216 protein-coding genes, 1 riboswitch and 1 other annotated feature (2 of these 218 only partly in view) are annotated in these 230686 nt (G+C 43.1%); of the genes, 53 read left to right on the top strand and 163 right to left on the bottom strand.

All coding sequences use genetic code 11. The features are described 5' to 3' along the window. Positions 1 to 864: the 3' portion of a 4-hydroxyphenylacetate 3-hydroxylase N-terminal domain-containing protein gene (locus NSS87_RS13190; protein WP_339247648.1), read on the top strand. 627 nt of this gene lie to the left of the window's left edge; 864 of the gene's 1491 nt are visible here — the last part of the coding sequence; its start codon lies off the left edge, out of view; the stop codon is at positions 862 to 864. A 169-nt stretch (positions 865 to 1033) separates the two neighbouring features. Here the strand turns inward: NSS87_RS13190 and NSS87_RS13185 are convergent, their stop codons facing one another. Then, positions 1034 to 2197 carry an MFS transporter gene (locus NSS87_RS13185; protein WP_339248554.1) on the bottom strand — a complete coding sequence of 388 codons (1164 nt, stop codon included), beginning with the start codon at positions 2195 to 2197 and terminating at the stop codon, positions 1034 to 1036. Positions 2198 to 2522: 325 nt separating this feature from the next. Between NSS87_RS13185 and NSS87_RS13180 the strand changes: the two genes are divergently transcribed. Further along, positions 2523 to 3104, top strand: a complete 582-nt coding sequence (locus NSS87_RS13180) for a TetR/AcrR family transcriptional regulator (RefSeq protein WP_042187630.1) — start codon at positions 2523 to 2525, stop codon at positions 3102 to 3104. A gap of 119 nt (positions 3105 to 3223) precedes the next feature. Further along, entirely contained in the window at positions 3224 to 3601 is a 378-nt protein-coding gene (locus NSS87_RS13175; RefSeq protein WP_042187629.1) for a PilZ domain-containing protein, read from the top strand. Between the two features lie 113 nt (positions 3602 to 3714). Here NSS87_RS13175 and mnhG read toward each other — a convergent pair whose 3' ends face one another. From mnhG to NSS87_RS13140, 7 genes are all read right to left on the bottom strand, one after another. Next, positions 3715 to 4119 carry a monovalent cation/H(+) antiporter subunit G gene (mnhG, locus tag NSS87_RS13170; protein ID WP_042187627.1) on the bottom strand — a complete coding sequence of 135 codons (405 nt, stop codon included), beginning with the start codon at positions 4117 to 4119 and terminating at the stop codon, positions 3715 to 3717. Next, positions 4094 to 4387, bottom strand: coding sequence for a Na(+)/H(+) antiporter subunit F1 (locus NSS87_RS13165; protein WP_042187626.1), 294 nt, complete (start codon positions 4385 to 4387; stop codon positions 4094 to 4096). Before NSS87_RS13165 ends, mnhG begins: the two co-directional genes overlap by 26 nt. Then, positions 4387 to 4860 carry a Na+/H+ antiporter subunit E gene (locus NSS87_RS13160; RefSeq protein ID WP_042187625.1) on the bottom strand — a complete coding sequence of 158 codons (474 nt, stop codon included), beginning with the start codon at positions 4858 to 4860 and terminating at the stop codon, positions 4387 to 4389. Before NSS87_RS13160 ends, NSS87_RS13165 begins: the two co-directional genes overlap by 1 nt. Before the next feature lie 5 nt (positions 4861 to 4865). Next, positions 4866 to 6344, bottom strand: a complete 1479-nt coding sequence (locus tag NSS87_RS13155) for a Na+/H+ antiporter subunit D (protein ID WP_042187623.1) — start codon at positions 6342 to 6344, stop codon at positions 4866 to 4868. Beyond that, positions 6341 to 6679, bottom strand: a complete 339-nt coding sequence (locus tag NSS87_RS13150; RefSeq protein ID WP_076282807.1) for a Na(+)/H(+) antiporter subunit C — start codon at positions 6677 to 6679, stop codon at positions 6341 to 6343. Before NSS87_RS13150 ends, NSS87_RS13155 begins: the two co-directional genes overlap by 4 nt. Beyond that, entirely contained in the window at positions 6679 to 9543 is a 2865-nt protein-coding gene (locus NSS87_RS13145; RefSeq protein ID WP_339248552.1) for a Na+/H+ antiporter subunit A, read from the bottom strand. The genes NSS87_RS13150 and NSS87_RS13145 overlap by 1 nt, the downstream gene beginning before the upstream one ends. Positions 9544 to 9669: 126 nt before the next feature. Beyond that, complete coding sequence (locus NSS87_RS13140) at positions 9670 to 10308, bottom strand: universal stress protein (RefSeq protein ID WP_231573438.1); 639 nt, start codon at positions 10306 to 10308, stop codon at positions 9670 to 9672. Between the two features lie 342 nt (positions 10309 to 10650). On the opposite strand from NSS87_RS13140, the gene NSS87_RS13135 reads away from it, so the two are divergent. Together NSS87_RS13135 and NSS87_RS13130 are read left to right on the top strand one after the other, a co-directional pair. Next, positions 10651 to 10983: a metalloregulator ArsR/SmtB family transcription factor gene (locus tag NSS87_RS13135; RefSeq protein ID WP_042187619.1), complete on the top strand. Its 333-nt coding sequence runs from the start codon at positions 10651 to 10653 to the stop codon at positions 10981 to 10983. A gap of 18 nt (positions 10984 to 11001) precedes the next feature. Continuing rightward, positions 11002 to 11535, top strand: coding sequence for an SRPBCC domain-containing protein (locus tag NSS87_RS13130; RefSeq protein WP_042187617.1), 534 nt, complete (start codon positions 11002 to 11004; stop codon positions 11533 to 11535). Positions 11536 to 11607: 72 nt separating this feature from the next. On the opposite strand, the gene NSS87_RS13125 is transcribed toward NSS87_RS13130, so the two are convergent. From NSS87_RS13125 to NSS87_RS13105, 5 genes are read right to left on the bottom strand one after another with little or no spacing between them, the layout of a single operon-like run. Continuing rightward, positions 11608 to 12351, bottom strand: a complete 744-nt coding sequence (locus tag NSS87_RS13125; protein WP_339247639.1) for an alpha/beta hydrolase-fold protein — start codon at positions 12349 to 12351, stop codon at positions 11608 to 11610. Between the two features lie 19 nt (positions 12352 to 12370). Further along, entirely contained in the window at positions 12371 to 13171 is an 801-nt protein-coding gene (locus NSS87_RS13120; RefSeq protein WP_339247638.1) for an alpha/beta hydrolase-fold protein, read from the bottom strand. A gap of 19 nt (positions 13172 to 13190) precedes the next feature. Then, the gene (locus tag NSS87_RS13115) at positions 13191 to 14228 is read right to left on the bottom strand and encodes an iron ABC transporter permease (RefSeq protein ID WP_339247637.1); all 1038 of its coding nucleotides are present in this window, start codon (positions 14226 to 14228) and stop codon (positions 13191 to 13193) included. Further along, positions 14221 to 15237, bottom strand: coding sequence for an iron ABC transporter permease (locus NSS87_RS13110; protein WP_156113104.1), 1017 nt, complete (start codon positions 15235 to 15237; stop codon positions 14221 to 14223). Before NSS87_RS13110 ends, NSS87_RS13115 begins: the two co-directional genes overlap by 8 nt. Positions 15238 to 15250: 13 nt before the next feature. Continuing rightward, on the bottom strand, positions 15251 to 16264 hold the full coding sequence (locus NSS87_RS13105) for an ABC transporter substrate-binding protein (protein ID WP_042187607.1): 1014 nt from the start codon (positions 16262 to 16264) through the stop codon (positions 15251 to 15253). A gap of 210 nt (positions 16265 to 16474) precedes the next feature. Here NSS87_RS13105 and NSS87_RS13100 point away from each other — a divergent pair, with 210 nt between their 5' ends. Continuing rightward, positions 16475 to 16627 carry a hypothetical protein gene (locus NSS87_RS13100; protein ID WP_339247634.1) on the top strand — a complete coding sequence of 51 codons (153 nt, stop codon included), beginning with the start codon at positions 16475 to 16477 and terminating at the stop codon, positions 16625 to 16627. Positions 16628 to 17348: 721 nt separating this feature from the next. On the opposite strand, the gene NSS87_RS13095 is transcribed toward NSS87_RS13100, so the two are convergent. The 4 genes from NSS87_RS13095 to NSS87_RS13080 all read right to left on the bottom strand — a co-directional run bounded on the left by NSS87_RS13095 (position 17349) and on the right by NSS87_RS13080 (position 20740). Further along, the gene (locus NSS87_RS13095; protein WP_339247631.1) at positions 17349 to 19418 is read right to left on the bottom strand and encodes a M56 family metallopeptidase; all 2070 of its coding nucleotides are present in this window, start codon (positions 19416 to 19418) and stop codon (positions 17349 to 17351) included. A gap of 2 nt (positions 19419 to 19420) precedes the next feature. After that, positions 19421 to 19783: a BlaI/MecI/CopY family transcriptional regulator gene (locus tag NSS87_RS13090; protein WP_339247629.1), complete on the bottom strand. Its 363-nt coding sequence runs from the start codon at positions 19781 to 19783 to the stop codon at positions 19421 to 19423. 141 nt (positions 19784 to 19924) lie between these two features. After that, on the bottom strand, positions 19925 to 20320 hold the full coding sequence (locus NSS87_RS13085; RefSeq protein WP_339247628.1) for a hypothetical protein: 396 nt from the start codon (positions 20318 to 20320) through the stop codon (positions 19925 to 19927). A gap of 81 nt (positions 20321 to 20401) precedes the next feature. Further along, a complete protein-coding gene (locus tag NSS87_RS13080) occupies positions 20402 to 20740 on the bottom strand; it encodes a winged helix-turn-helix transcriptional regulator (protein WP_042187604.1) in 339 nt (112 codons plus the stop codon). Positions 20741 to 20895: 155 nt separating this feature from the next. Between NSS87_RS13080 and NSS87_RS13075 the strand changes: the two genes are divergently transcribed. Further along, positions 20896 to 21624 carry an SDR family oxidoreductase gene (locus NSS87_RS13075; RefSeq protein ID WP_339247625.1) on the top strand — a complete coding sequence of 243 codons (729 nt, stop codon included), beginning with the start codon at positions 20896 to 20898 and terminating at the stop codon, positions 21622 to 21624. A gap of 91 nt (positions 21625 to 21715) precedes the next feature. On the opposite strand, the gene NSS87_RS13070 is transcribed toward NSS87_RS13075, so the two are convergent. Beyond that, a complete protein-coding gene (locus NSS87_RS13070; RefSeq protein WP_339247623.1) occupies positions 21716 to 22537 on the bottom strand; it encodes a DUF2785 domain-containing protein in 822 nt (273 codons plus the stop codon). A gap of 214 nt (positions 22538 to 22751) precedes the next feature. Here NSS87_RS13070 and NSS87_RS13065 point away from each other — a divergent pair, with 214 nt between their 5' ends. Then, the gene (locus NSS87_RS13065; protein WP_339247620.1) at positions 22752 to 23540 is read left to right on the top strand and encodes a tyrosine-protein phosphatase; all 789 of its coding nucleotides are present in this window, start codon (positions 22752 to 22754) and stop codon (positions 23538 to 23540) included. A gap of 86 nt (positions 23541 to 23626) precedes the next feature. Here NSS87_RS13065 and NSS87_RS13060 read toward each other — a convergent pair whose 3' ends face one another. The 6 genes from NSS87_RS13060 to NSS87_RS13035 form a co-directional block, all read right to left on the bottom strand. Next, positions 23627 to 24349 carry a sensor domain-containing protein gene (locus NSS87_RS13060; RefSeq protein WP_052404263.1) on the bottom strand — a complete coding sequence of 241 codons (723 nt, stop codon included), beginning with the start codon at positions 24347 to 24349 and terminating at the stop codon, positions 23627 to 23629. Positions 24350 to 24475: 126 nt separating this feature from the next. Then, positions 24476 to 25615 (bottom strand): toxic anion resistance protein, encoded by a 1140-nt coding sequence (locus tag NSS87_RS13055; RefSeq protein WP_076282825.1) that lies wholly within the window; start codon positions 25613 to 25615, stop codon positions 24476 to 24478. Between the two features lie 24 nt (positions 25616 to 25639). Then, positions 25640 to 27328 carry a VWA domain-containing protein gene (locus tag NSS87_RS13050; protein ID WP_076282826.1) on the bottom strand — a complete coding sequence of 563 codons (1689 nt, stop codon included), beginning with the start codon at positions 27326 to 27328 and terminating at the stop codon, positions 25640 to 25642. Positions 27329 to 27341: 13 nt separating this feature from the next. After that, positions 27342 to 28088 (bottom strand): hypothetical protein, encoded by a 747-nt coding sequence (locus tag NSS87_RS13045; RefSeq protein WP_339247613.1) that lies wholly within the window; start codon positions 28086 to 28088, stop codon positions 27342 to 27344. Positions 28089 to 28313: 225 nt separating this feature from the next. Continuing rightward, positions 28314 to 29555 carry a molybdopterin-dependent oxidoreductase gene (locus NSS87_RS13040; RefSeq protein ID WP_339247612.1) on the bottom strand — a complete coding sequence of 414 codons (1242 nt, stop codon included), beginning with the start codon at positions 29553 to 29555 and terminating at the stop codon, positions 28314 to 28316. A 45-nt stretch (positions 29556 to 29600) separates the two neighbouring features. Continuing rightward, a complete protein-coding gene (locus NSS87_RS13035) occupies positions 29601 to 30479 on the bottom strand; it encodes a LysR family transcriptional regulator (protein ID WP_042193785.1) in 879 nt (292 codons plus the stop codon). A gap of 113 nt (positions 30480 to 30592) precedes the next feature. Between NSS87_RS13035 and NSS87_RS13030 the strand changes: the two genes are divergently transcribed. Then, positions 30593 to 31882, top strand: coding sequence for an adenylosuccinate synthase (locus tag NSS87_RS13030; protein ID WP_339247611.1), 1290 nt, complete (start codon positions 30593 to 30595; stop codon positions 31880 to 31882). A 77-nt stretch (positions 31883 to 31959) separates the two neighbouring features. Here the strand turns inward: NSS87_RS13030 and NSS87_RS13025 are convergent, their stop codons facing one another. Continuing rightward, on the bottom strand, positions 31960 to 32148 hold the full coding sequence (locus tag NSS87_RS13025; protein WP_076121390.1) for a hypothetical protein: 189 nt from the start codon (positions 32146 to 32148) through the stop codon (positions 31960 to 31962). Positions 32149 to 32338: 190 nt separating this feature from the next. Beyond that, on the bottom strand, positions 32339 to 33526 hold the full coding sequence (locus NSS87_RS13020; RefSeq protein WP_339247608.1) for a stalk domain-containing protein: 1188 nt from the start codon (positions 33524 to 33526) through the stop codon (positions 32339 to 32341). 240 nt (positions 33527 to 33766) lie between these two features. Here NSS87_RS13020 and NSS87_RS13015 point away from each other — a divergent pair, with 240 nt between their 5' ends. Then, entirely contained in the window at positions 33767 to 34303 is a 537-nt protein-coding gene (locus NSS87_RS13015) for a GNAT family protein (protein ID WP_052404262.1), read from the top strand. Between the two features lie 321 nt (positions 34304 to 34624). Here NSS87_RS13015 and NSS87_RS13010 read toward each other — a convergent pair whose 3' ends face one another. The 7 genes from NSS87_RS13010 to NSS87_RS12980 all read right to left on the bottom strand — a co-directional run bounded on the left by NSS87_RS13010 (position 34625) and on the right by NSS87_RS12980 (position 42223). Further along, positions 34625 to 36031, bottom strand: a complete 1407-nt coding sequence (locus NSS87_RS13010) for a GNAT family N-acetyltransferase (RefSeq protein ID WP_339247603.1) — start codon at positions 36029 to 36031, stop codon at positions 34625 to 34627. Between the two features lie 197 nt (positions 36032 to 36228). Continuing rightward, a complete protein-coding gene (locus NSS87_RS13005; protein ID WP_339247600.1) occupies positions 36229 to 37224 on the bottom strand; it encodes an ROK family protein in 996 nt (331 codons plus the stop codon). A gap of 19 nt (positions 37225 to 37243) precedes the next feature. Further along, entirely contained in the window at positions 37244 to 37927 is a 684-nt protein-coding gene (locus NSS87_RS13000; RefSeq protein WP_339247599.1) for an N-acetylmannosamine-6-phosphate 2-epimerase, read from the bottom strand. A gap of 5 nt (positions 37928 to 37932) precedes the next feature. After that, positions 37933 to 38850, bottom strand: a complete 918-nt coding sequence (locus NSS87_RS12995) for a dihydrodipicolinate synthase family protein (protein ID WP_339247596.1) — start codon at positions 38848 to 38850, stop codon at positions 37933 to 37935. Between the two features lie 59 nt (positions 38851 to 38909). Then, positions 38910 to 39797 carry a carbohydrate ABC transporter permease gene (locus tag NSS87_RS12990; RefSeq protein ID WP_339247595.1) on the bottom strand — a complete coding sequence of 296 codons (888 nt, stop codon included), beginning with the start codon at positions 39795 to 39797 and terminating at the stop codon, positions 38910 to 38912. Between the two features lie 12 nt (positions 39798 to 39809). Beyond that, on the bottom strand, positions 39810 to 40658 hold the full coding sequence (locus tag NSS87_RS12985; RefSeq protein WP_339248549.1) for a sugar ABC transporter permease: 849 nt from the start codon (positions 40656 to 40658) through the stop codon (positions 39810 to 39812). Between the two features lie 173 nt (positions 40659 to 40831). Further along, positions 40832 to 42223: an extracellular solute-binding protein gene (locus NSS87_RS12980; protein WP_339247592.1), complete on the bottom strand. Its 1392-nt coding sequence runs from the start codon at positions 42221 to 42223 to the stop codon at positions 40832 to 40834. A 294-nt stretch (positions 42224 to 42517) separates the two neighbouring features. On the opposite strand from NSS87_RS12980, the gene NSS87_RS12975 reads away from it, so the two are divergent. After that, positions 42518 to 44146, top strand: coding sequence for a response regulator (locus NSS87_RS12975; RefSeq protein ID WP_339247590.1), 1629 nt, complete (start codon positions 42518 to 42520; stop codon positions 44144 to 44146). A gap of 6 nt (positions 44147 to 44152) precedes the next feature. Beyond that, positions 44153 to 45958, top strand: coding sequence for a sensor histidine kinase (locus NSS87_RS12970; protein ID WP_339247588.1), 1806 nt, complete (start codon positions 44153 to 44155; stop codon positions 45956 to 45958). Between the two features lie 2 nt (positions 45959 to 45960). On the opposite strand, the gene NSS87_RS12965 is transcribed toward NSS87_RS12970, so the two are convergent. The 3 genes from NSS87_RS12965 to NSS87_RS12955 form a co-directional block, all read right to left on the bottom strand. Then, positions 45961 to 47532, bottom strand: a complete 1572-nt coding sequence (locus tag NSS87_RS12965; protein WP_339247586.1) for an ABC-F family ATP-binding cassette domain-containing protein — start codon at positions 47530 to 47532, stop codon at positions 45961 to 45963. 186 nt (positions 47533 to 47718) lie between these two features. Continuing rightward, on the bottom strand, positions 47719 to 48840 hold the full coding sequence (locus tag NSS87_RS12960) for a DUF4179 domain-containing protein (RefSeq protein WP_339247584.1): 1122 nt from the start codon (positions 48838 to 48840) through the stop codon (positions 47719 to 47721). After that, positions 48833 to 49369: a sigma-70 family RNA polymerase sigma factor gene (locus NSS87_RS12955; RefSeq protein ID WP_042187570.1), complete on the bottom strand. Its 537-nt coding sequence runs from the start codon at positions 49367 to 49369 to the stop codon at positions 48833 to 48835. Before NSS87_RS12955 ends, NSS87_RS12960 begins: the two co-directional genes overlap by 8 nt. 224 nt (positions 49370 to 49593) lie before the next feature. Between NSS87_RS12955 and NSS87_RS12950 the strand changes: the two genes are divergently transcribed. After that, positions 49594 to 49962: a winged helix-turn-helix transcriptional regulator gene (locus tag NSS87_RS12950; RefSeq protein ID WP_042187569.1), complete on the top strand. Its 369-nt coding sequence runs from the start codon at positions 49594 to 49596 to the stop codon at positions 49960 to 49962. Between the two features lie 56 nt (positions 49963 to 50018). Here NSS87_RS12950 and NSS87_RS12945 read toward each other — a convergent pair whose 3' ends face one another. Beyond that, positions 50019 to 50444 carry a hypothetical protein gene (locus tag NSS87_RS12945; RefSeq protein ID WP_339247582.1) on the bottom strand — a complete coding sequence of 142 codons (426 nt, stop codon included), beginning with the start codon at positions 50442 to 50444 and terminating at the stop codon, positions 50019 to 50021. 201 nt (positions 50445 to 50645) lie between these two features. Continuing rightward, positions 50646 to 50929, top strand: a binding site (T-box leader). Positions 50930 to 51031: 102 nt separating this feature from the next. Here NSS87_RS12945 and trpS point away from each other — a divergent pair. Then, a complete protein-coding gene (gene trpS / locus NSS87_RS12940) occupies positions 51032 to 52027 on the top strand; it encodes a tryptophan--tRNA ligase (RefSeq protein ID WP_339247580.1) in 996 nt (331 codons plus the stop codon). A 237-nt stretch (positions 52028 to 52264) separates the two neighbouring features. On the opposite strand, the gene NSS87_RS12935 is transcribed toward trpS, so the two are convergent. Continuing rightward, entirely contained in the window at positions 52265 to 53497 is a 1233-nt protein-coding gene (locus tag NSS87_RS12935; RefSeq protein WP_339247577.1) for an aminopeptidase, read from the bottom strand. A gap of 166 nt (positions 53498 to 53663) precedes the next feature. Beyond that, positions 53664 to 54011 (bottom strand): hypothetical protein, encoded by a 348-nt coding sequence (locus NSS87_RS12930; protein ID WP_339247574.1) that lies wholly within the window; start codon positions 54009 to 54011, stop codon positions 53664 to 53666. 149 nt (positions 54012 to 54160) lie between these two features. Between NSS87_RS12930 and NSS87_RS12925 the strand changes: the two genes are divergently transcribed. Both NSS87_RS12925 and NSS87_RS12920 read left to right on the top strand, forming a co-directional pair. After that, a complete protein-coding gene (locus tag NSS87_RS12925) occupies positions 54161 to 55297 on the top strand; it encodes a VanZ family protein (RefSeq protein WP_339247573.1) in 1137 nt (378 codons plus the stop codon). 86 nt (positions 55298 to 55383) lie between these two features. Beyond that, the gene (locus tag NSS87_RS12920; RefSeq protein ID WP_339247572.1) at positions 55384 to 56826 is read left to right on the top strand and encodes a serine hydrolase; all 1443 of its coding nucleotides are present in this window, start codon (positions 55384 to 55386) and stop codon (positions 56824 to 56826) included. A gap of 66 nt (positions 56827 to 56892) precedes the next feature. On the opposite strand, the gene NSS87_RS12915 is transcribed toward NSS87_RS12920, so the two are convergent. Both NSS87_RS12915 and NSS87_RS12910 read right to left on the bottom strand, forming a co-directional pair. Then, entirely contained in the window at positions 56893 to 57657 is a 765-nt protein-coding gene (locus tag NSS87_RS12915; protein ID WP_076283362.1) for an exodeoxyribonuclease III, read from the bottom strand. Between the two features lie 158 nt (positions 57658 to 57815). Continuing rightward, positions 57816 to 58232, bottom strand: a complete 417-nt coding sequence (locus tag NSS87_RS12910) for a hypothetical protein (RefSeq protein WP_339247570.1) — start codon at positions 58230 to 58232, stop codon at positions 57816 to 57818. Positions 58233 to 58418: 186 nt separating this feature from the next. Here NSS87_RS12910 and NSS87_RS12905 point away from each other — a divergent pair, with 186 nt between their 5' ends. After that, the gene (locus NSS87_RS12905) at positions 58419 to 59588 is read left to right on the top strand and encodes an MFS transporter (RefSeq protein WP_339247567.1); all 1170 of its coding nucleotides are present in this window, start codon (positions 58419 to 58421) and stop codon (positions 59586 to 59588) included. A 106-nt stretch (positions 59589 to 59694) separates the two neighbouring features. Here the strand turns inward: NSS87_RS12905 and NSS87_RS12900 are convergent, their stop codons facing one another. After that, positions 59695 to 60543 (bottom strand): helix-turn-helix transcriptional regulator, encoded by an 849-nt coding sequence (locus tag NSS87_RS12900; protein ID WP_339247564.1) that lies wholly within the window; start codon positions 60541 to 60543, stop codon positions 59695 to 59697. A 124-nt stretch (positions 60544 to 60667) separates the two neighbouring features. Here NSS87_RS12900 and fabF point away from each other — a divergent pair, with 124 nt between their 5' ends. Continuing rightward, positions 60668 to 61906 carry a beta-ketoacyl-ACP synthase II gene (gene fabF, locus NSS87_RS12895; protein WP_339247561.1) on the top strand — a complete coding sequence of 413 codons (1239 nt, stop codon included), beginning with the start codon at positions 60668 to 60670 and terminating at the stop codon, positions 61904 to 61906. A gap of 87 nt (positions 61907 to 61993) precedes the next feature. Here the strand turns inward: fabF and NSS87_RS12890 are convergent, their stop codons facing one another. The 3 genes from NSS87_RS12890 to NSS87_RS12880 form a co-directional block, all read right to left on the bottom strand. After that, positions 61994 to 63460: a glycoside hydrolase family 43 protein gene (locus NSS87_RS12890; protein ID WP_042187550.1), complete on the bottom strand. Its 1467-nt coding sequence runs from the start codon at positions 63458 to 63460 to the stop codon at positions 61994 to 61996. Positions 63461 to 63647: 187 nt separating this feature from the next. Continuing rightward, the gene (locus NSS87_RS12885; protein WP_042187548.1) at positions 63648 to 64715 is read right to left on the bottom strand and encodes an ABC transporter ATP-binding protein; all 1068 of its coding nucleotides are present in this window, start codon (positions 64713 to 64715) and stop codon (positions 63648 to 63650) included. A 507-nt stretch (positions 64716 to 65222) separates the two neighbouring features. Further along, positions 65223 to 66185 (bottom strand): aminoglycoside phosphotransferase family protein, encoded by a 963-nt coding sequence (locus tag NSS87_RS12880; protein ID WP_339247558.1) that lies wholly within the window; start codon positions 66183 to 66185, stop codon positions 65223 to 65225. A 129-nt stretch (positions 66186 to 66314) separates the two neighbouring features. Here NSS87_RS12880 and fabV point away from each other — a divergent pair, with 129 nt between their 5' ends. Beyond that, positions 66315 to 67505: an enoyl-ACP reductase FabV gene (gene fabV, locus NSS87_RS12875; RefSeq protein ID WP_339247555.1), complete on the top strand. Its 1191-nt coding sequence runs from the start codon at positions 66315 to 66317 to the stop codon at positions 67503 to 67505. A gap of 20 nt (positions 67506 to 67525) precedes the next feature. Here the strand turns inward: fabV and NSS87_RS12870 are convergent, their stop codons facing one another. The 5 genes from NSS87_RS12870 to NSS87_RS12850 form a co-directional block, all read right to left on the bottom strand. Continuing rightward, a complete protein-coding gene (locus NSS87_RS12870; protein WP_042187544.1) occupies positions 67526 to 67783 on the bottom strand; it encodes a DUF2164 domain-containing protein in 258 nt (85 codons plus the stop codon). Positions 67784 to 67880: 97 nt separating this feature from the next. Then, positions 67881 to 68849, bottom strand: coding sequence for a sugar phosphate isomerase/epimerase (locus tag NSS87_RS12865; RefSeq protein WP_042187542.1), 969 nt, complete (start codon positions 68847 to 68849; stop codon positions 67881 to 67883). A gap of 26 nt (positions 68850 to 68875) precedes the next feature. Continuing rightward, positions 68876 to 69952, bottom strand: a complete 1077-nt coding sequence (locus tag NSS87_RS12860) for a Gfo/Idh/MocA family oxidoreductase (RefSeq protein ID WP_042187540.1) — start codon at positions 69950 to 69952, stop codon at positions 68876 to 68878. A 22-nt stretch (positions 69953 to 69974) separates the two neighbouring features. Continuing rightward, entirely contained in the window at positions 69975 to 71072 is a 1098-nt protein-coding gene (locus tag NSS87_RS12855; protein WP_042187538.1) for a Gfo/Idh/MocA family oxidoreductase, read from the bottom strand. Further along, positions 71065 to 71838: a sugar phosphate isomerase/epimerase gene (locus tag NSS87_RS12850; RefSeq protein ID WP_042187536.1), complete on the bottom strand. Its 774-nt coding sequence runs from the start codon at positions 71836 to 71838 to the stop codon at positions 71065 to 71067. The genes NSS87_RS12855 and NSS87_RS12850 overlap by 8 nt, the downstream gene beginning before the upstream one ends. 320 nt (positions 71839 to 72158) lie before the next feature. Between NSS87_RS12850 and NSS87_RS12845 the strand changes: the two genes are divergently transcribed. After that, positions 72159 to 72977: an AraC family transcriptional regulator gene (locus NSS87_RS12845; RefSeq protein WP_339247550.1), complete on the top strand. Its 819-nt coding sequence runs from the start codon at positions 72159 to 72161 to the stop codon at positions 72975 to 72977. 110 nt (positions 72978 to 73087) lie between these two features. Here NSS87_RS12845 and NSS87_RS12840 read toward each other — a convergent pair whose 3' ends face one another. Next, entirely contained in the window at positions 73088 to 73819 is a 732-nt protein-coding gene (locus NSS87_RS12840; protein WP_076282853.1) for a class I SAM-dependent methyltransferase, read from the bottom strand. A gap of 61 nt (positions 73820 to 73880) precedes the next feature. Beyond that, positions 73881 to 74087, bottom strand: a complete 207-nt coding sequence (locus NSS87_RS12835) for a hypothetical protein (RefSeq protein WP_042187530.1) — start codon at positions 74085 to 74087, stop codon at positions 73881 to 73883. Positions 74088 to 74232: 145 nt separating this feature from the next. Here NSS87_RS12835 and NSS87_RS12830 point away from each other — a divergent pair, with 145 nt between their 5' ends. Then, on the top strand, positions 74233 to 74913 hold the full coding sequence (locus NSS87_RS12830; protein ID WP_042187527.1) for a TIGR00266 family protein: 681 nt from the start codon (positions 74233 to 74235) through the stop codon (positions 74911 to 74913). A gap of 365 nt (positions 74914 to 75278) precedes the next feature. Here NSS87_RS12830 and NSS87_RS12825 read toward each other — a convergent pair whose 3' ends face one another. Next, positions 75279 to 75752: a transcriptional repressor gene (locus tag NSS87_RS12825; protein WP_042187525.1), complete on the bottom strand. Its 474-nt coding sequence runs from the start codon at positions 75750 to 75752 to the stop codon at positions 75279 to 75281. 321 nt (positions 75753 to 76073) lie between these two features. On the opposite strand from NSS87_RS12825, the gene NSS87_RS12820 reads away from it, so the two are divergent. Continuing rightward, complete coding sequence (locus NSS87_RS12820; protein WP_076282857.1) at positions 76074 to 76736, top strand: S-layer homology domain-containing protein; 663 nt, start codon at positions 76074 to 76076, stop codon at positions 76734 to 76736. Positions 76737 to 76829: 93 nt separating this feature from the next. Here NSS87_RS12820 and NSS87_RS12815 read toward each other — a convergent pair whose 3' ends face one another. Genes NSS87_RS12815 through NSS87_RS12805 form a run of 3 tightly spaced genes read right to left on the bottom strand, consistent with a single transcriptional unit; the run spans position 76830 to position 79153 of the window. After that, entirely contained in the window at positions 76830 to 77582 is a 753-nt protein-coding gene (locus tag NSS87_RS12815) for an amino acid ABC transporter ATP-binding protein (RefSeq protein WP_339247546.1), read from the bottom strand. A gap of 14 nt (positions 77583 to 77596) precedes the next feature. Continuing rightward, positions 77597 to 78265: an amino acid ABC transporter permease gene (locus tag NSS87_RS12810; RefSeq protein WP_076299420.1), complete on the bottom strand. Its 669-nt coding sequence runs from the start codon at positions 78263 to 78265 to the stop codon at positions 77597 to 77599. 51 nt (positions 78266 to 78316) lie between these two features. Beyond that, positions 78317 to 79153 carry an amino acid ABC transporter substrate-binding protein gene (locus NSS87_RS12805; protein ID WP_076282859.1) on the bottom strand — a complete coding sequence of 279 codons (837 nt, stop codon included), beginning with the start codon at positions 79151 to 79153 and terminating at the stop codon, positions 78317 to 78319. Positions 79154 to 79376: 223 nt separating this feature from the next. Further along, positions 79377 to 79480: riboswitch (TPP riboswitch) on the top strand. A gap of 267 nt (positions 79481 to 79747) precedes the next feature. Between NSS87_RS12805 and NSS87_RS12800 the strand changes: the two genes are divergently transcribed. Genes NSS87_RS12800 through thiE form a run of 6 tightly spaced genes read left to right on the top strand, consistent with a single transcriptional unit; the run spans position 79748 to position 84560 of the window. Beyond that, positions 79748 to 80443, top strand: a complete 696-nt coding sequence (locus tag NSS87_RS12800; protein WP_339247543.1) for an ABC transporter ATP-binding protein — start codon at positions 79748 to 79750, stop codon at positions 80441 to 80443. Then, entirely contained in the window at positions 80424 to 81197 is a 774-nt protein-coding gene (locus NSS87_RS12795; RefSeq protein ID WP_339247542.1) for an ABC transporter permease, read from the top strand. Before NSS87_RS12800 ends, NSS87_RS12795 begins: the two co-directional genes overlap by 20 nt. Next, complete coding sequence (locus NSS87_RS12790; RefSeq protein WP_339247540.1) at positions 81194 to 82228, top strand: ABC transporter substrate-binding protein; 1035 nt, start codon at positions 81194 to 81196, stop codon at positions 82226 to 82228. Before NSS87_RS12795 ends, NSS87_RS12790 begins: the two co-directional genes overlap by 4 nt. Before the next feature lie 41 nt (positions 82229 to 82269). Then, positions 82270 to 83064 (top strand): hydroxyethylthiazole kinase, encoded by a 795-nt coding sequence (thiM, locus tag NSS87_RS12785; protein ID WP_339247538.1) that lies wholly within the window; start codon positions 82270 to 82272, stop codon positions 83062 to 83064. A gap of 22 nt (positions 83065 to 83086) precedes the next feature. Further along, a complete protein-coding gene (gene thiD / locus NSS87_RS12780) occupies positions 83087 to 83914 on the top strand; it encodes a bifunctional hydroxymethylpyrimidine kinase/phosphomethylpyrimidine kinase (protein WP_339248546.1) in 828 nt (275 codons plus the stop codon). Then, positions 83904 to 84560, top strand: a complete 657-nt coding sequence (thiE, locus tag NSS87_RS12775) for a thiamine phosphate synthase (RefSeq protein ID WP_156113226.1) — start codon at positions 83904 to 83906, stop codon at positions 84558 to 84560. Before thiD ends, thiE begins: the two co-directional genes overlap by 11 nt. Here thiE and NSS87_RS12770 read toward each other — a convergent pair. The 15 genes from NSS87_RS12770 to NSS87_RS12700 all read right to left on the bottom strand — a co-directional run bounded on the left by NSS87_RS12770 (position 84541) and on the right by NSS87_RS12700 (position 100297). Further along, on the bottom strand, positions 84541 to 85233 hold the full coding sequence (locus tag NSS87_RS12770; RefSeq protein WP_076299426.1) for a pseudouridine synthase: 693 nt from the start codon (positions 85231 to 85233) through the stop codon (positions 84541 to 84543). The two genes, thiE and NSS87_RS12770, sit on opposite strands and share 20 nt — an antisense overlap. A 114-nt stretch (positions 85234 to 85347) precedes the next feature. After that, positions 85348 to 85530, bottom strand: coding sequence for a DUF3934 family protein (locus NSS87_RS12765; protein WP_042187505.1), 183 nt, complete (start codon positions 85528 to 85530; stop codon positions 85348 to 85350). A 115-nt stretch (positions 85531 to 85645) separates the two neighbouring features. After that, positions 85646 to 85771, bottom strand: coding sequence for a hypothetical protein (locus NSS87_RS12760; protein WP_339247534.1), 126 nt, complete (start codon positions 85769 to 85771; stop codon positions 85646 to 85648). Between the two features lie 389 nt (positions 85772 to 86160). Continuing rightward, positions 86161 to 87246 carry an aspartate-semialdehyde dehydrogenase gene (asd, locus tag NSS87_RS12755; protein WP_076282867.1) on the bottom strand — a complete coding sequence of 362 codons (1086 nt, stop codon included), beginning with the start codon at positions 87244 to 87246 and terminating at the stop codon, positions 86161 to 86163. 125 nt (positions 87247 to 87371) lie between these two features. Further along, positions 87372 to 87974, bottom strand: a complete 603-nt coding sequence (locus NSS87_RS12750; protein ID WP_042187498.1) for a response regulator transcription factor — start codon at positions 87972 to 87974, stop codon at positions 87372 to 87374. Further along, a complete protein-coding gene (locus NSS87_RS12745) occupies positions 87974 to 89110 on the bottom strand; it encodes a sensor histidine kinase (RefSeq protein ID WP_339248543.1) in 1137 nt (378 codons plus the stop codon). Before NSS87_RS12745 ends, NSS87_RS12750 begins: the two co-directional genes overlap by 1 nt. Before the next feature lie 161 nt (positions 89111 to 89271). Then, on the bottom strand, positions 89272 to 90336 hold the full coding sequence (locus NSS87_RS12740) for a fatty acid desaturase (RefSeq protein WP_042187494.1): 1065 nt from the start codon (positions 90334 to 90336) through the stop codon (positions 89272 to 89274). Positions 90337 to 90506: 170 nt separating this feature from the next. Beyond that, positions 90507 to 92105 (bottom strand): response regulator, encoded by a 1599-nt coding sequence (locus NSS87_RS12735; protein ID WP_339247532.1) that lies wholly within the window; start codon positions 92103 to 92105, stop codon positions 90507 to 90509. Between the two features lie 16 nt (positions 92106 to 92121). Then, positions 92122 to 93468: an extracellular solute-binding protein gene (locus NSS87_RS12730; RefSeq protein WP_042187490.1), complete on the bottom strand. Its 1347-nt coding sequence runs from the start codon at positions 93466 to 93468 to the stop codon at positions 92122 to 92124. Positions 93469 to 93501: 33 nt separating this feature from the next. Next, positions 93502 to 95226, bottom strand: coding sequence for a sensor histidine kinase (locus NSS87_RS12725; RefSeq protein WP_042187488.1), 1725 nt, complete (start codon positions 95224 to 95226; stop codon positions 93502 to 93504). An 83-nt stretch (positions 95227 to 95309) separates the two neighbouring features. Then, the gene (locus NSS87_RS12720; protein ID WP_094868591.1) at positions 95310 to 96173 is read right to left on the bottom strand and encodes a carbohydrate ABC transporter permease; all 864 of its coding nucleotides are present in this window, start codon (positions 96171 to 96173) and stop codon (positions 95310 to 95312) included. Then, complete coding sequence (locus NSS87_RS12715; protein WP_042187483.1) at positions 96170 to 97123, bottom strand: sugar ABC transporter permease; 954 nt, start codon at positions 97121 to 97123, stop codon at positions 96170 to 96172. The genes NSS87_RS12720 and NSS87_RS12715 overlap by 4 nt, the downstream gene beginning before the upstream one ends. A gap of 156 nt (positions 97124 to 97279) precedes the next feature. Continuing rightward, positions 97280 to 98635, bottom strand: a complete 1356-nt coding sequence (locus NSS87_RS12710; RefSeq protein WP_042187481.1) for an extracellular solute-binding protein — start codon at positions 98633 to 98635, stop codon at positions 97280 to 97282. A 136-nt stretch (positions 98636 to 98771) separates the two neighbouring features. Continuing rightward, on the bottom strand, positions 98772 to 99374 hold the full coding sequence (locus tag NSS87_RS12705; RefSeq protein WP_042187480.1) for a hypothetical protein: 603 nt from the start codon (positions 99372 to 99374) through the stop codon (positions 98772 to 98774). 329 nt (positions 99375 to 99703) lie between these two features. Continuing rightward, the gene (locus NSS87_RS12700) at positions 99704 to 100297 is read right to left on the bottom strand and encodes a manganese efflux pump (RefSeq protein WP_042187478.1); all 594 of its coding nucleotides are present in this window, start codon (positions 100295 to 100297) and stop codon (positions 99704 to 99706) included. Between the two features lie 182 nt (positions 100298 to 100479). Between NSS87_RS12700 and NSS87_RS12695 the strand changes: the two genes are divergently transcribed. Continuing rightward, positions 100480 to 100692, top strand: a complete 213-nt coding sequence (locus NSS87_RS12695) for a hypothetical protein (RefSeq protein WP_042187476.1) — start codon at positions 100480 to 100482, stop codon at positions 100690 to 100692. Between the two features lie 72 nt (positions 100693 to 100764). Here the strand turns inward: NSS87_RS12695 and NSS87_RS12690 are convergent, their stop codons facing one another. The 4 genes from NSS87_RS12690 to NSS87_RS12675 form a co-directional block, all read right to left on the bottom strand. After that, positions 100765 to 100929, bottom strand: coding sequence for a hypothetical protein (locus tag NSS87_RS12690; protein WP_188114458.1), 165 nt, complete (start codon positions 100927 to 100929; stop codon positions 100765 to 100767). A 144-nt stretch (positions 100930 to 101073) separates the two neighbouring features. Next, on the bottom strand, positions 101074 to 101967 hold the full coding sequence (locus NSS87_RS12685) for a polysaccharide deacetylase family protein (protein ID WP_339247524.1): 894 nt from the start codon (positions 101965 to 101967) through the stop codon (positions 101074 to 101076). A gap of 128 nt (positions 101968 to 102095) precedes the next feature. Next, entirely contained in the window at positions 102096 to 102689 is a 594-nt protein-coding gene (locus NSS87_RS12680; protein ID WP_339247522.1) for a TIGR00730 family Rossman fold protein, read from the bottom strand. A gap of 88 nt (positions 102690 to 102777) precedes the next feature. Continuing rightward, positions 102778 to 104334: a stalk domain-containing protein gene (locus NSS87_RS12675; RefSeq protein WP_339247520.1), complete on the bottom strand. Its 1557-nt coding sequence runs from the start codon at positions 104332 to 104334 to the stop codon at positions 102778 to 102780. A gap of 192 nt (positions 104335 to 104526) precedes the next feature. Between NSS87_RS12675 and NSS87_RS12670 the strand changes: the two genes are divergently transcribed. Continuing rightward, positions 104527 to 105198 (top strand): tetratricopeptide repeat protein, encoded by a 672-nt coding sequence (locus NSS87_RS12670; RefSeq protein ID WP_042187471.1) that lies wholly within the window; start codon positions 104527 to 104529, stop codon positions 105196 to 105198. A gap of 96 nt (positions 105199 to 105294) precedes the next feature. On the opposite strand, the gene NSS87_RS12665 is transcribed toward NSS87_RS12670, so the two are convergent. From NSS87_RS12665 to NSS87_RS12630, 8 genes are all read right to left on the bottom strand, one after another. Then, a complete protein-coding gene (locus tag NSS87_RS12665) occupies positions 105295 to 106698 on the bottom strand; it encodes a lytic polysaccharide monooxygenase (protein ID WP_042187468.1) in 1404 nt (467 codons plus the stop codon). Between the two features lie 284 nt (positions 106699 to 106982). Continuing rightward, positions 106983 to 110144: an MMPL family transporter gene (locus NSS87_RS12660; RefSeq protein WP_339247516.1), complete on the bottom strand. Its 3162-nt coding sequence runs from the start codon at positions 110142 to 110144 to the stop codon at positions 106983 to 106985. Next, positions 110141 to 110596 (bottom strand): MarR family transcriptional regulator, encoded by a 456-nt coding sequence (locus NSS87_RS12655; protein WP_076282879.1) that lies wholly within the window; start codon positions 110594 to 110596, stop codon positions 110141 to 110143. The genes NSS87_RS12660 and NSS87_RS12655 overlap by 4 nt, the downstream gene beginning before the upstream one ends. Before the next feature lie 171 nt (positions 110597 to 110767). Continuing rightward, positions 110768 to 111208 (bottom strand): GNAT family N-acetyltransferase, encoded by a 441-nt coding sequence (locus tag NSS87_RS12650; protein ID WP_283911593.1) that lies wholly within the window; start codon positions 111206 to 111208, stop codon positions 110768 to 110770. A gap of 3 nt (positions 111209 to 111211) precedes the next feature. Further along, positions 111212 to 111691, bottom strand: a complete 480-nt coding sequence (locus NSS87_RS12645) for a VanZ family protein (RefSeq protein WP_339247511.1) — start codon at positions 111689 to 111691, stop codon at positions 111212 to 111214. Beyond that, positions 111688 to 112368: a ribose-5-phosphate isomerase RpiA gene (gene rpiA, locus NSS87_RS12640; protein WP_156113224.1), complete on the bottom strand. Its 681-nt coding sequence runs from the start codon at positions 112366 to 112368 to the stop codon at positions 111688 to 111690. Before rpiA ends, NSS87_RS12645 begins: the two co-directional genes overlap by 4 nt. Positions 112369 to 112406: 38 nt before the next feature. Continuing rightward, on the bottom strand, positions 112407 to 112889 hold the full coding sequence (locus NSS87_RS12635; protein ID WP_231573435.1) for a GNAT family N-acetyltransferase: 483 nt from the start codon (positions 112887 to 112889) through the stop codon (positions 112407 to 112409). A gap of 78 nt (positions 112890 to 112967) precedes the next feature. Then, positions 112968 to 113420 (bottom strand): hypothetical protein, encoded by a 453-nt coding sequence (locus tag NSS87_RS12630; protein ID WP_197071283.1) that lies wholly within the window; start codon positions 113418 to 113420, stop codon positions 112968 to 112970. Between the two features lie 235 nt (positions 113421 to 113655). On the opposite strand from NSS87_RS12630, the gene fsa reads away from it, so the two are divergent. Beyond that, complete coding sequence (fsa, locus tag NSS87_RS12625) at positions 113656 to 114303, top strand: fructose-6-phosphate aldolase (RefSeq protein ID WP_042126959.1); 648 nt, start codon at positions 113656 to 113658, stop codon at positions 114301 to 114303. A gap of 55 nt (positions 114304 to 114358) precedes the next feature. On the opposite strand, the gene NSS87_RS12620 is transcribed toward fsa, so the two are convergent. From NSS87_RS12620 to NSS87_RS12610, 3 genes are all read right to left on the bottom strand, one after another. Next, positions 114359 to 115672, bottom strand: coding sequence for an MFS transporter (locus NSS87_RS12620; RefSeq protein WP_339247507.1), 1314 nt, complete (start codon positions 115670 to 115672; stop codon positions 114359 to 114361). A gap of 134 nt (positions 115673 to 115806) precedes the next feature. Then, complete coding sequence (gene helD, locus NSS87_RS12615) at positions 115807 to 118158, bottom strand: RNA polymerase recycling motor HelD (RefSeq protein WP_339247505.1); 2352 nt, start codon at positions 118156 to 118158, stop codon at positions 115807 to 115809. Between the two features lie 97 nt (positions 118159 to 118255). Then, positions 118256 to 119302, bottom strand: coding sequence for an aromatic acid exporter family protein (locus NSS87_RS12610; RefSeq protein ID WP_042187452.1), 1047 nt, complete (start codon positions 119300 to 119302; stop codon positions 118256 to 118258). Positions 119303 to 119490: 188 nt separating this feature from the next. On the opposite strand from NSS87_RS12610, the gene NSS87_RS12605 reads away from it, so the two are divergent. Further along, positions 119491 to 120024 (top strand): hypothetical protein, encoded by a 534-nt coding sequence (locus NSS87_RS12605; RefSeq protein ID WP_076282886.1) that lies wholly within the window; start codon positions 119491 to 119493, stop codon positions 120022 to 120024. A gap of 95 nt (positions 120025 to 120119) precedes the next feature. Here NSS87_RS12605 and NSS87_RS12600 read toward each other — a convergent pair whose 3' ends face one another. After that, positions 120120 to 120761, bottom strand: a complete 642-nt coding sequence (locus tag NSS87_RS12600) for a phosphatase PAP2 family protein (protein ID WP_042187448.1) — start codon at positions 120759 to 120761, stop codon at positions 120120 to 120122. Between the two features lie 110 nt (positions 120762 to 120871). On the opposite strand from NSS87_RS12600, the gene hfq reads away from it, so the two are divergent. Continuing rightward, entirely contained in the window at positions 120872 to 121093 is a 222-nt protein-coding gene (gene hfq, locus NSS87_RS12595) for an RNA chaperone Hfq (protein WP_042126951.1), read from the top strand. Positions 121094 to 121217: 124 nt separating this feature from the next. Here the strand turns inward: hfq and NSS87_RS12590 are convergent, their stop codons facing one another. Beyond that, positions 121218 to 122324 (bottom strand): lactonase family protein, encoded by a 1107-nt coding sequence (locus NSS87_RS12590; protein WP_339247499.1) that lies wholly within the window; start codon positions 122322 to 122324, stop codon positions 121218 to 121220. 181 nt (positions 122325 to 122505) lie between these two features. On the opposite strand from NSS87_RS12590, the gene NSS87_RS12585 reads away from it, so the two are divergent. Then, positions 122506 to 122841 (top strand): hypothetical protein, encoded by a 336-nt coding sequence (locus tag NSS87_RS12585; RefSeq protein WP_042126947.1) that lies wholly within the window; start codon positions 122506 to 122508, stop codon positions 122839 to 122841. Between the two features lie 185 nt (positions 122842 to 123026). After that, complete coding sequence (locus NSS87_RS12580; protein ID WP_339247496.1) at positions 123027 to 124196, top strand: peptidylprolyl isomerase; 1170 nt, start codon at positions 123027 to 123029, stop codon at positions 124194 to 124196. Positions 124197 to 124272: 76 nt separating this feature from the next. Here the strand turns inward: NSS87_RS12580 and NSS87_RS12575 are convergent, their stop codons facing one another. Next, complete coding sequence (locus NSS87_RS12575) at positions 124273 to 124467, bottom strand: hypothetical protein (RefSeq protein ID WP_042187441.1); 195 nt, start codon at positions 124465 to 124467, stop codon at positions 124273 to 124275. Positions 124468 to 124539: 72 nt separating this feature from the next. Further along, positions 124540 to 125139: a nitroreductase family protein gene (locus NSS87_RS12570; RefSeq protein WP_042187439.1), complete on the bottom strand. Its 600-nt coding sequence runs from the start codon at positions 125137 to 125139 to the stop codon at positions 124540 to 124542. A gap of 208 nt (positions 125140 to 125347) precedes the next feature. Here NSS87_RS12570 and NSS87_RS12565 point away from each other — a divergent pair, with 208 nt between their 5' ends. Together NSS87_RS12565 and NSS87_RS12560 are read left to right on the top strand one after the other, a co-directional pair. Next, the gene (locus tag NSS87_RS12565) at positions 125348 to 126088 is read left to right on the top strand and encodes a metallophosphoesterase (RefSeq protein ID WP_339247492.1); all 741 of its coding nucleotides are present in this window, start codon (positions 125348 to 125350) and stop codon (positions 126086 to 126088) included. Positions 126089 to 126100: 12 nt separating this feature from the next. Next, positions 126101 to 126763 (top strand): hypothetical protein, encoded by a 663-nt coding sequence (locus tag NSS87_RS12560; RefSeq protein ID WP_339247489.1) that lies wholly within the window; start codon positions 126101 to 126103, stop codon positions 126761 to 126763. A gap of 102 nt (positions 126764 to 126865) precedes the next feature. On the opposite strand, the gene NSS87_RS12555 is transcribed toward NSS87_RS12560, so the two are convergent. Beyond that, positions 126866 to 128386: a copper amine oxidase N-terminal domain-containing protein gene (locus NSS87_RS12555; protein ID WP_339247488.1), complete on the bottom strand. Its 1521-nt coding sequence runs from the start codon at positions 128384 to 128386 to the stop codon at positions 126866 to 126868. A 93-nt stretch (positions 128387 to 128479) separates the two neighbouring features. After that, positions 128480 to 129148: a TraX family protein gene (locus NSS87_RS12550; RefSeq protein WP_339247485.1), complete on the bottom strand. Its 669-nt coding sequence runs from the start codon at positions 129146 to 129148 to the stop codon at positions 128480 to 128482. Between the two features lie 473 nt (positions 129149 to 129621). Between NSS87_RS12550 and thrS the strand changes: the two genes are divergently transcribed. After that, positions 129622 to 131532 carry a threonine--tRNA ligase gene (gene thrS / locus NSS87_RS12545; protein ID WP_042187435.1) on the top strand — a complete coding sequence of 637 codons (1911 nt, stop codon included), beginning with the start codon at positions 129622 to 129624 and terminating at the stop codon, positions 131530 to 131532. A gap of 199 nt (positions 131533 to 131731) precedes the next feature. Here thrS and NSS87_RS12540 read toward each other — a convergent pair whose 3' ends face one another. From NSS87_RS12540 to NSS87_RS12485, 12 genes are all read right to left on the bottom strand, one after another. Continuing rightward, positions 131732 to 132721 (bottom strand): aldose 1-epimerase, encoded by a 990-nt coding sequence (locus tag NSS87_RS12540; protein ID WP_339247483.1) that lies wholly within the window; start codon positions 132719 to 132721, stop codon positions 131732 to 131734. Between the two features lie 85 nt (positions 132722 to 132806). Beyond that, positions 132807 to 133523 (bottom strand): MgtC/SapB family protein, encoded by a 717-nt coding sequence (locus NSS87_RS12535; protein WP_042126933.1) that lies wholly within the window; start codon positions 133521 to 133523, stop codon positions 132807 to 132809. Between the two features lie 169 nt (positions 133524 to 133692). Next, positions 133693 to 134484 carry an SDR family NAD(P)-dependent oxidoreductase gene (locus tag NSS87_RS12530; protein WP_339247479.1) on the bottom strand — a complete coding sequence of 264 codons (792 nt, stop codon included), beginning with the start codon at positions 134482 to 134484 and terminating at the stop codon, positions 133693 to 133695. Positions 134485 to 134598: 114 nt separating this feature from the next. Continuing rightward, a complete protein-coding gene (locus tag NSS87_RS12525; RefSeq protein WP_339247477.1) occupies positions 134599 to 135711 on the bottom strand; it encodes a rhamnogalacturonan acetylesterase in 1113 nt (370 codons plus the stop codon). A gap of 30 nt (positions 135712 to 135741) precedes the next feature. After that, complete coding sequence (locus tag NSS87_RS12520) at positions 135742 to 136581, bottom strand: carbohydrate ABC transporter permease (protein ID WP_339247474.1); 840 nt, start codon at positions 136579 to 136581, stop codon at positions 135742 to 135744. A gap of 3 nt (positions 136582 to 136584) precedes the next feature. Beyond that, complete coding sequence (locus NSS87_RS12515) at positions 136585 to 137505, bottom strand: sugar ABC transporter permease (protein ID WP_042132108.1); 921 nt, start codon at positions 137503 to 137505, stop codon at positions 136585 to 136587. Between the two features lie 142 nt (positions 137506 to 137647). Beyond that, positions 137648 to 138985: an extracellular solute-binding protein gene (locus NSS87_RS12510; protein ID WP_149644202.1), complete on the bottom strand. Its 1338-nt coding sequence runs from the start codon at positions 138983 to 138985 to the stop codon at positions 137648 to 137650. Between the two features lie 120 nt (positions 138986 to 139105). Continuing rightward, positions 139106 to 140674 carry a response regulator gene (locus tag NSS87_RS12505; RefSeq protein WP_339247471.1) on the bottom strand — a complete coding sequence of 523 codons (1569 nt, stop codon included), beginning with the start codon at positions 140672 to 140674 and terminating at the stop codon, positions 139106 to 139108. Then, positions 140667 to 142442, bottom strand: coding sequence for a sensor histidine kinase (locus NSS87_RS12500; RefSeq protein WP_339247470.1), 1776 nt, complete (start codon positions 142440 to 142442; stop codon positions 140667 to 140669). Before NSS87_RS12500 ends, NSS87_RS12505 begins: the two co-directional genes overlap by 8 nt. 182 nt (positions 142443 to 142624) lie before the next feature. Further along, the gene (locus NSS87_RS12495) at positions 142625 to 143419 is read right to left on the bottom strand and encodes an ABC transporter ATP-binding protein (RefSeq protein ID WP_339247468.1); all 795 of its coding nucleotides are present in this window, start codon (positions 143417 to 143419) and stop codon (positions 142625 to 142627) included. After that, positions 143412 to 144335, bottom strand: coding sequence for an ABC transporter permease (locus NSS87_RS12490; protein WP_339247466.1), 924 nt, complete (start codon positions 144333 to 144335; stop codon positions 143412 to 143414). The genes NSS87_RS12495 and NSS87_RS12490 overlap by 8 nt, the downstream gene beginning before the upstream one ends. A 61-nt stretch (positions 144336 to 144396) precedes the next feature. Then, on the bottom strand, positions 144397 to 145467 hold the full coding sequence (locus NSS87_RS12485) for an ABC transporter substrate-binding protein (RefSeq protein WP_339247465.1): 1071 nt from the start codon (positions 145465 to 145467) through the stop codon (positions 144397 to 144399). Between the two features lie 324 nt (positions 145468 to 145791). On the opposite strand from NSS87_RS12485, the gene NSS87_RS12480 reads away from it, so the two are divergent. Next, the gene (locus tag NSS87_RS12480; RefSeq protein ID WP_042187414.1) at positions 145792 to 146727 is read left to right on the top strand and encodes a C40 family peptidase; all 936 of its coding nucleotides are present in this window, start codon (positions 145792 to 145794) and stop codon (positions 146725 to 146727) included. Positions 146728 to 146821: 94 nt separating this feature from the next. On the opposite strand, the gene NSS87_RS12475 is transcribed toward NSS87_RS12480, so the two are convergent. Further along, on the bottom strand, positions 146822 to 149548 hold the full coding sequence (locus NSS87_RS12475) for a calcium-translocating P-type ATPase, SERCA-type (protein WP_339247462.1): 2727 nt from the start codon (positions 149546 to 149548) through the stop codon (positions 146822 to 146824). A gap of 97 nt (positions 149549 to 149645) precedes the next feature. Next, complete coding sequence (locus NSS87_RS12470; protein WP_231573434.1) at positions 149646 to 150059, bottom strand: DUF2500 domain-containing protein; 414 nt, start codon at positions 150057 to 150059, stop codon at positions 149646 to 149648. An 869-nt stretch (positions 150060 to 150928) separates the two neighbouring features. On the opposite strand from NSS87_RS12470, the gene NSS87_RS12465 reads away from it, so the two are divergent. Continuing rightward, a complete protein-coding gene (locus NSS87_RS12465) occupies positions 150929 to 151789 on the top strand; it encodes a YitT family protein (RefSeq protein ID WP_339247458.1) in 861 nt (286 codons plus the stop codon). A 583-nt stretch (positions 151790 to 152372) separates the two neighbouring features. Here NSS87_RS12465 and NSS87_RS12460 read toward each other — a convergent pair. The 4 genes from NSS87_RS12460 to NSS87_RS12445 all read right to left on the bottom strand — a co-directional run bounded on the left by NSS87_RS12460 (position 152373) and on the right by NSS87_RS12445 (position 157520). Then, a complete protein-coding gene (locus tag NSS87_RS12460) occupies positions 152373 to 152660 on the bottom strand; it encodes a stage VI sporulation protein F (RefSeq protein ID WP_042187408.1) in 288 nt (95 codons plus the stop codon). Between the two features lie 66 nt (positions 152661 to 152726). Continuing rightward, a complete protein-coding gene (gene recG, locus NSS87_RS12455; protein ID WP_149644193.1) occupies positions 152727 to 154778 on the bottom strand; it encodes an ATP-dependent DNA helicase RecG in 2052 nt (683 codons plus the stop codon). Between the two features lie 9 nt (positions 154779 to 154787). Further along, positions 154788 to 155651: a DegV family protein gene (locus NSS87_RS12450; protein ID WP_042187404.1), complete on the bottom strand. Its 864-nt coding sequence runs from the start codon at positions 155649 to 155651 to the stop codon at positions 154788 to 154790. Between the two features lie 84 nt (positions 155652 to 155735). Then, a complete protein-coding gene (locus NSS87_RS12445) occupies positions 155736 to 157520 on the bottom strand; it encodes a DAK2 domain-containing protein (RefSeq protein ID WP_339247455.1) in 1785 nt (594 codons plus the stop codon). Positions 157521 to 157711: 191 nt separating this feature from the next. Between NSS87_RS12445 and rpmB the strand changes: the two genes are divergently transcribed. Continuing rightward, positions 157712 to 157900: a 50S ribosomal protein L28 gene (gene rpmB, locus NSS87_RS12440; RefSeq protein ID WP_036686205.1), complete on the top strand. Its 189-nt coding sequence runs from the start codon at positions 157712 to 157714 to the stop codon at positions 157898 to 157900. A gap of 108 nt (positions 157901 to 158008) precedes the next feature. On the opposite strand, the gene spoVM is transcribed toward rpmB, so the two are convergent. The 16 genes from spoVM to NSS87_RS12360 all read right to left on the bottom strand — a co-directional run bounded on the left by spoVM (position 158009) and on the right by NSS87_RS12360 (position 175112). Further along, positions 158009 to 158089: a stage V sporulation protein SpoVM gene (spoVM, locus tag NSS87_RS12435; RefSeq protein ID WP_020431362.1), complete on the bottom strand. Its 81-nt coding sequence runs from the start codon at positions 158087 to 158089 to the stop codon at positions 158009 to 158011. 176 nt (positions 158090 to 158265) lie between these two features. Next, a complete protein-coding gene (gene rpe, locus NSS87_RS12430; RefSeq protein ID WP_060622282.1) occupies positions 158266 to 158931 on the bottom strand; it encodes a ribulose-phosphate 3-epimerase in 666 nt (221 codons plus the stop codon). Between the two features lie 3 nt (positions 158932 to 158934). Then, positions 158935 to 159840, bottom strand: coding sequence for a ribosome small subunit-dependent GTPase A (gene rsgA / locus NSS87_RS12425; protein WP_339247453.1), 906 nt, complete (start codon positions 159838 to 159840; stop codon positions 158935 to 158937). A 100-nt stretch (positions 159841 to 159940) separates the two neighbouring features. Beyond that, on the bottom strand, positions 159941 to 162208 hold the full coding sequence (gene pknB, locus NSS87_RS12420) for a Stk1 family PASTA domain-containing Ser/Thr kinase (RefSeq protein WP_339247452.1): 2268 nt from the start codon (positions 162206 to 162208) through the stop codon (positions 159941 to 159943). After that, positions 162208 to 162981 (bottom strand): Stp1/IreP family PP2C-type Ser/Thr phosphatase, encoded by a 774-nt coding sequence (locus tag NSS87_RS12415; RefSeq protein WP_042187392.1) that lies wholly within the window; start codon positions 162979 to 162981, stop codon positions 162208 to 162210. Before NSS87_RS12415 ends, pknB begins: the two co-directional genes overlap by 1 nt. Before the next feature lie 6 nt (positions 162982 to 162987). Beyond that, positions 162988 to 164028, bottom strand: a complete 1041-nt coding sequence (gene rlmN, locus NSS87_RS12410; protein WP_042187390.1) for a 23S rRNA (adenine(2503)-C(2))-methyltransferase RlmN — start codon at positions 164026 to 164028, stop codon at positions 162988 to 162990. 151 nt (positions 164029 to 164179) lie between these two features. Beyond that, positions 164180 to 165574, bottom strand: a complete 1395-nt coding sequence (rsmB, locus tag NSS87_RS12405; RefSeq protein ID WP_339248539.1) for a 16S rRNA (cytosine(967)-C(5))-methyltransferase RsmB — start codon at positions 165572 to 165574, stop codon at positions 164180 to 164182. 77 nt (positions 165575 to 165651) lie between these two features. After that, on the bottom strand, positions 165652 to 166587 hold the full coding sequence (fmt, locus tag NSS87_RS12400; RefSeq protein WP_339247449.1) for a methionyl-tRNA formyltransferase: 936 nt from the start codon (positions 166585 to 166587) through the stop codon (positions 165652 to 165654). Between the two features lie 4 nt (positions 166588 to 166591). Continuing rightward, positions 166592 to 167077, bottom strand: a complete 486-nt coding sequence (def, locus tag NSS87_RS12395) for a peptide deformylase (RefSeq protein WP_042126884.1) — start codon at positions 167075 to 167077, stop codon at positions 166592 to 166594. A gap of 84 nt (positions 167078 to 167161) precedes the next feature. Further along, the gene (gene priA, locus NSS87_RS12390) at positions 167162 to 169693 is read right to left on the bottom strand and encodes a primosomal protein N' (protein WP_339247447.1); all 2532 of its coding nucleotides are present in this window, start codon (positions 169691 to 169693) and stop codon (positions 167162 to 167164) included. Beyond that, on the bottom strand, positions 169693 to 170928 hold the full coding sequence (gene coaBC, locus NSS87_RS12385) for a bifunctional phosphopantothenoylcysteine decarboxylase/phosphopantothenate--cysteine ligase CoaBC (protein WP_339247444.1): 1236 nt from the start codon (positions 170926 to 170928) through the stop codon (positions 169693 to 169695). Before coaBC ends, priA begins: the two co-directional genes overlap by 1 nt. A 229-nt stretch (positions 170929 to 171157) precedes the next feature. Continuing rightward, a complete protein-coding gene (gene rpoZ / locus NSS87_RS12380; protein WP_036686188.1) occupies positions 171158 to 171358 on the bottom strand; it encodes a DNA-directed RNA polymerase subunit omega in 201 nt (66 codons plus the stop codon). Between the two features lie 52 nt (positions 171359 to 171410). After that, on the bottom strand, positions 171411 to 171980 hold the full coding sequence (gene gmk / locus NSS87_RS12375) for a guanylate kinase (RefSeq protein WP_076282916.1): 570 nt from the start codon (positions 171978 to 171980) through the stop codon (positions 171411 to 171413). A gap of 19 nt (positions 171981 to 171999) precedes the next feature. Beyond that, on the bottom strand, positions 172000 to 172260 hold the full coding sequence (locus tag NSS87_RS12370; protein ID WP_006209218.1) for a DUF370 domain-containing protein: 261 nt from the start codon (positions 172258 to 172260) through the stop codon (positions 172000 to 172002). A gap of 48 nt (positions 172261 to 172308) precedes the next feature. After that, entirely contained in the window at positions 172309 to 173202 is an 894-nt protein-coding gene (locus tag NSS87_RS12365) for a YicC/YloC family endoribonuclease (RefSeq protein ID WP_042187381.1), read from the bottom strand. Positions 173203 to 173240: 38 nt separating this feature from the next. Beyond that, the gene (locus NSS87_RS12360; RefSeq protein ID WP_339247439.1) at positions 173241 to 175112 is read right to left on the bottom strand and encodes a bifunctional homocysteine S-methyltransferase/methylenetetrahydrofolate reductase; all 1872 of its coding nucleotides are present in this window, start codon (positions 175110 to 175112) and stop codon (positions 173241 to 173243) included. Between the two features lie 171 nt (positions 175113 to 175283). Here NSS87_RS12360 and NSS87_RS12355 point away from each other — a divergent pair, with 171 nt between their 5' ends. After that, positions 175284 to 175541 carry a hypothetical protein gene (locus tag NSS87_RS12355; RefSeq protein ID WP_339247436.1) on the top strand — a complete coding sequence of 86 codons (258 nt, stop codon included), beginning with the start codon at positions 175284 to 175286 and terminating at the stop codon, positions 175539 to 175541. On the opposite strand, the gene NSS87_RS12350 is transcribed toward NSS87_RS12355, so the two are convergent. From NSS87_RS12350 to NSS87_RS12330, 5 genes are all read right to left on the bottom strand, one after another. Further along, entirely contained in the window at positions 175514 to 176614 is a 1101-nt protein-coding gene (locus tag NSS87_RS12350) for a GerAB/ArcD/ProY family transporter (protein WP_339247434.1), read from the bottom strand. The genes NSS87_RS12355 and NSS87_RS12350 overlap by 28 nt on opposite strands. Positions 176615 to 176632: 18 nt before the next feature. Continuing rightward, on the bottom strand, positions 176633 to 177847 hold the full coding sequence (locus NSS87_RS12345) for a Ger(x)C family spore germination protein (RefSeq protein WP_042187376.1): 1215 nt from the start codon (positions 177845 to 177847) through the stop codon (positions 176633 to 176635). Continuing rightward, positions 177837 to 179498 carry a spore germination protein gene (locus NSS87_RS12340; RefSeq protein ID WP_052404255.1) on the bottom strand — a complete coding sequence of 554 codons (1662 nt, stop codon included), beginning with the start codon at positions 179496 to 179498 and terminating at the stop codon, positions 177837 to 177839. Before NSS87_RS12340 ends, NSS87_RS12345 begins: the two co-directional genes overlap by 11 nt. A gap of 140 nt (positions 179499 to 179638) precedes the next feature. Next, a complete protein-coding gene (dapF, locus tag NSS87_RS12335; RefSeq protein WP_042187374.1) occupies positions 179639 to 180475 on the bottom strand; it encodes a diaminopimelate epimerase in 837 nt (278 codons plus the stop codon). 91 nt (positions 180476 to 180566) lie between these two features. After that, positions 180567 to 183386: a calcium-translocating P-type ATPase, SERCA-type gene (locus tag NSS87_RS12330; protein ID WP_042187372.1), complete on the bottom strand. Its 2820-nt coding sequence runs from the start codon at positions 183384 to 183386 to the stop codon at positions 180567 to 180569. Between the two features lie 293 nt (positions 183387 to 183679). Between NSS87_RS12330 and NSS87_RS12325 the strand changes: the two genes are divergently transcribed. Continuing rightward, entirely contained in the window at positions 183680 to 185569 is a 1890-nt protein-coding gene (locus tag NSS87_RS12325) for an NFACT RNA binding domain-containing protein (protein ID WP_339247428.1), read from the top strand. Positions 185570 to 185652: 83 nt separating this feature from the next. Here the strand turns inward: NSS87_RS12325 and NSS87_RS12320 are convergent, their stop codons facing one another. The 9 genes from NSS87_RS12320 to NSS87_RS12280 form a co-directional block, all read right to left on the bottom strand. Continuing rightward, a complete protein-coding gene (locus NSS87_RS12320; protein WP_339247426.1) occupies positions 185653 to 186567 on the bottom strand; it encodes a PHP domain-containing protein in 915 nt (304 codons plus the stop codon). 53 nt (positions 186568 to 186620) lie between these two features. Beyond that, a complete protein-coding gene (locus NSS87_RS12315) occupies positions 186621 to 187520 on the bottom strand; it encodes a selenium metabolism-associated LysR family transcriptional regulator (RefSeq protein ID WP_339247423.1) in 900 nt (299 codons plus the stop codon). A gap of 129 nt (positions 187521 to 187649) precedes the next feature. Further along, positions 187650 to 188087 (bottom strand): hypothetical protein, encoded by a 438-nt coding sequence (locus NSS87_RS12310; RefSeq protein WP_042193736.1) that lies wholly within the window; start codon positions 188085 to 188087, stop codon positions 187650 to 187652. Between the two features lie 164 nt (positions 188088 to 188251). Next, complete coding sequence (locus NSS87_RS12305) at positions 188252 to 188515, bottom strand: YlbG family protein (RefSeq protein WP_042126853.1); 264 nt, start codon at positions 188513 to 188515, stop codon at positions 188252 to 188254. A gap of 40 nt (positions 188516 to 188555) precedes the next feature. Next, positions 188556 to 188993 carry a YlbF family regulator gene (locus NSS87_RS12300; RefSeq protein ID WP_076282926.1) on the bottom strand — a complete coding sequence of 146 codons (438 nt, stop codon included), beginning with the start codon at positions 188991 to 188993 and terminating at the stop codon, positions 188556 to 188558. Between the two features lie 15 nt (positions 188994 to 189008). Continuing rightward, positions 189009 to 190940 carry a helicase-associated domain-containing protein gene (locus NSS87_RS12295; RefSeq protein WP_339247419.1) on the bottom strand — a complete coding sequence of 644 codons (1932 nt, stop codon included), beginning with the start codon at positions 190938 to 190940 and terminating at the stop codon, positions 189009 to 189011. After that, positions 190937 to 192649 carry a DNA repair helicase XPB gene (locus NSS87_RS12290; protein ID WP_339247416.1) on the bottom strand — a complete coding sequence of 571 codons (1713 nt, stop codon included), beginning with the start codon at positions 192647 to 192649 and terminating at the stop codon, positions 190937 to 190939. Before NSS87_RS12290 ends, NSS87_RS12295 begins: the two co-directional genes overlap by 4 nt. Positions 192650 to 192866: 217 nt before the next feature. After that, entirely contained in the window at positions 192867 to 193298 is a 432-nt protein-coding gene (locus tag NSS87_RS12285; protein ID WP_339247414.1) for a CBS domain-containing protein, read from the bottom strand. A 62-nt stretch (positions 193299 to 193360) separates the two neighbouring features. After that, complete coding sequence (locus NSS87_RS12280) at positions 193361 to 194542, bottom strand: M20 family metallopeptidase (RefSeq protein ID WP_339247412.1); 1182 nt, start codon at positions 194540 to 194542, stop codon at positions 193361 to 193363. A 239-nt stretch (positions 194543 to 194781) separates the two neighbouring features. Here NSS87_RS12280 and NSS87_RS12275 point away from each other — a divergent pair, with 239 nt between their 5' ends. Beyond that, a complete protein-coding gene (locus tag NSS87_RS12275; RefSeq protein WP_042187352.1) occupies positions 194782 to 195129 on the top strand; it encodes a YugN family protein in 348 nt (115 codons plus the stop codon). Further along, positions 195126 to 196370, top strand: coding sequence for a putative lipid II flippase FtsW (ftsW, locus tag NSS87_RS12270; RefSeq protein WP_042187350.1), 1245 nt, complete (start codon positions 195126 to 195128; stop codon positions 196368 to 196370). The genes NSS87_RS12275 and ftsW overlap by 4 nt, the downstream gene beginning before the upstream one ends. Before the next feature lie 90 nt (positions 196371 to 196460). Here the strand turns inward: ftsW and NSS87_RS12265 are convergent, their stop codons facing one another. After that, on the bottom strand, positions 196461 to 196826 hold the full coding sequence (locus NSS87_RS12265; RefSeq protein WP_042126837.1) for an Asp23/Gls24 family envelope stress response protein: 366 nt from the start codon (positions 196824 to 196826) through the stop codon (positions 196461 to 196463). A 154-nt stretch (positions 196827 to 196980) separates the two neighbouring features. On the opposite strand from NSS87_RS12265, the gene cax reads away from it, so the two are divergent. Continuing rightward, positions 196981 to 198051 carry a calcium/proton exchanger gene (cax, locus tag NSS87_RS12260; RefSeq protein WP_042187348.1) on the top strand — a complete coding sequence of 357 codons (1071 nt, stop codon included), beginning with the start codon at positions 196981 to 196983 and terminating at the stop codon, positions 198049 to 198051. Positions 198052 to 198149: 98 nt separating this feature from the next. Here cax and NSS87_RS12255 read toward each other — a convergent pair whose 3' ends face one another. The 5 genes from NSS87_RS12255 to NSS87_RS12235 form a co-directional block, all read right to left on the bottom strand. Next, positions 198150 to 198446 (bottom strand): YlaN family protein, encoded by a 297-nt coding sequence (locus NSS87_RS12255; protein ID WP_042126833.1) that lies wholly within the window; start codon positions 198444 to 198446, stop codon positions 198150 to 198152. 212 nt (positions 198447 to 198658) lie between these two features. Continuing rightward, entirely contained in the window at positions 198659 to 198904 is a 246-nt protein-coding gene (locus NSS87_RS12250) for an HPr family phosphocarrier protein (protein WP_042126831.1), read from the bottom strand. 106 nt (positions 198905 to 199010) lie between these two features. Further along, complete coding sequence (locus tag NSS87_RS12245; RefSeq protein ID WP_076282932.1) at positions 199011 to 200126, bottom strand: aminopeptidase; 1116 nt, start codon at positions 200124 to 200126, stop codon at positions 199011 to 199013. Positions 200127 to 200221: 95 nt separating this feature from the next. Then, complete coding sequence (locus NSS87_RS12240) at positions 200222 to 200974, bottom strand: hypothetical protein (RefSeq protein WP_339247406.1); 753 nt, start codon at positions 200972 to 200974, stop codon at positions 200222 to 200224. A 247-nt stretch (positions 200975 to 201221) separates the two neighbouring features. After that, positions 201222 to 203216 carry a diguanylate cyclase gene (locus NSS87_RS12235; RefSeq protein ID WP_339247404.1) on the bottom strand — a complete coding sequence of 665 codons (1995 nt, stop codon included), beginning with the start codon at positions 203214 to 203216 and terminating at the stop codon, positions 201222 to 201224. Between the two features lie 399 nt (positions 203217 to 203615). Here NSS87_RS12235 and rpsD point away from each other — a divergent pair, with 399 nt between their 5' ends. Then, a complete protein-coding gene (gene rpsD, locus NSS87_RS12230) occupies positions 203616 to 204215 on the top strand; it encodes a 30S ribosomal protein S4 (protein ID WP_042187338.1) in 600 nt (199 codons plus the stop codon). A 145-nt stretch (positions 204216 to 204360) separates the two neighbouring features. After that, entirely contained in the window at positions 204361 to 207273 is a 2913-nt protein-coding gene (locus NSS87_RS12225) for a transglycosylase domain-containing protein (RefSeq protein ID WP_339247400.1), read from the top strand. Between the two features lie 83 nt (positions 207274 to 207356). Here the strand turns inward: NSS87_RS12225 and acsA are convergent, their stop codons facing one another. Beyond that, positions 207357 to 209081, bottom strand: a complete 1725-nt coding sequence (acsA, locus tag NSS87_RS12220; RefSeq protein WP_339247399.1) for an acetate--CoA ligase — start codon at positions 209079 to 209081, stop codon at positions 207357 to 207359. Between the two features lie 160 nt (positions 209082 to 209241). Between acsA and NSS87_RS12215 the strand changes: the two genes are divergently transcribed. Then, the gene (locus tag NSS87_RS12215; RefSeq protein WP_339247397.1) at positions 209242 to 209874 is read left to right on the top strand and encodes a GNAT family N-acetyltransferase; all 633 of its coding nucleotides are present in this window, start codon (positions 209242 to 209244) and stop codon (positions 209872 to 209874) included. 7 nt (positions 209875 to 209881) lie between these two features. On the opposite strand, the gene NSS87_RS12210 is transcribed toward NSS87_RS12215, so the two are convergent. The 3 genes from NSS87_RS12210 to NSS87_RS12200 all read right to left on the bottom strand — a co-directional run bounded on the left by NSS87_RS12210 (position 209882) and on the right by NSS87_RS12200 (position 212394). Beyond that, positions 209882 to 210577, bottom strand: coding sequence for a 5'-methylthioadenosine/adenosylhomocysteine nucleosidase (locus NSS87_RS12210; protein WP_339247394.1), 696 nt, complete (start codon positions 210575 to 210577; stop codon positions 209882 to 209884). 89 nt (positions 210578 to 210666) lie between these two features. Further along, complete coding sequence (ccpA, locus tag NSS87_RS12205; protein ID WP_042187330.1) at positions 210667 to 211677, bottom strand: catabolite control protein A; 1011 nt, start codon at positions 211675 to 211677, stop codon at positions 210667 to 210669. A 264-nt stretch (positions 211678 to 211941) separates the two neighbouring features. Next, positions 211942 to 212394, bottom strand: coding sequence for a hypothetical protein (locus NSS87_RS12200; RefSeq protein WP_042187328.1), 453 nt, complete (start codon positions 212392 to 212394; stop codon positions 211942 to 211944). Positions 212395 to 212600: 206 nt separating this feature from the next. Here NSS87_RS12200 and NSS87_RS12195 point away from each other — a divergent pair, with 206 nt between their 5' ends. Then, positions 212601 to 213125, top strand: a complete 525-nt coding sequence (locus tag NSS87_RS12195; protein ID WP_042126813.1) for a type 1 glutamine amidotransferase domain-containing protein — start codon at positions 212601 to 212603, stop codon at positions 213123 to 213125. Positions 213126 to 213224: 99 nt separating this feature from the next. Here NSS87_RS12195 and NSS87_RS12190 read toward each other — a convergent pair whose 3' ends face one another. The 7 genes from NSS87_RS12190 to aroA form a co-directional block, all read right to left on the bottom strand. Then, positions 213225 to 214652, bottom strand: coding sequence for a hypothetical protein (locus NSS87_RS12190; RefSeq protein ID WP_339247390.1), 1428 nt, complete (start codon positions 214650 to 214652; stop codon positions 213225 to 213227). Continuing rightward, positions 214645 to 215175: a sigma-70 family RNA polymerase sigma factor gene (locus tag NSS87_RS12185; protein ID WP_339247387.1), complete on the bottom strand. Its 531-nt coding sequence runs from the start codon at positions 215173 to 215175 to the stop codon at positions 214645 to 214647. Before NSS87_RS12185 ends, NSS87_RS12190 begins: the two co-directional genes overlap by 8 nt. A gap of 174 nt (positions 215176 to 215349) precedes the next feature. Beyond that, the gene (ptsP, locus tag NSS87_RS12180) at positions 215350 to 217119 is read right to left on the bottom strand and encodes a phosphoenolpyruvate--protein phosphotransferase (protein ID WP_042187321.1); all 1770 of its coding nucleotides are present in this window, start codon (positions 217117 to 217119) and stop codon (positions 215350 to 215352) included. Continuing rightward, complete coding sequence (locus tag NSS87_RS12175; RefSeq protein ID WP_339247384.1) at positions 217116 to 219002, bottom strand: glucose PTS transporter subunit IIA; 1887 nt, start codon at positions 219000 to 219002, stop codon at positions 217116 to 217118. Before NSS87_RS12175 ends, ptsP begins: the two co-directional genes overlap by 4 nt. Positions 219003 to 219524: 522 nt before the next feature. Next, entirely contained in the window at positions 219525 to 220193 is a 669-nt protein-coding gene (locus NSS87_RS12170; RefSeq protein WP_339247382.1) for a hypothetical protein, read from the bottom strand. Between the two features lie 406 nt (positions 220194 to 220599). Beyond that, complete coding sequence (locus tag NSS87_RS12165; RefSeq protein WP_076299469.1) at positions 220600 to 221034, bottom strand: CoA-binding protein; 435 nt, start codon at positions 221032 to 221034, stop codon at positions 220600 to 220602. A 75-nt stretch (positions 221035 to 221109) separates the two neighbouring features. After that, positions 221110 to 222402 carry a 3-phosphoshikimate 1-carboxyvinyltransferase gene (gene aroA / locus NSS87_RS12160; protein ID WP_339247378.1) on the bottom strand — a complete coding sequence of 431 codons (1293 nt, stop codon included), beginning with the start codon at positions 222400 to 222402 and terminating at the stop codon, positions 221110 to 221112. A gap of 109 nt (positions 222403 to 222511) precedes the next feature. On the opposite strand from aroA, the gene NSS87_RS12155 reads away from it, so the two are divergent. Continuing rightward, positions 222512 to 222817 (top strand): rhodanese-like domain-containing protein, encoded by a 306-nt coding sequence (locus NSS87_RS12155; RefSeq protein WP_042187309.1) that lies wholly within the window; start codon positions 222512 to 222514, stop codon positions 222815 to 222817. A 4-nt stretch (positions 222818 to 222821) separates the two neighbouring features. Here NSS87_RS12155 and NSS87_RS12150 read toward each other — a convergent pair whose 3' ends face one another. The 4 genes from NSS87_RS12150 to NSS87_RS12135 form a co-directional block, all read right to left on the bottom strand. Continuing rightward, the gene (locus NSS87_RS12150) at positions 222822 to 223370 is read right to left on the bottom strand and encodes a shikimate kinase (protein WP_339247376.1); all 549 of its coding nucleotides are present in this window, start codon (positions 223368 to 223370) and stop codon (positions 222822 to 222824) included. A 271-nt stretch (positions 223371 to 223641) separates the two neighbouring features. Then, positions 223642 to 225057 carry an NADP-dependent phosphogluconate dehydrogenase gene (gene gndA / locus NSS87_RS12145; protein ID WP_042187305.1) on the bottom strand — a complete coding sequence of 472 codons (1416 nt, stop codon included), beginning with the start codon at positions 225055 to 225057 and terminating at the stop codon, positions 223642 to 223644. Positions 225058 to 225323: 266 nt separating this feature from the next. Next, positions 225324 to 225920 (bottom strand): hypothetical protein, encoded by a 597-nt coding sequence (locus tag NSS87_RS12140; RefSeq protein ID WP_339247373.1) that lies wholly within the window; start codon positions 225918 to 225920, stop codon positions 225324 to 225326. A 287-nt stretch (positions 225921 to 226207) separates the two neighbouring features. Beyond that, on the bottom strand, positions 226208 to 227497 hold the full coding sequence (locus tag NSS87_RS12135; protein WP_339247371.1) for an MFS transporter: 1290 nt from the start codon (positions 227495 to 227497) through the stop codon (positions 226208 to 226210). Positions 227498 to 227593: 96 nt separating this feature from the next. Here NSS87_RS12135 and NSS87_RS12130 point away from each other — a divergent pair, with 96 nt between their 5' ends. Further along, entirely contained in the window at positions 227594 to 229069 is a 1476-nt protein-coding gene (locus NSS87_RS12130) for an aminotransferase class I/II-fold pyridoxal phosphate-dependent enzyme (RefSeq protein ID WP_042126789.1), read from the top strand. A gap of 130 nt (positions 229070 to 229199) precedes the next feature. On the opposite strand, the gene NSS87_RS12125 is transcribed toward NSS87_RS12130, so the two are convergent. Together NSS87_RS12125 and NSS87_RS12120 are read right to left on the bottom strand one after the other, a co-directional pair. Continuing rightward, on the bottom strand, positions 229200 to 229511 hold the full coding sequence (locus NSS87_RS12125; protein WP_042187300.1) for a DUF1292 domain-containing protein: 312 nt from the start codon (positions 229509 to 229511) through the stop codon (positions 229200 to 229202). A gap of 80 nt (positions 229512 to 229591) precedes the next feature. Further along, positions 229592 to 230146 (bottom strand): copper amine oxidase, encoded by a 555-nt coding sequence (locus tag NSS87_RS12120; protein ID WP_042187298.1) that lies wholly within the window; start codon positions 230144 to 230146, stop codon positions 229592 to 229594. A 164-nt stretch (positions 230147 to 230310) separates the two neighbouring features. On the opposite strand from NSS87_RS12120, the gene NSS87_RS12115 reads away from it, so the two are divergent. Then, positions 230311 to 230686: the 5' portion of an MBL fold metallo-hydrolase gene (locus NSS87_RS12115; protein ID WP_339247365.1), read on the top strand. Its footprint extends 362 nt past the window's final position; 376 of the gene's 738 nt are visible here — the first part of the coding sequence; its start codon is at positions 230311 to 230313; its stop codon lies off the right edge, out of view.

The raw sequence follows: 230686 nt of genomic DNA, 5'->3' as shown, positions 1-230686 counted from the left end.
TCCCTTGTAGATGATGATAATCCCTTCGCATTTGCCTTTGCAGTACCTAATGATCTGCCTGGGATGACTTTTTTTTGCCGTGAAAGTTACTCAGCCCCATCTGCTTACGACCATCCCTTAAGTTCTAGATATGAAGAAATGGATACGCTTGTTATATTTGACCGCGTACTCATCCCTCATGATCGAATATTTTATTACGGAGATGAGATCTACTGTGCCCGATTGTTCGGTGAGAGTCACTTTCATACCCATATGGGTCACCAAATCATCACCCGCTATATTGCTAAGACTGAGTTCTTTCTCGGTGTGCTAGAATCTTTGGCAGAAGAACAAAATGCTGAGCTCGAGCCCTTCACCATTCTGCCGATTTCAAGAATACTGACGTTTCTAGAAACATTCAAAGCGTTAAGACTCGCTTCTGAAGTAGGAGCATCCCACGATAAATTTGGATTTCTTGTTCCTGATAAAGGCCCCCTTCTAGCTTCAACCATTCACTTTTCAGAGTTTTATCCGAAGATGGTTGAAATGGTTCAAAATCTCAGTTCAAGCGGGCTTATCATGATCATCTCTGAATCGGACTTCAGTTCAAGTGCCGGTTCATACCTCCATCAGTATTTGAAGGGTAATGTCTCGGATGCTTGGTACCGAAATGCCTTATTCCGGGTCGCATGGGAACTGGGAGCGGGTGCATTCGGTGGCCGCCAAACCCAATTTGAGCGGTTATTTTTTGGGAATTCAGAAACAATGGCCTGGCGTATGTACAATAGCTACGATAATCATGAATACTTCCGTCAAATCATTCACGAATTTATTTCACCAGAAGACCCCCTCCCTAATTCAACAACAGATGTAGTTTCTAATTGAGCTTTCTTTTTGTATATTTTTCATGTTGAATTGAACTTTTCGAATTGCTCCCACGGCCAGGTGACATGAAATACTATAGCCCTGGCTGGAGCGTTAAGACTTAGAAATCGCACCTAATTATACGAGATCAGTGTTACAATTTTTTCAGCACGAATATTCATCCCTTCAGTTACTCCTTTGTTAATAACCAAAAAAGAAGAGCCAGAGCACTCACAATTGCACCTAACAAACTCACTCCGTTCCAGCCAAAGTAAACATAGATACTCGTAGATGCGATCGACCCAGTGGCGCTGCCAATGGAATAAAAAATCATGTAACCGGCAGTAAGCCTACTGCGTGCCTCAGGTCGCAAAGTAAGGATCATGCTCTGATTGGTGACATGTACGGCTTGTACTGCAAGATCAAGAAGGATAATACCAACGATTAATGCAATAAGAGAATGTTGAACATAACTTATTGGCAACCATGATATGAGCAAAAGAATCAAGGCTACACCTGTGGTCTTCTGCCCTAAACCCCGATCGGCGAGGCGACCTGCTCGCGCTGCTGCTAACGCGCCTGCAACACCTGCGAGACCAAACGCTCCAATTGCAGTATGTGAAAGAGAAAACGGTGGGGCGCTGAGAGGTAATACTAGAGATGTCCATAATATACTGAAAGCAGTAAAAATCATCATGGCTAGTGCAGCACGGATTCTAAGAGTTCGTTCCTGAGCAAACAACGTGAACATTGAACGAATCAGCTGTAGGTAAGATAATGATTCTCTTTTATGCTCATAATGTGGCAACACCCGAAACAATACACATGCCATGATTAGTGTTAATACCGCGGAAACAAGGTAGACAGAACGCCAACCTGCTAAATCCATTAATACGCCAGCGAAAGTTCGCGCCAGTAGAATACCAATTACGATTCCACTTGTCACAACACCAACGACACGCCCACGTTCGGCTGGAGCAGCCAAAGTTGCCGCGAATGCAACGAGCGTCTGTGTCACTACGGCTAGAAACCCAACCGCTGCTATACCTATGAATAACACTATACTGCTGGTGGCAGTACCAACGACAATTAAAGCCAATACGGATAGAAGCATCTGTCCAGCGATCAGCCAACGCCGATTTAATAGATCACCCAGAGGCACTAGTAATAACAGTCCAAGTGCATAAAAAATTTGAGTGATTGTAATAACAAGTCCAACGAATGAATGAGAAATACCAAACTCGTTCGAAATAGCGTCCAGTAAAGGTTGCGCATAATAAATGTTAGCAACAACTATTCCGCAGGCGATGGAAAATAAAAGTGCCACATTACGAGATATTATTGATACAGGCACTGGTTCCGACGCTCTAAGCCCTCCTCGTACTTTTTCAGTTTTTTTGACTGTTTGATCCGCTATAATAGCTTTCGATTCCTCAACAGATTCCCCCAAAGATAACGCCTCCTGATTAACTTTTATCAAATTCATACATTGCATACCAATCAGTACGTAAATACGTTTGACAAATATAACTCTAAAAAAAGATAACTGTCAAGAGATTAGCTTATAGAACAACCAAAAATTAGAATTCGACTATTTATACGTTCATTTCTTATTGACATAATAATATTCAAACCATAAAATAATATCATACCGTTCGATATGAAAAGAGGGAGTTAGTATGGCTCGACCACGTGAATTTGATGAGGAAAAAGCATTGGATGCAGCTATGCAAGTATTTTGGGAAAAAGGGTTCGAGGCTACCTCTTTAAGCGACCTGACATCAAGAATGGGTATTCAGCGGCCTAGCATCTACTCTACCTTCGGGGATAAAAAAGGACTATTTGAAGCTGCGTTGCGGAAATATACGAGTTCTCATGCTGCCTATGTTCGTAACAAGCTTCAAAACAATTCTTCTGTTAAAGAGGCATTCCGTGACTTTTTCGAAAATATAGTGACAAAAGAATATGGACAACATCCGAACTGGGGATGCTTTTGCATTAATTCGATGGTTGAACTTTCACCCCACGATGAGAAATTTGAGCTCCTGACAAGAGAACACCAGATGTATCTCTCGGTAATATTTCAAGAAACGATTGATCGGGGTTTGCGCTCAGGTGAGCTTGATTCAACTATTAACGCAAAAAGTTTAGCGCAGACACTAGTCATATCATTAATTGGACTTACTGTGATCATGAAATCCCGTCCTGAAAGATCATTTGTAGATAATTCTGTAAAAGAAATACTTACATTGTTACGATAAAATCAAAAATTAGATATGCAGCTTTTGTAACTTTGAAACTTTAATATGTTTAATAACTCTTCACTAATCCTGTTTTCCTGTCGATAATTTATAGTAGATGGAAAAGTATGGAGGAGCATATGAACACTAATCGCAGAACTGAACCTTTTCGATATACCCTTAAAGAACCTGTAACCCTTGATCTTCATATTCTTAGTATTAACGGAATCCAGGTTCCTTCTAAGCCTGTAAGAGCTGTACTGTTCAACATCAGTCGAACAGGCTGCCACTTATCGTTACCCCTCAACATTAATCCAGAAAATAACCTGGTACGGATTGGTATGGAAATGAATCTTACGGATGAATCTATTTACTTAGAAGGAATTCTAAAATGGAATAGAGAACAGCAGGACTGTTTCCATTACGGTATTCAATTAGACATACCTGAAGCAGACATTGAGTGTCTTCCGAGGGTGCTACGTAGGCTCGCTGGAGAAGGTAAAATATTGGTTCGTTGAGATGTTAACAAAAGAATAGTACTCCATTAATAAAAAAACAAACCCGCGTGTAGACGCGGGTTTGTTACAGTTTTTGCTGCTGTTATTCAAAATCAAGATAATTCCTAACACTTCTACCTTTGTTCTTGAGGTATATCTCGTTCAGGGGTTACTGGTATAACTTGCTCTTTCTCCAGCACCTCTTTTAAATCATCCTGAATTCTTCGATCCCAATGAGGAACACCGGAGCGATATGCCGCTCTACCTGTTAGGTGGGCGGATAAAGGTGCAGTTATAAATACAAAGACAATTCCTAGTAATAGCTTTGCACTAATATGATTCTGAAAAAATGCAAAATATAGAAATGCCCCAACTAAGACACATAACACACCGAGAGTGGCACTCTTCGCGGCAGCATGTGATCTTAGATAAACATCAGGTAGCCGTATCAAACCAATAGCACTAACGGCGCTAAGCAATGCCCCTGTAAGAATTAACAAGGCAAACAGCAACTCACCTGTAGTCTTGATCATTTCCATTTTCTAGCACCACTCCCTTTTCGATATATCTGGCAAAGGCTGTCGTTCCAATAAAGGAAAGAATTCCAATCAATAAAATAATTTCTATAAAAGCCTGCGTTTGGAGAAAGACAGATAACACGGCCACCATTGCTAGCAGATTAATTCCAATCGTATCTAATGCAGCGACTCGGTCAGGTAAAGAAGGTCCTTTCACCAAACGCCAAGCACATACGCCTATAGCTAAAGCCATGATTGTAATGGATAGCATAAGAATAAAATGAATCATTAGCGGGTCACCTCCAGTATCGCTCGCTCAAAGGTATCACGGATATTTGCCCTGAACTGTGCAGGGTCATCAACATCCATTGCGTGAATATACAATGTCCGATTATCATCCGACACTTCAAGCACCACCGATCCAGGAGTGAGGCAGAGCATCGTGATTAACGTTGCCACTTCCCAATCTGATTTCAGCTCTGTAGTATATTTGAGGATAGCTGGACGTATATTAAGCTCCGGTCTTAGAACGGCTTTTACCACTACATAACTAGAAACGACCAGCTCCCGCAGCAGCAACAGGATTAGCTTAATGATCGCCCACACTTTTCCAAGATATAACCTGGGCCAAAAGCGTCGCATTCCGAGCAGAATGAGTATACCGAGCAGGAAACCAATGACGAAACGTGGCCCAGTCCAATCATTGTGCAGAAACATCCACAGGAATGCTATCATGAAATTCAATAATAGTTGAAAAGCCATAGTATCTACTCCTTCATGACAGCGTTAATGTATAATGCTGGATCGGCCAGTACGGCTCCGGCTTGGCTGACATATCCGTTTACCGTCTCAGCACCTACACCCATCAGAATTACAATCGCGAACAGAACAGCTGCCGGTGCCATCATAGCTTTATAATGAAGCGGTTTGACTTGTTCTTCCCTTTTCTCGCCACCCCAGAATACCTGCTGGAATACCTTGATCAAGGAATATAACACTATGAAGCTTGATGCAAGTGCAATTAGTGCCAGAGCCACATGATTCTGTCCAAATCCGCTACGCACCATCATCACTTTTCCAGCGAAACCACTAAGTGGTGGAACACCAACCAACGCCAAAGTCAGTACGAAGAACATCCAGCCGGTCCACGGATAGCGTCGGATTAAACCACCCATTTCTTTTAAGCGGTCGGTGCCCGATGCTGAGATAATCATCCCGCCCAGGAAAAATAATAATGCTTTGGCAACCATGTCATGCATTAAATAAAACACTACACCATTTAACGAATCCTGAGTCGCGACAGAAATCCCAAAAGCAATAAATCCAACACTGATGATGATATTATAATTAAAAATCCGCCCCAGATCGTTGTAAGCCAGTGCACCGATTGCACCAAGGATCATCGTCGCTCCCGCCATCCAGGCAATCAGTGAATGGGTGAGTCCCGGTTCTTGAATAAAAATCAATGTAAAGGTACGTGTAATGGCATACAATCCCACTTTCGTTAACAATGCTCCAAACAGTGCTCTAACAGCCACAGGTGGTGCACTATAAGAATCCGGAAGCCAGAAAAAGAGCAGCAAACCTGCCTTTATCGAAAATACGATCAGCAGCAGGACCGCAATGACGTTCATTACACCGCCTTGTCCCGCCTCTGCTACACGCATAGATAGATGTGCCATATTCAGTGTTCCTGTCGCGGCATATAAATAAGCAAGCGTTGCTACAAACAAGGAAGAGGAAATCACGTTAACTAATACATATTTTAACGTCTCTCTCAGTTGACCTTTGGAGCCACCAAGTACAATTAAAGCGTACGAGGCAACTAACAGGACCTCAAAGCAGACGAACAAGTTAAACAAATCTCCGGTGAGAAAGGAGCCAAATACCCCAGTTAATAGAAAATGGAAAAACGGATAGTAATAAAACCTTTCTCTTTCTTCCCCAATGCTGGCGAAGGAAAAAAATAGACATGCCGCACCAACAATAGCACCGACTAGCACAAGTAAAGCCGCAAACATATCGGCAACAAACACAATGCCATAAGGTGGAAGCCATCCACCCATATATAGGGTCTGGATGCCCTTTGTACTTACCTGGTACACAATGATTCCAGCAACCAAGATATTTAAAAACACACTGACGGCACTGATAATACGTTGCAGATCCACTCGGTCTTTTAGAAAAATCAGTATAACTGCCGTAAAGGCCGGAATCAGCAGAGGCAGCACTAGCAAGTTGTTCATTGTTGTCTCTCCTCCTTGGTTCCTTCCACATCATCCGTGCCCGTCGAACGGTAAGTCCGGTATGCCAAAACAATGAAGAATGCTGTTACTCCAAAACTAATTACAATAGAGGTCAAAATGAGCGCCTGCGGTAACGGATCTACATACGCCTCCGCTTTTTCACCTAGCAAAGGTGGAGCACCTGTCTTGAGACCCGACATTGTCAGTAGCAGTAAATGAACACCATGGGTAATTAAATTAGTACCCAGCAGGATGCGTAGCAAGCTTTTGGAAAGGACTAGATAAACACCTACGGTAAACAATACGCCGATCGCCAAGGCAACAACAAGCTCCATTAGCTATCCCTCCCGATCGTAAGTATGATATTCATAGTGACACCAATAACAGCTAGATAAACACCAAGATCAAAGAACATTGCAGTGGTTAATTCTGTTTTGCCCATAAGCGGCAATTGGAAATACCCAAAATTTTGGCTCAGGAAGGGTACGTCGAATATAAATGAGCCAACCCCGGTAAGAAAAGCAATCGAAATCCCGATCGCAATTAACTTACGATAATTAATAGGCAGCACTTTCTCAACCATATCCATCCCAAAAGTAATAGCAAGTAGCACCAAACCTGCAGAAGCCATCAAAGCCCCAATAAATCCGCCTCCCGGATTATTATGACCGGCAAAAAACAAAAACAACGAAAATATCAGAATGATAACGAATGCTACTTTAGCTACCGCTTGCAGTAACACATCATCACTTCGGGAATAACGAGGCTTATTATAGGGAACAACCCTCTTCAGTTGGTCTGCTGTACCCTCTCCATCCAACTGCAGCTTGATCATGGAATAAATAGCAAGTGAGGCAAGGCCTAGTACTGTTATTTCAAACATGGTATCAAAGCCGCGGAAATCAACGAGCAGAACATTGACAATATTTTTACCGCCACCCAAAGTATAGCTATTCTCCACATAATATTTCGAGATGGATTCGAACGGACTACTGCCTAGAGCAGCAAGTGCAACCAATGTCATCGTTACGCCCATCCCGATGGAAATAATTAGTTTCAGGAAATGCGCACGAGGTTTGAGCTTCTCTTTTTCCAGCCTAGGCAAATGCCTGAAACATAATAGGAACAATGTAACAGATACCACTTCAACAATCATTTGCGTAAGCGCCAGATCAGGAGCTCTGAACAGAACAAAGAGCAAAGTAACCATATAACCAACCATTCCTGTTAACAAAATGGCTGTTATTCTGGAACGCACAAACGGAATAGCTAAAGCACCTAGAAGCAAAACCATTACAGCAATAACCTCAAACAAAGAAAAAGGAGTATACTCAGTCGTACCAAGTGTAATTCCATCTGAATACCAGACGACACCGCAAATCGTTACGATCAAGAAGGAAAAAATATACATTAAATAATGTCTCATGGAACCAGTCATATAAGAACTAGTCACCCATCTAGACAATTTCTCAACCAGCCGGATTACTCCGTCATAGACTTGATTTAAAGTGTAGCCACTGCCCCATTCTTTATCGACCAGACTTAAGCGGCCATAGATTCGGTATACAGTAATACCAAGAATCACAACACCAAGTGTCATCCATACTTCTGGTGTAAAGCCGTGCCAGAAATGGATATTCACAACAAAAGGTTCCCCGGTCTGCAAGATAGGGTGAATAGCATTCATTGCAGGGATAATAAGTGTATTAGATAATATATTCGGGAAAAAACCGATAAATATAGACAGCACTGCTAGCAGGCACGGGGCAAGCAGAAGTCCAAATGGGGCTTCATGCGGTTTTTTGTCCAGCTTCTCAGGCTGATATTTTCCGAAAAAGGTGTGGAATACCAAAATCATACTGTATGCAAAAGTAAACACGCTGGCAATCCAGGCCAAAACCGGGAAGAGCGTAAACAACGAGGGAATAGAGAATATATCCAAGTTTCGGATATTCAGGACAGCTGTAAAAAACATCTCTTTACTTAAAAATCCTGAAAATGGCGGCAAACCAGCCATGGAGAAACTGCCGATCATCGCTACCGTAAAGGTAACCGGCATAATGGAAATCAGTCCGCCCAGCTTTCGCAGATCGCGGGTACCCGTCTCATGGTCAACTATACCGACCATCATAAACAAAGAGCCTTTAAAGATGGCATGGTTAATAAGGTGAAAGATAGCCGCTGTTGTTGCAGCAGTGTAAAAGACTGAATCTTCCCCTGCATAAAATGCCGCTGCCGATCCCATTCCTAGCAATCCCATAATCAGTCCAAGTTGACTAATCGTTGAATAGGCTAATAGAGCCTTCAGGTCCGTCTGCTTCATCGCCTGGATAGAGCCATAAATCAAGGTGATCAAACCGACGCCTGACACAACCCAGAACCACTCATATTGCCCCGCAAAAATAGGGCTGAAACGGGCGACAAGATACAATCCAGCTTTAACCATCGTTGCTGAGTGAAGATATGCGCTGACGGGTGTCGGTGCCTCCATGGCATCCGGCAGCCAGATATGGAACGGGAACTGCGCTGATTTGGTGAATGCACCTAATAGAATTAATAGCATCGCTGGAATAAACAACGCATGCTCACTAATATCGCCAACCTCGCTCCAAATTTCCCGAATACTAAAGGTGCCTGTCATCACATACAGCATTAAAAAGCCGGCAAACATCGCTAAACCACCAAATACGGTAATCAACATAGATTTAAGAGCACCATACCGCGATTTTTGCCGCCGATGCCAGAAAGCAATCAGCAGAAATGACGAGACACTTGTTAATTCCCAAAAACCGTATAGCACCATCAAGTTATCCGAGAGCACAACGCCAAGCATCGCTCCCATAAACAACATTAAATAAATATAAAAAGGGGTCAACGCTTCTTTTCGCTTGTCTAGATAATAAATCGAATAGATAATTACAAGACTACCCATTCCAGTGATTAACAAAGCGAACAGTAAACTTAATCCATCCAGATGGAAAACCAAATCAATGCCTAGGGAAGGAATCCATGAAACGGTTTCATATCCCAAATCCCCTCCCTTAATAACGGGAATCCGGGTTAAAAAATATACAAACAAAGCGAGTGAACCGGGGAAAACAAGCCATCCTCTATGAAGGTTGGATGCTCTCTTGGTCAAAAGTGCGATTACTAAGGCCATTAGAAACGGAACAAGTATGATTACATGCAGCAAAGGCAGTCCTCCTTTTCCACTTGAGCTTATCAAGTTGTGAACTTTAGTACTTACTTTTTTACCAAAAGCCAAAGATCATATGATTGGAAGGGCCCTTAATAATAGGCCCTCATGAAGATAAGGGCACGCCGATTATAAAGAATCGGTCAATGTGCCATCACAAATATGCAAATATCTAGCCTTTCCATCTTCTTGCTCAATTCTGAATAAACCGTTCTCAAATTCTGTGTGTAATTCGTGAAAGAACTTTCCTTTAAGCGAATACTCTCCCTTAGGTTCATCACTGAGCTGATACTCATCCCCGATTTTGACCAGGTAGGCGATTACGCCTTCCTCATGGGTTTCTTCCAGCCCGGCGCGCATCCGTTGAACGGCGACTACATGCAGATCCATCATTTTCATTTTACCAATGAGTTCATTGATGAAATTGCGTTTGGTAAGCTCCTGCCATCGAGTCTGAGCAGATTGTCCAATGACGATCTGTGTAACCTCATTCTTTTCAGCTACTTCTACAATAATATCAGTTGTTTTTCGGCCTTCACGTTTCCGAATGATAAATTCTGCGCCAGCTTCATCGGCAAGACGTTTCCAAACCGTCATATACATTTCTTTGCTCTGATTATATTCATCATTGTCCGAACTATCGACATTTAATACAAACAATGGGGCCCCTATTATTTCAGATAGTTGCACACCACGTCGGATTAAACGTTCCCCATGCGGACCATAATGAACACAAACCATAATCTTTTCATTGTGTATGACCTTCACCCTCCTGTAACATGGCCAAGAAATACAAAAGGAGCCTACTGGCGTTAGGCCCCTTGCGTAAATCTAAAACCGATAAGTTATACTTAATTATATCTATTCCTATGTTTTTTGTAAAGTTTAATGGTTATCATGGAACATATTTCTACGTGATGCTTGTACTATGCCCTTTTTTTGAAGTTATCATACAATGAAAATTTAAATATCCCTTTACAGGAATATTCACTTAATGGTATATTGTAAATGCAAACAGGAAATACAAGGAAGTAGGCCTGTTTAGTCGCTCCATCACGGCCCGTCATATGAAATCCGAATCAAATCAATGAATCGAAGTGATGCTTGTTTATGAATACTAACGTAATGAGTGCTTTAGCAGAGCCTAATCGTATGCAGATCGTTGAATTATTACGCGAGAATCCCCTAACCGTTGGAGAGATCGCAGAAAGTCTTCAGTTGCGTCAGCCTCAAGCGTCCAAGCATTTGCGTGTTCTCAGTGAAGCAGGCCTTATTGAAGTTCAAGCTGTTGCTAATCGGCGCATTTGCAAGCTCCGCCCTGACCCTTTTAAGGAATTAGATACTTGGTTAGAATCCTACCGTCATATGTGGGAGGAACGCTACGATCGACTGGATGATTATTTGCAGAAGCTTCAAAGCAAGGAATTAGATAATGAAAATTAAACGAGGAGGATTTATCCAATGACAAATTCTAACCAAACCAACCAACTAGTATCCAAAGTTGAAGGCAGCACTCTAATATTAGAGCGTATTTTTAAAGCTCCACGTGAGCTAGTTTTTAAAGCTTTTTCTGAGGCTGAGCATTTGAAGCATTGGTGGGGGCCAAAAGGCTGGACACTTCCCGTATGCCATGTCGATTTTCGGCCAGGAGGTACTTGGCATTATTGCATGAAGTGCGAGGATAAGAGTCAGGGAGATTTCTACGGTATGGAGTCTTGGGGTAAGGCGATTTATCGGGAAATTTCGATTCCAGAGCAAATTATTTACACGGACGGGTTCTCAGATGCAGAAGGTAATATTTCAAAAGATCTGCCCGAAACACTAGTCCAACTAGATTTTATCGAGCTGGATGGTCAAACGAAGCTGGTTAACACCGGTAAATACGCTTCTCCAGAAGCGTTACAACAAGTGATTGATATGGGGATGCTACCGGGTATTTCACAAACCTTTGATAATTTGGACGTACATCTTGAGAATATACAGAAGCATAGCTAAGAGAAGATAAGATAAGATAAGATAAGATAAAAAGGACGATGCAAGGATACTCTCTCCTGCTCGTCCTTTTATTCATTTTGTGGGAAATAAGAACCTGATGCTACTCGGAAAATATTGCAGAAAAAACGTGTCATTATGCGTGCCTAATGGATCTGTCTCAAACATCACCCGCTGATCAGGTCCATCTATCTTCTCTTTTAAAATATCAAAAGCACGTTTACTATTAGGCACCATGTCCTTCTGTGCATTAGTCTTCTGGATACCTTCCTGTTCACCTACATACATATAGACTTTGCATTCCCTATCTAACTTTGAAGTCTCCATATAATGTATAAAATCTTTAAACCACACAGACGCGGATATGAATATAAAATTATCAAAAACAGACTCTGTCTTGTACATCGCGTACATACTTATTAACCCACCTAGTGATACACCGCCTAATGCCAATTTGCCCGGCTCATGAGAGATGCGAAAAGAACGAATTATATGCGGGACCAGTTCCTTATATACGTAATCCAAATAATCATCCCCCTTGCCCCCAAAGGACCAATCCTTAAAAAGTGCAGGCATTTCCCAAGGTGTATATTCATCATTACGAAGCTGAGAATCAATTCCGATAAAAATAACCGGCTCTGTAATCCCCGCCTCCACATCCCTTTCTATATCAGCAATCGACTCTTCGAACAAGAAATCGCTATCCTGTAAGAAAACCGCCGGGAAGCTTCGCTCAGTAAACAAATGATATGCTTTAGGGAGATACACGATAATTTGTCGCCCCATATGTTCAAAAGTAGTAAGTTCTCCTAACATCATCCTGCATCATATCCCTTCCTTAACAATTCAACATACGGAACGCTCTGCTCATGATGGTCGGTACTACTGACGCGTGGTTTTCATCTGGCGCTATGTAATGCTCAACCTGCAAATCGGGCAAAGAATACTCACACAATTTCGAAAATAATCCTATAGCATCATCGACCATAAATGCCTCTTCACTGCCCACTGTGATCAATAGCTTCCGTTTCTCGGATCTTATCGTTTGCCCCTTCTTATAAAACGCCTCCGCATACGCCAAGATTTCATGATCATTCCACCAAATCGAGGGGCTAGAGGCCAAATAATACTGGAATAGCTCGACACTAGTAAACAGCGTCCAGAGAACAAACAATCCGCTTAATGAGTGACCAAACAAAACTTGCTTATGCTGATCGATATTATATTTTTCAGAGACTAGGGGCATTAACTCTAACTCTAAAAAAGATAGGAACTTTTCAGCACCACCATGTGGTCCTATGTCAGCATTTTTCAATCGATCCGGATATACATACTGCTTCGCAGGAGGCGTGAAATCATAAAATCTTCTTTTGGAGACCTCATCATCCGAACCATAATGCCCAATGCCAATCACGATGGATGGTGCAATCAAAGTTTTCGGCGCATTTCTTGACTGCAATTTCACGACATCCCGGCCCAATTGAAAATATGAATTACCATCGAGCATGTAATAGACGGGAAATCCATTCTCAGGGGCCTCTTCTCTCGGAATTGAGACCTTTATATCATACGTGTAGCCCATATACTGAGATTCTAGCTTCCATGATTCTGTGCGTTCGAGTTCAACTTGTGTTGACATATGTGCTGCTCACTCTCCCCTACACTCTTGACTTGGCTAATAAATATAAGAAATAGGGAATGCCAATAATGGAAACGACTATTCCCACAGGCAACTCTGCTGGCTGAAATAATGTTTTGGCAAAATAATCCGAGATCACAAGCAAGAACATCCCAACCACTGCACTGGATAACATAATATAGCGGTGATTAATCCCTACTAATCTTCTGGCGATGTGAGGAGCCATCAATCCTATAAAACCTATAGAACCGGATACAGATACACAGACACTTACAATCCCCACACTGCATAACAGAAAGATTAGCTTTTCTTTTTCTACGGAGATCCCCAAGCTTTTTGTGCTGGAATCCTCCAATTGAAAATAATTGAGCAAATAGCTTTTTCGATACATCACAAATCCTAAAATCAGTACCCAAGGTGTGATCATTATGATATAAGTCCAATTCGCGCTGTAAATACTTCCGACACTCCATACCGCAGCTATTTCATAATCACTTGCATTCATTTTTAGAGATAGATACAACGACAACGCCCCAAAACCACTGCTTATCGCGATCCCTGTCAATATCAAACGTTGCATATCAAGTGCACCATTCCGCCAAGAGAAAATAAAGATCACCACAACTGCGGCAAGCCCCCCCACAAAACCAAAGAGAGGCATGGCTAGTATCGAAAACCAGCTTTCTTTAAAAAAAGTAACCCCTGACATCTGAAAGAAAAACATAAATGCAACGATGGCAGCTCCGGCACCGGCATTAATCCCAAGGATACCTGGATCAGCCAGCCCGTTTCGGGTAATGCCTTGAATGACCGTTCCAGCCATCCCCAGACCTATGCCTACTAATGACGCAATAATGATCCGTGGTAGTCGAAATTGAAAAATAACCAGGTCAAATTTAGGATTGGGATCTATTCGCAGCAGCGTTTTTATCACATCCATGACAGACATATCAAAAGCGCCATTCGTTAGATGAAAATACCCCGCCACAAGTGTTAGTAGGATAAAAGCTAGTAGCGTCAATATATAGCGACTAAACTGTATTCTGCCTCTATCCACGTTGCTCTCCCCCTTTAACCCGAATTAAATAAAGGAAGAACGGGATTCCAATAAAGGCTGTCACAACGCCAATTGGCGTCTCAAACGGAAAGTTAATATACCGGCTTAAGACATCACAAAATGCTAAAAAAACAGCCCCAATGACTGCTGAGCAAGGAATGATGAAACGATAGTCGATACCAACGATAAAACGTGTAATATGAGGAATGATTAGACCTACAAAGGCAATCTTACCTACTAAGGCCACTGCTGTCCCGGTCAGACATATAACAGATAAAATACTGATAATCTTCACCCATTTTGTCCGTTGACCCAAGCTAATCGCCGTTTCATCCCCTAGGGAGGCAACCATTACAGATTTAGAAATACTAACTGCCAAGAGCAGACCAACGATAATAAAAGGAATGGACAATATTAGCATATCTGGATTTACAGTATGTATTTTCGAGCTATACCAAACGCTAACATTTTGTGAGACTTGAAAAAACATCGCTACTGCTGAGGCAATACTACTTAAAAATGTACCAATTACAGTACCAATAATGGCTAGTCTGACTGGAGATAAGCCGTTTTTGACCAATGAGCCAAATCCGAAAACCAAACCCGCTCCGATAGCAGAACCCACCATGGATAAAAGAATCATATGAACATTCGATAATCCAGGATAAAACACCATAGCCAACGTAATAACAAATGCCGATCCGTCATTTACTCCCATAATCGATGGTGATGCAAGATAATTCCGTGTAACGCCTTGCATTAACGCCCCTGAAACAGCCAGTGCCGCTCCAACTAATAAAGCGGCGATTACACGCGGTAATCTAGATGTCATAATAATGTTGTGGTCCACATTATTTGCATCGAAGTGTGTAATCGCCTGCCAGATTGTTACTATTCCAATATCCTTAACACCATATAAGACGGATACAACCATTGCTAATACGATGAATAATGGAGAAGTTGATAGGATCAATATAACTTTCCAATTTTTTGTATTCATCTTATTCATCGCACCTTCGGTTTTACTTCAAGAGATTTTCAATTGCAGCATCCAGGAATCTTACTTTAGACCAAGCTGTACCACCTTGCGCCAACGGATCAATTGCATTTACAAAGACATGATTGTTTTTGACTGCATTTACGCTTTTGAAGATCGGATTCTTAAGTAAATCATCAAGTGCCGTTGCATTATCCGTATTCTCGCTGGTCTCAAACTGCAAGAAAATATAGTCCGGATTAATTTCCGCTAAAGCTTCTAGTGAAAGCTCAGCTTGAGCTTTAGTAGTTGTTATTACTTCGGGAATGGTAGCACCTAAATCTTCGTAAATAACCGGATTCAGGTAAACACCCGCTGGGTACACACACATACTACCCTCACGAATACGAATAACTAGAATTGATTTATCTTTCAACTTTTCTCCAATGTCAGCCTTTGCACTAGCAGCTTTTGCTTCATAATCGCTAATAATCTTTTCTGCTTCTGAGGTCTTTCCGGATAATTGACCTAGTAAAAGCAGATTATCTTTCCAATTCGTTGAGATATGTGAATAAGGAATCATCGTTTGAATTTTATTAAGCGCACCCGACACATCTTCACCAAACTTGGAAGACCCTAAAATAACATCTGGATCTAGCTGCAAGATCGCCTCATTACTTGGAGCAAATTTATCCCCCACTAAAGATGCACCCGCTAATTCAGTTGATAAATAAGCTGGAATGGCATTTGCTATGGCTAGCACGCCTACAGGTTTCACTCCTAGAATTGCAGCATCTTCCATAGATTCCAGACTTGCAGCTACGATATTGTGAATCTCTGTAGGTACAACATAATCCTTACCTAGATATGTAATGGTTTGTTCAGTGGCAACTGCCTCCTGAGCCGTATTTCCTTTGTTGTTTGCATTTCCCTCTGCTGCTACGGCGGAATTATTTGCACTTTTTGAAGCTGCGTTATCCTTTTCATTGTTACCGCATGCCGCCAAACTCAAAGCTAAAACCGCTGATACCCCTGCTAATAAAACTTTTTTCTGATTCATTTTCTATCTCCCCATCTCTATTTTTTTTATCATTCTTTATAGCAAAGTAATGATAATGAGAATCGTTATCATATTAAATCATATGAGAATAATTATCAATAGATTTCTTTTAATATATGAAATTTTGTAAATTGTCAGATCATTATAAAGGGAGAAATTTCCGCAGATGACGTAATTGTTAAAAAAGGAAATGGAGCTGGCTGTGCATCCGTGTCACATGTACTGCATCTAATGCAGGTTGGTCTTCAAGAGGCGTACGCTCTGGCAGAGCTTGTCGAGCTAGATGCACTCTCTGTCGTAGTTCGGAATAAGTTTCGTAAACAGTTGGGTCTGCCAGTGGCCAAGACTCTACCGTCCTATTAAGAACACCGAAGGCGTTTATGCTTGCTATAATAGAATTTTTAAAGTTTCTAGATTGCGGAGAAATGTGAAATGAACTCAAGGGATGGGCCTATATTCAACTGTTGGCCATGGGGAGCCCTGTTTTTAATTAAGCACACGCCTCTTTAGGATGACGGACCGAGCGGACCATAAATCCTTAAAATACATGTTTTAGTCGAGCTTACGGACAAATGTATGCGAAAAAACGAATACATTGTGCCGAAGGTAACGTAAATAAGCCAAATGTATGCGAAAAACCGAATACAATGTGCCGAAGGTAACGTAAATAAGACAAATGTATGCGAAAAACCGAATACAATGTGCCGACGGTAACGTAAATAAGACAAATGTATGTGAAAAACCGAATACATTGTGCCGACGCTAACGTAATAAGACAAATGTATGTGAAAAACCGAATACATTGTGCCGACGCTAACGTAATAAGACAAATGTATGTGAAAAACCGAATACAATGTGCCGACGGTAACGTAAACGAGCCAAATGTATGTGGAAAACCGAATATAATGTGCCGAAGGTAACGTAATAAGCCAAATGTATGCGAAAAACCGAATACAATGTGCCGACGGTAACCTAAACGAGCCAGCGCCGATACACATGCTGAAGAACATGCAGAAGAACCCGCACCAAATGCCGGGTTCTTCTGCGCTTAAATATAAATTCAACTTTTTCATCAGCGTATAAATTACGGCATATATTTCTCAGCAATGCTGGTGACATATCCGTCTTTTTTAGTAATCACACACGGGGGCACAAAATCAGTATATCGCTTGAAATATTCAATAAACTCCTGCTTGCTTACTTCTTTTAGAGCACCCGCATTAGCATCAACTATAGAATATCTCGTATCCTCTGTAACCTCTAATGGATCGGTATACGTATATTTGTTGAGGATATAAAATCCATTGGGCATATCCTCATCTGGATTAATATTCAACCCTTTAAAGCGAGCGGAATCCTCCATTGTTAGCCATTCAATGTTATCAAAATCAAAGGAATGATTCTCCAGGCTAAGATTAAAAACATAGCCCATTAATATACTCTCGGGTGTGATCGCAAAATCATCAGCTGTAGCCTCATTGTCCACCACAAGCTGATCCAGCTTGACATGCTGACCCATTCCAATATCATTGCTTATATAATTCATGGCGACCTGCAAAGGATCAAGTAGTGCCGGCTCCTCCCCCTGATCCGCTAATGTCTGCAGACGGGCATAATATTCAGCTATCGTAACATCAGTTTGAGGTGTATTGTAATATTCATTTCCATTCGAATCCTTCCAACGTTCTACGCTCCAAATTCCTGAATCTCCTTGAATAACAGGTTGGGATAACAACAGTTGGCTTGTTTCGCCTGTCGTTAAGGGGAATTTCACTAGAATATGCTTCCCACTATAAGTTTCATGCGGAAGGTGATGGTTTGCTTCAAGAAACACACGCACTGCAATTTCCTGACCGGCTGGTGTGGATATGTCATTCTCTCCACTCCTGATTACGCCCAAATATTGTGGTGTTGAATTCATAATGGAAAAAATAAGTATCGGTTTTCCCATGCTTCCTTCTTCGGTGATAAATCCATCAACCACATTTTCCGTCATCGTCAGCTTAGCTAGATCATCCGGTTTCAAGCGATATTCTAAACTCCAAATTTCCAAAGGTGTTGCAAACAGATCGTCGAATGACGCTATTTTTTCAAGCTTAGTAATTTTACTGTCAACCATCTTAACATTTGTACTATTCTCATAGCTCGTCATGTTCTGCTCCATAAATTGCTCGGCATAATCCTTTACGGTTAATGGATCATTTTTCGGATTACTAATGAGTCCGACACACAGCGCTGCCACAACAATGATTACGACTAAAACAACCCAGAAGGCTGGTTTTTTGTAATTCAGAATATTTTTTATCCGCCCTCTCGTGTTGCTTTCTCCAAAGGCAAGCGGTGAACCGCCCATAAATCGTCTTCCAGTAGATAAGGACAAGAGTGAGGTCGAATATTCCTTTTTGATTCCACTGCCCATCTGTCTTATGACGCTTTCGTCACAGGACTGCTCCATATCATCACTCATCAGATAAAAAGCAAGCCAAACCACTGGATTAAACCAATGTATACACAGAACAGCGAACGCGAGAGGTTTTATGATGTGGTCGCATCTGTGTATGTGCACTTGCTCGTGTTTGATGATATAAGCTTTTTCATGATCGGACAGACAGTTTGGAAGGTATATTCTAGGCTTAAGGAAGCCGAATACAAAAGGTGTGGAGATGCCGTTATGTTCATATACATTTTCGAAAAGAGGGGTTGCGGCTCTTAAGTTTCGTGAAAGTCGAACAGTGGCAGCAATGCTGTAGATGAGCAGCAGCCCAATCCCGATCAACCATATATATTGGCCTATGTTAATCCACGCGTCTGAAGGATTTGAAGGGATTATACCACTTGGTGCAGCAGGTGTAGAGGGAATAAGTACGGGTGATATATTATTTACAGCTTGCTCGGATGTGTTGATTACATTTTGGATTTGAGGCGTTTGTGTGTATAGCTTATTTAGAGGTGAGTTCTGTACTTCAGATGGGATAAAACTAAATATACTCTCAATCGAGAACGGACACAGGAGTCGGATCAAAACCACAGACCATAAGGCATAGGAGAATATTTTGGGAACTTTTCTTAAGAACAGCCGTGCCACGATGATAAACACAATCACATAACTTCCCGTAATGCTCATGTTTAAAAGTTGTCCAAACAGCTGATCCACCGTTACTCCTCCTTATGCTCATGGATTAGTCTTAGAACATCATCAATTTCGCTGTCGCTTAATTTCCGGCTCTTTGTGAAAGCAGCCAAAAATTTGGGTAACGAACCGCCGAAGGTTTCCTTCACAAACGCCTTGCTCTGCTCCGCATAAAAGTCATCCTTTTTGATAAGAGAACCTACCACCCCATTATCATTTTCAAAAATCTCTTTAGCCTCAAGTCTTTTCAACATCGTATACGTCGTAGATTTCTTCCAGTTGAGCTCGGATTCACATAACTTCACCAGATTCCCTGACGGAATCGGTTCATGATCCCATATTAATTCCGCAAATCTCCCTTCCATTTCGGTCAGTCTGAGATCCTTCAACCTTGCGCCTCCCGTTGGTCTACAATTCCTAGACCTTTCATTTGGATTAGAGTTTACAACTTGTAGACCGTTTTGTCTACAAAAAATTTCCAGCACAAAAAAAGAGACTATGTCTTTGCAAACATCGCCTCATTGTTATCTTTATAAGGGATAAAACACAGATAAGTCACGGAACAATAGTCCGTTCTCTTCTAGTCTGTTAAGCTCCTCTTCTACATCCGTTACAATTTGGCTTTCTCGCTCATGAGCTGTATTGATTAACCACGGTTGCCCCTGTCTTAAAAAACAAAGATCATCGGGCACCCTAGTCTGCATCCATGAGTACAAGCTCGTAGAATAGGATAGTAGGATATCGACCGCATCCGGTGAACATCTAAAAAAATAAACATCTGCATAATGCCCCATAAGCCGAGTTCCCGGCCAATAATCATCTTTGACGATCTCTTTAAGAAAAGGCTGTAACCGTTCCAATAGTTCATATCCTTCTGGCTCTAACTCCATCTCATCACGTTTGACCAAAATAAATTCATCACACACTTCCATAGCTACCTGTATCAGCGTCTTATAGGCCTGGCCCGTTGGGTCCTGCAAAATAGTATTTATAATAATGTCCGCCCCCTACTTATTTGTATTATTTAAATACTCCTGATGCATCCTTCCCCAGCCACACATGCTATCCAAAACAGTAATTAATGATTTGCCATGTTCGGAAATACTATATTCCACCCTCAATGGAAGCTCATGAAAAATCACACGATCGATAAGTTGATCCTCTTCAAGCTCCCGTAGTTGCTTCGTTAATGTCCCTTGAGAGACATCTGGAATGATCCGTCGAAGTTCGCCAAATCGTTTGGTACCATCTATCAGTAAAATAAATAAAATGAGCGGCTTCCACTTTCCACCGATCTTATCAAGCGTTGTAAGCACTCCGGCCAATCTCGGCTCAAGTAAATCCATGTGATCATCTCTTTCGATAGTTATTCTATTTCACAGCTAGTACGAACAATCGTACCTAGTACGAAAAAAGTGCGTACTGTGCAGAATTTCTTTTATACCTAATAATAAAAAACAGAACTTAAAAGTCCATTTAACTATGAACGGAGTAGATAAAAATGTCCAGTATTTCATTAAAAAACCAGCGAATCGTCATTATCGGAGGAAGCTCCGGAATAGGGCTCGCGACTGCCAAACAAGCGGTTGAACAAGGCGCATATGTCATAATCGCTGGGCGTTCACAAGATAAATTAGAAAAAGCTCAACAAATTCTAGGGTCCGAATCTACCGAAACTCATTCGCTTGATAATCAAAATGAAGAAGACTTAAAGTCTTTTTTTGAAAAAATCGGCAACTTCGATCATTTGTTCACTCCCGGCGCCTCTTATGTTAGAGGACCGATTACTTCAAGCTTAGAGATTGCGCATAGCTGCTTTAATGCAAAGTTCTGGCCTCAATATAATGCTGTGAAATACGCGATCCCATATATAAGTCCAACTGGCTCTATTGTTCTGATGTCTGGCGCATTCGGCCAACGACCCCTTGCAGACGGTGCCTCCTATGCAGCTTGTAACGGCGCGATTGAGAGTCTAGGAAAAGCATTGGCTGTTGAATTGGCTCCGATTCGAGTAAATGTCATCTCCCCAGGCACCATTCATACCAACTTTAATTGGGTAGGAGCAGAACAAGAGACTAGAGACAAGTCTTACGATGAATATACGAATATGAATATCCTTGGCAGAGTAGGACATGCCGACGAAGCGGCACATACAACCATTTATTTGATGACTAATAACTATACTACGGGAAGCACCCTATTTCCTGATGGGGGTTATATTTTGCGATAAGAAACAAAAAAAGCCCATATATCTTTTGGGCTTTTTTTAATAAACTTAATCCTATGTAAGCGCCTGAATCCGTACCTAACTTTTTTCTTAATTAGGAATAGTATACTTTTTCTACTTTATATAATGTATGCTCGATAGTTGGGCAGAGATTGGCATCTACTTTATAAAACTTAACTCGAAAGTATAAACTTTTCAGAAAGTTCTTTATATTATTTTTTTGCCTAAAGGCAGGAAGAAACTCTGAATTTTTCTCCACATCACCAAAACTTTGAATCCATTGCTCTACATAAGTCTGACTAAGTATTTTTCTATTTAAAACACTAATTATGGGTCTTACCATTCTCTCATCTTCCCCATCGGAGTAAATTCGATCTGTTATGATCATCTTTTCATAAACCAAATGGAGAATCGTTATGAGGTCATTGTTATCCAGTTCGGAACATTGAGCTAAATCGTCTAAAGCATCTGCTGCATGGGCTATGGCATGAGCCCAGCCCTTTTCTTCATCATACCCGCGGTAATCTCGCTCTTCTTGTACATTATAAGATACTTTCTCTTTTATCTGATGAATTTGCTCTCTTGAGAGAAATGGTGATTCTCTATGTCTCTCTAAGACGAGTGGTATGAGTAGCATTGAGAAAGATCGAGTAAAGACAGCATCTGTATTTGTTTCACCAAGCTTAAAATGCAAATGGTTATGATCCAAAATAACTGGAAGAAGTTGTTCTAGTTCATTTGCAGTTAGAGAATTACCAGGAATCCAGTGTGATAAGATTGTATAAATCAGGTCATCACGCAGCTCGGCATCCACAGAACCGATGTTATGTATCATTTCTTGTATCAACTGGAATGTATCGGGAGGTGCTTGGTAGCCATTTTCTTTTATTACTATCAACTTTTCTTTTAAATTCATTTTACACACTCCTACTAGAATTTTTCCGTATACAGCGTAATAACGCGACAATTAACAGAGATATTAGTTTGGAAAATGTCACACTATCCTTTCGGGTTGTTGGCATTTATCATGGTACTATATATAGTATTAAGGGCAAACTTTTATTGTTACGCGACACCCTTTCTACATTTTAGAATAGCCTATTCAATAACCAACCAAAGGTGGTACGAAAATGAACCAGAAACTAGAAACAACAGATTCTAAGCGTCGTGTTCTCCCCTTTAAAGGCGTCCTCAATTTCCGAGATATGGGCGGATACACCACCTCAGATGGCCGTAGAGTCAAATACGGTTTGTTTTTTCGATCAGCCGAATTAACAGGAATGACCGATCAAGATATAAAGCTCTTTAAATCACTTGGAATTAAGACCATATTTGATTATCGGGGAATAGAAGAAATTCGTTTAAAACCAGATCCAGTCATTCCAGGAGTTAATAACATTTGTGTACCTGCGCTAAAGCAAGAGGTGCCTGGAGACATGAGAGATGTGGTTCGTTCTGGATTCCTTGAACATTTTACGACAGACTTCTTGGTTAATATGTATTTGGATATGGCCTTTAATAACCCTTCCTTTAAGCGACTTATGGCAACCATTATGCTTCCAGATGAATTCAGTATCCTGCATCATTGTGCCGGCGGAAGAGACCGCACTGGCGTAGGATCAGCATTCATCTTCCTAGCACTTGGGGTTCCAAGAGAGACGATTATAGAAGACTATTTGCTCTCCAATCAGACACTGGGTCCTTTGAATGAGCAAATAAAAAAGCAAGCCTCACAGCATCTGTCACCGAAGGAAGTCGATACTGTTATGGCTGCGCTTATATTACGCAGAGAATTCATGGAAGCCATTTTCTCTGCCATTGACGCGCGTTATAAAAGTGTAGAGATTTTCCTCGAACAGGAATTCGGCATGACTGCTGATAAGCGCAAGCAGCTACAAGCCTACTGTTTAGAAGCTTAACAACTTATTGAGCTATGGACTAATTCATTAAGATAGCGATAAAAGTATAAGAAGCGTAGCTCTTTAAGAGCTACGCTTCTTTCCAATTAATACTGACGTTCTTCCTCGTAGGATACAAACAACATTCTACGCTGTACATCCATCAACGATTTAATCACCCAAGTAGCGATCACAGAAACGACGAGTCCCGCTACAACATAGGAAATGTATTGCTGAGATAATGTCCAGTCGATATTAAATAAGGCAAACACACTATTCTCCAAAATATTCAAATCCATCGTTTGCAAGAAAATCTGATGTAGCACAGGTAGTGTGATCAGACCTAGCGCTGCCGCTACCACAGTTATCGTTAGTGAGAAGAAGATAATGCTGGATACGAATCGTCCCATAATCAGCATGATGTTACGTGCAAACTTTGCACCATCAAAACCTAACTTCATGCGTTGCAGGAAGCCCGCTCCCTCTTGCTTCATATCCGTTCTGCGCTCTTCACTCGGTCTAGGAATATCCAGTAGTGATCTTACTAGCTCTTGCTCAAATTTCACAATGTAATCTAACCCTTTAGCTACTGCGAAAAACAAGGGTATACCGATGAAAATTGGTGTTAAAGCAATCGATAATGCTAATCCTGTCACCATAAACACGAAATATACAATCGTAATCGGCAAAGAGATTATAAAATACAACATACTCCGATAGGTCTTGGGACTTGATCGACGTTTGCCTGGTTTAGATTGTGATTTCGATTCTACGGGAATCTGCATGGAATCTACCGCTCCGATCGGCATTGTATACAACTTATCGTTCATTTCTTATGTCCTTCCTCTCACGTTATCAATTAATCTCATTATACGTGAGAAAGAGAAGGCTCAAAACAGTCTTAGGACCGGAGTCTTACCAGACTAAAGGCTAGGATGGGTTTAGACTGGAAATAGCTACAAGCCCAGCTTATTCCCCTTCTCGAGCCGCACGATCTGCTGTTCTCCGCTATCTGCCAGCTCTCTGAACTGGTTAATGGTTTCACGCATTTTAGGAAGAGCTTCCTGCTTATACGTACTTATCGAATCTAAAGCGGATAGCACATCTGTAAATGCCTGTTTTAAAGTATCTACTGAAATGCTAGATTCTAGGGATTGCTTATGGATCGCCGCCCCCTGATCTTTCAACATTTTTGAGGTGCCGCTTATTAGCGTGTTGGTTGTTTGATTTAGGAGTTCAATCTTTTTCAAAACAATTCGTTGATTATAAAGTGCACTGGCCACCGTAACGGAGATTTTCAGGGCAGAAACCGTAACATTTCTAGCTCTGTCCACCCCTCTAATTAGCTCTTTATTATTTCGTATAACCACTTCAATCGCCATAATTCCCTGCTGATTTACTACCAGCATCTGTTGCAGATCCATCACACGCTGCCGCAGAGGAAACAACACCTCCTCCGTTATGAACTTTACTCTTTCTTCAGACTCATTACGTAACTTGGCTGCATCTAGCTGAGCCTCAATCTCCTGATCCATCAGCATTCCCAGCTGAATTTCTTTCTGCAGTTTTTTAGTGAGTTCTCTAAGCGATTGCTGCTCAAACTCTAATGTAGTGTTATCATTTTTCAATACGGTTTTGCCTTTATCTAAAGAAATGATAATATCTGAGATTACAGCATCTGCTTTTTGATACTTCGCAAAATAACTCCGCAATGGGTTAAAGAACTTCCCTAGAAGACCACTTTTGGCAAAATCCACTGCGCTTGGGTCTAAATCTTTCAACTGGAGGTTTAGTTCCGTTAATCCTTTAGCTACTTGCCCGCCTTCATCCCCTGTTTTTGATAAATTCCCTACAGAAACTTGCAAAAGAGAGTTCTTGTCTGAAGACGATCTCATGGTGCTCATCCCGAAGCTGTCTATGGATTGCAGCACTTCTTTTCGTTTATCCAAAGATTCTAAATCCAGCTCCAAAATCGTCGAGACATTGGTTATCGCCATTTCCTTCAGTTGCGTTACTTCCTGTGGCTCAGGTTTAACCTGTTCTTCAATCGCTGATTTCAATTTCTCCGGACTTACCACTTCCATCGTAAAAGACATAGAACCCCTCCTAAAAGTTGTAACTTACATTTGAACATTAAGCAGGTTTCCGATTTTATAGACTACGTCGTCTGTATCCGCGTTGATGTTAGCCGCTTCATTAATACTTGAAATGCTCTCCAGTGCTTTAATATTTGCGTTGTAGCCAATGGTGTAAATCGGAATTTTATAGGTTTCAATTAAGCCCCTGATATCGTTCAGTGAATGACCTTCATTCGTTTCTCCATCACTTAATACAAAGATTAAAGGTTTGATTTCCGGGTTTATCTTCATTTCGTCTTGAAGCATTTTGAGTGCCACCACAATTCCATCAAAAGTCGCTGTCCCCCCATTCGCCTGAAGACTATCTATCGCCCCAACAAACATCGACTGCTGATTCGTGTCATATTTGCCGATTGGAAGATTTATCGTAACGTTATCAGAGTAGGAAACAAAACCAATACTATTATCTTTGCCCAAGTACTTCTGTCCTGTTAATAATGATTGCTTTAAACGATTTAATGGCTCCCCGTTCATGCTACCTGAGACATCAGCTACAAATACTGCCGCAATGGGTTTATTGCCGTTTTTCTTCTCCTTCCACAGCTTTTGAGCCGAGGATAAAAGACTGCCATCCACTGGATTAACCTCCGAATGATAGTCATTCAGTCCATTAAAACCTTTTTCCTCACCCAAACGCTGATACTTATCCTGTTCAACAAACTCCGCGAATTTCTTAATAATGTCCAGCTTCTCTTGTGGAAGATCACCTAATGCGTAAAGGGGGCTGTCATGCCTTACACCAAAAGGAGTAAATACATAACTACCCTTTAGTTCGGGGGCATTTGCGTAAATTTGATACTCTAATACAAAAGCATCCAGCTTCCCCGTTTTAGCCGCATCACGCATTTGTAAAGTAGTCGATGCGATAAAAGGTACATTCGCTTGGAATTTCTCAAAGCCCTGAACCGCTTGCTCTCCAAGCAAATCAGAGCTGTCAAACGTCCCAAGTGCAGTCACAAGAAAGTTCAAACCTGTTGAGCTGGCAAAAGGATCTGTGTAACCCATAGATAATTCATTATTCGCTATCGCATCAGTAATTGTCTTAACGTTTAAAGAACCATACTTTTCTACTAATTCATCATATTTCGTTTTATTCGTGACAATACCGGCTACATTACCAATAAGACGATTGGTTATAAGCTGCGTATTCATTCCGTTCGCTTTTACCATCTCACCCCATAACTCATTGGATGGTGTAAACGCATCTGGTATATATTTACCAGACCTTATGTAATCCGTCGCTGTTCCTGAAGCAATATTGCGAATTTTCACTGAAACAGGTAATCCGTTCACTTCTATATTGGAACTATTAAAGTCTGTCGCCACTTCATTAAGCCATCCATCATTACCCGTTCCTGATTTCTCTGTGGATGAAAAGATTTCGACAAAGCTATCCGTTGTATTGGTTACTGATATAGGGAATTTAGAAATATCCGGTAAGGAATCACCAATCGCTACAGGATCAAGGTCGATTTGTCCTTTAACTTGCTCCGCGATATTTACGTTAATTTTTTTATAAAGTTTTTCCAGCCGCTTTCCTGCATCTTCTGACGAAACCTCAGTAGTGGTTTTACCTAAATTAGATGTTAAGGTGATCCCAAAATACACAAGAGCAAAAACTACCACTGTTATAATTCCGAGGACTAAAAATGTTCTCCCTTTCCTAGCCATTCGCATCTTCCTTTCATTGCTTATAGAATTTCGTCTGTTTGATCAATTCATCGATCTCCTTCATACAAGGCATATCTTCAACATCTTTATAATTCGTACTGTCTAATAGCGATATTTCGAGAAGTAATTGATCTAACTTCAGCAAAATCTCTTCGTTTGCACCGAGATAACCTGTTACATAAGCCAAATATTCATTGTATAGCGCTGTTTTTTTCTGCACCAATTTATCCGAGAACTGCGCAGGTCTCTGCTGACTGGCAAAAAGGGAGAATTCCGAAGCGTCAAAAACACTTAACTTATTAAGTATCCCTCGGATATTCAGATAGAAAAGCTTCTCTACTTCATAACTGACCGCACCAAACTTCTTGTAGCTTAGCTCCGACTGCTCAAATCTCTGACCAAGGACAACCATTAACGTGTTTTTCTTCTTTTCCATCCGAATGACCTGATCCAAAGCCAGTGTAATGTCCTTCTTCAGCACCTTTACATTTTTGTATTGCGTGAGCGCTGCTATATAATCCTCATGCGTCTTTATCTCTTTTACAGGTGGAACCACCGAAGCTTTAAACAGCAAATTAAAACTTCCATAAAGGACAACAAGAAGACTGATCACTACTAATGTCACGCCAAAGGAAGTCTCTAGAACGCTTACTCCCCCAATTTCGACCCCTAATAACCCTGGTGACAAAACGATAATATTCAGTAACACCACGCCAACTATAAGTCCTAATAGCTTTACGGATCTCGCACCGTTCAACATAAACACCTCCCTAACCGATCCGGTAACTTTTTCCATCATTTGCTTTATTTTATCAGAAACTAACTCACCATACTCCTTTTATTTACAAAAAAACTAATTTTCCGCAGATGATCTCTGCCCTACGTTGATTCACTTCTATATATATGGAATTATTTCTGTGATTACATCCCTAATCACAAAAAAACCTTAACAGGCCCAAAGCCCATTAAGGTTAAGTAAACTCATTTATACCCAAGCGTCATTCGAATAGCCTCGTTGCTCCCAGTATCCTGTATGCTCTCCCTCGATCAGTTCAATCCGGTTCAGCCACTTCACTGACTTGTAAGCGAACATTTTGGGGACAATTAGCCGAACCGGTCCACCGAGATCGCTTGGAATCGGTTTCCCATCATGCATCACCGCGACCATAACATCGTCCATATCCGCCTGCTCCAGCGTAAGGGTATCTGTATATACCCCATCCCCTGAGTAGAACTTCACTGTCTTTGCAGTGGACTTCACACCAGCCATTTGTAGAAGATCCTTCAGCTTGATGCCCTCCCAGGTATTCTTATAGACGGACCAACCTGTTACGCAGTGAAAATCACTCACTTGAACCGTACGTTGCAATTGAACGAATTGCTCCCAATTCCATGTAAAGCTCTGATCAACAAGACCATCCAGCTTAAAGGACCAATTATCGTTCGTGAACTCAGGAATAGGGGTTACAGTATAAACACGGAATTGACCCTGCGACCCACCTCCAAGAGGCGGTGACGATGCCGCCAGTGGCTGCGGTGCTGGCAACAGCTGATTGCTATCATTTTCAATTAATTTATCGATCGTTTCGCTGCCTCCGATGTTTCCAATCGAGCTACCTAGCCATTTTACAAATGAAGGACCGATTGTAAGGGCAAGCCCTACACCAATCGTTCCCCGAATGAACGCTCTACGTGTATAGACTGGCTGCGGGGTATCTTGATATGTTGAATTGGTACTCAACTCACTCCCGCTCTTGATAGTCCGACGATTCGGCTCCTTCAACCACTTCACACGAGTCAATGAGTGATAGATAATGTAAGGCAGTCCAATCCATGTCAGGACATCATGAACGACCAATGCAAGATTAGATACTTGCGGTCCTACCGTACGAAACTGCCATAACAATACACCAGAAACGAACCACCCAAGCGACAGGAAGAGCACAACAAGTACATTGAACCGCTGCCAAGGTTTTTCCTTTAGCTGTTTCCAATGTTTACTGGCCAGCAGAAGATAATAGATCACTGGAAGGATAGATGCAATTCCTACCACAATATGCAAGCCTTTAATCCATACCCTGCCTTCACCGAGGAAACCTCGCCAGAAACCGCCTACTAGCACAAGCCCAGTCAAGGCCAATATCACGACGATCCAGCCGTTCCAGGTGTGAAGTGCACGCAGCTTTTTCCCGTATCCCTTACGTAGCCGACCAAGCAAATCACTCATAGCTTAGCCTCCTCCTCATGTGTATAATCCCGCACCCGATTTAATTTAGTCCAATAAGGTTAGAAAGGACTTTGATGCAGCAGAGAGTGGAACCCCTCGAAGAGTCGCTATCCCGATGTTACGCTCTGGAAATGGCGGATCTAAAGGGATTTCTACAAGCTCCCCACTTTTTAATTCTTCCCTTACATAATCACGAATAACAAAAGCTAGACCAAAGCCACGTAAAGCGAACTGAACAAGAAGATCTACACTGCCTAGTTCAAACTCTGGTGTTATCGTCACATGATTGGAGGCAAGAAACCCATCTATGTACTTTCTTGTGCTGCCTCCTGGCTCCAGGAATAATAATGGGTACTGCTTGATGTTTGCAAGCGGCATCGTATTATCTGCTAAATGACGGAAGCCCTTGCCTCCTACAAGACAATCTTGGAGCCGTGTACTCTTACGAAATTCAATCTGCTTGTCAGATGCCGGTAAGCTTACGATGCCGAAATCAATTTTGCCTTCTTTTAAAAGCGTGAGCGTTTCCGGTGTTGTTCGATTCGTAATATGAATACGTACGTTAGGATATTGTTCATGATATTGCTCGAGATAAGATAACAAGTAATATTTGCATAGGGTATCGCTTGCACCGATATGAATCTCCCCACTATTTAAATTGTTCATTTCTGCAATCGCTCGCTCACCCATCTCCACATTCTGAAAGGCTTGCTCAATGAATCGCAGCAGTACTTTTCCTTCTGTTGTTAGATCCACCCCTCTAGAGGTACGGAAAAATAAGGGGCCGCCCATCTTTTCTTCCAATTGCTTAATCGTGTGACTCACCGCGGGTTGTGTGATATTCAGCCGTTCTGCTGCCGCAGTTAAGCTGCCTGTTTGTGCTACCCAATAAAAAGAGCGATACCATTCCAAGTTGATGTCCATCCCCAAGTCATTACCTCACCTTATAATAGATATTACATATATCAATTTTTCTAATGTTATATCTAGCATTATACTTAGACCTGTAGCCAATCACAAGCTTGGGAGGTAATCACGTGACCGTAATCGCAATTGTAGGAGCTAACTGGGGAGATGAAGGCAAAGGAAAAATGACAGATGTACTAGCCGCTCAATCATCCTATGTAGTTCGTTTTCAAGGTGGAAGTAATGCTGGGCATACTATCATTAACCAGTATGGAAAATTTTCGCTTCATATGCTGCCTTCTGGTGTATTTTACCCTTCAGTTACAAACATTATTGGACCAGGAACAGCTCTTGATACAGAAGTATTAGTAAAGGAATTACAAGCATTAGCAGATAGAGGGGTTCCACAGCCGAAGTTGTACGTGTCTGAGCGTGCTCAAATCGTACTCTCGATCCATCGTTTGTTTGATGAGCTGGAAGAGGAACGACTTGGGTCACAAGGGTTCGGTTCAACCAAACGAGGAATAGCGCCATTCTACGCGGATAAATATGCGAAGCTCGGGATACAAGTTGCAGATTTGTTTGATCCCGCCCGACTTGAGAAACGTCTCGAACAATTACTTGCTTCAAAAAATGTATTGCTGGAGCATTTATATAAGAAAGCCCCTATCCAAGTCTCGGAATTAATGGCTCAGATGCAAAAGGAAGCTGCGCAATTGGCACCATATGTTGCCAATACAACAGAAATACTACAAGAAGCTTATGCAAAGGGAGAAACGATTCTACTTGAAGGGCAATTAGGCGCTCTGCGCGATCCTGATCACGGTATATATCCTTACTCTACCTCTTCATCGACACTTGCCGGATACGCACCTGTCGGCGCGGGTCTACCTGCGGCTGCCATCACGAATGTTATCGCTGTAACGAAGGCATATTCCAGTTGTGTTGGTGCCGGACCTTTTGTATCTGAATTAGAAGGCCCTGTAGCGGATGAACTTCGCACACGAGGTGGCGATGCTGGGGAATTTGGAGCAACAACGGGTCGTCCTAGACGTATGGGTTGGTTTGATGCAGTAGCTACACGCTATGGTTGCCTGATGCAAGGTGCAACGGAGGTTGTGCTGACCAATCTGGATGTTCTTGGTTATTTAAATGAGATTCCGGTTTGCGTTGCCTATGAACTTGAAAATGGGGAAATCACCGACAAGTTTCCAGCAACAAATAAGTTAAACACAGCAAAACCGATAATAACGTATTTATCTGGCTGGAACTGCGATATTTCCCATATCACAAACTTCGACGAGCTGCCAGAGCAAGCTAAAAGTTACGTAGACTTTATTGAAACGTCTATTGGAATACGTATTTCTACTGTTTCTGTGGGACCTAGACGTGATCAGGTCATTCATCGTACGCTGAAATAATTTCAAAATAAGGATGCCTAGTTGTACCTACATGCAAAATGCATATAGCTGCAACTAGGCATCCTTGTGTTACTCTTTTACACCAACACTGCATCCACTTTCGTCTGAGGCGCCTTGTCACAACGCTTACAAACCTTAACGACTGATCCGTCCGTTTTTCTTTTTGGATAAAGCAGTTTGATCCGTGTGCTCTGACAGACCGGACAAGTACCCCGACCCCTGGATGGTAAACTCCACAGTGCATGTCCACGTTTTGACTTTGCCATAAATAAACCCCTCATTTCGGTCAATAAATAGTCAACATTTCATTCTGAAAGTGCTTCTTTCAAAAGATATGCTTCAGAGACAGGCTCTATGACTAAATCAATGATGAGGCGTTCGAATATATGAAAAGGACGCCCGGTGATGAACCTGAAGGCGTCCTTTGATTTAAAATGAAGTTATAGTTCCCTTACATTAATTCGTATAAATCATAGAGACAACACCATTTGTAAAGGTTACGTAATTATAATTTCTATATTGCCAAGTCTCAACTGTAATTCCACTGCCGGATAGACTTGATTTATCAATTGGAGTACCCCAGCTTAATTCTACTTGCTGCTTCGTCATCCCTGTCGAAATTGTACCCGCCTTGATTTTGGCCCAAATCGCATTAGACCATTTATAGATTTTGGTAGGATCAGACGTAAAGAAATACTCTTTGTTTGCCAGATCGCGAGTGACCTGATCATATTCCATATCATAAGAATTCACAATTTTACCTGATGCCAATTGAAAAGAAATCGAAAACTCATTATCGTCGTTCACAAGAATATCAACAATCGTTGCTTTTTGGAATTTATAGTCGGAATCATACTGGTTGAACCAATAAGTCTTTCCGATTAGCTTGGCGAGGTCACCTTGAGATTCTCTTTTGGCTATTTTTAACGTATTTTTTGTGTACGCAAATAACTCCGCTTTACCGAAATTGATGTTCAAAGACTCATAATGAGCACCAAAGTCCAATACTGCTCCCAATGCTGTTTTTAAGAGGGTAGCAGGGAATACTGCTCCTCCATCCACGGTTTGCACTTTACCACTCATTTTCACCTTATTCCCATTCACCATAGCAATATCGCTGCCCAGTTGAAGCTGAATAGGCAAATCCCCTACACGAATACTAAAAGTCTTAGTGGCTGTATTCGTCTGAATAGTTGCACCTAAACTCTTAAAGGTAGTTTGTACAGGCAAATACATCGTGCCATTGATTAATACACCTGTTTCGATGTCCTTATCAGCACTGATAGATAACTTTAACGTTTTGGAATTAGCTCCTGAACGTACGGTTACATTTGTTTCGCCAACGGCTAATGCTTTTATTGAACCATCAGGCAGCTTTTGCAATAAGTAAGGCTTCTCAATAACCATATCTGCTTGAGACAGTGGAACACGTTCGGATGAGCCATCTGGACCTTTTGCAAAAATCTGCACTGGAACCTTGTCACCAACGGTCATCTCCGTATAGTTCATCTTAAAGATTAGATCATCGTTGTTTTGAGCCGTAGTCTCTGCTTGTACACTTGTATCTGCTGCCTTCGCTGTATGAATTGGACCAAACATAGATACTGCCAGCGCTGCAGTGATGCCCCATTTAATCATTTTCATTTCCAAAATCCCCCTCTAGTAAATAAACCAATATTACTTTATCACAATTTCACTATTTTTGTAGATAAAAATGGAAGGTTGTTAAGCTTATATTTTTATAATGTGTAAATATTATGAAAAATAAAGGAAATTACATGGATCTACAAGAAGTTACAGAGTACGTATAACAGAGTCTTTGTAATCGTATTAGGCGGTAGCAACTGAAGAACAATTAAAACTTAAACTAGGAGTGCTATATTCATGGAAATAGTATCGAACCGATTAATTTTAAGAGATTATACAAGCAGTGATTCTTCTTTTTATGAAGAACTAGAACAAAATCCCCTATCCTACAAATATGAGAACACTGCACCTGATGCAAAACAAATTAAAGATGACTTCCTTTCGATCTTGTCTCAAGCAACAAGTGATCCACGGCAATATTATGATCTTGCAATATGTACAAAGCTGGATATGAAGCCCATCGGTAATGTCAGCATAAAGTTAAACTGGGAAGAAATCAGAGAATGGGAAATCGGTTGGGTCCTACTCCCGGACTATTGGAAAATGGGATATGCAACTGAAGCCGTGAAGTCCCTGATAGGTTATGCCTTTAGCTCTCTTAATGCACATAGGGTTGTTGCTTATGCCAACGCCGAGAATATGCAATCTGAGAAAGTAATGATTAGAGCAGGAATGTTAAAAGATGGGGTTCTTAGGGAGACTAGATTCTGTAATCAGCAATGGTGCAACGAGATCGTCTATTCCTCTTTAGAGCAGGAGTGGGCTAATATTTGATGGTTTAAAACTGATTAGGGAAAAACTCCCTATAAAAAGTCGATATCCGCTAATAATGAATGAAATTAGGGAATTCCTCCCTATAAATCAGGCTAATTCCTTTGATTCTCATCAAATCAGACGAATTTAGGGGAGGTTTTCCCTAATTATAAGTCTGGCAACCAATAATCTCAGAATTAGAGGGAGAAATTCCCTAATTGTTCTATTGAAACTTCACTTGGAACTTCACTTGGATCATCATTTGGAACGTCATTTACAGGATAACAAGAAGAGCCGCTCCCGAGTAGTTAAAAACTACTTTTGGAACGGCCTCTTTTCTTTTTACACTATCAACTCACGTATGACTTCAACCTCATCCCTGCTCACTTCAACGAATCCAAGGGATGTATATAAGTTCGAAGCACGTTCGTTCTCTATTCGATGTCCAATAACGATTTTGTCGCAGTGATGTTCCGCTTTTATAGTTCGAATCAAGGCATCCATTCCGGTTCTACCGAATCCTCTATTCTGATATTTCTGATCAATCATAAAAGCCATAATCCAATAACTTCCGTCCTCAGGATCTACGGCATATACTGAGAATCCTACCAATTCTTCATCTGCGTATAAAGCCAACGGAGTCATTCGGCAATAAGCCGATTCTGCTAACCAATAGACTACTGGTACAGGAAAAACCGTTTTTTGCTCATTGGACACCTCTAATTGCGTACAGGCATACCAGTTATTCTCAGTGATTGTCTTCAGCGCAATATGTGGATGAAAGCCATCCCGAATACGATCACAGATTGCATCTAATTTAGCTTTAAGCTGTAGTGCCCATTCCGGACAAATAGAAACGTCCAAATTCTCTAAACTTCGAAGCAACCTAGCGAATCCATATAAGTCAGAGAACCTTTGGAATTCTGGCAATAACTTGATATATTCATCGTCCAGCCGCTTTACAGATCTATATCCACTAATAAAAAGATCGATGTTCTTCTTGCTCTCATCATCATTCTGCTTGGATAGATCTCTTAACGCTGATGTGATATCCATCGCAAACCAGTGATACATAGAGTCATCAAAGTCGATCGAACTATATCGAGACGTCTCTTTCATATAAAAGATATTGTCTGTCTCAAAATCAAAATGGATCAGCCCCGTATGTCCTACGCCAAAAGAGAGCTCACTTAACCACGCCTCAATTCGTTCATATTCCTTAAGCGCTTTATGCTCCTCGGGGTGTCTTCTTAATACGGATAAAATAAATTGAAGCGAATCGACCCAGCTTTTACGCGCGGGTGTGCTCGGAGCATAAGTCTCAGATAAATTATGCAATCTCGCGAGCGTTTGACCCCAATGTTGGAACTGCAGCTTCGACATCTCTTCAAGGGGAACGTACTCCCCTTGGGCTTGTTCAAAAACAACCCCGTGATATCTACCATTTCCAGTTAAAAGGGTCTCAATCCACTTCCCTTGCATGGAGCGTACTGGCGCCACGGTCTCATAGCCCTGTTCCAATAAGTACATCATAAAATCTAGTTCAGCCTGAATATTCTCTGCGCTATTATCCTCTTCGTGAGTAAACCTTAAATAATAGTGCTTACTATTCCATTGAAACGTATAAATAAAATTACTACTTGCTCTCACAAGCTTCAAAGTTCCGGGCTCATGATTCCAATACTTGATCATCTCTTTGGCAGGTAGATCGTTCTCTGTTCCCCTCACCATGTTCATTAAAGTCATCATTTCCGATAGTGCCTCCCGTAGTCATTGAGAGGTGTTCTTCCCTTACGAATACTGACCTCTCTCGGACTTCATTGTGGTGTTGTTCGTACTCAAACATCATCACTCCTTATAAACGGATTAGGGACCCCAGAAAGATTTGACCTTTACTCTCATCCCCTTTAACATTATCGGTAAATTATTCTATTTAATCAAGAGATTTAGATAAAGCCTTCATTACTAGATGAAAGGGATGGGACTCCGTACTCCCAGATCTGTAATGCCGCACCGATCATTCCACAGGAATTGCCACGATAGGCTGCTTCAATGCGGACGCCTTCCAGCATCGATGGCATCGTTCTCGTAGCCACTTCTCTTCTTATTCCTTCGAATAATAGCTCACCTGCTTCAGCCACTCCACCACCAATAACAATAACCTTTGGGTTAAAAATATGAATAAACGAAGCGATAGCTGAACCAAGCGCAGCAATTGTTTCTTCCATTACTTCTGTAGCTAGACGGTCTCCTTCTCTCCATCTCGCGATCACGTCTCGTGATTCTAAGTTATCAAGTGGCTCATTGTTTAAAGTTAGTTTTTCCCGCATTCGACGAGCAATGCTTGTGCCTGACGCATAATGTTCTAAGCAGCCTCTTCCTCCACAAACACAAGCAGGTCCTTTGAAATCTACAGACAGATGCCCCAACTCTCCAGCGCCACCCCAAGAACCATGGACAAGACGACCCTCTATAACAATGGCTCCACCTACACCCGTACCAAGTGCAAGACAGATAAAATCGCTCACACCTATACAAGAACCTAGATATTTCTCTGTTAATGCTAGTACATTCACGTCGTTATCTACGATTATTGGAAGCTGGAATTGAGTCTGAAGCAACGCTTTCAAGGCTGTCCCAGCATATCCAGGAATAAGCTCTGATGACGAGCGAATACTCCCTGCCTCCCAATCGATTTGTCCTGCCGTTCCTACACCAATCCCTTTAATCTGAACGCCTGCATGCATGGCTGTAGCTTCTTCTATTAACCTTTGAATAGCCTGAAAAGCTCGGTCCACGGTCTTCGTGAACCCAGCCTTTGTGCTCAGACTTACAGTATGTACTACGTCCCCCTGTGGTGTAACCAGTCCAGCATTAATTTTCGTTCCCCCGATATCCACTCCGACAGCATATTCCATTAGAGGATCATATCCTTCTAACACAGACTCGCCTCCTTAAGTCTCAGCAATCGCTCACGGCTTTGACATAGCGTGATGTGATTAATTGTGGCCTTGTAATCGCACTTCCTACCACGACATAAGATGCTCCAGCATTCTTAGCTCTCGCCGCATCTTCCGGAGTCCATATACGTCCCTCCGCAACTACGGGAATATTCACGAACTCGCATAATTGCTGCAGCAAGACAAGATCTGGTCCTTCTTGTTGCGTGCTGTAAGGTGTATAGCCCGAAAGTGTTGTGCCAATGAAATCTACACCTAATTCTTCCGCTGCCAGTCCTTCCTCCAAAGTCGATATATCTGCCATTACAAGCACACCCATTTGATGAGCATATGCGATTAAAGGCTTAACCGACGCTAAGCGACCTTCCCGATTCGTAACATCTAATGCAACAATATCCGCTTTAGCGGACACGATTGCTTTCACCTCATCCAGAGTTGGCGTAATAAATATTGCTGATCCGGGAATATCCCGTTTAATAAGTCCAATAACCGGTACATTTACTTCTTCTTTAATCGCTAGAATATCTGGAACCCCATTCGTCCGAATTCCAATTGCCCCTGATTGAACCGCCGCTCTTGCCATTTTTGCCATTGTATCTCCACCATGAAGCGGCTCATGCTCAAGTGCCTGACATGACACGATCAGACCTTTCATCGGAAAGATATCGCTCATTCGAGTCATCATAAACCCTATCCTTTCGCTTCAAGAATATACTCTAATATTCTATTGTTGAGAGCTTCCACCCGATCCTGATCCGAAGCCTTGATGGGTAGAAGTGGCATTCTCGGTTGGCCCGTTTCAAATCCACGCAAACTCAGAATTGCTTTGCATGCACCATATAATGATGGAAAGGATAGTAATTCTACAATGAGATCATTGATAATGAACTGCCATTTCTGCGCCTCAGCCATATCGCCTTGCCCATAACATTGTTCTACTTTTAAAAATAGCTCGGGCATAACCCCGTAGGTTCCACCAATCCCACCATCTGCCCCGATACTGCGACCAGCTAAGTACTGCTCATCTGGTCCATTCAATACAAGAAAATCATTTCCACCTGCTGCCTTAAACTGCTGAAGCTCAAATGTACTTTCTGCTGAAATCTTCACGCCAATCACTTTATCCTGCGCGGCCATCTTCACTAACAAGCTTTTCGATAATTGAAAGCCTGTCGTTTGCGGGATGTGGTAGATAATAAATGGAAGTGAAGTACTATCAATGATCGCCTGCCAATGACTTTCTACACTGTCTGGAGACAAACGATAATAGATAGCCGGAACAGCCGATACCGCATGTGCGCCAACTAATTCAGCATATACTGCTAGCTCAACACTGTCTCTTGTAGATGGAGCACCTACATGAGCAATGATCGTAAGCTCATCTCCTACTTCCGCTATAACTGCTTCGAGCATTTGTTTACGCTCTTCTACAGATTGCAGCATGCCTTCGCCTGAGCTTCCGCCAACATAAAGTCCTTTCACACCTGTAGAAGCATAATGACGAGCTAATTTGCGTGCCGCTTCTTTATCTATATTCCCCTCGGCATCATAACTGGAGTACAAAGCGATAATAATGCCTTTAAAAGCTTCAAGATCAGTTGATTTCATAAATAACAGCCTCCGTCGTTTAAGTTACAGCTCATTAATTTACGTTGTTATAAGAATATTTAACCCTTAACAGCACCCATCGTAATCCCTTGTGTGAATGCCTTTTGAAACATTAGGAAAATCGCAATCATAGGAATTGAAGCTAACGCAGCTCCTGCCATAAGCAGTCCATAGTTCGTTGTGAATTCGCCTCGAAGTGTCGCAACCCCAAGTGGCAAGGTCATCATCGAAGTAGATCGCGTCATGATTAGCTGGCTGAAATAATCGTTCCATGAAGTAATAAAGGTAAATATAGCCAGTGCACCAACTGCTGGTTTCAATAACGGTAAAATGATCGTTCCGAACAATCGAATTTCCGAGCTGCCGTCAATTTTTGCCGCTTCAATCAACTCTCCCGGAATCGTCTGCGCGAACTGTTTCATCAAAAAGACTCCAAATGGCCAGCCAATTGCCGGTAAAATAAGCCCTTTATACGTATTGACCCAACCAAAGTCAGCTAACATCGTAAACAACGGAACGAGAATAACTTGCTTAGGCAATGCCATAGCGGCAACAAACATCGTGAAGATAATTCCTCGTCCTGGAAATGATTTCTTTGCGAGAACATATCCGGCACAGGAGGAGACAATACAGATCGCAGCCATTTCTGCAAAAGCAATAATAAAGCTATTAAACATCCAGCGTTCTACGGGATTCTTAAATAATTCTGTCCAGTTCTGTAACGTCGGCTTTAACGGAAACCACTCCGGTGGGATAGTCGTTGCCACAGTTTGAAGTTTAAAGGCCCCTGACACTACCCAGTAAAAGGGAAAGATAAAAAATAATGTAGCCAAAATCAATAGGATTGTAGCGATTATTTTTGGAATCGTTAATTCTTTTTTCCATGCGCTTACTTTCTTAGACTGGATAATAGGTGCTTTCAGTTCTAATGGATTCTTAGAATTCATGATGTCCCCTCCTTAATACTCAACATCGCTGCCAAAGTATTTGAATTGAATGATTGAAATGATCCCAATTACAATTGCGAGTATGACGCCCATTGCAGAGGCATATCCGAAATGACCTAGCATAAATGCTTGTTCATATACACCGTACATAACAGTTGAAGTGCTATATACAGGTCCACCTGAGGTAAGGAGTTGAATCAGTGCAAAACACTGAAAGGTATTAATCGTGGTAATCACGATAATATATAAGTTCGTTGGCATCAGCATCGGCCATAATATTTTCCGGAAAATTTGCCAAGGGGTTGCTCGATCTATCTCTGCGGCTTCAATATAAGAGGTAGGAATGTTACCAATGGAGGCCACATACAAAATAATCGGTTGCCCTACAGAAGTCGTTATTAAGACCACGATAATTGCAAGTAATGCGGTTCTTGTATCCCCAAGCCATGAAACAGGCTCCATTCCAAATAAACCCGTCAAATAATTCAGAATTCCGTAGTTGGGATGGTAAATCCAGCCCCAAACGACTGTAATACTTACGACCGAAGATACGGCTGGCAAGTAGAACACACCGCGGAAAAACGATCTAGCAAACTCTTTTTTCTTATAAATATTCATGGATACAAACAGTGAAAAGATAATCACGATCGGTACGGTGATCACTACGAGTAATAAAGTATTTCCCATGGACTTCATGAAATTATCATCTTTAAATAATGAAATATAATTATCGAGACCAATAAAACTAAAATCTCTCAGCGAGTAAACAAAGAAACTAATATAAACCCCTTTTATCATTGGGTAGGCTACAAACAGAAGAAAAAATCCAAACGCTGGTAATAAGAAAAGATAACTCATCATCCAGTCACGTATCACATAACCTTTAATTTTGCGTACCGTTGTCCCCACAACCTTCTCCCCATTTCTCTGATGAAAAATAATGATATTTATAGGTGCGTAGCTTTAAAATTTTCATTTTTTTAAAAAGAATAGAGTGCTTCCCGCACTCTATTCTTTTGAACACCATTCACTATTTATTTCATAGCTGCTTTTGCTTTAGTAATAGCTTCGTTAGCCTTTTTAGCAAAACTATCCAAAGCTTCCTTGCCGGTTGCGCCTCCAGTTAAAGCACGTTGTAATTCAGGGAACCAGAACGTACGAATATCTGCATATCCATCAGCAATCGTAGGTGCATCTGTCGTAAATTTACGTGCATATTCAGCGTATTTATACTCTGGATCGTCATAAAGACCAGTAATCGAATTACGAACCGAGAGACCACCTGTTTGAATCAAGTTTTTCTTACCCCATACAGGATCATTAGCAATGAAATCAATCAGCTTTTTGGAAGCTGCAATCTTAGCTTCATCCCCATTGTTAAATACAGCCATACCGCCCAGATATGGTTCAAGCTTTGGTTCCGAACCATCTAGTGTAGGGAATGGAAGGAGAATATCTTCGAACTGTACCATTTTTTTAGATACGTTCTGTGCTTTTAGTACAGCGGAATAGTTAAGTGTAAAGGCCAATTTACCTTGCAGGAACAAATCGTTCACGTCAGCAGCCGCAAGTGAAGCTGCACCAGAGACACTGAGTTTATCTTTCGTAGCTTGGACAATCCAATCTAACGCTTTAGCAGCATTATCAGTATTGATAGCGACTGCTGAGTTATCTTCATTTAAGAATCGGGATACACCTAAGTTAGCAAGATAAGCGCGAGTGCCTTGGTCTCCAGCTTGGCTCTTCGCGAAGAATCCTGTAGGAATAACGTCCGGTGCCTTTTCTTTTACAGCTTCCAATGCCTTTTTATATTCTTCAAACGTCCAAGTTCTATCTTCCTTATCCAAAGGTAGTAAATCTAGAGCGCCAATCTTTTCAAAAATAGACTTATTAACAGCCATCATAAAAGGCGCAGTGTTAATCGGGTACATAAAGATGTTGTCGCCTACACTTGACTGCTTCCAAAAAGCTTCTGAAATATCATTCTTCACTTCATCAGTCACCATGTCGTTAAGCGGTGCAAGCAAATCCTTTTTACCCCAATCGATAATCCTTCCAGGTGCATCATAGATCACATCAGGTGCGGTATTAGAAGCAATTGCGACATTCAGTTTTTCAGGGCCGCCTTCAAAGGTGATCATCTCAAGGTTTACTTTAATTTCAGGATTCTTCTCATTAAAAGCTGCAATGATTTCCTTCTCATACTTGCCTACTTCACCATCTAAAGCTTGAAAGCTCGGAAAATTCCACCAAGTAATTTCTACTGGTTTAGCAGCAGCCTCAGTTGCTGCGGGCTCTGTCTTGTCAGCATTATTACTTGGTGTAACCGCTGAATTCGCTGTGTTCGTATTTCCACATGCAACTAACTGTGTACCTAAAAGTGCGACACCAACAATACTCATTAGCCCTTTTTTCATTGCTTTCATGTGCTACCCCCAATTATTTTTTGTGGAATAAAGTACTGCTCTCATTCCTTGCGCTAATCATAAATCAATTGTAAATTCAGGAGAATCCCACTCCTTTTACTTTTAGGGTTCATTTCTGACATATCCCTTCAATCCACCCCTCTTCAATGTTATAATACATTACATATTCCACCTATTAACAATTGAATTTATATTTTTTCACTTTTTCGCCTTAATGTAACCCTTTTAATCTTACATCTAATGGTATTCTCTTACGAGTGATCCACTATAATTCTAGTCTTCCGGAGGGATTTCATGTACAAACTAATGATTGTAGAGGATGAGCCATTAATACGAACGGGCTTAAAACATTACTTTGCTTGGGAGGATCTCGGGGTTCACAGCATTATTGAAGCAGAAAATGGAAAAGAAGGTATGGCCACCGCATTGCGCGAGAAGCCCGATTTGGTGATCACCGATATCCGGATGCCCGAAATGAATGGTCTTCAAATGATTGAGCAGATTCGCAATCTGCTTCCTGATACATTATTTATCATTTTGACAGGATTCAACGATTTCGAATACGCGCAGAAGGCTATTAAACTAGGGAATGTACATGCTTTTTTGCTCAAACCTTTGGAATACGAGGAAAGCCTCTTAGTGATACAAGAGTGTATGAACAAGCTCCAACTAAAGCGACAGGATAGATTAAAACGTTCTAATCTGGAAGGGGCACAACTTGTAAAGCTGTTATTAGAGGAAGAACATTCAGTAATAGATGATGCTGTTATCCATGAACTATGTAATTTCAACAGTAACTACTATCTTTATCTCCCCTTTGTTTTGACAGGGATCCCTATGAGAGAAACGCGCACTCCATCCACCCTGTGGATGAGAGAATATGCGGAGAAGTTCATTCATAATGCTGTGGATGAGTATCTTCATGCCTCTACACCGCACTCTATTTTTACATATTCATCTAAAACAAAGCTCTATGGTCTTATTGTATTGGGATCTCCGTCTTCTACTGACAACTTCCCTCTTCAAACTCAAGTACAGATACGAATCGATCAATATCTGAAGGCGCTTACGCTAGAACATCATCTAGGCCTCTATTTAGTTATAGGTAAGACGACGGAGAACCCTGCACAAATACATACTTTGCTGCACGATTCCGATCGAATGTTATATCAACGCTTTTACATGAGAGATTGCAGGTTATTCTATGTGCCACAATGGATAGAAAACTCAAATTCTCAGAAACCATCCCTAATTCAACTAGATGAGAATGATAAGAAACGGATGATCTCCTGTATCGAAAGTTCTAACGAAATAGAAACGCTCCAGCTGATGCATCGCCTGGCTCAAGATATTTTGAGTAAAACCGATGTCTCTTCTCCTGATTACTGGCTCGCATTTCTTCAGGAAATCATAAGTGTTATAATCCGCTTCGCCAATAAAAACCACATCCATATCGAAGGTGTGTACAGCGAAAAGCTCCTGAACCTTACGTTTGCGGATGATTTTGATTCGCTTGAGACGCTTTTTGACTGGCTTGGCAGGTGGATGATTCATTTGGGGATTGTTTATACCGAAGGACTGACACACAACCACCAACAGGATGTGATCATATTCGAGCATATTAAATCCTTCATTAAAGAAAATATTGATCAAGAAGTGACTCTGCAGATGGTAGCAGATCGATTCTTCTATAATCCGTCTTATTTAAGTCGCCTGTTCAAGCGGAAACTCGATAAGAACTACATGCGATTTGTAACCGAGATTCGGATGGAATATGCGCAGGAATGCTTAAAAAAACCGGAGATTCTAGTGACCGATGTCTGTACGATGTGTGGTTACAAAAGCTATAAGCATTTCGTGAAAACATTCCGAAGTATCACCAACATGACCCCATCAGACTATAGAAAACAATCAGGCTGGTGACCTAAAATGATGCAGATTGAGCAACCAAAGAGACGCTACCGGATGCGACATGTCAATCGTCAAATTTTCATGCTGATGATCCTGACCATTACCATTCCACTCCTGATCATATCCGCAATCATCTATATCTTTTCAAACCAAGCCGTCAAAAATGAATACCAGAGCAGCTCAAATCTGATCCTTAATAACCTCTCGTTCAACATTGACCAATATCTTCAAAGTATTGATAAAGGTACACTGAACGCACAGGTAGATAGCCAGCTCCAAACCGCACTTGAGCATTGGACGATCCATAAAGACGACGTCGGAAATGACCTGAATATTCAGTATGGAAACACGATTGAGCATTTCATCAGCGGGATTGAGATGACGATTAAAAATGTTGATAGTGTGCAGATTTTTTCGGGATCACGTGTGTTCTACTCTGCCAATTTCAATCGTGCGGATTATGATGTGAAGGATTATACCCAGGAGGATTGGTATTTACAGACCCAGCAGAAAAAAGGCGGAGTGATTCTATTTGGCAGCCATGTCCCCTTCTATCGTACCAATTCCAAACAATCCGTCATTTCTATTGCCCGAGTCATTAATAAAAAAGGAAGCAAGCAGCCCATTGGCGTCATGTTAATCGATATCCGATTGGATTCATTACGTGAAATCTTAAAGCTCTCGGAGAATAGCAAACGAAAATTCATTATTTTAGACGATAAGGGCGGTAGTGTTTACAGCTCAGATATCATGGAGACCTCACCCTTACAACCTATCCCTATAGAACCTCAGGCGCTTAATACTTTCATGAACAATGATACGGGAAGCTTTTATGGTACTTTTGACGATAAATACTCGTACATTAACTTTGTTACGTCTCCCTATTCCAACTGGAAGGTCATTCAGTATATAGATGAAAAAGAGATGACTAAGCAAGCCACTTTTCTCGGAAAAATCATTTTAACATTAGCGCTCTTGTCGCTTGTCACTGCGATCTTATTCATGTATATCCTATCGGAGCGTGTCACTAAGCCTATTATTCTTTTAAGCCGAAAGGTTAAGCTGGTGGGAATGGGGAACTTTGATGTGGATTTGTATAGTAATCGTCAAGATGAGTTTGGTGTTCTATACAATGGAATCCGAAAAATGGTGAAAGACCTGCAAAATTATATCGAGCGATCTTCTATGGCCAAAGCACAGCAAAAAGTAGCTCAATACGGCGCCCTTAAAAGCCAAATCAATCCACATTTCCTTGCGAATGTACTTGAATCTATTCAAATGAAAGCCATCATTAATGGGCAAAGAGAGATTGGCGAAATGGTGGGGATTGTAGGTAGATTGTTTCGGATTCATATCCAGACCGGAAAGATAACCGTAACCCTGCGAGAAGAACTTGAACACGTCCGGCTGTATGTAAAAATCCAACAATTACGTTTCGGGGACAAAATTCAATATATTGAACAGCTAGAACCTAATACCGAAATAATTAAAGTCATGCACTTTTCCCTTCAACCCATCGTTGAGAATGCTATCGTCCATGGACTGGAGTGTCGAAGTGAACCGGGTCTCCTTGAAGTCTCCTCGATGATTTCGGGGGATGACATGCTAATTATCGTTAAAGATAACGGAATTGGTATCGATGAAGAGAAACTTAAACAGTTACGTCTTCGTCTCTCTCAACCATCAGACACCCTAGATGAAGATCATATTGGTATAAAAAATGTTCATGATCGTATTCAATTTCATTTTGGTGAAGCCTATGGGATTGAAATCACCAGTCAAGTAGGTGAAGGGACGACCGTGATCATCCGACTACCAGCATAATCCTAAACATTCTGCTCAGTGATTCCTGCTTCAGGATCGAAGGTAAGCATTTTCGTTGCTATTTTATCGATAAAGAAGCGGTCATGACTGACGGTAACTACGGCTCCAGGGAAATGAATGAGTGCCTGCTCCATCACCTGAATACTCGTCAAATCTAAATGATTCGTTGGCTCATCCAAAATAATGACAGCCGCGCCAGAGAGAAGGCATTTCGCTAACGCTACTCTGGCCTGCTGTCCACCTGACAGACTGCCGATCGTTTTGCTCAGATCCATTTCCGAGAATTGTAGCATCGATAGAAATTTGTTCACTTTTTTCCGCGGAGCATCGAGTCCCAGCCCATACACATTTACGGCATGACTGACTGTATCCTTAACATCGAGTTCGTCCCACATCTGATTGAAGTACGCGTAGCTGACCCCACGTTCCCAAGTCACACCACCCCTTTCAGGCTCTTCTTGCCCAGTCAATACCTTTATGAGTGTCGACTTCCCGCTTCCGTTAGGCCCCACAATAGCTATCCGATCTTCCTTTTGAATATCGAAGCTAACGTTCTGGAATATCGTCCGACCATCATAGCTTTGTCCAATTCCCTTCACTTCACCAAGCTTATCCGGAAACCGTAAATTGCTGTAGATATCGGTGATCAGTACGTTCACTGGATGAGGCTCCACACGCTTTTTCATATCTGTCAGTTTACGTGATAGACGATCCTTCGGGGACTTTTTGTTCCCGCGGGTTTCAATGGCTTCCGACTCCATAAGTAGAAGCTCTTCTTCCCACTCGAATTGACGATCAAGCACCTTTTTGCGCATCTTCTTTTTACGAACATAGTCGGTGTAATTGCCTTCATATTCCTGAAAATGATAATTCTCGATTTCAATCGTCCGCGTGACTACTCTGTCAATAAATTGCCGGTCATGGGAGATGAGAATCATCGCCCCATTAAAACGGTGAAGCCACTGCTCCAACCATACGATCCCTTCGATATCCAAAAAGTTAGTAGGCTCATCGAGCAATACGACATCGGGCATTTCAATTAAGACTTTAGCCAGTGCTGCACGGTTCCTCCAGCCTCCCGATAACTCATCTACAGGTTGATGTCGTGATCTTTCATTGAAGCCCAACTTCGTCAGAACAGTGTTGATTTCTACAGATACATTCCAGCCATCCAAATGATCCATTTGTTCAAAAAGCGCCGCTTGCCGCTCTAAAAGTGTATTCATCTGGTCATCATCCGTCACTTGTCCAAGCTGTTCCCCGATTTGGTTAAGCTCCTGTTCGATAAGCGCTACCTGCTCAAAGCACAATTCTAACTCTTGCTGTACAGACAAGGCCCCGGAAAGCTCCGAGAATTGAGAGAAATAACTGATCTTCACATTGGGATCTAACTCTACTTTCCCTGCTGTTGGCTCCTCTTTTCCCATCATCAGTTTAAAAACAGTAGACTTCCCCGCACCATTTCGTCCGATTAACCCAATCCGTTCACCCTTGTTAACTCGAAAATATATATCTCGAAAAATCAAAGTATTCTCATATTTCTTAGTTACGTTCTCCATACGGATTACGCTCAAACCTATCACCCCTAGTTCATATAGATCAAAATACAGCTCAGAACACTCAAAGAGCTATTATAGCACTATTTTAAAAAGGACTTTATAATCATATTTAATCTTCTAGAAAACAAAAAAAGGTCGCTGTCAGCGGACCTTTTTCTGCATTACGAATCCCAGCACATTCTCACTCTCATCACTTGCTGCTTATTTTTTCAAGATATCAATATACTCCTCTTTCTCGCGATCAGGCCCCGCATCAAGCTTCAAACGAATGAATTTTGGATGATCCAATACGTTACTGCTAAAGTTACTTATAAATCCGTCCTCACTGCCACTTCCGCCAATCGAATTATTTTTCAATTCGCGCTTCCCAACCCGCGATGTCAACTCACTGGGGGTCTTTCCAAATAACTCATTCCTGATCTCCCAATCGGTTTTTAATGCCTCACTTAACGTAAATTTAACTACTATACTTAAAGGAGATAGCTCCACCTGCGCAAGATTCACTTCATGTCCGTCAATCATAAAAGGCTGATTTATAACTACTGTCTCGGTCTTCTGTTCCCAGAATTTTGGATCAATAGCGAAGCTCACCTTTAAACGTTCAGAATAGCGCATGTCAGCTAGATCCGTTCCCGTTTTTGGTTTTGCTAGCATTCCTGGATCCACTGAAGCGATCTGAAAATTCGCCACCACCTCTTTTGGAAATGCTTTATCCTTATCTAGTGGATAGATAGTTTTTCCGAGCCATGTATAAACGCTATCCACAGCATGTAATCCCATCCCACCTCTACTCCCATTTTTATCCACTACACTTTGTCCTGTCACAGCATCTGTCAGCAAAACACTATTCACATTGTAAATTTCCTGACCACCACTTGTAGTCCCTGTATATAGCAGTATAATTTTATTTTCATCAGCGATCACAGCATTTAGTGTGATTTTATATCCGTTTTTCTCAGCACTCTTATTCACGATTTGCACATAATCGTTTCGAATAGCAGATTCTAACGTAAGGGCATCAACATCAGATTCAGCCAGCTTCTTAAAAGGTTCCAGCACACCCCAATCACTTGATTCAATACTTGTAGAGGCTTGCTGTGGCATCAATTGGGTTGGATTGAAGAAGAGTAAACCTGCAATCAAAACAGATGCAGTCAGTACAGCCATAGCGCTTCTAGCGAACATTAGCTTTTTTCCGCGCTTTTTACCTAGTTCGAGTCCAGCTTGAATGGCATAGATTTGTGCGGCTGCACTCTCCATTTTTTGCTCATGTGGGATCCGTTCAGCATCGATTAACATGGCAAGCTCCTCCTGACTACTCATGGTTCCAATCACCCCGATTCTTAATGATCGTTCTTAACTGCTTGAGTCCTTTATGCTGCCATGTCTTGACCGTTCCTTCAGGTTTATCCAGTATTTTAGCAATCTCATTTAAGGTCATATCGTTGTAGTATTTAAGCAGCAGCACATGGCGATACTTGGGTTTAACCTGTTCAAGTGCCCACAGCATTTCCATCCGATGATGGCCAATGTGCGTAATCTGCTCTCCTATTCTCTCGTCAACAAGCGGCATGGAACGCTTTCTACGTCTTTGTTCATCTATACAGACATAAATCAGGATCCGAATGATCCATGATTTAAACGCTTTTGGATCCTTTAACGTTTTTCTTTTGATCCAGGCCCGGCAAGTCATTTCCTGCATCGCTTCAAGCGCATCATTCCGGTTACGCAAGTAGCTATAGGCAATACTGTATAGCTGTTCTCTATGTACCAATATAGAATCGTAGAAATCCGTCTCGCTCCGAGAATCAAGAATCGTTACCTTCTTCATTTCTGCATTAGTCATCGTCATATCCTTCCTTAGCCCCCTCTCCTAAACCTCTCATAGATTAAGACGGGGAGGGTATAGAAACGGTTTTTATTTGTATTAACTTTTTTGGGACTGAGCACTTAAAATTATAACATTCTATAAAAAAAGAACGATAAATGTTATGATAAGTAAAATTGGACATAATCAATAGTACGCACTTAAAAGTACCATAGGTACTAAAAAGTACCCATACATTGGAGGATATCATGACAACTATCAAAAAAAAATACAATATTTCTGTTGAGGCCACACTCGAAGTAATTGGAGGGAAATGGAAATGTGTAATTTTGTGTCATTTAACTCATGGCAAAAAGCGAACATCGGAACTAAAACAGTTAATGCCCGGAATTACTCAAAAAATGTTAACCCAGCAACTACGCGAACTTGAGGCCGATGGAATTATCAACCGGATCGTATACAATCAGGTTCCACCCAAAGTGGAATATGAGCTTAGTGAGTATGGTGATAGTTTAAGCGACATTTTGACTTCTCTATGTAATTGGGGAGAACAACATATCATTAAGCAATATGGCGATAAATATGCTGTTTTAGAGGACAACATTTTAAATAAATAAATTTTACCCCATGAAAAAAAGGACAGTTAAATCAGAATGATTTAACTGTCCTTAACTTAAATTACTCCGTCTCCTCCAATAGCAGTTGCTGTGAATGATATGGGTCCAAATAGATTTATAGGCAAGTTGCTGTCATTCTGAATTACCAATTCATAGTTGTGGATTCCAATATAAGGACCATCAACCCACTGAACATTTAATTGAATATCAGTAGTTGTAGTAAAACGAAAAAAGGAGCTATAAATATCGACTCCAGCACGTCGGATTAAAACAAGAAATTGACTATCAGCAAGTGCAGTAAGACTAAAACTACCATTTAACTCGACTCTACTAGAGAAAGAAGCTGGGTTAGCTGGGCTAATATTTACTTGCGCTGTGGCAAGACCCGCCCCAGCTCCAGGAATTCCTGCAACCGTTGTAACAGCATTAAACGGGTCTAAAGGGATTTTTGCCTGTGAACCATAACTTATATTTGTCGCCATTTATCATCACTCCATTCCAATTACAAGGTTATACATTATTATATTGTGAATCAACAATGATAGATTGGACTTAATTGCTGATGATAATATACATTTAAGTGATACTTTGCTAGATCATATAAACCTAGATGCTCTGTATCATCATCTAATTTCCAACCATTGACAAACTCACTCATCAGAATTACAATTACCAAAATATCATGAACAACGCAGACAAAGGGTAAGTAGACAATCGAACATGGACTTCAGAGAGCCGGTGGCTGCTGCGAACCGGTGTCCAGCGTTTGATCGAATGGCCTTTAGAGTTGCTCTTCCGAACCATCTTAGCTGATGTTGTAGGGAAAGCCGGGTTTCCCGCCGTTATCAAGGGACCTGTATCGAGATTGTCTCAGACCTTCTCCGTACCGGTAAGAGAAGATCGTAATACTAACGAAACCTGGTTGCGCGATCATTTAAGGTGGTACCACGACAACTTCGTCCTTATTGGATGAGGTTTTTTTGTCATTTAAAGGAGGTGATGGCCATGGATGATGGCTGGTGGTGGCGACTCAATATTAATCAGAAGCGACAAAACAGGAGGAATTCAAATGATAAAAGAACGTGTATTAACTGGAGATCGAGTGACCGGAAAGCTGCACCTTGGCCATTACGTGGGCAGTTTACAGAACCGAGTGACTCTACAGGAGCAATATGATACTTTTGTGTTTCTAGCAGATATTCAAGCCCTAACGACTCACTTTGATCGGCCTCAATACCTTGGTCAAAACTTGAATGAAATCACACTGGACTATTTATCGGCGGGTATAAATCCAGATAAATCCACCCTATTTATTCAATCTATGGTTCCAGAGATCGCTGAGCTGACCGTCCTATTCTCCATGTTTGTTACTGTGAATTCTTTACGGCATAATCCCACGATTAAAGCCGAATCGAAAAATTCCAGCTTAGATGAATTGTATTATGGTTTTCTAGGTTATCCAGTTAGCCAGGCTGCGGATATAACCTTTTGTAAAGCGACGATTATTCCTGTAGGAGAAGACCAGCTTCCCCATCTGGAATTGACCCGCAAAATCGTACGTAGATTCAACGAACTGTACAGCCCCATCCTTGTGGAGCCCAGAGCGCTCATCAGCGAGACGCCAAGACTAATAGGAACAGACGGCAATGCTAAAATGAGTAAAAGCCTCGGCAATGCTATCGAGCTGGACTCTACGAAAGAAGAGATCACCTTCAAGATCCGTAAAGCCACAACTGATCCAGCCCGTGTTCATAAAAATGATCCTGGGCATCCAGATATTTGTCCCATTTATGCTTATCATCGTGCTGTTCGTTGGCATCGCGCCCCAGAAATTCACGATAGCTGCGAAAGTGGCAGTATAAGCTGTTCAGCCTGTAAGCAGCTTATCACGACAGCTCTAGACCAGCTAATTGAACCAATGCGTGAGCGTCGCTCCTATTATGCTGCCAGACCCAAGGTTGTTGAGGATATCTTATTATCCGGAACTAAGCGTGCCCGCGATATTGCTCAAGAAACGATGTCCGAAGTACGCGAGGCTATGGGCCTTAATTATTTTTCAAAATAAAACTGATCTCTAAGGGCAATAAAAAAACGCCGGACTCTCTATTGAAGAGAGCGCCGGCTGTTTTTGCTTCGCTTGCAGCTACAAGCGTCGATCCCTCCTTGAAGCTATACTCTGGACCAGGGGTTAGGACTTTATACTTGTCCGCTTCTATATAAAAATACTTTCTATAACGTAAATCCTTTCTTCAAAAAAAGGCCGTAACCCCCTAAAGCGAGATTACGACCTTAATTTTATACCTTACAGCACCCAATTCCCTTTACGAAATACCGGCTCAATCGTACCATCCGCCAATTCTCCGTCAATATCCAGCTCAGCTGAACCAATCATAAAATCGACATGCGTTAAGCTGACATTAGCACCTCGTGCGACAAGCTCTTCATTCGTAAGCTTTGTGCCGCCTTCAATATTGACAGGATAGGCACTTCCCAACGCGAAATGGCAGGAGGCATTCTCATCAATCCCTGTATTGTAGAAAATTCGGTTCAATCGAGAGATTGGAGAATCATGCTGGACTAAAGCTACTTCTCCTAAATAGGATGCACCTTCATCGGTTGCCAGCAGCGAAGTCAGATGCTCACGTCCGGACTCAGCTTCATATGCTACTACTTTTCCATCTTTAAAAGTGAAGGAAAGGCCTTCTACCAAACGTCCGTTCAGATTCAAAGGAAGTGTGCTTCTAACTGTACCATTCACACCTGTACGATGTGGCATAGAATAGATCTCTTCCGTTGGCATATTAGCCACGAAATACACACCTTTATCATTCTCTCCGCCGCCTCCACGCCATAGATGTCCTTCTGGAAGCTCCACATGCAGATCCGTTCCCGGAGCGCGGTAATGCAGGCTTTTATAACGCTTAGCGTTCATTCTATCCTGACTTTCTTTCAATTGACCGATATGCTCTCTCCATGCGGCAACTGGATCCTCGCTACCTACACGATTCATCTGGAACACCGCTTCCCACATAGCCTCTACTCGCTCTTCCTCTGGAAGATCAGCAAACACCTTGTTCGCCCAAGCACGCGTTGGAGCCTTAACGAGAGACCAGCTAATTTTGCTATTACGAGTATATTTGGAGTAGTTTTTGCGAGCAACAGCTGCCGCTTTAACTGCTCTTGACACTTTGGAAGAATCAATACCATTGAACAATTCCGGATCTGGTACTTTAATATGTAAGATGGCGCCGTTCTCTTCCGCAAACTTCTCCATCATTTCTGCTTGCCACTGTGGATAGTAATCGAAGGAATCTTCTGGGGCTTTTTCGTAACGAATACGTGTAGTCGCTTCATCGTCCCAATCAACGATTACATATTTAGCACCTGCTTCATAGGCTTTACCTACAATCAAGCGAGTAAGCTCTGCCGTTTCAATAGGTGCATGCACCATCAAAACTTGTCCAGGCTGTACATTTACCCCTACTTTTACAACCAGGTTCGCATATTTCTCTAACATGACATCAAAATCTTTCATGAATTCTCTTCCTCCATCTCTATGGTTGCTTTACTGTCGCACCAAAGCACCGGAGCTCCTTAACAGCAGACGGTCAGCTTCACTTCTTATTTTAACGCAAAATGCTAAGAGTTGCGATTCGATATAATAAAGCGGCCCCCATGAAAGGAACCGCTCACGTAAATCTTTATTTTTTATCTACTTGCAGTAACGTTACCGTCTTTAAAGAATAGGTATGCATTATCTTGTCCTCAGAGATTACGTTAAGCTTGGTCAAACTTGCTATCTTCGCGGAATCTGATTTGGAAAGCATTCGCCACACTTCAGGGTCTGATAAGGTTTCATATAACTTGAGATCATCATATTCTTTGCGATTTTGCATCACTAGCTTCACTTTGTAGCTTCCAATCTCAGTCTCGGTGGCCCCCTGCTCACTACAATAGCTAAGAATATCCTGCCGAAGCTCTGCCAATTCTTTTTCAATTTCCTTTTGCTTTTGCTTCAGTCGATAATACTGCTGCACCTTTTTCTCCATCACTTCACGCTCCTCTATAGACATATGTATGCCGGAAGCGCTAAATAAATAAGTTGAGTTCCCTATCATAAAATTTTATAATGAGCCGGGAACGCTAGTTTGCAGCAAACTACATTATTCCACAAAAACATTGATTCGGCAGGTGACTTATGTTTCATTCTTATTTTTTCCCAATTTCTTATGCCTTTATGATGTTTCCTATAGCGGCATTGATCTTCACACTCCCTTTTCTAATCGTTCAATACCGTAGACACGGCTACATCCATAAGCTTAGAGCTTTAATCCTATACTTATTGCTGCTCTATCTGATGAACGCTTATTTTCTCGTTTTGCTTCCGATGCCTTCCTCAAGACATAATATGGCACCTTCGGGAAGTATGATGCAGCTCGTCCCTCTTCAATTCATACAAGATATTATAGATGGTTCTAAGATCATACCTGATCAGATTTCAACGTATTGGTCATTACTGCGCGAGCCTGCTTTTTTACAGGTGATATTTAACATCGCTTTGACCGTGCCGTTTGGATTGTTTCTGGGCTACTATTTCCGAACGCGCTGGGGAATGTGTATTCTCTTGTCTTTCATACTTTCGTTATCTTTTGAGGTCACTCAGGTTACAGGCATCTACGGCTTTTTTGATCATCCCTACCGTCTATTTGATGTCGATGATCTTATAACCAACACGCTGGGAGGGATCTTTGGATTCCGAATTTCTATCTGGATAAACGGGTTACTGCCACGCATAGAACAACTGGATACGAATATCGACCGTTCTGCAAAAAGAGTCTCCTATACCCGCAGAGGGATTGCTTTTTTCATCGATAGTATGGTGTGGATCATTGGGTTTGGTGTACTTTATGGATTCGATATAAAAAGTGCTTTCTGGATTGTAACAGGGATTTACTTCATCCTGATTCCAGCTTTTACTGGTGGGCGGACCTTAGGCAAATGGATTGTACGTATTCGGGTAACGAACAGAGGTAATCGAGCTTCTTTCTGGGCGCTTATGATCCGATATGGTCTGCTATATTGGATATTACTTGGACTTCACGCGCTTGTTATCGATTCTGATGTGACAGGGCTTCTATCTTCACCATTGAGAACGGTCGCTTACCTCATTGTTCTACTGGTCGATTTAGTTTTCTTTATTCATTTAATCATTAAGGTATTCAAAAAAGATGACCAGCTAATCTATGAGAAATTAAGCCGAACCTCGCATGTTATTTCATGGCCTGAGAAAAGATTGCATAACGATGCCTCCAACAGCAGCTCTTTAGAGGATTAAAAATCTTCATTTTATATAGTATTTATACAATGGAATTTATTATAAAATAGGAAGGCAAGGATTCTCAAAATTTAGGAGATGAATGCATGGAAACTACAAGTTGCTTGCAGTTGTCTAGAAGTCTTCCAGAAGAGCAGGGCATATCATCAGCCGCAATATCCAGCTTTATTGATGCAGTAGAGACGCAAAGCTTAGGTCTGCATAGCTTCATGCTCCTTAGGCATGGGTATGTGGTCTCTGAAGGCTGGTGGTCTCCTTATAAGTCCGATCTTCCACATATGCTATTTTCCCTTAGCAAAAGCTTCACCTCAACGGCAATCGGGATTGCGGTCACAGAAAAGCTAATCACACTCGACAATTCAGTCATCTCCTTCTTCCCTGAAGAGGCTCCTGCGACTATCACTGACAATCTATCCAACATGACAATCAGACATCTATTGATGATGGGTACCGGGCATGTCGTGGATACTATGGACACACTTCATAAAAGTGCAGACGGGAATTGGGTTAAAGCTTTCTTCTCAGTCCCAGTGGAGAAACAACCAGGTACACATTTCCTATATAATACCGGCGCCACTTACATGCTGTCCGCGATCCTTCAACGAGTTACTGGCCAAACACTGCTAGAATATCTAGAACCGCGTCTGTTCGCTCCGCTCGGTATTCACGGAGCAACTTGGCAGTCTTGTCCACGTGGAATTAACACGGGGGGATTTGGCTTAAGCATTACCACAGAGGATATCGCTAAATTCGGCCAGCTTTACTTACAAAAAGGGATCTGGAATAATCAACGAATCCTGCCTGAACAGTGGATTAATGAGGCAACTTCCAAACACATTTCCAATGGCGAAGGCGATCATGACTGGGCGCTCGGATATGGTTATCAATTCTGGAGATGCCAACACGGAGCCTACCGCGCCGATGGCGCATTCGGACAACTCTGCGTTGTTCTTCCCGATCAGGATGCGGTAATTGCTATTACTGCCGCTTCAAATAGTATTCAAGGTATTTTGAATGCAGTGTGGGAGCATTTATTACCCAATATGAAAGATGTCCCTCTTCTGGAAGAACAAGCATTAGCAGCCAAATTGGCAGACCAATTAAAAAACTTATCGATAGACCCTCCACAATTGCAGCGGTCATCTTTTCAAGAAGATCAATTGAATGGTATAACCTATACACTCGATGACAACCAATTTTCACTAGCTACTATCTCTATCTCTTTCAACAATGATGAAGCTGAAGTTACTTTAATAACTAAACTTGGTGAAAAGAATGTCATTCGATTAGGCCGAGGACAATGGCTCGAAAGCTTTGCACTCATCCTGGAGCCTTTCATGAACCGGATCATGTCCAGCTTTACTTGGACTGCAGAAGATCAACTTAAATTGTCCTTGCTATTTGTTGAAATGCCTTTCTTAATTACACTTGATATTAATATTCTAGAGAACATGCTTATCCTTAAGCAGCGGATTAATGTGAATATGGGACCGCTTGAATTCGATGATATAATCGGAAGAATACAATAGGTATAGTTAATAAAAGAAAGGCCGCTTCGTCCTATGCAGGAACTTAGCGGCCTTATATCCCTTTTTTTATTCCGAAAAATCAGCTAGCTTCAACATGACTGGGCAATGATCACTACCCATGATCTGACAATCAATTTGGGCATCAATTACATTAGGTGCAAGTCTAGAAGAAGCTAAGAAATAATCAATTCGCCAGCCCACATTCCGCTCTCTCACCTTCGGCATATAAGACCACCATGAATACACTCCCTCAAGCTCCGGGTGAAGATATCTGAACGTATCTATGAAGCCCGACTCAAGCAGTGTACTCATTTTCCCTCTCTCTTCATCCGTAAAACCGGAGTTCCCACGGTTAGCCTTTGCATTCTTGATATCAATATCTTCATGGGCAACATTTAGGTCTCCACAGACAACAACTGGTTTACGCTTATCCAGTTCTAAGAGATAATTACGGAAACGGTCCTCCCATTCCATTCTATATGCCAATCGAGACAGATCTCGTTTGGCATTAGGCGTATAGACGTTGACCAGATAAAAATGTTCGAACTCTAATGTAATGATCCGGCCTTCTGCTTCTTCATCTTCTTCCATCCCATATCTCGCAGAGATCGGCTTGATTTTAGAGAATATTGCCGTACCGGAATAGCCCTTCTTCACTGCGTAATTCCAATATTGATCGTATTCTTCGCCATGCTCCAGTGTAATTTGCCCTTCCTGAAGCTTTGTTTCTTGAACACAGAAGATATCCGCATCTACTTCTTTGAAATAGTCATTAAACCCTTTTTTGACACAGGCCCGAAGGCCATTAACATTCCATGATACCAGCTTTATCATCGGCTTTTCTCCTTGCATTTTGCTTTAGTTATACTATTACTGCGGTTATTATATCACTATAGTGAGCTGACGGGATATGTATAGCAGCAAAAGCCGCACCTCTCTCCATTGCGGAGAATTGGTGCAGCTTTTGGTTAATTCATACGCTAGCTAACTTATAGACCAATGGCTGTAGCTGTGAATGTAATTGGGCCTTTTATTTGAATTAAACTTCCAGCATTATTACTATTAGCAAATAGAACACCCAGTGTATAAATTTGGGTTCCCGGCAGTCCACCATCCACAGCAAGCACGTTTACAATCTGAAGGTTGTTACCAGGTTCGAAGAATCGATTGAGCGGGCTACTGTATACTTTTGTAGCACCTCTGTAAATATCTACGCGAATATCATCTGTAAATGAAAAACTATCAACACCGAAACTCGCTTTTAGCTCAACTCTCGAACGATAAGTTGCAGGATTAGCCGGATCAAGAAATACAGAGGTAGTAGTTATTCCTTGACCAACACCAACCGCCAATACTGGACCATCAACAGTTAAAAACGTAGAACCATAATCAATAATTGACGCCATTCTTAACACTTCCTTTCAAGGTTATACAACATTCTATGAAAATGAACTGAACCTTGAATGGATATATCATATGGGAGAATAGTATATTTTTATCATAGATTTATATCCTAATCATTCAACATCCGTGATACAATAACCAAATTGACACTATACAAATATTATTAAATACGTGAGGTAAAGAGACTTATGAATGCACCAACACTATTACGAGGGTTTAACTTTTTGTATTTTGCGTTGCTGGCTATGTTTATTCCTTTTCTGCCAGTCTATTTAGGGGAGCAGGGTCTTAACCCGGCGCAAATTGGATTCATTATTGGTACTGGAGGGTTTGTTACCATTATTGCTCAACCCTTATGGGGGATGATCAGTGACAAAACAAGAACGATCCGCAAAGTGCTGTTAATTCTGTTGTTATGCTCTGCGGTAACGGGATACTTTTTATTCGATTCTAGCAGCTACGTGCGACTTATTCTTTTTGCGATGCTGCTCTATTTCTTCTTAATGCCTATCGATCCGCTAGCTGAAAGCCTGAATTTCCGAATCTCTGAGGCAGCTGGAATTAGTTATGGTTCGATACGTACATACGGTGCGTTAGGGTACGGTGTTATGGCCCTACTCACAGGTTATGTGATGAGTTATTTCGGTTCACAAGGGATGGCCTTGCTGTTCGTCGCGATTAGTCTTACAAGCTTCGTAGTCAGCTGGTTCATGCCAGATGCTCCGGTGACCGGTAAACCGGTCACACTTGACAGCCTGAAGCATTTTCTTAGTAACAAAGAAACACTGCTATTTCTAGTACTCATATTTATTAGCTCCGTTCCCGCACGAATGAACGATACCTTCCTTGGAGTTTATATTCGCGAGCTTGGTGGCAGTCCTGAATTAGTTGGTCAATCGTTCTTTATCGCCGCAATGAGTGAAATTATTGTGTTCGCCTTAAGCTTTTGGTGGCTGCGCAAAGGAAAAGAGCTAATCATTATTTCGATTTCTGGAGCCTTTTATTTTCTTCGATTCTTTATTTCGGCCTGGATTTTGGATCCGCATTTATTAGCTTATCTACAGATTCTACAAATCCTTACCTTCCCGATATTCTACTCTGCAGCTATTCAGTATCTATATAGTATTGTGCCTGTGGAATGGCGTGCTACGGGTCAAACTGTGTTGGCGTTACTGTTCTTCGGTGTATCAGGAATTCTCGCCTCTTATGCAGGTGGAGCATTATATGAAGCCTTTGGAGGTAAGGTCCTTTATTTAACAATTTCCGTGATGTCATTTATCGGTATGCTGTTCGGATTGATATTGTACAGAATCTATGGAAGTAAACACGCTAATAAAAAGAATATAGCCACTCATTAATCTTCCAGCATTCAATAGTCTTACACTTCAAATTCATGCACTGTTGTTCGCAGCACTCTAGTTGATAATTCAGCTAGAGATGCTTTTTTATGAACTTCTACCTAAGTCATTCTTTATGCTGCTCCATAAGCTGTTTCAGTTTGATTTCAGTATTTGAATCTGCGGCAGGTGTATAAATACTACAACGTAAATCTGTGCTGCCTTGAACCTGTAGTGAGGTTAAATGAAATAACATTTTCCCTGCTTTGGCATGTCTGAATTCCAATAGCACATCTGGAGCAGAACTTACACGACTTTTTTCCCACATTTCATTAAACGCTGGATGCAGTCCCTTTAATTCCTCTATGAATTCATCGTACCAACGATCTTCTACATATTGTCCGTAATACGCTCTGAAGATGGATAGATAACCACTTACGAATTGTTCCCAATTTACAGCTAAACGTCTGAACTCCTTACGAACAAATAACAAACGAATCATGTTTCTCTCCTCGATGGGCAGCTTAGAGAAATCTAGAAACACATGTGCTGCAGCCTCATTCCAACCTACAATCCCGCAACGTCGGTCTGAAATAATCGTAGGACAAGTCTTAAGCTCCTGTAAAATTTTCTGTAGAGAAGGACTAATTACTGAGGATTCCTCTTGCTGAAATAGAACGTTCCCTGTTCCAGTCTCTAGTGCTAGTGCAAAAAGATATTTCCGCTCATCATTAGTTAGCTTTAGGGCAGTCGCAATACAGTCTAGAACAGACGAAGATACTTTAATATCCCTGCCCTGTTCTAGCCACGTATACCAGGTACTGCTTACCCCCGCTAACTGTGCAACTTCTTCCCTGCGAAGTCCAGGCGTTCTCCTGCGCGTGCCCTCTGGCAGCCCAACAGAGCTGGGTGAGATCGCAGCACGGCGTGCTTTTAAGAAATCTGATAATGCCTGCAATCTCGTCTGATTAGCCATACGCTTCCTCTCCTCTCTGTTACATTCTTTAGTATAGTACAAATTATACTATGATAAACGATAACTTGTAATAGGATAAAATAAGTGGAAAAATACCTATATACACTTCTTGAGGAGGTTCATTATGGAACGCGTAGTTATTACAGGTATGGGCTTAATCTCGCCCCTTGGAAATACAATAGAACAATTCTGGGATCGTCTAGTTTCTGGTGAGTCGGGTATTTCCCCAATCACTTCATTTGATACCTCTAACTTTAAGACAAAGATCGCGGGAGTCGTGCATGATTTCGATGCGGAGGCCAGATTTGGCCGTAAAGAAGCACGCAGAATGGATAGATTTAGTCAGTTCGCTCTGGCAGCCGCTGAAGATGCCTGGACACATTCCGGTCTACAGCTTGATAAGATTGACAAGGAACGTCTCGGGGTTTATGTAGGATCAGGCGTTGGTGGAATTCAAACCTTGATGGAACAAGGGAATGTGCTAAAGGGCCGCGGACCAGATCGGGTCAGCCCCACTTTAATTCCCATGATGATCTCTAATATGGCTGCGGCGATGATCAGCATTAAATTAGGAGCTTTAGGTCCTACAATGTCTCCAGTAACTGCCTGCTCTATTGGAAATACGGCAATCGGTGAAGCCTTCCGGTTGATCCGTTATGGAGGTGCCGACATCGTAATTGCTGGTGGATCAGAAGCAGCCATTACTGAAATCTCTTTAGCCAGTTTCGGCAATGCCACCTCCTTATCCACTCGAAATGAGGAGCCGATTAAGGCGAGTCGGCCTTTTGACGGGGAACGTGACGGATTTGTTATCGGTGAAGGTGGCGGAATAGTTATTTTGGAGTCACTTTCTCATGCGCAGCGTAGAAACGCCAAGATTCACGGAGAGGTTATCGGTTATGGTGCCAGCTCTGATGCCTATCATATGGTCGCCACCCATCCAGAAGGAATTGGTGCTTATCAAGCGATGAAGCTGGCCATGAATGAAGCTAATCTCCAGCCCGAAGAGGTGGATGTAATTAGTGCTCATGCCACGAGTACAGTAGTAGGTGACCGCTCTGAGACCCTTGCGATAAAGAAGTTATTCGGTGATCAAGCCTACCAGATTCCCGTAACCGCTAATAAGTCCATGACTGGACACGCCTTAGGGGCGGCCGGTGGCCTAGAAGCTATTGCCCTAATTAAGAGCATTCAAGAAGGAATCATCCCACCTACCATTAATCAGGAGGTCAAAGATTCCATCTGTGATTTAGATTATGTCCCGAACATTGCGCGAAAATCTGATCTTACTATAGGCATGTCTAACTCCTTTGGTTTCGGTGGGCATAATGCTGTCATTGTGATTCGAAAGTTTGAAGATTGACCAATCATCCATAAAACGGGGTTCCGACTTAGTCATTCTTAGGACTAATTGGTACTCCGTTTCTACTGCCAATTTCAAAAAAATCTGTTATTCCATCGTTGATACGTGGCTCCCCCAGATAGAGATACCTTCCTTGGAAACCGCAGTAAACGTCATAACGTTACTAGCTGTTGCTTCATTCCACTCTTTCAGGAACACCCCATTATAAGTAGAACCGTCAATGGTAAGCTCAGCAGTATGATCATCAATAAGCTTCCATTTCCCTTTTACTGCTCCTTTAATCTTACCGCTCTTAGTGAATTCAATCAGCTCCGACTGCACGATATCAGCCGTAATGTCTTTGTTATGGTTTACATATTTATATTCGCCTGAAATTTGCTCTTTTGTGTATTTCTCTATGCTCTCTCCGCCATAGCGGTGCGGGGCTACAACCGGCCAGCCCTCACTGTTCATAAACATCTGATGAACTCTTACCTCATGCTTTTCTCCACGATTCGGGAACCGTGTATGGAAGATCAGATAATACTTGCCATTCTCTTCATCATAAAACGCTGAGTTATGACCTGGTGATACATATCCTTCTCCACTCACTGGCAGCTCGTCATCTGTATTCAAGAATTCAAAATTCCCCATTAGCTTCACTCCATAAGGAGCATATGCTGGATCATCGAACAATACGGATGGCGATCCTTGTGCATTAATCATATCTTGACCCTCAGAATCTTCGAAAGGTCCATCAGGCGCCTTTGAACGAGCTACACGGATGTTATATCCACCGTCTGCAGCCAGACCACCGTAGGATAGGAACAGATAGTAGTAATCCGTTTCCGGACTGTACAGCATATATGGAGCTTCTATCCGAGCATGGTTCGCACCCAAAAGCTTTTTGCCATAACCTTGATCTGGCAGCGGGAAGCCTGTATTCGCATCTAGTTCCATAATAAAAATACCACCGGAGTAAGAGCCATAGACCATCCACAGCTTCCCTTCTTTATCAAAGAACACATCCGGATCTACTACATTCGGCTTTTGAGTGGCATCATATATTTCTCCATCATCACCCTTGCCCATCATACCTGACTTCAGAATGATTCCTTTATTCTTATAAGGTCCCTCAATATTGTCCGACACAGCTATGCCGAGTGCAGACAACGGGGAATCCCCTTTACAAGCATTGTAATACATATAGTATTTGCCATCCGCCAATTGGATAACATCGGGTGCCCATAAGGTATCCGTCTGTGCCCATTTTAATGCTTCAGCAAACTCCTCTTTGACATTAGGAATGAGAACGTTTCCTTCTACCACCCCAGAGGACAGCTGAGTCCAAGACATCAGATCATTTGATTTAGCAGATGCTAAATGAGAGCCGAACACATAGTATTTGTTATCTGTCATAATGATCGACGGATCATGTACAGATACATTTTTGAAGACAGGCTGGGCAGAGTCAGCTACGTTATTTGTGTTGCTGGAACTAGCTGAATTGTCATTGCACGCGGTTACTGCTAATAATGAAACGCTGATCATTGTAGTCATAATTGCTTTTCTCATCGTTATACCTCCTATGTATGCCTTTTCATTTTGAAACGAAAACAAACAATAGTCAATCCTTTTATTTAACTAAGTTCGTATTAATTCATATTTATTTAAATAATAGTGAACATTCATACACATAAAAAAACGCCAAGCCATCGAAATGGCCTGACGTTTCTTTTATATTTTACGTAAAATAATCTCTTTAATTAGCGCCTTCTTGTACCAAAACTGGCTCTGGATAAGCATTCTTAAGCACACGTTGTCTGTTCTTAACAACTGCCGGCGGTTCCACCTTAGGAGCCATCGGATGCATTAGCCAAGACTTCACCATATGGGTATCCGAAACCTTATACATTGGAGGCTCTTTCTCCATATCGATTTGCATAGCGTAAGTGGAACGTAGTGCGAAAGCATCGCCCTTAGGCGGTTTGATCAAATCTGGAGGAGTACCAGGAATTGCTGTTAGCAAAGATCCTTTGCTCTCTAGACTTGGCATGGAAGCTAGCAAGCCCCAAGTGTATGGGTGTCTTGGATCGTAGAAGATCTCTTCCGCTGTTCCCATTTCAACAATTTGTCCAGCATACATTACAGCTACACGATCTGCCATTCTTGCTACAACCCCGAGATCATGGGTGATAAAAATAATAGCTGTATCAATCTTCTTCTGCAATTCCTTCATCAAATCAAGGATTTGTGCTTGGATGGTTACGTCGAGCGCAGTAGTCGGCTCATCCGCAATCAGAAGCTTAGGGTTCGCAGCAAGTGCCATTGCAATAACAACACGTTGACGCATACCACCACTGAATTCATGTGGATATTGATTGAAACGACGTTCTGGAGAAGGAATACCTACAAGATTGAGAAGCTCAATCCCACGTTTATTCGCATCAGCCTTGGAGATGTTCTCATGTTTAAGCAGCACTTCAGTAATTTGTCTGCCGACCTTCATCATTGGGTTCAGAGAGGTCATCGGATCTTGGAAGATCATACCGATCTCTTTACCGCGGATCTTCTGCATCTGCTTCTCTGTCTTGCCAATCAAATCTTGTCCATCGAATAGAATCTGTCCGCGTTTATATTCTCCTGGTGGTGTAGGAACTAGCTTCATAACCGCTTGTGAGGTTACACTTTTACCCGAACCTGACTCCCCAACAATCGCTAGAGTTTCACCTTTATCTACATGGAAGCTAACACCACGGATCGCTTGTACCTCTCCGCCGTGTGTTTTGAATGATATCGCTAAGTCTTTTACCTCTAAAAGGCGCTCCATCTTGTCACCCTCTCATTTCCTCGTCAATTATGATAATGATTCTCAGCATGTTGTAAGCAATAAGTATTATTTTATCTAGTTTTAAGGGTTCTAGTCAAGATTTTTCTGAAAAAAATACGGCTAACCTCACACTTTAGTACTAGATCTAATTATTGCGTGCTCAATAGTTGCGATAGCTCCTCTTTAAAATACGCAAATAGAGAATAAGGAAGAACTACTAGGTACTGCTAAATACAATAAATGGTATGGAAGGAATACTGCCATGATTCTAAAGCCCACTATCAAAATATACACGAATAATACAACCAAAGCAAAAGTTACATGGCCATGTACTTCAGTAAGCAATGCTATTCGTGCATAAATGATCATGAAACAAACGTAGTATCGACAGCGGCTACAGCAAACTTACGGTATCAATATGTACACTCAGCCGTTCAAATATAAGAATTCTCCCCTACTGTTGCTCAGTCTCCCTATCTTTCATGTTGTAGTTGTGTCAAAAATGTGTTAATTCATGAACCGCTTCCAGCCCTCAAGCAGATTATCATGCGCCCACTCAAGGTGACCTTGGCTATCGTACTTACGCGAATAACACTCGATGAAGTAAATTAAGTCGATATATAAGTCGTAGAGTTTTTTACGGGCATGTTCGTTTGGGCTGTCGAAGCTATTCCCGTAACCTCTGCAGAAATGCTCTGAATTCTCAATATAGCGAAAATAATATTCCATAAGTGGATCGCCCCAAAGTGCCCGTTCCCAATCAATCAATGCAACAATGCGGCCCTCTCGCACAAACACATTGCCATCCCATAAATCCCAATGTATTAGACGAGGCTCAACGACTACGTCCATAACATGTAAGTGACTTTTGATCTCTGCCTCAACAGTTTCTAACGGGATGGGCATTTCTACCTTTAAACGACGTGCATCTTCAAGCAGATTCATTATCAAATGCTTAAAAGTTTCCCGCCATGAAGTTCCTTTTACTGGTGTGGACGCACTAAATAATCCGAAACGCTCACCAGGAATTTCATTAATTAAACGGGAATAACGACCTAACTCTTCCTCAATACTTATTCTCTGCTGCGAGCTTAGCGCTTCCTTAATTTCATTATAGGGCTGGCCAACTATTTTCTCCATGAAAAAAAACTCACTTGAAATCATTTCTTTACTGTTATCATAAGCGTATACCTCAGGCACAGGTACTGTCCCTTTTGACTTCATCAGCCGCATCGCCGCAACCTCAACAGACATAATATCATGCTCGTAACTAAGGGTATCTGCTTCAGCTGACGGTGCTATCTTAAGAATCATGTCTCTTCCATCTGATAATAAAAGGTCATATGCTGCGTTAAAATAGCCACCTGTCAGTTCAGTACTTCGCTGAATGCTCACACGGCTTCCAAAAGTAACACCTACCAAATCATTCTGTTGCTCTGTCGTTAATTTTGTTTTAGTAAAGCTCTCCAAGATCTCACCACCATAATGAAATAAGTATCAAAGGATAAACAATCCTTCTCCATTTGATTGAAAATTGTTAAAATTAGAACAAACGAGTCTCATTAGCCTGCTTTTCATGAAAGAGAGGAAACGATTAACATGATTATTAAACCTAGAACACGCGGCTTTATCTGTACTACCGCACACCCGCAAGGTTGCGCTCGTCAAGTAGAGCGGCAAATCGAATATATCCAGACACAACCCGAGATCAAAGGACCACGCAAGGTGCTTGTCATTGGCGCCTCTACAGGATATGGCCTCGCCTCACGGATTACAGCCGCCTTTGGGGCTGGAGCCAGCACAGTAGGCGTCTACCGCCAGAGCAGCAGCAATGGAGCCCGTACAGCCTCTGCTGGATGGTACAATTCAGCAGCCTTTGAGGTACTTGCAGAGAAAGCTGGACTTCAATCCTACAGCGTAACCGGTGATGCCTTCTCCAAAGAAACTAAGGATAGAACCATACAGCTGATTCGCAGTGAATTGGGACAAGTTGATCTAGTCATCTACAGCGTTGCTTCTGCCCGTCGAACAGATCCTGTGACGGGTGAAGTTTATAACTCCGTAATTAAACCTATAGGAGATACCTACACGAATAAAACCGTAAACTTTCATACGGGTGAAGTCAGTCAAATTTCTATTGAGCCTGCTACAGACAAAGAAATCGATGATACCATTCGAGTGATGGGTGGTGACGATTGGCAGCTTTGGATTGAAGCTCTTCATCAAGCCGGAGCTTTGGCCGATCATGCCACCACCATCGCATTCTCATATATCGGGCCGGAGATTACCCAGTCTGTATATCGGAAGGGAACGATTGGACGCGCAAAAGATCATCTAGAATTAACAGCACACACTCTTAACGATGAACTATCTAGTATAGACGGTCGAGCCTATGTAGCAGTTACGAAAGGACTGGTCACACAGTCTAGCTCAGCAATTCCTGTCGTCCCCCTGTACACTTCTGCGCTATACAAAGTCATGAAAGAGAAAGGACTTCATGAGGGTTGTATTGAGCAAACCTATCGGTTGTTTGCAGAACGTCTTTATGCGATCGAAGGGACTTCTGTGGACGAAGAAGGGCGTATCCGAATCGATGACTGGGAGATGTCCCCGGATGTACAGGATCAAGTGACTCAAATCTGGGATAAACTCACGACAGACAATATCTATGAATTGACAGATCTAGAAAGCTACAAACAGGAGTTTTTCCAGTTATTCGGATTTGAGACTGAGGGTGTAGATTATGAAGCTGAGACTGATCCAGACGTAACGGTTACCAATCAGCGGTAAACAATACATTATGTTGCGGACTATCTTCTAGCAGATGTTAGTGGTTGCTCAAGTGCATACAATTCTTCTTCAATGGAAATCATCTTTTGCTCAATCACTTTACGGGCATCTGCCAGTGCCTGATTATAAATATAAGGTGAGAGTTCTTTGAGCATAAAATCAAGAAGATTCTCACTTGCTAATTGGCCAATTTCGCTAGACAGCTCCGTTTCAAAATAATCCTGAATGCTGGATGTAATTTGTAGTTTGTGTTCTCTCTGTATTTTTATCGGCTGCATGATCGTCCTCCAATTTGTATGGTTTAAAATTCAGATTATTAATACAGGAAAAATGACGTGCTTGCGCACGTCATTTCTTATATCTATTCCCTTTAATCTAAACCCACCACATTTCTGCTAGTGGCTCCTCAATCAATACTTGTTGAAGGTTACTTACAGCTTTGGAGAAGCCTTCTTCCACAGACATCAATCCATCTTCATGCTCAATACTGACCACATAATCATATCCTACCAAACGAAGAGCACTCATAATATCAGCCCAAGTCTTAAGATCATGTCCAAAGCCAACCGAACGGAACTGCCATGCACGGTCAAGCATTTTGGTATAGGATTGCATATCTGTTAAGCCATGCATATTGACATTGACTGGATCAATAACTGTATCTTTAGCGTGGAAATGATGAATTGCGCCTTGGCGGCCTAAAATATGAATTGCCTGCACTGGATCAATTCCTTGCCACCACATATGACTCGGATCAAGGTTAGCTCCGATTACTTCACCTGCAGCTTCTCTCAACCGCAGTAGAGTAGCAGGTGTGTGAACGGAGAATCCGCCGTGCAGCTCAAGACCAACCTTCACATCATGCTCTGCGGCAAAGGCTCCCCATTCAGTCCAGTAAGGAATCACTTTATTTTCCCATTGCCAATCCAGAATTTCTTGATAATCATTTGGCCATGGAGCTACCGGCCAGTTCGGATACTTGGCACCCTCATGATCACCTGGACAGCCAGAGAACGTATTAACGACTGGAACTCCTAGCTTCTGCGCCAATTTGACCGAGTTCACAAAGTCCTCATGATCCTTCTGGGCAAGCTCTTTTTGTGGGTGTAGGGGATTTCCGTGACAGCTCAATGCACTGATCGTCAATCCACGGGATTCCACAGCATGTTTGAATTCTTTCAATGCTGTCTCATTCTCGAGAAGCATCTTAGGATCACAATGGCTGTTACCAGGATTCCCTCCTGTACCAATCTCTACCGCCTTTAGACCTTTGGACGCTACATAATCAAGAGCATCCTCCAGCTTGCGACCCCCAAACAAGACCATAAATACTCCAAGTTTCATTGTAAGTCACCTCTTTTGCAAATAGTTTACTTACCTTCACCATACATATCGAAGTCTTTTACTACTTGGTTCTTCTCAGCAGATTCAAAAATAGCTTCAATCAAATTCTGAACACGCATTACTTCGGCATTCTTAACGATTGGCTCTGCTGTTCCCTCAATAACGGCTGCGAAATTGTCGTAGAAGCTAGAGCCTAGCTCCGCAGGTTGAGGTAAAGCTTCTGTAATCGTAGCCCCTTCTGAAGGAGGCGCCATAGTTTTGGTTAATCCAACACCAGCACGTATAGGCTTAGGCTCGATCTTTTCACCTTCATTGTTTCTGGTTACTAAACGTCCAGTTAAAGACCAATCTTCGATAATACCCGTTCCTTCAATACCCTTCACATACCATCTAGGCAGCGTAATAAAGTTAGTTGTCCCAACCTCAACGATAGCTTTAATTCCATTCTCAAATTGCAGGATGGCTTCAAAGCCATCATCTACATCATTGCCTAGAATAAAGCTCAGACTGCTGCTCACACTGATGACTTTGCTATCGATCATAAATAAGAGCTGATCTAATAAATGAACGCCCCAATCTAGCAGCATTCCTCCACCTTGTGCCTTGACATGGCGCCAGTCTCCTGGAATACCATTCGCTCCATGTACGCGAGATTCAAGCTGGAACAAAGAACCGATGGTCTCTTGATCATACATTTTTTTGATGGTTAAGAAATCCTCATCCCAACGTCTGTTCTGATGTACCATGAACACACGTCCTGCTGCATCCGCAGCATCCAGCATATCTTGAAGCTCTTCCTTGGACATAGCGACTGGCTTCTCACAAATAACATGTTTGCCAGCTTGTAGCGCACGTATAGCGATTTCTTTGTGTACATCGTTTGGTGTCGCAATAAGAACAATCTCAACTGCAGGATCTGCTAATACTTCTTCATAACTTTCATATACCTTGTAACCAGCATTGATGGAGTCCGCACGACGTGCTTCAAGCAAGTCGTATGTCCCTACCACTTCTAGGGAGTTAGTCTCCTTAATTAATTTCGCGTGATAACTTCCCATTCCACCAAAGCCAACGATGACTACGGAATGTATCTTTGAGCTCATGACTTCCACTCCTACTTCCCTATTAATTATCTGATGTGCCGTCAAAATACACAGCGCGACCTGTACGTGAAGATTCATAAATAGCTTCCAAGATTTGAGTAACAACGAGGGCCTGCTCAGGTTTAACTACAGGTTCCTTGTCTTCTCTAACCGCCTCAAGCCACAAGCGAGCTTCACGATCAGATTCATTTTCCTGTCCACCATCAAAGAACGCTACTCCACCAGCAGACAAGTCTACTTTGGTCTCATACAGACGTCCACCACGGTCACCGTTTAGGCGCAGACCATCCTTCATATCTGCACCACCTTCTGTACCTGCAAGAAGCGTCTGAGCTTCTCGATACTCAGATACATTTAGTGCCCAGCTAGATTCAAGTACAATTGTAGCACCATTTTCCATGGTAATAAATCCAAAAGCTGAATCTTCTACCTTAAATTGCTCAGGATCCCAAGGACCAAAGGCATTTCCAGCGTTCTTTCGGTTACTCAGCTTATGGAAAGACGAGCCCATAACACTGCGTGGTTTATAATTATCCATCATCCATAAAGTAAGATCAAGTGCATGCGTACCGATATCGATCAGTGGGCCGCCGCCTTGCTTTTCTTCATCCAGGAACACGCCCCAAGTAGGAACCGCACGACGACGAAGGGCAATTGCTTTTGCATAATAGATATCACCTAGTTCGCCGTTTTCGCAGAGTGCTTTAAGGTATTCACTATCCGAACGATAACGGTTCTGGTAAGCGACAGACAACTTCATCCCCGTACGCTTCGCAGCATCCAACATTTCTTGTGCTTGGGCAGTGGTTTTAGCCATTGGTTTCTCGCACATTACATGGTTACCTGCTTCCAATGCAGCAATAGTAATCACGGAGTGACTGTCATTTGGTGTACATACATGAACAATATCAAATCCGCCAGCTTTCAAAAGCTCAGTGTAATCTGTATAAACAGCAGCGCCTTCAGCGCCATAAGTCTGAGCGGCTTTCTGTGCACGCTCTTCTATGATATCGCAGAAAGCTACCATTTCAGCATCCTTCTGACGTGACAAACTTGGCATATGTTTCCCATTTGCGATACCACCGCAACCTACAATAGCAATTCTCAACTTATTAGACATTAACTTTTCCTCCTTGATTTGCGTATGCTTTTACCCATTTCAAACTATCTTCTACACTTTCTAATGGTGAACGACTGCAGAAATCCTGCTCTACTACCGCCCACTCCACATTTGCCTGTACAGCTGCATTTAAAATTGCAGTAAGGTTCACTTCACCTTCACCTAGTACAACAGTTTCCGGAGATCCGTCTTCTTTTTTCTTCAAATCCTTCAGATGGATGATCGGCAGTCGACCTGCGTATTTATTGATATATTCAACTGGATCATAGCCTGCATGATGTACCCAGCAAGTATCCATTTCCACTTGCAACAGGTCAGCCGGCACCTCTTCAAACAATCCATCAAAAGCAGTACGGTCACTATCACCATATTTATCTGTTAACTCGAAATCATGATTGTGATACAGAAGAACTGCTCCGCCCGCTTTGCACTTTTCTCCAATAACCTTCAGATTCGCGGCAACCTCTACATAGTTACGTTGTTCTTCTGACAAATAAGGAACAATCAAATTTGGATTTCCAATCTCAAGATTGTAAGAGATCTCTGCTTCTGTATCATTCAGCAATGCGTCATATGGACGATGTGCGCCGAGCGCAACTAGTCCAAGCTCATTTAGCAATTGTTTGACTTCTGCTGCGGTGCGGCCGAAATAGTGGAAAAACTCTACGCCTTTATATCCAAGGGCTGCTACCTTACGCAGTGTTCCTTCAAAATCCTGTTCCAATTCTTCTCTAAGCGTGTACAATTGCAGACCTATCTTCAGCATTTTCTAATCACTCCAATGGGTTTAGGGTTAGCTTACTAATTCATTTAAACTTCTTTCTGCTGCTCGTCCCCAAAGAGATCAACAGCAGCAATCACTTGAACAATAATGCTGTTGCAGAATTGACTAATCTGATTCCCATTAGTTTCCTTCAACTGCCATTCTTGTTTGCATAGCTAATATCGACTCCGTATAGCGTGGATGGTCGATTTCTTTCTTTATTGCTTAGGTACATAGTAATATGAAAGCGTATATAATAAAATGAATAATATGATTAAAACATGAACAATCTGATTATCATTTCTAGACATCAAGGAGGACACATGAATCAATCAACTACCTGTCACGTTTTATCTGCTGGATTTTCCTTTCACCGCAAACCTTTTCATATGTCACATAGCCATGGAAATCAGAACTATTTAATTCGTCTGCAAACAGAGGGCCGAAGTCGAGCAATGATCGACGGTGTGATGACTCTAGTAGAGAGCGGCGATATCATGCTGTTTGCTCCTAATGATCCTTACTATTTAATCATTGATAAGGAAGAGTATCCTGTGGGTAAGCCGCGGATTGAAAGCGGAGATTATCATATTTTTTGTGAAGGAACTTGGATTGTTGAATGGTGGGAACGTGCTCAGAGACCCTCACTCTTAAGTGTGCCACTTAGTGAGAATTTCCTCGGCTTATTTCGTCAGCTGATTCTTGAGCACAGACGTCTTTCCGATTTCTCACCAGCGATATCTGCCTGTTATCTGCAAATCCTGTGTATGGAAATCGACAGACTCATTACAGATCAGCCAGCGATTACGCCTAAAGGCTATCTAGCTTACCGAATGAAGCAATATGTTGAGGAGCATGCAACCTTACCTTTTCTGTTGGAGGATGTTGCCGCACATGTAGATATTTCCGTCTCCCGTGCCGTTCATTTATTTAAGGAGGCCTTCGGGACCAGTATTATCAAATATGTAAATGATGTCCGGCTAGAGATGGCAAGAGAACGAATAACCTTCAGCCCGATGCCGCTGGAGCAAGTAGCAGAAACCTGCGGTTTCGCGAACTATACTTATTTTCACCGTGTATTCCGAAGTCGTTTCGGCATGTCCCCTAGACAGTACCGTGTACACAGCAGAACTCAAGTATAATATAGAGGTGAATTGCATCAACAAAAATAGGGCTATCCCTATAGTAGATAAACTACTGAGAGGATAACCCTCGTTTCTATATTCAAACAATAGTCATGTTAATGAGATGATTATTCTTTTTCAGCTGAAATAATCAGGAACATCGGCCTGCGATCCTCGTCCTTCATCCACGGATCATCGCTCATTTCATCAGAAGGCTTAGGCTCCTTAACTGCTTTGATAGCAAACCCGGCTCCAATCAAGTCATTGAAGTAGGTTGAAATTGTACGATGATATTTAATCACATTTTCTGTTAAGAAGGTCGTTTCACGCAATCCCTCAGACTGATAATGATCTACAGGCCAATGAAGACGATTGCCTTGGTCATCCACATACCAATCCTGTTCATTTCGAGAAGTAAAGATGGGATGCTCCACTGAAAATATAAAGCTGCCGCCTGGCTTAAGGTAAGTATGAACCTTGCGACAGATAGCTTCAAAAGATTTTACATAATGCAAGGCCAATGAACTGATGACCACATCAAATTGTTCGCTCGCAAATTCAATATCCTCAATCGGCATCTGGATATAAGAAATAGCTGGATCGTCTGTTTTTTCACGCGCTTCTTGAAGCATTTTTTCAGAGATATCTACGCCAACGACTGAGCTTGCCTGCTGCTCGCGTGCATATAGACAATGCCAGCCAAATCCGCAGCCTAAATCAAGAACACTTTTATTATGTAAGTCTGGGATCAGAGGTTGTAATACATGCCATTCTCCAGCTGCTTCAAGCCCACCAATGGAACGAGGCATTTGTTTATAGGCTGAGAAGAAATTCGTATCGTCGTATTTATTTTGTTTCATCAGTTATATATCTCCTATCCATAATGTCTTCCATCAGTATATTCTTAGTGACACATTATTTTCAAATCGCCAAATAAAAAGGAGCATCATCTTGGAAGATCCGCTCCTTGTGTTTGTTCTTATTCAATTGCTGTTGTTTGCTCGGCGTTAACCGTACATGCTGTGAAATGGCGCCATAATCTCCATTGGATCTTCGACTTTGAGCTGCGCACCAGGTTCCTGAGCGCTCTGCCTTTAACAAGGCTTTTTGAGTCTTGGTTCGTGCCATGTGGCACCACTCTCCTATTCATAGATGAACTATTAGACAACTACAGTTTAACATAATACAGACTATGAGCGCAGCCAGAATTCCGTTACAATGAGATCACTGCTAGTTTTCTTACTTATCTAAATAGATTCGGAGGTTTTTAGTGATGAAATACGATGTTTTGTACGAGGGTGCTTTTGCTATGTTGAAGGTATATTTGGACCCCGGCGAAAGCGTTAAAGCTGAGATGGGCGCGATGGTTGCCATGTCTCCCAACGTAGAATTAAAAGGAACGGCTGATGGAGGCGTAATGCGGGGTCTGGGAAGAATGCTGAGCGGTGAAAAGTTCTTCTTCCAGGAACTCAGAGCTATCCGTGGTCAAAGTGAGGTCCTACTGTCTCCTGGATCATTGGGTGATATCCAAGCTATCGAATTAGATGGATCCTATAAGCTGTTAGTTCAAAAGGACGGATTCTTAGCCGGTACGGAAGGCATTCAAGTAAATACCAAAATGCAAAATTTAACACGCGGACTTTTCTCTGGTGAAGGCTTCTTCATTGTAGAAATCAGCGGCAGAGGAACAGTATTCCTGTCCTCCTTCGGAGCGATCCATGCCATTAATTTAGCACCTGGTGAAGAGATGATTATCGACAATGGACATCTCGTCGCTTGGCCAGATTATATGGACTATAAGGTAGAAAAAGCAGCCTCGGGTTGGCTGAACAGTTTAACCAGTGGTGAAGCGCTTGTCTGCCGATTCCGCGGAGAAGGTGTAATCCTCGTTCAGAGCCGTAACCCTGGGAGCTTCGGAACGTGGATTAAATCCTTCGTGCCCACTCGAAGCTAAGAAAAATGACATAGAATTTCCCGTAAGTAGGATTTCCTTTAACAGTTTAAAAGGCATTGTAGCGCTTCTCTGGTTTTTAAGAAGCGCTGCTTTGCGTGCAAATTAAGGAATATCTCCCTATAATCCAGAGATTTCTGCGTAATTGACTACTAATTAGGGAAATCCTCCCTATAATTCCACTGATTTGTTGTGAAATATAGATATTTGTCCGATTTATAGGGAGGATTTCCCCATTTCCATTCGTATCGGGCAATTATCAGTTATTGAGAGGGAGTTTTTCCCTAATTCTTTTCCGAAAAAGAAGCTGCCCCCTAAGTAGTACTTACTACTTCTGAGACAGCTTCTTCTTATAGGTAGAAAGCGGCTTAAGAAACCGCTTTGTTTGCTTTTTCTTTTTTGCAGCCTGTTCGTTTACATGTGTCATAAGTACCCTTGAAATCTAGGCGGTGATCCGTGACGTTAAAGCCATATTCACGTTCCACTCTTTTCTCCAGCTCCACTAGCCAGTCATCCTTAATTTCCTCCAACCTGCCGCACACGCTGCATATCAAATGATGATGCATGTGAGAATGATCATTCCCGCGCAGATCATAACGAGCGACTCCATCTCCGAAGTTCATCTTTTCTACAATGTGAAGCTCACATAAGAGCTCAAGTGTACGGTATACCGTTGCCAGCCCTAAATGCGGATAACTATTCTTGACAAGCATATATACTTCTTCTACGCTGAGATGATCTTTCTCATTGTCGAGCAATATGTTCACTATGGCCTCACGCTGGGGCGTTAATTTATATTTTTGCGCCGCAAAAAGCTGACTGATATTTGAAATTTGATCCATTTGATCTCCTACCTTCCCGGAATGATTTAACATCCGTATCCACTGAGACGCACCCATTTATGCATCAAAATATTAAACGTAAATAGTAATCTTTACGATATAATCATATCAAAAATAATCACGAATGAATAGAGCCTGACATCATTATAACATTTCAGCTCTCTTATCCAAAGTTCTTTCATCCATTCCTGCCTATTTTTCTGCCAAAATCTACTTTTTCGTGAAATATTATAGGTTTGACCGCAACCTTTCCATATTTTTCTGCGTTTAAGTTTGTGATAGCGGCCACGAGGCCTATCCATACAACGAGGTGAAATAACCATGAATATGAAAAAAAGAACGTTAGCCGCGATTACAACCGTTACGATTCTCTCCTTCTCTTTGGGTGGCCAAATATTTGCAGCCGGAAATACCTTTAAGGATATTGATAATATAAACGGCAAAGAAAAAATTATTTCTTTAAAAAATCAAGGCTTGATCAAAGGGGTTAGTGAATCCCAATTCTTGCCCAGCTCCAAAGTAACAACAGCACAAGGGATCCAGTTCATTTCGGGTGGACTCCAGCTTAGTCTCGCGGCTATTGATTTCAACAAAGCTCCCGTTGCCAGTGGCTTGTTCACGAAAGTCAAGGATAAAGCTTGGTACGCTGAAGCCTTTATCAATGCGTATTACAATCGTGTCGAGCTTCCTAAGGACATTGATCCAACCAAAACAATGACCAAAGAAGAGTTCACCAATTATCTAGTGCAAGGGGTCGAAGGCATTGGGAATCTGCCGATGATCAATATAGTGCCCGTAGATATCGCTGACGATGCTGCGCTGAATCCTTCTTATCAAGGCAGCATTCAACGTTCTCTTAAATACAAGATTAATAGTTTAGACGCCAATGGGAAGTTTAATCCAAAAAGTGAAATCACTCGCGCCGAAGCTGCGATTATGCTCTATAATGCTTTGGAATTTCTGAAGACCGGTATTAAATCCTAACCTAGAAGCGACACACCAATAACATTGAATGGTAAACAAGAAAAAGCAGCCCAGGTATAGTCCTGGACTGCTTTTTTGCGTCTTGATCGTCTTCTATACTTCTTCTCCACTAATTCTGTTCAGAAATTGTAGAGCACGAGGATGCTGCGGATGCTCAAGAACTTCTTGCGGAGTCCCTTGCTCTAGAATATGGCCTCCATCCATCAGAATGATCCGGTCAGCCACATCCGCAGCAAATTTCATCTCATGGGTCACTATCACCATAGTCATTCCCTCTGCCGCTAACTGTTTAATAACCTTAAGTACTTCCCCCACCAACTCTGGATCAAGCGCAGAGGTAGGCTCATCGAACAACAGCACCTCTGGATCTACTGCCATGGCACGAGCGATAGCTACCCGTTGCTGCTGGCCACCAGACAGTTGGTGCGGAAAAGCATCCGCTTTGTCCGCCAAGCCAACTTTAGTTAACAACTGAAGGGCACGTTCGCGTGCTTCGTCCTTGGATCGTTTCTGGACCGTCACCTGCCCTTCCATCACGTTGCCTAGTGCAGTCATATGCGGAAAAAGATTATAGGACTGAAAGACCATCCCTGTTTTTTGGCGTAATGCCAAAATGGACTTCTGGGGGATTTTCTTGTTATCCGTGAAATTAATTTTAATATCACTGAGCGATAAGCTTCCTTGATCAGGGACTTCAAGCAGATTAAAGCAGCGTAAAAGCGTTGTTTTGCCTGAACCCGATGGGCCAATAATGACCAGTACCTTGCCATGTTCCATTTCGAGATCAATGCCCTTTAATACCTGCAGCTCACCGAAGGATTTATGCAAATTAAGTATTTCAATCATAATTGTCTCCCCCTTTAGCTCGCAGAGTAACGACTCAGTCGTTTCTCCAAGTAATTTTGCAGTGCTGATAACACTGAGCAGAATAGTAAATAGAACAATCCTGCTTCGCAATAGATCAGCAGTGGCTCATAGGAGGTGGAAGCAACCTGCTGTGCTGTTCTGAACATCTCCGTATAGGTAATGGTCGCTGCCAGTGAAGTGTCTTTGACCAAGCTAATAAAGGAATTCGATAACGGCGGAACAGAAACACGGGCAGCTTGTGGCAGTATAACGCGGCGCAGTGCCTGGGCACGAGTCATCCCAACGGAGAAGGCCGCTTCCCACTGACCTTTATGTATAGACAGGATAGCAGCACGTATGATTTCTGATGAATAAGCTCCTACACTAAGCGTAAATCCAATGGTCGCGGCTATGAAAGGGTCGAGCACGATTCCAACTGCCGGCAAACCATAGAAAATAATAAACAGTTGTACCAACAAAGGGGTTCCACGAATGACCCATACATAAAAGCGAGCGATCAGCTTCGGAAGTACCCACGGGGAGAGACGAGCTAGTGCAGTCAATATCGCTAAGATCAGTCCAAGTGCAAATGATATCAATGCCAAAGGAATGGTAAAAGCCACCCCAGCTTTTAGCAGGGGTAGCAGTGAATCTAAGAAAATTTGTATTTTGCGGTCATCCATTTTTAGACATCCTTTTTTGGTTCCAAGCTAGTTAGCTTCTGAAACCTTGTATTATTTTGAAACGTCAGCACCAAAGTATTTCTCAGAAATCTTTAAGTATGTGCCATCGCTCTTCATTTCAACAATTGCATCACTAACTGCTTTTACCAACTCATCGTTGCCTTTTAAGAAAACAGCTGCGCTTTGCGAACCGTCAGGAATCTCATCTACCACTTTAATTTTCACATCAGGCTTTTGCTTTTTCAGGTCCAGATAAGACAAACCATCATTTACAGTCGCATCAATACGGCCTGAGGTCAATAGGTCCATCGCTTGATTGAAACCGTCTGTAGCAACGATTTCAGCACCGTTCTCACGGGCGATATCGGACAGGTTACTGGTTAGAGATTGTCCAGCTTTTTTACCCTTAAGATCTGCAAATGTTTTGATATCCTCATTGTTTTCACTCACTATCAATACCGCTTTAGATACGATATACGGTTCAGAGAAATCATATTTCACTTTACGATCTTCATTAATGGATACTTCGTTAAAAATAACATCAAAACGCTTGGCATCCATCCCAGCAAAAATACCGTCCCACTGTGTCTCAAAAAATTCTGGTTCAACACCGAGGCGCTTCGCTACTTCCTCAGCAATTTCTACGTCAAAGCCGGTCAGTTTCCCCGAAGCGTCATGATAAGTAAAGGGTGCATACGTTCCTTCTGTTCCTATACGCAATTTGCCGCTAGCTTTAACAGCTTCCAGGCTGTTTTGCGCAGTGGCTGTATTTCCACCATTCGTTCCAGCTGAAGAATTTTTAGAAGTATCGGTATTCGAATTATTGCCGCAGGCCGCTACAAACACCACGGTTAACGCCAATAGTATAGTTAAACTTAGTTTTTTCATTATTAATTCCCCTCTCTTTACCCGGAATTCATCCGGTAAATTGTATACTACACTGGCTGATGTTTACCGTCAATGATTTTTTCCGATTATATTCATCGGAATTGTAATATTAGGTAAATCTCTACCCTTATATTACCCATTCTTAGAATAATCCTTCACAAGATCCTCTCTTTACATCTCAGAAAGATATGGTATATTTATAAACAAATTAAATATGGACCTGTTATTTCACTAGGGGAGTCGGCCGACTGAGACGGAGCTTCAAGCTCCGGACCCTTGGAACCTGATCTGGATCATACCAGCGGAGGGAAGTGGAGCAGAATTTTCATCCCATGCATTTTTAGTGTTCCTATGCTGAATGAACTTTTTGACCCATTTATTTCCCACCGGAAATGAATGGGTCTTTATTTGTTTACAATCAATCACAAAACATAAGCGTAGGCTTTCGAAGCAAGTTTTCTACGATGCTTTCCAAGAAGCCAACGCTCACAAAACTTTTTAGGAGGTTCGATCATCACGACAATCCTATCCATTCAAGGCTTAACCTACTCCTTTCCGGAATCAGAACAACCCCCTGTATTCGCAGATCTATCCATGGATATCAGGCAAGGTGAGTTTGTTTCTGTCATTGGGGTTAGCGGATGCGGAAAAAGTACGCTTTTCAAAACTATAGCAGGCTTACTCGAACCCACTCATGGGAAAATAATAATTCATTTGAACTCGTCATCCTCTACTCGCTTAGGTCAGATCTCATACATGCCTCAGCAGGATTTGCTGCTGCCTTGGAGAACCGTGCTCGACAACTGTCTTTTGCCCTGGGAGATAAAACCAAGGTTTAGTAAACAACAGACGATCTCTCACATTCGGGAAATGCTGTCACGCTTCGGTTTGGCCGATGTAGAGAGGGCTTATCCCCATGAGCTATCGGGTGGCATGAAACAGCGAGTCGCATTTCTACGAACGCTTGTAGCTGGCGGCGGGGCCGGACTTATGCTGTTAGATGAGCCATTTGGAGCGCTCGACGCTATGACCAAACGTGAGATACACCGTTGGCTGTTGGAGCTTTGGGATGAGCTGGATCAAACAGTGATGCTCATCACCCATGATCTAGAGGAAGCGCTGTTACTAAGCGATCGGATTTATTTATTGTCTGGAGGCGTGCATAGCGAATTACAGGAGATCATCGTTGATTTACCGAGGCCAAGACATTACAAGATGAACTATGAACCCCGGTTTATAGCGTTACGAGAAGAGTTGGAGCGGAGACTGTATGCATCCCATACCTTTTAAAAAATATTTAAACAATTACGGCCCCTTCATTCTACTGCTATTGTTCATTCTTGTGATCTGGGAATCAGCTGTTCGTCTTCACTTGATTCCAGCCTTTATCCTACCTGCACCTTCTTCAATAGGTATTGCATTGATCGAACACAGGCAATTACTCAGACCGCATTTATTGGCGACACTACAGGAAATATTGGTAGGTTTTGTTCTCTCGGTTATCTGTGGTTCACTGCTGGGCACCGGAATGTTCTTGTTTCGCCCCCTTGAAAAGGCCATCTATCCGTTCCTTATTATCAGTCAGACGATCCCGTTAATCGCGCTATCCCCCATTTTCATTATGTGGTTCGGTTATACGCTGTGGAGCAAAGTGGCTGTTGTGTTTCTAACTGCTTTTTTTCCAGTCGTTGTGAGTACATATGACGGACTTCGTACAAGTGGTCAAGCCTACAAAGACTTATTGTTAACATTTGGCGCAAACCGCTGGCAACTGCTTGCTAAAACCCAAATCCCGCTGGCGCTGCCCTCTTTTTTCTCAGGACTAAAGCTATCCATTGTGTACTGCGTGATTGGAGCAACCATCGGCGAATGGCTTGGAGGCAGCAAAGGACTCGGTTACTTTAGCCGAAGGATGGCCGGAAATATGCAAAGTGCCGAAATGTTCGCCGCTGTATTTCTGTTGTCCGCGCTCGGTGTAATGTTGTTTCTGATGATAGCTCTGCTCGAACCATTATTTTTAAAGAAAAGAGGATCTAAGCAATGAATGATTTGAATTTCCAAAGAAAATGGCTTATTCCCGTATTTCTCATATGTTCACTCCTAATCTTCACCAGCTGCGGAAAAGCATCCAATGTAAGTAGTCCTCCTGCTAATTCATCTAATAACGAAATTATACAAACGCACAAGCTGAAGATTATGCTCGATTGGTATCCCAATGCCGTTCACTCTTTTTTATATGCTGCTGAGCAGAATGGTTATTTCCAAGAGGAAGGTCTGGACGTAGAGATCCAAATGCCCGCAGACAGCAATGACGCACTGAAGCTTGTAGCAGCGAATCAAATCGATTTAGCGTTTAGTTATCAACCTCAGGTGCTCATGGCACGCAGTGAGAACATTCCAGTACGTTCGATTGCTGCGATTGTGAGACATCCGCTTAATCATTTAATGGTACCTCAGGCTGGAGACGTTCATAGTCCCAAAGACCTCATAGGTAAACAGATTGGGTATTCTTCCATTCCTCTTTATGAAGCCATGATTCGTACGATGATCCAAAACGATGGGAGTGACCCTAAGGCCAGCAAATTAATAGACGTAGGCTTTGATCTTATTCCGGCGATTGCGACGGGGCAAGTGGATGCCATTATGGGAGGGTTCATTAACCACGAACAATTAATCTTGGAAAAAGAAGGTTATCCCGTGAACTCGTTCAATCCCACGGATTACGGAGTCCCCGATTATTATGAGCTAGTCCTTGTCGCCAGCGATCAAGGAATACAAAATTCTGAATCCTATTTCAAAAAGTTTCTAAATGCAATTACAAAAGGACAACAATTTGTGCAGGATAATCCGGAAAAAGCGTTAAATTTGCTGCTTGCACACGAAGATGAGACCTCTCCACTCGATAAGCAAATTGAAGAGAAGAGCCTAGCGATTCTACTACCGTTAATGAATGCAGGTGATCAAGATTTTGGATACCAAGCGCCAGCGTCTTGGGAGAAGGTAAGACAGTGGCTATCGGACAATGATTTACTGTCTACTGACATCAAAGCTGAGGATGCTTTTATTAATCTTTAAACATTAGCTATTCGCTAATAAAACTTGAGGAGGAATAAATCATGAGTTATCTATCCAAAGTACGGGAATCCAATCCACTGGTCCACAATATCACCAACATCGTCGTAGCCAATTTCTCAGCCAACGGTCTTTTGGCGCTGGGTGCCTCCCCCTTTATGGCGGATGCTCACGAGGAAGTGGTCGATATCGCCGCATTTTCATCTGCTGTAGTTCTAAATATCGGCACACTGAATGACTACGCCATTCAATCCATGGTGCTCGCGGGACAATCTGCGAATAAGCACGGCGTTCCCTTAGTTCTTGATCCAGTGGGTGCGGGAGCCACTTCTTATCGAACAGCGGTCACTCAAAAGCTAGTGAATGAGATGCAGATTACCGCTCTACGTGGCAATGTAGCTGAAGTTGCCAATGTCATTGGTGAAAGCTGGTCTATTAAAGGGGTAGATGCAGGCGAAGGGGATGGCGACGTAGTCGTCTTGGCTGAGTCAGCCGCGCGGAAGTTAGGCTGTGTAGTTATCATCACCGGAAAAGACGATGTCATCACAAATGGATATAACACCTACATTGCCAGCAATGGTCACCCAATTCTAACGAAAGTAACGGGAACCGGTTGTCTGCTAAGTGCAGTAGTCGGTGCATTTCTAGCGGTAAGTGAAGGAGCATCTCTTGAAGCCGCAGTCGAAGCTCTCTCCTTCTATGGAGTGGCTGCTGAAATCGCCGCTGAACTAACGACTGGACAAGGTCCGGGGAGCTTTCAAATCGAGTTTCTAAATCAATTGAGCTTGGTCACAGCTGAAACTTACCAAGATAAATCAATAATCAAGCAACTCAGATAACAACCCTAAGGAGTGAACAATGATGATATCTAAAGCTTTAACTATAGCCGGCTCGGATAGCGGTGGTGGCGCTGGCATCCAAGCAGATCTAAAAACCTTTCAGGAGCTTTCTGTATATGGAATGAGTGCTCTTACGGCTGTGACAGCCCAGAACACCCTCGGAGTTCAAGGCGTTTATCCGTTGACACTGGAAGTTATTACTCAGCAGCTTGATTCCATTGGACTTGATCTGAAGCCGGATGCTGTGAAGACCGGGATGCTTTTTAGCAGTGACATTATACGTATCGTAGCAGAGAAGATCCAGCAATACAGCTGGCGTAATCTTGTAGTTGATCCTGTGATGGTTGCTAAAGGAGGTTCCACGCTGCTACAGCAAGAAGCTGTTCAGTCCTTAATCAATCATCTCCTCCCGCTAGCCTTAGTGACGACACCCAATATTCCAGAGGCTGAAATGATTACCAACAGAAGCATCACTACTATAGACGATCGTAAAGAAGCAGCTAAAATAATTCATGCCATGGGCTCTAACTATGTAGTGCTAAAAGGTGGGCATGATACTTCAACTAAGGCTGTTGTGGATCTCCTATATGATGGTCACGAATTCATCTTTATGGAGAGTCAACGAGTTCAGACTAGACACACGCACGGCACAGGCTGCACCTATTCAGCAGCAGTCACTGCCGAGCTTGCCAAGGGCAAAACCGTTCCCGAAGCAACACACATAGCTAAAGCTTTTATACAAGCGGCGATTGAAGACGAGCTGGGCATAGGGGCTGGACATGGACCTACGAATCATTTTGCATATCAGAATAGATTGCGAGGGATGAACCTTGAAACAAATAGACAGTGATCAACTGCGGGATTTATTAAAAGTCTATTTCATTATGGGCAGTGTGAATTGTCGGATAGCCCCAGCCAAGGTATTAAAAGAAGCCGTCGCGGGAGGCATAACGATGTTCCAATTTCGTGAAAAAGGTACGGGGGCATTAACTGCCCAAGTTAAATTTAATTTAGGAAGACGGCTCCAAAAGATATGTCGTGCTAACGGAGTCCCTTTTATCGTTAATGACGATATTGATCTAGCCATCGCCCTTGATGCGGACGGCATTCATGTAGGACAAGATGATACCCCTGCGCTAGCGATTAGGCAGTTGCTTGGCGAGGATAAGATCGTTGGTGTGTCCGCTCATTCGCTCGCCGAAGCTCGGCAGGCGATAGCGGATGGAGCCGATTATCTGGGCATTGGTCCTGTTTATCCTACCTCTTCCAAGGAGGATGCCCAAGCTGTTCGAGGCACATCAGTTATTGAAGAAATACGAAACAGCGGCATTACGATTCCTTTGGTTGGCATAGGCGGGATCACGGTGCACAATGCAGCACCAGTACTAGCTGCGGGTGCGGACGGTATCTCCGTTATCTCAGCTATTGCGGGCGCTGAAGACATCGCCTTGGCAGCCAGAGGATTTGTTCACGAAGTTAATTTAAGCGGGTCATAAGCTCACTCAGCTCTTCTCCGCTCAAATGCCGCCATTGTCCTCGCTCCAAACTATCAAGTGTAATATTCATGATTCTTATACGCTCTAGCTTTAGTACTCTATATCCTAACTCCTTGCACATTCTGCGTATTTGCAGATTAAGGCCTTGAGTTAGGATAATTCTAAACTGACATTCCGCGATCCGAGAGACCTCACAAGGTTTTGTTGTGACGCCAAGAATATCCACACCACTAGACATGGCATGTATGAACTCTGACGTTATTGGCTTGTCTACATGAACTACATATTCTTTTTCATGCCCATTCTCGGAACGCATCATTTTGTTTACGATATCTCCATCGTTGGTTAACAAAATGAGGCCTTCCGAGTGTTTATCTAATCTGCCGATCGCAAAGATCCGTGAGGGATAACCTACAAAATCTATAATATTCCCAGCTACATTTGGCGCAGCTGTACAGGTGATGCCTATCGGTTTATTCAGCGCGAGGTATACCGGCTCCCCTTTACTGCTTGTTATGGGCTCTCCATCAATCCATACGATATCCTCTGGCTCTAAAAGAATATTCCCATCACAGACGATGCCGTTAACAGCGATCCGGCCTGCGGTAATGAGTCGTTTCGTTTCCCTTCTAGAACAGAAGCCCGTTTCGCTTATATATTTATCGATTCTCACTGATGATCCTACTTTCCTTCTGATACTGATACTTGCATCTATCCATAAAAAAACACCTGATTTTAACGATCAAAATCAGATGTTAACCTTCAGGAATAATTGATTTCAAGGGAGCTATTTCGAGCTTCCGCTTTTTTTCACGTTATTGCCCTTGCTTCCACTTGCATCTTTAGCGCCTGGACCCGTGGTTGGAGCACCTTTTGCAGGTTTAACTGGTTTTGCTGTTTTGTTCCAGCGTGTCCAGCCCTTACTCCCCGTACCTCTGCCCGTGCCGCCACCTTTACTTTTTGCACCCATCTTATCACTCCGTCAGTCATTCAGAATTCGTATAGTTTATACACTTCATCTATTTTACCACACTCTCAAACTTTCTGTTTAAGTAATAGCTCAGCTTCGTCTAACGATGCTCTGATTAGTATTTAGCATCTTTATTCATTTCATGAATATCAAAGGTATCTTCATGTATTTCAATCGCGATGACAGTACCCTCTTTTTCGAAAAATTGCACATGCCCTAACCGCTTATTCTCCAACTCCACCCAGCCAGCATCCTCTAATTTATTAAAGTAGTGGTCAGGTCGATAGAGACCTTATTCTCCCCCTATATTATCCAATTCGTATTTTACGCCTATTTTTATATTGGGGTTACTTGAAGTTGTTGTCACTTCGATTTCCTTTGCTTTCTTAGGAATAGGAATTTCAGCATTTATAGAAGATATTCCGTACTCTTGCTCCTCTTGAGTTGATGATGTACATCCGCTTGTGAATAGTATTAAAGGTAACCATAAAAAAGCTAATAAATATTTATACAGGTATATCAGCTCCTTCCCTAACTTATTTTACCAAATCAATCCATTAAAAAACACCCCATCAAAGACTAAGCTTTGATAGGGTGTCTATTTCGAATCAGCTTTACAGCTTATCCATTTTATTTAGGCTGAATATAACCTTCTGCTTTCAGAAGCTCAGCGATCAATACAGCACCGCCAGCTGCTCCGCGCAGGGTGTTATGGGAGAGACCTACGAATTTGTAATCATAGATGGCATCTTCGCGAAGTCTGCCCGTCGATACGCCCATACCATTCTCAATATCACGATCCAGTTTGGTCTGTGGACGGTTCTCCTCTTCGAAATAAGTAATGAACTGTTTAGGGGCGCTAGGCAGTTCAAGCTCTTGAGGACGTCCTTTGAAGCTATTCCAGAGTTTCAGAATCTCTTCTTTGGATGGCTTTTTCTCAAAAGAAACAAATACAGCAGCCATATGTCCATCCGCTACAGGCACACGGATACACTGCGAAGTAATCGTCGGCGCTTCACTTTTTACGATGCCTTCCTCTTGTACGCTTCCCCAGATGCGCAATGGCTCTTGCTCGCTCTTCTCTTCTTCGCCACCAATGTAAGGAATCACGTTGTCTAGCATTTCAGGCCAGTCAGCAAAAGTCTTGCCCGCACCCGAAATTGCTTGGTAAGTGGTGACTACAACTTTAGAAGGGTTGAATTCTTTAAGTGCATGAAGCGCAGGCACATAACTTTGAATGGAGCAGTTAGGTTTAACCGCAATGAAACCAGTCTCAGTGCCCAGACGTTTTCTTTGCTGCGCAATAACCTCAAGATGCTCTGGGTTAATCTCAGGAATGACCATAGGCACGTCCGGTGTCCAACGATGCGCTGAGTTATTAGAGATAACTGGAGTGCCTGTACGAGCATAAGCTTCTTCGAGCGCTTTAATCTCTTCTTTTTTCATGTCTACTGCGCAAAAGATCAGGTCAACGTCCGCAGCTACTTCTTCTACCTTAGAAGCATCTTGAACCATAATATTCTTCACGTTCTCAGGCATTGGAGTGGATAGCTTCCATCTGCCCTTGGCCGATTCTTCATACGTTTTCCCAGCAGATTTCGCACTGGCAGCAATCGCAGTTACTTCAAACCAAGGATGATTCTCTAGAAGGGCAATAAAACGTTGTCCTACCATACCTGTGCCGCCAACTATGCCGGCTCTTAGCTTTCTTGACATCAGAAAATACACTTCCTTTTGATTAACTGTCCTATTGTGAATAATAGGCCGATAATTAATGATATACGGGTCGAGAACATTTGGCGAGTGTTAACATCAAAATAACATTAAAAAATTTAATATTTTCATTTAAACCAGCCTTTTTCCTTAAATCGAGTGATCGCTTCAATCCGATTTCCCACATCCAGCTTATCGAGGATAACAGAAATGTAGTTCCGTACCGTACCAGTGGTAATGTACAGCTCGCTGGCAATTTCTTTCGTATTTTTGCCATCGGCGATCAGGCCGAGTACTTCCTTCTCCCGCTGAGTCAATGGATTCACTTCACCACTGTAGGCTTCATCCATCAGCTCCGGTGCATACATGCGTCTGCCTGCCATAACATTCCGGATAGAGAGTGCCAGCTCTTCACTAGGACTGTCCTTCAGTAAATAAGCATGAACACCCGCTTTGAGCGCACGTTCGAAATATCCCGCCCGGGCAAAGGTCGTTAATATCATCGTTTTGCAGCCGCTAGTCTTCAGGGCTTCTGCAGCGTCGAGACCACTCATTGCCGGCATCTCAATATCCATAATACAGATATCCGGTTTAAGCTGCTGAACCATTGCAACAGCCTCTTCCCCATTACTTGCTCGGCCTACGACCTTCATATCCTCTTCTAAATCAAGCAAAGAAGCCAACGCCCCGAGGAGCATTCGTTGATCCTCAGCGATTACAATTTTAATCATTATAGGATGACCTCCTGTTCCTGATGTTTGAATGCATTGGGTACTTTAATCACAATTGTAGTCCCGCTATCTCTCACGATATCCATACAGCCATTCACAAATTCAAGACGCTCTCTCATGCCTTGCAGCCCATGACCTTTAAAATAAAGATCGTTCCCAGGTATACCGGTCCCGTCATCTTTCACTTTAATGACTAGATCCGTGCGTGAGGGTTCAATCAGAATAGAGCAAGACTTTGCCCCACTATGCTTCACAACATTAGTGACAGCTTCCTTTATACACATGCTGAGGACATTCTCCGTAATCAATGAGGTGTTTGTTAGCTTCGGGTTCCCCTCCAGCATATAATCAATCTCCGCAGCCGCAAGGAACTGCTGAATATGAATCAGTTCATCTTCAAGCCGAATGCCACGCATTCGTGTAACCATCTCACGAACCTCTTTCAGCGCACTTCTCGCCGTTTGTCGAACATCATTGATCTCTGCTTTTGCTTGGGTAGGATTAGAGTCGATTAGCTTTCCTGCCAAATCACTCTTCAGACCAATTAATGAAAGCTTCTGACCTAATGTATCATGAAGATCACGCGAAATTCGTTGTCGTTCTTCAAGCTTAACGAGTTCGGATATCCGTTTATTGGCATCTTCCAATTGGTCTTGCAGCTTCTCTTGATTGTTACGGTTGTAGGTAGTGATGGGTAGAAGAATCACTGCAATCATGCTAACAAGGACGAACGGAAGCTGGCTAATAAACACTGAATTACGCGAGAGCAGCTCATAATTGATTGTAATGATCGTAGTTAGCAGATGAATAGAGTACAGTGTGAAGAACCCTACTCGATTCTGTATATTCCCAATAAAAAAGGCTAGAAAAAGTGCAAAATACATATATCCGAACAAAAGCGTCATTGTTATAGAAACTATAATTTGGACACTCGTCCAGAAATAAACCAGCCACCCCTTAGAAACAAAGGAAAGCACATAACAAACAAAAAATACAGCAATCATCAAGATTCCCCAAACTACTTGGTAGGTAGAGGAGGAGCGAAATATAAAATAAAACGGTAGAATGTAAAAAACGACCCACACATAAGGGCTGAGACCTGTGCTTTTATGAAAAATATGATGCCACTTTTGCATGACCGCTCTCCTTTTTACCATACATTACTCTCCTTATTCTAGCACAAATTCAGTGAAAATCTGTTGAACCACTACGATAAATAGAAAAAGATTAGAGCCACGAATGATTTCTCCGGCTCTAACCTTTCTTTATACTCCTATTTTGTTCGAACCTATAGTTATTATTCTCCTTGGAGTCTAGTCTTATGAACTTGCAGGACTTCTCCCGCTACCTTAGGTTTGCTTAGTCTCGACTTTACCTCTTTAAAGCTGATGAAGCACTTATTCTCCTCATCCCAAAGACGGAAGTGTAGAGCCTTCAAGCTAGTGCTAAGCGTTATGGTCGTCGCCTTTTGCAATGGTGGCGTTGCATTATGTGCTTTTTCTAAATTATAGTTGGGTACCTTTGGACTTAAATGATGGACATGGTGGAACCCGATGTTCCCTGTGATCCATTGCAATAGCTTAGGTAGCTTGTAATATGAGCTTCCCTCTACTGCAGCCATAACATAACTCCACTCCGATTCATTCTCGAAGTAGGAATCCTCGAACTGATGCTGAACATAGAACAACCATATTCCGAGAAAACCGGATACAAAGGCTATTGGCAATTGCACCATAATAAAGGCTTGCCAGCCGATCGCCCAAATAAGCAAACCGTAGAGAGCTGCGATAGATACATTAGTTAAATAGGTATTCATCCGTTCTTTACGTCTAGCGCCTTTAGCATTAAACCGATATTGAATCATAAAAACAGCAATAGGTCCTAAACCGAACATCACGAGTGGATTACGGTAAATCCGGTAATACAGACGTTTCCAGGATGAAGCTGCTTCATATTCATCGACAGTCATAATCCATATGTCACCAATCCCTCTTTTATCGAGGTTACTGGAGCTGGCGTGATGAATGGAATGACTATGCTTCCACTGCCGATAAGGAACAAGTGTCAGTACACCTGTAATCGTTCCGATAATGTCATTCGCTCTACGATTCTTAAAGAACGAACCATGTGTACAGTCATGGAAAATAATAAAAGTTCGGATTACAAATCCTGCTGCAGGAATGGCCAACAAAAGGGTGAGCCAGTAGGAAACGGATAAAGAGAAATAAGCTCCGCCCCATAACAGCACAAGTGGTCCTAAAGTATTAATGAGCTGTCTTATGCTCGCATTGCGGTCGTTTTTTTCGTAAGGGGCTACACTTTTTTTAAGACTGGAGAGCTGTGATGTCTGTTTTGTAGTCATCTTTATCGTTTCCTCCTTGATGTGTCTGGCTAAGGATCTTTTTATCTATCCTAAGTATAGGAGATAAAGTGTCATCCTATAAGTCATAAACATCAAGTAAAGGGTATGATAAATGTCATACTTATGCCCTATTCCCCCCCCTTTTGCTATGCAACCTGCGTACCTCTTCGTTAATTAACCTGCCTCGTATGCTCTTCACGATATTCCGTAGGCGTCTGACCGCTAGCTTTTTTAAAGACTTGAGTAAAATATCGTGGATCCTGATAACCAACTAGTGGAGCGATCTGATATACCTTCACATTACTACTTTGCAATATATCCTTCGCCTTCTCCATTCGACAGTGAGTCACATACTCCAAGAATGTATAGCCTGTTATTTGTTTAAATAAAGTACAAAAATGACTGACACTAAGATCGGCAAGCTCCGATACTTCTTCAATACTTAAGTCTTTATAGTAATTACTCTCGATATAACGTTTTGTCTTCTCGATGGAACTGCGTGTGTCTTCCCGATTCACAGGTTTACTACCTTGATCCAATCGCTCCCCAAATTCTTCCTTCAACGCAGACATCATTTCACTCAAGGTAACCAAATGGTGCAGCTTGCTTAGTAACCCATGTAGAGACCAATCCGAATTTAGATTCAAATGTTCAAAATGTCTGTATAACACAACGACCATTTCCACGAGAAGACGTTCTGCTATCTCTTTAGGAATTGCTTGAGCTTCAATATATAATGCCAACTCATCAAACAATGATGACATTTGGTTTCTATTCAAGGTACGAATACTCTCTATCAACGAGGTCTCCAGCTCTTTTGGATATTTCACTTCTGTATTGCCTGCAAAGGTTGTTTCCTCATCTATATACACCCCGGCAAGACCATAATAGAAACGTTGATACAGAGCCTTCGCAGCCAATGGATACACCGTACTTAATTGATCAATCCCTTGTGTACAGCGGCTGATTCCTACAGAGCAGCTTAGCTTGGAGTATCTTTTGATCCCTGTAATTAAATGTTCACCTAGTTCTCTTCTGCTCGCGCTTAAAGATCCAGGAAAGAGCAATATCCACTCCCCGTTATGAAAAGGAAAGACTGTAAGTACTCCATGTTCCAGCGACCACTCTTCAACAATATTACGGATCGCAAACAACCACAGCCGCTTTTCTTCCACGCTCCACTGCCCAGTAAGTACAGAATAATCATCCAATTGGACAACAGCCATGAAATATCCACTCTCAAGTTCACTGTTCTCCAGCCATTTCAGGTGCTCAAGCGGCCTTGCATTTCCCAAAGTAATTTCAGCAAACATCCGTTCACGAGCTAGCATCGACAGCATCTGAACGGAATGCATCATCTGATCGTTCTCTTTTTGCTCATCCAGCCTCGTTTTCGCTCGGTATAGCATTTCAACCAGTTCGTCATGGTCGATGGGCTTCAGCAAATAATCAAAGGCTCCCTGACGCAAAGCTTCTCTCGCATATTCGAACTCCCCATAACCACTTATAAAGATAAATACCAGCTTAGAATTCTTTGGTAATACTTCCTTCATCAAAGTGATTCCGTCAATCACAGGCATACGGATATCGCTGATTATAATATGCGGTGTAGTTTCTTCTATTAAGCGGAGGGCTAGTTCTCCATTTCGAGCCTCTCCAACAATTTCCATCTGAAGATCATCCCATGGAATAGCTACTTTTAGACTACGAAGAATTATCGGCTCATCATCTACGAGCAGTACTTTATATTTCTCTTCTATCTCATCCATTCCAGCACCTCCATGCTTATTGAACACTTGAGTTTTGGATCAGATTCCAGTATTCCATCGATGATGCCTGCACTAGCTTTAAAGCGTGATCTGCAGACATTTCTTCGTTAATCATTTTTTCGATGACACTTAGGAACATTTTCTTAACTTCAGGTGATAATACGTTATCGTAAGGCACAAAGCTCTTGCGGTTCACTTCCATCATTTCCATCACTTGCGCGAATACCGGACCGGTCTTCTCCGGATCAAAGGCAATACGAATGGATGGAATTCTCAGTCCTTCATATACAATTCGGGTCTGAACTTCCTGCGTGTAAAAAGCCTTCATAAGATCCAAAGCGGCTTCCCGTTTAGCTCCATTTAGTTCGGAGGAAAGACCGATGCCGATGGTATATCCCCCCGCAATCGAAGGCTCCTCTCCTTGCTTCAAGGCAGGAAATGGAATAACGCCTACCTCATTCTGAAAATCAGCTGGAGCCGCACTACCAGAAAATAAATTGATATCCCAGTTCCCGTTTAAATACATCGCAGCCTTGCCGCTTGTAAACAATCCGACTGCATTTTCAGTTGAGAGATCATTAGACTGAGTACTGAAGGCTCCTTCTTTTATCCATTGATTCAAATGCTCGAAAGCCTTTAAATAGGACTCATTCTGAAAGCTTGCTTGATCCTCACCTGTGATTAGCTTCTGGATCAGCTCGGAACCAGCATAACGATCCATTAAATAATGTGCAAAGATCCCGGCAGGCCAGCGATCCTCGTTCCCAAGTGCAAACGGAATATATCCTCCAGCCTTGAGCCCCAGTATGACATCATCGAGTTCTTGAAGCGTTGTAGGCGCCCCGAGACCAAGCTTGTTGAAAATAGTCTTATTGAAATACAGTGGTTCAGCGTTTCCTTCGATGGGCAATCCATAAATATGGTTGTCAAAGGTCCATAGATGCAGATCCTTGAATTGATTGGTTAGACCGTTCTCTCGGACAAAATCAGTCAGATCAACCAGCCGATTGGAGCGCACGTACGGCTCTATTTCAGCTCCACCAAATAAAACAAACATATCTGGTGGCGTGCCAGTAACCATTTCGCTTTTCAGTTTTTGTTCACGGTGAATCGTCTGGTCTAGTCCTTCAAAATTGACCTTCACATTCGGATGCGCAATTTGGTATTTATCCACGATCTCTTCAAAGATAGCCAATAGTGGCCGATCATGCTCTTTGATCCAGAAATGACGGAAGGTCAGCGTTATTTTTTCTGGTGAGTTATCTTCAATCGGTTCGTGATCTCCTAACGTAATAAATAGAACAGCGCCAGATATCAGCACTAGATATATCCACATCCAGCCCCACTTCAATAACCACTTCATGTCAATCTCCCCCTGTTTCCTCTGTATGATCGATTATGGCAGTATTTTTGGTATACGAATTCGAATCGTTGAACCAAATCCAGGGGATGAACACACAAGTAAGCCATATGGACTGCCGAATCGGATATTCAGGCGCTCATGAACATTCTTAAGCCCTACGCCACTGTCACTATATTTCTTCTGGCCGCCTCCCTCGTTATCCCATAGATTCATCATCTTGGCTAAGTCGAAGCCCGGACCGTTATCTTTTACGATAATGATCATATCCGTACCCATTTCATAGGCTGTGATTTCGATGATACCAGGGTCCTCCATCGGTTCAATCGCATGGTACAATGCATTCTCTACAATGGGCTGAACAATCAGCTTTTGAGTCATAAACGTTCTAAGACCCTCAGGAAGATTTATAATATACGAAAATTTATCCTCGAAACGGAACTTCTGAATATCCAGATAATGACGAACATGTTCAAACTCCATTTGCAGCGGTATCAGCTCTTGATTCTGACTAATACTGATTCGCAGCAGCTTACCGAGTGAAATGACCATTTTACTAATATCTTTATTACCTTGCAGCACGGCCATCGAATTAATCGATTCTAGTGAATTATAAATAAAATGAGGATTAATCTGCGCCATTAATGCCTTCATTTCCGCTTCCTTTTTGCGACCCTGCTCCGTCTGCACTTGCACAATCAATTCGTTGATCTGTGTGCTCATCCGGTTAAAGCCATCAATCAGAAAATCACTTTCATCATCCGCACGATATCGTGTAGTGATAGGTGTAAAAATCCCCTGCTTCACTCGTTTCATCCCGTTGACCGCGCTGTTAATGCTATAAACGAGCCTTCTAACAAAATATCGGTCAAACAAAATGGCGGATAACAATGAAACCGTACTCAAAATAATCGCAATATTACGAATAGATATAGATTCCGAAGAAATTAGATTCATCGGTGTAATCGCTGCCAAATACCAGTCTTTATTATGTGAAGGAAGGAAGGTTATGAGTGATTTTTCCCCCTGATAGTTGTCGATGTAATAGTTTTGTTCCTTGGCATAATCATTTTCTAAAAAAGGGAACTGCGTGCGCTGCCCAATATGTTCACCGGATTTGTTAAAAACGATATTCCCCAGCTTGTTCACCAGCAGAATATCACCCTTCTTAAGAGTTGCTGCCTCCCAGAAAATCTGATCTAGTAAATCAGGTTTAACATTAACGACCAAATAGCCTATATCTTCAAGAGAATAATAATCTTTGATTACTCTGGCTTGCACAAGTACCGGATGGCCCGATAACGCCGAACCGTTCTCACCAGGTCCTGACCATACAGGGCGACCCTCAGCACTTTCCATAGTATGAAACCAGCTCTGCTTCTTCATCTCCTCAAAGGACATCGGCGCATTGTATTGATAAAGCAACCGATCTTTACTATATAAACTAAATGAAGTAATCATCGGGTGATTAATGAGTAAATTGTTGAGTTCCTGCTTGCGATCATAGGTGAGCACAAAGTTAGTCTGCTTTAGCGATTGTTGAATAACCGGTTGTGTGATCGCAGAATTTGAGATCGAGGAGATCTCACTAAGGGCGAATTTGAGCTTTCGATCCGTTTCGAGTAGTGAAACCCAGTAGAAGTTACTTGATTTTTTCTCCATAGCGTTAGAGAAGTTAACGTAAGTAACAATCCCCATCAGAATCACTGGAATAAAGACGAGAAGAATAATAGCGAACAAGATTTTACGGCGGAGCTTCATGGTATTCCCCTTCCCCCTGCTGTCTCTGTCCTCTAGTATTCTTCACGAAACCGCCCATTCCCTTGTAAATGTTAAAAGTAAAATCAGCTCTTAATAGCTCCTGAGGTTAGTCCTGCAATTACCCAACGACTAAATAACAGGAAGACGATCAGCAGTGGCAAGGTCGCCGTAAACGTAGCTGACATGATCATTCCATAATCCAGACCGTCGCGATTGGAGAATAACTGCTGGAGCGCGATTTGTATTGTAAAATGTTCTTGGTTCTTTAACACGACCAAAGGCCAGAAGAAGTCATTCCATACGGTCATAAAATTCAGTATGCCTAGAGTTGCCATAGCTGGAGTGATAACTGGAATGGCGATGTTCCAGAAGATCCGGAAATGTCCTCCGCCATCAATCCGTCCAGCTTCGATCAGTTCCGTATGTACAGCTGTAGAGATATACTGCCGCATCCAAAAGATCCCAAAGGCATTAACCATTGCCGGAACAATCAGCGCCTTGAAAGAGTCGATCCAGTGGAGCTTGGCCATAATTACATAAGTAGGTAACACACCAAGCTGCTGGGGTACAAATAGAGTGGCAATAACAAAGTAAAATAGAATATTTTTAAACGGGAATTCATATTTAGCAAAAGCATAACCAGCCAGTGTACAGAAAAATACGACCGATATGGTTACCATAGACGAGACGAATAATGAGTTTCCAAGGGCTTGGAAGAAATCCGTTTTATCCAGAACCCGCTGGAAATTATCAAAAAACTGGTTCCCAACCGTAAGCAAAGGGGGGACATGGAATACTGCGCCCCTATCATTTGTGCCAACTACAAACATCCAGTAAAAAGGAAAGATGGACACGAGTGCACCAAGAATCAGAATGAGATAAAATCCTACTTTGCCGAAAATCCCAAGATCATCCGGATCTTTTTTTAATAGACGCACAGTACTCACGCTTTACCCCCTCCTGTATCTCCACCCATGCGGCTTGAAACCAGCATATTAAGGACAGAAAATATAATCGTGACCACAAACAGCAGGACTGCCGTAGCCGCCGCCGTACCGAAGAATCCATTGCGGAATGCCTCGCTGTACAAATAGGTAACCATAGTGATGCCTTCCTGGCGTGTAGATCCCGTTCCTGATTGTCCTAAGAATACATAAGGCTCAGTGAACAGCTGCAGGGCGCCTATAGTCGATAGCAAAGTGACAAATACGATGAACGGTTTCAGTAATGGCAATGTAATGAAGGTTAATTGTTGCCTTCTGTTCGCTCCATCAATACGGGCTGCTTCATACAAATCCGTCGGAATACTTTGAAGTCCTGATAGAAAAATAATGGCATTATACCCTGTCCAGCGCCACATCACCATGGTTGAGATCGCGATTTTGACCCCCCACCAGCCAGAGTTGAAGGCCACACTATCAAGCCCTAAACCACTGAGCATCCAGTTGATCATCCCGTTGTTCCCAAACAGCGTACTAAACACCAGGGTAACCGCAACGATAGACGTAATATTGGGCATGAAAAAGAGAACACGGAACGTTTTCTTGAAACGAGTCATCCCCGAATTCAACAATACGGCAATCAAAAGCGCCAATAGGATCTGTGGAACAGTTCCGAGCAGTCCCATAATTAAGGTGTTGCTAAAAGAAATCCAAAAGGTAGGGTCGCTTGTGACCAATTCATAATTTTTCATTCCTACGAATTTCATAGGATTCAAGGCATCCCATTTAAAGAATGAGAGGTAGATCGTAAAGAAGATCGGATATAGTCCAAATATCGAGAACAGAATAAAAAAAGGAGAAATGAAAGTATAAGCGGTGATGCGGCTCCTTCTTTGTTCAGTTAAAAACGGGCGCTTGCTCTCGGCATGCGGACTCGAAATAACAGGCTCAGCCATGTCACACCTCCAGGTAATCTAACGTATTAAGCAAAAACGTCTTCCGCGTCTCTATAAGGACGCTAAGCGTTTATGCGAGATAAATCCGAATTCATAGAGAATACCGTTCTCCATGAATCCGGACCTTCTAGAAATAGAGTGCTTTTATTAGAAGTCTTAACTGCGTTCAGCCAGTGTTTTCGCTTGTTTTACAGCTTCATCCCACTCTTTAGCCGGATCAGCCTTTTTCTCCAGCACATTTTTCAGTGCATTTTTGAAGAAGGTATCGGTTTGGTCATGAAGAGGACCGTAGTATACAGGTTTTACACGATTAGCAGCTTTACCAAATTCAACAGCTGTTTGTTGTCCACCGAAGAATTCATCTTTGAAATCTACGAATGCCGGATCTTCGTACAGTGCTGGAATGGAAGGCATCAAACCTTTTGTTTTGAATGATTCCAGTTGATTATCCTTGTTATCCATCCATGCGATAAAGTCATAAGCTTCTTTGGAATGCTTACCTTCTTTAGGGAGTGTCAGGAACGAACCACCCCAGTTACCAGCACCTTCTGGAAGCTGCGCGATTTTCCATTTGCCAGTGGAGTCTGGAGCATTACTCTTAACATTCCCTGCCATCCAAGCAGGTCCCATAACCACTGCAAATGATCCGTCGTTCATGCCTTGGCCCCATTCGGGAGACCAGAGCATCACATTGCTGATCCAGCCTTCTTGGATACCTTTAACTGTGAAATCATAAGCTTTGCGAACTTGCGGATTGGTGTCTCCGATAAAGCTGCCATCCGCTTTGCTGAAATAGATTTCATCCGCAGATTGGTCACGTAATGCGTTAAATGTAAGATCAGTAAGGTCTACAAAAGGTTTGCCTGTCTTTTCCTTGAAAGCTTTGGCTACAGCTGCGAACTTGTCCCAAGTATCAATCGCTGCGCCGAATCCCTCGGAGTCACTTGGCAATCCCGCTTCTTCAGCCAAATCTGTTCTGTAATACACAACCGTTGGACCGATATCTGTAGGAAGACCCAGCTGGAAGCTTCCATCTACGGAAGAGGCTTGTTTCCATTTCCAATCCAGATAGTTCGCTTGAATATCTTTGGCTCCGAGATCATTCAGGTTATAGAATTTATCCTGTGCATTGATAAAACGCTCCATGAAACCGATTTCAAGTTGGAAAATATCTGGTGCGCCCGACCCCGCCGATAAAGCAGTGGTCAAATTATTATGGTGAGCCGTTTGGTCACCGGTATTTTGAACCTTGATCGTAACGTTTGGATGTTCCTTCGTGTACTCTTTCGCTAGATCCTCGTAGTTCACGTTACCGAGTGTCCAGAAAGAAAGTTCGATTTTCTCAGCAGGCTCAGTACCCTCGTCTTTTGCAGGTTCACTTGTGCTTGCTGCGTTGTTACCTGTATTTTTACTCGATGCATTATTCTCGGCGTTGTTGCCTCCGCATGCTGCCAGTGAACCTACAAGCATGATAGCGACTAACGAAAGCGCCAAGTGTTTTACTTTATTCATTCCCCTGTACCCCTTTCAAAGGTTTCTCTTACAAGATTTAGTGTACAGGGTTTATATTCTTTTTTTGAGGAGGCAAACTTCCGATTTATGGTGGAAATACTTCTGATTCAATTAAAAAAAGCCCTCATAAGAGGACTCAAAGTTCATTACCATAAAATTTGTTTTCCCCACCAGCGTTTTTATAGGCTCTGAGAACGTTTAGCATGGCCTGTTTCTGACGTTTACTCAGTACTATGTCTTCCTGGTATAAACCCAATCCTGTCAATCGCACAATTGTTTTCTCGGCATTAGCCATCGCCTTTATCATCTTTAAATCTTTAAGATAAACAGTATCTTCATAAACTTCACGTACAGTACTATAAGAAAATGATTTCTTTATTAGAATTCCCGCATTATTAGTAACTTCAAAAACTTCATCATCTGCTCTAATCTGAATCCACTTTGTGTCAATCTGACGATTACCTATATAATCAACCACATAATGAAGATTTGAGACAATACCTTCTTCGTTTTTTATGAAATAAACGTAAAAATCATTCTTGTCTATGTTATCAATGGTTGTTTGTGCATAATAGACTGAGAATTCTCCAAACTCATCCCTCTCCTCAATCAGACCGGATAATGCTTTATTGACTTCTTCTGGTGATTTCGTGGGTTCCGGTGGTGTATTCTGCACATTTGAAGAACATGCTGATAAAGATATGACTAGGAGCATCAAATAAAGTGTTTTTCTATTCATGCCTCTTCTCCAGCTCTGTAGCTTGCGCGCTGTCATCGGTAGCATTATGCCCTAAAGTTTCGATAATCTTCTTTTTCAATGTCTGACCTCCAATATATTAATATACCAAGTATATCCAAAAACCGGGTGATAGGGTAGGACATTGTTAAGAGACTACGAATGTACCGCTGCAGCTAACTACATCTACAATGCCGTCGATATGAGTTCCACGATTAACGGTTTGTGATTGTTTTCGTTAGATTTTCCAGCAAGCGTTCAAAAATCGTTGCTAACAAACCACATTCAATTGAATGTGGTCTTAAACATTTACTTCGTATCTTTGACCTTCCTTAAATCAATATTTCATACAGACCTATGCCTACTAATAACAATCCACCGATAAGATCAGAATGTTTACCTAGCCAAGTTTTGGACATTCGATTCCCGATTTTCATTCCGGCAGCAACAGTGATAAACGAAAAGGCACCCACTGAGATCGCTGTGAATGTTGCGTTCACGCCGCTGATCCCTGCTCCAAAGCCTGTAGCAATACAATTGATAGCTAGCGCCACACCCAACCACACCGATTCTTGCCATTTTAAAACATGACGATAGCCAGTATCTGTAGATGATGTGCTGAGCACGTTGGCCTCTATATCCATGCTTACACTTGAAGTTGGTTTCTTATACACAGTTCTAATACTCCAGATTCCCATAAACAGAATCAAGCAGCCACCGATGGCATTGCCAAGTGCCTCCGAGAAATATTCTGATACATATTCTCCTGAGGTAATTGAAAGGAAGGTAGCCAGCATCGACAGAACAGCAATAATCAGATTAGAAAATGGTGTAATTCTTGTGGACCTAGCACCAAAGGAAACGCCTATTCCTAAGTTATCCAAATTTGAAGCCAACCCAATAATGATGATGGAAAGCCAATGCATATCTAGACCCCCTTAATACATTCATAACTATGTTATGTCTGGGATGGGCGTATAGAATTTTGTCCAAATGTGCTGCTCATAAAATGTTCGTCAGCTTCATTTATATTGGATTTCTCATGCTTCCACAGGTATACTATTTTTATTTCTAACTTCATTAAATGATCAAAAGGAGTTAAATACTTATGCCAATTAACCGCCCGCTGCTAACAGACAGCGATTTCCAAGAAGCCGTTGACCGCAAACTACCTGTTCGTGTATTTCAGGACGATCATTTGGTGAATTCAGGGGCCACTGTTGTCCGCTTCACCGATTCTGATGTAGTTATTCAGTCGAGGGTTAGCGATCTGACTTATTACGCTCGTAAGAGTTGCCAATTTTATGAGGTTAGACCCTAAAAAAAGCCGGAACACAGTGACCCTTGGGATCAATGCGTTCCGGCTTTTTTCAGCAGACATATGTAGTAGCTCTTACTTAATATTTTTGTATGTGCCATACACTTTCATTTTTTCATTCAAGACTTCCTGAAAACTCTGCTTCTTCTTATTAGATCTCTCTTGTTTAGGATTGACCACGGGCTGAGGTCTAAAAAACTGATGATTGTAAGCCATAAGATTATGTACCATCACATTCATTGAATTCCAACCTCCTTCCGTGTCGTTCCTGAAATTTCTATTTTCGCTTAATTGCATATGGTTACTTACCCAGCTTCTCCAAAGTTTAATCACTTTTATAACTTTCTGTTTAAACAAATTTAAATGATCCCTTTTTGCAATGCGCTAAATACCTCTTTGTAAATCACGAATGTCTCTCCACGAAATAAGTTTGATTTGCTCATTAGTAATCACTTGCTTAATTTCAATATCATTTAGAAGAAGATACTCCAATTCTCTTTCTGTATAACATTCCGTTATCGCTATTAACTGCTCTGTTTTTTTAGAAGGATGTATAGTTAACTGGGTTACTCCAGGTTTTAGATTCTTTAATAGATCAGTTAATCTCCTTTTCATTTTGCTGTACTCAGCAGTGGGGTTAAAACAATATGGAAGAGAAACTATATCATCGATTAATAAAATCCCCCTCTCTTTTGCTGAAGAAATTCTTTTTTGAAACAATCCCAATTGATCATTATTAAAGAATGGTTGGTCTAAGATCCTACTAGGTAAATTAAAGGGTAGTTGGTACTTTTCACATAAATCAAATGTTATTTCTATAAAATCTCGCCCTGTGAATAACCCCATAATGCTTCCACCATGACTATCCAGATGAGTTGGATCAATGCCTTGTACAATTGCACTTTGGATCTGCGATTCCATCTCTAATTTAACCTCATTAGCAGCAGCGTTTCTTTCCAGAAGAGTGGCATCTTGATGAAAATATCCTTCCGCCGTAATTAAACTATTTAAATTTCTTTCTTTGAATACTGGTTGATACAGATGTTTCTCGCTGCTTGTTAAAGTTAGATGAATTCCAATATTCTTTATCCCTTTACTATTGACAATCTCCATTGCTTCATTTGAGTCTGGGCAAGGGATCATAATAGATGTGGATGTTATAGCTTTTTCTTCAAATAAGTTAACAATAGCTTCATTAGTTCCTTTAGTTATTCCAAAATCGTCGGCATTAATAATTAACAAACGGTCGTCAATCGCAAAACCTAATTTTTGAATCATAAACCTTCCCCCTATTAATGAATGATTTTTTTAAAAAAATAATAATAAGGACGCAATCACCGTTAAGTGTTTACGTCCTTATTGTGTAAACCGTTCATTTGCTCCCTATAGCAGTGGAAGCCTAGAATCTAACGCTGTGATGGAAATCTAGCGTTCCCAAAACCTTTATTACTATAATCAACTTGACCTCTCATCAGTTCAAGCAAATATTCGGGATCAGAGTTCATATCTAACATTTTCAACGCATTTTTTGGAGCAAACCCTTCACTTACACTGTGAGTGATCATGGCTAACAGTGGATTAAAATAACCTCTTATATTCAGCAACCCTATAGGCTTCTGATGAATCCCAATCTGCATCCAGCATAGAATTTCAAATAACTCATCAAAGGTTCCGAGACCACCCGGCAGGGCAATAAACGCATCAGCCATACCGCTCATAACGGCCTTTCGTTCATGCATACTAGAGACCTCAATCAGATTCGTTAGCCCAGAATGCCTGATTTCATCTTTAAAAAGATCCACTGGCATGATACCGACGACTTCACCACCATTTGCCAACACTCCGTCTGCCACCTGTCCCATCAGGCCATTTCTTGAACCTCCATAAACCAGCCTACAACCTTGTGCAGCTATATGATAACCCAACTCTCTAGCCATTTCTGTATATTCTGAATTAAGACCTGGATTCGAACCGGCGAACACACATATTGTAAAAGCCATACCTATCACTCCAGACTGGTTATTATGGTTCAATTGAGATAATTCACTTATTGTACATCAGAATATTAAAATAAGTGTTAAATGAAAGTCATCTTTTTGTTTGTATCGTTAATTGGTACAGTTTACTATTCCACTCTGCAGTAACACCTAGTGCCTTAACCAAAGCTGCCGCTGGAACAAGTGATGCATAACTTACTTTAATGGCTCCCTCTTTAAAGATGATTTTCTTACCTTCTTTCAAGAGCGTCATATCGCCGTCCCATGAGAGGGTGTAGCCCAGATTTTCCGCCACTTCCCTGATCGGTACTCTTACACTTCCATCCAAGAATATAGCAGATTGCGCGGAGTCGATCTTCTTCCCATCCACGATTACAGTAACAGGCTTCAAGATAGGTGATATAGTAAAAGGACGTGAATCAAGCGCACTGATACCAAGTTGACCAAACATATTCGTCCCCCAAGCTACTGCTGTCCCATCCTTCAAAACTGCATATTTACTATTTTCCCCCGTGGCAAAAGAAACCGGATTGCTCAAGCCTTTGATTTGTTTAGGTTTAGTAAAGACCCATTTACTGTCGGTTGATGATTGGGTACTCCAAGTCCACACGGTGCCATCTTTTTTAACAGCTACAAAGCCACCTAAATCCAGCGTAAGTTTGGAGATCGGCTTTATGACTGTGATCTTTTGCAGACCTTGCAATAAAGTGCCAGCTTCCCATACCCAGTATTCTCCTTTTTTATTGGCAACAAGATTGAACCCATTTTTCGTCTGAACAGATACAATATCCGTAAGACCTGGCATCTTCTTCATCATGATTTCGTTATAATTATTGCTGTCAACCGTTGCCCAGACACTTCCATTCTCAGTTAACGCCAGTATACTCCTCCAGTTCATAGAAACGGACTTCACATGATATAAATCCTTGACTGGGGTCGGCTTCTTCACCGCTTTTGTATTCTCTATTTGCGGGTTAGCGCTCCAAATCCAAAGAGTACCGTTGGTGCGAATTGCGGCCTGATAGTCACTGTTACCGACCCACATTACCTCACTTAAACCCTGAACCTTGGTAGCAGCAGGCAACTCTGTAAAACCTACATCAGTGATTTCTGGAGGATTCCACTGGAGTACGCTTCCATCCTTTCTCAAAGCTAAGGTATTGTGTATGCCTGAAGCTATACTGACTACATCGGTCATCCCAGAGATAACCTGAGGAAGCAGCACCTTGTGCTGTTTAGTACTTACCCCATTGCCTGCTTCTATAGCATTCTTATCCCGGTAATCTCCCCAAGCTTTAACCGTCCCGTCTTCGTTCAGCGCAACATAATAAATTCCACCGATCTCTAACTGCTTCGTACGATCAAGCGCTGCTATGCTATGGGGAGTAATCGTCCACCCTTCAGGACCTGCAGTTCCATTTGCAAATTGTCCAAAAACATTGCTCCCCCAAGACCATACGGTTCCGTCAGTCCCCAGTGCGAAGGAGCTCCCTCCCCAAAATCCAGAAGTGGCAACAATCTCCTTAATTCCACTCAGCTTCGCGGATGAGGGATCCGCGCTTATCACTTGTGGGACTGACGTAACAGCCATAAAAGTAGAACAAACAGCCAAACTAAACAGCTGTAGCTTCCTTGCTAATAAGTTCATCTTGTTTTTCCCTTCTTATGATATTATTGTAATTATTATTCATCTTACACTAAGACGCTATTAAGCTGCTCAAAGTTGTATAATTTTAAAATCCCGGGATTCAGATTGCTTTGAATTATGTTATAATTACGCTGCCTTGGATCTACTCTTTTCAATCGCAATACCGGAACCAAATGATTATGGAGGGAAGTTATGCTTAAATTTATAGGTGTTTTACTGCTCTTCAGATTAGTGGGCAACCCTTTTCTGGCTATATTCATCCTGCTTCTTATCTTGTATTTCTTGGATCGGCGATATGTGGGCATCTTCCCCAGCATTACAAAGCCCTTCAAAAGAATGCGTCAAATTTCCAAGTTACGTACAACCATTTCTTTAAATCCTAATGATGTTTCATCCAAATTTGATTTAGCGCGGAGTTTGACAGAACGTAAAAAATACAGGGAAGCGAAGGATCTCCTACTGCAAATCGAGGACCGTTATGAACAATCTGCTGAATATTGGGTAGAACTCGGACATGTGAATCTTAAGCTAGGCGCTTTGGAGGAAGGCGAAGCACAAATGCTTCGTGGTCTGGAGATCAACCGTAAGGCTCGATATGGACAGCCATATCTTTGGTTAGCGGAAACTTTCCGCCATACGAATCATGATAAAGCGTTGCATTACGTTACTCAGTATCAAGAAATCCAGTCTTCTTCTTCTGAGGCGTATTATCTGGCTGGCTCGATGTATAAAGCGCTTGGCAGATCAGAGGATGCGAAGCGAGCTTTCGAAGAATCCACCGCTGTTTATCGTTCACTTCCTAAATATAAAAAACGGCAGGAGCGCGGTTGGGCGTTGCGCAGCTTTTTCGCCAAGATGAAATAAACTTGACGACTCCTTAACCCAAAAAACGGAGATCACTTCTGATTATCAGAAATGATCTCCGTTTTTTTATAATAAATTGGGGGGGAAACGATGTTATTAGTTCGTCACTAATTTCCAAAGCGATAGTGCCGACTCCGGATTCCAGTTGGTATCACCGAAACTTCTAAATGTCACTCGAGCTTCATAAACGTTACCCTTGTATTCAACTTTTGTTCCTACAATGTACAACCCGGTTGCATTCCAAGCTGCTACATCTGGTAATACGGGTTTCACAAGGGTTGTGACTGTATACAAAGAGCTCTTGTCTGAAATATTACCAGCAGCGTCTACAGCTCTCACATGATAATTGTACGTAGTGGAAGCTTGCACCGTTAAATCCGTAAAGGAAGTTCCCTTAGTTTGGGTCAATTCAACACCCTCTCGATACACAACATAATGATCAACACCTACATTATCTTGGGCGGCGTTCCACATCAGATTAACACTATTGTGCTTCACAGACATGGTATGCAGCCCCTCAACCATCGAAGGCTTCAAAGTATCTGGTGTTTCCACTGGAGGTATAACCACTTCCGGGTTTGGTGTGCTAACAACAATAATATTACTTGCGCCTGACGTGTTTCCTGCACGATCCACCGCAACACTATAATATGTATAAATTTTACCTGGTTCTACAGTAATGTCTTTAAAGCTCGTTGTTGAGGATGTTCCGATTTGTTTCGCTATACCGACGCTATCCCCGCGATAAATCATGTAATGATCTACGCCTATGTTATCTGTTGCAGCATTCCACATAAGATCTACACTGCTCGATTCTACACTCATCGTGTGTAACCCCGTTACTGTTGACGGCTTCTCCGTGTCTGGTTGTACCCCAGGTCCTGATTCACTGTTCTTTAGATTCACATCAATGACTTGATAGAAGGCATTCGATGTATCATCGATATCCCACACTGCCAAAATAACATGGTATCCACTGCGGTCAGTTGGGACATTTACTTTGTGCGTCACAGAACGCTCAGGCTGTTTACCGCCATTTTCAAAAGTTCCAATAAGCTCTAAATCGGAACGTTTAATTGGCGTATTAGGATTCCAACCTTTTTTCGTAATATAGTAATGCCATTTTGTTGTTCTATGTTGTGCTGTATGATACCAAGTGATGTCATTGACTCCGCCAACCATATCGTGCTTAATCCAACGATCACTTGATTGTTGATCCAGAATTCCTCCGAACATGCCACCCGCAGATGCAATCTTCCCGTCCGCAGGACCCGCCAATGGGAAACCCTTTGGTGCCTCTAGACTCTGTGGCTCATATTGAACAGAACCCACATTATTCGCTGCACCAAGCTTCGCACGACTTGCTGGTTCGGATACATAACCGTGTCCTAACGCTTTATCGGTATCGATAAGTCCTACTCCGGCAATAACCCCCGCAGTAATAACAAATGGAGCAACCTTCTTTGCGATACTGCTGTTCTTCATGCTTACTTTCATCATTCATCATCTCGCTTTCTAGTTGTAATTTGGAGACTTTGAAAACGAATCCAGTGTTATTATAATTTTCTGAAAACATAATAACAATAACCTAAAGAACCAGACGACAATGGATAAAAGACCCATGACAATTGAACGGATTAGTAGTTCTCCCCGCTAATAATGCCCCATCGAAACGATTCATTCTACTCAAATAAAAAGTCAGCCACCGATAAATATATCGGTGGCTGACTGCAAAAAAAACAACTTGTTATGACTTCTGATTCATAAATGGGGTATAGTCCCATTTACATATTTAAATCCTGCTTGTTAGCTTCTCCGCTCTGTTTAACCGAAAATGGCCACCAATTCCCTCGGCCGAAGACCCGTACCATTACAGGGACAAAGAACGGCAGGAAGATTAAAGCATACAAGGCCAATCCTACGAGCACCACTGTAGCAATCTGCATCATCGACAATACCCCAGAAGGATACATCGAAGCGAAGGTACCACCCAGAATAACTACAGCTGAAAGGATAACTGTACCCATATTGCGCATAGCGTGTAGAATTGCTTCTTTTACGTCCCATGTTTTATTTTCGTTAAACCGGGCCATTAAGAAAATGCTATAATCCACACCTAGTGCAATCAGCATAACAAAACTAAAGAATGGCGTCGTCCATGTAATCCCTTCATAGTGCAGAAGATTAACGAAAATAGCCTCTGTAACGCCCAACGCTGAAAAGTAAGTGATCAAAAGTGAAATGATAAGGTAAATCGGCATTACGATTGAACGGAGCAGCAACACTAATATGATGAAAATACCGCTCAGCATCAAGATTACTGTACGCGTATAGTCTTCATTGGAAATATTCCGCAAATCGCTTTGACTGCTTGTAACCCCGCTAATAGCTGTTTCAGCATTTTCAAGCTTCGTACCTTTAACTGCACGATCTACTGCTGCTTGAATATCACCCACACTATCTATAGCCTCTGAGCTGTAAGGATTCTCGGTAAATACCACATCCAACGTCATCACTTTACGGTCATCAGACAAGTACGTATCAAATACCTGCTTTATACCTTCAGCTTTAAGTGCCTCAGCTGGCACGAAGAATCCGCTCAGCTCTTCATCCTTAGCCGCTTGAATCTGATTCAAGTATTCTTGTGCCGAGCCCAGACCGCTTGTAATTTGCTTCAATCCATCAGCACTATCGCTTAGTCCAGTGGTTAAGGCTCCAATCTGACCTGTCAATTCACCAAAACCATCTGCAAGCTGCTTCTGTCCGCCTTGCAATTGATCAAGCCCACTTGTGATAGATGGAATCTTATCTACGATCTGTCCTTGACCTGCTGCCGCCTGATCGAGTCCAGCTTGCAGCTGACCGATTCCAGCTACAAGCTTAGCTAAACCTTGCGCGAGCGCGGTTTGCCCAGCCGCAGCTTTGGCATAACCGGCATTCGCCTCATTTAAGCCTGTAGCTGCACCTTTAAGCTGTTCTGAAACCTGACCAAGACCGGCTGCTAGTTGCGCTGCACCCGTACTACTTTGTGCTACTGTACCTTTGATCGTCAAATAATTTACATCCTGAACAATTTCCGGATAACTGCTCTCTAGGCCAGCGAAGGAACCGTCCAGTCCTTTTAATGCCTCTGCAACACCTTGTAGCTGCTTCGGAAGCTGTCCGAGTCCTTCATCCAGCTGGGTTAAGCCTCCACCGATTTTTTTATAACCCTCAAGTAACTTCGCATTTGCATCTGCTAACTGTTTAGCACTTGTTGCTGCCTGCTGAAGACCGGCTTTGATCTCTCCTGCACCCGCTGAGCCACTCTTAATCCCGCTCTCAATCTGGGTGAGCCCAGCGCCTAAAGCAACAATTCCGTCTTTGAGATCAGCTGTGCCCTCTGTCAGCTTAGCACTCCCTGCAACAGCTTCTGTAAGTTTGGGGGCATTATCGCTAAGCTGTTTACTAGCTTCAGACAAGCCGGTCTGAATCTTGGTCAGACCTTCGTTACTCTGGTCCAGTCCATCAGAAAGAGTACCTACCTGATTCGGAATCAAGAAATCACTAATCAGCTCACCTGTTGGACGTGACATACTCCGAACAGATTTTACACTATCCACTTTTTCCAGCTCGCGGCTAATTTTCTCCGCAAGTCCCAGATATTCTGAATTGTCCATACGATCATCATTCTTGATAACGATCTTGCCAGGCATCGATTCACCTGGTCCGAAGCTCTCCGAAATAATATTAAAACCTTTTACCGAAGCATATTCCGAGCCAATTTCCTCCAAGCTGTTAAAGGACAGCTTACCGCTATAGGTGACTAGGAATGGGGATACGATTACTGCAACGATTAGAAGTGCGGCCCACGGTCTTTTTAAAGAAAAAGAACCTGCCCATCCCCAAATACGGCTCTCACTATGCTCCAGCTTGCCACGGGAGGGCCAGAATAGCTTTTTGCCTAGAACAGCCATAAAGAACGGAACAATCGTCACAAGTGCCAATAGCATAACTGCAATACCAACTGCAACAGCTACTGCTGAACGATAAAGAATAAATTTCGATAACCCAATCGCTACAAAACCTACAAACACCGCTAAGCCCGAATAGAACACCGTTCCTCCAGCTTTTCGATAAGTTGCAATGATTGCACTTTTAGTATCTTCTGCGGTCATCAATTCTTCTTTAAAGCGACTGATCAGCAGAATACAATAATCCGTACCGATCCCGAACATGACCGCAACCATAAAGATTTGAGTAAACGTTGATAAAGGAAAATCATAACGATCCACCAAAAAAGCCACGACAGATTGGGATACAATATAGCTGATACCCACGGTCAGCAGCGGTACAAAAGGCGCTACGAACGAACGAAATACGACGAATAGAATAAGTAGGATAAAGACAACTGTAATATACTCCGACTTCTTTAGCCCTGCTTCTGAGCTTGCAATCATATCCTCTGTAATCAGACCTTCACTGGTCAAATAATGATCTGCTTTAACACCTGAGAGCATCTCATCCACTTTATCTGGCAGCGCAGTAACAGCCTCTCCTTCACCTTTTACGGACAACGCCACCATAATAGTCTTGCCATCTTTGGCAATTAGTGTATCTTTAAGCTCACTTTGTGAAAAAGGATCGGTGATGGAATCTAACTGCAGAGCTTCCTTATTCGCAGCCAGCTTCTCAACGCCTTGTTGAATACTTGCTGTTTCTTCCGCTCCGATTCCGTTCGGGTTATTGAACACAAGGGCTACTTGATGGAGTGATTCGCCTCCCTTGTCACTTGATGCTTCCTTCATGATTTCTGCTGCTCTAGATGAAGGGTATCCCTCTGGAACCGTAACCTGCCCCTTCTCACGGACAAGATCAGAGAAAGACGGGGCCGTCATCACTAGCACCACCGCTACAGCGAGCCAGATTGCGATAACCGCCCATCTTGCTTTTAGAATCGTCTTCATTGGCTCTTCCCTCCATTATCATTCTGAATTAGACTTGCCAGTTTCTCAAACATCATGATGAACGTCTCAATATCCTTCTTTTCAAAATGAAACAAATACGGGGCCACTACTTCATGTACTTGCGACTCAGCGGCTTCAAATACTCTTTTACCATGCTCTGACATCGATAAATACACCTGACGACGATCATTCTCGTCACGAGTTCGCTCAATAATGCCTGCTTGCACCAGTCTGTTGATTATTGCTGTAATGGAGCTTTTACCCACGCAAAAAGTTTCTGCTAGATATGTAGAGGTACATTGTTCCTGAGCATTAATCAGACGCAGAATTTGATACTGATCATTCGTTGTATCTGCAGCAATGCTATCTTTAATTCTTGCGGCTACTTGTCGAGTCACCATCATATAAGCATCCATATAACGGTTAATCCAATGCTGAACTTCATCTTCCAAAGCTTCCTACCTCCAAATATAGTTCAACTGTAGAATAGTTTCATTGTCAAACTATAATCCCATTTATTTCAAAAGTCAACTTTACAATTCTAAGGAACTATTTAAGGTGTCAACAAAAAAACAGGCCGAGATTTCATCTCGACCTGCCATTGTATGTCTTTTAAAAACTGTTTATTCCTCATCCTCGATCTCTTCTACTTCATAAACACATCTCAGCGTTTCAATGCCTGCTGCATTTTCGCCGAGGCTGTACACCATGAACCCAAGACTACGGTAGAAATCTGCAGCAATCTCATCCTCTGTTTCAGCAACCAGATAACGCGGCTGACGCGTAGTAAGCAGCTCCAGAATCATCCCCCGTGCATAACCTTTTCCTCTGTTCTCTGGTAATACAGCAATATGCCGAATATCCAAGGAACCATCTTCTGTTTCTTCAAAGCCTACAAGACCAAGCAGTAATTCTTCCTCTTCCCAGCCATATAACTTTAACCCGGCTTGTTCGCTATACTCAGACGAAGTCTGCTGTAGAGCATTCGGATCATCTATCACCGCATAGGTCAACAGCTCATTCACCTCAGGTGTACCAATGAGGGGTTTAAGATCAATCAACATTCTTCACATTTCTCCTTCTTTATTCCTTTTAAAGCTAATCACTCGAAACAATCCGTAGCCTGTCCACACACCCAGCATGTTTAATAGTAAATCATCAATATCGAAGCTTCCCACATGCAGCAGCATTTGCAAGCACTCCAAAAGCAGTATGCAAGGGACAGCATATAGCGAGATCCTAAGCCAAGAAACCGGATGTATCTTTACTAATGGCGAAAGAAAACCAAATGGAATAAAAACTACAACATTTCCTAGCAGATTTACTAGCCGATTGATAAGTGATAAACCGTTATCCAAGTTGAAATAAAGTGACACCGTGCGAAATGGAACCAGATTATACTGAAGAGGACCTCCGGTATGTACCTCACGTCCAAATCCGATAAACATCCAATAGATAACAGTAGCACTATACAGAGTTAGCACTACCCGTGTCAATCCTTTTAGCGGCCATGAACGGTAGGTTTCTTTATGTCTGCGGTTAATCAATTCTTAGGTTGAGCTTCAATAATTTCGATAGTTCCATCAAGTTTACCTACGATCGCCATCGCTGCAATCCCAATAAATAAGCCGTGATCTACAACACCCGGGATGTTTTGGATGGTCAGTGCAAGCTTCGGTGCAGCTTCTATCGCTTCAAATCGGCAGTCCGCAATGTAATTGCCATTATCCGTCTTGTACAACTCTTCTCCGCTGCGACGCAATTCAGGCTGGCAACCCAGTTTGGCAAGCTCTGCCACAGTCCATTCCCACGCGAAAGGAACGATTTCCACCGGCAACGGAAATTTGCCTAGCGTGTTTACAACTTTACCTTCATCCGCAATCACAATCATTCGGGTACTATTACTAGCTACAATCTTCTCACGAAGCAAAGCGCCGCCGCCGCCTTTAATTAGTTGCAGACTGCTGTCTAGCTCGTCCGCTCCGTCAATGGTTAAGTCCAGACTATCAATATCACCAAAAGCTACCAGTGGAATTCCCAGCTCTCGTGCCTGCTCTTCGGAAGCGCTTGAAGTAGCTACTGCGGTAATTTTCAAGCCTTCACTGACGCGTTCACCGAGCTTGCGGATTGCCCAGTAGGCAGTTGATCCCGTACCCAAACCTACCTTCATTCCATCTTCTACATATTCCACTGCTTTTTCAGCTGCTAGTTGTTTAACGTTGATACTCATTTTAATACCCCCATGTTATCCATTATAAAGTTTTATAGTATTTTGCCGTAACAGAGACTATGCGGATCACCTATGTAGGGTCCAAATAAATCAATCGGTTGGTAGCCATGCTTGACGTAAAGCGCAATCGCTTCTGGCTGCTTAATTCCGGTCTCCAATCGGATCTCCTTAAACCCCGCCGCTAATGCTTGTTCTTCAAGGAATAACAGCATATTTGTAGCTATGCCCATTTTACGATAACTAGAATCTACATAAAAGCGCTTCAACTCCATCGTTGCGATCTCTATTCCGATATAATCCAGTGGACGAAGCCCACCACAGCCCACTGGTTTTCCGTTTAAGTAGGCTACTACGAAAGTCATTTCTTTTACTTTGGGATCCTCGAAATCAACAACATAGATCGTCTCATGCGGATAACGCATCTTCAGTTCCTCATCCAGAAACGTAATAAGTTCTCTTAAATCAGCGTTCTCTGGATCAACTACTTCAAAATTCACTTCTGTTACGGGCGACACTCTATTTCCCTCTTTTCTTGTATCCAAATTCGTATTATCCTTCTTGCAGCCAAAAAAATCAATATTCTTCATTCTGTCTTATGTATATTGTAATTTCACTACATCCTCTAAATTTAGGATCATCTCTTTTTCAGCGTGGTTAGCAGCCCTATGTAAGTAAGCTTTATGCTCAATGAAAGCATCTGAGGGGGCTGCCAATTTAATGTGCTCCAGCACACTGCGTTCGACATCAGCGAGAACTAGATTTCCTCTACCCGCACTTACTCTACAAAGAATAATGATTGCTAAAGGCTTATTCACAACTGCCTGCCCGCTGGACTCCACAAAAACTGTGTATTGAACTAAAGGAATTACGTCTGGATCTTCCACACTAGCAGCGCAAGATTGGTCAAAGATAGAATACATTAGTGAAGGATTGCGTGATAAAGTTCCTAATTTTTTCTGATTAGATACCAATTTGCTGTTCTGGTAGGCCAAGAATCCGGCAACTGACAACACGAGCACAAGCAAAATAACTAATATCGAGTACATTTCATCACGTCCCACCCAATACTCCATAATAACAATACCGATTATATATTATCATGGATAACTGCATAGACCAATCCTATATTATCAACACTATAACAAGTGTAAGTGATATTCAATCTATAAAGTTATTTTGAAATATTCAAAATAACAGTTGAAACTTCGTTTGACATGTCTCATAATGAAAATATGAATATTGTTTGTCAATCCATATGGAAATCAAGGGAGGAAACTTAAAATGAAGTTTTTCTTGGACACCGGAAATATTGAAGAGATCAAACGTATTACTCGCCTCGGATTAGTGGATGGCGTAACGACTAACCCGTCGCTCATCGCTAAAGAAGGAAGATTGTTTAAAGATGTTATCAAAGAAATCGTAGCAATCGTTCCAGGTCCTGTAAGTGCAGAAGTAATCGGACTTACAGCAGAAGAAATGCTTAAAGAAGCATACGAAATTGCTGAGTGGGCTCCAAACGTTGTCATTAAACTCCCTATGACTGAAGATGGCTTGGAAGCTTGTTATGAGCTTACAAAAAAAGGTATCAAAACTAACGTAACGCTTGTCTTCTCAGCGGCTCAAGGCTTGATGGCTGCAAAAGCAGGCGCAACTTATATTTCTCCTTTCGTAGGACGTCTGGATGATATCGGTGTTGACGGAATGAAGCTGATCAAGGATCTGAAGACCATCCTAACTAACTACGGTATGACTTCCGAAATTATTGCAGCATCCATCCGTAACATTGCGCATGTTGAGCAAGCCGCTCTTGCTGGTGCTCACATTGCTACCATCCCAGGTTCGCTCCTGCCTACCCTCTGGAAGCATCCGCTGACAGATAACGGTATCGAACGCTTCCTGAAGGATTGGGAATCCGTACCACAAGCATAAGATTGTCTTTCAATCTTTTATCAAAGGGCTATCCCGCAAGCTACGGCAACGTAGCTTAAGGATAGCTCTTTTTTCCATCTATAGTCCTTGCAGAAGTCTGACGAACACGCTTTGACCAGAGGTGCGGATTTACCTGCTCCGTTTCTTTCACATCAGATTCTCCCTTGCTCCCCTTGCTTGGCGTTACTGCAAATAAGGTCAGCAATCCACCAATTGCGCCGACTGTAGCCATTAAAGCGAATAATACCCAATGACCACTGCTTAACAGCAGCGATACCACTGGCGGTCCTGCGGCTACCCCTATAAACCTCATACTGCTATAGAGAGCGGTTATCGTGCCACTATTCTCTTTCTCAATTCCCTCCGTGATTAAAGCATCCATACAAGGAAGCACAATCCCGATTCCAACACAACCTAAGCCCATAAACCCGACTAAGAAATAAATACCTTTATTGAACCCCGCAAAGATCATTGCTGCAGTTAGTAACACCATACCTCCAAAGCCAAGCCATTTCATTAGCGTTTTGTTCTGACCAATGATCTTTCCTGTTCCATATGAAGACAGACATAACAAGGCTAATGGTATTGCCAGCACAAATCCCTTCATTGCCCCATGCATATTAAATTTAGTTTCCAGCATTTCCGATAAATAGAATTGAACGCCAAAGGTTACAAACATACAGATACCGCCTATGGCAAAAATAGCATACAACCATCGTCCCTTTTCACGCAAAATGCTCACAATTCCGGATAAAAATTCTTTTATACCCTGTTTCTCAGGTTGTTCCTTCGCTTCCGGCTTTCGAACCAGAAAAAGAACTAAAGCAAATGAAATTAGACATAGAACAGGAATAGCGATAAAAGGTGCAAACCAGAGCCATATTCCAAGATAAGCTCCAAGGATCGGACTGAGTACTTTACCAAAGGTATTTGAGGTTTCAATAATTCCCAGACTTTTGCTTACATCCTCTTCTTCCTTGAATAAATCACCAACGAAGGGCAGCACAATAGGAAAAGCACCAGCCGCACCTATCCCTTGTAACAAACGTCCGGCCAGAATGACCCAATAGGCGCTAACGCCCTTCATAAACCAAGCCGCCACCACGCAGACGACTCCACCTATAGCAGCAATGATCAGACTCGGAAGAATCACCTTTTTTCGTCCATAAGCGTCAGACAGGTACCCTGCAATAGGAATCATCACGATAGCCATCAATCCATAAACAGTAATCAGCATACTCACCTGAAAAGAGCTAATGCCTAGTTCTTTAGAAATCTGCGGCAAAATAGGAAGCAGCATGGAGTTACCGAGGGTCATAATTAGTGGAATGGATGCCAGTGCAAGCAGATCCCATTTTCTTTCCTTCATGAACTGACCACCTTTGTCATTGTTTGCGACGACTCTCTATATTGTGGTTTGTTCATCCCTCTTTATTCATACATATAAAAAGACCGTCCCCTCGCCAATGCGAAAGGACGATCTTATGATCAGAAGATGGTGCTTTACAGCGAATTTGTAATCATGGTCTTCGCTTTTACAGATGGAAGAAACCGGTTTGGTTCTCCTAGGCTAAAAATATGCAGTAAGTGCATCGCTCGAGTGCAAGCTGTATAGAACAGTTTACGCTCGCTTTCTCTGCCATATCGTTCAGCTGAACCATCATAAATGATGACAGCATCAAACTCCACACCTTTAGCTAAGTAAGCAGGTAACACCAATGTTCCCTTCTGGAAATTCGGCGTTTCCTTCGTAACGAGTCTTACTGGCAGCCTACTATGTAGTTCATCATGAACTCTTGCGCTTTCTTCTGCTGTTTTACAAATGACAGCCACATAATGATACCCCTTGGATTGCAAATTCCGGATATCCATTTCAACTGCATTCAGAAGCTCATCCTCGCTAGACACCACACTTAGCTGAGGTTCTTCTCCTCGTCGATTAAACGGCACAATTCTTTCCCCTCCAGGAATCATTGAACGCGTAAATTCTACAATTTCAAAAGTGGAGCGATAGCTTCGGGTTAACGAGATCACTTCTGTATTCTCTTCCCCATAAATGCTTACCAAACTAGACAAATCACCGAGCACCTCACCTTGTGCATAGATCGCCTGATTCAAGTCACCCAATACGGTCATTTTTGCCCTTGGAAATAAACGGCGCATGAACTCTAATTGGAAAGGTGAGTAGTCTTGTACTTCATCCACAATCACATGACGAATTAGCGTATTGGTACGGAAGCCTTGGCTTAACTCCTTCAAATAAAGGAATGGTGTAGCATCTTCGTAGGCAAGCTCGTTCACTGCGATTGATTTTAGTGTTTGTTCACAGATCTCATCCCATATTTCCGGCAGAGAATGAACACCATTCAGACGTTCCATAAGCTCACGATCAGTAAACAGCGTACTGTACAACCCCTTAACATCCACAAAACGACCTCGTTTAGTCCATCCGCGCAGCGGTTTTAAGCGTTGGCTGACTACATACCGGGATAACACTTCTTTTTCAGTATCAAAATCATCAAAACTATCCTGCGTGGCTTTCTTCTTACGTCGCAACATCTGATATGCACGATGGTAATCACTGGAGTCCAATAACTCAATTTGATCTTCAACCCATGAAGCATTTCTTTCCTCATGGCTAAAATCAGCGATCTTCTTCAGTAACCAGCGTGTCATTAAGTCTACACGGTTCGCAAGCTTAATGGCGGGATCATAGGCATAGAAATGACGTTCCATTTCTTCTTTACTGACTACCGCTCTACCTTGAAACATTAAAGGCTTGAACAGCATGCCTTCATGTTCCAGCATCGTAGCATACCGACGAATCACATCGAGAAAAGGTACAGATGATTTATAAGCGATTCCTTCTCTGCGTATACCCACTTCAGGGCCATCAGGGGCATTCAATAGATTTTCCGTCTGACTAAAGACATCTTCCAGCTGGAATTCATGTCCTAAACGATGCTCAAGATACATCTGAAAAGTGGTTTGTTGCATATTTTCTTCACCTAGCTCTGGGAGCACAGTTGAAACATAGCTATTAAACAGCGGGTTCGGCGAGAACAACAACATCTGGTCTGCTTGCAGAACTTCACGGTATTTATACAAAAGATAAGCAACCCGCTGCAATGCTGCAGAGGTTTTCCCGCTTCCTGCGGCACCCTGAACGACCAGCATTCGGCTTTTGTCGTTGCGGATAATCGCATTTTGCTCTTTCTGGATGGTAGCTACAATACTCTTCATTCGATCATCGGCACTATGGCTAAGCACTTGCTGCAAAAGCTCGTCGCCGATCGTTACCCCAGTATCAAACATAACTTCAATAACACCATCAGAAATCACAAACTGACGTTTAAGATTCATTGTACCGGAAACAAGTCCACCAGGTGTCTCATAAGCTGTTGGGCCAGGAGCTCCGTCATAATATAAACTCGATATAGGCGCCCGCCAGTCATAGATCAAGAAGGTGCCATCATCCTCCATCAAGGATCCAATTCCCAGATAAATCTTTTCCGTTTCTCCATTTGGTGCTTCTGTAAAGTCAATACGCCCAAAGTAAGGAGAGACGAGTAGCTTTTTATATTTTTTTAGAGCCTTGCTCGACTGTAAATGATGGCGTTCACGTTCATTCAAGATTTGGGATTGTTGGCGCAGACTTGTTGAAGTTTCCCCTAAATCATCTGGACTACTGAAGTTTACTGTTACCTCTTCCCAGAAGTCTTTCCGCATATCCACCACATCACTGCGATGGAGTCCGAGCTCCTCAGATAATCGCCGGATATGGGCAGACAAAAGCTTAGTCAATCCGTCAACCCGCTGCTGTTCCTCTTTCCATTCAATTTCATGATTCTCCACTACATTTCATCCCCTTTGGAAGGTTGATATTTCAAGTGAGGATACTCTTAATAGATGAATCCTTAAGCTTATATGTTGCACATCACAAGGTTATGTTTTAAGCTTCGCGATCCGTTTCTTTTTCCTCAGTCGCTATACGGTTCATCTGATCTGCCACTTTATCAAGCCGTTCTAATTGATATCCGTAATCGTAAATAGCTGCGGCTACAACATACAATCGTAGTTGACCTATTTTCTCCGCATTATACCCCAGGATCGTTGAATTCAAAAATCCATCATTCTCGTCTCCCAAGGGTTCCGATTCATTAGTGTTTGGTTTTAGTTTATCTTCAAATTTCAGCAAGATCAGTTGATGATATTTGATTAACTGCTCCAAATGACTGTCAAACAATGCATCTGTCTCTTCACTTCGATCCGCTTGAAAATAATGCCGATCCACAGCCTCAAGAACATCGAAGCCCTTTTGCAAAGAAGATAACAGGTTCTTATAGACAACCATTTGTCTAGTCTGACTGTACTTCGCCCTCTTTAGCTGTTTCTGCTCTTCCTCAAACAAAGCGTACTTATCCGCTAAAGATTTAATAGATGACTCCAGTGCAAGTTTTTCATCACGAAACACACTTTCCTTCATCTCATGAGATACAGCCGTTCTTAGCAGCAAGGAAAGACTGGCAAAGACGTTCTCAATTTGCTTGATGTACTGTTTCCGTGGTTTCGGAGGAACTACTATAATATTGATTAGAAATGCAGAAACAATCCCTGTCAATGTTAATAAGAACCGATTCAGCGCGAACTGCCATTCACCAGAAGCCTCCATCACTGTTATAACGGTGACCAGTGTCAGGCTAATAGTATCCGCCCGGTTAATTTTCATACTGATCATAATGACAAGAATGCAGACCAACCCAACCGCAATTGGACTATTGGATAACAGCATTCCTCCCAGAAGAGCGAGTACCGCGCCCATTGTAGTCGTTGTCAGCTGATCAAGAAAATAACGCCAAGAGCGATAAATAGATGGCTGCATAGCGAAAATTGCTGCAATCGCAGCGCCCACAGAAGATGGAAAATGTAGCAGTTCGGCTAAATACAAGGCAAGCGTGACTGCCATTCCTGTTTTAAATATGCGAGCTCCAAAAGCCAAAAATATCCCCCCTAAAAATTGGCCCACTCTGCAATATGGACATCTACGAATCCCTCATTCCTCTAATTACCCAAGCCTAATGTTGATGAATTTTATGATCATTTAAGCTCTCACTTATGATTCTTTCAGCTTTCAGGGAATACTAATTCAAGTAAGTACCTATCACATATAACATACGAGGTGAGTGAATGAATAACAACATCAAAAAATTAGTGACCATCACAGCTGTTCTTTTCCTCAGTCTGTCTCCAGCACTTGCTCCTACTCGGAGCGTGTCAGCTGAGAATGTAACCTCCACTGCACCTGATTCTGGGCCTTCGGAAAAAGGTCATAGACCCCCACCAGGGAAAGACGGGAAATTCAGAGCCGGCGGACATTTCATTATTTTCGAAACAGCCAAGCTGCTTGAGATGGATCGTACGGAGCTAATCAATAGCCTAAAAACAGGCAAAACCCTCCCCGAGCTTGCCCTTGAGAAGAAAGGCTGGACAGAAGATCAATATATTCAAAAGCTCAGCGAATCCGCAAGTAAGCGGCTGGATCAAGCCATCAGCGAGGGACGTCTAACAAAAGACGAAGCTCAAAAGCTAAAGGCTGGACTTCCTTCTATGCTGAAGAAAAAAATAAGTAAAATGGGTCATTTCCAAGATCATAAATCTTCGGAACATCATGTGATGAACCCTCAAGCAAAAACGCCTTCGGTGTCCTATTTAGGACGGTAAGCGTTTATGCGAGAAATATAAGGATAATGTATAGCGTGAAACATATATATTCTTATATTTTAAAATATCCCCACAAAAACGGGTATCTTCATTTCTTATGAGGATATCCGTTTTTTATAGGCTTCAAATAGACTGATGGATAACATCAGCCACGCGCCACTTGCAGCATAACCACCAATTACGTCGCTAGGATAATGAACTCCCAGGTAAATACGACTCCAGCCAATGCCCACAGTCATGAATACCGCAAACGTTATTAGCAGAATTCTTTCACTTCTTCGCGGCAAATGACGCCACAGTAAATAGGCAATTACCCCATAGAGGGAGAAGGCTGCCATGGAATGTCCACTTGGGAAACTATAACCGAGCTCTTGGACAATACGATTGAAATTTGGACGCTCCCTTTGAAACCATAACTTCATAAGTGTATTCAATAGCTGTGAGCCTAGTCCAACCCATAGGAACAGAATTAGCTCAAGCCGATGTTTCAGCAGAAAATACAGCAGTGCCATCGTGCCGATAGATATGCCAATCGCTACCTTAGAGGAACCAATCAGAGATAGTCCTTTGGCGAATGTGGTCAGTCCAGGTGATTCAGCGGATTGAACAAAATGAATCAAATAATTATCAAATGATGATACCTTATTCATATGAACTAGGATCGCAATAACGACGAAACAAGCAGTAAACCCTATAAAATAACGAAAACCTCTAGACCAGTTCTGATAATAAAGCATAAATACCTCCGTGTCTAATTTTGTGCCTGTCGATCACATTTCCTGAGAAGCTATAACCCGTGCTATAATTATAGAGAAATAAATATACAAAAAGATGGAGTGCTGCCAAAGTGGAGAGTCTAAAATTGCAGGAACGTTTGTTGAATCAGTTTATTTCCACAAAGGTGCCCGTGACGATTTTTACAACAAATGGTGTAAAAATGCAAGGCGTCGTAACCTCGTATGATGCATTCACAATCACTTTACAGGGTCAAGGTGATGGCAGACAGAATGTGCTCTTCAAATCTGCAGTATCCACTATTGTACCTCTTAAGCCCGTCTCACTCAAATAGTTCACACATTCATTAAACTTCTTCATCCTATTTTCAATAATAAAGGGAACACCGGACTACATCTCCGGTGTTCCCTTTATTATTTTCTTAAATTGTCTTATTCACTCTTCAAAACAAGTTTCTTTTATACTGGGAAAATCACAGGCTTCACACACACCGGCTTGGATACATCAGCAGTATTCCCAGTAAAGACGAGACGACCACTGGTCTCTTCAATAGAGAACACAACCAGGTTATTAGCGTCACGATTTGCAACAATAAGATAAGCCCCATCCGGAGTTAATGAGAAGTGTCGTGGATGCCCTCCACGAGTAGATACATATTCAATTAGTGTAAGCTTGGCAGTAGCGTTATCCACTGCAAACACTGCGATGTTATCAGCTCCACGGTTAGAAGCGTAAAGATATCTTCCATCTACTGAAGTAGCAATTTCAGCGCAAGTATTCTCTCCCTTAAAATCCTCAGGCAAGGTTGAAACTGTATCTACCGTGTGAAGAGTCCCTGTAGCACTGTCATATGTAAACGATGTTATCGTGGAATCCACCTCGTTTATAACATAAGCAGACTTTCCATCTGGATGAAATGTAAAATGACGAGGTCCGGCCCCTGGATGAAGCGCAGTATCTCCGTGAACTTCTAGTTTGTTCAAGTCTCTATTGATTCTATAGGACCGAATAATATCAAGCCCAAGATCAGAAACAAACAGATACTGTCCGTCCGGACTGAAAATAGCCGAATGGGGATGCGGGCGATCCTGACGTTCAGGATGGTGACCATGACCGGAATGAATCGCGACATCCTCCAGTTGATTAGCAACTTTTTCTTCATCTAATGTGATCAAGCCTACACTGCCACCATGATAACTACATACAACAATGTATTCATCGCTCAGATCTCTTGAAATATGGCATGTGGTCGTTTGACCATTACCTGAAGCAGGCATTGAGGCTATTCGATTCAATTCGCTCAATTTCCCACGCTTAGCGTCGATAGCAAAGGTAACGACTTCTCCCTCTTTTCCACCTTCACCATTTGGCTTTTCTCCTATGGCATATAAACGCAGGGCTGTAGCATCTACATTAACAAAGGTGGGGTTGGTTAGACCCTGAACCGAGTCGATTAATTTTAACGTACCTCCTGCTTCGCCATCGAATTCAAATACCTGCACACCGCTTTCCGTGGCACTTGCATAGGAACCCGTAAACAGCAATAACTTAGTCTGCTTTTCCATCTCTACATCCTCCTCCAAAGTATTGCTATTATATAATTTACAATTTTTAAACGTTAAAGACAAACTATAAAGTAAAAAGTGTGACAAATAGTTCAAAAATAAGGCTTTCCAATGATTAGGGATTGTGCTATAATGAAAGCGCTAACATTAGTCTTTTATTAAGTATAAAGGGGGAACATGAATGAGTAGCATCCTGCTGGAAGCCAGAAATGTATACGAGGACTTCGAGGTGGAAACAGACATTCTGTTCTTTAAGGTCGGGGACCATGATTTGGTCATTTTTCACGGCAGAAACTACAACATAAAAAAGAGAATGACTGCCGAGCAATTAAAACGATTGTTATCCAATTCTACTTACTATCATGTGTACGGTGGCTGTTATGTCAATCTAAACAAGATCAGTTCTATCGAAGACGACTGCATTTATTTCGGAGAAAAGGGCCTATTCGCTAAAAACGTACGGGTCCCAAGACGGAAACAAGAAAGTATTCGTCATCTATTGAAAGGACTGAAGTAAACATCTTATTCCCATAAGCCGGAAGGGCATGTTACCGATGCCATTTCCGGCTTTTTGCTTTTTATTAATAGAAACTTAAAAAGATCCTATCTTTTTTTATACTTTCTTAAGGTTTAGGATCTGGATTTCTGTTAAAGTTGTAAATAGACAAGCAACACCTATATTGAAGGGAGTCATTACTAATAATGGACAAAAAAGATCTGAATGGAAATGAGAACTTAGAAAACAACGGTACTCCGGAAGAAGAATTGAACACTACCGAGAATACCAATGAAGTAAATGAAGTGGAGGTCGTAGCTGCTGAAGAACCTGTGAATACAACAAAAGAGGAAAGTGTTCCAGTAATGAACAAAGTCGGCAGCAACAATAATACGACGCCACCTGCTCCACCAGTTTCTCCTAAAGGTAACAAGGGCTGGATGATTGCCTCTGTGGTTCTGGCTGCGGCACTCATCATTGTATTGATTAAGCCTCCATTCCAAAAGGACGACAGCAGCACAGCTGTTGCTAGCGTTAACGGAACTAACATTACTAAAGAACAACTTTATGATAAATTGATCGAAGCAGGCGGAGAAAGCACACTGCAAGCTATGATTACTACTGAACTCGTTGATCAAGAAGCTAAAAAAGCCAACGTAACCGTTACTGATGAAGACATCAATGCTGAATTAGAAGACCTTAAGGCACAATTCGGCGGAGAAGCTGCATTTAATGCTGCATTGCAACAAAGCTCAATGACCGTTGATGACTTGAAGAAGCAAATGCCGCTACAAGTTAAACTGCGTAAGATTCTTGAGCCGCAAGTGACTGTAACGGATCAAGAAATCAAAGACTACTATGAAGCAAATAAAGCTACTTTCAATGAAGAAGAACAAGTTCGCGCTTCCCACATTCTCGTTGAGACTAAAGAAGAAGCAGATGCAATTCTGAAGCAATTGAAAGATGGAGCTGATTTCGCTGAACTAGCAAAAGAAAAATCTTCAGACACTGGTTCCAAAGCTAATGGCGGAGATCTAGACTTCTTCAAACGTGGAGATATGGTAGCTGAATTCTCCGATGTAGCCTTTAAACTTAAAGTAGGGGAAACAAGCGGTGCTGTGAAATCCGATTACGGTTATCACATCATTAAAGTTACCGACCACAAAGACGCTAAAAACTACACCATGGAAGAAAAGAAAGATGAAATCAAAAAGACGCTTGTGTCTCAGAAGGTTTCCACTCTTTCCACCACTTGGTTGTCAGATACAACTGCAAAAGCAAAAATCACAAATTCACTTACGGATGCCAAAAAAGAAGCAACAGCTTCTCCTGAGCCATCTGCAAGCGCAGAAGCAGGAACTGAATCTGCTAAATAATATGACTGTAAAAAGCAGGACAAGCGTTAAGCGACGCTGTCCTGCTTTTTTTGTACCTCTATTTTCGAACTTTTAATTAATGTCCTTTTTTACGGACCTGCTTATCACGATTCTCTCCCCACTCTTTCGCTTGTGCGGTAGCAATAGAAATCGCCCTTCCCTCTTCATATCCATCTTCTAGCAGTGCATTAGCAATATCAATCGCCTTATTACGAATAGGTGCAGTGAAGTTTTTGAGTGAATCTGGATAATCTTTTTTGTTCCACGGCATACAAAAAACCTCCTTAACCTGACTATATAATTAATTAGCCTGGTCTAGGAGGTTTTAAACACTCTCTTAAGCTTATTTAAAGACTTTAACGCGATCTTCAACCGGTTGGAATTGTTTCTCACCTGCTGGAGTTACTGTCTTACCAAATGGCAATTGAGCAATCAGTTTCCAGTCTTGCGGGATGCCCCAAGCTTCTTTCACTTCGTCATCAATTAGTGGGTTATAGTGCTGCAAGGATGCACCTAAACCTGCTTCAGAAAGTGCAGTCCATACTACGAATTGCAGAATGCCTGAAGATTGGTTAGACCAAACTGGGAAGTTCTCGGCATACAAGGCGAAGTTTTCTTGAAGGTTCTTCACTACCGCTTGATCTTCAAAGAACAATACGGAACCGTAACCTGCTTTGAAAGATGCTAATTTTTGTGCTGTTCCTTCAAATTGTTCAGCTGGAACGATTTTGCGCAAAGTTTCTGTCGTGATATCCCATAATTTATCATGCTGTTCACCTAAAAGAACAACCGCTCTGGAGCTTTGGGAGTTGAATGAAGTTGGGCTATGCAAAACCGCTTGCTCAACGATTTCAATAATTTGAGCATCGGCTACAGTGGATTCTTTACTGATGGCATAGATGGAACGTCTTCCTTTAACCGCTTCAAGAAAATTGTTAGACATAAAATAACTACCTCCATTTATTTAAGTAACTTACTTTTGTACATCTTATCACCTTTTTTCTGAAAACACAACATTTATTCACAACTTATTTTGTCGGATATACAATTAGCCTCGGTTAGTAACATCTCCCCTTCACTTTTCCGATATACATTTCGGCTAAAAATAAGCTACAATAGTGCAGCAAAAGTACAGAAGGAAGGTTATATAAATGAATTTTTCAACAGATAAAGTTCTTATTCTACATAAAAAAACGATCATATTCTCTTGTGTAGTGCTCTTTTTCCTTAGCTTGGCACTTACTGGCTGTAAAGACACAAAATCGTCTAATTTAAACGCTATGGAACTTGATCAAGCTGAGCTTAAACCTGTATCTTTCTGGGTCGCCACAGACACTCACTTTTTGGATAAGGATCTTCAGGATGGTGGGCAGGCTTTTCAGACCTATGTCACTGGAGGCGATGGAAAAATGCTGCCCTACAGTGATAAAATGGCTGAAGCTTTGGTCTATGACGCTGAACAGAAAAAACCTGCGTTTATCATCCTCAGTGGCGATTTAACTAATAATGGAGAACGCAGCAGCCATCAAAAGTTAACCGAAAATTTAAAACGAATTGAACAACAAGGAACCACTGTATATGTCATTCCAGGCAATCACGACTTATTTAATCCTTGGGCTAGATCCTTCAGTGGCGATAAACAGCTCCTTACGGATTCAATTACAGATAAGGATTTCGTCAAAATGTATGCGGATTTCGGCTACAAAGAAGCTGTATCACGTGATAAGGAATCACTAAGCTATATCGTCAAGGCAGCCCCCAACTTATGGATTCTCATGATAGACAGCAGCCAATACCTTAATAATAAAAAATACGGTTTCCCTCAGACCGATGGGCGTATTGCTTCCTCTACGCTTTCATGGATGGATGAATCCGTTAAGCTTGCAGCCTAAGAGCACGCTTCTGTGATCACGGTGATGCATCATAATTTATTAAGTCACACTTCTATGTCTGTTTCAGGCTTCAAGCTTAATAACAGCCAGGAAGCTATAAAATCCTTACGGAAGAATGGACTTAATCTAGTTCTCTCAGGACATATTCATATGCAGGACATTCAAGTAGATCCAGCAGACGCGAATGAAGATACAGCATCCTCTGAACAAATGCCAATCTATGATATCGCTACGAGTGCGATGGCCGTCAATCCGCATCAATATGGAGCCATGACCTTCGATCCCGTCTCGCGAACCGTAAATTATAAAGCAACGTCTTTGAACGTAGAAGGTTGGGCTGAAGCTAACCAGATTACAGATCACAATCTCTTAAACTTCAAGGCATATGCCGAAGAAGCCTTTGCTACTAACTCCTATGACAAAGCTATGGATAGTCTTAAGGAAAGTCCTTTAACGGAGGCTGAAAAAGAATCCATGGCGAAGGTAATGTCCAAGCTGAATGTACGATACTTCGCAGGAACTGCAGGTACCTTTGCTAAGGATATAAAAGCGTTGCCGGGCTACAAGCTTTGGGAGGAACAGCAGGACGGTTTCTTAGGAGGGTATGTCCAAAGTATGGCTGAAGAAAAAGCGCTAAGTAATGTCGACCTAGAAGTGGTTTTAACGAAGCAATGAAAAGATGCCATATTTCATATAAAAAACCCAGCTTCACCCGCATTTCTGCGAAGTTAGAAGCTGGGCTTGTTTGTGTTATTTAGCCAATGAGGATCGAACTAACTATTTACGTGTAATAGTAATCCAACCATCTTCATCTACATACACAGTAGCATGAAGTGCTTCAGCAAGCAGACGCAGCGATACATAGGCATCACCATATTCGTCAACAAATACAGGCTCTGCAAGCTTCACTTTTTCACCGTTAATTACTGCTTCAGAAGAACCGATTTTGAAAACCAGCTTATCACCGTACACACCATCAGTTACGATAATAGCACGATTGACTGTATCCCATTCCACAATAGCATCTAAATCTTCTGCAAAATACCGAAGAGGAATGTACGTCGTATTATTGTCAACGATCGGATAATAATATTCGTCGTCTGGTTCGATGACAATCGTTCTCTTGGTGATACCAAGATCGTCTTTCAATATACGATAAACGTTAGAATTTGGATCAAAATTGTTCAAAGTCTCTCCAGGAGTCAGGTCACCAGAAGAAACATCAAGTGCTCCTTCAGTACTGATTGGATCTGCCGTTACAGCACCACCAATGTTCCAAATCTGACTGGAAGCCTTAAGAGAGAAGCTCTTTAATGGCATATCTTCAGTACCTGGAAGCGCCACTTTCAGATCAACATTCTGTTTACGAACATGTAGTCCACTGTCTACAAAAATGTCGACAGCAAGCTTCGTATCCTTACTCAGAACCGTTTTAAGCTCAGGAGTAGCTTTGTAAAGACTGTCTAGTTGATTGTCATAAACCAGCAGTAACGCATCCACAGCCAATTTTGCTGCATCATGTAGTACAGTTACAACAGCTTCTTTATCACCCAGAGGAATTACTCCAATACCTGGAATTTCATAATCACCGGAGGCTTTTTCATCCATTGCTTTGATCACAGGATATAGATAGTCATACAAACCACCAACCAATTCTGTAAAGCCTTCCGTATCTTTAGAGATCGATTTCAGGAATCCTTTTAACAATGCCGGAAGCTCATCACCCGTCACTTCGGTATGTAACTTCGTCATATTCACCTGCTGGCCATACACAGCCTCACTAACGGGTGTTACGCTAATTGCGCTTGGATTAGGAAGATTCTTCACCACAAACTTCGTTAGCAGCTTACTAAGATCTTCAGCTTTAGTCAGATCCAATCCAACTTCAGCAAAGACCTCATCATAGCCTTGAACCGGGAAGTAAAACGGTTGTTTTGCTCCTTCAACCGTAAAGACTAAAGTTTTTTTGTCCATAAACAATGAGAATGGAATATTCAATTGTTTATAGCCGATCGTTCCATTGGCAGATACATTACCATTCTCTTGTAACTTTGCATTGCTAATACTCAGGGAAAAAGAATTTATGAGATCGACCATTTCCTTATCTTCTGCGCTAATTCCTTCTGAAGGTTCAGCGTTCATAGAAAACGTCATGCTGGATTCTGATGATTTAACATCGACATCCCCGATCAATGCCTTATTAACATCGAAACCTCCAACCGATTGACAACCGGCCAGAACAAGCAGCAGTGCGACAAAAGGAATAAACCATTTTGCCCTAGCTTTCATTCTCCTCATAGCAAGTCTCCTTTTTTAAGATTTTTTGAAATCAATCCATTATCTCAGCAAAGGCAACATTTGTAAATCAAAGTATTGCTTATTGTAAAAACACTATAGATTCAACAAAGTTCGCCATTCGATAGAAACCCATTCATTGTATATTACGCCTTTAAATAATGCTAAAATCAGTAAATGCGCAGGATAAAAAGACCACCACACCCAGCGTGGTACCCGGTGACGCTCTAAATATCCCCAAAGTGCAGGCGCCAAAGCAATCAACAGCGTTGGTAAAATACTAAGCGTTTGCACAACCCAATAATTATAAAACATGTAGAATAGATTAAGTGCCAAATGTGCTACAACAAGCCAAAATGACTTCGTATAACGGAATATCAATACTAGCAGCAGGCCGTACGCATTATAATCTATCGGGAAATAATCCATTAACGCGGTAGCTGCAATGACGACAGGTATTCCAAGCCATGGAGTAGGTAGTTTATCTAAAATAACCAATACGGTTGCGGATAACAAAAGCGTAAACACCACGTTCCATCCACCAGGATTAATCGCTAAATTGTATGGGATCTGCGCAATAATAGCGATAATGAGCAGTCGGAACAAGTATTTCGGTCTGGATGATGTATGGATATGCCCCTGCACAAGCCCGTAACAATAGATTGGAAAGGCTATTCTTCCTACATATCTCCAAGCAATATCCTCTGGAAAAAAGATATAGCCAATATGGTCGATTAGCATCGTCAACATGGCGAGAATCTGCATATCAAACCTCCTTAAAATAAGTTGATATCATACATTCGCCAATGAGTACTTCATCTCCTTCGCCTGTACACAAATGATGACTGCAATAAAAGAGAACTGAATTTCTGGTTTCTTGCCTCTTGACTTTATGGGGTGCAATTGAGTACTATGAACGAGCAACATCATATGGCAATGATCAAAGACATGATTTCCTATACGAACTGTCCAGAGAGAGAGGTCTAGGCTGAAAGCTTCTCCAGTACACGATTGTGAAGTTACCCCTTTGTAGCCGTGACGCTGAATCCGCCGATCTAAATTTTGCGGTAGTATGTGGCACCGACTTATCCACGTTAAAGGATACCAATGAGGTCCTATCCTTGTGATAGGTCGAATTAGGGTGGAACCACGAGCTGAACGCACTCGTCCCTTTCTGGGAGAGATGCGTTTTTTTGCGTTCACCACTAACAATTTTTGAGAAATGGAGGCTAACAATCATGGAGATCAAGGTAACACTGCAAAACGGAACAATTAGAGAGGTACTGCAAGGAACGACGATTAAAGAAGCAGCAGGTGCCATAAGTACCAGTCTGAAAAAAAATGCTGTAGCTGGAATAATCGATGGAAGATCCGTTGATCTAAACCAAACGATCGAACATGATTGCCAGCTCGAAATTGTTACGTTGGATAGCAAAGAAGGCCTGGAAATTTATAGACACAGTACAGCACATATCATGGCGCAGGCCATAAAACGTATATATGGAGACAAGGGTGTCCAGCTCGGCATAGGTCCAGTAATCGAAGATGGCTTCTATTACGACATTGATATTGAGACACCTCTATCCACGGATGATCTTGTAGCAATCGAACAAGAGATGGCGAGAATTATTCAAGAGAATCACCCGATTGTCCGCCGTGTCGTTCCCCGCGCTGAAGCAATCAAGCTTTTTGAAGCGATGAATGAGCCCTTAAAGCTAGAGCTTATCCGTGATCTACCGGAAGACACAGTATTGTCTATTTATGATCAAGGTGAATTCTCGGATCTCTGCCGAGGCCCACATCTTCCCTCAACTGGCTTGGTCAAGGCTTTTAAGCTGTTGAATGTAGCAGGTGCCTACTGGCGTGGAGATTCCAATAATAAAATGCTGCAACGTATTTACGGAACTGCTTTTCCTAAGAAAGCTCAACTTGAAGAGCACTTACTCTTTCTTGAAGAAGCTAAAAAACGTGATCACCGTAAGCTCGGCAAGGAACTGGAATTGTTTATGTTCTCTGAAGAAGCTCCAGGTATGCCCTTCTATCTTCCCAAGGGGATGACTATCCGCACAGAGCTTGAGAATTTCGCACGTGAATTACAAAGACAGAGAGATTACGATGAAGTTCGTACACCACTGATGATGAACAATCGGCTTTGGGAGCAATCCGGACACTGGGATCACTACAAAGACAATATGTATTTCACCAATGTAGACGAAACAAAATTCGCACTCAAACCGATGAACTGCCCAGGTCATATGATGATCTACAAAAATAATCTACATTCTTACCGAGAGTTGCCTATCCGAATTGCCGAATTTGGTCAAGTACATCGCCATGAGTTCTCTGGGGCACTTAACGGGATGATGCGTGTTCGTACTTTTTGTCAGGATGATGCCCATCTCTTCGTATTACCAGAGCAGATTGAGGATGAAATAAGCCGGGTAATCTCACTGATTGACCATATTTATCAAGTGTTTGGCTTTGAGTACAAGATTGAATTATCTACTCGCCCGGCAGATTATATGGGATCAGAAGAACTATGGGATCTAGCTGAACAATCATTACAAAGTGTATTAGACAATCTCGGGATCGAGTATCGTGTGAATGAAGGTGATGGCGCATTCTACGGACCAAAGATTGATTTTCATATTTTAGATGCGCTAAAACGAAGCTGGCAATGTGGAACCATCCAACTAGATTGGCAAATGCCAGAGAAATTCGATCTTACTTACATCGGGGAAGATAACCTTAAGCACCGCCCGGTCGTAATCCATCGCGCTGTTTATGGGTCGATTGATCGTTTTATGGGGATTATTACGGAGCATTATGCTGGCGCATTCCCGCTATGGCTAGCACCCGTCCAAGCAAAGTTATTGCCCGTCTCTGAGAACTACGTTGCTTATGCGTTTCAGGTGAAACAATCCTTAGAACAAGCTGGCATTCGTGTAGAGGTTGATATCCGAAATGAGAAGCTAGGTTACAAAATTCGTGAAGCCCAACTTGAAAAAGCACCCTATATGCTCGTTCTCGGTGAGAATGAGAAAAACTCTGGCAGTGTTTCTGTAAGAAAACGTGGTGAGGGTGATCTTGGTTCAAAGAGTATCCAAGAGATTATTGAACAGATTAATAAAGAAATAGTTAGCAAGTAAAAACGCCTTCGGCGTCCTTATAAGGACGGTAAGCGTTTTAGCGAGAAATATAAGAAGAATTTATACGTGTAGCATATAAATTCTTATATTTTAAAAAATAAAGTTCTGCTTCAAATTAAACGTTAAAGGGCTGTCTATCGTAGAAATCTACGAACAAGACAGCCCTTTCTTTGATCACTTATTAGTATTCACAGGGACACTATTTCACGTACAGACGACTGCTTTCATCCCAATACTCGCCTGGTTGGAGACTGAATAAGCCGATCTCATCTGCTGGCAGATCTACCATTGGTGCATTAACCAAGTTAATTTGCGGCTCTGGGCAGAAGAACTGCTCAGAAGCACCATTATTCCAGATCATCCACTGCTTGTATGAAGTCCCGACGTCATAAACTAAAGTGACTCCAGCTTTGCTGTCGGTAAGCTCCATCCGGTTACGTCCATTCTGAGCTACAGCTGTGTAATGGTTGTCCATCGAAGCGAAATAAGGATTCACACCTTCATCACGAAGCTGAGCTTCACCTGGCTCCAGCTCTTGGAATTTACCAGTCGGCAGCATACGGTCATTCAATTCCCAGCGATTACCGATGGTCGCTTTTACAAGGTAGTCTTGTGGTGTGCTACCTGGTGCGAATGGTGCATTAATCGCGGTATGGAATGCCAACAAGCAAGGCATCTCTTCATCACCATCATTATGGACTTGTACCTGTTGAGATAAGCCACCTTCACCAAGGGTATAACGTAGTTTCATTGTGTATTTAAACGGCAAGTATTGATAAGAAGGATGGTTCTCATCCACTTTGATGAATACGGTTACGAAGCTTTCGGTCTTACCGCTACCGAACTCTTCCACTTCCCAAGCTGCCGTATGTAAAAATCCATGTAAATGGTTGCCTGTTGCGACTTCATTTACCGGGAGTTGATAAGTTTGACCATTCCAAGGAAATTTGCCATCTTCATAACGATTCGGAGGAAATAATACAGGAATACCATGGATGCCTGGACTTGCTTTGAAGGCTTCCATTTCCTCAGCTCCCGGTTCATGCAAGAAACGGTAACCGTTTTCGGTATCACGGAAACAGATCAAGTTGCCACCGATGCCTGGTAAGATAGCTGCCTCATAACGGCCAGCTTTCAACCAGATGGCTGCTTCTCCTTCATATTGTCCTTCATAGGCTGTGATAGACATAATAATGTGTTCTCCCTTCCAGTGTCTGATAATTGTCTCTACTTGATAGATTACCACATCTGGTCATGACGTGACATGCCCTTTTTTACAGCTGTTCCACTTCAACGCTCATGACATGATCAATTTTCTTCACATCATAATAGATCTCTGTTGCGTAATCTTTATCCGGCGCTGAGATCACCATATCGATCATTTGTCTTCCATCTTCCAAATCCTTAATTTTCATTCTGCGGATCGCCCGGGATGGACTTCTAGTACTTCGTTGGGTACTAACCTGGGGTCTCTCAATTTTTTGGATCACTTCAGTAAGTACAAAATTAGCCTCCATGATGATCCTCACCGAAACTTCATGCTTGTTAAGCACTTCAGGACCAATCGAACGAATTAAATGAGGAACCAAATTCACCGCAAACATTAGAAGAATAACCGCATATGCTGCTTCAATATAGAATCCTGCTCCCACAGCTATACCAATCCCCGAAGCTGTCCAGATGAGTGCTGCCGAGGTCAAGCCTGATATCGCATCACCGCCTCTACGCAGGATAACACCAGCCCCCAAGAACCCTATCCCACTGACAATTTGAGCAGCGAGGCGCATCGGATCCATATTTGGATGCTCAGGACCTGCAAACTTATCAAAGGCATGAATAGACACTACGGTTACAAGACAAGAGGCAATACTAATGACCATACTGGTCCGAATCCCCAGCGGTTTCTGCTTGATCTGTCGGTCAATCCCGATGAACAGCCCGAACAGCATGGCCACTAGCAGCTTAATTAATGATTCAATATGAAAATCCATAGTTCATTCTCCTTTCTCCACAGATACTCCATTATAACGGAAAACGGAGAATATGATTAGCTTTATTTTACAGCAAAAAAACGGCACTCCTATCCTCCATGTATATGCGCAGACAGCTTATAAAATCCGCATAACGAAGAGGATAGAATCCGTTTTGGTGAAAGATTATTTAACCATGAAGCAACGATTCTGCACCGTCACAATAAATCTCAGTTCCTGTAATATGATCGGAATCCTCGGAGGCCAGAAAAAGTGCCAGTTTTGCAACTTGATCAGGACGCCCAGGACCTTCCTCTAGCGGTTGATCCCCTTCCGGAAATTCGACAGGGATTTTTACCTCTTTGAGATCCTCGGATGGAAAAGTGTTGTCATCAATATTGGTCTTAATAGCCCCAGGACAGATCGCATTTACGCGAATTTGAAATTGAGCCAGTTCTAATGCTGCCATCTTCATAAAAGCAACCTGACCTGCCTTTGTCGTACTGTAAGCAGAAAAACCGATGTTAGAAAATACACGATTTCCGTTAATGGAGCTGTTAATCAGGATGCTGCCACCGCTTTCTTTTAGATGCGGTATCGCATATTTAACAGTCGCGAAGGTTCCACGAAGGTTGATGTGAATCGTCTGGTCCCAAGACTCAATATCCATCGTTTCAATGGGCGTCATGGCTCCATTAATCCCTGCGTTTGCAAAAACAACATCAAGACGACCCCATTTCGCGGCCGCCTTGTTTATGGCAGCTTCCACTTGCGGGGGTTCAGCAACATCGCATTCAATTACGAGGGCTTCTCCGCCTTCTTTCTCCACTTGTTTTCTAACCTTTTCTGCGTTCTCAACAGTTCTATCCAGCAACACAACTTTGGCCCCGTTACGAGCGAACTCAAGCACAGTTGCTCGTCCAATGCCGGAACCACCTCCTGTTACAATCGCTACCTTACCTTCCAGCTTCTTATCTACCATGTTTAAGTATCCTCCTTCTTGTCATGCAAGCCTTCCAGTTAAGTTCTTTCCTTAACCTTAACCTCGCATACAGAAGTTGAATCGATAGATCTTTAATACCCCAAAGGATTATTTTTATTCACCCTGCCGAAGATGGATAATGAGATCATTTAAACCGGCTTCACGGATGCCCTCTACAATAAGATCAGCAAGCAGACGTGCTCCTAAAATCTGAAAATGTGTATTGTCTTGTACGCCAACTGGATGCAAGATATATTCTCCCGGATAGGACCACATGAACAGATCCTTTGTTCCTTCCACACCATAGGCTTCAAAAAGCTTACGACTCTTCTCCGCCAAATCGATTAGGGGGATCTGCTCAGTCTCAGCCAACTCTTTCATTGCCGTTAAATACTCTCCATGACTGTCTACTATAGCTTCTGCAGGATCAAATCTCCGCCTATGTACAGCGGTCACCAGTACCGGGTAGGCTCCTGCTTTCCTAGCAACTGTAATCATCCGCAGCAAATATTCTTTATATGTAGTGAAAGGTTCGGTGTGTCTATGTTCATCCCCTTTTGAATCGTTATGACCAAACTGTATGAACATATAATCTCTGGGCCGAAGCACAGTAGAAATGTTGTCCAAATGCCCTTCCTCAATAAAGCTCTTGGAGCTACGTCCTGAAATGGCTCGATTATCTACTACAAGACCTGCTTTGAAGCAGCGAGGCAGCAACTGGCCCCAGCCAGCATAGGGATAACCAGCTTCTCCTTGATCGGTCACCGTAGAATCACCAGCCAAATATAAGACAAGCGTTTCGTTGTCAGGCTCAATGTCGAGAGCATTTATTCGAGGCGCAATACCTGAGAAGGAGAGCTTTAGCTGACCACCCATGATTCGCATCGCAAATGATTCTCGTATATACTGACCTGCCCGGACGTTCAATGTATCTAATACGTACTTACCATCACCTGCTCGAATTATTGTACTCGTATCTGCTAAGGAGTCACCAAGTAACAAAGAAATCCGGTAAATCCCATCAGGAATATCTAACAGGAAGGCTGCCTTCTGCGGAATGCAGAAATCACTTCTTAATGGATCTGCTCCTCCCCTGGAACGCCCGAATACTGTCGAGTCTGAAGTAAAACCAAATCGCGCATCCGGAGAGTATCGTGAGTCCGGCCGAATTTTGGTGTAGCCGGGCGCTGTATCTTTAATCCCAAAGTCAAAATGATAGCTATCCAAATTCAGCCGCACCTTTCTTCATTAGATATTTTATCCTTTCAAACCACTGGTGCTGATTCCTTCCACAATCTGCTTTTGAAAGATAAAGAAAATAATCATGACGGGTGCCAAGCTAAGAACGGACATGGCGAACATGGGTCCCCAGTTGGACACGGACTCACTGTCGAGGAACATTTTCAGCCCCATAGAAACTGTATATTTAGATGGAGAGTTCAGGTACAACACTGGCCCAAGCAGGTCTTCCCAGCGCCAATAGAAGGAAAAGATCGCTGCAGTAGCCATAGATGGACGGATGAGTGGGAGAATGATTCTGAAGTACAGACCAAATTTCCCGCACCCATCAATCGTAGCCGCTTCGTCAAGTTCAACAGGTATTGTCCGAATAAACTGCAGCATTAGGAAAATAAAGAACGGAACACCGAAGAACTGTGGAACCACGATCGGCTTGATACTATCGAGCCATTCCAATTTCGCATAGATGATATATTGCGGGACTAGCACTACATCTGAAGGAAGCATAAGCGTCATCATCATGATACCGAACCATAAGCCATGCCCTACAAACTTATTACGTGCAAATCCGAAGGCTACCAGTGAAGAAGAAACCACCGCTCCTAGAGTGGCAACAACGACAATAATTAATGAATTCTTTATGAAGACACCAAAGGAATATCCGGCAATCCCTTCCCAGCCTTTAGCATAATTCCCCCATACCCATTGATCGGGAAGAAGCTGCTGAGCGGTAACGAATACAAGCCGGCTCTCTTTAAAAGAGCTCATGATCATCCACAAAATCGGATACAGCATAATGATAGCGAGGCCACCGATAAGAATGTGATACAGCGGCCATTTCAGTTTCATTTTCGCCATGGATTATTTTCCTCCTTCCGATTCGTAGAAGACCCACGATTTGGATGTCTTGAACAAAATTCCGGTCATGATGCCGACTAGCAACAACATCACCCACGCCATAGCTGAAGCATAACCCATATTATTAAACATAAAGGCCTGACGGAATAGATATAGAGAATACAACATCGTACCGTCCATTGGTCCGCCTTCACCTTTAGAGATAATATAAGCTGGAACAAAGGTCATAAATGCACTGATCGTCTGCATGACTAGATTGAACAGAATAACTGAGCTTAGGAGGGGCATTGTAATCTTAAAGAACTTTCTGAAAAAGCCTGCTCCATCTACACTAGCTGCCTCGTACATTTCACCAGGAATATTCTTTAGACCTGCCAGAAAGATCAACATGGATGAACCAAATTGCCACACGGATAAAGTGATCAACATAATAAGCGCAGCGCTCGGATTACCAAACCAACTTACTGGACCAAGGCCGAAAAAACCGAGCATGCCATTAATAATTCCAGTATCACTAAAAATATTGCGCCACATGATGGATACCGCCACACTGCCTCCTATAATAGAAGGTAAATAATAAGTTGTACGATAGGCTCCGATCATGCGTGATTTCGTATTGAGAATCATAGCCACAAATAAGGCAAAGGTGAGGCGTAAAGGTACACCAATAAATACGTAAAGCAGCGTCACCTTTAGTGAATGTAAATATTTCGGGTCATTCGAGAACATTTTGATGTAATTATCAAATCCGATCCATTTAGGTGGAGCGAACAAATTGTATTTGGTAAATGAAAGATAAAGAGAAATGATCATCGGGATCAGTGTGAAGCAAAGGAAGCCAATGACGAATGGACTGATAAAGGCATATCCTGTAAGGTTGCTTCGTAAGCTCCGGCCTGTTAGCTTCTTTTTCTTAAAAGCCAGCGGATTCGAAGGAAGGGGATTCGTGGATGCCAAGGGTCTCCAACTCCTTTTTATGTGAATAATAAGGGAAACGGACTGCCGCCTAACCAAATGGCATGCCGTTTCCCATGTTAGACGCAGTATAGTTATCTGTTACCTTCTATTACCGGCTGGAGAGAATAGCGTTCGCTTCTTTTCGGAACTGTGCGGCGGCTGCGGCTGGGTCAATTTTGCCGAAGTTCATTTGTTCAGCAAGGTCTGTAAGGAGTGCTACTACCTCTGGCGATCCAACTGGCGGACTCATTGGAGAAGTAGTAGGCTCCATGTCAGCTACGAATTTAAATACTTGTTTACCGGAATCCGTTAATTGTGAGGCTACAGATTCTTTGATTTTGCTTGAAATTGGCACACCACGTTCGCCTTTGATTAAATTGTTGGCTTCGGGATCATTAATCCAGAAATCAACGAACTTCGCTGCTTCTTCCTTCACTTTTGAGTTAGAAGTAACCGACCAATACATACTTGGCTGCATGTAGAGTCCTTTTTCCATATCCGGACCAGGCATTTGTGCCAGTGCCATAGGGCGATTTACAGCGATTTGCAAAGCAACATATTGGTTCGACCATTGCCATACGCCGATGCCTGTTCCTTTAACAATATCAGACTCTTCGATAACGCCTTTGTTTTGGCTCAGTTTGTCTTGGGATGGAACCGCTCCATCTTTAATTAAACCAGACAACATTCCGAAAAAGTCAGTGAACAAGGCATCATCCTCATATCCAAGCGCTGAACCATCATTGTTATAAAGTGCCAGCCCTTTTGTACGCAGATAATAGTTGAAGAATACGTCAGCTGCCATAGAACCGTCGATATACAGTCCAGCTGATTTAGCTTTCGCAGCAATTTCTTTGTACTGATCCCAAGTCCAGTTCTCAGGAATGGAATCCACCCCTGCCTTCTTCAGCAATTCTGGGTCATATTGAAAACCAAGTACGTTAACGCCTAATGGAATTCCGAATTGCTTCTCATTGATCACCCCAGTACTAAGGACGTTCTCATTCACATCGCCGACTTGGATCTGAGAGTTCAAATAAGGCTTCAAATCTTCGAGCTGTCCGTTAGACCCATATTGATTAATATAAGAAATATCCATTTGAACGATATCAGGAAGACGATTCGCTGCTGCTTGAGGCGCAAGTTTCTTCCAATAATCATCGAATGAAGCATATTCAGGCTCAATCGTTACATTCGGGTATTTGGCTTCATACATATCAATCACTTGTTGTGTATAAGAATGCCGTGTATCTCCACCCCACCAAGCTATACGCAGAGTTACGGGTTCTGCTGAAGTTGTAGCTGCGGGTTTCGTTTCTGAAGGCGTGTTTGTAGCGGAATCCGTAGCGGCAGCACTATTATTGTTATTACCTCCACCACAACCAGCTAACATCGATGACAACAACAATGGTACGGCTAGTAAAGCGAATCTCTTTTTCAAATTCATGTCCCCTTTTCCTATAATAGTATAAAGGCTCTGATCCCTTTAGGTAGCGCTTTCATGTATAAATCTTCTCAAATATTCAGTGATTGTTGAATACAAAAAACCGTCTTGTTTGTTCAATAATCAGTTCCCTTGAGAGGGTTTCATAAATTCTGTGGGTGTTTGCCCAGTTACTTTTTTGAACACTTGACTAAAATACTGTGCATTCCCACCGAAGCCGAACATTTCAGCGAGCTCAAATACTCTTACATCACCACTATGCATAATGTGTTCTGATGCTTTAGTAATCCGGTAATTGGTAACGTAATTAGAGAATTTCTCCCCCGTGATTTTCTTGAATATTTTCCCGAGATAATCAGGATTCATATATAACATCTCAGCAGCGACTGAGCTAAGTGAAAGTTCCGCATTCTTATAATCATCCGCAATAATTTTGAACATTTTATCTACGATTAAGGATTGGCGACAGCGAAAATGACGATCATACATCGCTGTCAAACGAGCAGCAGCATCTTTTACATAGGCTTTAAGACCACTTAAAGTCCTGATCTCAGCCAGTTCCACCATACTTGAAGTAAAGGTATTTCTTTCATCAGGGACGGCTAGACGTATCATCGCAGAATACAATTGTAAAACATAAGATCGCGTTACATTAATATCCACACGCTGTTCAGCTAGCAGATTAAATAACCGCTCTAATTCAAACTCTACTGCACTTTGTTCGCCCGCCTTAATCAGCAGACAGATTTGCTCTTCATCTAGTTCAATGTCATTTCTTCCGCTTAGTTCATCACTAGGAATATCACTTCCTGTGATCAGGCCTCCCTCTTCCATATAAAAACAGTGGTTAAGGCATTGCAGAGTCTGACGATACAATCTCCGTGAATGTATCATGAAGTCCGCGTCACTAATCGCAATGGTTACATCCACTTTATAAAATTTGTAGAACATTTTCCGTACATCAGAAATTCGTTCAAGCAGTGTACTATTCAGCGCAGCCTCTCCTTCGACTTCCATTAGTGTCAGAATAAATCCGCCTATCCTTGTACTAAGCAGCGTTTCTTGCAGCATATCCTGTGCAATATTTTGCAAAGCAAATAGTTGCTCATATTCATAAGAACCTTCCAGTCTGAACAAAATCAAACGCACCACTTTGTCATTTAATTCGATACCTAGCAGCTCCTGATAATACTCTAAATCTTGACTCCCGTACGTTTTGTTAGAGATCCATTCCTTCAAAAATTGTTCCTTTACATGCGGTAGAACTTTAGTAAAACGTTGCTTCATATCATTTACAAATTCCGTCCGGCCCTTAAGTTCATCGAGCTCTGCTACCAGTTCAACTAACGCATCATGAATTTGATTCTCGTTGCACGGCTTAAGCAGATAATGTTTCACTCCATGCTGCATAGCGATACAAGCGTAGTCAAAATCCTTATACCCCGTCAACATAATGAACTTTACCTCAGGAAACCGATCACTACATTTCTGCACCAAGCCTAGTCCATCCAATCCGGGCATGGAAATATCAGTAATCACTATTTCAGGGCGAAGCTCCTCTATTTTCTCTAAGGCTTCTATCCCGTTTCGTGCAGTACCCACAAGTTCCGTTCCTGCCTGTGCCCAGTCCACTACCTGAGATATGCCTTCTAGTATCAACCGTTCATCATCAACCAGCAGTAACTTATACATTCTCTTGCACTCCTTTTAAATAAGGTATACGTACATGTATTGTCGTTCCTTGACCTGGCTCACTTTCAATCACTGTACCCCATTCTGGGCCAAATACGATTTGAATACGCTCTGCGATGTTCGCTAACCCAATGCCTTCGCCACGTGTCTTAACTCTTCCCTGCTGTAAATCTTTGATGAACTCGGCACTCATCCCCGGCCCATTATCACTAACACGAATATCAAGGCCCTGTTCTTCCTCACTTACGGTTATAGAAATCGTGCAAGGCTCGATATTAGGCTCCAATGCATATCGGATCGCATTCTCGATCAACGGCTGAAGCGTCAGCTTCGGAATTAAAGCGTCATGCAAATGCTCTGGAAAATCCATGCGGAAATCAAGTCTCTCGTCAAATCGTGTCTTCTGGATAATGACATAATTGCGCACAATGGTGAGCTCTTTTTCAATCGTAATCAACGGGTCTTTAAGACCAATCGAACTGCGAAACAAATAGCCAAGCGCTTCTACCATTTCTGAGATTTTAGCTTGCTTGTTCATCTTCGCTAACCAATTGATCGATTCAAGTGTATTGTACAAAAAATGCGGATTGATCTGTGCCTGCAGTGCTTTAAGCTCGGTCTCTCTAATAATGAGCTGCTTCGCATAATTCTCATCGATAAGTTCTCTGATTCTGCGGATCATCATTTTAAAGGTTCTGTTAAGCTGACTTACCTCGTCCTGCGCAGTTTGTGAAACGACACCTAGCGACTGTTCCTCCAGATTATCCAGATCACCCTTCTCGATTTGTTTCATTTTTTTGGTCAGCTTTGAAATCGGGCGTACAATACTTCGGGCTAATCGATAGCCTAAGAGCAATCCAATTAGTAATATGAGCGCGAATATGATGACGACCAATTTTTTTACAAAAGTAATATGTTTGAACATCTCATTGAAGGGGGTCGCATTGATATACATCCATTCCATATAAGATGATTTAGTCTTCGTTATAAAATATGTTCCTTCTTCATACTTAGCCGTACGATAAAGCTCGGAACGTTCCGTTTCCGCTTTAAGCTCATTTGGCAGCAACATCGGAGTTTGGGGATAAACCGCTAGCCCTGAAGTCGCATCTGCAACAATCAACTGATCGCCATCCGAAGTGTTACTAGTGCTATCTGCAATAATACGATCAATCCGAATTCGAATGACTAACGTCCCTAAATCGTCCAGCGTAAAGGTTGATCCGGTGTAAGATTTAATCTGCCGAACAGCCAGGAGTGAATTCTTATTCCCTTGGGGATACCACACAATACTACCGCTAGCTTCCTTAGCCAGAGGCTTTAATTGATCCTGGAGATCCTGTGATACACCTTCCCGATTACCCGCAGTCATAGCTCCGCCATTCGTATCCAACAACATCATGGAATAAACGTATTTCTCTGCTCCTGCAAAGGCAACTAACCTGTTGATGATTTTATTATGTAGGACCTGCCGTTCATATGGTTGAGGATCATCCTGTAACTGGCGAAGACATTCCTGAATTTGCTCATCAGAGACCACTGTAAAAGAAAGTTGTTCCAGCTCTCTCAAAGTACTCTCTATACTGATAGATGACATTCCCAGCACTTCAGATGCCTTTTCATAGATTTGCTTGTCATAAATTCGATAAACATACTGCAGGACGGTTAAAGAGAACAGAAAGGACAGCAGCAGCAAAAATGAAATGATCAATATCATTTTATTAAAAATCCCTGAACTCCTGTAAGCGCTAACATTCTTCAAAAACATAAGCATCCTCCAATTCACTCCAAACCCTTATTATGGGAAGTAATATTTATCATCACTATATCCTATCATAAATGATATTGAAGCATTTGGGAAAACTTACAACAAAAAGGACTTAAAGCGAAATCCAGAGTCAGAATTCACTTTAAGCCCCTATCCTGAGCTTAAGATACTCCTATAAAAGACTAACCTAGCATCATTCGATCATCCGCCAGTTTATGACCACTGATGGTCTCAAATTCTCCCAGCAGGCGTTCTACCGTAAGATCCTTTTTCCTTGTTTCATCAATATCAAGGATAATACGGCCTTTATCCATCATGATAAGACGATTGCCAAGACGTATAGCCTGCTCCATGTTATGGGTAACCATAAGCGTAGTCAGCTTCATCTCACGGACGATAGACTCTGTCAGTTTAGTAATCAGCTCCGCTCGTGAAGGATCAAGTGCCGCTGTATGTTCGTCTAACAGCAAAATTTGCGGCTGGGTAAAGGTTGCCATTAGCAAACTCAGTGCTTGTCTCTCCCCACCAGATAATAATCCTACCTTAGCTCGCAGACGATTCTCCAATCCAATCCCGAGACGACTTAACTCCTCACGAAACATCGTCCGTCTCGCTGCATTTACACCAAACGATAATCCTCTACTCTTCCCTCTTTTAAAAGCCATCGCTAAATTTTCTTCAATCGTCATCCGTGGAGCCGTACCTGCCATCGGGTCCTGAAAAACCCGTCCGATCCAGCGACTGCGCTGATATTCTGCTAAATGGCTAATCGAACTCCCTTCAATACTAGCTGAACCAAGATCCGGCTTCATCACACCAGAAATAATGTTCATTAGCGTTGATTTACCAGCACCATTGCTTCCAATAATGGTAACAAAGTCACCAGGAAGAAGCTCCAAATCAATGCCAAGCAGCGCGATCTTCTCATCCGGTGTCCCAGGATTAAACAGCTTAGATACGTTATCCAGTTTAAGCATCGATGGCACCTCCTCTCTTGCTGCTAAGCGCTTGTTCAGCTAATTCAAGCGAACGTTTACGCGCCATATTCTTCTGCTTCAAGAAACGCTGAATCGATGGGAATACAAGTGCGAAAATAACGATAATTGCCGTAATCAGCTTAAGATCCGAAGGTCTCAACCATGGTACATACAAGGCTAATGCCACTACGATTCGGTAAACAATAGATCCCAGAACAACTGCCAACGTCGCACGGAATACATTTCCAGCACCGAAAATGGCTTCACCAATGATTACCGAAGCTAAGCCGATAACAATCATCCCTATACCCATTGAGGAATCCGCAAAGGTAGAATACTGAGTGATCAATGCACCTGAAAGTGCCACCATTCCGTTGGATAAACTGACGCCGAGAATTGTCGTGTTATCTGTGTTTACACCCAGACTACGGATCATTCTTGCATTATCTCCGGTAGCCCTTAAAGCAAGCCCAAGATCAGTACGCAAGAATAAATCCATTAGAATTTTCACAAATAAAACAATAAAAGGAAGAACAAGAAGCGGATTGATGGACGAGAACAACGTGGTATCACCCATTAGTGACCAGTTAGGCTTACCGCCAAAAATTCTCAGATTGATGGAATAAAGTGCGATCATCATTAGAATCCCGGATAACAGTCCATTAATCTTGCCCTTCGTATGTAGTAGACCGGTACACATTCCTGCCAGCATCCCACCTGCAATAGCAGCAAGCGTCGCTAACCAGGGTGCATAACCATTGGTAATCATAACAGCCGCAATAGCACCGCCAGTAGTAAAGCTTCCATCTACAGTCAAATCAGGAAAATCCAAAATGCGAAAAGTAATATATACCCCTAAAGCCATAAATGCATAGAGCAAACCCATTTCCACAGCCCCGAGCATTGAATCATACATAGAAGTCTTCTCCTTTCAAGCATCAAGGGGCGCCCTCAAGGAATCGCCCCTATATAATGTCTTATTGAATAATATTGTTAGCTTGATCGGCAACTTCTTTTTTCATCGCATCCGTCACTTCTATGCCTTGTGCGGCAGCGGCTTTAAGGTTAAGGATAAGATCGAGCTTTTCTTGCATCGTTACTTTCATATCTGCTGGCTTTTTACCATTCTTCAGAATGTCCACTGCCATTTGTCCAACTTGGTAACCATGATCGAAATATTTGAAGCCAACGGTTGCAAATGCGCCTTTTTCAACGGTATCCCGGTCGCTGGAGAAGAACGGAATTTTCTTATCATTAGCTGTTTGAATGATGGTATCAACAGCACTCACTACTGTATTATCCAAAGTAATGTAGAATGCATCTACACGACCAGCAAGTGATTCAGCAGCTTGCTTCACTTCAGAAGTATTCGTGATGGCTGCCTTCACAAGCTCAATGCCATGTTTATCCAGCTCTTTCTTAGCAATATCCGCCATAATTACAGCGTTCGGTTCACCTTCATTGATAACAATGCCCAGCTTCTTCACATTAGGAAATTGAGTAGCAATGAATTGCATTAATCTATTAATAGCTTCAGGATTCGTATCTGATACACCAGAAACATTTCCACCTGGGTGCTCCAGATCAGTTACGATCTTTGCATCGAGTGGATCAGTCACTGCTGCGAACAGTATCGGAGTGTCCTTACTTGATTTACTAAGCGCTTGAACAACCGATTGAGCAGAAGGTGTTGCAATAGCCAATACCAAATCATTAGTGTCAGCTGCAATCTTCTGAGCAATGGTCAAGTTATTCGCAGGGTCAGCTTGAGCATTCTCAAGGTCAACCTTCAAGTTCTCTCCTTCAATAAGCCCGGCATCCTTCAAAGCAGCAAGAATACCTTCGCGTGTAGCATCAAGTGATGGATGTTCTACGTATTGCGAAATTGCGATTTTGTACGTTTTGGAATCAGCGGTTCCAGCATTCGTTGGCGCATTTCCAGTGCTTGTTGCGTTTCCTGAGTTTACAGCGGCATTATTGTTGCCACAGCCAGCAGCTACTAGCATGAAGCATAAGCTTAAACCTGCAAAAATGTTTCTCTTTTTCATTAAAGTACCCCATTTCATTAGATTATTAACGCGTGCATCAAAGTGAGCGACTCAGCATTATCACTTTTATCGATAAAAGCATTAAAGCATAAGCTTACACGTACCTCACAATAATGATAGAAATCTATTAAACCTATATTATATGGAGGTTGTTTATCCGTCAATCACTTATCCTACTTCCATAGATTACAAATTTTATAGCGCATAACTCACCAATATAGGAAGGACTTGGTTATGTCTTACAGTGATTGCCTTGGTCCCCATTACATAAAAAAAAGCCCCCTGCACAAACTTAAACTACAGTTTGAATTTGGAGCGTGTCATATGCCTAATAACCACAAAAAATTACTATCCACTGCTACTGTATTGCTCGCTGCCGTTTTATCAAGTACCGCATGCGGTTACTCTTCACAATCACAAAAACCCAAGGTAAACGCCGTAACTCCCGATGGCATGCAAGCCTCAAGTTATTATGAAAAGTCCGCCATCACCGATGCTCAAGGAAAGTACTGGATTCCACTCAAACCTGCGATTACTTCACTCGGTTATCGTATGAAAGATGATGCTACTCATGGGGGATACACCAAAATTGGCTACAGTGATGTTATGTATATGCTGCGCCCTGGCTCTACTCAAGTCTTCTCCCTAGGTGAGAAAATCACATTACCGCAGGCACCTAGACGACAAGAAGGTCAAATCTATATCACACCTTTAGCCCTATCCAAATTTCTTCAAACGGAGGTGGGTTGGAATCCTCAGTCTGGTGAAATCAACATAGCCACACCGACCGACCATGAAGCTATTATAAAAACACCATCTGCTAAATCATTGAATGAAGCTAAACCATTTCACATTCAAAGTATTTCTGAAGCAGATAAGAAGGAATTAGTTACTTATGCCAAAAAATTCTTAGGTGTGCCTTATGAATTCGGTACCGGGCCTTATGAAGAGACTAAGAAATTTGATTGTTCTTCTTTTACAAGGCATGTATTCAAACAATTCGGTGTAAACTTACCGCGCTTAGCCAAGGATCAAGATAATATAGGTTCTCGCGTACAACGCAGTGCATTAGATGTCGGCGATCTTATATTCTTCACTGTCCCAGGTCGGTTTGAAAGTGACGCTATACCCGGGCATGTCGGTATTTACATTGGGGATGGAAAGTTCATTCATACTTGGGGTGATCCCGGGGTTCAGATCAGTGAGCTGGACTCAGGGTATTGGAGCAACGTAATCCTGCATATGCAGCGCATTCTGTAACCCATATTACTGGCTAATGGCACCTATTAAGAAAGCCTGAATCCTCCGCTATGGAAGGGTTCAGGCTTCTTTGTTGCAGCATAAAGCGGTATTCTTAATCCCAGTTCTTGCCCTTGCCACTTAAACGTACAAACAGCTTTACAAACTCTACAATCACTATAATCGCCAGTGCTGCAGCAATTACAATTCCCCACTGTAACCCGCTTAAATGTGAGACACCAAACCAGTCATTCAGTCCTGGGATGATAATCACCAGCACCAGCATAAGTGTAGAGATCAGTGATGCCCACAGCATATACCGGTTGCTGAACCAGCCAATCTGGAACAACGATTTCGTATTGGATCTGACGTTAAACGCATGAGAAATTTGCAGCAATCCTAATGTGGCGAATGCCATCGTAACCGCAATCCCCTCATTGTAATGGGTATGTGCCCACTGGTATACAAACAGCGTAAGCGCGGCCTCTAATATACCCTGGTAGATGATCCCGATTCCCACGCCTCCAGCAAAGATACTGCTGCTGGCTTTGCGTGGTTTCTTCGACATCAAATCATCCCCCGCCTTCTCAAGCCCAAGAGCTAGTGCCGGTAGGGTATCGGTAACAAGATTAATCCACAGAATATGAATTGGCTCGAGTATCCGCCAGCCGATCATGGTTGCAATGAATAGCGTAAGCACTTCCCCAAGATTGGCTGAGAGTAGGAACTGGATGGCCTTACGGATATTGCTGTAAACCTTCCGTCCTTCTTCAACAGCAACAACTATGGTCGTAAAGTTATCATCTGCTAGCACCATGTCTGAGACGCCCTTTGCTACATCCGTTCCTGTGATCCCCATCCCGACGCCGATATCTGATGATTTAAGCGCAGGAGCATCATTCACACCGTCACCCGTCATAGCAACAATCTTCCCTTTTTTCCTCCACGCCTTAACGATCCGAACTTTATGTTCAGGAGATACACGTGCATAAACCGAATAATTAGTGACTTTCTCAGCAAATTCCTCTTCACTGAATTTATCCAGCTCACTGCCGGTCAATACGCCCGTCTCATCTTCGATAATACCTAATCTTTTAGCAATGGCCGCTGCAGTATCTCGATGATCTCCTGTAATCATTACAGGTCTAATCCCCGCTTTACGGCAGATAGCTACCGCATCCCGTACTTCCTCTCGTGGAGGATCAATCATACCGACTAAACCGATAAATACAAGTTCTTTCTCCGTAGCTTCCGGGGAGAGGTTAGTCGGTAGCTGCTGTTCATCTCTGAAAGCAAATGCCAACACCCGCAGTGCATCATTCGCAAGCATTGTATTACTTTCCATGATATGTCGTGAATGTTCATCATTAAAAGGAACGATCTCTCCATCCACGAAGATATGGCTGCATTTGGACAAAAGCACATCTGGTGCACCTTTCGTTAATACACGATAACGTCCGTTCTCAACTTCATGAATCGTTGTCATCAGCTTGCGATCGGAGTCAAATGGCAGTTCATTTTTACGTGGGAATTTCTTTTCTAAATCCCTTTTGTCAGTACCTATACTGAGCGCGTAGTCTACTAACGCTGTTTCCGTAGGATCCCCGATAATCGCTTTACCACTCTTAGTTTGCGGGTCCTTAGCTCCATCATTCCCTCCAGGTTCTTCAGAGGAATTCCCTTCGTCAATGCTGGAATCATTACAAAGCGTCATAGCCTGAAGCAATAGTTCACCACCCGGTGTCCCTTCAAGACCTTCAGCAGCTTCTTTCGTAGTTCCATTGACATGCACTTTTTCGACAGTCATCTTGTTTAGAGTCAAAGTACCTGTCTTATCAGAGCAAATAATTTCGGTGCTTCCGAGCGTCTCTACAGCAGGGAGTTTGCGAATGATCGCTTTACGTTTAGCCATCCGCTGCACTCCGAGTGCCAAGATAATCGTCACAATTGCTGGCAGCCCTTCAGGAATCGCTGCTACTGCAAGTGAGATCGAGGTGAGAAGCATATCCAGCAGCTCTCTACCCTCAAATATACCGACGGCAAAAATGACTACACAGACACCAAGAATAATAAAGGTGAAATATTTTCCTAGTTCATCCAGTTTCTTTTGCAGCGGTGTTACATCATTCTCTTCCTCCGAGATAAACCCAGCAATCCTGCCGACTTCAGTCTGCATTCCTGTAGCTGTGACGACACCAACCGCTCTACCGTAAGTTACATTGCTGCTCATATAAGCCATATTGGTACGATCCCCGATAACAATATCGCTTCCTTCAAGCACACCTATCTTCTTTTCTGAAGGTAATGATTCTCCGGTCAATGCGGCTTCCTCTGTTTTCAAAGAAGCAGCTTCTAACAGTCTAATATCCGCCGGAACTACATTTCCAGCTTCCAGCAATACGATATCCCCAGGTACGAGATCTTCACTTTTAATCTCTGAGACCTGACCTCCACGCCGCACTCTGGCATGCGGAGAGGACATACTTTTCAGGGCATCTAGCGCCTGCTCTGCCTTATTTTCCTGAATAACACCAAGTACCGCATTCAGGATGACTACCAACAAAATAATGACTGTATCTGTCCATTCTCCCAAAACCCCAGACAATACTGCCGCCACTAGCAAAATAAAGATCATTACATTTTTAAATTGTTCAATAAATTTTCCTAGCAGAGATTTAGTTTTTGCTTCTTGAAGTACGTTCTTCCCATACTGCTCCAGAAGTTTAGCGGCTTCACCGGAAGACAAACCATCTTTCCTAGTTTCCAGCCTTTTGAGCACTTCTTCCTCACTTAGTGTATGAAAAGGTACCTGCCCCTGCGATTTTGGATCATTTGAGTTCAAGACAATAGCCTCCTTCCGGGATTGAGATTCTGGTAAAACCTCTCATATGAGTCTTACCCAAAAAAGGCACGGTGATTCTAGAACGTTATGTACAATTTTAGAAATTAAGCTGTTCCGTCTGCTTGACTCGATCAAAGCTCTTGAATCTAGTCCCTTGATAAAGGAGTTCTCCTCGATCCCCTTCTACAATCAGACCAAAATCCTGATCTCTAACCTGCAATTCCAAGCGTCCACCATCCTCAAACTCAAACGTCACATAATAACTAGTATGTGCGCTCGACTCACCCGAACCACCCCATACCTCAGTCCGTTTCGTTACAGCTTTAGAGCTAGCTTTTATCAAGGGACTTGCGTTGTTGGCTATCCAGCTTCTCACTGATTTATAAATTATAAAGACGAAAACACCTAGAATAAACAAAGCAAATAATTTAAAAAATAGGGGCATCTCATGAATGAAACTTCCGAAAAAGCTTCGTTTATCAAAACCGTTAAAATCCTGCCATTCGCTCAAATTCATTCCTCCTGACTGATACAAGATAATAAAAGTCTTCTTTTCTACGAAATACGTCATTTTTCCCGTCCGGTTTCTTGTTTTCATCGTTTTCAAATGAATTTTTTTCACAAAACAATTTGGAATCAAATGATAAGGTATGGTATGCTTTTTATACTACATACAGTTGGGAGGTGTTATTTCGGTGCAATATATAGCGCGCTTGTCACTACTTTGGTTTCTTCGTATAGTCCTAATTCTAGGAATGATGTTTTCTTTTCCACCGGTTTGGTCTGGAGGATTATTCACTACGGAGCAAGAATCAAAGACAACCGAAATTGAACGCTACGAGCGAAAGTTTATAGCTCCCGTAAGGACGGTACCCCAAATAACTCCTCAAATAGGAGCCATCAAAATAACTGAACAGTGGGGAACTAAATCTATTGCGGTAGCCGCGATACTCCCTGTGCTTTCTTTTGTATTCCGTCCTGTGATCTATAAATTCTTGCTTCGACTGCGGCTGTACCTGTTAAAATTCACTTCTCACTTTCTAATATCACGCAATGCGAATTTCATATCTACCTTAAATGATTGTTACTGAAGGTCATTTAGAACTTCCATTGATAAAAATTCGAAGAAAGCGAAATAATTATAAGACACCTAAATGCAGGGTAGACTTTCGTGGATTATAGAGAATCGGATTTACCGGGAATCGGTAAAAATTTGTTATGCAAACTTACTTCTAGCATAGGAATCAAAATGGATCTATAAATTATTGGATACAGTATATAAATTAAAGAAGTGACATGCTGCTAAAATTATCCCAAAAAAAGCTGTCGCTCCCTACGAAAATGAATACGGTTGTTTCCCCTGCTAAAGGAGGAAAAACATTGCAGACAAAGACAACACAACATAAACAATTACGTAAAAATTCAGTATTCCGAGTTCTAACCGTTATTGCAGGAGCACTACTTGCCGCAGTAGGATTAGAGTTATTTCTCATACCACATGGGCTTGTAGTTGGTGGAATCACAGGTTTATCGGCATTATTCGCTCATACCACTGAAATGCGGTTGGGATTGTTTCTTTTTCTATTCAATCTACCTTTTATATTCATGTCTCGAAAGCAAGTGAATCTTCGCTTTGCTCTGTATACCGTTCTAGGATTAGCTTGCTTGACCATCGCTTCTCTTGCTCTACACCGTTTTCCTGCAGTGATTAGTGATCCTTTACCTGCTGCTATGGCAGGTGGCATATGTTTAGGACTCGGTATCGGTATATCTGTCCGATTCGGTGGTGTGAACAAACATGCAAGTGATCAAGGATATTCACTTCTGAGTGGTGGACCGCCAAAGTCAACCGAAGTCGTCATCATGATTCTAAACTGTGCTATTTTGCTTATAGCAGGCACACTATTTGGCTGGGAGCAAGCCATGTACTCCATTATTGCTTACTTATTGGCCTTCGAAGGTGTGAGATTCTCACTCCGAGGGTTATCCGATTCACGCGCTGCATGGATTACCAGCAATAGTTGCATGGATATCCAGGAAGCTCTCGAAAACTCATTAAATCGAGAAGTTGGGCTTGCTGAAGGCTCCGGGCAAAATGGAGAGCTGAGCACATTGTTTTGTCTCATCAACAAAATGGAAGAACATCAATTGCGGACCATCGTCCTTAATTGTGATCCTGACAGCCAAATTGTGCTCAAATCAGCTGCCAGTGATCAAAGATTGAGTAATCTGCCATCCTAACTATCAGGGCAGAATGATGAGCATGATAAGTATGTTGATTAAGCCTTCTTTGTTTGAAGGTAAACTTTATTATTCCACGTAAGATAAATAGCGTTTCTCCCGTGTATGGGGGGAGCGCTACTTTTGCGTTATCAACCGGGATTCTTTCGCTGGAATTACGATATCCTGCAAAAGTACATCTTTTGGCTCAGACATCCGCTCCATTAAGCCCAAATCCTGCAAATGTACAGGAATATCCTCATTTATGGCTCGAAAGCTTCTTCTGATGCAAGAATTCCTGCAGATTTGCAGGAATCAATACATTAACCCTCCTCGTATCATCTAAAGATGTACTATTGCAGGATTCTCGCCGGAAAATTATTGGTTAGTCTACGTTCGTTAATCAGTGTTCGTCAGTCAGCGTTCATTAATCAACGTTAATGAGCCAGTGTTTGTTTGTCTGCTTTTCACTAGAATTCATCCTTGATTCACACAAAAAAAGCTGTCTCAAAAGCAGCATTCACTACTTTTGAGACAGCCTCTACTCCTTTAGCTAGCTGAGAATCAAACCTAAGATCTAGCCTATACTCGCTAGCACACTTTCCTAACGGAACATTCCCCACAAACGGATCAAGTGGAAGGTGTTGTTTGGATCAATTTTCTGAGCGATAATAAATTTCACAATTTGGTCTTCCTGCGTCGAGGTCAATTTCTCGTTCAGTACACCAGACGCATTCCGTACCAGCCTGCGAACAACTGCCGTGTCCTGTAGCTCTTGTTTCGAGACGCCGTTAATCATATTTTTAATACGATCTTTGACAGTCGCGTTTTTCATCTTCAGCTTGATGCGTTCCACGAGCTGAGGGCTAATTCCGAATTGTTGATAACCCAAGTGTAGCACCTCCCGTCATATCCAATCTTTCACAGTATATGAGGCTTAGGAGCTAGATGTGCCTACTTAGTCAATTAATTCCCCTTGGAAAATTTGCTCGCCTTGTAAATAATGCCGAAGAGGTGCATATTCAGGAGATGTCCAGAACTTCTCATCCTTAAGCAGCTCTGCCACATCATCACGCGCCTGCTCCAGCACTTCAAAGTCAGCCGTCATATCCGCCAAGCGAAACTCCGGTAATCCACTCTGCTTGGTTCCAAAAAAATCACCTGGGCCACGCAGCTCCAAATCTCTCCGCGAAATCTCAAATCCATCATCGGTGTCCGTCATAGCAGTCATTCGTTCACGCCCGATTTCAGATTTCGGATCAGCCACTAGTACACAATAAGAGGCATGCTGACCTCTACCAACCCGTCCACGAAGCTGGTGCAGCTGTGATAATCCGAACCGGTCTGCATCCATAATAATCATCAACGTGGCATTAGGAACGTCTACACCCACCTCTACAACCGTTGTGGATACTAAGAGTTGCAGTTCATTGTTGTAAAATGCTCGCATCACTTCATCTTTTTCAGCTGGAGACATCTTTCCATGCAAAAGCCCAACTTTATAGTTAGGAAAAGCTTGGCTCATCTGAATATGTAAATCTATAGCATTCTGTACATCCAGTTTCTCCGATTCTTCAATGAGCGGACAGATCAGATACGCCTGACGTCCCAGCTCTATTTCACGCTTAATCAGATTTAGGACACGATCCATGAGATCATGCTTGACCCAATAACTAGTTATTGGCACTCGGCCTTTCGGTCTTTCCGACAGCGTGGATACATCCATATCTCCAAAAACAGAGATCGCAAGTGTACGTGGAATAGGTGTTGCAGTCATCGTAAGTACATCCGGATTATATCCTTTACGCCGCAATACACCTCGCTGGTTTACACCAAACCGATGCTGCTCGTCCGTAACTACAAGACCCAGATCACGGAAAAATACATCCTCCTGAATCAATGCATGCGTTCCTACAACAATATCGAGCATCCCCATTTGTAGTGAAGCTAACAATTCTTTACGTTTCCGTCCAGTTACGCTCCCTGTTAACAGACCAACCGTAATTCCAAACGGCTCAAACATCTTCGTAAGTGAACGCATATGCTGCTCTGCTAAAATCTCAGTGGGCACCATAAGCGCACCCTGAAAACCAGATCGCACGGTTGCAAAAAGCGCGACGGCAGCTAGTACCGTTTTGCCGGAACCCACATCACCTTGAAGCAGTCGATTCATGCAATATGGTGATCGCAGATCATGTAAGATCTCCAGCTCCACTCGTTTCTGAGCATCTGTAAGCTCAAAAGGTAAGCTGCGAACAAACTGGCGCACGGTTGCGTTATCTACGGTATGGACTACACCATCCATCCTACCACGATTGAGTACCCGGAATGCCTGCATCTTCAACTGGAACAGAAACAACTCCTCATACACCATCCTGCGGCGTCCCTGCTGCCCTTCACGCGTATCCTCTGGCCTATGAATGGTAGCAATCGCCCGTTTACGGGGCATAAAATCATATTGCCGCATAATAGAATGTGGTAGTATCTCAGGAATTAGATCTCCATACTGCTGAAGCGCCTGATTAATACTTTTCCTGATCCACGACTGCGTGATCTTTCCACCGATGGAATAGACCGGCTGTAGAGTCCCTGTCTTCCCTTCCCCACGATCGGGGAATTCAAAATCCGTCACTGTAATTTGATTTCGCTTCTGATCCCATTTACCTGTGAGTACAATTTCTCTTCCCACAGTAAGTTGCTCACGCACGTAATGACGATTAAACCATGTAGCTGTGAACATCCAAGGCTCAGCAACCATTTTACAACTAAGTCGTGACTTGCCTCCAAAACGTTGCAGTACGGGGATACCGATCACTTTAGCCTCTGTAGTCACTTTATCCCCATGTTTGGTTTCACTCAGCGAGCGCGGGCGATAATCCTCATAACGGAACGGATAATACTCTAACAAATCCTTTACTGTAAAGACGCCAAAGGCGTGAAGCTCGCTTTGCTTTTGAGCACTCACGCCAGTTATGTTTTTTACTTCAATTTGATTTAATGACAGTGTCATATTCATCCCTCATTTTGCAGGCCAAATGAATACAGCTAACGTACCGTTTCCGACATGGCTGCCCACGACAGGGCCGACGTTCGTCAGCACTTTCTCTTCTAGTGTAAAATGTCCTGACAGCTCTTTCAGGAACTCTTCACCGGAAGCCGGTTCAGCCGTATGACCCACGGCCACATTGATTTTGTCTACACCTTGAATATCCTTCTTAAATAATTCAATCATACGGGCAATAGCCTTCTTACGGCCTCTAACTTTCTCCACCGCATATATTATTCCTTCTGCATCAATAGACAGGATCGGCTTAATATTAAGAAGCGTTCCCAGAATGGCCGAGGCCTTTCCGATTCTCCCGCCTTTTTGTAAATATTCAAGTGTATCTACCAAGAAGTAAAGCTTACGAGATTGGCGCAGACTTTCTACAGCTTCAAGAATCGCTTCGGGACTCTTATCTTCAGCAGCCAATCTGGCGGCTTCCACCACCATAAATCCAAAACCGTAAGAAGCGGAGAGAGAATCTACTACAGTGATCCCTTCTCCCTCTTCCTCCAACATCGATTTAGCCAATAGTGCTGATTGGTACGTACCGCTTAGTCCAGAAGAAATATGAAACGAAAGGATAGGACTTCCCGGGTAACGTTCCAAAATATCTCGATACACATTCATGTATTCAACCGGTGAGGGTTGAGAAGTAGTCGGCAACTGTGACGAGCGGGGAAGTCGCTCATAGAACTGCTCCGGCGTCATATCCAGATTGTCCCGGAAAGCCTCTTCGCCGAACATCAAGGTCAAAGGGACGACCTCAATGCCATACGTTTCCGCCATTGCTGGCGGGATATCAGATGTGCTGTCGGTGACGATAATGGTACGATTCATGGATTATCTCCCCCATACTATAATTTTGCCAACTACGTAATTAGCAAGTTGCTCCTGAACTGTTATAGAACCCTCAGCATCTACCTATGGCTCTACGGAGAAAAGATAATAATAAAGGGGTTGGCCACCCTCATGAATCTCTACTTCCACATTAGGGTAAGTCTCTTCCAGCCACTCGCTTAAGGAATCTGTGACCTCAGAATCAGTTTCTGCTCCACTAAGGATCGTAACGATTTCATCGCCATTCTCAAGCATATTGGACAGCAGCGCCTGACTTGCAGCTAACAGATCATCTGCGGCAGCGACAATTTTGGAGTTCGAAATTCCGATAAATTGCCCGGATTTAATCTCCAGATCATCAAAGCTTGTATCACGGACAGCATTTGTTACTTGTCCTGACTTGACCTGTGAGATTGCTTCTAGCATGTTCCCAGAATTAGTCTCCTCAGAATCCTCTTCTTGGAACGCGAAGGCTGCAGCGATTCCTTGAGGAATGCTTTTGCTTGGAATAACCGTAATCTCACGTTCGCCTTCCAAGAGCTCCTTAGCTTGCTGAGCGGCAAGAACAATATTAGAGTTATTCGGCAGAATGTAAACATGCTTCGCAGAGATGGAAGAAATCGCGTTCACGAAATCCTCTGTGCTAGGGTTCATAGTCTGACCTCCAGCTAGGACTACGTCCACACCGAGGCTTTTGAAAATATCTGCAATCCCAGCGCCTGATGATACTGCGATGAATCCGTAAGGTGCCAAATCATCTGCTGGTGGTTCGGCTGGAGCTGATTGTACCCGGCTCTGTTCATCCGGCATATCGGCGAAAACATCTGGCATAGGTGCAATATCCATCCCTGCAGTTAACAAGTCACGGTGTTGCTCACGCATATTGAGAATATGAATCTGCGTAATTTCCCCATAGAGGAGTGCCAGATTCAAAACTTCACCTGGAGCCTTGGAATGCACATGCACTTTAATGGTTTCATCATCCGAAATTACAATAATGGAATCTCCATTTACTGACAACGCTTTCCTAAAGGTTTCCTCATCAAAGTCCGTTCTCACGTTACCGCCTAACTGGCGATTAATGAAGAACTCCATATCATATAGAAATTCTATGTCCTCTGTTGAAAGCTGTGATTGCGCAGAAGACTGTACAGAAGACAGTTCGCTTTCAGGTTTCTTTAACACCGGTACCGGTGTTGGCACGACTGGTGCCTGAGGTTGTCCTTTTACAGGTTCAGATACACCGGAGCTTCCGCTCGTCAGATGCTGGTGAAACCCTTCATAAATATAGACCAGTCCTTGACCGCCAGAGTCTACGACACCGACTTGCTTCAAGACAGGCAATTGTTCCGGTGTATAGGCTAAGGCTTCCTTTGCTTTGGCCAATACCTCTGTCATGAGCTCTGTAACATCTGTAGTTCGGCGAGCATAGTAGAGAGCATGTCTTGCAGCCTCTTTAGCCACTGTAAGAATAGTTCCTTCTACAGGCTTTACAACTGCTTTATAGGCTGCGTCCACTCCGCTTTGCAATGCAGCAGCAAATTGCTGTGTGTTCAGCTCATCATGTTGAGCTGCAGATCTGCTAAACCCTCTGAACAATTGAGATAAAATAACTCCGGAGTTCCCCCGTGCGCCCATTAACAAGCCCTTAGAGAGTACACCTGCACATTGACCGACAGACGTTGTATTATTTTTCTTCAATTCATTCGAACCTGCGGTCATCGTCAAATTCATGTTAGTTCCGGTATCTCCGTCTGGAACCGGAAAAACATTTAGGGAATTGACGTGTTCTGCATGCTGTTGCAGCTTATCCGCTCCAGCCAATACCATAGCGGTAAAATCTGTTCCGTTTATAGAACGCTTACTCAATTGAGAATTCCCCTTCCTAACTTCATGCCTAATCATTCTATGATTAACAGGACATAATGCACTAATTTACATTGTACTATAAGTATTAAAAGAAATAAATGTTTTTGAATCGGTTGACGTAGCAAAATTTGCTGTGATATTATAGATAAGTATTGTTTTATGCAGGTGTTAGGAATAAGGAGGTGTAATCTATGTCCCGCAAATGTGCAGTAACAGGCAAGAAACCGAGCAGCGGCAACCACGTGTCTCACGCCAATAACCGCAACCGTCGTTCTTGGGGAGTTAACGTTCAGAAGGTCCGTATCCTCGTGAACGGTAAACCAAAACGCGTGTACGTCAGCACCCGTGCTTTGAAAGCCGGTAAAGTTGAACGCGTTTAGTCTTTTGCAATTTTAAAGACCGAGCGATCACTCATATGAAGCAAAAAGCACCCTTTACATTTGTAAGGTGCTTTTTTTCATGTTTTCTTTTCTGTTCCAAGCCCAAGATCAACTCTTCTGAAATGTGTTCAAAATCGCTTTAACAAAACCTCCCAAAAACCTTGGCAGCTTAAACGTGTAAAATTTCATGGTTTACCCTCCCATCAATTCATGCCGTACGCAGGAGACTTTCTTCTTGTTCTAACGGTAACGTACTGCAGTCCTCCCTGCCAAAACAAAAAAGGCTACATGAGATTTCTGCTCATGTAACCATATTTATGCGTCGAGGACTTGGCCTATACCTTTAGTCGTAATAGCCTATTTTTTTAACGAAGTGCCGCTTCCGCTGCTTCTCGAATCTCAAGGATCGCTGCAGCACGATCACTCCGGCCAAAAACTGCATTTCCTGCAACCAAAACATCCGCTCCTGCACCGACAACCAATGGCGCTGTAGCTTCCGAAACACCACCATCGACTTCAATAAGTAGATCTGGATTGACTTCATTCGCCCATTCTCTAATTTGAGTAATTTTGCGCAAAGTGTTAGGAATGAATGCTTGACCTCCAAAGCCAGGATTGACGGTCATCACGAGAACCATATCCACATCCTCAAGCACCTCACGCACCGCTGATGCCGGAGTGCCAGGATTAATAGCTACTCCTGCCTTAAGACCCAATTCCTTGATCTGATGCACCACACGGTGTAAATGAACGCAAGCCTCAGCGTGAACAGTAATCACACTAGCGCCTGCGGCAGCAAAATCAGAAATATAACGTTCTGGAGACTCAATCATTAAGTGAACGTCTAGTGGAAGCTTGGTATGTAACGAGACCGCTTTTACGATTGGTGGACCAAGCGTTATATTCGGCACAAAATGACCGTCCATTACATCCACATGGATCCAATCCCCGCCACTGACCTCAGCTTCTGCTACCTCTGAACCTAAACTTGCGAAATCGGCAGACAATATAGATGGTGCTATTCGTATCATGACTTAGTACCTCCGCTTTTTATCTTTCATTTCATTAAAAAATAATTTGTAATGTTCATACCGGCTATCAGCGATATTCCCAGCTTTCCATGCCTCGATGACTCGGCAGCCTGGTTCATGCTGATGACTACAACCACGGAATTTACAATCCCCAGCATAGTTTGCAAATTCACGGAAACAAGTAGAGAGCTCTTCAACCCCAAGCTCAAGAAAATCAAGTTGACTAAAACCAGGGGTATCCGCTACAAAGCCGCCCCCGCCAATATCCATCAATTCTACATGGCGGGTAGTATGACGACCACGGCCCAGACGTAAGCTGATCTCACCTGTCTCCAGTTTAAGTCCTGGCACAATACGATTCAATAAGGTCGACTTTCCTACCCCAGATTGTCCGGCAAATACACTAATACCACCAGTAAGCCGCTCTCTTAGTTCATCACTGCCAGCTCCTGTAATTGAGCTTGTAACCATCACTTCATAACCAATATCTTCATAGAGCTCTTTAACATACTTAGTGGCTTCACCATTATCATTAGCCAAATCCTGTTTGGTCAGAACGATTAAAGGTTCCAGTCCCGAGTGCTCTATATGAACTAGGAACTTGTCCAATAGATTCAGGTTCATATCAGGTTCCCGCACAGAAAATAATAGAACGGCAAGGCTTACATTCGCTACAGGTGGACGAATTAACTCAGATTCTCTAGGGAGAAGCTCATCCACCATCCCTTCACCATGCTCAGTCAGCATATAGATCACGCGGTCACCTACAAGAGGAGCGATCCCCTTTTTCTTAAGTATACCTCGGCCTCTGCATTGAACTGAAACTTCCTCTGTTGCAATTAATCCTTTACGAAGCGGTTTTACGTAATAATATCCGCTTAACGCCTTTACTATTATTCCTTCAGGCATACATAGTGAGCCTTCCTCTCCTGATTTTGCGAAAATGACCCAAGTTTGAACATCCCCGGGTCACTTCGCTGCCACAACTATTCAAGCACTTCTGTCCTGATTAGTTATCGCTTTTATCTTTAGATTTGTCTTTGTTTTTATTATTATGCTTGTCACCATTTTTATTACTGTTCTTGTTGTTACCACTATTGGTCGATTCATTATTCACCGAATTGTTAGTAAGGAATCCCGTCTGATTGGCTGATCCAGTATTAGTAGACCCTTCGTTGTCTGAACTTGGAGGCAGGATCTCAGGCTCAATGGTCGGTTCAGCAGTAGGTGTAGGATCTATCGGTGTCTGAGTCGGCTGCGGAGTCGGAACCGTCGGTGGTTCAGGTTCTTGCACCGTGCCATTCTTCGCATCAATATATGGAATCACATAAGTGTCTAAAAGCACACCATCTCGGGTAACAATAACAGAGCCATCTTTATTCGGAGCAAGCACTAGATTAACGGACAGCACTTGGCTCTTTCCAATGGTACGCGTTCCCCAATCTTGTTTCTCACCATTATTGCGCGCATCAACGAACTCAATTCGAATCTTGCTCTTCTTTCCATCCTGTGCAGGAGCTACTGGTACATTAAAGGTATAATTCAGGGCTTCAGGTGGATAACCTGTACTTAAGTAAATCGTAATCGCTGTTCCAGGTGGAACAGAGGTACCTTTCTCATAAGCCCAAGTTTTCGTTACCTTACCTTCATCAACTGTGAAGCTGGATTCTTCCTTTACATCTCCGAGAACCAGTTTGGATTCTTCCAAAAGCGCCTTAGCTTCACTCTCCGTCTTACCGATGAGGTCTGGCATCGTGACACTTTCTTCTCCTTTACTAACGTAGAGGGTGATTGAAACCGTCTCAGGATCAAACTCGCTGTCAAAGGCTGGGTCTGATTTTACAACCTTACCCACCGCCGTATTTTCATCGAAGAGAGGTTCATTCTTAATTTGATTTTGAGGTACACCCTTTGCCATCAGCGCTTTAACAGCTTCGTCGAAAGTGTAATTCGTTACATCTGGCATCTTAGTTAATGGTTTCGCCGTATTCACAGTTAGTATTAGGGAGGCTCCCTTTTTCACTTTGGCGTCCTTTTCCCTACTTTGCTTCATGACCACATTTTCTTCGAAATTCGGACTGTAGTCATACAGTATAGGATCAGCAACCTCAAGCCCCAAATCCTCAAGTTCAGTCTTCGCTTGTTCCAGCTGTTTACCGACCACGTAAGGAACCGATACCTCAGGAACAACTAATTGGGATTTAACGTACCACACGAGACTGGCCATAGCCAGCAGTAACACTAAAGTTAAACCAATCCATAATGCAGGTTTAGTCCATTGTTTTTTACCTTTTTTCACAGGTACCGGATCGTCATCATCATCTTCATCATTATCCATCCGGTCGTGGCGATGATTACGATTTCCATTGCTTCTTTGGATCGGTTTAATCGCTGGTATTACCCGCGTTCGATCCTCGTCTTCCTCATCGTTAAAAAGAACTTTTGCTTCACTACGGCGCTCAGGCAACAAGCAGGTTTCTAAATCCTGCAGCATTTGCTTTGCAGACTGATAACGCTCTTCCGGATTTTTACGCATCGATCTTAGAATTACATTCTCAACGCTTTGCGGAATAAGTGGATTTATGAGCCTTGGCTCTTCAAACTCTTCTTGCAGATGCTTTAGAGCTACGCTAATCGGACTCTCCCCTAAGAATGGAAGACTTCCGGTAAGCATTTGATAGAGTACAATCCCTAATGAATACAGGTCGGATTTCTCTCCTGTTGAGACACCTTTGGCATGCTCTGGTGAGAAATAATGAACGGAACCTACTACAGAGCCTGTCTGAGTAATGGTAGTAGATGTTACCGCACGAGCAATACCGAAATCCGTTACCTTCACCCGGCCATTGCGCCCGATCAATATATTATGTGGTTTAATATCCCGATGAATAATTTGATTCTGATGAGCGTGATCAAGTGCATCACAGATTTGTGAAGCGATCCTTACGGACTCGTCAACCTGTAATGGCGCTCGTTCTTTTATAATTTCATTAAGATTCTTGCCCTCAATATATTCCATGACAATATAATGAATTTCGTCTTCTTGTCCTACATCGTAAATACTAACCACATTCGGATGAGACAAAGATGCAGCTGATTGCGCCTCACGCCTAAAACGGCGGATAAATTCCTCGTCATGAACAAATTGATTACGCAATACTTTGATGGCGACGTTTCGGTTTAAAAGAATGTCATGTGCTCTATAGACGAGCGCCATTCCACCTCCGCCGATCCGTTCGATGACTTGGTAACGGCCGCCCAGTTCGTGACCGATCATCAATCCCACTCCTTTGTTTCGGGCACAGCGGCCTCTCCATGATGTTCTAACAAAGCGACGCTAATATTATCGCCGCCGCCAGCAAGCAGTGCCAACTGAAGTAAGCGGTCCGCTCTTTCCTCTAACGGTATCTCATGTATTCCCGCTACCTTGCCCAAATGCTCATTGTTAACAAAATTACTTAAACCATCACTGCAGAGAAGCAAAAGTTCCCCAGGTAGCAGGGTAACAGGGGCTAAATCAACCAGCACCTCAGCATCTGTTCCAAGTGCTCTCGTCAGCACATTCCGTCTCGGATGATTATCTAATTCCTCCACACTGATCTGACCGTTCTTGAACAGCTCATTGACTAGCGTGTGATCTTCGGTTAATTGAACTGCTGCACTGTCCTTTATTAAATAGGCTCTGCTGTCTCCGATATGGCCAATATATCCGTTTGAACCATTCATCAGGGCAGCAACGACAGTAGTACCCATATTGTGGTACTTATCGTTGCTGGAAGCCTCCTTGAAGACAGTGCTGTTAGCTTCCAAAATAGCAGCTGATAACGCATCACGCAGTGCTTCGTCCTGAAGCTCAGGCAGGAGCCCGTCTAGGGTATTCCTCATCGTCTCCAAAGCAAGCCTGCTCGCGGTTTCACCAGCCTGATGTCCACCCATCCCATCGGCAATTATGCCGAGTGTATAACCGTGGCGCGTCGCGCCGATCCAGACCGAATCCTCATTGACAGAGCGCACTCGGCCAATATCGCTGGCATGAACTGTTCTGATCAAATATCCTCACCCCAACTCCATATGTTTGGCACGCAGCTGTCCGCATGCGGCCGCGATATCATGGCCTTGCTCACGGCGAATGGTAACATTCACGCCGTTGTCAGCCAAAATACGTTGAAACTCAAAGATATCATTGCGTGAAGTACGTACATATTTCCGCTCTGGCACGTGGTTTACTGGAATCAAATTGACGTGGCACAGCATGTTCTTAAGCACACCTGCTAATTCCTCAGCATGCTCCGGCTGATCATTCACCCCGCCGATCAATGCATACTCAAAGCTGACCCGTCGCCCCGTCTTAGCTTGATAATAACGTAAAGATTCAATCACATCATCAAACGGAAAGCGGCGGTTAACTGGCATTAGCTTCGAACGCAGTTTGTCGTTAGGTGCATGAATCGAAATCGCCAAATTTATTTGTGTATCTTCTTCTGCAAATTTATAAATGCTCGGCACAATCCCGCTAGTGGAAACAGTAATATGCCGTTGTCCGATATTTAGACCTTTCTCATGAATCATAAGACGCAAGAATCTCATTGTTGCATCATAGTTCTCAAACGGCTCACCAGTACCCATGATAACAATACTGCTGACACGTTCACCCCGCTCATCCAAGATCTGTTGAGAGCGTACAACCTGAGCTACAATTTCACCCGCTGTCAAATCACGTTTCAATCCACCAAGCGTAGAGGCACAGAAGGTACAGCCGATTCGGCAGCCTACTTGAGTTGTTACACAAACGCTATTTCCATAATTATGTTTCATGATAACTGTCTCGATCGCATGATCATCATGCAATCCAAACAGGAATTTTACTGTTCCATCTTTCGATTCCATTTTAGTAATCTCAGTGAGCGCTGCAATGGAGAATTGCTCGTTCAGCTTCTGACGAAGTCCTTTAGACAAATTGCTCATGGATTCGAAGTCACTTACACGTTTTACATACAACCAATCAAAAATCTGTCCACCACGAAAAGCAGGCTCACCGTTATCTTTCGCCCACTGCTGTAACTCTTCTAAAGAAAAATCATATATTAAAGGTTTCATTATTATTAGCACCTGTTCTTTCATAAGGATATGCGTATTATTTCTCATTCTTCCTATTTTAACACAAATTTCAGAGACGGTAAAAGAAATAGCCCGCCGTACGTTAGCCCGGCGGGCGGAAGATACAACGATTGTCAGTAAATTTGCTATATTACAAGACTCTTTGAAGCTTGGAGATATAGAACCCATCACTGCCATAATGATGTGGCAATAACTGAATCCCCTCACCTGCAGCCAGCGCAGTACCTTCCAATCTCCCCCACAGCGGGGAAGCAAATGTTATAGAAGTGAAATCAGGATTTTGCTCCAAAAAAGCAGCTACAACCTCACTATTTTCCGTTTGTTCAGTCGTACAGGTACTATAAACCAGAACACCACCCGGTTTCAACAGTTTAGAAACCGACTGCAGCAGCTGACCCTGCAGTGATGCTACACTTACAACATCCTCAGGCTGCTTACGCCATTTGAGATCTGGCTTACGGCGGATTACACCAAGCCCAGAGCAAGGCGCGTCCAAAAGAATTCTATCGTAGGAATGATGCTCTAAGGTATGCTCCAGCTCCAGTGCATCTGCACTGCCTGTTACTACGCTTTCGAGACCTAACCGTGCAGCTTGATCCGAGATAAGCTTAGCTTTATGTGGATGCAGATCGTTAGCGAAAATAGATCCTTCATCTTTCATCAGCTCGCCCATGTGGGCCGTTTTGCCCCCAGGCGCGGCGCAGCAATCAAGCACTCTCATTCCAGGCTCAGGTGCAACAGCTTCAGCTACAAGCATGGAGCTTTCATCCTGAACAGATAGATATCCATCCCGGTACCAGGATGAAAGAGCCAGATTACCTCCGCCTTTTACAACAATACCATAAGGACTTACTTCAGAAGCAGAAGCTTGCAGACCTTGTTCAATCATCTGACTCAATAGGGCTTCACGGCTAATCATCGTAGTATTTACGCGTACACTGACAGCGGGTGGCTCATTGTTAGCAGCGCAAATAGCTTCCGCAGTGTCAACACCATACTCCGTAATCCAGCGCTTCACTAACCATATAGGATGGGAATAGTGAATAGATATCCGCTTCGCAGGACCCAATCCATCAGGTATTATCGGCAGATTTCCAGCGCGCAGCACACTACGAAGCACGCCATTAACCATGCCCGAAATTCCTTGATGGCCCTTTTTCTTAGCTATATTAACAGCCTCGTTTACAGCTGCATGAGATGGTATGCGATCCAGGTACATAATTTGATATAAGCTTAGACGCAGTAAATTACGCACCCAAGGCTGTAATTTAGCGATCCCTTTGCTAACAAATTCCTCGAGCACATAATCAAGTGTATTCATCCGAGAGATGGTACCATAGACAAGCTCTGTAACTAGTCCAGCATCTTCTCTGCTGAGTGCAGACTTCTGCAGACTGCTGTTCAGCAATAAGTTGCTGTAAGCCCCTTGTTGTTCGACTTTAACCAGGATATCGAGAGCGATATCGCGGGCAGAAGCTGTAGCAGCTTTACCTTTATTTCCGCTACCGCCCTTTTTACCACTCACTGCTTTATGATCGTTAATATTTTTATTGCCAGAGCTATGACTTACTCCTGATCGGCCCGCACCGTTACCGCCCGCGCTCAACCTAGCACCGTCCCTGGTTTCATGACACCGCCACGGCTAAAATCCGCAGCGCTCATCGCTTTTTTACCCGCAGGTTGAACCGTAGTTAGCAGCAGACTTCCGTCTCCTGTCTTAACCTCGACACCATGTTCAGTGACCGAAAGTACCGTTCCTGGCGCACTATCAGTTGATTTCTGCTCAGCAGGAATTTTTGAAGCCCATACTTTGAAGGTCTCTCCATTCCAAAGCGTAAACGCACCGGAAAAAGGTACTAATCCACGAATTCGATTATAGTTATCACGTGAGCCAGCGTTCCAATCCAAACGCTCATCCTCACGATTTAGGTTAGGAGCAAAGGTCGCTTGACTGTCGTCTTGCGGAGTCGCTTGAACAAGGCCGTTTACTAATCGCGGCATTTCAGACTTCAAAAGATCACGTCCAGCAAGGCTAAGCTTCTCGAACATCGTGCCGGAAGTATCCTCATCCTCGATAGCCACCTCGACGCGTGAGATCATATCTCCAGTGTCAAGTCCTTCAGCCATATACATCAAGGTAACGCCGGTAACCTTCTCACCGTTAATGATACTACGTTGAATCGGTGCGCCACCCCGGTATTTAGGAAGTAGTGAACCATGAACATTCACACAACCATTACGCGGCAAATCCAATACAGCTTTAGGCAAAATTTGACCATAAGCAGCTGTAACAATCAGGTCAGGCTCATATACAGCTAGCTCTGCGACAGCCTCAGGTTTGCGCATCCGTTCAGGCTGGAGCACAGGTAAACCGAGGGATAATGCGGCTTCTTTAACTGGTGAAGGAGCCAAGATCTTTTTACGTCCTTGCGGTCGATCTGGTTGGGTGACGACTGCTACAACTTCATAGCCTTCATCCATCAGCATTTGCAAGCTTGGTACCGCAAAGGCTGGGGTTCCCATGAATACAATCTTCATATCCTCACTCCTCAGTCTCATTGCGTTCAGCTGTCATCTCGTATACTTTCTCAGCGATATCGGTAAACAGTACTCCGTTCAGATGGTCAATCTCATGTTGAAAAGCCCGTGCAAGTAAACCACTGCCGGTAATGGTAATTTCTTTTCCCTCACGGTTAAGACCACGTACGGTTACTGTCTCTGCACGGCGTACATCACCATTCAATCCGGGAATACTAAGACATCCTTCAGGTCCTAGCTGCTCCCCTTCTGTACCGATGATTTCCGGATTAATCATTTTGATAAGCCCGTGCTCTTCATCTGCATCCACCACAATTAGGCGCTTCAAAATACCAACTTGCGGAGCTGCCAGCCCTACACCTTCAGCGTCATACATCGTATCAGCCATATCATCTAACAATTTTTTAACATTAGGTGTAACTACAGTTACTTCTTTTGCTATTTTGTGCAACACTTCATCCGGTTCCTTAACGATCATACGTATCGCCATTAAAAACACCTTCCCGTTCTGTACATCTCTATATTTAGAGTTTATTGATCTAGCTCTTTTTTTACATTGTAACATGATAACGATTTACATCAACATTTGCGGATCAACATCAATGCTGATCTGAAGCCCTGTATCCCGTACAGAATCCTCCAACTCCTCAGCCACTTGTCGAACAAGCCCTATCACATCGATGGCGCCGCGCCATTTTATCATACATTGGAATCTATATCTACCCTTTAAACGAGGGATTGGAGAAGCTACGGGACCTAACAGATCTAGTACATCCGTGGTTAGCTTATCTAGACTCCCATACCATCTTAGATTTCTGGCCTTCCCCTGCAGATTCATAGCGTAATTCTCTGCCATCCGGAGTAGTAGCGGTAACTGCTCATGGGATAATGTAACGAGTATCAGTCTGCAATAAGGTGGATAATGTAGCCCTCTGCGATGCTTCAGCTCTTCCCTTACAAAAGAGAGATAGTCATGCCCGCTAGCATGAATAATAGAATAATGCTCTGGTGTATAGGACTGAACAACGACCTCACCCGGAAGCTGATGCCGACCTGCTCTTCCAGCAACTTGTGTAAGCAATTGGAAGGTCTTCTCCGCTGCACGAAAATCGGGCAGGTTCAACGCTGAATCTGCTGTAATTACGCCAACAAGAGTTACGTCTGGAAAATCCAAACCTTTTGCTACCATCTGAGTGCCTAGCAGAACATCCGCTTTTTTGTCTCTGAATTGATTCAGCAGCTTCTCATGCGAACCTTTTTCTGTCGTTGTATCCACGTCCATACGAATCACCCGTATCCCAGGAAACAACTTACCAAGCTCTTCTTCCACCCGCTGCGTCCCCGTTCCGAAGAACCGGATATGCTCACTTCCACACTCTGGACAAAGCTTAGGTGCCGGTTCAGCATGACCACAATAATGACAACGCAAATTGTCACTACGACTATGGTACGTTAATGAAATATCACACTCGGGGCAGCCTGCTACATATCCGCAACTCCGGCACATAACAAACGTCGAGAAACCTCTACGGTTAAGCAATAACACGGTCTGTTCTCCACGTTCCAGTCTTTCAGCCAATGCAGCATGAAGCTTTCGACTGAACATTGAGCGATTACCTTCTTTAAGCTCTTCCCGCATATCCACGACATTTACCTTCGGTAGTTCGTTACCAAGCGCGCGGGTAGGCATCTCTAGAAGGACTGGTGAAAAATGAATATCACTCTGCGCTCTAGCAGCATGATAGCTTTCTAACGAAGGCGTGGCGGAGCCTAAAATCACGGCTGCCCCACACTGTTCGGCTCTGCGAATCGCTGCATCACGGGCATGATATTTCGGATTTTCCTCCTGCTTATATGAGGTTTCATGCTCTTCATCCATAATAATCAAACCTAGGTTAGAGAACGGGGCAAACACCGCTGAACGGGCGCCAACGGCAACCGTAGCCTTTCCTTCACGGATTTTGCGCCACTCATCGTAACGTTCGCCAACAGATAATCGGCTGTGCATTACCGCGACACCACTTCCGAAGCGCCCTTTAAAGCGCTCCACCATCTGCGGCGTTAATGCGATTTCCGGGACGAGCACTACGGCCTGTCTACCCTGATCCAGACAACGTTTGATACATTGCAAATAGATTTCTGTCTTACCGCTCCCCGTAACGCCATGTAACAGAAAAACTTCATGGAGCTGTTCTTCTAGCGTTCGTGAAATACGTGTGTATACAATCTCTTGTTCTGCTGTAAGTGGCAGAGGCGTAGTAGGCTTAAAATCACGTCCTTGATAAGGGTCGCGATAGACTTCGATTTCACTGATTTCGATAAAGCCTTTTTCCTCTAAACCCTTCACGGTACTTGCCGTCACTTGAAGTGCAGACAAGACTTCCTTAAGCGCCATTGGGAGTGTAGCTTCCCTTTCAATCAGAAAGCTAAGCACTTCCTTCTGTCGCGCGGACTTTTTGGGGAATTTATTCAACGCCTCACGAGCAGCCGTAATCCCTATCGCAAGATCTACTGCTTTCAGCTTCTTCTTGCCCATTTTATCTTTAATCGATTGGCTCTCTACAAGAACTCCACGTCTTAGCATGAACTTCACCGTCTCCGCAGCCTCCGGAAATGCACGGGTGAGCTGCTTCATGGAAACTTCGCCATTACGTCCGATAAACTCAGTAATTAGTCGTTCCTCATTCCCTGTATCTGCAAACATAGGGAATAATTCATCATCAGAAAATGCTGCATCTTCTTCCACATTTCCTAGCGAAATCAGTCGTTCTGCCTTCCCTTTTAGAGCAGTGGGCAGCATCGCTTGCAGGGCTGAAATTCGTCTGCATGCATATCTTTTACTCATCCAGTCCGCTAGCTCAACTAATTCAGGAGATAAAGGTGGAAGCAAATCCAGCACCTCTTGAATAGCCTTAAGACCAGGATTCACTACTGTTTCACCTGACTCCAGAGAAACGACAAAGCCTTGCACCGTGCGGTGTCCAAACGGGACCGCTACTCGGCTGCCCACTTCAATCCATAACTTTAGTGATTCTGGAATACTATAATCAAATGGCCGGTCAGTGCTGCGTACAGGCACATCCACAATGACCTTGGCAATATCCATTATAATGAAGGTCCAGTAATCCGCTCTGCCACGAGCGTCAGCAAGCGGCGAGCGACCTCATCCTTAGACAATTGTGGCAATTCGAGCACCAATCCATCTACATCATAAATCGATACAATATTCGTATCCGATCCGAATCCGGCTCCTGCAGCCGCTACATTGTTTGCAACAATGAGATCGCAGTTTTTGCGGACTAGCTTGTCCTTTGCATAAAATTCTGTGTTTCCCGTCTCCGCAGCAAAGCCGATCAAGAACTGCTTGTCTTTGTTCTTACCTAGCGTTTCCAGAATATCCGTTGTTTTTATAAGCTCAAGAGTCAGTGTATCTCCACTTTTTTTAATTTTGGATGGCTCACTTTGCTTAGGCCGGTAATCCGATACAGCAGCCGCCTTGATCATGATATCGCAGCTATCCCACTGCGCAGTAACCGCATCGTACATCTCTTGTGCAGATTGAACACGAATGACATTCATATCCGGGTCCTGCGGAGGCGCTTCATCTGTTCGCGCAGCAATCAAGGTAACCTCAGCACCCATTGCACGTGCAGCACGTGCCAATGCAAAACCCATCTTACCGGAGGAATCATTAGAGATATAGCGTACCGGATCAATCCGTTCTACTGTACCACCAGCTGTGATGACGATCTTTTTACCCTTGAGGGGACTAGACTTCACACTTTCTTGCAACGCAAAAAAATCCTCAACATAACTTACAATAGTCTCCGGTTCCTCTAAACGTCCTTTACCCACGTAACCACATGCCAGCAGACCTTCTCCAGGCTCAATAAACTGAATACCTCGCTTAGCGAGGGTATCCAAATTGCTAAGTACAGCGGGATGCTGATACATATGAACATTCATAGCCGGTGCTACCATTATAGGTGCAGTAGTAGCGAGTAACGTTGTGGATAACATATCATCCGCAATTCCGTGCGCCATTTTAGCAATAATATTAGCAGTTGCTGGTGCTACTATCACAAGGTCCGCCGAATCAGCCAAATCAATATGCGAGATGGAAGATGGGTCCCGTTCCTGGAATGTATCGCTATATACTCGTTGCTTCGACAGTGACTGTAGAGTTAATTCTGTAATGAACTGCTTTGCCGAAGCTGTCATAATGACATGAACCTCGGCTCCTTTTTGGACAAGCTTACTGGTTAGGGCTGCTGCTTTGTAAGCGGCAATTCCCCCTGTAATCCCAAGTAAAATAGTCTTCCCCTTCAAGCTCTTCAACATGATCTCCCCCCTGTTCCCTTCTCTTACAACGAATGATCTATTTCTTAAACTTCTTATATTTTGAGAAAAAAATAACAACCTTCCGGTTGTCAGAAACAGCCCGGTCTTGGGCTATCAGCATTCATTAAAGACCCATAATTGCTCCATAACCCAAGAAGAAACGGCATCGCCTAATAACAAATAGGCGGTATCCGTTTCTACAAAAGGTCATATCTAAATAAACTTGAGACTACTCTTCACCACGGGTAAGCGTAATGCGATCTTCGTAAATTTCCTCAAGAGCAACACCGACAAATTTATGCGATCTAGGGTTCTTCACATCTGTCTTGCCACCCTCACGCAATTGTCTAGCACGACGTGCTGCGGCTACAACGAGCGAATACTTACTGTCAACCTTGGTCATCATTTCATCAATTGATGGATATAGCACAGGGACACCTCTTCATAGTTTACTGGTAATACCTTCAGCCTTGCAGCATTCATTATCTAACTTTACAATGTTCGGCGATAATAATGCTTTCTATTCTCTTACAGGCCAGATCAATCTCATCATTTACAACAGCATAATCATAATGCTGCATTAGATTAATCTCATCCTCCGCTACAGTCATGCGGTGATCGATCACATCTGGATGTTCCGTACCCCGTCCGCGTATGCGGTCCTTTAGCTCATCCATAGAAGGTGGAAGAAGGAACACAAAAATACCTTCAGGAAATTTTTCTTTAACTTTGAGAGCTCCCTGAACCTCAATTTCGAGAATAATATCTTTGCCGCTATTGAGAGTTCTCTCTACAAAATCACGTGGAGTACCGTAAAAATTACCTACGTACTCCGCATATTCAAGCAGTTGATCGGCTTCTATCATAGCCGAAAACTCCTCTTTGCTTTTGAAAAAATAATTCACGCCGTCTTCCTCACCCGCACGCGGACTGCGAGTAGTAGCAGAAACTGAGTAGACAAGTTCGGGCATCTTCGGTCGTAGCGCAGTACATACAGTACCTTTACCCACGCCGGAAGGTCCGGATAATATGATGAGCAATCCTTTTGACATAATACACTCCATTTAGTTGTTATTCGTCGTTGTCGTCATCTTTACTGGATAAGCGATGCGCTACAGTCTCCGGCTGTACAGCCGACAGAATGACATGATCACTATCTGTAATGATTACGGCACGAGTCCGTCGGCCATAGGTGGCGTCGATCAACATATGTCGATCTCGAGCCTCCTGGATAATACGTTTGATCGGTGCAGATTCCGGACTGACGATGGAAATAATGCGATTGGCGGACACAATATTCCCAAAGCCAATATTGATAAGTTTGATTGCCATGTTCCGGTAGTTCCCCCCATAAAGTTCTATGCTATTGCCTGTTCCCGGTTACTCTATGTTTGCCGCTTGTTCACGAATCTTCTCCAGCTCAGCTTTCATGTCTAGCACAAGACCCACGAGTGTTAAATGATTACATTTCGATCCGATTGTATTCGTCTCCCGGTTCATCTCCTGAATGAGAAAATCCAGCTTGCGTCCTACCGGTCCTTTCCCCTTCAGGAGGGTTCTGCATTGTTCGAAATGACTATACAACCGGGTCAACTCTTCATCAATATTACAGCGATCTGCAAAAATAGCGATTTCCATCCCGAATTTATGCTCATCAAAAGCGAACGTCCCATCATTTAACTCATTTAATCGATGACGAAGCTTGTCACGATATTCAATGATTACAACAGGTGCAAGTTCGACCATTTCAGCATGCATGGATTCGAGATGATTGAGACGCTGTTCAATATCAGCGGCTAGAAAACTGCCTTCACGGGCGCGCATCTCTAGCAGAGACTGTAAACTCTGCTCAAGTCCCGTCTCCAACATTTCAGAGTAGTCTTCTAAGGCCGCGGACACGGCACCCGCAGCCTCATCTTTGCTTTCCATAATACCGGGTATAGAAAGTATATCACGTAGAGTCAACTCACCGGACAAACCATACTCGTTCTTAAGCTGATCTGCTGCCTTAAGATAAGTCATGACAGTAGAGCGATTCAGAACCGGTCCGGAAGACGACTCATCGTGCTCTCTATTGATGGTAACATCTATCCTTCCCCGTTTGACGTGCTGCTGAACCTTTCTTCTCAGCACATCCTCATAACCCGTCCAATCCCGGGGCATCCGCAGTACAACTTCGCAGTACCGGTGATTCACCGATTTCACTTCGAACATAATCTTGTAGCCGCCGAATTGCAGGGACGATTGACCGTATCCGGTCATGCTAAATGACAACGGAATCACATCCATTACACTATTGTAATTGATTATTACTAGCGAAACAAGGGGGACAATTTACGTCCTGATTTCTCCCATACATACTCGATCAACTGTGTACTCATATCATAGAACATAAACGGTGTCATCAAATAGATCCCATTGAAATGGGCAGTTGCAACATCTAGCAATTCCTTGGCGATGGCGACCCCTTCTGCTCTTCCTGCTTCCCCTTCAAGTCCCTTCATGCGATTCCGGACATCATCCGTAAGCTGGATTCCCGGAACCTCGTTATGCAGGAACTCTGCATTACGCCCACTAGCCAATGGCATCACACCAATAAACACGGGAATATCCAGATGTGCAGTTGCCTCAGCGATCTTTACGATAAGCTCCTGATCATAGACAGGCTGAGTCATAATATAATCTGCACCAGAGGCAATTTTCTTCTCCAGTCGCTGCACGGCCTTATCTAAATGTTTAACATTCGGGTTAAAGGCAGCACCGATAACAAAATTCGCTTTCTGCTTCAAAGGTTTACCTGAGAAGGAAATACCATCATTCAACTGCTTAATCATACGAATAATTTCAAAAGAGGTTAAGTCGTAAACCGAACTTGAGCCGGGAAGATCTCCGAATTTCGCTGGATCTCCAGTCACCGCTAACACATGATCAATTCCTAGTGCATCAAAACCCATCAAATGCGATTGGGTACCAATCAGATTGCGATCGCGACAAGCAATATGCACTAGTGGACGGAGTCCAGTTTTAGCATGCACCAAATGGCCCAAAGCCATATTGCTCATCCGTGTAACAGCCAGTGAGTTATCGGCGAGTGTCAGCGCATCCGCACCTGCTCTTCTCAACGCTTCTGCACCCTTCATGAACTTGCCGATATCCAAATCACGAGGTGGATCAAGCTCAACGATAACCGTATGACGTTCCTTGACTAGATCAACCAGGTTCGGCTCACGACCATCTCTTCCCTCATCTTCGCCAAAATGCTCCTGCAAAGATACACGCTCCACAGTCGGAAGCGTCGGTTCTGGAAGTGGCTGAGGTACGTAATCTTTCAATGCGGAAGAAATTTCAGCAATATGCTGCGGAGTAGTACCACAGCAGCCCCCAATAATTCTGCAACCCATTTCTGCAAAAGTAACTGCCATTTGTCCGAAATATTCCGGTGAGGCTCCATATCGATATTCTCCATCTACATAATCCGCAACGCCCGCATTCGGATAGACCGAGGTAGGCAGAATAAGATTGCCTTGTACCGCTTTTAGTGCTCTCTTAATCCCGTTTGGGCCAGTATTACAGTTAAATCCGATGATATCCGCTCCATCACCTTCTAAGATCCGGAAAGCCTCTGGTAAAGTCAATCCATCTAATGTACGTGCCGATTCATCCACAGCAAATTGGCAAATGACTGGGAGAGTACTATGTTTACGTACTGTTCTTAGTGCAAGATGCAGTTCCTCGACATCGTAAAAGGTTTCTAGCATAATGCCGTCTACTTCTTCTTCTAATAATGCTGTAATCTGCTGTGTAAAATACTTCTTCAACTCTGTCGATGAGAGATTTGCACGCTTACCGGCGCGAATAGAGCCTACAGCACCTAATACATAGCCTGTATCTCCAGCAGCTTTACGAGCGATTCTTACTCCGGCGCGATTAATTTCTTCAACCTTGGACTCCAAACCATATTTGGACAGCCTGTCAAAATTCGCTGAGAAGGTGTTGCTTTCTAGCAGCACTGCTCCTGCATCGATATAGCTGCGATGGACATCTTCGATAACCCCCGGAGAGGTCAAATTTAATTCTTCGTAGGAAATGCCGACAGGGAAACCCTTCTGATATAAATAGGTACCCATCGCTCCGTCTCCGACCAATACTTTGTTTCCCCATGCGGAACGTAAATCCGGCTTCACTGCAAGATCCTCCCCTGTCACATTAGGTTCTACTTTAGTTTCATACTAATGTAACATAAATCGCTATGGATGATAAGCTTTCATAAGAAAAGCAATCCCCCCCCCAGTGGTATGCATGATCAAGTATTAAAAGCCTCATACTAACGTTAAAAAAATTAAAGGGGTGTTTAAGTGAAGAAAAAAACAAGAAAGCTTCTGATCCGAAAATACACTGTAATTCTACTTCTATGCATTCTCTGCCTATTATTTCTGTATTTGGGAGATTGGATGTACGGATATGGTCTGGGCAATATCGGTTATATTCTAAATTACTTGTTATATACCCCCTCTGAGAAAGTCGCTGCTTGTATTATGTTGCTCTGTCTGATTATTCCCGATATCCTTGCCTGGAACAAGGGGCATCAACCAGAACGAGGAGGGGAACTGTGACTTCTTATCGCTGTAATAATAATTAGGAGCAATGGAATCAACACCATAAAGAAGGGAAAGACCGTATATAGCAGTTTCCCTCCCTCTTCAATATGCTCTGTGAAGCTCCGTGCGTTCAGCATCGAACTGAATAGGATTATTAGAGCTACCGGATACACCATTCTTCGGTAAGGAATCTTGAACAAATCTGAAATCCCAATAAGTGCTGCTGCAAAAAAAACAGACAATTTGAAAAAAACACCGATTATTAGCACCATGACAATTAGAATATCCACACGTTGAATAAAATCGGAGATAGAGATCTTACTGATCGTAGGCATTAAGGGGAACGGAGAACGCCTGACAATATCAGTACCGAGCACCGATATATTTAAGGCCATGGTCATACTTAACAGTATACCTGATACAAATATGCCCGCTGCGATTACCCAAGGACCTTTTTTAACGTTATTCAGATAGGGCATAAGCATAGTAAAACAGATCATTTCACCAAAAGGGAAAATGTAGTTTTGATGTAAAACAGAAGAAACAATTGGCTTAATTCCATTCTCAAAAACAGGGAGCAAACGGTTCAAATTAATGGAGCCCGAGAACATTAACATGCTCGAACAAAATAAACCGATTAATATCACAATCACCGCAAACACCAACGAAGTTCGGGACAGCACTTCTACTCCTTTATGCAATACATAAGCACTAGATAATACCATTAACATCGCTACAATGAATAACGGCGTCCTGTGCATAGTAGCCATAACTAGCATAGAGCTACCATCTCGCAGATCACGACCAGCCAAATTAAGAAATATCACGATATAAGCTATGGATATCAACGAACCCACATATTTACCAAATAGTTGCCGGATATATGCCGTAAGGGGCAGATTCGGAAACTTTCTATAAAGATAGGCATATCCTGCAAAAACAATTAATCCAATCAAATTCCCCAGCAAAATGGAAATCCAAGCATCCTTATCAGACTCCATTCCAAGATTCACTACCAGCGCCGTCCCTAGTTCAAACAACACTGTCAGGGTGAAAAATTGAAGTAGTCCTATTTTTATATTTCCCATAGCTGCCCTCCTAAATTTTCATTTCTTTTTGGACTGAAAAGAATCACTCCGCATGTCGGTATGCCGAATAACTATATCCACATTAAACTTGATCTCACAGGTTGCAAATATGCTATCCCAATGATCTTTTACTTGCTTCCACCCCCGCGGATTCTCTCGTTCTACAACTTCACCAAATCCAAGGTAATCGCTTTTTAACAAACGAGCTGCTGAGACAGCTGCATGTAACTTATCATTGATACTCTGTTCTAGAAGTTCCGAAAGATTATTTAAGACCTTGGGATCTGTCAAATCCAAAGCATTAGGCGATTCTTTTAAACCTGCCTGCTCAGTGATATTTATTGTGATTACCGGATGCTCGGCGTCCTTCGCATCAGCATGAATATGTACCTGAGATAAATACACGATGAACGCTACATATTCATCCTCACCAATCGAAACCACTACTGGAATTTGTGTAATTTTATTCTTTAGCAGGGCAGTGCCTATAGCTTCATCACCTCGTAGCCAGCCTATCAGCTTGTCCTCTTTAAATGCAGCGAAGTCTGTAACTCTAAGAATGGCCTCAGGATCTATATTTTTCAAACTGTCGTTATTATCTTTTTTGTCCAATTCGCCTGTTACCATTACCCCATTGACGATAGGCCCACCACCTGGAATTTGAATACCACGAATTATATCGTCTACTTCCATCCGGTAATTATATCCATACTGTTTAGAGGTCGTCTGCAGCTTCTCCACTAGATCATTGGCGGGTATTTTGCCAAACGTAGTCATGGTCGTCATACTATCTACCGCCGGCTGTCCCTTTGATATAAAAATAAAACTGGTTAGCCTAGTTTCACTCTCTCTTTCTAGGACATCCATCATATCTTTGATACCTTCGCGAGCAAACTTTTCCGAAATAACGATCACTCGGATATGTCCTAAGGACAAGAAGCGCGCAGTCTGACGCGAGGCATTAGCCAACGCTTCAAACATTGTACGTCCACTGCCTTTATATACTACGACTGGCGAAGTACCTCTGGCGTTCTCGCCAGAGATTTCGTCAGCAATTATAATCTGAAAAGATAATACATATTTTTCCTCATCTGTAGGACCTCTATCAATAGCCACTCCAGAAACGATTGCCCTTCTATTTAGCTCCACACTGTCCCAGCAGCCTGTAAGACTGAGAAATATCAATAAACATAGCAGGACAACCCCAATAAAAATAGTGCGATTACTCTTCATCCTGCGCTCCTTTTTTTGGATGCTCTGCCCCAGTAGATTTTTCAAGGATTTTAGGAGAAATATTCTGTTCATGTCCTGTTGAGATCTTCTTTCCTTCCGAAATGCCTTCTTGCCTCTTTGTTGTAGAAACTTGCTCCGTTCTCAAAGCCCATAAGGGCAGTCTTAAGAACGCATCTTTTTGACCATGTGAGGATATAGGCACAATAGGGGATAGATAAGGGACACCGAATGAACGCAGACTATTCATATGTGCAAGCAAAACAATTAAGCCTAAAGTAATCCCATAAAAACCAAACATACCGGCCAGCACTAAAAATCCGAAACGGATAATTCTACCTGCTATCGCCATGTTATAAGCAGGTATAGCAAAGCTCGCAATCCCTGTCAGCGCTACTACAATAACCATAACCGGTGTGATGATTCCTGCTTCTACTACTGCCTGTCCCAAAATAAGAGCACCAACAACGGATACTGTCTGTCCTACTGCACGCGGCATTCTTACTCCAGCCTCTCTAATGATCTCGAACGCTCCTTCCATCAGGATTGCCTCCACAAAAGCAGGGAAAGGTACATTTTCACGTTGTGATAATAGATTGATTAACAGGGTTGTAGGAATCATCTCATAATGGTAAGTGGTTAACGCTATATAAACGGAAGGTCCAAGAATTAGTACAATAAAACTGATATATCGAACAAGACGCATGAGAATTGCAATATCGAACCTTTGAGCATAATCCGAGGCAGACTGAAAAAACAGTGTAAATACCGCAGGCAAAATCAATACAAACGGGGTGCCATCTATAATGATCACAACCCTACCCTCTAATAGGTTCGTCGCTGCAACGTCAGGCCGTTCACTATTATTAATGGTTGGAAAAGGTGTGAAGGTTTTATCCTGAATTAGTTCTTCAATATAACCGGATTCCATGATGGCATCGACATTAATCTGTTGTAGCCGATTTCTCACCTCTTCTACCAACTTCTCGTCTGCATTGTCTTTAATGTACATGAGGGCCACATCTGTGTGAGTTACCTTTCCGATCTTTAAATGTTCTAGTCTTAGCTTAGAAGACTTAATTCTTCTCCGAATCAAGGAAATGTTCGTAGCTACAGATTCAACAAAACTATCCTTTGGGCCTCGCACGACTAGCTGGGTGGATGGTTCGCTGACGGAGCGAGCTTCTCCTCCCTCGGTCTCACACACAATTGCACTGTCATAACCTTCAATCAGAATGACCGTTTTGCCAGAAAGGATCGCCAGTAGAACCTCATTCCACTCCTCTTGCAGCTGTGCTTGACCTATTTCCAAAGCACGGTTCAATACGAATTCCTTAAGATCATTTGTTGCAGAGATGTTCTCTTTGAGCATTTCGTCTGTAATTCCGAGTAACGAACCGATTACGAATTCATCGACCGTTTCCTTGTTGACAAGACCATTAAGATGAATCACTGCTGCTTGAACGGGGCTCTCACCTCCGATCTTTACCTGACGAATTTTGAGATCAGGACTATGACCCAACTCATTATCTATTTGGTCGAGCGTTTGGTCCAAATCATCGGTAAGCCTCGGAATTCGAGTATCTTCATGAACTGAGGCTCCTTGTTGTTCCTTAGCGGATTTGTTTCTTCTGTTTATCCCGTTTATGTTCAACAAGGCCCCCCCTTTTTCAATCTTAGGGGTATTATTCTCGGTTATCCCTTCCATTATTCGGCTACATAAAGTCGTAAGGATGTGGAAACACAAGAAGGCAGCCCAAGAGATTCTCTTGGGCTGCCTTCTTAAGTATTTTTCTAAATGGCTACACTACCTGTGAATGCAACCTCAGCAGGACCTGTCATATACACATGGTTATCCTCTTCGTTCCATTCAATATAGAGATCGCCACCCTTTAGACTAATCCAAGCTGCTCGGTCCGTCAGACCATTTAGCACAGAAGATACTAAAGTTGCGCAAGCTCCAGTCCCACAAGCAAGTGTTGGTCCAGCTCCGCGTTCCCATACCCGCATATCTACTCTGCCTCGATCCAGAACCGTCGCGAACTCGACGTTTACCTTTCTTGGGAACAATGGATGTACCTCTAGCTTAGGTCCCCATGTCGCAAGATCGAAAGAAACTGCATCTTCTACATAGATAACGCAATGAGGATTACCCATAGATACTGCAGTAAACTTAAATTCGGTTCCATCCGATTCAATCCGCTCTGAGAGCACGGGTTCCGCATCAATAGCTACCGGAATTTGAAGACCGGACAATACAGGTTCACCCATATCAACCGTTACAGTTTCCACTACACCGTCTTTTACATTCAAGGTAACCTTTTGTTCTCCGGCACCAATCGTTTCAATAACAATCTGCTCGGAGTTTACCAGGCCATGATCGTAGACATATTTGGATACACAGCGAATGGCATTTCCGCACTGCTCTGCTTCCGAGCCATCAGAATTCATAATGCGCATCATGTAATCGCCGCGTTCAGACGGAAGGATGTATACAAGTCCGTCCGCACCAATTCCGAAGAATCGATTGCATAACGTTACAGCAAGATCCGCTGCATTACTTGGTAGCTCTTGCTCGCCGAAAACTACGATGAAGTCATTGCCTAGACCGTGCATTTTTGTAAATTCCATTGAAAGTCCACTCCTAAAGGTTATGTTAAGTTAGATACGAGCTATTTACTGCAACAAGTATACCTTTAGGAATGGAGCGTTACTATTAACTTTATGCCGAAATTTTTGTACTTTTTATCATCGAATTACTGCCGCTACGACCTCGATTTCGTTTACCGCCCCAAACACTGCCAGCCCCCATCAAGAAGGTCGGAATCCCCGCAGTTACAAATACTAGACACCATTCACGGAAATTAAGCGGCACTGTTTTGAAGACGGGCTGGAGAAATGGAATATACATAACAGCCAGCATCAAAATCACGGATGACAAAACAGCAAGAACTAGGTACTTATTCTGGAACGGATTTCGATGGAACACCGAACGAGAACTGCGGCAATCGAAGACATGAATCAACTGAGCCATAACGAGTGTCGCAAAAGCTACGGACTGTGCTCGAATCAGCTGCGCTGGATTTTCTGGTGCTACACGTAAGGTTAGCCAAAATGCTCCTAACGTACATAAACCGATTAAAAATCCACGGCTTATGATCTTCCACCCTAAACGACGGGCAAAGATATTTTCCTTTGCACCACGCGGCTTATGCTCCATTAAGTCCTTCTCAGGCTGGTCAACACCAAGCGCCATCGCTGGCAGTCCGTCTGTCACCAAGTTGACCCATAAAATTTGAATAGGCACTAATGGCAGAGGCAGACCGAGCATCATGGCAAAGAACATGGTCAAGATTTCCCCTACATTTGATGCGAGCAGGTATCGAATGAATTTACGAATGTTCTCATAGATGTTTCTACCCTCTTCAATGGCAGCAACAATGGTTGAGAAGTTGTCATCCCCTAGCACTAATGAAGATGCTTCCTTGGTCACATCTGTTCCGGTGATCCCCATAGATATTCCTATATCTGCCGCTTTGATGGCTGGAGCATCATTGACTCCGTCTCCGGTCATAGCCACAACATGACCACGGCGCTGCAAAGACTTCACGATACGAAGCTTATGCTCTGGAGATACGCGGGCGAATACGTACACATTATCCGATACTTTATCCAGCTCATCATCATCCATCCGAGTCAGTTGAGCCCCTGTTAATACTGTGCCCCCACGTTGCAGAATTCCTAATTGGTGAGCAATGGCCTCTGCAGTCGTTCCATGGTCCCCAGTAATCATCACAGTCTTAATTCCTGCTCGGCGTGTGACGCTAATGGCATCGCGAACTTCACGCCGTGGCGGATCAATCATTCCAGCCAATCCGATAAAGACAAGTTGGCACTCCGCATCCTTTTCACTATCCACATTTTCACTTGGACGCATATCACGATAAGCCATACCTAGGACACGAAGTGCACCTGAAGCCATTTGCTCATTGGCATCAAGTACTTTCTGCCGCAATGTTGGCGTTAAAGGCACGACACCGCCCTCCCAGAGCATATACGAACAGCGATTAAGCAGCACATCAGGCGCGCCTTTCGTACATACCATCCGTCCTCCGGGATGACCAATAATAACTGACATTAACTTCCGCTCGGAATCAAAAGGAAATTCCTTCTCACGGGAGTATGTTACGGCTAGCGTCTGGGCAGTCAAACCCATCTTCCCTGAAAGCGCTACTAGAGCTCCTTCCGTTGGATCTCCTTTGAGTTCCCAGATCGATGAGCTGTCAGAAGATTTATCAACTACTATGTCCTTATCCTTCCCTTTACGCTTACCTCGCACTTCGGTCGGAAAGGTCTCAATAATCTCCGCATTACTGCACAAAGCACCCACCTGTAGCATCCGTCTTAAACTTTGATCATTTTTGAGATCTACCGGTTTACCTTTCTCCAGAACCTGTCCGTTCGGAGCATAACCTTCACCTGTTACTTCAAGGCCACGTCCGCCCGTCCATAATCGGGTCACCGTCATTTTATTCTGAGTCAATGTACCCGTCTTGTCCGAACAGATGACGGATGCGCAGCCCAAGGTTTCCACTGAAGGTAATTTACGAACGATAGCCTTTCGTTTGATCATCCTCTGCACGCCCAGCGCAAGTGCGATGGTTACAATGGCCGGAAGCCCTTCCGGAATCGCAGCGACCGCCAAGCTTACCCCGGCCAAGAACATTGCTGTGGCAGGCTGTCCATGTAAAATACCGGCTGCTACAACTACAATAGTTAAACCTAGTGATACATAGATCAAAATTTTCCCTAACTGCTCGAGACGATGCTGAAGGGGAGTCTCCTGAGACTCTGTATTCTGGATCAGGTCTGCAATCTTACCCATCTCTGTGTCCATACCCGTACGAATTACGATAGCTTTACCAGTACCCCTGGTTACCATTGTGCCCATGAACCCAAGATTCTTCTGATCGCCGAGCGGAATCTCCTCCGCGCGGATCACATCCGAATGCTTCGAGACAGGCAGTGATTCCCCAGTTAGCGCGGATTCCTCCACATATAGAGAACTGCAATCCAGCCATCGTATATCCGCGGGTATTCGATCACCACTCTCCAGCAAGACAATATCACCTGGTACTAACATCTTTGCTGGAATAACCTCGCTGTTCCCCCCACGCAGTACTTTGGCAGAAGGTGCGGAGAGCTGTTTTAAAGCTCTTAGCGAACGTTCGGCGCGGAACTCTTGAACAAACCCAAGGGCTCCGTTTAAAAGGATAATCGCGATGATCGTGATGGCATCCAAATATTCGCCAAGCAAACCGGATACGAGCGTCGCACCCATAAGCACAAGCACCATGAAATCCTTAAACTGGTTCAACAGCAGGGTAAACGGGGATACGGTCTTTCCTTCGGACAGCTCGTTATACCCATTTTGCTTCCGTCGCTCCGCGGCATCCTCTCCACTGAGGCCCGTCCTCGGATGGACATTGAACATTTTCTGCAGCTCTTCTGCACCGAGCCGGTGCCAACTGTTTTGTTCCATGACTTTTCTTTCCCTCCCGGTCGTTTCTTGACTTCCGGCGGCGCACAGCTTTTCCACCTGTTCATGACCAAGTGTATTCAAGGTCGTCCAATAATATCACCGCCTAACCAATTCCCCTTTTGCACGAATGTCCCAAAGTATGGCATCATAGAGAGGTAAGCTTAAACGTCTTCGGTGTTCTTATAAGGGCGGTAAGCGTTTAAACAAGAAATATAAGATATAAAGTATGATGTGAAACTTATACTTTCTTATATTTTCAGAAATTCATTTCACGTCGACAGGAGAGCTTTATCATGGCATTAGACGGCATTGTTACCCGAGCTATCGTGCACGAACTGCAATCATTCATCGGTGCGCGTATAGGCAAAATATATCAACCGAGCAATCACGATCTTATCTTCAACCTGCGGGGTGCCGGTGGCGGCGGCAAGCTATTGCTCTCTGCTAATCCGACATATCCGCGTCTGCATCTTACAGAAAGAAGCAGCATAAACCCGTCAGAAGCACCTATGTTCTGCATGCTCATGCGTAAGCATTGTGAAGGTGGGGCTATTGAGAGTATCACTCAGGTAGGCATGGAACGAATTATTCACATAAATGTTAAGACTAGAGATGAGCTTGGAGACGTCTCTGCCAAAAAGATCATCATTGAGCTCATGGGACGGCATAGTAATATCATCCTTACTGAGCTCGGCACAGGAACGATCATAGACGGCATTCATCATGTTACTCCATCAATCAGCAGCTACCGGATCGTAATGCCCGGTGTCGCTTACACAGAGCCTCCTCAGCAACACAAGCTGAACCCTCTGGAGATCGATAAAGAACGATTTCTCAATTTGATCTCAGCTGCTGAAGAATCCGCTCTACTGGAAGAAGATGAGAAGGAGGCCGAACCGGAAGAAATCATTGAAGGTGAGCTCGCCAACCTGATTACAAAAGAAGAGGTTGAACAGAAACCTGACGGCTCAGGCGGTCCTTCCCCATCAGCTGACCCGGTAGGCTGGATGGTGCATGCCTTCAGCGGAATGAGTCCACTTGTTGCCGGAGAGATTGCTCTTCGTCTCAGAAATGACCTTGCGATAGGTGATACACAGGGATCTGCACCAGAATTTCCAACAAAGTTATGGGACGCCTTCCAGTCTGTAATGGGACCTGTCCATAATTGCGAATTCTCTCCTGTTTCAGGTGCGAATGCGAAAGGGAAAATGATTTTTTCCGCGATTCCGTTATCTCTATTGGATGAGAATGCGAAGCAATATAACACGATTAGTGAGTGCATGGAGGATTATTACGGGGATAAAGCTGAACGTGATACGGTGAAGCAACGGGTAAGTGATTTGATCCGTTTCCTGAGCAACGAACGTAGCAAAAACGTTAAGAAGCTTGCCAATCTACAGAAGGATCTAGACGAAGCGCAAGACGCAGATCGCTATCGTATTTGGGGTGAATTGCTATTCGCGTCCTTACATGCCGTGTCCAAAGGAGATAAAGAAGCCTCTTTGGTCAATTATTATGACGAAAATCAGGCAGAAATGGTCATCCCACTCGACCCTTTATTAAGCCCATCGGATAATGCACAACGTTATTTTAAAAAGTACAACAAATATAAAAACAGCCTCCTTGTCATTAATGAGCAGCTGATTAAGACCCATGAGGAAATATCCTACATGGAAAGTTTACTTCAACAGCTTGCCCATGCCTCATTGAATGACATTGAAGAGATCCGCGACGAGCTTGTAAGTCAAGGATATCTTCGCGACCGAAGCAAAAAAGGCAAGAAAAAGAAAAAAGCAACCAGACCTACATTGCAGGTCTTCACCTCGTCTGAAGGCATCGACATTTATGTCGGAAAAAATAATTTACAGAACGAATACGTCACTAATCGACTGGCTTCACCTAATGATACTTGGCTGCATACCAAGGATATTCCTGGTTCTCACGTTGTCATCCGTAGTGAGGAATTTGGAGATGCCACACTGGAAGAAGCCGCCCAGCTTGCCGCTTATTTCAGTCAGGCGAAGCAGTCAAGCAGTGTGCCTGTAGACTGTACACTAATCCGCCATGTCCGCAAACCGAGTGGCTCGAAACCCGGATTTGTGATCTATGATCATCAGAAAACATTGTTTGTCACTCCAGATGAAAATCGCATTAAGAGTCTTCCAAATACGCTGAGAAGCTAAATAACAAAAAGAACCGGCTGTCGTCCATTTGTGGATGACAGCCGGTTTTCGTTTTTCAGTATATTATGTTCAACTGATTGAACTTAGTTTTGACGTAACATGCCAGCAACCTTCTTCAACTGTTCCAGAGCTTCAACAGAAACCGTAACACTACCGATATCTCCATGGAATACAACACCTTGACGGGCACCATGAAAATCCGAGCCACCGGTTATAATTAAGCTGTATTCTTCAGCCATGGTTAGGTAACGCTCTGAATCAGCGGGTTCGTGATCCGAATGATAAACCTCAATTCCTTTAAAAGCCCCCCGCTCCATAATCCCTCGTACTAACTGGTCGTCACCATATAGGCCTGGATGCGCCAATACTGGAGACCCACCCGCCTCGATAATCCAATAACAGGCATCCTCGGGCGTGATTCGTGGGGGTGACACGTAAGCCGCTGCACCTTCGGCTAAATACTTATTGAACGCATCTCTCATATCCGTAGCTGCTCCAAGACGAACCAGCTCATCAGCAATATGTGGTCGCCCAATACTCTCATCAGGCTTCAGTTCCCGTCCAATTCCCGCGACAACTGCCTCAAGCGTAATTTCAATCCCAAGCCCACGTAATTTTGAGAGGATCGCCTCATTCCTTAGTGCCCGGGTTTCTCTTAGCCCTTCCAAACGGGAAAGAAACAACTCATTTGCTGGATCTATGTAGTATCCAAGGACGTGAATATCTTTTCCTCCAGCACGAGTGCTGATCTCTACACCCGGTACAACAGTGATTCCGTATTTCTCTCCTGCTTTGAGAGCTTCCTTCACACCAGCCACAGTATCATGATCCGTTATGGCAACTGCGATTAGTCCCTTCTCTTTAGCAAGACGTACATTTTCCTCCGGTGGCTGCATGCCATCAGAGGCTTGAGTATGCGTGTGAAGATCGCATCGTGAGGCGTCAATATTCTCCGGTCTGTCGCCCTTCAGTTCATCCAGTCTAGTTTCATTCTCCATTTCTATCACCTCTATCGCTAGTTTCTAAGTTTCCTGCCTCTGGTCATATTGCTTTAGTTATCATTCGAATGCTCGCGCAAAAAAGTCAAGAACGTCACTGCAGAAATTGGCAGCAGTGTCGATTTTAGATGAATGGCGTAGAATTGTCTTTTAAATGAGGCATCCGAGATATTCACGATTTCCAGTAGTCCAAGCGCAACCTCATGTTTAACAGAAGAAGTCGAGATAATAGTAACCCCAAGACCTGCCTCCACTGCCGACTTCACAGCACCCGTACTACCAAGCTCCATCACTATTTTCATCGATCCCGGATCAAGCCCCTTCGAGAAGAGCTGCTCTTCCATCACACGTCGCGTTCCTGAGCCCTGCTCACGCAGAACAAAAGGGTGCTGAAGCACCTCCTCCAAAGTGACCTCTTGCTGCTCTGCAAGCGGATGATCATGGGGCACAATCAACTTCAATTCATCCCCCATCACCGGCTCAATCACCATATCAGGATGTGTTACCGATGCTTCAATTAAACCAAAATTCAACTGATGTTTTAGGATCTCCTCCATAATTTGCGAGGTATTCATGACCTTCATCATGATTGAAATGTTCGGATATTGCTTTCCAAAAGGACCTAAGAGCCGTGGCAGCACATACTCCCCAATGGTAAGGCTTGCCCCAAGCTGCAAGCGCCCTTCCAACATATGCGTAAACGCCGACATCGCTTGATCCGTCTCCCGCATCAATTGGATACTGCGCAGCGCGTATGGCATTAACGTATGACCTGCTTCGGAGAGCATGATTTTTTTGGTAGAACGATTGAAGAGCTTGGTTCCAAAATAATCCTCTAGCGCCTGTACTTGCATTGTCACTGCTGGTTGAGTCATATGTAATGTCTGTGCCGCTGCCGAGAAGCTTCCTCGCTCTAAGACAGTATAAAAAATATGTAATTGATGAAAGTTCATGCTCTGCAACTCCTTGTGCTATCTATAAAAGAAACTTAAGGGATTATGTACGATATGAAGCTTATATATTCTTATTTTCAAAAAGGACATGCAGCCACCGCCGCATGCCTCCTGTTCGTTCTTTATACACTATTTACGTTTACGCTTCTTCTTCGTTAGCTTAGTGCGGCGGGAATTGCGCAGCAGCGAAAAGTAAGTTTTTAAATCTCTCAACTGTGGAGTCGCAGAGATTCTCCCAAGAAACGAAACGATGATCATAGAATATAATGGCTGACCTGAAATATCTTTTTCACCTATCAATTCCGTGAACTCAGCGATTACTACAGAGTCATCGTCAATTAAATACGCGTTAAAATCACTGTCTGAAAAGGGCTTGAGCCGATTCTGCATCAGGCACTGCCACATCCATGCGGCGACCTCTTCGTCATCGCTTACACCTTTACTGATCCGGTCCAAATAACGACTCTTCGCATGATTTGTTATAACGATGTCAGCGACCCTGTAGTCGTTCAGCATGATGTGGAAGGGCTCGTAAGAACTGGGCCAATCCGTCCCTTTGTTGCGCATCATCATCACACTCCACCATAAGGGTCTTTGTATGTACTTAATGTTGTCATCTTACCTCATTGCTGAAAGTTGTACAAGTTCCAGAGCACGGAAGAAACCGCGGTTACCCGAGATCTGCGCATAAAAAAACAGGTGCTACTTAAGCACCTGTTCATCTCCAAGAATTACATACCGTAGTTACGGGACTTGTCCGGCCCATTACTGGTATACTCTGTCTTAATTTCGTTACGATAGGATCTTTCGATCTTACGAACGTAGGAGAGTCTGCGGACATTCTTCATAACTTCCTCGGCACGTTCTGCATTTACATACATCACTGCATAATGCATTTTCCGAGAAACATAATGTAATGTTCCGTATTTCTCAAGGTTACGTGCCGCTTTAACGTCACTTACCCAAATGATGTATCCTGTCCGTTCCGCAAACATAAGCTAAACCGCCTTTCTCTCTCTAAATCCTAAGGGAAGCTTATCCGCAGGAGCATTTTCCCCCGCTACCGCATCCACCTTTAGGGGAAGGATCATTGCTTGGTACTTTAATGCTATCCGATACTGAAAAAGCAATCGCTTCCGACATGGAATGCAGAATGTCATCAAGAGTCTTCTCCGCCTGCTTAAAACGAGCGACCTCTTCAAACTTCTCCAATTCCGCTTCTACTGCCGAAACCTCATCCTTCGCTGAATGATAGTTCGGATGAAAATGTCCGAATCGCTGTGTTTCTTCAAACAACTCTTTCTTGGCTTGAAGCTGTTTGACCATGGCCTGAATTTCTGGGTTCGAATCAACCCGTCCTTTCCAGTATAAGTAATCCGACACTTCGGCGGATTGATTAATCATATCGCCTAATTCATAGGCGTATGTCAGCACTTCAGCCATATCGACCGTATTTAATTCCGCTACGCTCATGAACTCAGCTCTTTTCTACGTTAATGTTCTACCGAATTCAGTAGACTTTTCTATCATACCATAATCACTCGCTTCAGCAGAAGAGGAATTTCTTCGCCTTTTGGGAATTACTAACTTCATTTCCTTCCAGTCTTCAGGGGCCAGCTCTATTTCCTCAACCGTTTCACCATCGTTATACAGCAGATGGCCTTCCACTTTCCAAGGATTACCTTTTATTCTGGAGGGGATGAAATCTAACATTTGGTCCTTTAAGGAAAACCGCACCTTAATTCCCCATTTCAGCCCTTGTTCCATTACTTTCTGAGCGGTTGAGCTATGATAATGGCGCCATTCCTTGCTCCAGATCTGTGGCACATTTTCTCCACCTAATAAGATATCCTCCTCCTGCTCAGGAGAAATAACTGGTAAGTTTAAAAAGGGATTCCCTCTGTCGAGTAGCCTTAGTTCAGGATTTAGTACTGGAAGTGAATACAACGCTTGCTCGGTTTCGGCTTCTTGATGAAATGAAGTCCATTCAGCATCCACCTCTTCCTCACGTCCTCCAATCATCCTAGAAGGGGCCAATCCTGCTAAGGACAGCTCCTTACGCATCTGCTCCACAGACTCCGGAGATACAAGAAAATGAAGCGGTCCGATACGTTTAAGGCTCTCTTGCAGTCGCGGATGGGCTGCAATAGCCCCTCCGTCCTCCTCCGTCTGACAAGTCAACAGAATCACTTCAGAGAGTGATGTTCGGCCAATGCTCTTTCCCCATTGCTCTAAAGATAGCTCCACCACAGATGGCAGACCACCCAGTGCATGATCTTTAATCCAAGCTATCGCTTCTTCTGGAGGCATCCCTCGCTCTGATGCATGCACTAGCATCTCACGAGTCAGTCGGAAGCTCCACATCGTATCTGTTTGCAGTAGTTCAGCGCATTCAGCTAAAACCCAGCGCACAGTATAGAGAACATCCGGTGGAATCAGGACTTCAAAATCGGGTTGCACAATAAACTGGTCATTCGAATGCTCTGCCACAGAATCAGGGAAGGACTCACTACTGTACATCAGCTTCGGTTTTGCAGCAGTCCAGCGAAAACACTGGATACCCTCAGGCGTGCTCCCCAGTTCACACCATCCAAAGCCTGTTAGACAACGAAGCCAGTTTAAGCTTGATTGTTCCAGCTCTTTCCGGGAAACTGTTCCAGTTAAATTCATATCTGCCATCCAGTCCAGAAGCTCAGGCAACGCTGTCCATTTCTCTGATACAAAAGCATTGCTGGATATTAAATAGCGAAAATGCTGATCGGCAGGCCCAATGCTTCCAAAACGATGAATAACAATCCCATACAGGATGTCAGTCATTCTTGTCTCAGGAAGTTGCAACCAACTTCCCAGCTTATCCTTGTCCAGTCTATAGCCCGTTTTCAGTCTGGTAATAAGCCCAAGACACAACATGATATCTACTACAAGAGCCGCTGACAGAGCATCCATTTCATTCGAAGGAGTGCCCATAGAGAGCCCCAGTAAATGTTCTTCCTGAAAAGAAAGTTGGGCCGCTAAACGATTTAAATTCTTTTTATGAATAATTCCCTTAGCGGTCAAAGGCAAGCCTTCACGAGCCATGAACAGCAAGGCCCGAAACAGATCTACTGCCAGTCCAGCACCCGCCTCCATGGATAGATTCACTGAATAACCTTCAATAAACTTAGGCTGGTATGGGAAGAATTCTTGTTCTAGCACTAATAATTGTTCAACAGGAATCTGATACAGCTTCTCCCCCAATATTTTATGCCTCGCAGTTAACAACCCCGCGCGCCGCAGTTCACTCATTGCAAGCTTTTGCTCTGCCCGGCAGAGCGTCGTAGGACGCCACCGCTCTTCTTTCCCCTCGTCAAAGGGTTGGGCCGCGTAAGCAGCACATAATCGCTTTAAGACCTCTAGGGCTTCCGCTGATAGCTGGTTCAATGGATCGTCCGCTCCTTTCCGTTCGGCACCATTTTAACGACATATTCATACCCCTGTTCTGTTAAAAACATCCGTCGGCGCATAGCGAATTCCTGCTCCCGGCTATCTTCAGATACCAGCGTATAGAAGTACGCTTTGTTCTCACCCGCCTTCGGACGCAAGATTCGACCCAAGCGCTGGGCCTCCTCCTGCCTGGATCCAAAAGCTCCTGAAACCTCAATAGCAATCGACGCATCTGGCAAATTCACCGCAAAATTCGCTACTTTAGAGACAACAAGCACCTGTATTATTCCCTCGTTAAAAGCTGCATACAACTCATCTCTTTCTCGTTGCTTCGTTTTACCCGTAATCAGAGGTGCATCGATCTTATCCGCCAGTTCAATTAATTGGTCGAGATACTGTCCAATAACCAGAACCGATGATCCCTGATGGGCTTTTAGAAGCTCGACTATAACCTCAGCTTTTGCAGGATTGCATGAGGCCATACGAAATTTCTCTTTCGCTTCCGCATACAAATACTTCTGTCTCAGCTCAGAGCTCATCGGTACGATCATCTCGACACATTCTACCTCTGCAATCCAGCCCTGCTGTTCCAGCTCCTTCCAAGGCATGTCGTAACGCTTAGGCCCGATCAATGAGAATACGTCCCCTTCCTTTCCGTCTTCTCTAACCAGAGTTGCAGTGAGACCTAGTCTTCTAGTAGCCTGAATATCTGCTGTAGCCCGGAATACTGGAGCTGGAAGCAGATGAACCTCATCATAAATAATCAAACCCCAGTTGCGTTCATTGAACAGCTTCATATGGAGAAAAGGACCGCCTTTGGATTGACGGTGCGTTAATATCTGATAGGTAGCTATAGTAACAGGCCGCACTTCTCTTTTTTCACCGGAGTATTCGCCAATAGACTCATCAGCCAAATCGGTTCGCTCAAGCAGCTCATCTACCCATTGTCTTACCGAAGTTGTATTTGAAGTTAAGATCAGTGTTTCGCATTGTAGACTTTCAAGAACGGCCAGTCCCACTACCGTCTTACCCGCTCCACAAGGCAACACAACTACCCCGCTGCCTCCCTGCCCTTCTATGCCTTGAAACATCTGGACAGCCTCCTGCTGATATTCACGCAGTCCAAAAGCTTCACCTTTCGCTCCATCCTTTGCGTGATTGTGAGACTCCTTCCAGGTCAAACTTAGAGCTTGTCCGACATGATAACCAGCATAATCCAGTACAGGGTAGCCTAGTCTCATCAGCTCTTGCTTTAAAAGCCCTCTGTTCTCCGCACGGCATGAGCTTTCTAGTGGATTTATTCTCTGCAAACCTAACTCCTTTAGACCTGATTCATTAACTAGTCCATTCAGAATCTCAGCTGTCTCAGCCCTAAGCGTAATGAGCTCATTCGAAGTCTCCTGACCGTGAAGGGTGAGCTTTCCATACCTAGAGAGAAGAGTTGCGATCTCATCCTCCAGCCCGGCAGGAACACCCCAGCGCGCGAGTTGATGCAGACTTGAAATAATCGTTTCAGCTGTATAATTAAGCGCTGCAGCATTCCATAATGATAATGGAGTGATTCTATAGGTGTGATAAGCCGGAGGACTCTTTACGAGCTCTGCAAAGGCTCCTAGTTCTTTCCTAGCCTTCTCAAAACCAGGATGTGCACATTCCAGTAGAATCGTCCGATCCCTTCGCACAATGCAAGCCCCTGTTTCATTCATAACGTTCCCTCCCCAATCATTAATTTTATTCAAGCCTGCGCTATGTAATCTGCTTACATTCATACAAGCAAAAACGCCCTCGGCGTCTCAAAAGGACGGTAAGCGTTTATGCGAGAAATATTAGGATAATGTATAGTGTGAAATCTATATTTTCTTAGATTTGAACAGGAAAAAGCTCATCCCCGCATAACGGTCATGAGCTTCCCTATCAAACTATTTAATGTAAATGCTGCTGCGAAATATCATGAAGCGCTTCGCCAGCCTCGTCCGCAAAAATGTTGCGCACAGCCAAGTCACCGATGGACACTACACCCATCAGCTTCTGGCCACTAGTCACAGCCAATCTGCGAATTTGCCAGCTCGACATCAGTTCTGCAGCCTCATCTACAGATGTATTCTCTGAGACGGTCTGAATTTCTCTACTCATTACCTTTTCCACAGCTGTTGATCCAGGGTGTTTAGCCGCGTAACCTCTAATCACTAGATCACGATCTGTAATTACACCGAGTAATGTCTTATTGTTTTCATTATCAATGACTGGTATAAATCCAGTGTCATGATCTCTCATTTTAACAGCGACTTCATACACATTATCCAGTAGTGTAACTGTTACTGGATCCTTCGTCATAACCTCTTTCACTGTCTTCAAGAACGAACCCTCCTAAACGTAATCTCCATGTTATGGAATAGGTTCTCCTCTATGAAACGAAATTATACGATTGTCTTCTCTTGCAAACAGGAATTCGCCATAGCGATCAATAATTTCATCCCATACAACATAGCATCCTCGTCAAAATCAAATTTGCTATGATGATGCGGGTAAGCTGCATCTTTATCTGGATTCCCAGCCCCTACGAACATAAAGCAGCCAGGAATTTCTTTTACATAGTAGGCAAAATCCTCAGCTGGCATCAGCTTTTCCATCCGAATCACTTGAACAGCTTCTCCTAGTGCTCCTGGTGCCACCTCGGAAAAACGCTGGTATTCGCCCTCGTGATTTACGAGTGGCGGATATCCCATCACATAGTCTATCTTAGCTTCTGCACCGTATGCGCCAGCTATTGAAACTGTCATTTCTTCGATTCTGCTGCGGATCAGATAACGGGTCTCCTCGTCGAACGCCCGTACGGTTCCTGTAATGCGACAATGCTCAGCAATGACATTCTGGGCGAATCCCCCTTGAATGGTTCCTACACTAAGAACAGCGGGCTCCAGCGGGTTCACAGAGCGGCTTACGATGCTCTGAAGCTGAGTCACAAGCGCCGCCCCGGCCACAATACTGTCTATCGTGCGATTCGGCATACCGCCATGTCCACCCCGGCCGATGATATCAATGAAAAATTCATCAGCAGATGCCATAAGAGGTCCTGGCGCACTGCCCACGGTCCCCATTGGAAGCGGAGTCCACAAATGCAAACCATACACCGCATCCGCGCCTTCCAGCATGCCTTCGGCAATCATCCCCTGTGCACCACCCGGGCATACCTCCTCCGCTGGCTGAAAAAGAAAACGCAGCTCCCCTTCTAACTCTTCAAGGCGGCTGCTATAGTAAGAGGCTACACCCAGCAGTATTGAAGTGTGTCCATCATGCCCACAGGCATGCATAACTCCTTCATTTTGCGAAACGTAGTCATTCTTATTCTCCTCTTTAATAGGTAGTGCATCCATATCCGCGCGAAGGACTACCGTTTTCCCCGGCCGATGTCCTCGCAATATACCCGTTACACCATACCCAGACGTGCTTCTCCTAACTTCAATGCCGAATTCTGCTAACTTGTCTGCTATAAATGCTGACGTTTCCTTTTCATGAAAAGACAACTCCGGATGACGGTGTAAATGGCGTCTCCATTCCACGATCTCCGGCATGAGAGAATCAACCGCTAAGCTCTTCATACGTTCTCCATCCCCTTCTTCATAAACCCGCATCAATAGCATGCGACAGCAGTCCTGTACACTTTGTTCCAGCCGTATACGGCTATAATTCTTTTATTGTAGCAGAAACGCAAAAAACTGGGTATCGTTAGGAGGTGCCTACTCTTGCACAACGTTTAGAAACATACTATCATGAGGTAGAACATCAGCAAACGGATCATGAATTCATCATTATACTTCATAAGGGGGATATGCGTGCTATGATTTTTGAGAACACGGGCCTCGTAGGATTGAAGAGTGATCTTCTCTATCTGGACGAGAGTGCGACAAAGGCTGGCTTCATTCGCTGGCAATGGGAATACTATCGTGCCACTTACGACTGCAAAATTGAAGACCCACAGGATGGTGGCGAATACTTTCTACGCATCAACACTCGCGCTGTCGAGGGGAAGCTGGAGAAAGCTGATGCCGTACTTGCAATTGAAGCCGTATACTTAGGGAAAGCAACATTCCCCCATGGCCTGGAGTATGACTCCCCGGTGCCTAAACCAGTATTGGACACTGCTGCTACTCGGATTCTCGAATTAAAGCAGCTGTTGGAGGCTTGAGTAACAGAAAGGGAAAGACGAAACAAAATGTCAGCCTGCCCAAAAGAGGAACACCCGATTTCCAACTACTCATCTTAACACTACTACTTGTGGGTTTCGGTCTAGTCATGGTCTTCAGTGCTAGCTCCAGTTTGACCTTAGCAAGCTCGAAGTTCGGTAATGACCCTCTATATTTCATGAAACGCCAAATGATTTGGATCGTACTTGGAATCGTTGTTATGTTTATAGCCATGAATATTCACTACAGTAAATTCAAAAAGTGGTATGTCCCTATCTTCATCATCACCGTTATTCTCCTGCTAATTGTAGCCTTCTCCGAAAGAATCAATGGCGCCAAGAGCTGGTTAAGTATCGGGAAGCTAGGGATTCAACCTACCGAGCTGGCCAAAATATCAATTATCCTGTATCTCTCTGCACTGATTACCAAAAAAGGTGAACGGTTTAGAGATTTCCGTACAGGATATATCCCTGTAATGGTCATTGTGGGTATAGTTGCCGGACTTATTATGATGCAGCCAGATTTGGGCTCATGCCTTATTCTCGTGGCTACCAGTGGACTTGTCATTTATGCAGGCGGTGCCAGCATGAAGCATATCCTTGGCTCTATTGCACTCTTGGTGCTAGGTGTAGGAATTGTTATGGGGGCTAAAGCAGCGATTGATTCTCTTTCCCCCGCAACCGACAAAGTAGCTGCCAATCAGGACTATAGAAAAGGCCGTATTCAAGCTTTCATAGATCCCTATCAGGATGCTGAAGGCGAAGGATATAATATTATTCAGTCTTTGACCGCTCTCGGACAAGGTGGAGTCAGTGGCTCTGGCTTTGGCAAAAGCATTCAAAAGCTGGATTATCTTAAATACCCGTATACGGACTTTATTTTCCCCGTCATTGGTGAAGAATTCGGCTTTGTAGGAACGGCATTATTTCTGATGTTATATCTGTATTTTATCTGGCGAGGTATTTTAATCGCATTAAGGTGTAAAGATCCCTTTGGCACACTAGTGGGCATTGGTATTATGGGCCTCATTGCCATTCAGGCCTTTGTCAATATTGGTGGCGTAACGAAGACGATTCCGCTTACTGGTGTAACTTTGCCATTTATCAGCTACGGCGGTTCTTCACTTCTTGTGAGTATGCTGTCCATGGGAATTATGCTGAGCATTTCAAGAGAAACTAATCTTCCAGCTAAAGAGGAAGTCACGAAATCTGTAACTACGGTTAGACAAGTTCGTTCCCGGTAAGATTCATAAATCCGGATGTAATGGAATATATAAAAAAGCAGTCCAAGTTAAATATCTTGGACTGCTTTTTTGTGTACAAGCTCTTTTGCATCAAGCAATTTCATCGTTCTTAAAGGCTACGCCTTCAACTTTGACATTCACTTCAACAATATGAAGTCCAGTCATGCTCTCCACAGCTTCGCGTACGTTCTGTTGAAGCATCCGGCACACTTCATGTATCGGAGTTTCATAGAGAACTATTATACGCAGGTCTACTGCTGCTTCTAGCTGTCCCACTTCAACGGTAACGCCCTTTTGGACGTTCTTGCCACTAAGACGCTTTGCCCAGCCCTCTGATAGGCCACCTGACATGGCTGCAATACCTGGAGTCTCCAAGGCAGCCAATCCGGCAATTTTCGAGACGACGTCATTTGAAATTCGTATATTTCCCATTTCCAATTGAAGTTGTTCTGCCATGCCATATCCCCCCTTAACTCATTATCAATTATTGTAATTCCTAAACAGGCTAAAAAGCAAATCAGTTTCTCGCTTTCTCGTTTACACTTAGGAATAATTTGGGTATATTGATTATGAATTGATCCTGAATACATAGATTGGAGTGTACTTTACATTGAAAAAATGGATTTCACCAGCTTTGCTGGCAATCACCTTTATCCTTAGTGCCATAGGACATTATGCAGATTGGGACCACACGCTTCAGTTCGTTCTCTCTGCAGTAGCCGTTGTGTTTGTGGCTGGCTTTCTGGGCCGCGCTACAGAAAGTGTAGCACATTATGCTGGACAGCGGTTAGGCGGATTCCTAAACGCTACCTTCGGTAATGCCGCAGAGCTAATCATTGCCTTTTTCCTAGTGAAGGAAGGACTGTTCGACATGGTGAAAGCCAGTCTTACCGGTTCCATTATTGGCAATCTGCTGCTTGTCCTCGGTTTAAGTATTTTCGCTGGCGGAATGAAGTTCAAAGTACAGAACTTTAACGTAACCCTTGCCGGTATGAACGGTTCCCTTATGATCGTAGCGGTGATCGCTTTATTTGTACCGGCTATGTTCTTCAATACCCATTCCATAACTGAAAAAGATACAGACGTGCTGAGTTTAATCGTTGCTGGGCTGCTCATCGCTTCGTACATGGCCTGGCTTGTCTTCTCCATGATTACGCACAAGAAACATCTAGAGGACGTTACAGAAGCCGGTAAGGAAGAAATGGCTCATGAGCATGCGCCTAAGTGGTCCAGAAACAGATCCATCCTTTATCTACTTCTTGCTACCGTGATGGTAGCCTTTGTGAGTGAGTGGCTGGTAGGGACGCTTGAGACACTAACTGAGCGCTTTGGATTTAGTGAACTGTTTGTAGGCGCCTTCCTCGTGGCAATCATCGGTAATGCCGCAGAACATAGTGCAGCCATTATGCTAGCCATGAAGAACAAAATCGGTGCGGCAGTAGAAATAGCTGTCGGGAGCAGTCTTCAAATTGCACTATTTGTAGCGCCTGTACTTATCTTCGCCAGTTATTTCATGGGTGATACTATGGACATTGTGTTTACAACGATCGAAATTGTCGCCATTGGTGTCGCCGTCTTTATTGCCAAATCAATCACTCAGGATGGTTCGACCAACTGGTATGAGGGTCTCTTGCTATTAACGGTTTATCTAATTCTCGGAGTCTCCTTTTATCTAGTATAAATACTTCCCTTTTCATTCTATAGTTCTCAAAAAAAAAAACGCACATGAGTGACGAAAGTCCTCTCATGTGCGTTTCTATGAATACTATAAATCAAAACTTATTCTTCTTTTGCTTTGTTATTCAATGCCTCATAGAGTACTGCTAAATTCCGCTCCAGCTTACTCAGCACCATTTTACCGGTAATCTCTGGCACCAAACCTGCTCTAACCGCAAAATCGACCTCTCTTGAGAAACCGTACATTTGGGTATCAAGCACTTCCTCATAGAGAGGGCAGTAGCGTGTTGCCAGATTTTCCATCTGCACTTCAATAAGTTGCTGAATTTTATCGGCATCTTCTTGTAGAAGATTGATCGCTTTAAGATTAAACTGTTCCTGTAATTCCGACGAAGTCATGCCTCTTCCCCCCCATGTCCAAAAGTTAAGCTGCTTTTACTATTTTACTTAATATTAGTCGAAATCGGATATCAATACAACAATTCTGTTTATACTAACCATTTATTTGAAAGAAGCAGCTATGTTGTTTATAAGGGATGCCATTAATTCCTCATCTATTTCTAGAAAAAACGCCCCACCGTAAATCGGTAGGACGTCTTTACATACAACTATTACTCAGCTACAACTGTAAAGTTCAAACCGTGTTTAGCAAAAACTTCACTCATTGCCTTCTTAGCTTCTTCTGCATCTGTTCCGTGAACATGAAGCTCGTAGCTTTGGCTTGATACCAAAGTCGTGAACAAACCAAGGATACTCTTAACATCAATGTACTTGTTGTCCGCTTGAAGAACGATTGAAGAGTTGAACTGACCTGCCGTTTGAGCAATATCAACGATTGCCGCATTGTTACTGGACATAGAAATCCCTCCGCAACTTGATTATGAAACATAAGTCATTTGTAATCATTTCTTATGATACCTTGAATCCGCTTACTTGTGCAAGGTGTTTTCTTACTTTTACAGCTTATTTCAAGTTTTCAGGATTCAGACCTTCCAGTTCTGGTAACACGAAGATTCCATCCTTACGGATTAATACATCGTCAAAATAAATCTCCCCGCCGCCATAGTCTGGACGTTGGATTAATACAAGATCCCAGTGAATGGAGGACCGGTTTCCGTTATCTGTAACATCATATGCTTGTCCTGGTGTAAAGTGCAGGCTGCCTGCAATTTTCTCATCGAACAGAATGTCATTCATTGGGTGCAAAATGTAAGGGTTAAAGCCTATGGCAAATTCTCCAATGTGACGTGCGCCGTCATCTGAATTCAGGATTTCATTCAAGCGAGCGGAGTCATTGCTTGTTGCTTCAACAATTTTACCGTTCTCGAATTTGAATTTGATATTTTCAAAAGTCACTCCGTTATAAACGGATGGTGCATTATAGCTGATCGTTCCATTTACAGAATCACGAACAGGAGCGCTGTAAACCTCGCCATCCGGAATATTCTTTTGTCCAGAGCATTTCTCTGCACCGATTCCTTTGATGGAGAACTTAAGATCTGTTCCAGGACCTGAAATATGTACCTTATCTGTTCTGCGCATGAGATCAGCCAATGCATCCTGAGCCTTGTCCATTTTGGCGTAATCCAAATTGCACACTTCGAAATAAAAGTCCTCAAATGCTTCTGTACTAATATTTGCAAGCTGAGCCATACTCGCATTGGGATAACGTAATACTACCCACTTCGTATGCTTCACGCGTTGTTCACTATGGACTGGATGGGAATACAAAGAATTATACAATTTCATATTTTCTTCTGGAACATCGGACAGGTCATTTACATTCTCACCTGCACGGATGCCGATATAGCAATCCATTTGCTTCATCCGGTTCAAGTCAATTTCAGCCCATGTCTGAAGACTCTCACGTGTTGCATATTTAAGCATGCTGCGTAGGACTGTACGATCTGTCAACTGAACAAAAGCATGACCGCCAGCTTTACCGATTTCCTCAACAACAGCTTTGATTAAATCTCTTTCATTGCCAATCATTTCTACAAGCACGTTCTCGCCTGGCTGAACATCTACGGAATAACCTACAAGATTTGCCGCCAGCTTTTGAATTCTGGGATCTTTCATTGTGTACTCTTCCTTCCTCTGTCTGAAAAATAAGCATGCTGTTCTATTGTAGCACGCCCTTTATGGAGCGCAAGACCTGCATAACCATGTAAAGATTAACGGTAACCTGTGAAATCCACCTTAGATACATAAGTTTCATTTTCAGATTTATTCATCATTTCACCGGAATAGCTTACTTTTCGATTCAAGGTAAGCCTTCTGGGAAGATTATGCTTCTTATCAACCGTTAGGTGGTAGACCGTTTCAACATTAGCCTGTTTCAGCTTTTGCTGTAGCTCATTATTTTTCTTCTGCCACAGCTTCTCCAAAGCTTTCGTCACTGCCTGAACAGCCTCTGTGTTGTTCTCAGCGGATTCGGGGACTTTAGGACGAAGGTTCTGCATTTCTTTCTCCAATTCAGCAGACAGCTGCTTCCTAGCCTCTGAAGGCGTCAATTCGATTCGCAGCACACTTGTCCCTCTGCCTGCTCCAGCCTCTTCGGTTACACTCGTCTCCATGGACTCAAGCTCCTCGAGTTGCTTTAGCGGATTTAGCGCAGGTAATGGATTTCCCTCCTCCGAGGAATTTTCAGTAGTCTGAAGTTCCCATCTGCCCTCTTTTTTCTCTAACTGACTGTAATAAGGTTTCAGAGCATATGCGCTACTCTTTAAGTCTTTAACGCCATCAGCTGCTGCTTTTTTGGTCATAGATTTATCTGGAAGAAGCGTGTACAGCTTGACCTTTTTATGATCCTTCACTGTGCCTCCGTAGAACAATAAGGATTCAGGAACCGTTGTTCCCCCTCGTTTCAGCATATTCGCCCCTTCAAAAACAACCTCATCACTTCCAGCCATCCCTGCCAACGCCAAACTTAAATCTTCCTTTGCAGGTTTGTCTCTTATGACGCTACATCCGCTACATAACAGGCAATACAGTGTCAGAACTAGAGGGACTCCTCCCTTAAGTAATAATAGCTTTCTCACGGACCTCAGGCCTTTCTCGGAGTATTTTACTTAAGTACAACCCACGTATAGGGTTCTCTCTTCCTGCAAGCCTTATACCGCAATTAGGGCCAGAATAACTGTGCATATAAAAAAAGAACCCATGAACTTTACCTCACGGGTTCTTAATATTGCTATCATTTTCTTTGGTATCAAAAACAACTTGGTTCCGGCCGTTATTCTTAGCTTTATACAGCGCCATATCCGCTCGATAAAATAATGACTCAACACTTACTCGATCGTCCATCCAGCTCCATTCCGCTATTCCGCAGGAAACCGTTACACTAGGTTCAGTTTCTTCCATAACGCGTTTGCGTATACGCTCAGCTACATAACCCGCCTGCTGCATTCCCATTAACGGTAAATAAACGGAGAGCTCCTCCCCACCCCACCTCGCAGCAATGTCGCCTTGACGGATGGAAGATTTCACAATTTCACTAACCTCTTTTAGAATCTTATCCCCTTTTTGATGACCATAGGTATCATTCACGATTTTGAACTGATCAATATCCACAACAATTAAACAACCGCAGAAGTCCGTAGACTGTCTTTCTTTTATCTCTTCGTCCAAATAATGACGAGCATAGAGACCTGTTAGGCTATCTCTATTCGCTAGACGTCTAACTTCAGCATGTAGTCTGGCGTTACCTACTGCTAGACCAATATGTCCCGCCATCGCCTGCAATAGCCTGTAGTTGTCATAGGAAAAATAATGAGAATCTCGATGTGCCAGCATAATCGCACCTCGCACTTCTCCACCCACACTAAGAGGTGTGGCAATCAACGACTGCGAACCGGTAGCATTCATTAGTCGGGAAGTTGTCTTAGGATTATCTATGTAGTCAGACATGATCAGTGACTCACCTGTGGAATACACCTTTCCACCTAAACCTGCCCCTACTTCTAATACTTCATTCTGCAATGAGGGATGGTTGCAGGCAATAACTTCTAGGCCACCCTTTTCCTCATTCATATGTAAGATACAGCAGTAATCTGCACCAAACATTTCAAGTAGCTCTTCAAACGCAAATTGAAAAATATCGCCTAAACGCAAGCTTTGATTCAAACGCTGGGTAAGCTCATTACTCATGCGAAGCTCACGGATTAACTGATTGGAGCGCTCATAAAGCTTGGCATTCTCAAAAGCAGTCCCTGCCGTATCGGCTACCATTGTGAGAAACCGTAAATCAACGTCAGGGAAGATTGGATTATCCATCACCATATGGAATACCCCATAAACCCCCTGCTTACCACCTAATGGAAGCCCTATTTCTACATTTCGGTGATTTTCATCACTAGTGTGCAGCGCAACACGTCCATCCTTAAACGCCCTGGCACAGACATCATCACTGGACATGTGGAAAGGTAACGGTTTGACCTGCGGATTAGTGCTGCGATGATCTTGTGACATATACAGGTCGAGTCTGGCTCCAGGATACATCGCAGAAATGCTATCAATGACTTCCGAAAGTACAGCATCTACATCAATATTGTCATGCATCCGCTGGACAATCTGAAATAACAATGAACGACGATTACTTTCACGTTCTGCATGAATATGGGTACTTGCAAGATCAGCTACAAATATATGTTCAAACTTATGATAAAAACAGGTGCGGTAATGCAGCGACATAGCTTCTGCAGTATCTCGTCCACCCATTTCATATTGTTGCGTTCGCATAGAACAGCCCAAAAACGCAAAAATTTTATTGTCGACTCGAGTGAATAGCGGTATGGTAAAAAAACTCAGATCCTTACCTTCTACGGTTAACGGAACGGCTGAGATTGTTTCTGAAATCAAGCTAGAAGCCGCCGCCTGTTCCCACTGCCGCCTCCATAGTTCTTGTTGATCCAAACTATTGTTTATATATTTACCTTCAAAATTCAGCACACACCATTCCCATGATCTAGAGAATGGAAGGACATTGAGCCCACCAAACCATTCTTTGAAACTGTCTGCAATCAAATTCGCTAGATAAGGGAAGTCATGCGTTACTATTTCCGTTTCCCTAAGCCAGGCGGTGGGATCTTCGGAATCTCTACTAGCGTGTAAGTTGTCCTGTAACAGCATACGGCTGTCTTTATGGACGTATGCTTTCTGCTCTGACATAACGAAGATCCCCTTTGCATCTTGATTAAGAAAACTATCTTCCCTAGTAACAACTAATTAACTATATTTTACTCCCTTTCTTTGTGCATTGCATTATATTTTCATCATTTCCGGGACTTTTTTTTAGGACCAAAGAACTATCGACAAAGATTGACAAAAACTCTTTTAATAAGCGCTTGACTTTATATACTGTATTCATATAATATTTATTGTTGAACAAGACTGTAACAAGTCTTACTTGGGCGTAACGTTGTGTCACCCTCACGCATTTCGTTACTGCCAGGGCAGCGGCTGAACTTCCCTGGCAGTGTGGAAGCCATTAATGCTAATCACGGATACGAAATGCGGCGCAAATAGGCCCTACCCTGAAATTTCAATTATAAAGGAGTCTACTATAACATGGCACGTTACACCGGACCTAAATTCAAACTCAGCCGCCGTCTGGGAATTTCCCTTAGCGGTACAGGAAAAGACTTGAAACGCCCTTTTCCACCAGGACAACACGGAGCTAACCAACGCAGAAAAGTAAGTAACTACGGAATGCAGCTTTTGGAAAAACAAAAACTGCGTCACATGTATGGTTTGGGAGAGAAACAATTCAAAACTCTCTTCACTAAAGCACAAAAGCTTCCAGGTCTTGCGGGCGAAAACTTCATGTTCTTGCTTGAAAGCCGCTTGGACAACCTAGTTTACCGTCTTGGATTTGCTAACTCCCGTGCTGGTGCACGTCAGTTGGTATCCCACGGACACGTAACTGTTAACGGCAAAAAAGTCGACATCGCTTCTTACCGTGTAAGCTTGGGCGACGTTATCGGTCTTCGCGAAAGAAGCCAAAGCATGGCTTCCATCAAAGAAGCTCTTGCTAACCGTTCCCACCTTCCAGCTTACCTGGAATCTGCTGAAGGATCTTTCGAAGGTAAATACATTCGTTTGCCAGAACGTTCCGAGCTTTCCCAGGATATCGATGAGAAACAAATCGTCGAGTTCTACAACCGTTAATATCTCGCTTATAGCGAGTATGACCAAAGCCTCCGGATTTATCCGGAGGCTTTTTGTTATTCTAATAGGTAATGAACACTCCGACTGCATTCAAAATCGCCAATTTGTGCTATAATAATTCCGTTAAAAGGAGGAATTATCGTCGATGGTTCAAGAGAACAAGAAAAAAAACGTAAAGAAGCCTTCACCCCGCAGATCTGGGCTTAGCAGGTTCGGTTCTGTAGTTAAGTGGATGTTTATTCTTGGCATAATAGGCATTCTGTTCGTCGGTGGTGCAGCAGCAGGATACGTCACTTCCATGGTGAAAGATGAACCTGTTCGCTCTGAGGAAATGATTCAACAGCAAGTCGGACAAAATGCGATCACCGGATTCGCATACTTCCGTGATGGCGCACCGATCGGCCAGCTTCGTACAGAAGAAGATCGGAGGCTCATTCAATACAACGACATCCCCCAGATTATTATTGATGCAGTTCTCGCTATAGAGGACAATAATTTCAATGAGCATAATGGCGTGGATTTCAAAGGCACCTTACGTGCCGTCAAACAAAAGATATTAAATGAATCCGTTCAGACCGGAGGCAGTACACTTACTCAACAGCTCGCAAGACGTGTTTTCCTCAATCTGGATCGAACAGAAGATCGTAAAGCAAAAGAAATTCTACTTTCACTTAGACTAGAGCGCTTCTTGACCAAGCAAGAGATTTTAACGGCTTATCTGAACAAGGTTCCGTTCGGTAATGGCTCGAATGGCTATAACGTATTTGGGATTAAAGCTGCATCCAAAGGTATATTCGGTCTGGATGATCTAGACAAGTTGAATATTGCCCAAGCGGCGTATTTGGCCGGTCTTCCACAGCTCCCCTCCGCTTATTCAGCATTCAATGGCGTTGGAGAATTCAACGCAAAGGCGTTCAATAGAGCTATGGATCGTCAACAGCTTGTACTTCGTCGTATGCTAGAGGAGAACAAGATCACTACCTCCCAATATGATGAAGCACTCAAGTTTGATATTAAAAGCTCTCTCGCTCCTCACACTAAGAAAGCTTATGCTACATATCCATACCTAATGATGGAAACGGAGCGTAAAGCATCTGAGATTCTTTTGTCACTAAATGAAAAGAATAACAGTACAGCTGATACCAATAGTTCTAGTGATAATGCCGTACTTCTTGAGGAAGCAAGACAACAGTTAATGACCGGCGGTTACCGAGTCTATACCACGATTGATAAGAAAGTATACAGTGCAATGCACAGTATTTCCGAAGATAGTAGTAATTTCACCAAGGACAGCAAAACAAAAGGTGTTGAACAGACGGCTGGCATATTGATCGACAACAAGACCGGAGCCATTCTCGGTATGATTGAGGGCCGCGATTTTAATATCGAGCAAATGAACTACGCAACCCAAATGGTCCGGCAACCCGGCTCAACGATGAAGCCGATTTCAGCATACTTACCTGCCTTAGATGCAGGACTGATTCAACCTGCTGGAATCTTAGATGATGCTCCAATCATTTTGAAGGATGGCGGGAAAGGCTTCCATATCCCTAAAAATGCTAACAATCGCTATCAGGGTTTAGTTACGGCTCGCTATGCACTTAATAAATCCCTCAACCTACCGGCGCTTAAACTTTTTAACGAGAAGGTCGGAATAGAGGATGCTTGGGCCTTTACTAAAAAGCTAGGGATCACTACACTCACCGAAGATGATTACAGAGCGCAGACTGGGGTTATAGGTGGTCTTCGATACGGTACATCCGTTGAAGAATTAACCAATGCCTATTCCGCCATTGGCAATAAGGGAGCATTTAATGATGCTTATATGATTGAGAAGATTGTGGATTCGGAAGGCAAGATCGTTTATCAGCACAAGGTTAACCCTGAACAAGTATTCTCTGAGCAAACTGCTTATCTAATGACCGATATGCTGCGTACAGTAATCACAGAAGGTACTGCAAGCACAGTAAGAAGAGATTATAAACACTTTAAAGACGTTCCGATTGTAGGTAAGACTGGCTCCACTCAGAACTATGGCGATGTCTGGTTCATGGGCTACACCCCTGATGTCACACTTGGCATGTGGGTTGGTTATAAGGAACAAATTAATACCCTTACAGGAGATACACAAAAACGACAAGCACAGACCTTATGGGCTAAAGTCATGAATGCTGTTATTGATAAGCAGCCAGACTTGTTCGTTACAGACAAATTCACACAACCTGAAGGAATTACCAAAAAGACAGTTTCCGCGTACAGCGGTAAGCTGCCAACGGCTCTAACTGATAAATTTACAACGGATCTTTTCAATACGAAATATGTACCTAAAGAGAGCGACGATGGGATTTCCAAAGCCAAGTATATTACTTACAATGGCGTCAACTATATCCCACTCGAAGGTACACCGGAGGATTTCCTGAAAGAAAAAATCGTCGTTAAACGTGAAAAGCCGATCCAGGAATTAGTTAAGGAGCTCTTGGCAGCCTTCCCTAAGATGAAGGAGCATAAATCGCTGGAGTATTATATGCCAGCCGATGCTAAGACAGATTTCCCTACTGAAGTCGATCCACGTGTGGACGATGGCGCTTCCCCTTCTGCTCCTGGGAATGTTAGTGTCTCATATAGCACTGGAAAAGCTGTGATCAGCTTCTCCCCAAGCGGCTCTCCAGATGTAGTAGGGTACCGCTTATACCGTTCTTTAAACGGCGGGTCTTTCCAGAAGCAAGCTGTAATTATGGCTGACGAGAGCAAGGTATTCTCGCCAGGAACGCCTGCGAGTGCCAATGCAACATTCTATGTCAGTGCTGTTGATGTCGCAGGTAATGAGACAGCTTCTGGCAGCGTTGCTGGAGGCACTACACCAACTCCGGAAGCAACACCAACTCCAGATCAGCAACCGGAGACAACGCCTCCTACAGGCTCTGAGAGTACACCAGGAGAGGATATCGAGATTCCTGGAACCATTCTACCTACGCCTACTTCAACGCCATCTGGTGAAGGTAGCAGTAACGGAAACAGTAATAGTGGTACAGCCGGCAATACGACTGGAAACCATTAATCGGTAGTCCGAAGAATAACTTCACACAGCAAAACACCGTTCCCTTGAATTCTTTAGGGAACGGTGTTTTTTTATGATCCATTCTAATCTTCTATCGTTGATAAATCGCCAGTTGGAAGATGAAGCTCCCAAGCCTTTAATACACGCCGCATGATTTTACCTGATCGTGTCTTAGGAAGTTTATCCTTAAATTCGATCTCTCTCGGCGCAGCATGCGCAGACAGTCCGGCTTTAACAAATGCCGCGATCTCCTCTTTGAGAGCAGCTGTAGGAGTATAGCCTTCTCTCAGCGAAATGAAAGCCTTGATAATTTCCCCACGCACCAGGTCTGGTTTACCAATTACACCCGCTTCTGCCACAGCAGGATGCTCTACCAATTTACTCTCCACTTCAAAAGGTCCTATACGCTCACCAGAAGAGTTGATAACGTCGTCAATCCGTCCTTGAAACCAGAAATATCCATCATCATCCATATAAGCAGAATCACCAGAAATATACCAACCAGGAATGCGGAAATACTCCTCATACTTCGCCTTATTGTTCCAGATCGAATTCATCATGGATGGCCAAGGCGTCCGTATTGCAAGATTCCCCATTGAGAATGGTGGGAGAACATTGCCTCGATCATCTAAAATCGCAGCTTCAATGCCTGGCAACGGACGGCCCATAGAACCTGGTTTGATATCCATTCCAGGATAATTACAGATCAGTTGCGCTCCCGTCTCTGTCATCCACCAGGTATCATGAATGCGCTGGTTGTAGAACTTATCTCCCCATCGCACGACTTCAGGATTTAACGGTTCTCCAACAGACAGGACATGGCGCAGGCTACTCAAATCAATTCCCTGAATTGAACTCTCTCCTGCCCCCATCAACATACGAAATGCTGTAGGTGCACTGTACCAAATACTAACCTTATTTCGTTCAATCGTCTTATACCAATCCTGAGGACTAAAGCGTCCCCCTCTCACGACATTCGTTACCCCATTTAACCAGGGAGAAAATATTCCGTAAGATGTTCCTGTCACCCAGCCTGGATCAGCTGTACACCAGTAAATATCATCTGGACGTAGATCCAGCACCACTCTACCTGTATAATAATGTTGAATCATTGCTCTTTGCACATGATAAACGCCTTTAGGTTTTCCTGTAGAACCAGATGTATAATGCATGATAAGGCCATCGTCCAGGTCAAGCCATTCCAATTCGAGCTCAGAAGACGCGTTATCCATCTCCTCAGTGAAACCTAAGTTACCTTGCTCGATATCAGAGGTACCGCCTACTAGAAAAATATGACGCAAATTCGGAAGCTCATCACGCTTCACACGATGAAGTAGCTCAGGTGTAGTAACCAAAGCAACCGCACCACTATCTTCCAGCCGATCCTTAACTGCTGTCTCCATAAAGGCTTCGAACAGAGGGCCCGCTATTGCCCCAATCTTCAGAATTCCTAGTAAACTAAAATATAGTTCCGGTTGACGAGGCATAAAAATAAATACCCGATCTCCCTTACCGATACCATATTTACGCAATACATTTCCGAACCGATTCGACCGTTCCTGCAGATCGGCAAATGTATAGGATTCATCCCGCACCGCATCACTGTAGAGCAGGGCCGTTGCCGCTCCCCGTCCTTCTTGAACGTGGCGATCCACTGCTTCATGTGCCATATTAACCTTTCCAGTGTCATACCATGAGAAGTTACGTTCAACATCCTCCCACTTAAAATTGGCTACTGCCTGGGTGTAATCAGACATATTGGAGCTCTGCACACGGCCAGGCAAAATTTCACTATGGACTTGACCCATCACTCTTGCCTCCCTCACTCGTTTGATTTAAGCTTTAAGGGTAAGACTCTTCTCTTAGATAATGATGTCAATGCAATGAATGTGAATTTTTTATGTCTGAATTAGTATAACATAGCAAACGTTTACATTCCATATTTTATCATCCGAAAGGAGCACGGCTATGGAGCATCGTAAAATCCCTGTTACCCATACGCTTTCATATAAAGGTAGAACAATAACAATAAGTGGCCCCCGATCTCCAGAGGACCTTAAAGCCCTTCACATGCATCATGATCTTGATGCCTTCCGCAAGCCGATTGAACAGCAAGAAGCTCTCATAGAGATTGCTAGCTTGCCAGAAGGACGTATAATTACAGCTGTAGAGGATGGCACTATAATAGGCTATGTAACCTTTCATTATCCAGATGAAATGGAGCTTTGGTCACAGGGTGGAATGATGGATCTAATTGAGCTTGGAGCTATTGAGGTGAGTAATGATTATAGGGGAGCCGGACTAGGCCGGCTGCTGATTTCCACTGCTTTTGAGCAAGAGCAATTGGAGAATTGTATCGTCTTTACAACAGAGTATTATTGGCACTGGGATTTAAAAGGGAGTGGGCTTGATGTGTGGGCTTATCGTCAAATGATGGAGCGGCTAATGAAAACTGTAAATATGGTTTGGTATGCTACGGATGATCCTGAAATCTGTTCACATCCAGCAAACTGCCTAATGGTTCGTATTGGACAAGAGGTACCTATGTCCTCACAGGAGACTTTCGACAGGGTACGCTTTAGACAGCGCTTCATGTACTAAACGAGTATTAAAGATGCTGCAGCATATATTCTAATATAGAATGTGAGCGCCCTGAGGCTTCCACCGTGAACTCCTTAAAACTCACATTTGCTGACCCGTCAGACTTATCAGACATCGAACGAATAATAACAAAGGGAGTGGCGTTCATCACACACACTTGTGCAACCGCCGCCCCTTCCATCTCCACGCACGCTCCGTCCAATTCCTCTCTTAATTTGGCTACAATCTTCGCATTAGAAATGAATTGATCACCTGAAAGTACTTTGCCGACCAAGTACTTTTGGCCTAACTCGTTACACGCCTTCTCAGCAAGGAGTACCAATGAAGGGTCTGCCTGAAAGACAGAATTATCCTGATAAGGTATTTCACCTTTTGAAAAGCCAAGTGCTGTAGCATCCATATCATGCTGAACACAAGTAGATGATATTACAATATCTCCAATATTCAATTCAGGGTGCACAGCCCCAGCAACCCCAGTAAACAACACACGAGACACACCAAAGGAATCAATTAGAATTTGTGTCGTAACTGCTGCATTTACTTTACCTACCCCAGATTTACAGAGCACTACAGACTTTCCTAATATATTTCCTATGTAATAATGAATTCCTGCCTTGACCTTCGTCTCCTTATTCTCCATCCTTTCTAGTAATAGCTTAATCTCTTCATCCATCGCACCAATTAATCCGATTATTTCAGGCAAAGATAACGCCTCCTCCGATGATTTACTCTGTAAAAAACATAAAAAGCTCCAAAAGGAGCTTTTTACGGAAATACTGTTTATTTCTTAAATTACTTATTCAGATGATTAACAGACAGGCGGAGAATCGTTTCATGAGGCAAGATAACCCGCGGATTCTCAACCGTCTCTTTCTTCATGAGTTTCGTCAAAAGTCTCATTGCTACCGCACCTAGGTCATACATAGGCTGGGCTACAGTTGTCAACAATGGACGAACCATCGAAGCCATACGGATGTTATCCACACTAATAATGGAGAAGTCATCCGGTACCTTCAGGCCTTCATCCTGAATACTGTGAATTGCACCAATAGCCATCTCGTCGGTTGCGGCAAAAATAGCGGTTGGCTTCTTCTTGAGTCCAAGGAAATACTTCATGGCTTCGACACCAGATTCATAGCGGTAGTTACCGATACGTACCAAGTCTTCTTGATACTCGATTCCAGCCTGTTCAAGTGCCTTTTTATAACCATGGAAACGTGCATATCCATTCGCAGGATCCTGGAGTGTACCACTGATCATTGCGATTTCTCGGTGACCGTGACGAATCAAAGTATTCACTGCATCAAAAGCAGCGGTTTCATGATCGATGTCAACGGAAGGATAAGTTCCCTTCTCATCCCGTGTAGCACATAGGACAATCGGAACTGCAGAAGTCTGGAAAGCTTGAATATGTTCTTCGGTTACCGTACCACCCATGAAGAGCAGACCATCGACCTGTTTCTCCAAAAGAGTATTGATGACACGGATTTCCTTTTCTTTACGCTTATCCGCGTTACACAATATAATATTGTAATGATACATGTTCGCGATATCTTCAATCCCGCGTGCAATTTCTGCAAAAATCGAGTTTGAAATATCAGGGATGACAACCCCAACGGTTGTCGTTTTCTTACTGGCAAGTCCTCTCGCCACGGCATTGGGACGATATCCCAAACGCTCAATCGCTTCAAAAACTTTCTTCCGGGTCTGCGGTTTCACGTTAGGGTTATTGTTCACAACCCGTGATACCGTAGCCATAGATACGCCTGCTTCTCGAGCTACATCGTAAATGGTTACCGTCAAATTACTCTCTCCATTGCGATAAATTTTATCGTTCGACTAATTAAAAATATGATACGACACTTTGTACAATTGTGCAATGATAACGCTTCATTTTCCTTTCAAAATTTCTTTCAAGGCTGAAGACGTAACCCCTAATTACAATTTTTGACTAGTGTAGGTTTCCCTATTCACGAGCACAATAATGTAACTTCTATCTATCGTAACAAAAAGTGAGTGAAAAATCCAACATTCCGTGAAAGTTTTTCATTATTTTCACAGAATGTTTTAATAATTTGCGTTTTTAGTCGTTTGGAACGTTAATTGAGACAGTCTTCGACTAGTTTCTTCCATCCAATTCTGGTCTTTAAGCCCCTCAGCTAGTCGGTATAGATCAAGTAACATATCCACTCTAGCCTGAATTGTCTCTCGGATAGCCAACTCTAATTCTTGAAATCCTCCGACAACAACCTCTGTCAAAGCTTCTTTTAGGACACTAGCTAATTCATTTCTTTGAGTAAACGAAAAATCTTGTCTTGGCACATCCGCGTTCAATTCTTTCACTAGCTTTCCTAGATCTGCTTTAATAAACGACAAGGGCTCATAACTAGTACATTTCGGACAAGTATAGACAGGGACATGTGTAATCTTCACCCTCGTATTAAAAATCAATGAATGCATATGTAAGTTCATGAGGCCACCGCAGCTGCACAACTTCTCCATTAAGTTATCTGTATACATCTTCTACACCTCTTGCAAGAAATGAATTAAGTACAAAGTATGACTTTTCAATTTCTATATTCGACCTCCCTCGATTAAAACCCTCCTTAATTGCATATAATGATTAAATTGGCAATTTGTCTATAATTTACAATCCTTCAGATGACTTCGTATTTTAAATTTGATAGAATATGAAGGATCATGTGATACGAAAGGAGCTTAACAAAATGAGACTAGCTGGAAAAAAGGTCATAGCACTCGTAGACGATGAATTTGAAGATTTGGAGCTCTGGTATCCCGTGTACCGAGTTAGAGAAGAAGGCGCTGAGGTTCACTTGGCAGGTTTGGAAAAAGATAAAACATACATCGGCAAATATGGTGTGCCTGCAAAAGCGGAGTACTCCTGGGACGATCTTAATGCCGCAGATTATGACGGGATTTTAGTTCCTGGCGGCTGGGCCCCTGATAAAATCCGTAGATACAGTGCCGTACTAAAGCTAGTGCAGGATTTCAATGCAGCTAAGAAACCTATTGGGCAGATCTGCCACGCAGGCTGGGTATTAATTTCCGCTAAAATTCTGGAAGGTGTAACCGTCACCTCCACACCCGGCATCCGTGATGATATGGAGAATGCCGGAGCGATATGGAAAGATGAAGCTGTGGTTACGGATGGACATATTATTTCTGCTCGTCGCCCGCCAGATCTGCCGCCCTATGGCAAAGCTTTTTGTGATGCGTTAGCTGGGGAGTAGGGTACTGTACAAATATATTGGTTAAAAAATAAACAAGCCCTGTTTCTCACTTTTTGAGGAACAGGGCTTGTGATTTGATTCGCTCTACATCAGAGTTCATTACTTAATCCGAAGGGAAGCCTTCTCCTTGAATAAGGTTGGATAAGAATTAAATTTGAAAGTCAAGGGTTGGGGGAGCTTTTCCTTCCCTACGTTAAAGAAAAAGGTTACTGTAGTTCCCCTGCTATCTTCATTAAACTCTTTATATCCTGAGTAGCCATCTTTAACCCATCCTAACCAATGCCCACTACCAGTGCTATCCACAAAATTATCGTCCAATGCAAAACCGCTATCAGCAAACGCCTCCATATCATCTTTAGGAATAAAGTAATCCAAAACCAGAATTCCCTGCTCTTCGTTCTCCATCCGCTTTGAAATCGTTAGATTGTTATCCGGTGCCTTTAGAATCTGCTGTGTTTCCGTGTCAATCACGAGCTCGACCTTTGATTGATCTAGAGCGGAGATTCCTTCAACTTCTAGTTTGATTGGTTCAGCAGGTCTCATATTGTCATTGTTGAAAATATAAGTTTTCAAGCCCCCTACTACTGAAGAAGCACCACTTACCCTCATTAACTCCTCTTGATGCTCCCCTTTCCCGATAACCAGCTTAGGTGAAATTATATTAAAAATCCTCATTTTATTCTCTTTGTCAAAGGTTTCCCGCATGTAAATACCCGTAGGTCCAATATAGATATTGTCCATTTTGATTTTCTGTCCACCAATAGACAGACTATCCTTCAGATCAACAATCTCTCCCTTAAAATAGTTGTTATCGTCTTCCAGCGGAATTTTAACACTTAGCTTTTTAATATCCATGCTCGAGCTAGAAGGGTCCTTGGATTCTGGATATAGAGATAATGTAATATTCAACTCATCTGTCAGATCATCTCGATATTTATCCCAGACGATTTGTTCTAACATGCGGGTCGTCCCAGGTGAACCTGCCTCTTGTGCATTAGAATTGCTAAACCCGCTATATCCGGTGAGGTCGTAATTATTCTTTTGATTTTTTTTCAATGACAGGCCTATCATTTGCATCTTCTGATCTGTATTATTCTGGATTGTATAAAGCACAGCAATACCTCTATGATCTGCCATGATTCCGTTAACCGTCCACTGTATCCCATCCATCTCAGGAGAGGAGATATTTACCTCCTTCAGTATACCTGCATTAAGTGCTGATTTAATCGTCAGATTATCAGCAACAATGGGTCTAAACACTTCAAGCTGACCCCAGCTTTTTGGTGGTAACTGCGCACGAACAGGATTGGCCATCTGATGTGCCCAAGGTACAATAATTAATAAAGCGATGGCTAGGACCGCCAACGCAACAACAGCGTATCTTTTTCTAAAAGAGAATCTTTTGTGGCTACCTTGCTGCATCCCCTTGCGAATCGCGGCATCCAGCTTAACATCCGGGATCTCCTCAGCCTCGACATCAATTCTCTGAAAATAATCGTTAAGCAGCTTTTCTTCAGACTCAGCCATAAAATAGATCCCCCTTCCGTTTCATTCTGTCACGCAGCTGTTTCAGACCTTTATTGAGCCATGTCTTCACGGTGCCCTCCGGTTTATCCAGTACCTCTGCAATTTCTGCAAGGGTCATATCCTTGTAATATTTGAGTACAAGCACCTGGCGATACTTCGGCTTTACCCCTTCCAACGCCTGTTCCATGTCTAATCTGCGGTCGCTTTTCATTTCCATGATCCCTACATCACTTCGAGCAGCTTCTGTGACAGCGTTCCTCTTTCTGCGCTTCAACTCATCGTTACAGCAATTGATCAGAATACGTGTTAGCCATGGAGCAAATCTCTCGGAGTCTTTTAAGCTTTTACGTTTAATCCATGCACGGCAGGTTGCCTCCTGTAGAACTTCCAACGAATCCGCTTCGTTTCGTAAATAGCTATAAGCAATGCTGTATAGCTTTCTTTTCTGTTCAGCTACCAGCTCATAAAATATGTCTTCATCCGTAGCGGCTATTTCCATTTCGTCATTAATAATGTGTTCCATGCTTGTTTTGTCCTCCCCCCTTGCTTTCACGCATAAATCATTCCTGTGCAACTCGCTCTATGTATAGACTGCGCCGAAGCGCAAACGGTTTTGTTTTTTTATAAAATACAAAAGAAAAAGGCCCGGCAAGAATGCCGAACCTTGATGTGGACTTGATGATGTAGCGCTTGATAACTATGAAGAAGCTTTCTCCTTTGTTTCCACGCTCGTTCCAAGCGTAATACCGCTTTTCTGAGCATAAGCACTTAGGATTTCTTCCGTCTCCGAGCTTGTACGATGATGGAAGCAAGCTTTAGCAACCCTTGTAGCATCTATAGCCAGTGTATTTAGGGTACGGTGTTTAACCTTCAGCAGTGCCTGTGGCGACATGCTAAGATCACTAATCCCTAACTCCAGCCAAAGTGGTAAAGAACGCTCATCTGCCGCCATTTCACCACATACACTTATATCTATTTTTGCATTACGGGCTGCTTCTACAGTCATACGGATCATTCGCAGAACCGCTGGATGATATGGATGATACATATGCGCAATTTGTTCATTCATACGATCTACGGCTAGTACATATTGCACCAAATCGTTCGTACCGATACTGAAAAAGTCAACTTCCTCAGCAAGTAAATCCGCAATCATAACCGCAGCTGGAACTTCAATCATAATACCGACTGGAATATTCCGATTAAACGGTATGCCCCGTAGCTCCAGTTCAGCCTTCACTTCTTCCAGTACAGCTTTTGCTGCTTGTACTTCTTCTACGGAAGATATCATAGGGAACATTAGCTTTACATTCCCATACGCACTCGCCCGCAAAATGGCTGTTAGCTGAGTTTTGAACATATCTTGTCGATTTAAGCTAATTCGAATGGCACGATAGCCAAGGAACGGATTCTGCTCTTCTGGCAGCTGGAAGTAATCCAGATGCTTGTCCCCGCCTATATCCAGCGAACGGATCACAACCATATTGCTGCCTACCTTCTCGACAACCTGTTTATACACTTCGAATTGTTCATCCTCCGTTGGAAAAGAACTGCGATCCATATAAAGAAACTCTGTACGGAATAGACCTACACCCTCGGCTCCATACTTGAGCGCTAAATTCAGTTCTTTGACTGAGCTGATATTACCGGCCAATCGTAGGTTAACGCCATCTTTAGTGACGGCATCGACTGTAGCAAGCAATTCCAGTTGTTCTTTCTTTTTATGCTGCTTGTTCCGAAGAGAAACATATTCATTGATCGTTACCTCATCAGGATGAATTTGCACTGATCCTGTGTCTCCGTCTATCACGAGCATGTCTCCGGTCTGAATTGGGTTAGATAAATTATTCTCCAAACCTGCTACGAGTGGAATGCCCAGCGCACGAGCCATAATGGAGGAATGTGAGGTTTTACCGCCCATCATAGTAACAATACCTAGAACATAAGTTGGGTTCAAGTGAGCTAACTGGGAAGGAGACAACTCCTTCGCTACGAGAATATACGGCTGTGTATCCGATGGCAGCGTGACCTCAGGAGCACCTAAAAGATGCTTTAACAGACGGTTACCGACATCCTTGATATCAACCGCCCGCTCCTTCATGTATTCATCATCCAGCAGATCAAACATCGCTACAAAATGATCAATCGCTTCCTTAACAGCCACTTCCGCCGCCTTATACTGGCGTTCAATAATCCCCCGGATTTCGCTCATAAACACCGGATCATCCAAAATCGCCAGATGAGCATCAAAAATGCTGGATTCCTCCGGACCGACTACTTCTCTGAATTCTTTTTTAATGAATTCAATCTCGTCCTTAGAGGTACGGATACCTTCGTATAAACGCTCAAACTCCTTAGCTAGATCCACTGGGTTCACTTGTGTGTCTGGTAAGCTCCACTCCCAGTTCGGTAAGACAAAGGCCTTCCCGATAGCTACACCTGCTGCTGCGCCTATGCCTTGTATCATCCTTCTATCCCTCCAACGTTACTTTCATGTAAGACTACGGACATTACTGAAGATTGCCCCTTTTTAACATTTTTAAATGGAGCATAGCTCCATGATTTTACTCGATCAGGATTCGTAATCACCATTGGTGTAGCCAGTGAAGCTGCATGCTCACGCAAATAAGCGAGGTCGAATTTAACAAGCAATTGACCTGGTTCCACACTGTCGCCTTCTTTTACTACCGCCTCAAATGGCCCTTTAAGCTGCGAAGTGTCGATCCCTATATGCATAAGCACCTCCAGCCCTTCCGGCGTAGCAATACCAACGGCGTGCATTGTAGGATAGACGTGCATAACCTTCCCGAATACAGGCGAAGTAAGCTCCCCTTTTTCCGGCAAAAATGCAACTCCATCACCCACCAGCTTCGCTGCAAAGATGTGATCCGGCACTTCCTCTATGGGCATCATTCTACCCTGCATCGGAGAACTGAACAATACCTGAGGCAAATCACGAAGCATTAGCTTATTAATCTCCTCGCGGATCAGCTCTGAATACGTACCAAATACTACCTGGACATTCCCGCCACCGAGCTTGATAATCCCAGCAGAGCCAAGACCTTTGAGCGCCCCGGTATCAATATATCGATCATTATGGACGGTAAGCCTCAAACGAGTGATACAGGATTGTACTTGTACGATATTCTCCTTACCACCAAGCGCCTCCAAGATCAATGGTGCCTGATAAGGGATGTTTCCTGCCCAATCACCGAGTTCCGAACCTTCTTCACGCCCTGGTGTTGGGATCTGAAAACGGCGAATCGCCCAGCGGAACAAGTTATAATATACAATCCCATAAGCTATACCGATCGGAATTAACAACCAAGCCCTCTGGGACAGATGCATATTCAAAAAGAAATCAATAGCCCCTGCGGAATAGGAGAACCCATGATGAATCCCCAACATGTAGGTAATCACCATAGCAAGACCGGACATTACTGTATGTACCGCAAATAAGTAGGGAGAAGCAAACAAAAACGCAAATTCAATCTGCTCCGAAACCCCGGTTAGAAAACAGACCAGAGCCGCCCGCACAAAAGTCTTTTTAATCTTAGGCTTCAAGTCCTCGCGCGCTTCCTGAATAATTGCAAAAGCAATGGCTGGCAGTGCGAACATCATAATCGGAAACAAACCCGCCATAAAAATGCCCGCCGTAGGATCGCCTGCAAAAAAACGTGGCAAATCCCCCTGAACGACAGTGCTACCATCAGGAGTTGTAAAGTTTCCAAACTGAAACCAAAACACATTGTTGAGAATATGGTGAAGACCGAAGGCTGTTAGTACTCTATATAGCACTCCATAAATAAAAACGCCAAAGCCGCCTGTCTGCAATATCCCTTGAAAAAGATCATCCAGTCCTCTTTGCAGCAGTGGAGAAATCCCTAACATCACCCATGCAAAGCCAGCCGAAAACAATCCCATGAACAGCAAAACAAAACGCGAACCTCCAAAAAACTGTATCGCCTCTGGAAGCTTGATATTTTTGAACCGGTTTTGAGCGATACCGGCAACTATACCCAGCAAAATTCCGATAAGTGTTGCAGGTTGTACAAGCCCGTCTCCCATATGGGTAACAATCCGGTCGTAAGTGAACATTCCAGCCAGTGCTGCAAGACCCGCCGTTCCAGCTTGATTGGATAATCCCCATGCTACACCCACAGCGAACAAATAAGGCATAAAATAAAAGATTCCCTGCCCAGCGTATGTAGCCACTTCGGATACCGAAGAAAGTCCCCATGCAGACCAAGGTAAGCTGCCCAAACTAAGCAAAATGGCTGCCGCCGGCAGTACCATGGTAGGAAGCATTATGGCTCTGCCCAATTGCTGCAATGATCCGAGCCAATTCAAGGCTACCCTCTCCTTTCTTTCTATATTGAATGGTAAGCGCTGCGGGGGTTTTTGTCAAAATAAACTGAAGGAAAAGATCAGGTTATATTTAAAACAAATAAACACTCACTCCACAATAAAATCACCTAGAAACACCATTCTCTGGGCTCAGGATTCCAAAGCACTAAAGCAAACAATGCTAAAGTTGTTTAAAACCGATAAAAAGTTACTCCGAATGAATGTGCGTCTCTAATAATGCTTCAAGTGAATGAGTAATATTTATTGAATGAAGTTTTGTATGCCGACTGAGTCTCTTTCTTTTTGCTGCCGATGATTATAAAAAAGTTAATTGTACTTTGTGCAACTATTTATATCCTAGAAACACTGAAAACCATATAAGTGTACTTTGTGCAATTATTTTTAATAATCCCACCCTTTTCCTTATCTTTGGTGTGTAATAAGTGTACAAAGTACAACTAAACCACAATAGAATAGAGATATTTCCGATATAGTTGTATATATAGTGCAATTATTCTCCCACTCCTACCATATTTGATCTGGTCGCATAGCTTTCACTTCGTATTGTCGAACCCGTTCTCCCGTAATTACAGGCTTTATTAGTCCCTTCTCACTCAACGAGTGCAACAATCTTCGCGCCGTTCGAAAGTTAATGCTGAAATGAGTGGTCACATCCTTTGGACGGATCGCCCTACCCAGTCGCCAAGCCAACCGCAGAACCTCCTTCTCCTCAGACAAAATATCCACGCCTGCAGATTTGCGCGCCAAATGAGGTGCCAGCACCAATTGCAAAAGCATCCGGCACACCTCGGGGCGGTGCTGAAGATCATCAACAGAAAAATGAATCATTTTCCACCCCATTCCGGTCAGAAAAGTGTCCCGATTAACTGCGTAGTTGAATCTCTCGCGGTCCATGTCCTTCACATGACTTTGAAACCCGTCGCACTCAATCCCGAGACTGCCGCCGCTCTGCGGAAGAAAAGCGAAGTCCAGAAACTGAGATTTACGGTTCCAGTCGTACACTTCGTATTCTGGATGCAAATCATCAAGGCTCTCAAACAATGGCCACCATACATTCTGCAAGAACAACTTCTCCGCATAATTATGGCCTCTAACCAGCCTCCCCCTTCTTTCTCCTGATCTTTCAGTCAAGTGCTTGTTAATGAACATACCATGTGCTTCTTCAAATTCCATTGTGGTATCCTCCCTATAAAAATAAAAGAACGCCCTTCACCGCAAATCATGCGGATAAAGGACGTTCTTCGTCTAACTTCAGTATAACAAGCTCAGTTAGTGATTTGCATTAGAAATTGCACAGTCTGTACAGCGAATCGTAATCAAACGATGCTATTGATCTTGGCTGTTCTTCAACATTAAATTTGCAACTACTTCAGCGTCAAAAAATTTAGTTCGCTGGTTTGTTAGTTTGTTCTTTTGTCTGTCGGCTCGCCGGTTCATTGTTCTCTCGGTTGGTTCGTTTGTCGGCTCGTAAGCTCGTCAGTTCATCGTTTGCCCGTTCGTCGGTTCGTTCGAAATCCCTTGATACACGCTCTGATCATCATTTTTTCAATAGTCAGATAAAGTGTTGCACTACCGAACCTTATGCCCGAGTACGCCCATGCATCGTGATCGCTTCTTCGACCTTGATACAACGGTCCATAATCGCCGTCATACCGTGCTCAGCGGCGATTTCAGCAGCTTCCTGGCTGATTATACCCTGCTGGAGCCAAAGCACACGTGCGCCGATTTCAGCGGCCTCCTGTGCGACCTTTGCGCAGTATTCGCTTCGGCGAAACACATTAACAATGTCCACCGGCTCTGGAATTTCCGCTAACGTATGATAGCACTTTTCTCCCAGTATTTCACCATCAACCAATGGGTTTACAGGAATGATCCGATATCCCCGACTTTGCATAGCACCCGCGACCATATAGGAGGTACGGTCTGTTTTGTCAGACAGGCCAACTACTGCAATATTACCTGCAGAAGCAAGGATATCTCCGATCTGTTCCCGACTTGGATTCTCAAAGCTCATACACAGTGCCCCTTTCCATAGTTACACTTTATGATCCTTAATTAACTGAAGCTAAATTCGCTAGCTCCCTTACTTCTATTGTACCCACTCCACATTCGCACCAAGCGCACGCAGGTGATCAAAGTATTGCGGATACGACTTAGCGACATGGTGAGCATCCTTGATCAATAGTGGTTTACGCGCTCGTAAACCTACTACTGACAGCGCCATAATTACACGGTGGTCGTAATGCGCGTTAATGGTCACACCACCTTCGACGCCTTCAGGCATGCCGTGAACGATAATTTCATCGCGGCGTTCCTCAACATTGGCTCCTGCACGAGTCAATTCTGCCAAGTAATCAGTTATACGATCACATTCCTTATACCGAAGGTTCTCAACGTTATAGAATCGTGAAGTGCCTTCAGCAAATACTGCAGCAGCTACCATAGCCAGCACTGCATCGGTTGCAGCATCTCCGTCGAATTCAACGGCTTTTAGAACGCCGTTCCCTTGTACGTGAACTGTTCCTTCTTTATGAGTAAGCGGTACTTCCATCATACGCAACACATCAACAATGGCTCTTTCTCCCTGCTTACTCTGTTCCATAAGTCGATGTACCTTAACATCTGACTTTGTCACAGCAGCAGCTGCTAGAATAGCCGCAGAGCCAGGATAGTCACCTTGCACAGTATACGTCTTAGCCGCGTAGGCTTGACGACCCGGCACTTTAAAGGACATATAATCATCTGCCGCATGAACCACAATTCCTGCCTGCTCCAACACTTCTAGTGTCTGACCTACGACAACCTTTGATTTCAAATCATCAAGGACAATAATTTCACTATCTTCTTCAAGCAATGGTGTCAAGAATAATAGAGCACTTAGGAACTGGGAGCTGACAGCACCCGAAACTGTAATTCTACCCCCAACAGGTTTGCCACCGCGGATCGTGATCGGCAACTTACCTTCATTATGCTCTACCTTCACACCAAGCTGTTCTAGAGATACGATCAGGTCGTCATGTGGACGTTTACCCAATGAGTCAGGATACGTATTTACGAATGTGACCTCAGGGCTTAAAGCAGCTACAGCCATTAGAAAACGTAATACTGCTCCAGCATTCCCCACATTAAGTTCCTTAACATCCTTAGGTTTGCGTCCAAAGCCTTGAATCACAATCTTCTCATCATCTTCTGTGAGTACAGCTCCCAAATCTGCAATACAACGACGGATGGCATCGCTATCTTCACTATGTGCCGGATGATAAATCGTACTTACGCCTTCTGACAATGCGGCAACCAGCAAATAGCGAGTGGTATAGTTTTTGGAAGAGAGGGCCCCAAATTCTCCTTGCAGGGATGGCGTTGGCCTAACAATAACGTCCATAATATAAACTCTCCTTAGTAGATATAGTTGTATGTAGTGCTCGTTTGACAGGGTATTCCATGCTTGTGTTATCATTAAACCATTCTTCTGATGAAAAGAGGTCACAACCATGCATAATGTTCCACAAATTACACCGCAAGAATTGCGGCAGTGTCTAGAGACAGGGGAAGACCTTGTACTCATCGACGTTCGTGAAGACGAAGAGGTTGCCTTCGGGATGATTCCCGGTGCACAGCATATCCCCATGGGAGAAATTCCACACCGCACTGAGGATATTCCAAGCGATGCCAAAGTGATCTTTATCTGCCGTTCCGGTGCTCGAAGCCAGCGTGTCTGCGAATATCTACAACAGTTTGGCTATCATGCTACAAATTTAAGCGGCGGTATGATTGAATGGAATGAAACACTCTCTTAAAAGCTCAGCCGCGGTAATGCATTAAAATATATTGCGACACTTCTGCCGCTGTCAGTCCCGTTGTATCGACCGTGTAATGCGCGAACAGGTAAGCTTCTCGACGGTCTTCCATGATACGTCTAACCCGTTCTTCTGCATTGCCGGCGAGCAGCGGACGATTCTGATCTCCACTAACGCGGGTAATAATCTCTTCTTCTGTTGCCGTTAGCGCAACCACATGCCCTTTACTCAGCATTAAATCTGTATTCCCCGGCGCCAATACCGCGCCACCACCAGTAGATATTAATTTATTCTCAGACTCTAGCATACGCTTTAGTACTGCTGTTTCCACGCTTCGAAAGTAATGCTCTCCATCTTCCGCGAAAATTTCTGCAATACTTCGGCCTTCAGTTTCAACAATGACATGATCCAGATCAACCAGCTCGTAACCCAGTTCCTCGGCCAAAATTGCGCCTACTGTTGACTTCCCCGTTGCCATCATCCCTACTAAAATAATGTTCTTATTTCTTTGCTCTTCATTGAACTTTTTAAATTCTTCTGTATCCCCAGCCATGTCTATCCTCCAACCGCGATATTTGTCATATCATAACACAGGGTCAAAACATTAGACAATCTGCTTCACATAGTAAATATACATCAAAACTTCAACAAAAAAGGCCCGAAAGCCTCCCCATTTCTGGTGAAGCAATTCGGGCCACTTTTTTAAAATATAAGAAAGTACAAGTTTCATGTTATACATTAACCTTATATTTCTCGCATAAACGCTTCTTACCGTCCTTTAGGGACGCCGAAGGCGTTATTGCTTATAACCGTAATAAACTAGATTATTCTGCAGACATCCAGTTGTGGTGGAAAACGCCTTCTTTGTCTACACGTTTGAACGTATGTGCGCCGAAGTAATCGCGTTGAGCCTGAAGCAGGTTCGCAGGCAGTCTCTCTGTACGATAGCTATCATAGTAAGCCAATGCGCTGGAGAATCCAGGTACTGGAACACCCATCGTTACAGCTGAAGCGATAACTTTACGCCATGCGGATTGGTAATTGTCCATAACATCCTTGAAGAAAGGATCAAGCAATAGGTTCTTAAGATCTGCATTGTTCTCGTAAGCATCCGTGATGTTTTGTAGGAAACGGGAACGGATAATGCAGCCGCCGCGCCAAATTTTAGCCAACTCGCCATATTTCAGATCCCAACCGTATTCGTCGGAAGCTACACGAAGTTGAGCGAAACCTTGAGCATAGGATACGATTTTACTTGCAAACAATGCTTTACGCACGTTCTCGATGAATTCAGCTTTGTCACCATCAAATGGTGTAGCTTCTGGTCCGTTAAGCACTTTGCTTGCTTCTACGCGCTCATCCTTCATTGCAGAGAGGAAGCGTGAGAATACGGATTCGGTAATCATGGACAAAGGTACACCAAGATCCAATGAGCTTTGGCTTGTCCATTTACCAGTTCCCTTTTGGCCAGCGGAATCAAGGATCACGTCAACCATTGGTTTACCAGTTTCTTCATCATACTGAGCAAAAATATCTGTAGTAATCTCGATCAGGTAGCTGTCGAGCTCACCGCTATTCCACTCTTTGAAAATGTTGTGAAGTTCTTTTGCATCTAGACCTAGAACGTCTTTGAGCAGCTGGTAAGCTTCACAGATTAATTGCATATCACCATATTCGATACCGTTGTGCACCATTTTAACATAGTGTCCCGCACCGTCTGGTCCGATATATGTACAGCAAGGCTCACCGTTAACTTTAGCTGAGATTGCAGTTAGGATTGGTTCAACTAGCTTATACGCGCTTTCTTGACCGCCAGGCATAATGGAAGGACCTTTAAGAGCTCCTTCTTCACCGCCAGAAACCCCAGTTCCGACAAAGCGGAAACCTTTTTCTTCCAGATATTTACTGCGACGAACCGTATCAGGGAAATAAGCATTTCCTCCGTCGATAATAATGTCGCCTTGATCAAGATGCGGCAACAGTTGCTCGATGGTAGCATCAGTAGCTTTACCAGCTTGAACCATGATCAGAATTTTGCGCGGTGTTTCCAGCGAAGCTACAAATTCCTCAACGGAAAATGTGCCTACGAGGTTTTTACCTTCCGCCTCAGCAAGAAGATCATGTGTCTTCTCCGGTGAGCGGTTAAACACGGATACGGAAAAACCTTTGCTTTCGATATTTAGAGCCAAATTCTTGCCCATTACCGCCAAGCCAATAACGCCGATTTGTTGTTTTGCCATCTGGTCCTCCACCCTTTGCACCCTATATTTTTGGGAAATCCATTTCTCGCAGTATAAGAATACCACCCTTTATCAGAGACAGCAAAGCCTGCCCTGCGAATAAAGATCAAATTCATCGACAAATCCATTGCCAATATGAAAATGATCACAATGACTATTTTAACGTTTTTAGCACCAGAAGTGAACCCCTGTCTGCAAGTTCTCAAACAAATCTAAGACACCCCGAAATTCGGGGTGCCCCTAAGCAACTTATTTCGGCACCTTGTTTACCATTCTAACATATACAATTCCTTCGTCAAAAAGGTAAGCTGAGCTCGGCATTTCTCCGCTCGAATCATATCCTCAGCCTTAAGTGCATCATTTAATCGATCCAGCTGCTCATCCACTTCAATCCTGCGCTGGCGAATTCGTTCCTCTCCTTCAACAGAATAAAAGAGCTTGGTCAGCTCCTCATCGGTGAGCATAGGACCCTTCTGGTATAAGACTCGCTGCTGATAACCCGAGATTTCAACAAGACGAATCACTTCGCCGAACAAAATATTTTCAATAATAATCTGACGGTCTCTGAAGCGCTTTACAATGGCATGGCCTCGCATGTCCCCAATTAACTTCTCCATCCATTCTGACAAGCGAGCATCACGAATCATATAGTCACCCACGAGTTTATAGCCATCTTTGATCCTTTGAAAACGTAATTTCACCAGTTTACGACCCGTACGGACCGAAATTACAAAGACCTGTTCGTTCTCGCTCCAATATAGGGAATAACCTTTTTGAATCAAATCCTTGATCAGGTCCTGGATATGCTGTCTGTCGAAACGCAGCTCCAGGTTACAATACTCCACCTCGTCGTTTTTGTTCACGGCACTCCCCCCTAACTACTTCACATCTGCAAAGCCAACACAATTGTTCAATTTCCGATTATTTATGGCTGCCGGACCTCTTCAAGTAGTAGTTACTTTTGCGTTCGTCTTAGTCTTATTTTATACTTCAGTTTATGTAGCGGTAACTTGGTTTATTGACTATTTTTACCCGCAACAGACTTTCTCCAAACGCTGATTGAATTTTTATTTCTTTTAGTCCTTTTAATTCCTAAAAAAAGCCGCTGACAACTAATTCTCAGGTTGTCAGCGGCTTTTCACATCTAAGGTCAACTAGTTTTAAATTTCAACTTTGTTCTGTGTACAATTAGTAAATGCAGCCCAAAGAGCATCAACATTACAATTGCACTCATCAGAAACGGAACACCGTGACCTACATGGTCCCATAGTCTCCCTGATATCACTGGTCCTGCCACCATCCCTGAGCCTTGCAAGGTCAAGAAAAGCCCCCACACAGTCCCTCGTTCCCCCTTAGGCACTTGCTTAGCCAGAAAAGCATTCCACGCCGGGAGAATAAGCGCGTAGCTTATACCGACCAATGCAACCGCGATAAAAGCAAGCGGGAGCCAGCGTACCTGTGAGAACAGGGCAAGCGAAAAGGCGGCAAGCAAAAAGCCAATGTTCAGAAACACAGATGTTCCTATTCGGTCCACCAGCTTGCCTGCTGGAATTAGAGCAAGCACCGTAATTCCCCCACCTGCAATCAGAAGCAGACTAAATTGATTCGGACTAACATGAAGCTCCGTACGTGCAAACAAGGTAACTACAGGCGTCATCAAGCCAATGGCAAAAGCCTGAAGAAATAAGGCTGGATATAGTAGGCGACTGACTTTAAGCGTCGTTCTGACCTGATGTAGTGTTCTTTTTATACTTTCTAATGGACTGATTTTTTTACGCTCAATAGCTCCGCCGAGCCCCTGCATGTCCCTTACAACTGCATGAGTGCCACTTGACGAGATTCTTTTAGGTAGAAAAAGCGCAACTACAACTACTACAGCAGCACACCCTAGCAGGACCAAAAAGGCTACACGATAGCTTTGTCCACCCTGATCCATCAAAAAATTCACTACAATCGGACCGATTCCAGTTCCTGCGAGCGATGCCATCTCAACAGCACCCATAGCTGCACCACTGCTGCCGCTTTTAGTAGATCCCGCCAATTCCGTTATTCCGGTCATCACACAAGGCCAAAGCGGGGATGTCCCGATCCCAAGAATAAGACAGGCAATCGAGAGCGTAACTGCTGTTTTGGCATATATTATCATTCCAACAGCTACTAGGATCAACAACAAGGCACTTGTCATGGTCCAGCGAAATCCTATGCGCTCCATAACCCAGCCAGAAGGACTGCGGAATAGATTATCCCCCAAATACTGGAGTGCAAAGGCAAAGCCTACTACTGTAACAGATAGACCCAAAATATTCTCCATATATACGGGTAACAAAGCGACAAGTAGCGACCCTTTAACAAACTCAACTAAAAAAATAATTACCCACATCTCCATGATAAATGGGGACGTCAAACTGATATGTGTACGTTGTGCAGCTTTTGTGGACATTCTATCACATCCAAATCCTAGTATTCTGTAGATTGTTTTGTTATACTGATGCTTGCCTTAAATTTTAATATTCGCGAAAGGTTGTGACAGCATTAAATGAATCAACACCGTACTCCCCTCTTCACAGCTTTAAAAAAGCATGCCGCCGGCAATCCCGTTCAATTTCATATCCCGGGGCATAAGAAGGGGCTAGGAACCGATGCCGAATTCCGTGAGTTTATCGGCGATAACGCTCTATCCATCGATCTAATCAACATCGCACCGCTTGATGATTTACATCAGCCAACTGGAGTAATCCAGGAAGCTCAGAAGCTGGCTGCGAAGGCTTTCGGCGCCGACTATACGTATTTTAGCGTACAGGGCACGAGCAATGCCATCATGACGATGATCCTCTCTGTCTGCTCACCGGGTGATAAAATAATTGTGCCGCGCAACATTCATAAATCTGTGATGTCGGCCATTATCTTCTCCGGAGCCAAGCCTGTGTTTGTCTCGCCTGTTCAGGATGAGAATCTCGGGATAGATCACGGCATAACGACCAGTTCGCTGGAACGAGCGTTAAGGCGTCATCCAGACGCCAAAGGAGTTCTAGTAATCAATCCCACGTACTTCGGTGTATGCGCCGACCTGCGTTCGATTGTCGACCTGGCTCACCGTTACGGTGTACCCGTATTGGTGGACGAGGCACATGGAGTACTGATTCATTTTCATGAGGATCTGCCGGTATCGGCCATGCAGGCCGGAGCGGACATCGCTGCCACTAGTGTGCATAAACTTGGCGGCTCCATGACGCAAAGCTCGGTACTGAATCTTAATGCTAAGACGGGTCTGATTAACCCGCAACGGGTACAGACCATTATGAGCATGCTGACTACAACATCTACCTCATATATTTTATTAGCGTCTTTGGATACATCAAGACGTAATCTCGCGCTGAACGGTCATGAAATGGCGGAAAGAACCATCAGACTGTCCAACTACGCACGCGAAACGATCAATACGATCGAAGGCCTGTACAGCTTTGGAAAAGAGATCCTTGGGACAGAAGCTACATTTGATCATGACCCAACTAAGCTTAACATTCATGTGCGCCATTTAGGGATCACAGGATACGAAACCGAAAACTGGCTGCGCGAGAAGTACAACATCGAAGTAGAACTAAGTGACATGTATAATATTCTTTGCCTTATTACCCCAGGTGATACCCAAGAATCAGTAGATAAATTATTAGCTGCACTTCGGGTGTTGTCCGCCATTCATTACAGCAAGGGTGAAATCTACGAACTTAAGGTTCAGGTTCCAGAAATTCCACAGCTTGCTCTGATTCCAAGGGACGCTTTTTATGCGGATACGCAGTTAGTTCCATTCCGTGAATCTGCTGGCTACATTATTGCAGAGTTTATATATGTATATCCGCCTGGAATTCCTATTCTTCTCCCTGGCGAGGTTATCACTCAGGATAACATCGATTATATTATTGACCATGTGGAGATCGGACTTCCGGTTAAAGGTCCTGAAGATCGCAGCATCACGAACATAAAAGTGATTGTAGAAGCCGATCCTATTTCCTAAGATCCATCATTTTCCTAAAAAACTTCATTCATTTATACAAAAACCCGATACCATAATAAGTATCGGGTTTCTGTATATAAACATCAACTGTCATATACACAATAGAACAGCTTAATTTAGTCGCTAAAATCTATTCTTGCTGAGCAAGCAGATTGTTGTAAGCTTCTTCAACAGCTTTCCATTCTTCTTCATCTTCGATATTGTACAATACCATTTCTTCGTCTTCTTCTTCCATACGCAGAATAATGCCATCCGCTTCAGGATTTTCCTTTTCTAACAGCAGCGCGTATAGTTTCTCACCGATGTCGAAAGTTTCAACCAATACCATTTCAACATCTTCGCCCTGCTCGTTCGTCAAGGTCAGCACAAACTCCTCGTGCTCATGGTCGTGATCATGCCCGCAACCGCATGCTTCACCATGCTCATGTTTGTGATCGCTCATTGTAATACCTCACTTTGAATTGTATTATCCTACATCTGGTATACTACCACGTTAGATTAGTTCAGGTCAATTTAGAACCCTTAATTAAGAGCTGTAATTACCTTTTCTGACACAAGAACGTAATCCGCATTTTTGGAAGCTTTCATGTAGAAGCCTACCCGATATTTGCCGGTTTCTTTAAAATCATAAGTAAACTCCGAGGTCGGAAACCAGAAATTATCCTTCTGCGAGCCTTCAAGCTCCTGCGACTGAATATCCTTAACATTACCAGAGGGGTCCGTTATGGCTACTTTTACAGCTGAAACCTCTTCTGTTAAGCTATCTACCTGGGTTAATATTTTAATCTTAAGCTTGCCTACGTTTACGTTACCAAAGACCGTATTATCCTTAAAAAGAACAATATGAACATTAGGCTTAAGAATCGTCACTTTTCCAGATCCATCCCAATTCACTACCCCGCCCGCTTCTCTAGCGGGAATATATGTTTTTCCATCAATCAAATAACCGCCGTCTACAATTTCCGTCCCGTTGTTCCATACCCTGATTTTCTTACTCACAGAATCGGCGAACAATAAGGAGCCACCCATCAAGGAAAAAGCAAACACACATAAAGTGACTTTTTTCCATCTATTCATTTGAAACCCTCCAAATAATTCATGCTATTAATGTATACTTACTTTGTCTCAGCAAGTTGCGCTAATTGTAGGTAAATATTTCATTCATCTTCCGAAAAATGATATTATGTACTTGTTCCAAGTTGATATATTAGCTGACAGCGATTTCAGGAGGGTACTTTCTTATGAGTCTTAACCTACAAATGCTAGGAACTGGCAATGCTTTTGCTAAAAACTATTTTAACAATAATGGCTTGCTACTAGCTGATGATTATACCCTACTAATTGATTGCGGGATTACAGCCCCACTTGCCATGCATACCATCGGGAAATCCTTCCGTGACGTAAACGCTACTCTAATTACGCATATTCATGCGGACCATGTTGGAGGTCTGGAAGAGCTAGCACTTACGCTAAAGCACGTATACGGGAAAACTATGAGATTACATTTACCTGAGACGCTTGTTGAGCCACTTTGGAACAACACCTTAAAGGGTGGATTATACCAAAAAGATGCAGTAGCCTCCCTGACCGATATCTTCGAGGTTACACCTATGAAAC

It is taken from the genome of Paenibacillus sp. FSL F4-0243 (assembly GCF_037963295.1).
GTDB lineage: Bacteria > Bacillota > Bacilli > Paenibacillales > Paenibacillaceae > Paenibacillus_AQ.
Note: the sequence above shows the minus strand (reverse complement) of the source record. Positions and strands in the feature narration are given on the sequence as shown.

Excerpts from the sequence above, each read along its gene's own strand:
- NSS87_RS13180 (WP_042187630.1), top strand. The coding sequence starts at position 2,523 with ATGGCTCGACCACGTGAATTTGATGAGGAAAAAGCATTGGATGCAGCT.
- NSS87_RS13175 (WP_042187629.1), top strand. The coding sequence starts at position 3,224 with ATGAACACTAATCGCAGAACTGAACCTTTTCGATATACCCTTAAAGAA.
- mnhG (WP_042187627.1), bottom strand. The coding sequence starts at position 4,119 with ATGGAAATGATCAAGACTACAGGTGAGTTGCTGTTTGCCTTGTTAATT.
- NSS87_RS13165 (WP_042187626.1), bottom strand. The coding sequence starts at position 4,387 with ATGATTCATTTTATTCTTATGCTATCCATTACAATCATGGCTTTAGCT.
- NSS87_RS13160 (WP_042187625.1), bottom strand. The coding sequence starts at position 4,860 with ATGGCTTTTCAACTATTATTGAATTTCATGATAGCATTCCTGTGGATG.
- NSS87_RS13155 (WP_042187623.1), bottom strand. The coding sequence starts at position 6,344 with ATGAACAACTTGCTAGTGCTGCCTCTGCTGATTCCGGCCTTTACGGCA.
- NSS87_RS13150 (WP_076282807.1), bottom strand. The coding sequence starts at position 6,679 with ATGGAGCTTGTTGTTGCCTTGGCGATCGGCGTATTGTTTACCGTAGGT.
- NSS87_RS13135 (WP_042187619.1), top strand. The coding sequence starts at position 10,651 with ATGAATACTAACGTAATGAGTGCTTTAGCAGAGCCTAATCGTATGCAG.
- NSS87_RS13130 (WP_042187617.1), top strand. The coding sequence starts at position 11,002 with ATGACAAATTCTAACCAAACCAACCAACTAGTATCCAAAGTTGAAGGC.
- NSS87_RS13125 (WP_339247639.1), bottom strand. The coding sequence starts at position 12,351 with ATGATGTTAGGAGAACTTACTACTTTTGAACATATGGGGCGACAAATT.
- NSS87_RS13120 (WP_339247638.1), bottom strand. The coding sequence starts at position 13,171 with ATGTCAACACAAGTTGAACTCGAACGCACAGAATCATGGAAGCTAGAA.
- NSS87_RS13110 (WP_156113104.1), bottom strand. The coding sequence starts at position 15,237 with ATGAATAAGATGAATACAAAAAATTGGAAAGTTATATTGATCCTATCA.
- NSS87_RS13105 (WP_042187607.1), bottom strand. The coding sequence starts at position 16,264 with ATGAATCAGAAAAAAGTTTTATTAGCAGGGGTATCAGCGGTTTTAGCT.
- NSS87_RS13080 (WP_042187604.1), bottom strand. The coding sequence starts at position 20,740 with ATGGATTTACTTGAGCCGAGATTGGCCGGAGTGCTTACAACGCTTGAT.
- NSS87_RS13075 (WP_339247625.1), top strand. The coding sequence starts at position 20,896 with ATGTCCAGTATTTCATTAAAAAACCAGCGAATCGTCATTATCGGAGGA.
- NSS87_RS13070 (WP_339247623.1), bottom strand. The coding sequence starts at position 22,537 with ATGAATTTAAAAGAAAAGTTGATAGTAATAAAAGAAAATGGCTACCAA.
- NSS87_RS13065 (WP_339247620.1), top strand. The coding sequence starts at position 22,752 with ATGAACCAGAAACTAGAAACAACAGATTCTAAGCGTCGTGTTCTCCCC.
- NSS87_RS13060 (WP_052404263.1), bottom strand. The coding sequence starts at position 24,349 with ATGAACGATAAGTTGTATACAATGCCGATCGGAGCGGTAGATTCCATG.
- NSS87_RS13055 (WP_076282825.1), bottom strand. The coding sequence starts at position 25,615 with ATGTCTTTTACGATGGAAGTGGTAAGTCCGGAGAAATTGAAATCAGCG.
- NSS87_RS13050 (WP_076282826.1), bottom strand. The coding sequence starts at position 27,328 with ATGGCTAGGAAAGGGAGAACATTTTTAGTCCTCGGAATTATAACAGTG.
- NSS87_RS13045 (WP_339247613.1), bottom strand. The coding sequence starts at position 28,088 with ATGTTGAACGGTGCGAGATCCGTAAAGCTATTAGGACTTATAGTTGGC.
- NSS87_RS13040 (WP_339247612.1), bottom strand. The coding sequence starts at position 29,555 with ATGAGTGATTTGCTTGGTCGGCTACGTAAGGGATACGGGAAAAAGCTG.
- NSS87_RS13035 (WP_042193785.1), bottom strand. The coding sequence starts at position 30,479 with ATGGACATCAACTTGGAATGGTATCGCTCTTTTTATTGGGTAGCACAA.
- NSS87_RS13025 (WP_076121390.1), bottom strand. The coding sequence starts at position 32,148 with ATGGCAAAGTCAAAACGTGGACATGCACTGTGGAGTTTACCATCCAGG.
- NSS87_RS13020 (WP_339247608.1), bottom strand. The coding sequence starts at position 33,526 with ATGAAAATGATTAAATGGGGCATCACTGCAGCGCTGGCAGTATCTATG.
- NSS87_RS13015 (WP_052404262.1), top strand. The coding sequence starts at position 33,767 with ATGGAAATAGTATCGAACCGATTAATTTTAAGAGATTATACAAGCAGT.
- NSS87_RS13010 (WP_339247603.1), bottom strand. The coding sequence starts at position 36,031 with ATGATGACTTTAATGAACATGGTGAGGGGAACAGAGAACGATCTACCT.
- NSS87_RS13000 (WP_339247599.1), bottom strand. The coding sequence starts at position 37,927 with ATGATGACTCGAATGAGCGATATCTTTCCGATGAAAGGTCTGATCGTG.
- NSS87_RS12995 (WP_339247596.1), bottom strand. The coding sequence starts at position 38,850 with ATGAAATCAACTGATCTTGAAGCTTTTAAAGGCATTATTATCGCTTTG.
- NSS87_RS12990 (WP_339247595.1), bottom strand. The coding sequence starts at position 39,797 with ATGAATTCTAAGAATCCATTAGAACTGAAAGCACCTATTATCCAGTCT.
- NSS87_RS12985 (WP_339248549.1), bottom strand. The coding sequence starts at position 40,658 with ATGATGAGTTATCTTTTCTTATTACCAGCGTTTGGATTTTTTCTTCTG.
- NSS87_RS12980 (WP_339247592.1), bottom strand. The coding sequence starts at position 42,223 with ATGAAAGCAATGAAAAAAGGGCTAATGAGTATTGTTGGTGTCGCACTT.
- NSS87_RS12975 (WP_339247590.1), top strand. The coding sequence starts at position 42,518 with ATGTACAAACTAATGATTGTAGAGGATGAGCCATTAATACGAACGGGC.
- NSS87_RS12970 (WP_339247588.1), top strand. The coding sequence starts at position 44,153 with ATGATGCAGATTGAGCAACCAAAGAGACGCTACCGGATGCGACATGTC.
- NSS87_RS12960 (WP_339247584.1), bottom strand. The coding sequence starts at position 48,840 with ATGAGTAGTCAGGAGGAGCTTGCCATGTTAATCGATGCTGAACGGATC.
- NSS87_RS12955 (WP_042187570.1), bottom strand. The coding sequence starts at position 49,369 with ATGACGATGACTAATGCAGAAATGAAGAAGGTAACGATTCTTGATTCT.
- NSS87_RS12950 (WP_042187569.1), top strand. The coding sequence starts at position 49,594 with ATGACAACTATCAAAAAAAAATACAATATTTCTGTTGAGGCCACACTC.
- NSS87_RS12945 (WP_339247582.1), bottom strand. The coding sequence starts at position 50,444 with ATGGCGACAAATATAAGTTATGGTTCACAGGCAAAAATCCCTTTAGAC.
- trpS (WP_339247580.1), top strand. The coding sequence starts at position 51,032 with ATGATAAAAGAACGTGTATTAACTGGAGATCGAGTGACCGGAAAGCTG.
- NSS87_RS12935 (WP_339247577.1), bottom strand. The coding sequence starts at position 53,497 with ATGAAAGATTTTGATGTCATGTTAGAGAAATATGCGAACCTGGTTGTA.
- NSS87_RS12930 (WP_339247574.1), bottom strand. The coding sequence starts at position 54,011 with ATGGAGAAAAAGGTGCAGCAGTATTATCGACTGAAGCAAAAGCAAAAG.
- NSS87_RS12925 (WP_339247573.1), top strand. The coding sequence starts at position 54,161 with ATGTTTCATTCTTATTTTTTCCCAATTTCTTATGCCTTTATGATGTTT.
- NSS87_RS12920 (WP_339247572.1), top strand. The coding sequence starts at position 55,384 with ATGGAAACTACAAGTTGCTTGCAGTTGTCTAGAAGTCTTCCAGAAGAG.
- NSS87_RS12910 (WP_339247570.1), bottom strand. The coding sequence starts at position 58,232 with ATGGCGTCAATTATTGATTATGGTTCTACGTTTTTAACTGTTGATGGT.
- NSS87_RS12905 (WP_339247567.1), top strand. The coding sequence starts at position 58,419 with ATGAATGCACCAACACTATTACGAGGGTTTAACTTTTTGTATTTTGCG.
- NSS87_RS12900 (WP_339247564.1), bottom strand. The coding sequence starts at position 60,543 with ATGGCTAATCAGACGAGATTGCAGGCATTATCAGATTTCTTAAAAGCA.
- fabF (WP_339247561.1), top strand. The coding sequence starts at position 60,668 with ATGGAACGCGTAGTTATTACAGGTATGGGCTTAATCTCGCCCCTTGGA.
- NSS87_RS12890 (WP_042187550.1), bottom strand. The coding sequence starts at position 63,460 with ATGAGAAAAGCAATTATGACTACAATGATCAGCGTTTCATTATTAGCA.
- NSS87_RS12885 (WP_042187548.1), bottom strand. The coding sequence starts at position 64,715 with ATGGAGCGCCTTTTAGAGGTAAAAGACTTAGCGATATCATTCAAAACA.
- fabV (WP_339247555.1), top strand. The coding sequence starts at position 66,315 with ATGATTATTAAACCTAGAACACGCGGCTTTATCTGTACTACCGCACAC.
- NSS87_RS12870 (WP_042187544.1), bottom strand. The coding sequence starts at position 67,783 with ATGCAGCCGATAAAAATACAGAGAGAACACAAACTACAAATTACATCC.
- NSS87_RS12865 (WP_042187542.1), bottom strand. The coding sequence starts at position 68,849 with ATGAAACTTGGAGTATTTATGGTCTTGTTTGGGGGTCGCAAGCTGGAG.
- NSS87_RS12860 (WP_042187540.1), bottom strand. The coding sequence starts at position 69,952 with ATGAGCTCAAAGATACATTCCGTAGTCATCGTTGGCTTTGGTGGAATG.
- NSS87_RS12855 (WP_042187538.1), bottom strand. The coding sequence starts at position 71,072 with ATGTCTAATAAGTTGAGAATTGCTATTGTAGGTTGCGGTGGTATCGCA.
- NSS87_RS12850 (WP_042187536.1), bottom strand. The coding sequence starts at position 71,838 with ATGCTGAAGATAGGTCTGCAATTGTACACGCTTAGAGAAGAATTGGAA.
- NSS87_RS12845 (WP_339247550.1), top strand. The coding sequence starts at position 72,159 with ATGAATCAATCAACTACCTGTCACGTTTTATCTGCTGGATTTTCCTTT.
- NSS87_RS12840 (WP_076282853.1), bottom strand. The coding sequence starts at position 73,819 with ATGAAACAAAATAAATACGACGATACGAATTTCTTCTCAGCCTATAAA.
- NSS87_RS12835 (WP_042187530.1), bottom strand. The coding sequence starts at position 74,087 with ATGGCACGAACCAAGACTCAAAAAGCCTTGTTAAAGGCAGAGCGCTCA.
- NSS87_RS12830 (WP_042187527.1), top strand. The coding sequence starts at position 74,233 with ATGAAATACGATGTTTTGTACGAGGGTGCTTTTGCTATGTTGAAGGTA.
- NSS87_RS12825 (WP_042187525.1), bottom strand. The coding sequence starts at position 75,752 with ATGGATCAAATTTCAAATATCAGTCAGCTTTTTGCGGCGCAAAAATAT.
- NSS87_RS12820 (WP_076282857.1), top strand. The coding sequence starts at position 76,074 with ATGAATATGAAAAAAAGAACGTTAGCCGCGATTACAACCGTTACGATT.
- NSS87_RS12815 (WP_339247546.1), bottom strand. The coding sequence starts at position 77,582 with ATGATTGAAATACTTAATTTGCATAAATCCTTCGGTGAGCTGCAGGTA.
- NSS87_RS12810 (WP_076299420.1), bottom strand. The coding sequence starts at position 78,265 with ATGGATGACCGCAAAATACAAATTTTCTTAGATTCACTGCTACCCCTG.
- NSS87_RS12805 (WP_076282859.1), bottom strand. The coding sequence starts at position 79,153 with ATGAAAAAACTAAGTTTAACTATACTATTGGCGTTAACCGTGGTGTTT.
- NSS87_RS12800 (WP_339247543.1), top strand. The coding sequence starts at position 79,748 with ATGGATATCAGGCAAGGTGAGTTTGTTTCTGTCATTGGGGTTAGCGGA.
- NSS87_RS12795 (WP_339247542.1), top strand. The coding sequence starts at position 80,424 with ATGCATCCCATACCTTTTAAAAAATATTTAAACAATTACGGCCCCTTC.
- NSS87_RS12790 (WP_339247540.1), top strand. The coding sequence starts at position 81,194 with ATGAATGATTTGAATTTCCAAAGAAAATGGCTTATTCCCGTATTTCTC.
- thiM (WP_339247538.1), top strand. The coding sequence starts at position 82,270 with ATGAGTTATCTATCCAAAGTACGGGAATCCAATCCACTGGTCCACAAT.
- thiD (WP_339248546.1), top strand. The coding sequence starts at position 83,087 with ATGATATCTAAAGCTTTAACTATAGCCGGCTCGGATAGCGGTGGTGGC.
- NSS87_RS12765 (WP_042187505.1), bottom strand. The coding sequence starts at position 85,530 with ATGGGTGCAAAAAGTAAAGGTGGCGGCACGGGCAGAGGTACGGGGAGT.
- asd (WP_076282867.1), bottom strand. The coding sequence starts at position 87,246 with ATGTCAAGAAAGCTAAGAGCCGGCATAGTTGGCGGCACAGGTATGGTA.
- NSS87_RS12750 (WP_042187498.1), bottom strand. The coding sequence starts at position 87,974 with ATGATTAAAATTGTAATCGCTGAGGATCAACGAATGCTCCTCGGGGCG.
- NSS87_RS12745 (WP_339248543.1), bottom strand. The coding sequence starts at position 89,110 with ATGCAAAAGTGGCATCATATTTTTCATAAAAGCACAGGTCTCAGCCCT.
- NSS87_RS12740 (WP_042187494.1), bottom strand. The coding sequence starts at position 90,336 with ATGACTACAAAACAGACATCACAGCTCTCCAGTCTTAAAAAAAGTGTA.
- NSS87_RS12735 (WP_339247532.1), bottom strand. The coding sequence starts at position 92,105 with ATGGATGAGATAGAAGAGAAATATAAAGTACTGCTCGTAGATGATGAG.
- NSS87_RS12730 (WP_042187490.1), bottom strand. The coding sequence starts at position 93,468 with ATGAAGTGGTTATTGAAGTGGGGCTGGATGTGGATATATCTAGTGCTG.
- NSS87_RS12725 (WP_042187488.1), bottom strand. The coding sequence starts at position 95,226 with ATGAAGCTCCGCCGTAAAATCTTGTTCGCTATTATTCTTCTCGTCTTT.
- NSS87_RS12715 (WP_042187483.1), bottom strand. The coding sequence starts at position 97,123 with ATGGCTGAGCCTGTTATTTCGAGTCCGCATGCCGAGAGCAAGCGCCCG.
- NSS87_RS12710 (WP_042187481.1), bottom strand. The coding sequence starts at position 98,635 with ATGAATAAAGTAAAACACTTGGCGCTTTCGTTAGTCGCTATCATGCTT.
- NSS87_RS12705 (WP_042187480.1), bottom strand. The coding sequence starts at position 99,374 with ATGAATAGAAAAACACTTTATTTGATGCTCCTAGTCATATCTTTATCA.
- NSS87_RS12700 (WP_042187478.1), bottom strand. The coding sequence starts at position 100,297 with ATGCATTGGCTTTCCATCATCATTATTGGGTTGGCTTCAAATTTGGAT.
- NSS87_RS12695 (WP_042187476.1), top strand. The coding sequence starts at position 100,480 with ATGCCAATTAACCGCCCGCTGCTAACAGACAGCGATTTCCAAGAAGCC.
- NSS87_RS12690 (WP_188114458.1), bottom strand. The coding sequence starts at position 100,929 with ATGAATGTGATGGTACATAATCTTATGGCTTACAATCATCAGTTTTTT.
- NSS87_RS12685 (WP_339247524.1), bottom strand. The coding sequence starts at position 101,967 with ATGATTCAAAAATTAGGTTTTGCGATTGACGACCGTTTGTTAATTATT.
- NSS87_RS12680 (WP_339247522.1), bottom strand. The coding sequence starts at position 102,689 with ATGGCTTTTACAATATGTGTGTTCGCCGGTTCGAATCCAGGTCTTAAT.
- NSS87_RS12675 (WP_339247520.1), bottom strand. The coding sequence starts at position 104,334 with ATGAACTTATTAGCAAGGAAGCTACAGCTGTTTAGTTTGGCTGTTTGT.
- NSS87_RS12670 (WP_042187471.1), top strand. The coding sequence starts at position 104,527 with ATGCTTAAATTTATAGGTGTTTTACTGCTCTTCAGATTAGTGGGCAAC.
- NSS87_RS12665 (WP_042187468.1), bottom strand. The coding sequence starts at position 106,698 with ATGATGAAAGTAAGCATGAAGAACAGCAGTATCGCAAAGAAGGTTGCT.
- NSS87_RS12660 (WP_339247516.1), bottom strand. The coding sequence starts at position 110,144 with ATGAAGACGATTCTAAAAGCAAGATGGGCGGTTATCGCAATCTGGCTC.
- NSS87_RS12650 (WP_283911593.1), bottom strand. The coding sequence starts at position 111,208 with ATGTTGATTGATCTTAAACCCCTCATTGGTACACCTGAGGTGAATGAG.
- NSS87_RS12630 (WP_197071283.1), bottom strand. The coding sequence starts at position 113,420 with ATGTACTCGATATTAGTTATTTTGCTTGTGCTCGTGTTGTCAGTTGCC.
- fsa (WP_042126959.1), top strand. The coding sequence starts at position 113,656 with ATGAAGTTTTTCTTGGACACCGGAAATATTGAAGAGATCAAACGTATT.
- NSS87_RS12620 (WP_339247507.1), bottom strand. The coding sequence starts at position 115,672 with ATGAAGGAAAGAAAATGGGATCTGCTTGCACTGGCATCCATTCCACTA.
- NSS87_RS12605 (WP_076282886.1), top strand. The coding sequence starts at position 119,491 with ATGAATAACAACATCAAAAAATTAGTGACCATCACAGCTGTTCTTTTC.
- NSS87_RS12600 (WP_042187448.1), bottom strand. The coding sequence starts at position 120,761 with ATGCTTTATTATCAGAACTGGTCTAGAGGTTTTCGTTATTTTATAGGG.
- NSS87_RS12590 (WP_339247499.1), bottom strand. The coding sequence starts at position 122,324 with ATGGAAAAGCAGACTAAGTTATTGCTGTTTACGGGTTCCTATGCAAGT.
- NSS87_RS12585 (WP_042126947.1), top strand. The coding sequence starts at position 122,506 with ATGAGTAGCATCCTGCTGGAAGCCAGAAATGTATACGAGGACTTCGAG.
- NSS87_RS12580 (WP_339247496.1), top strand. The coding sequence starts at position 123,027 with ATGGACAAAAAAGATCTGAATGGAAATGAGAACTTAGAAAACAACGGT.
- NSS87_RS12575 (WP_042187441.1), bottom strand. The coding sequence starts at position 124,467 with ATGCCGTGGAACAAAAAAGATTATCCAGATTCACTCAAAAACTTCACT.
- NSS87_RS12570 (WP_042187439.1), bottom strand. The coding sequence starts at position 125,139 with ATGTCTAACAATTTTCTTGAAGCGGTTAAAGGAAGACGTTCCATCTAT.
- NSS87_RS12565 (WP_339247492.1), top strand. The coding sequence starts at position 125,348 with ATGAATTTTTCAACAGATAAAGTTCTTATTCTACATAAAAAAACGATC.
- NSS87_RS12555 (WP_339247488.1), bottom strand. The coding sequence starts at position 128,386 with ATGAGGAGAATGAAAGCTAGGGCAAAATGGTTTATTCCTTTTGTCGCA.
- NSS87_RS12550 (WP_339247485.1), bottom strand. The coding sequence starts at position 129,148 with ATGCAGATTCTCGCCATGTTGACGATGCTAATCGACCATATTGGCTAT.
- thrS (WP_042187435.1), top strand. The coding sequence starts at position 129,622 with ATGGAGATCAAGGTAACACTGCAAAACGGAACAATTAGAGAGGTACTG.
- NSS87_RS12540 (WP_339247483.1), bottom strand. The coding sequence starts at position 132,721 with ATGTCTATCACAGCCTATGAAGGACAATATGAAGGAGAAGCAGCCATC.
- NSS87_RS12535 (WP_042126933.1), bottom strand. The coding sequence starts at position 133,523 with ATGGATTTTCATATTGAATCATTAATTAAGCTGCTAGTGGCCATGCTG.
- NSS87_RS12530 (WP_339247479.1), bottom strand. The coding sequence starts at position 134,484 with ATGGTAGATAAGAAGCTGGAAGGTAAGGTAGCGATTGTAACAGGAGGT.
- NSS87_RS12520 (WP_339247474.1), bottom strand. The coding sequence starts at position 136,581 with ATGGCGAAAATGAAACTGAAATGGCCGCTGTATCACATTCTTATCGGT.
- NSS87_RS12510 (WP_149644202.1), bottom strand. The coding sequence starts at position 138,985 with ATGAATTTGAAAAAGAGATTCGCTTTACTAGCCGTACCATTGTTGTTG.
- NSS87_RS12505 (WP_339247471.1), bottom strand. The coding sequence starts at position 140,674 with ATGTATAAGTTACTGCTGGTTGATGATGAACGGTTGATACTAGAAGGC.
- NSS87_RS12500 (WP_339247470.1), bottom strand. The coding sequence starts at position 142,442 with ATGTTTTTGAAGAATGTTAGCGCTTACAGGAGTTCAGGGATTTTTAAT.
- NSS87_RS12495 (WP_339247468.1), bottom strand. The coding sequence starts at position 143,419 with ATGCTTAAACTGGATAACGTATCTAAGCTGTTTAATCCTGGGACACCG.
- NSS87_RS12490 (WP_339247466.1), bottom strand. The coding sequence starts at position 144,335 with ATGTATGATTCAATGCTCGGGGCTGTGGAAATGGGTTTGCTCTATGCA.
- NSS87_RS12485 (WP_339247465.1), bottom strand. The coding sequence starts at position 145,467 with ATGAAAAAGAGAAACATTTTTGCAGGTTTAAGCTTATGCTTCATGCTA.
- NSS87_RS12480 (WP_042187414.1), top strand. The coding sequence starts at position 145,792 with ATGCCTAATAACCACAAAAAATTACTATCCACTGCTACTGTATTGCTC.
- recG (WP_149644193.1), bottom strand. The coding sequence starts at position 154,778 with ATGACACTGTCATTAAATCAAATTGAAGTAAAAAACATAACTGGCGTG.
- NSS87_RS12450 (WP_042187404.1), bottom strand. The coding sequence starts at position 155,651 with ATGAATCGTACCATTATCGTCACCGACAGCACATCTGATATCCCGCCA.
- rpmB (WP_036686205.1), top strand. The coding sequence starts at position 157,712 with ATGTCCCGCAAATGTGCAGTAACAGGCAAGAAACCGAGCAGCGGCAAC.
- spoVM (WP_020431362.1), bottom strand. The coding sequence starts at position 158,089 with ATGAAATTTTACACGTTTAAGCTGCCAAGGTTTTTGGGAGGTTTTGTT.
- rpe (WP_060622282.1), bottom strand. The coding sequence starts at position 158,931 with ATGATACGAATAGCACCATCTATATTGTCTGCCGATTTCGCAAGTTTA.
- rsgA (WP_339247453.1), bottom strand. The coding sequence starts at position 159,840 with ATGCCTGAAGGAATAATAGTAAAGGCGTTAAGCGGATATTATTACGTA.
- pknB (WP_339247452.1), bottom strand. The coding sequence starts at position 162,208 with ATGATCGGTCACGAACTGGGCGGCCGTTACCAAGTCATCGAACGGATC.
- rlmN (WP_042187390.1), bottom strand. The coding sequence starts at position 164,028 with ATGAAACCTTTAATATATGATTTTTCTTTAGAAGAGTTACAGCAGTGG.
- fmt (WP_339247449.1), bottom strand. The coding sequence starts at position 166,587 with ATGAAGATTGTATTCATGGGAACCCCAGCCTTTGCGGTACCAAGCTTG.
- def (WP_042126884.1), bottom strand. The coding sequence starts at position 167,077 with ATGGCGATACGTATGATCGTTAAGGAACCGGATGAAGTGTTGCACAAA.
- priA (WP_339247447.1), bottom strand. The coding sequence starts at position 169,693 with ATGGATATTGCCAAGGTCATTGTGGATGTGCCTGTACGCAGCACTGAC.
- coaBC (WP_339247444.1), bottom strand. The coding sequence starts at position 170,928 with ATGTTGAAGAGCTTGAAGGGGAAGACTATTTTACTTGGGATTACAGGG.
- gmk (WP_076282916.1), bottom strand. The coding sequence starts at position 171,980 with ATGTCAAAAGGATTGCTCATCATATTATCCGGACCTTCCGGCGTGGGT.
- NSS87_RS12370 (WP_006209218.1), bottom strand. The coding sequence starts at position 172,260 with ATGGCAATCAAACTTATCAATATTGGCTTTGGGAATATTGTGTCCGCC.
- NSS87_RS12350 (WP_339247434.1), bottom strand. The coding sequence starts at position 176,614 with ATGGGAAATATAAAAATAGGACTACTTCAATTTTTCACCCTGACAGTG.
- NSS87_RS12345 (WP_042187376.1), bottom strand. The coding sequence starts at position 177,847 with ATGAAGAGTAATCGCACTATTTTTATTGGGGTTGTCCTGCTATGTTTA.
- dapF (WP_042187374.1), bottom strand. The coding sequence starts at position 180,475 with ATGGAATTTACAAAAATGCACGGTCTAGGCAATGACTTCATCGTAGTT.
- NSS87_RS12330 (WP_042187372.1), bottom strand. The coding sequence starts at position 183,386 with ATGGAACAAAACAGTTGGCACCGGCTCGGTGCAGAAGAGCTGCAGAAA.
- NSS87_RS12325 (WP_339247428.1), top strand. The coding sequence starts at position 183,680 with ATGGCATTAGACGGCATTGTTACCCGAGCTATCGTGCACGAACTGCAA.
- NSS87_RS12320 (WP_339247426.1), bottom strand. The coding sequence starts at position 186,567 with ATGGAGAATGAAACTAGACTGGATGAACTGAAGGGCGACAGACCGGAG.
- NSS87_RS12315 (WP_339247423.1), bottom strand. The coding sequence starts at position 187,520 with ATGAACTTTCATCAATTACATATTTTTTATACTGTCTTAGAGCGAGGA.
- NSS87_RS12310 (WP_042193736.1), bottom strand. The coding sequence starts at position 188,087 with ATGCGCAACAAAGGGACGGATTGGCCCAGTTCTTACGAGCCCTTCCAC.
- NSS87_RS12305 (WP_042126853.1), bottom strand. The coding sequence starts at position 188,515 with ATGTTTGCGGAACGGACAGGATACATCATTTGGGTAAGTGACGTTAAA.
- NSS87_RS12300 (WP_076282926.1), bottom strand. The coding sequence starts at position 188,993 with ATGAGCGTAGCGGAATTAAATACGGTCGATATGGCTGAAGTGCTGACA.
- NSS87_RS12290 (WP_339247416.1), bottom strand. The coding sequence starts at position 192,649 with ATGAATGAAACAGGGGCTTGCATTGTGCGAAGGGATCGGACGATTCTA.
- NSS87_RS12280 (WP_339247412.1), bottom strand. The coding sequence starts at position 194,542 with ATGAAGAGCTTAGCGGTTGATTCTCTCATGCCGGAGATCGTGGAATGG.
- NSS87_RS12275 (WP_042187352.1), top strand. The coding sequence starts at position 194,782 with ATGATTTTTGAGAACACGGGCCTCGTAGGATTGAAGAGTGATCTTCTC.
- NSS87_RS12265 (WP_042126837.1), bottom strand. The coding sequence starts at position 196,826 with ATGGCAGAACAACTTCAATTGGAAATGGGAAATATACGAATTTCAAAT.
- NSS87_RS12255 (WP_042126833.1), bottom strand. The coding sequence starts at position 198,446 with ATGACTTCGTCGGAATTACAGGAACAGTTTAATCTTAAAGCGATCAAT.
- NSS87_RS12250 (WP_042126831.1), bottom strand. The coding sequence starts at position 198,904 with ATGTCCAGTAACAATGCGGCAATCGTTGATATTGCTCAAACGGCAGGT.
- NSS87_RS12245 (WP_076282932.1), bottom strand. The coding sequence starts at position 200,126 with ATGAAAGATCCCAGAATTCAAAAGCTGGCGGCAAATCTTGTAGGTTAT.
- NSS87_RS12235 (WP_339247404.1), bottom strand. The coding sequence starts at position 203,216 with ATGTCAGAGCAGAAAGCATACGTCCATAAAGACAGCCGTATGCTGTTA.
- rpsD (WP_042187338.1), top strand. The coding sequence starts at position 203,616 with ATGGCACGTTACACCGGACCTAAATTCAAACTCAGCCGCCGTCTGGGA.
- NSS87_RS12225 (WP_339247400.1), top strand. The coding sequence starts at position 204,361 with ATGGTTCAAGAGAACAAGAAAAAAAACGTAAAGAAGCCTTCACCCCGC.
- acsA (WP_339247399.1), bottom strand. The coding sequence starts at position 209,081 with ATGGGTCAAGTCCATAGTGAAATTTTGCCTGGCCGTGTGCAGAGCTCC.
- NSS87_RS12215 (WP_339247397.1), top strand. The coding sequence starts at position 209,242 with ATGGAGCATCGTAAAATCCCTGTTACCCATACGCTTTCATATAAAGGT.
- NSS87_RS12200 (WP_042187328.1), bottom strand. The coding sequence starts at position 212,394 with ATGTATACAGATAACTTAATGGAGAAGTTGTGCAGCTGCGGTGGCCTC.
- NSS87_RS12195 (WP_042126813.1), top strand. The coding sequence starts at position 212,601 with ATGAGACTAGCTGGAAAAAAGGTCATAGCACTCGTAGACGATGAATTT.
- NSS87_RS12190 (WP_339247390.1), bottom strand. The coding sequence starts at position 214,652 with ATGGCTGAGTCTGAAGAAAAGCTGCTTAACGATTATTTTCAGAGAATT.
- NSS87_RS12185 (WP_339247387.1), bottom strand. The coding sequence starts at position 215,175 with ATGGAACACATTATTAATGACGAAATGGAAATAGCCGCTACGGATGAA.
- ptsP (WP_042187321.1), bottom strand. The coding sequence starts at position 217,119 with ATGATACAAGGCATAGGCGCAGCAGCAGGTGTAGCTATCGGGAAGGCC.
- NSS87_RS12170 (WP_339247382.1), bottom strand. The coding sequence starts at position 220,193 with ATGGAATTTGAAGAAGCACATGGTATGTTCATTAACAAGCACTTGACT.
- NSS87_RS12165 (WP_076299469.1), bottom strand. The coding sequence starts at position 221,034 with ATGAGCTTTGAGAATCCAAGTCGGGAACAGATCGGAGATATCCTTGCT.
- aroA (WP_339247378.1), bottom strand. The coding sequence starts at position 222,402 with ATGGACGTTATTGTTAGGCCAACGCCATCCCTGCAAGGAGAATTTGGG.
- NSS87_RS12155 (WP_042187309.1), top strand. The coding sequence starts at position 222,512 with ATGCATAATGTTCCACAAATTACACCGCAAGAATTGCGGCAGTGTCTA.
- NSS87_RS12150 (WP_339247376.1), bottom strand. The coding sequence starts at position 223,370 with ATGGCTGGGGATACAGAAGAATTTAAAAAGTTCAATGAAGAGCAAAGA.
- gndA (WP_042187305.1), bottom strand. The coding sequence starts at position 225,057 with ATGGCAAAACAACAAATCGGCGTTATTGGCTTGGCGGTAATGGGCAAG.
- NSS87_RS12135 (WP_339247371.1), bottom strand. The coding sequence starts at position 227,497 with ATGTCCACAAAAGCTGCACAACGTACACATATCAGTTTGACGTCCCCA.
- NSS87_RS12130 (WP_042126789.1), top strand. The coding sequence starts at position 227,594 with ATGAATCAACACCGTACTCCCCTCTTCACAGCTTTAAAAAAGCATGCC.
- NSS87_RS12125 (WP_042187300.1), bottom strand. The coding sequence starts at position 229,511 with ATGAGCGATCACAAACATGAGCATGGTGAAGCATGCGGTTGCGGGCAT.
- NSS87_RS12120 (WP_042187298.1), bottom strand. The coding sequence starts at position 230,146 with ATGAATAGATGGAAAAAAGTCACTTTATGTGTGTTTGCTTTTTCCTTG.